A 221082-nucleotide genomic window follows, 5' to 3' on the forward strand; every position below is an offset into this window, starting at 1 on the left:
CCCATGGACATCACCTCACATTAAAGCCTGAATCTGCTTACTGGTTTCCACGTCACTCTCCGCAGAAATCTTGTTGAGGAGCCATTCCTCGTCAATGTAGAACTGCCTTATGTAGTAGCCAACTTTGTCTATGTCCCTGATGCCCTTCTCGACCATCCATTCCAGTATCAGCCTGCGCTTTTCAATCTCAAGCTCTATCTCCCTAACGCTCATTCCGGTATGCTGGGCTAGAATGTTGACCGTTCTGCTCGGAACACCTGTTGGAACGAGCTCATCCTTAGCAGGGTCGTACTTGTAAAGGGTGTTGAGCTGTATGCTCTCCCCCTCCAGGCCAGAGACCTCCGCTATTTCAGTAACACGCCTTATCGTTCCCTTCTTTCTGCTGTGGAAACGGACCTGCATGAGGATTATGTCGAGAGCGGGAATCATTATCCTTGGAACGCTCATCGGTGGGCTTTCAAGCCTAACTATGGTTTCACGGGCGCTGTTGGCGTGGATTGTGCCCATGCAGTTCGACAGAAGTATTCCGTTGGCAACGTAGTTGTGATCCTCATCCACGGTCAGGTCGTATAGATACTCTATGCCAATCTCCTCGGGATCCACTTCCTCTACTTCAACGACCCTGTCCCAGTACACGTCACCATCAGCTATCAATTCGAGCCTCTTGGCCATCACCCAGGCATCCTCGTCCCCAATGTCCTGGGCGATTCTCTGAAGGGCGAGGGCTATTCCCTTAAGCGCTGAGCGCCTTATCTCGGACGTTCTGCCCTTCTCAACGTGCCTTATCAGGCTCTCTGTGATGGTTTCTCCTGCATATTTCGAGGCCAGCTTTGAAAGCTCGGCTACCGTCAGGTTCAACCGAGTGCGCAGAGGCTTTATCATCTCCGGAGAGATAGGAACCCGGTAAGTGTATCTTCCGCGATACGGCCGCTTTTCCTTGAGGATGGCCTTTAGCTTTTCCCGTTTCCTTGAATGGGAAAGTGGTATCAGCGCGTCGAACTTCTTCAGGTCCTCGACACTGCTGATGATAACCCTGAATATGTGGCCTTCCTTAAAGCCTCTGTTCCTTACCCTGGAGACGGTGCTTATTATTCCAAGCCTCTGGAGGGCGTACCAGATTTTTCTGGCGGCGCTTTCGCTCTTTGTTGTCAAAATCACCGCGGGTCCGGTCTCATCAACGGATCCATCTGCATCGAACAGACCCGCTATGAAGTACCTCATGAGGTCATCGTTCGTGAGGACGACATCAGGGACATCCCATATTGATGACTTCTTGCCTCTCGGGATCCCGAATATCCTCGACAGCATCTCATTGAATATCCTGGAGCCGTAGGTTACCACCGTACTCGTTCCATTGTCCTTTATCCGCGGTGCCGACTCTGGCAGGAACTCCGACATCGCCGAGGTGAAAGAATTCATGTAGTCGGGATCATCGAAGGTTACCGAAAGGTTGTATCCGTCCGATGAGAGATATCCGTCGCCCAGTATTACTCCTGCAACGTAAGCAAGGCTGGTTCCAACTTCACGAACGAGTTTAACTGGCTTTGAATTCCTGGATAGTAGATACTCGGCGTCTTCTGGCGGCACACCCCTGTTGGGGACCTTCTTCATTCCGTTTCCGTTTGGAACAAGGTAGTAATCACTTATTCCAGCATATACTTCGACGGGAACTACAGCCGGGCTCTGGGGAGCTTTGGGGGGTCTCATCATCACGGCAACTCTATCACCTGGCCTGACCTTCTCCGCTTCCTTTCTAACCACGTCGCCGTCGCTGAAGACAAAGAACGGATGTGTTTTCGTCAGGATAACCTCGTTGCCCGTTCTCGTCCTTATCCTTATCAGCTTCTCTCCATTCCGTACTTTTCTGCGCCATACTGCCGTGACGGTGTGTTTTCCTGCCTTCAGATTCGGCCCTACGCTAACCACCTCAAACTGGTCTTCAGGATCGAGCTCTATGTACTCCAGATCCTTGTACGTCTTTATCCTGTCAGAGTACTTGTTGAATAGTTCCTCAACAACATCACCTATCAGAACAAACTTTCCATTGGAGAGCTGTATGACAGAGAAATCGTAGAGGGCACCATTATGTCCCGTGTTCATTGCCGTGAACATCGTTCTGGCCTCTGGACCACGGACCTCACCCACGATGATTCTGTCGGGACGCATACGGAGGGTGTTCCTAACGAGGTCGTCCATGGTGACTTCTCCCTTGCCCTCAAGGTTGGGCGGCCTCGTCTCCAGCCTGACCCAGTGCTCCACAGGGAGTTGAAGCTCCGCTGTATCCTCTATGCTGATGACGCGCTCGCTGGGGGGAATGAACATTCCAAGGGAGTTGAGGGTTGTTGTTTTTCCCGAACCTGTACCACCGGCTACGAGGACGTTGGCCGGCTTAACCCCAAGCCCGTCAACGAGAACCCATAGGAAAGCCGCAACTTCGGAGCTCATTGTGCCGTATTTGATCAAGTCTATAATCGTCAGCGGATCCCTCTTGAACTTACGGATTGTTATCGTTGGCCCATCCAGGCTTATTGGTGGTATAGTCGCGTTCACACGGCTTCCATCCGGGAGACGGGCATCCAAAAGGGGACTCTGCTGGTCTATTCTCCTCCCGACTTCCCTCGCTATGCGCTCGATTATGTTGAGTATATCCCTGTCACTGTCAAAGATGACGTTGGTCTTACACATATTGAAGCGCCTGTGCCAGACATAGACAGGGCGGTTAGTTCCGATGACCATTATCTCCTCGAGGTTGTCGTCCCTGACGAGGGGGTCAAGCTTTCCATAGCCTATCATCTGCTGGACTATCATATCGGCGAGAACCTCGATTCTGCCCTCCGAATAATGGGGAGCCTCCTCTTTTATCATCCTCTTAACCGCGTTCATAAAGACCTTCCTGCGCTCCTCAGGATCAGGAATCGCAGTGGGGTCTATCTGGATCTCAGTTATGGCCCTGTCCTTAATGCGCCTGAAGAGCTGTTCCTCCTCCCTTGAAAGTTTAGGAAGTCTAATCTCGTATATGGGAACCGGCTCTCCCTTAACCTTCAGTATTCTCACGTTGCCGTAGGCGTCAAGGACTTGAGCCCTGCCAGCGTAAGAAGACTCTTCCCTCAATGACTCTGAGAAAATCGACCTGGCGTTGGACACAGGCTTGCTCGGTGAAGTTTGAACTGGCTGTGATGTGGCCGATCCAGAGGAACCACCAAGGAGCTCCGAGAGGAAATCAGCTCCAGTGGCCCCAGTGGCGGACGGTATTGTGGATGCTGGTTCTGGCTTGCTCTGGGGTAGCGGCTCTCTTTTTTCTCTCTCTGCAGTTTTTTCTTTCATTGACTTCTGAGGTTTCTCCTCTCCCCCAAGTAGCTGACTCAGAAGGTCGGCTCCAGTCTCAGAGGTAGGCCGGGATTCCCGTTTTTCTGAAGTGGACCCTGAAAGTATATCCTCCAAACTGCCCACTCCAGAAGAGGGAACTGGAAGCTCTTCGGAGACCTTATTTTTGCTGGGCTGTTCTTTTTTGTCATCTTTTTTCAGAATACCAGCTAGTGGATCCTCCTCACCAGAAAGTATCTCGTCTATCCATGAGAGGGATTCTTTCTTCTTTTTCTCATCCTGGAACAAGACTTATCCCCCTCCCTCACTCCATTTTACATCATAGCTTATTTCAACACTGCCACCCGTCGAGTAAACAATCCAGATTGGAAGTTCATAGTTCTCACGGGTCTTGGCCTCAACCGTTGGAACACTAACTTGAACTCCAGTTAAGAGCTTGGGAGTAAGCTGGAACAAATTCGTGGACGCGTTCACAACTTGAGTTGATTCACCCACCTTTCTCTGGAAGCCGCTGTACTCGTAGAGCATGTCCTTGTACTCATCGTACGTCATCGTCGGATTGGGATTCAGGTTGCTAATCTCCCCATCGGAGAACAAGACGGGAACAGTCACGGCGAAGAACGTCGGTGAGTTATCGGCGGGAGTCATAACTAACTTGATTCTGCCCTCATAATCCAGTATTTTAATGTACCCATCAAGGACAGGGAAGATTGCTCTCGCAGAGAGAGAGTAAGGAGAGTTCACAAAGGGAGGCACCACTGAACCGCATGCCAGGTTGCTCCCATCTCCCTCTCCACCACAGGATACCTGCGGGAGAGAATACGTCTGAGTATGAACGCTCACAAGGTTTATGACAACCGTTTCGTAGGGCATTAACCATATTCCAGGGTTGCCGTTCAGCTGAAGCTTTGGGTTTGAAACCAGCTCTGGGGTGGTCTCGTTGTTATTCAAGCGGTAGACTGTAACAACGTAAGAGGGGTTCAAAACTAAGAACTTCGGAAACGGGGCTGTGTTAACAACGGTCACGTTTAAGTTGAGGGTTAAAACGCTACTAACGCTACTCGCGGCTCCCACAGGAGAGTAATACGAAGAAGCCATTATCATGCTGAAAATTATTAAAAAAACCAAAGGGCGTCTCATTTCAGACCACCTCAGGTGATTACCTTTGCAATGGTAATAGCGTTCTCGTTCTCGAGGATATCCGGCACAAAGATCGAGGGGACCTTCACGATAACCATTATCTTGGTGGTTTCGGGCATCGACTGGAGGCCTGTGTTCTTTTCAAGGTTCAAAAGCTCCCAACCGTAGTTCTGGAGCTGGGCCTTCACCTCATCACTGGCCTGTATCTTTCCGGCCGCTATTGCCTTTAGGATTTCCGCGAGGTTGACGCTGTAGGAGTAACTAGCTGAGGAACTCTGACTGCCAGACTGGCTGTTGGAATAGGAATCGCTAGCACTGCTGCTGTCAGAGATTGAGGCCCCTCCCGGGGATTCGGATGTGGAGTGGCTCTCGCTGTAGGAAGTTGAGGATGAAGTCGACGTCGAGCTGGACTGACTCTGGGACTCACTCACGGATATTGATCCACCCTCGCCGACTGGAAGCAGTAAAAGTTCAAGGTATCCATCAACAACGGTAGTGTTCTCGCCCTTTAAGTAGAGCTTAACTCTGTCACCAGGATCGAACAATGCCCCATTCATATCTTTCCTCTGAAGGACGAGCGAAATCTCGACCCATTCAACGGGGGATACTTTGTATCCAATCAAATCCTGGTAGTTGTCTACCATAGAGATTAGGGCCTTTGCCTGATCCTTTGAAATAAGGGACTTCTCACCGTTCCGCTCAAGAATGACATCCTGCCCGGGTATCTTATCAAGTTCGAGAAGATAATACTTCTTCCAGAGGGAGAGCAGGTAACTGTCGGGTTTTATTGACTCGACCTGTTCAATCGTCGTGGCGCTCTGCACCTGCTCCTCAAGGCTCTTCATAGTGGCTACTGCCTTTGTCCTGAGGGTATCGGGGAGGCCGAGAGAGAGCAAGGGCTGGAAAGCAACCTCTATCTCTTGGATCTTCTGCTGCTTTGTCTGGTTAAGCTGCTTCTCATACTCACGCTGTTTTATCTCCTGGATACACTGCTCATAGGCAGTAACGGCCTGATCAAAATAAGTTCTCACATCTATACTGTTCAGCTCCTCAAGACTGTTAGCGGAGGTTATTTTAGAAAGTGCAAGGCCCTTATACTGGAATGCCTTTTGACTGCAGTTCGAGTTCGAGAAATTGTACGAGGCGAAATAGCGGTTTAGCTCGCTAATTTTTTCAGCACGGGTGTTTTCAAGTTTCGACTCTCTAGAGCTTTGGATATAGGAATAAACGCCAACGGATATCAGCAGGATAATTATTATCAGTATTGAAGCACCGATTAGAATCCTCTTCCTGCGCTCCTTCTGACGAATGCTGCTCAGGGACCTAGGTCTGCGAGACGGTTTTTTGGATGGAGACGTTTTAGGAGGAGCAGCCGGTGACGGAGCCTCACTCTCGGTTGTCATTCTTCCCAGTTCCCTCAGACGACGAATTTTTGCTTCAATATCCTCGGCCATATTCAGCACCACCCACAAGGAATTGATGCAATGATCATAACCCCCCAGAATAGCTTTTAGTTCTAAGTCCTTATTTACATTTCGGTGGTGGAGATGGAAAAGCTAGAAATTAAGGTCGTGGAAATCCGAGGAAAATGTCCCGTTTTCAAGCTCGGGGACAGAATAGTCATAGAAGGGCCAAGGATAAACCTTGAAGAGACCGACGCAGTATGCACTCACGCCTTTGCCTCCCTGCTACCTTACATAGTCGCCCTCCGAAAGGGTATTAAGCCCAATGAGATAGGTCTCGGCAGGGGAGAGAAGGCTTACGTGCAGTGCCTCGACCCGGGTCCGCCGTACACAGACGGAGGAACCGTGATCTTTGAGATAACGGTGGTGCGAGATGAAGGCGAGAAAGGCATGGAGAGTCGTGAGAGAGGTAGTTGATGAGGCCGACATAGTCGTTGAGGTAGTTGACGCCCGCGACCCCATTGGGACGAGGAACAGGAAGCTTGAGAGGCTGATCCTTGAAGAGGGGAAACCTCTGCTCATCGTCATGAACAAGGCCGATTTGGTCCCGAAGGAGTGGGCCGAGGAGTACAAGAGGAAGAGCGAGGTTCCAGTCGTCTTCATAAGCGCGAGGGAGAGGAAGGGAACTGGAATACTCAGGAAGGAGATCAAAAAGCTGGCAAAGCCGCTCCTGGACGAGAAGGAGAAAGTTAAGGTGGCGCTCATAGGCTACCCCAACGTCGGCAAGAGCACGATAATCAACACCCTCAAGGGCAAGAGGGCAGTTGGGACTGCGCCGATCCCAGGCTATACCAAGGGAAAACAGCTGATAAGGCTGAGCAAGAAGATATGGCTCCTAGACAGCCCAGGGGTCATCCCGATAGACGACTTCGACGAGCTCGTGATAAGGGGAGGCTTTCCTGCTGATAAGATAGAGGAGCCAGTTAAACCAGCCGTAAAGCTCATCGGAAGAATCCTGGAAACGAGAAAAGAGGCCATAACCGAGAAGTTCGGAATCACGGAGTTTGAAAGCGAGGAGGACATTCTCAGGAAGATCGGCGAGAGGAGGGGCCTCATAAAGGCGGGTGGCGAGGTCGACATCGAAGAGACGGCGAGGTGGTTCCTCCGCGAGTGGCAGACCGGAAGGTTCACACTCTTCGGGAGCGAGGAAGAGGGGAAGAGAGACTTCATCTGGGACTTCGAGGACGTGCTTAATGGGGTCGAGAAAGACCTCCTGCTCGACCCGAGGAGGATACTCTGGAAGTACGGAGATGAGCTGAGGGAGAAGCTCGACGGCCAGAAGAGGGCTGGAGTAAGGGAGATAGAAGGAATAACGGTTGGAATAGCGACCGGATTTAAGAAGTGCGACTCTGCCGTTAAGTTCCTCGAAGAGCTGACCGGAAAGCATGCCCTAGCAAGCGAATGCTTTGGAAAGAAATGGAAAGGGGTTGTGGCTGTTCTCGATTAGGCCCTCAAGGCCTTAACAACATCCAGCTTCCCCATTACTCTCCTGACAACCAGGACCGTGAACAGGGCGTAGGCAGCATATAGAACAGGCAGGAGCGGGAGAATCTGGAGGGCATCGCCGAGTGAGACGTTCACTGGTAGGATTATGTTACCTATGTAGTAGCCCAGCCTCACCGCCGGTGGAATGGCGAGGAGCGAGCCAATCACCGCAGAGGTGACAACTTTTGTCAGGAACTCTCGCTCCACGTGCGAATCCGGAATTCCCACAGCCTTGAGCGTGGCATAAACCTTCTCGTTGCCCTCGATCTCAAGGTAGATCAGCGTGAAGATGGCAAAGACGCTGAGGAGGAATGTAACGAGCATGAGGGCGTAAACGGGTGTTTTGAAAAGTATGAGGTTCTGCTCGATATTTCTTCTTAGATCATCGAGCGTGTAAACCTTGAACCCCTGGGATTCGAGTTCTTCCTTGACCTCTTCTGGGTTTTCTGCCTTCATAAAGCTCATCCTCGGCTCGACAAAGCCCTCCATCGGGAGGAAGAGGGCGCGGTAGTTGTAGAAGAAAGCATCGCTGATCCCGACCACGCGGTAGGTTCTCTCAACGCCGAGGAGGTTCACCCTGACGGTGTCGCCGACGTTGAGGTGGAGCTTCCTCGCGAGGCCAACCTCGATGACCGCCTCGTCCTGCCCTTTGAACCATCTCCCCTCGATGAGGGTTTTTTCAAACATGCTCGTCCGGTTGAAGAAGTAGATTTCCGTCGTGATTCCGTTGACGCTCTGACCGCTCAGATAGCCGACCTTCTCGCCGGGGAGCTTCGCCATCTTCTCTGGAGTGCCGATGACCCAGACGTTGAAGGGCGCGTTGAGGCTGGCGAGCTTCTCCACGCCTGCCAGGGCAAAGTAGGCAGAGCTCGACGCCAGAAAGGCGACGAAGAAGACAGCCAGGAACTTGAGGAGGGATGATCTCTTGGGGACAAAGCGCAGGGCTTCTATGGTTCTAATCCGCGAGACGTAGAGGTAGGGCAGGGAAACCATCAGGACTATCGCCATGGTTATTAGAACGTCGAACTTGAAGGGATAGGCATAGTTCGGCCTCAGCGGGATGGAGACGCCGAAGAGGCTTGAACGGCTTCCTAAGAGGATTCCGGGAACAATTCCGATGGCATAGCCAAGGAGAGCGACGATTAAGTAATCGCCGGCGAAGAGCGTGAAGATGAAGGAATCCGGAAGGCCGAGGGCCTTGAGGGTTCCAACCTCCCTCGTGCTGCCCCTTAGGTGTGCCACCGTCACGAGAACCTCGATGAGGAGTGCAGTCCCAAGGAGGAGGTAGAAGAAGCTCATGACGAAGTTCTTCACGTTCCCCAGCTCGTCCATGTAGGGTGTATGGCCATTCTCATAGACCATGAAGTAGCGAACCCTCGCGTGGCTCATCAGAAATTCGGCCAGGGCCTTCGTGTCGTTGCATCTCATAAACGCGTAGAGGTTCTCGCCCTTCTCCATCGTCAGAACTATCGGCTTACCCATCAGGTAGTAGTAGGAGCCGAGAACCGTGTAGGTTTTCCCGTTGACCTCGATTTTATCGCCCCGCCTGGCTTCAGGGAAGGCCAGGACGTAAGCACCATCGGGCGTGCTTTTAGCATTGGGAACGTCAAAGCGCCCGTAGCCGATTAAGGCGGTGTAATACTTCCCGTTCAGCTTCACCTTTCCCTCGTCGAAGTAGAGGTAGTTCACGACCTCACCGAAGCGCGTGAGGTTCTCGACGCCAACCCCCTGGACGACGAACTCGACGTTGCCGATGTGCGAGAATTCATCCACCGTCCCCATGAAGGCCCCGATTCCACCGAGGGTGAAGTTGATGCCCAAGCTGAGGAAGACGAAGATTATGAAAACCACTACCGCCTTTTTCTTCTCGCGCTTAAGCTTTGCGACCGCCGTCTTTGATGGCATTGACCTCACCGTCCTTGAGGGTTATGATGACGTCCGCGAACTCAAAGAACTCCCGCTCGTGGGTCGAGGCTATGACGGTTATTCCTTCCTCACGGTTCACCCTCTTCAAAAGTTTCCACACCCTCACTTTGTTCTCCCAGTCGAGGTTGGCCGTCGGTTCGTCGGCGAAGAGATACTTCGGTCTGTTTGCCAGGGCCCTCGCTATTGCTATCCTCTGCATCTCGCCGCCGCTCATGTGCTCTGGCAGTTTGTCGGAGAGGTGCTCAGCGTTCACCAGCTTTAGGAGCTTTTTCGCCCTCTCTTTGGGGTTCTCAACCTTTTTGGAGTATTTCATCGGCAGGAGAACGTTTTCAAGGCCCGTTAAGTAGGGAACTAGGTAGAAGAACTGGAAGACTATCCCGAAGTTGTCGAGGCGGAACTTCCTGAGCTCTTTCTCTTTGAGAGAGTGGATGTTGACACCATCAACGATGACTTCTCCAGAGGTTGGTCTGTCTATCCCGCTCAGGATGTTGAGGAGAGTCGTCTTTCCGCTCCCGGAGGCACCCGCTATGATGTAAAACCTCCCATCCTCAAAGGTCAGGTTGATCCCCTTCAGGGCCGTGACGTTGCCGAACTCGTAGTGTTTGGTGAGGCTGCGAACCTCGATCATCCTCATCACCCAATTACAGCCTCCATCACATCGCAAACATGACTACCTTGAAGAATATCTCCATTTAACCTTTTATGCTGCCTGTTTTGTATAGGCGCTAGTACGTTATTCTAGTTCTATTAGATAGTAAAATTTAACCGTGATCACCACTAAAATGTGGGGCAGTAACTAAGTAGCTAACCGACATCAAAGAAAACAAGGGCGAGACCAGCACTCAAAAAGCCCATTGCAAGGCCCGGAGCCACCACCCACCACCAGTATCCACCGTAGAGGGCCCCCTGGCTCATCGCTTCAATCATGAAAGAGCCCCAGTTCGTACCTGGAATCAGGCCAAAGAATCCAAAGACTGAAATCAACGCCACGACTTTGGCTAGAAGCATTGTTGAGTACCTCAGGGAGAACTCTCCAACAGGGGGAAGTATGTGTTTCCTTAAAACCCAAAGCGCACCCGCCCCCATGCTCACTGCGGCTTTAACGTACTCGTTCGCCTTCTCCTTTATCACGATGAGTCTGATAGTCTTAGCAAGCTTTCCAAAGGTCAGAAGGGCGACTAAAAACATGAAAAGCAGGGGATCTATCTCAACCTTTCGACCGTAACCCTGGGTGGAGAAAAGCCAGACAAGGACTACGAGGATTGGGAGCATGGGTAATGCCATCAGAACCTCTAAGATGAACGTCGCAAGTTCCCCCAATATTCCACCAACGTAGCCTGAGACCATACCCACAAGAACTCCCAGAACCACTATTATTGCCGTCGTAAAGAACGCGAGATAGAGAGTGTTGTTCATGCCCTTGACGAATCCAACCCACATGTCCCTGCCGTAAGAGTCTGTACCAAGAAGGCCGTAGCAGGTTCCAAGAATTTCGACTGATGGATTGGCTTTTTCGGACAGGCGAACCTCAAAGATGTACTCACCTTTTAAAGGTTCCAAGCTGCTATCACGGGAAAACAGGAGCTTGGCAGAGGAGACAAGAACGTACTCGCTCACGCTAAGGTTGAAAGCCTTTGAAAGAGATGAGACAACGCCGGCGCGCATGTTGATGTTGAGGCTCATGTTACTGGAGATGGCTGGACCCCTGTAAAGGAGCACCCGAACGCCATCTGGCCTCAAAACGCTTATTTCTATTTTCTCCCCTTTAGGAAGGCCGTAAAACCTCACGTCGTTAGGCTTGTCCTTGTAAGTGTGCTTGTAGGAAAACCTGTAGATCCAAGAACCGTTCTCCTCAACCGGCGACGGTTTCAGAAAGACCGTAGGAGTCCTTCCACCGAAGATCGAGAACCAGGAGGGGTAGGCCTTACGCGGGTTGTCCCTCCAGTAATTAGCGTTCTCCCAGTTGTCGATATCTCTCTGATCAACACTCAAATTTGAGGCTATCACGAAGAGAGCGAACACGACCAGTATCGCCACCCCAGCTTTTCGCACCATTTCAGCTCACCCTTGGATCCAACATTCCCTTAACGAGCTCCAGGAGAAACGAAAAGACGAAGGATATAATGAATATCGCAAGGGTGACAACGAAGAAGAGGCGGTAGTCAAACCTAACAACCACGCCGAATGCCGGAACAACTGTCCTGACAAAACTCGCCTTAAAGATTATCCCAAGGCCCCCGAGGTTGAATAGGACGTCCACGACGATGTAATCCGTGAACATCTCAACGAACTTCTGAACGGTGAACGAGCTAAGGACTATGGAGACGTTCTTAAGAACGTGCCTCCAGTATATCACCCACTCAGAGATACCTTTGGCCCTCGCAGTTAGGACGTAGGGCTTCCCAAGCTCGTCCCTTACGTTATGAGCAACAACAACCACAAACTCCCAAATGTACACAAAAACTAGCGTGGCAACGGGAAGGGCAAGGTGCCAGAGAACGTCGAGCACGCCCTCAAAGCCACCCTTCGGGGGGATACTCTTAAGGCCTGAGATTGGAAACGCGTCAAGCTTGACGGCAAAGACTGCTATCAACACTGCTCCAATCCACCATGATGGAAGGCCAGTGAAGAAACGCGCAAGACCCTCGGCAACACCAAGAAAACGACTGTTTGCCAGCTTGAATCCAAGGAGAACACTCAGAAAAACCGTCAACAGCACTGAGAGTCCCATGACCATGAGGGTTACTTTTATTGAATGGTTAAAATCGTACTTGGTATCACCCCGGCGATAATAATCAATGCTCTTTCTGAGGAGGTCCATACCCATCACAAAAATGTTATCGTCCCTCACTTCCGCCGCTTTAGTGAGTATATGATAATAGTACTCCTCAACGGTGAGCCCCTCCCTGGTCGCGTTTTGCTCCAGCTCTTGGTACAGGGCGGGATTATTCATCCGAATTCCCATGAGAGCATCGTGAGCGTAATCCCATGTCAGCTTATTGGACGTTGCTCCCGCTATCAAGATTATTATGAGAAGTACGCAAAGGTAAATTACAGCCAGTCGCGCGAGGGTTCTGACTGGAAGCTTCATTAAACATCCCCTTTTCTCAGTAACAGGTTCACATCCTGAAAGCTGATGTCAGGGTGTCTTTTCAAGAACTCATTAACACCTTCTTCAACTCCAAGTTTTCTAATGTACTCAAGCAATTTATAACTCTCGGCATCTAGTCGGATGAGATGAAGAGTTTTTGGCGAGAACAGAATGTACTCATCTAATACCTTGTCAAGATACAATGAACTCAGGAATTCATCCTCGCTCATATCATCTTCACCACGTTATGAATTTATGGCGTTGTTAGTTTATAATAATTACGTTGATTAAAATTAACAATTCGACAAATGAACTTATTAGCGACGGATAAAATGTCACGACATACATTGAAGAATATCATTATGACATTTAACAACTAAGTTATACCAAGGCGCACAAAGGACTAGGTCAAACAAAAGCTTAAAAGAAAGACAGAGAACGCGCGAGTATGAGACTCTTACTCACAACCTCCCAGGGAATCGAGGACATAGCTGGAAGAGAAGTCGCCTCGCTGATGGAGAGGCTTGGAGTTCCGTTTCGAGTGGAAGAGAAGCCCTTAGGCGTTGAGGGAAGACTTCTCCTCGAAGCAGGCGAGGCTTACTACACCGATGAGAAGGGCAGGAAGAGGGAGCTGAGCATAGCAACCTACCTCAACGAGAACTCAAGGCTCCTCCATAGGGTTATTCTGGAGATAGCGAGCGAAAGGTTCGAGGGAATTGGTGAAGACGAACCAGAAACTGCCCTCAAGCGTATAGAGGAGTTCGTCTCCTCCCTTCCGGTTGAGCGCTTCGTGAAGGTAAGTGAGAGCTTTGCGGTCAGACCCTTCAGGAAGGGCGAGCACAGGATAACGAGCGTTGAAATAGCGAAAACGGTTGGCGAGGCCATCTTCGAGAGGCTCTCGCGCTTTGGAAGTCCAAAGGTGAACCTCGACCACCCGACGGTGATATTCAGGGCGGAGCTTGTTGGTGAGGTGTTCTTCCTCGGGATTGACACCACAGGCGACAGCTCGCTCCACAAGAGACCCTGGCGCGTCTACGACCATCCCGCGCACCTCAAGGCTAGCATAGCCAACGCGCTCATAGAGCTGGCTGAACCGAACGGCGGGTCGTTCATAGATCCCTTCTGCGGGAGCGGCACGATATTGATCGAGCTTGCCCTCAGGGGTTATAAAGGAAGAATAATAGGCCTTGAGAAGTACAGAAAACACATAAGGGGCGCCGAAATGAACGCTTTATCGGCCGGCGTTCTTGATAAGATTGAGTTCATCCAGGGCGACGCCACAAAGCTCTCCCAGTATGTCGAGAGCGTTGATTTCGCCGTGAGCAACCTTCCCTACGGCCTGAAGATAGGGCGGAAGAGCATGATACCAAGGCTTTATATGGCCTTCTTCAGCGAGCTCTCCAAAGTCCTCGAAAAGCGTGGGGTCTTCATAACGACGGAGAAGAAGGCGATAGAAAGGGCGATATTAGATAACGGGTTCAAGATCAAACATCATCGACTTATTGGACACGGCGGACTGATGGTGCACACATATGTTGTGGAATAGAGAATAAGTGTCTATATAGATTTACCACCAAAGTATATTTTATTGCGGCAATCTTTATATTTCTTAACCCTCTTCTAACCATCGGTGAAACCAATGAAGAAAGCCATCTCGGTGTTTATCGTCCTGCTGCTGGGGCTTTCCCTGGTGGCAAGCGGCTGCATATCTAGTGAAAAGAGCCCTAGCACAAGCCCGTCCAGCACGGCACGGGCTTCAAGCCAGGGCACTTCCCAGACCAAGGTAATAACCATCCGCACCACAGGTGCAACCTTCCCCCAGTACCAGATACAGAAGTGGATTGAGATATACATGAAGAGCCACCCCAACGTCAAGATCGAGTACGAAGGTGGAGGAAGCGGACACGGGCAGGAGGCGTTCCTCAAGGGCCTCACCCACATAGGCAGGACAGATCCACCCGTTAAGGAGTCAACCTGGAAGAAGTTCCTCGCAACTGGCGACCAGCCCCTCCAGTTCCCCGAAATCGTTGGTGCGGTTGTCGTTGCCTTCAACGTTCCAGGCGTTGACGAGCTGAAGCTCGACGGGGAGACCCTCGCCAAGATATTCATGGGTGAGATAGAGTACTGGGACGACGATGCCATCAAGGCCTTCAACCCCAGCGCGAACCTCCCGCACGAAAAGATAATAGTCGTCCACAGGAGTGATTCAAGCGGAACTACTGCAATCTTCACCACCTACCTGAGTCTCGTCAACAAGGAGTGGGCAGATAAGGTTGGAGCGGGAAAGACCGTTGACTGGCCCGTTGACAAGGTTGGAAGGGGCATTGGTGGAAAGGGCAACCCTGGAGTCGTCCAGGCCCTTAAGAACACCAAGTACAGCATAGCCTACACCGAGCTCTCCTTCGCCATAGAGGAGAACCTCAAGGTTGTGGCACTCAAAAACAAAGCCGGAAACTTCGTTAAGCCCACTGACGATGCGATAAAAGCCGCCGTCGCCGGTGTTAAAGCTTTCATACCAAGCCCAACCGAGGGCTACAAGGAGGACCTCAACCAGCTCCTCAACGCCCCGGGAGAGAACTCCTACCCGATAGTTGCCTTCACCCACCTCCTCGTATGGCAGAACAAGGGTGGAAAGCACTACAGCAAGGAAGAGGTCCAGGCCATCAAGGAGTTCCTTAGGTGGGTCTTAACAGAGGGACAGAAGCCAGAGAACCTTGCCCCCGGCTACGTCGGTCTTCCACCAGAGGTCGCCAAGATAGGCCTCCAGGCAGTTGACATGATAGAGGGCTGATTTCTTTTCTCTTCCTTTTGGGTGAGAACGATGAAGCTCGGTGTCAACTCCTACATCGTCAAGGAAATCAGCGGAAAGGGCTTTTCCTTAGACGAACTTCAAGTGGACTTTGTTGAGCTTGGATTTGACGATTCTGGCATCATCAAGAACGAAGAGATAAACTGGGAAGCGCTCAAAAACCTTAAGGGCATTGGGGTGGAGTTTACACTTCACGCGCCTACCGCCGATGGAAAGAACCTCCCGATAGACCTCGGAGTCTATGGGAAAGAACCGGTAAAGAGAATGGGGAAGGTAATAAGGATTGCCAACCATCTCGGCACAGAGGTCATTGTCGTTCACGGAGGCGACATCGGGAAGAGTTACACGAAGGCCTACGTGAACACCCTGAGGCACTTAAGGAAGCTTAAACCAATAGCTGAAGACCACGGAGTAAAGCTCGTTGTTGAAAATCTCTTTGAGGGACGAATCGGGGCACTTCCTCACGAGCTCCTTCCCTTCGTTAGCGAGGGCTTTGAACTGTGCTTTGACATCGGGCACGCTTTCCTGACTTCCATGAATTCCGGACTCAAGATGGACGAGTTTAACGTGCTCTTCCCTTATGCGACCCACCTTCACATCCACGACAACAACGGCTCCAGAGACGAGCACAGGCCGCTTGGCGAGGGTATGATCGGTTTTTCTTACGCAAGTAGAGTTGTTGAGCTTACAAAAGCCGAAAGGGCAGTCCTGGAGATAAGGAGGTACAGTGGGAAGGGTTCAATCATCTCAAACGTGAGTTTCTTCCGCAACATGCCGGACGAAAACTTCTCCAAGATTGAAAAGGCAGAAGGGGGTAGTGAGGCTTGAGGAAAGTTGAGTCTTTTAAGATCGCCACGTATCCTGCCGTTATCATCGTCTTCCTGCTGTTCGCGGGGATGCTCTTCGTTTACTTCACCAACGCGCTCCCAGCGCTCCACAGGTACGGCCTCGACCTCTACCTGAAGAACGTCTGGAGAGCGGCTGAAGAGCCAAGCGAAGAGGTCTATGGGATAGCGGCCGCTATATGGGGAAGCGTCTACACCTCTCTCATAGCCATACTTATAGCCCTGCCACTATCGGTGGCCTACTCGGTCTTCGTCGTTGACTACGCACCGAAGAGGCTGAAGAACGCCTTTATAATCCTCTCAGATGTAATGGCGGGCCTGCCAACGATAATCTACGGTATATGGGGAGCGTTTTTCCTCGTTCCGTTCCTGAGGGATTGGATTATGAAGCCCCTTTACGATCACCTCTCCTTCATTCCACTCTTTTCCTATCCGCCGGTTGGTGGCTACAGCTACCTCTCGGCTGGAGTTCTCCTGGCGATAATGGTCACTCCCTTCGCCTCCGCTATAATAAGAGAAGCCTACAACATGGTGCCCTTCACGTACAGGGAGGCCATCTACTCCCTCGGGGCAACAAGATACGAGGCAACCAAACTCCTCCTCGGCTACATAAAGCCGGCGATAGTTTCGGGAACGATCCTCGCCTTCGGAAGGGCCGTAGGCGAGACGGTCGCCGTTTCCCTCGTTATAGGGAACACGTTCAACCTGACAACGGCCCTCTTCGCACCGGGATACACAGTCTCGTCCCTCATAGCCAACCAGTTCGGCAACGCCTTCATATACGAATACATGACCTCGACGCTTTTCGCGGCAGGGCTAATCCTCTTCGTAATCGGTCTGGCCGTGAATGTAGTCGGCCTCAAGATGCTCAAGAGGTGGGAGAGAAATGTCAGCATTTGACCGAAAAACAAAGGAGAAGGCCTTTTTCATAGGAGTCGGCGCACTCACAATCCTGATATTCATACCGCTGTTCCACATCATAGCTACTGTCCTGATCAAGGGCTTTCCAGTGATAGCTGAGAGGGGCACGAAGTTCCTCACGGGGACGCTCAGCGAGGGAGGAATAGGTCCGGCCATCGCTGGAACCTTCATCCTCACGTTCCTCTCTGCTCTCCTCGGCCTTCCAGTTGCTTTCCTCGTCGGAGTTTACGCCTACGAGTACCCTAAGAGCACCCTCGGTCAGTGGACCAAAACACTGCTCCAGATAATGATAGAGTTCCCGACGATACTGGTCGGGGTCTTCGTGATGCAGGTCGTGGCCGTTCCGATGGGGACTTACTCCGCCCTGGCTGGGGCCTTAGCGCTGGCGATAATTCTCACTCCCTATGTAGCCGTTTACACCCACGAGGCCCTCAGAGAGATACCATCAACGTACAGGGAGGCGGGCTTTTCCCTCGGGCTCACAAGGGCGAAGGTCGTCTTCAGAATCCTCGCGCCGATGGCGAAGCGCGGCATTTTGACCGGCGTCCTCATAGGAATGGCCAAAGTTACCGGAGAAACTGCGCCGCTCCTCTTCACGGCAGGAGGACTTTACGAGAGCTACCCAACTTCAATAACCAAACCCGTCGGTGCCGTTCCGCTCCTCATCTACCAGCTAGTCCAGAGCCCGAATCCAGCCGACCATGCAACAGCGTGGGGAGCCTCACTGGTTCTTCTCCTCATCTTCCTCGGGATATTCATCCCGATACGCCTTAGTCTGAAGGAGGTGAGACTGTGAACTTCGCGATAGAGACTGTTAACCTCAACGTTTACTACGGCCAGAACCACGTGATAAAGGATGTTGACCTCAAAATCCCAAACAAGGGTGTCTTTGCACTCATGGGGCCGAGCGGCTGTGGGAAGAGCACGATGCTGAGGACTTTCAACAGGCTGATAGAGCTGAACGAAGATGCCAGAGTTGAGGGTGAGGTAAGGCTCTTCGGAGAGAACATCTATTCGGAGGACGTTGACCCGATAGAGGTCAGGAAGAAGGTGGGGATGGTGTTCCAGTACCCGAACCCCTTCCCCCACCTGACCATATATGACAACGTTGCCATAGGCCTCAAGCTGAACGGACTCGTCAAGTCAAGGGAAGAGCTCGACGAAAGGGTTGAATGGGCCCTGAAGAAGGCTGCCCTATGGGACGAGGTTAAGGACAGGCTGAACGATTATCCTGGGAACCTCTCTGGAGGACAGAGGCAGAGGCTCGTTATAGCGAGGGCTCTCGCAATGAAGCCGGAAGTCCTTCTGATGGACGAGCCCACAGCCAACATAGACCCTGTCGGAACTGCCAAGATAGAGGAGCTCCTCCTGGAGCTTAAGGAGGACTACACGATAGTTCTCGTTACCCATTCTCCAGCCCAGGCGGCGAGAGTTGCTGATTACGTTGCCTTCCTCTACCTCGGTGAGCTGATAGAGGTTGGGCCAGCAAGGAAGGTCTTCGAGAACCCGGAGCATGAATTAACCGAGAAGTACGTTACGGGGGCGCTTGGATGAAAAGGAAAGCCCTAGAGAAGGCCCGAAATCTTTTGAGGGCAGAGGGGGATGGAGTCATAAATGGCATGAGAACCCTGACTACCGAGGTCCAAAGAAACGAGTACGGAAGAATGGAAGATCTCCTTTGGGAAGTAACCAATACGAGCGAAGAGTTGAATAACGTTTTGATAGAGATCCTTCTTAGGTATCAGCCCTTGGCAAGCGAACTTCGCTTCGTAAGGTCAGCCTTCAATGCAAACTACGACTTATACAGAATGATGAGACACCTCTCGTGCATTGAGGTTCTGCTTAATCTCCATGGATCAGAGGAGCAGAGGGATCTCGTAATGGAGGCAATGGAAATCTTTCTCCCATGGGTCACCAGAGGAGTTGAGGCTCTAGTTTCAAAAAGGGAAATTCCAGTGGAAGAGCTCCCTTTCATTGAGTTCGAGTTTAACGAACTCTGGGACTCTTATGTTAGGACGGAGACCCCCTACGTTATGGGAACCTTAGTACACCTGGAGGGTTTCTTCAACCATACGAAGAACCTGCTTCGCTCGGCGGTTTATTATCTCTTAGGCTCCAAAGGGCTTGAAAAGACGCCCATACTATATATCGTATGAGGTGATACCATGAGAAAGCTCCTTGATATTGGTGAGGAACAGCTCAAAAAGCTGATAAACGAGATGGGAAACGATGCCCTCAACTCCCTGGAGAACGCCAGGAAAAGCCTCAAAGGAGAGTTCAACTCAACAGAGGAGATATCGAGCAAGCTCCACCTTCTCAGGAACGAGGTTCTCGATATAGCGACCGAGCTCCTCGTGAGGTACTCGCCGGTTGCCAGCGACCTGCGCTTCATCCAGAGCTCGATAGATGTCTCCTACGACCTCTACAGGATTTCGCGCTACGCCATGGAGATAGAGAGAACTGCGAAGATAGTAGGGGCAGAGGAGAGCGAACTCATCAGGGAGGGCTTTGAGCTAACTGTTGAGGCCGTTAAAACTGCAATAGAAGCCTTTGAGAACCTCGATGAAGTCTCGGCAGGAAAGCTCCTTGAGATAGATAACAGAATAGACGACCTCTACATCCAGTCGCTGGAGAACCTGAAAAGCTCGGCCTCTTCTCCGGTTGAGGCCCTCATAATGCGCCACCTGGAGAGGATAAGCGACCACGCGAAGGAAATCGGGGCGCGGGTCGTTTACGTGAAGGAAGGGAAGAGGGTGTAAAGCCAGTTTGCAAAGGGAAGATCTTCCACGCAATTTGGTAATTTTCCGTAAACTTTTTTAAGTTGTATTTCACATATTTTCTGGGGGGTGGCTTATGGGGAAGGCCAGCACTGTGATTTTAACCCTGATCCTCATCCTTGCAGTAGGCCTCGGCATTAACTACGCGGTCAACCACTATGGGAGCTTCAACTACGAGTGGAAGAGGGGCTTCACGAACTACAACACCTACAACCTTGCCGGGAACTCGGTTCTCAACGGCTACATCAAGGCAGACGGAGATGTCAGCGTTTACATCCTCACCAAGGAGAACTTCAAAAAGATGAAGAACGGCGAGCCCTTCAGCTACTACAAGGCCTGGGAGCACGTTCGGAGCGTCGAGTTCGATGGCATTAAGATACCCGATGGAGACTACATCCTCGTCGTCAAGAACGAAGGGGAAGGAATGAGGTGGATTTCAGCGAAGATCGTAAACAAAAAGGAATAGTCAGCACAGAATCGAGTCCTCAGCTAAAACGTCGAACTCTACCTTCCCTATCCCTTCTATCCACGCCTCGATGTGATCGCCGTGCCTGAGCGGGCCGACACCGGCAGGCGTTCCTGTCGCTATTATATCGCCGGGCTCGAGCGTCATCACCGAGCTTATGTACTCTATCAGCTCCGGAACTTTAAAGACCATCTGGCTCGTCCTTCCGAGCTGCCTAAGCTCGCCGTTCACCTTGAGGCCGATTTCGAGGTCTTCAACCTTTAACTCGCGCCTGTCAACGACCCTCGGCCCAACGGGGGCGAAGGTGTCGAAGCCCTTCGCTATCGTCCACGGAAGACCCTTCTTCCTCGCCTCTGCCTGGAGGTCGCGGGCGGTTATGTCGAGCATTATAGTGTAGCCCATGACGTAGTCTATTGCTTTTTCAGCCGGAACGCGCTTTGCGCGCTTCCCGATTATCACCGCCAGCTCGACCTCGTGGTCAACCCTCTTGCTCATTCTGGGAAGGATTATCGGGTCTCCTGGGCCAATAAGGGCGCTCGGTGGCTTGAGGAAGAATATCGGCTTCTCCGGGACGTCGCTCTCCATTTCCTTTGCGTGCTCCGCGTAGTTTTTGGCCAAGGCCACTATCTTGCTCGGCCTGAGTTCGTAGTAGGTATCTCGAAAGGGGAGGCGGATCATTTTGCAACACCAGTGACAATTCCCAACAAGCTAATAAAAATAGCACGCCAGAAATGAAAAAGAAGGAGAAGGTTAATCCACTTTAATCCAGATGTCACTAAGACGGAATTCTCTGTTCACGTTCACAATGACTTCTTCGGGGTCAATGACGATCTTAACTGGTTTGTCCGGTAGTTCAAGGCTTACTGTGGCGGTGCCATTCACCCAGACTCTTTCGTCAACGTACTCGCCGTTTTCCATGTAGATCCTGACCGGAACCGGCATTTTGAAGTCGTTGGCATCGTTTATCGTGAATGTGAGGTTGTAAGTATCCCCTGCTTGCGTAATTTTGAGAACGGTGACGTTGTAGTCCGGCACCTCTGTTGTGTTGAACCACTCGTTGAAGAACCAGCTTAGGTCGTCTCCATAGACTTTCTCAGAGATTCTAATAAAGTCTCTGTAGTCACAGTAGGAACCGTGACATTCTTCAAGAACTGTGTGGAAGATTTGCCTAAACTTTTGATCACCCACCAAGAAGCGCAGGGAGCGCAGTATGTAGGGGCCTTTGAAGTAGCGGATGTACCATGCCTCTCGTGAGTAAAGACGTGGGTCGCTGAAATTGTCGTATTTTCCGGTTATGGTTTCGATGTAAGTGAAATTCTTAATTGACACAACTTGCTTCTCAACTTCATCCATATAGTAGTCGTAGAAATAATCCTGAGGCACTGAGCGGGAATAAGCTTCAAGCATGAGAAACTGGGTCGGGGTTTCCACAAAGAGGCCAAAGCCAGCATAATGTCCAAACCACTCATGGCCTAATTCGTGGAAGAGGTTAAGCTGATAGTTATTCAATGTTGTGAGGAGGTCATTGTCGTATGGGAGAACGAGCGTGCCAAAGTAGTTAATGCCCCTAGCGGTGTAGCCATAGGTTTCCTGGGAAAACCTCCAGAATAACGGGTGGAAAATGATAAAGAATCTGTCAGTCGGTCTCTCTATGCCCGTCAGGTTGCCGTACACGGAGAGAGCCAGGCTCAAGTTCGACTTAAGAGCCTCAATGCCTTCACTTGATATCGCCCACGAGGGCAGATAAACAGTGAAGTTCATGCCCCTGAGTGTGAAATCAACCCTGTCAAGGTCGGGTACTTGGACTATGACGGTGGAGATGCTACGATGCTGTATCCGGGAATCAGGGGAGTAGACAACAGTGCTACCATTTTCGACAGTTCCATAGCAAGCTATGACGTACAGAGTCTCCTCGGGAAGCTTTGGAGTCACAACGATACGGTAACTATCGGGATTCGACGCCAAGTCCCAGAACGAGAAGTCAGTACCAATCGTTATGTTCTCCTTAAGAGAGTAGAACAGCTTCCAGTTCTTCTTGTACCTAACCTCGTATGTTGCAACGCCTTGCAGTTTTGTAAGGTTCGTTGAAACGTTTACCGCGTAGAACTCAATGCCTGAGCCATTGTTAATCTCATACCTGTACCTGTCGAGCTTAGAGAGGTTCAGTGGTACCCCTTCAATTGTTATGTTATTGATGTCAACGAACCCATCTGGAGCAAAGTACCTGGCAATGTAGAGAGTCTTAGACGTGAAATTGAATATCGTGAACTCGTACCTGCCCCTGAAAGTTCCATCCCGATACTCAACGCTTATGTTTCCATGAACATAGTAAGGGACCTTTAAGAAATGGTTCTCCCAGAAATCGTATGCTACAGTACGATTCATCTCCCTGATTTGAGGTGTTTCTGGGTACTCAAACTCAAGAGGGGCCGATTTATGATCCTCATTCGAGGTTGAAGTTAAACTCGCTTCCGTATTACTCGTAACTGATTCTGGGGAAGACGCTGATGGTTGTACTGAACTAGCTGTTTGATCGCTCCTATTCAAACACCCACTGACGACAACTAAAACCGCAACTAAGAGAACGACGACTGGCTTCTTCCACAACTCAGATCCCTCCGAAGGAATCCTTGTTCTAACTTTTACAAGTCAGAAAATAAAAATGTTTTGGGAATATGAAAAACACCGAAGAGGAATAATTTGGGTAACTTCAATTTTTAAGTTCTCAGCGGTTCAGGAATCGCCTTGTCCCACTGCTCCTGAGCAAGCTCGCCGGTGTACTTGAACTTCTCGACCTTCTTTTCTGCCTCCTTCCTCTTCTTCTGGTGCTCCTTGAGGAACTTCTGGACGCGCTCGATCAGCTCGCGCTTGCACTGGCCGCAGGTCAGCTCGCCAGCTTTACAGGCGCGGTAGCGCTCCATGAGCTTCTCGTCGTCGGGTTCAAAGAAGATCTCAAACCACTTGAAGACGACGCACTTCTCCGGGTTCCCGCCCTTCTCGCGCTGCTCCTTGAGCGTTGGTTGGCCGCCGGTGAGGGCGAACTTCCATATCTTCTTTCCGGCCTCCTCGGGGTCGTCCGTGAGGTAAACGGCAGTTTCGGGCTTGCTCGCGCTCATCTTGCCCTCCAAGCTGGTCAAACCTGGCACGAACTTTGAGTGTATTGCAGCAGTCTTGTAGTAGCCAAGGCTTTCGGCGAAGTCCCTCTGGAGCCTCCAATAAGGATCTTGATCTATTGCCGCCGGAATGAGACAGCGCTTCTTCTCGAAGAAGGTTGGAGCGGCCTGTATTGCTGGATAGAATATCATTCCAATCTTGCTCTGCTCGTTGAAGCCAAAAACAGCCCTCGCCATCGAGAAGTTTATCTTCTTCGCTATCGGGAGGGCCATCTCGTAAATCTTGGTAAACTCACTGTTCTGGAAGATGAATGTCTTGTCCGGGTCAAAGCCTACCGCTATGATATCCAGAATGTTCTCGTAAGCCCACCTCTTGGTGTCCTCAAAGCTCAGCTTCTCCTTGAAGAGGAACTTCTCGTCGTCGGTTATCTGGATGTAGAGGTTGACGTCGAAGTTCTCCTGGAGCCACTTGGTAGCGAAGAACGGGATTATGTGGCCGATGTGCATCGGGCCGCTCGGACCCCTCCCAGTGTAGAGGAAGAAGCCCCTTCCACTCTCATAATCCGCTAAAACCTTGTCGTAGTCCCTGTGGGAGAAGAAGAACCTCCTCCTGAAGAACAGAGGCAGCTCGCTCTTCGTGAGCTCTGCGGTCTTCTCTATCAGCTCGTCCGTCAGCGGGCTGGTTCCGAACTGCTCTATCAGCTTGTTGTAGTCCACGACACCCTCAACGTCCCATGGGGTAACCTTAAAGTCGTCCATTCAAACACCTCCGCTTCCAGTGGAAACCAAACTCCAGACTAAGGCGGTGCAGAAGAGGGATTCCTCACCAAAGCCAAAAACGACCACCGAGCATGGAAGAAGAAATGGCGGAGAGATTTTAAAGTTTTTGGGTGCGAAAGTGTTTTTAGGAAAAGGGAACACATCCAATTGGTGGGAGTATGGAGGTAGTTGAGGCTATTTATGAAAACGGCGTCCTCAAGCTCAAGAAAAAGCTCAACTTACCCGACGGTACCGAGGTCAGCGTTAAGCTCATTCCCAAGAAAATATCCGAGAAGACCTTTGGAATCGTGAAGCTTGAGAAAGAGGAAGCTGACAAGCTGATCCAGGACTTATGACTTACTGAAAAAGCTTTTTTACCTGTTGCTTCTATCCGTCATCATGAAAACCGAAACCGAAGGCACTCTCCTCGCTTTCCTCGTCCTCCTGGCTCTGGGCCTTGAGCCGGCCGTCATAAAGGCCAATCCCTCCAATCCAATCAGCTTCATAGCCCTGTCCGTCTTCTTCGCGGCCCTTATCCTGTGGACGGTTCTTTTGACAACTGGCAGGTTCAAGGAAATCCTGGAAAAACCCGCCGAGCTTAAGAGGACGTTCCTGACTGGCCTCTTCGCCACCGCCATAGCTTACTCCCTCTACTCCCTCGGAACCAGCATGAGCACCGCCGTGAACTCCGCCATAATCACACGACTTGAGGTGTTCTATTCCCTCGCGATCGGCTGGCTCCTCCTCAGGGAGAGAGTGAGCGGGAGAGCATTAGCCGCTTCCCTCCTTCTCTTTGGCGGGGTCTTCCTCGTCCTCACGCAGGGAAAGGGGATAACACCGAGGAAAGGTGACCTCCTGCTCCTCATAACGCCGCTCTTCTGGCAGCTGGGGCATGCCGTTGCCAAGTTCACAGACTACTCACCGCTGACAATAGCGACACTCAGGAACACCTTCGGCTTTCTCCTCCTGCTTCCGTTCGCCCTCATGAGCGGAATCCAGCTCACGGGCCTTGCCGTTGCCGAAGGAGTCATAATAGCCGCAACCCAGGCCCTCTGGTACGCTTCAATCTCGAGGATAAACCTCTCGAAGGCTACCGCAATACTCACTCCGGCCCCGGCAGTCACGATAGCCGTGGCCATAGCCTTCCTTGGGGAGAAGGTGGGGGTTTACCATCTGCTCGGCTTCCTTCTTGTGACAATCGGAACGCTCCTGATAGCCTTTGAAGAAAGCGGGACGAGGTAGTCAGGTTGATGTTTCGAAGTCCCCCAGGTCCCAGACCAGCCAACAATCTTCTCTAAGCCCCTCTTTTCCCTCGACGCTTTTAGCAATCAGTCCATAGTGCTTTTCCCAACCCTCGAGACTTACAAGTTCCACCTTCCTCTCCAAGTCCTTCAAAATCCCCCTCACTTCCCTCTCGCTCAAATCCTTCCACTTGACCTCAACGAACAGAGCCTTCTTCTCACGCTCGTTCAAGGCCACTAGGTCAATTTCCTCACCCTTACGCCACCACTTTCCAATCTTGGTGAACCTAAATGGAAGCCTCCCCGCTTTGTTCATCTCCCTGAGGAAGTCCGCGCTGACCTTTTCAAAGACGAAGCCGAGATAGCGGTTGTATTCCTCTTCAAAGTTCTCGATGTAGCCAAAGTCGAGGAGCTGTGAGCGGTTGGGGTAGATGAAGCGGAACCAGAAGTTGAAGTAGAGGTCGCTCAGGTAGTAGCGCGCGTTCCTCTTCCGCTCTGGCTCGCCTACAGGATGCCTCTCCTCTACTATGTGGAGAGTCTGCAGGTTGCTGAGGTACTTTGAGACGGTTGAGCCTGGAAGCCCGGTGAAGCTCACTATCTCCCCGAACTTCGTCTTTCCGAAGGCTATGGCCTTGAGTATCGCGAAGTACCTGGCGGGTTCTCTCAGCTCGCTCCTGAGGAGGAACTCCGCCTCGTCGAAGAGCGGCTTGTTGGGCTGGAAGACTTCCTCAAGGCTTTCCCCAGCATTCAGCCGGAACTGGACTTCCCTGAGGTAGGCCGGAATCCCGTCGGTTATCCCGTATATCCTCACGAGCTCCTCCCAGCTTTTCTCTGGGAAGAAATCCCTCAGGTGGAGAAAGCTCAGGGGCTTAAGCATTATGGACAGCGTCCTCCTCCCGTAGAGGGGGCTTTTGTAGCCGAGGACGTGGCTCTCCATCACGCTGATGGCAGAGCCCGTCAGGACGAGCTTGAGCCCCTTGGCCGAGTCCCATATCTTCTGGAACTTTGAAACCAGCCCCCTGTTGGCCTTCAAAAGGTTCGGGAACTCATCTATTATCACGACAACTCCAGAACCGTCGAGGAGTTCGAAAAGCTCCTCCCACGAGAGCTCGGCCTTCTCAACCAGAGGGTTCCCAAGGGCCTTTGCGACTAAGCTCTTGAACGTCCTGAGGTTTTCGCTCTCGAGGGTCTCCTCCGCGAAGAAGTAGATGTGGGGAATATCTTCCACCGACTTCTTAACGAGTGCAGTCTTTCCAACCCTTCTCCTACCGTAAACGATTATCAGCTCTTTCCGGTTACTCTCATAGGCTCCCCTGAGGGCTTTCAGCTCTTCAGCCCTATTAACAAATTGTTCACTCATGATTATCATAATTTAGTGTGAACTATTTAAGCCTTTACATGATTCGAAAAAGACAAGCTAAATGCTCAAGCTTAAATTTCCCCGTTAGAATTGGGGAGAGGTGATGCCATGAAGGTCATCATCCTCGGCTCCGGCTCATACAGTGGAACTCCCAAGCCCCTCTGCACCTGCGAGAACTGTTCAAGGGCGAGGATAAACCCAGCGTTGAGGAGAACGCGCTTTTCACTCTATATTGAGGGTGGAATCCTAGTTGACCCCAGCCCGGATCTGCACTACCACCTTGAGCGGCTGAACAGGAAAGTTGAGAAGGTATTCATAACCCACGCCCACTTCGACCACATAGCGGGCTTTCCGGAGCTTCAGGTCTTCAAGAGGATAGACGTCTACTCCCACAGGCAGGCGATTGATATGGCCAAGCACCTATCGGCCATCTTCCTCGGGGGAGCCGCTCCAGAAAACAGGGACTGGGGCTATCACGAGCTCGAATTCGGGAAATGGTATGAGATTGACGGGATGAAAGTCCATCACTTCAGAACGACCCACCGCTCGATTGAGAACGCCGGCGGCTTCCTCTTTGAAATCAAAGGAAAAAGAATAGCCGTAACCGGGGACACAGGGCCGGAGATACTAAAGGATAAGAAAACGCTTAAGCTCCTAGAAGGCGCTGACCTTCTTATAGCAGAGATGACCCACAGGGAGTCAATCCCCGGAACTCACCTCGGGGTGGAAGATGCCATAAAGCTGGCAGAGATAACGGGCGCTTCCTACGCCGTCTTCGCCCACATAAGCCACAGCAACTATACACACGAGGTTCTTGAGAAGAGAGTGAGGGAGAGCGGAATAAAAGGAGAGGTCGCGAGGGACTTCACATGGATTGAACTATAAACAAGAATTACAAAAACTTTTATATATTCCATGCTTTATACTATTTTTGGTGGTATAGATGTTGGATACTGACATAATGGTTGCAAAAATTGGGTGGTCATTCAACAACTGGAGAGGATTTGACCAGGAGATGTTCAAGAACAGGCTTCTTTACGACTTTGAGTACATTAGGAATACAGGGTTCGGACATGAGCTGTGGAACTTCTACGAGGGATTCAGCAAAAACAACTACTTTGGCCACATTGAGGGTAATCCAGCCAACTTTACTTCGGGTATTGTGCTTTTTGTCTCAAAATTCATTGATCCTCGGGACCCAAGGCCCAGGGGGAGTTCATTGTACTTAGTTGGATTGTATGGAAACGCAATATACGAACCCAATGGCTTCAAAACCGGTACGAGGATCGTTGATCTTCTGCCCGACTATGCGGTTGAACACATCGAAAATCTTGTCCAAATGAGATCGTGGAAGGGAAAAGACCCAGACCGCCACTTGGAATACCTTGAAAGGCTATTGGACGGTGAGGAATACACGGCTAGGCTTGTTGCCAGCAAGAAGTACTCCACCGCGTTCATCCCAAGATACAATGGATATGTTGAAATAGACAAAACCGATATAGGAGTTGAAGAGGTTAAACAGTGGAAGTTCACGTACAGGATCCCTCTAGAAAACGCACTCAGGCTACTTGATATAGCAATATTCCGACATGAACGCATAGCAAGAAATGAAGTTGAGGAATCTGTACCAGGAGAACTCAGAAAACAAGCAATAGAAATAGCCACAAGGATTAAAAGAGTCAAAAAGATTTTAGAGCGCTTGGGCTAAAAGCTCAAAGCCTCCCGTTCTCCCTCAGCCACTCTCCGTATTTTACGAGAGCATAGACGGCGTCAACGCCGTCCTCAACCGTCTCGTAGACTGGAATGCCCTTCAGCTCGATGTTCCTTGCCATCTTGTGCGGGTAGTCTCCACCCGGAGCAACGAAGACTATCGGCTTGCCATAGACCTTCATCCTCTCCATGGCATCAACGATTCCTTCATCGAGTGCCGGGCTCTGGAAGAGGGCTATGACGACGAGGACGTCAACGTTCGGATCTTCGAGGGCGTAGCGCATGGCGATCTCATAGCGGCTCGATGGAGCATCTCCTATGACGTCTATCGGGTTCTTGTAGCTCATATGCGCCGGAAGCTTTCCTTCCTCGATGTCCTTCTTAAAGCGCTCGTTGGTTTCTTCGCTAAGCTCGGCGAGCTTCATGCCCCTCTCAAGCAGGCCGTCGCTCATCATGACTCCAGCGCCGCCGCCGTTGGTGACGATGGCCACGCGGTCGCCCTTTGCCGGGCTCTGCATTGCCAAGGCCTTGGCGTAGTTGAAGAGCTGTCTCATGCTCTTGGCCTCTAAAACTCCAGTCTGCTCGAAAGCCGCCTGGTATATCTTGTAAGAGCCTGCCAGAGAGCCAGTATGGGAAGCGGCAGCCTTTGCTCCAGCTTCAGTTCTTCCGCTCTTGAGGACAACGACGGGCTTCTTGAGGGTGACCTCTTTGGCGGTGTTGAAGAACTTCCTGCCGTCCTTGACGCCCTCGATGTAGCCGGTTATGACGCCGGTCTTTGGATCGTCGCCGAGGTAGGCCATGAAGTCGCTCTCGTCCAGATCTGCCATGTTGCCGAGGCTGATGAACTTGCTCATACCAATCTTGTGGCTCGCGGCCCAGTCGAGGATCGCCGCGCCGAAGGCACCGCTCTGGCTCATGAAGGCGACCTTTCCGAAGGGCGGCCTGGCCTGCCTTTCGGGCGGGTTGAAGTTGCAGTCGAAGCCGTTCTCAAGGTTGGTAACTCCCAGACAGTTCGGGCCGACTACCCTTATACCCCACTTCCTGGCCCTTCTAACGAGCTCCTCCTCAAGATCGGCCCTTCCAGCCTCTTTGAAGCCAGCTGAGATGACAACTGCTGCCTTAACGCCCTTCTCTCCGCACTCGTCAATGACATCGGGCACGAACTTTGCGGGGACTGCTATGACGGCGACATCAACCTCATCGGGAATCTCCTTAACGCTCCTGTAGACCTTAAACTTCTTGCCGTTTACTTCAATCTCCCCGCCCTTAACGTTGACGGGGTAAACCTTTCCATCGAAGCGGAGGGTTATCGAGCGCATTATGGCGTTTCCAACCTTTCCGGGCACGTTTGAGGCACCTATGACTGCGACGCTCTTGGGATAAAACAGGAAGTCCAGGTTCGGGGTCTCCACTGAAATCACCTCCGAAGCTTTTTCGGGCATGAGTTTTTAAGGGTTCCTGGATATGGATTTTATATCCATTGGTGGTCAGGCTTTACATATATAAACCTGACGGTGATGAAGTTTCGGAAGAGAACAAAAGAGTTAAATGCCCGAACGTTAAAAGAGACGTTAGAACGTTTAAATTGGGTGGTCGAAATGGCAAAGGTAAAGGTGATCACTGACCCAGAGGTCATAAAGCTGATGCTCGAAGACACAAGGAGGAAGATACTCCAACTCTTGAGAAACAGGGAGATGACGATCTCTCAGCTGAGCGAAATCCTCGGAAAGACGCCTCAGACAATCTATCACCACATTGAGAAGCTCAAGGAGGCTGGACTGGTAGAGGTCAAGCGGACGGAGATGAAGGGAAACCTCGTGGAGAAGTACTACGGAAGAACAGCTGACGCATTCTATATAAACCTCTACCTCGGCGACGAGGAGCTCCGCTATTTTGCCCGCTCAAGGCTCAAGACGAAGCTCGAGATATTCAAAGCCCTTGGCTACGAGTTCAACGATGAGGAGCTTCTCAACGTCATGGACGAACTCCTCAAGAAGGAGCATGACTACAAGACGGAGATTTCAAAGGAGATTGAAGTAAACGAGGAAAAACTAAAGGACTTCTCAAACGAGGACATAATCCACGCAATAGAGTGGCTTGCCATGGCCAAGATGGGTAGAGACGAAGAGGTTTTGAACCTCCTCAGAAAGCTGGGCGAGATACTCAAAAAGGAGGAATAATGGATGGCGAGGGGGATAAGGCTTCTCGTACTGGACGTGCTCAAGCCGCACCAGCCGATGGTCACTGACCTCGCGCTTGGTCTGAGCGAGCTTGAGGGGGTTGACGGCGTCAACATAACCCTTGTCGAGATAGACAAGGAGACTGAGAACGTAAAGATAACCATAATGGGCGACAACCTTGACTACGAGGAGATCGTCAGAACAATCGAGGAGTTCGGCGGCGTCGTCCACAGCATAGATATGGTGGCGGCCGGAAAGAGGATAATCGAAGAAGAGGAAACTCCGCAGGACAAACTGGAGGAGTACTGAGGGCCTGCTATGAGGGAAGTTTTGATAATCACAAACCCCAAAACCGTAAAGGTGCTCTCCGACCCAACTAGATTCCAGATACTCAAACTGCTCAGAGAGAGGCCAATGAGCGTCAATGAGCTGAGCGACCTCCTGGGAAAGGACAGAACAACTGTTTACAGACACATAAAGGCGCTAGAAGCTGAAGGTCTCGTGGAGGAGATAGACACGGAGGGAAACGAGAGAATATACGCAAGAACGGCTAGGATGTTCCTGATAAAGGCAGAACCCGATGAGAGCATCGAGGAGTTCAGACAGTCCTACCTGCAGGTCGAGGCTGAAAGAATAGTTATGATACTCGAAAAGAGTGGCTTCCAGATAAAGGACAGGGAAGCCCTCAAGGCCCTTATAAAGGAAGTCCTCAATACAATCGAACTCCGCTCTCAGCCAGTCATAAAGAGAATTTCAGATGCCAACATTGAACTGACGGAGATAGAGCTGTTCCACCTCCTCAACATGCTCGTCTTCTTCCAGAGCTGCGAGCTCTGCGATCACGCGAAAAGAGTTAAAGACCTCATCTCGTTCTGATGCATCCATTCTTGTTAATTTCTATTTTGGACTTTCAAGTTGTTGGCAACTCCAACGTAACATAAAGACACAAAACCAATATTGAGCATTGTGCATAGTAATGTTCTCCAATGTTCTTAAATGGCAAAACTTAAATATTTCACCAGCAGTGATACATAGAGACACCGCTGAACACAGAGGTGGTTCCATGAAGAAGTTTGTCGCCCTGCTCATAACCATGTTTTTCGTAGTGAGCATGGCTGCCGTTGCACAGCCAGCTAGCGCCGCAAAGTATTCCGAACTCGAAGAAGGCGGCGTTATAATGCAGGCCTTCTACTGGGACGTTCCAGCGGGAGGAATCTGGTGGGATACAATCAGAAGCAAGATACCGGAGTGGTACGAGGCTGGAATCTCCGCCATCTGGATTCCGCCAGCCAGCAAGGGCATGGGAGGAGCTTATTCAATGGGCTACGACCCATACGACTTCTTCGACCTCGGCGAGTACAACCAGAAGGGAACAGTTGAAACTCGCTTTGGCTCAAAGCAGGAGCTTATCAACATGATAAACACCGCCCATGCCTACGGCATAAAGGTCATAGCTGATATCGTCATAAACCACCGCGCGGGCGGAGACCTCGAGTGGAACCCGTTCGTTGGGGACTACACCTGGACGGACTTCTCGAAGGTGGCCTCGGGCAAATATACCGCCAACTACCTCGACTTCCACCCCAACGAGGTCAAGTGCTGTGACGAGGGCACATTTGGAGGTTTCCCAGACATAGCCCACGAGAAGGAGTGGGACCAGCACTGGCTCTGGGCGAGCGACGAGAGCTACGCCGCCTACCTCAGGAGCATCGGCGTTGATGCCTGGCGTTTCGACTACGTAAAGGGCTACGGAGCGTGGGTCGTCAAGGACTGGCTCAACTGGTGGGGCGGCTGGGCCGTCGGTGAGTACTGGGACACGAACGTTGATGCACTCCTCAATTGGGCATACTCGAGCGGCGCCAAGGTCTTCGACTTCCCGCTCTACTACAAAATGGACGAGGCCTTTGACAACACCAACATCCCGGCCTTGGTTGATGCCCTCCAGAACGGGGGAACCGTCGTCTCTCGCGACCCGTTCAAGGCCGTAACCTTTGTAGCAAACCACGACACCGATATAATCTGGAACAAGTACCCTGCTTATGCTTTCATCCTCACCTACGAGGGCCAGCCCGTCATATTCTACCGCGACTACGAGGAGTGGCTCAACAAGGACAAGCTTAACAACCTAATCTGGATACACGACCACCTCGCGGGTGGAAGCACGAGCATAGTCTACTACGACAGCGACGAGCTGATCTTCGTGAGGAACGGCGACTCCAAGAGGCCGGGACTGATAACGTACATCAACCTCGGCTCTAGCAAGGTCGGAAGGTGGGTGTACGTGCCGAAGTTCGCGGGCGCGTGCATCCACGAGTACACCGGCAACCTCGGAGGCTGGGTAGACAAGTACGTCGAGTCGAGCGGCTGGGTCTATCTCGAAGCTCCAGCTTACGACCCCGCCAGCGGGCAGTACGGCTACACCGTCTGGAGCTACTGCGGGGTTGGATGATAGCCCCCCTTTTCATTCCTTTTGGATTTCATAGACCTCATCCGTTAGATAATTTCCTGTAACTCTCTCGACCGGAATCTCAACCGTCCCATTTCCTGTTTCAATTCTTACCAGCACATCGTAGAGCCTCCCCCTCACTTCGACGGTCTCGTTCACGCAGGTGGTCTCATTCGCTGTCCTGAACTTGAAGATTAGTATTGCATTCCTCTCTAGGCTGTAACCTATGTAAATGGCATTGAGACAGCCGGTCAAGGTTATGCGTCTCGTTAAGGCATCATCAAGAGTTTTGTAGCAGTTCTCTCTCCTGAAAACAAAAGTGTCATTCTGGCTCTCCGCCCTGCAGAAGAGCGTTGAGCCGTCCTGTATCTCGGCGATGACGTAGTCGGGGGCAACGTCAAAGACTTCCTCAAGTTCCCAAACGTTCTTTCCCGCTGGTGACTCTTTAAAGCGAAAAACGGCAACGTGGGTGACGGCGTTTGGATAGCCCTTGAGCAACCCGGCTCCGTTAAACTCTACCGGTCTTTGAAACTCCGCGTGGAACCTGGCTGGATACTTCTCGGATGAGTCCAGGAGAAATGTAAAAACCACAACCGAGGTGAGAACTAAAAAGAGAAAGAGGCCAACGACTCGCTTCATGAGACCACCTCAAAACTCCAGCACCCACTTTACTGCCTGCGGCACCTTTTCGGCAACGTCCAAAGCCGTGAAGTTCTCTCCCATCTCTTCCTTCACCATATCGCCAGCGAGGCCGTTTAGGAAGGCCCCAGCAGAGGCGGCTCTCAGCGGAGAGTTTCCAAGCGCAAGGAGTGCTCCTACTAGACCAGCCAAAACGTCTCCAGTCCCGCCGGTCGTCATGCCCCTGTTGCCGGTCTTGTTGTACTTCCAGCCTTTTCCGTCGCTTATGATGTCATAGGCTCCCTTGAGCAGGACCGTTCCCCCAACGCCCTTTGCTTTCTCCACCACGAGCTTCGCCTTCTCTTCAAGGCTTCCTTCAGGCTTCTCACCAAACAGTATCCTGAACTCACCGGCGTGGGGTGTCAGAACGAAGTTCTTGCCCTTGAGAACGTCCAAATCCTCGGCGACGGCCTTCAGGGCGTCGGCGTCTATAACTACAGGCTTCTCGCACCAGCGGAGAAACTCAACGACGAACTCCTTTGTCTCGGCCCTCTGTCCAATTCCCGGCCCGATAACGACTGCATCAACCCCATCAGCTATTGCCAGAACGTCCTCAACGTCTTCCTTCCTGAAGTTTCTCCTCTCAAAGGGACGCAGGATTACGTTGGGGTCGTTTATTCTCCTCGCCGAATACTCGGGCATCGCAAGGTAGACCAGATCAACGAGGTATGAAGCCGCTTTCGCCGCGAGATAAGGCGCTCCGAAGTAGTCCTCGCTTCCTCCTATGACAAGTAGCTTCCCGTTCTGCCCCTTGTGCTCGCCCTTCTTCCTCAGCGCGAACTTGGCATCGCCCGGGCCCACTAGGTGGTAAAGCTCCTTCGGGTAGCCTATTTTCACTATAACGCGCTCAAAACCCCCGTATTCTTCCTTGTCCCACTGGAAAGTGACGGCAAAATCACACTTAACGCGGATATCGCTCGGATAACCGCTCGGAAGGTCAACGCTCACTATCTTGGCTTTTCCGGAGTACTCGTTTATCTTCTCGATGGCGCTCCGTATCGGCTCCCTTGGTTCTCCTTTCGTTCCTGCTCCCAAAAGTGCATCCACTATGACATCGAACTCAGAGAGATCGAGAGACTTGATGTAAGACGAGTCCTTTAGAATTCTAATCTTAACGAAGTCGAGCTTTTTGAGAATCTCCCAGTTGTGCTTTGCCTCCTCGCTTCTAATCTTCGCCTCGTCGCCAACGAGGAAGAGGGTAACATCGTTCTCGAAGCTGAGGTGTCTCGTCGCGACGAAGCCGTCGCCCCCGTTGTTTCCAGTTCCAGAAAAGACCGCTACCTTAAGCCCCTTCCCGAAGCGCTCCTCAATTGTTCTCGCGACACCAGCGCCGGCGTTCTCCATGAGCTGAACCGGTGAAATCCCAAGCCACTTAGCGTTTATGTCCCAGATATAAACGTCTTCGATTCTCATGCGCACCACCAGTACAATTTCGGAGGGAAATAATAAAAGGGCATCGCAAGAGTTTTATACTCACAGGCGTAATAACCTCGGGAGCACCCATGATCGTTGAGGCCATCTTCGGCTTCCTGTTCATGCTCGGCTGGGCGCTTTCCTATGCCTACGTTGCAAGGGTCAAAAGCACGCCCAGGGCCATCCTTGGAGTTTCCCTGCTCTATGGGGTGATGTTGCTCTTCTCCAAGCTCCGCTTTGAGAGCTACAAACACGGAGGCAGCCTACTCGGGTGGCTGATGGGCATCGCTTCGGGCTTCTTTGTCGGCCTGTGGCTCGTTCAAAAACACGGGCCAGACAAGATGACAGAGGAGAGCGCGGTGGCGATGCTCCTCGTCGGCCCCGTGATTCTTGTGGGCCTTTTAATCGCCGTGATGTTGCTGTTTTAGCATCGCCGCGCTTTTCTTCCCTGATGCTAAGGGCACGAGCGCCAGGAGAAGCAGGGCGCCGATGCCACATACCTTTTCTTGATCCGGCTGGCCGAGGGTTTCTCTACACTCCGGAAGTTCTTGAATACCCGTACTCAAATCGAGGCGCCTCAGATTCTTCCCATCGTAAAAGAACACGAGCGGAAGCTCCGAAAGGAAACCGCTTTTCTCAACTCTAATCTCGTCAGGATAATAAATTAGAATCCCTTTATCAAAGGGCAGTGCATATAGAGCAGATAAAGCCCTGGAGAGCTCTTTGTCTTCAAAAAAGTCTGAGAAATACCTTTCAAACTCGGAAACGGGGATTCTGCAGTTCAAGTTCTCAAAAGTTACGAAGCCGTCATTAATTTTTCCCCTGATGCCCTCCAGACTTCCAGTATTCCCAGCGAAGAAGTAGTCCAGTACTGGACTTTCCGTACAGTCCGACTCCACCGTGCCGTTCTGAAGCTCCACTCTCGTGCAGTTCCAGACCATCTCGGCGCATCCATCAAATCGGTAAACCCTCGTCTCAATCCTCCTGGCGGCAATCGTGAAGTTACGGGCTTCACCGTTGACGATCAGCGTAACGTTCCCGTGGGGAACAGTTTTCTCCCTTCGCTGCAGGATATAGAAAGTCCCGTTGATTTTCGTCACTATCGATGGCTCACCGAGTAAAGGGTTGCTTTTCCCCAAAAAGAGCAGGTCGCTTCCGTTGAAGAGGTAGTAGAGGTCGTACTCCCCATCGGGCATGTTGCGGCGAAGGGATTTCTCCCCGGCGATTTCCCCGCATATCCACTCGGAATGATGGATAACGATAAACGCATAGCCACCTCCAGGCAGCACGGATGTTATTGAGTAGGCCTCGTAGGGGATGCATCTCCCGCCTGAGACTAATGAGGAGAACAGCAACAGAGGCAAAATCAAAAACATGATTTGCTTAAGAATCCTGCACATAGTTCTCCCCCCGTACAATCAACCAAAACCTCTTAAAAATCATTCGGTTTTGCCTTCATAGTATCGTTACCCAAACCAGACGAAAAGACACATATCAAGAACACCGGCAAATACCACAGGAGCGCCCATCCAAAAAATGGTGCATACCCATAAATCCGGCCACTTACCGGGAGCTCCACCACCGCAGATGGGAACTCAAAGACGATCGCAAGTGCCAGATAAACCTTTGTTAGAGCCCCTATCCATGGCTTCTCCGAGAAAATAAGGACAGTAAGCTCAACCATATCCATTACGACGATGTAAACCACTAGCGCCCATGAAGGGATTCTCGTGAAAATCCAGAAGTTGTACATAACCGTGAGAAAAAGAGGATAGCCGAAGGCAAATACCCTCAGGAAGAGCCTGAGAAGGAAGAGAAGCCTGACGTATTCTTTCACAGCGTTCACCTCAAACACCACAGGACTACCAGAGGCATTTCACCCACGTACGTTTCCGGACCCGCCCTCAAACAGCTCTCAGAGCCCTCTCGTAATCCTTTTCCGAGTACAGCACAAGATAGACTCTCTCAACGCTCCCTGCTTCTCTCTCGAACTCATCAATGACCTCCTTGAATGTCTTCACGACTTCCTCAAGCGGACAGCCGTAGATGCCAGCGCTTACCGCCGGGAAGGCTATCGTTTTGACTCCAAGCTCCTCGGCCTTCCTCAGCGCCCCGAGGATGGCCTTCCTCAGCTTCTCCTTCTTGTCCTCGTCCCAGATTCCGCCGCAGTAAGGGCCAACTGTGTGGATGACGTAGCGGATGCCGTGTTTCTCCAGCCTCATCGCCGGCGTTACAACAACTTCCCCATGCTCGATGTGGTCCTTTCCAAGCTGCTCGCGCATGGCTTCCTTGCTTATCCTGATGTATTCCCTCGGATCGCCAGCCGCTGCTTTCGCAATGGCGTAGGCAACACCGCCGCCGTGCTCGAGGTACCTATTGGCCGCGTTGACTATCGCCTCGGCCGGAAAGCGGGTTATGTCTCCTTTAACGATCTCAAACTCTACCACGACCACCACCAGAGAAAATAGGAAAGAAGAGGATTTAACGCTAACTCAGGCGAGCTTTTCTGAGACTTTCTCGGCCTCGCTGATAACCTTCTCCTCGTCGAGGGTCAGAACTTCCCCGTCAAGCATCAGGATTTTTCCGTCAACTATCGTTGTCTCCACGTCGTTTCCGTTGGCCGAATAAACGAGATGGCTTATCACGTCGTTGATGGGCCTGAGGTGCGGCCTGTTGAAGTTGATTATGGCGATATCAGCCAGATAGCCCTCTTTGATTATTCCAGCGTTGAGTCTCAGTGCCTTTGCCCCGTTTTGCGTGGCCATCCTGAAGACCGTCCTGGCGTCCGCTATGGTGGGATCGAGGTTGTGAACCTTGTGGAGCAGGGCCGCGAGCTTCATCTCCTCAAGCATGTCGAGGTTGTTGTTGCTCGCACTTCCATCTGTGCCAAGGCCGATGTTGACGCCAGCGTTTAGGAGCTTTTCGAGGGGCATGACACCGCTCGCGAGCTTCATGTTGCTTCCGGGGTTGTGGGCAACTGTAACGCCGTGCCTCGCCAATATTTGAATGTCCCTGCTGTCCAGCCAGACGCCGTGGGCTATTATGACGTCGTTTCCAAGGAAGCCGATGTCGTCGAGGAGGACGACGGGGCTTTTTCCGTAGCGCTCGGTTATCTGGCCTATTTCCGCCATCGTCTCGCTCACGTGGATGGTTATGAGCTTGTTGTGCTCGCTGGCGAGTTTTCTGACCTCCTTCAGGAGGGCTATCGAACAGGTGTAAGGCGCGTGAGGCCCGAAGACGAAGTGGACTCTCTCGGAGTTTAGTTTCTCTATCGCCTCCATCTCGCGGAGGGCCTCCTTCAGCTCCTTCTCAGTCCTGTCTGGATCGCCGAGGTCTATCATGCCGTAGGAAAGGTATCCCCTTAAGCCAGCATCGAGGACGGCCTCTGCCACCTTGTCCATGTGGAAGTACATGTCCAGGAAGGTCGTAGTTCCGCTCCGGATCATCTCCAGAGCGCCCAGATAGGCACCGACTTTGACGTATTCGGGAGTGAGCTTAGCTTCTCTCGGCCAGATGTGGTTCTGGAGCCACTCCATCAGCGGTAGGTCGTCGGCGAGCCCCCTGAGGAGGCCCATCGGCGAGTGGGTGTGCAGGTTTATGAAGCCAGGAGAAACTACCCTCCCTGTGGCATCTATGACGGTATCTGCGGCCTCGTTTATGTTTCTCTCGACGCTTACAATCCTGTTGCTCTCGATGAGGACGTCCGCCCTCACAACGTCGAGGTTCTCGCCGTATATGACGTGGCCGTTCTTGATGAGAATGCTCATGGGGACCACCTTTTAACCCTTTGAAAAGTTCTGTTTCTGATGGAAGTTAAAAAGATGTTGGATTCAAAGAAACAGGAAAACGAAAACAATGATTTCCCGCATCCATCATAAAGGTCATTCAACCTTCGTTGTACAATACTTTGAACCTCCAAAAGATTTATATGAAACAAACCAAATTCACAATTAACTCCCGGTGAGAGTTATGGTGGACGATCTGCCATCTAAAGATCTACACTACCTTATAACTAGGGTCATAAATCCGATTCTAAACTCAATAATCGCCACATTGCACAGTGGCCCCATTGTACACTACAAGGATGGAACACTAGACGTCACGGAGTACCCAATCCCCAAGTTAATGGCCAAGTTTTTGGCGGACTGGAGAGATGAGCTGTGGTACAGGTACTCTAGAAAAAATCTTGGCGACGTTTCAGAGGACATCCTCCACGAGTACATAGAGACGATAAACTACGTATACCGCCGCCTCCACAGTGTAGACGAGAAAACCGCTAAACAAGTCGGAAGGGATCTGATACTCCTGGGACAGAAGATCGAGGAGTACCTCACCGGAAAAGTTGAGGTGTTCTCAGATTTCGTGTTTGAGGTCGAAAAAATCAGAAAAGGGCAGCCCACAAAAGCCGTGAGAGAACCCGCCGATAGAAATCATCAAGGAAGGGTGGAAACAGCAGATGTTCGTGAGAAGAAGGAGATTAATCGCTCTTCTGGGAAAAAAGCCAAAGATTTCGGCGTCTGTCCAAGATGTGCAGCTTACGACGGCGATAGGAGCGAAAAGAAGCTTTATCAGTGCCCTCACTGTGGCGAGTGGTTCTGTGAAAAGCACGTTAAACCGGCCCTCGTGTTGACGTTCGACAGATATCAAGAACTCTGGAGAAAGCATCCTGAGTTGAGAGCGTTTCTAGAAGAGGAATGGCACCGTGAAGATGGCCACCCGTGCTACCCATACACAAAGAAATTCTGGGAAGGGTACGAGAACAAAAGGGAGAGCCTGTACGGTGCCAGGAGAACGTCTACTAGAACCGAAAAGAGGTTCATTCCCCAGAGGGAGCCTGTTAGAGTTCCATCGAGTTCTGGAACATGGAAACCCAAAGAGCGCACCCGCTACGAGGACGTGATAATAAACGTCAAAAACAGATTTAAAGATCGGGGCAGCATTTATGTGACTCCCCGAGAGATCCGCATAGAAACTTCCAGAATCAAAAAAGTACTTCCTCGTTCACCTTCAATCAGATTTGAGATCAGGGACGGAAAGAGGTGGGTCATCATCCCAGAGAGCGTCTACTCAATGGCATACACGCCGGAGAGGAAACATGAGGGGAGAAAACACGGCAAATACGCTCTCATCGGAATCGCTCTCCTGATACTACTCCTGGCCGGCTATCTGTATTCCAGGGGAAGTTTCGATAACCTTGGGGTACCCTTCCTCGGGAATTCGAGCGGTTCCTCCCAAGGAGCCAGCACCCACACACCAGAATACTCAGGTACTCAAACAATTGACAAAACCAATACTGCACCGATCTACTCTACGAGCACTCCAACGCATACATCAGAACAAGCACCACTAATAACCCCTGAATCACCTTGTTCGAATAGCTACTGGCGATATATTTTCCAAGACGCCCTTAAATGTGCTCTGACTGAAGAAGAACTCTCAAAAATTTCCAATCTCGCCAGCCAGTTGAAAGGAGAGAGTCTCCAGGAAAGCGCCTGGAATACTCTGGAGTGGCTCCACGAGAACATAGAGTACAACTATTCCAAAGCCTCCCTCCCAGCGCCGGTTATCTGGACTTCCAACGGAAGAATAAGCAGAGTCGATGCAGCGCCGGGCGTTGAAATCCAAACCCCATACGAGACCATCCGGAGGGGAGCGGGCGTCTGCAGGGATTATGCCATCTTAACAGCTGCGCTCCTGCTCGAAATGAACTACTCTCCTGTTTACGTATTCAGCATTGAGTTCGAGAACTCGCCGATAGGACACGCGGCCGTGGCGATAAAGATCAACGGGGAGTACTTTATTCTTGATCAGCATCCACCCGTTATGGATCTGGGGACGTACTACACCGACTTGGCAGTCTACAGGCAAGAAACCCTTGGCGAGAGGCTATTCATTTCAAACGCTACTGTCTATGAGATAAGCAGGGATAAAAACGGCGCGATAGTTAGAGAAATCGGAATCCTATCAGCTGAAGACTTTAAGCAAAAGGATCACGTGTTCAGCCCTACAGACTTGATCAGAATATCCACAGATCTAAGGAAGATCCTTGAGGACAGATATCCCCATTTAATTTCCGACAAAAACATTGCCAACCTCGAAGAAAAAAGTTATTTACCCCCAGGATACTCAGACGGAAGGATTTGGAGATTAAACTTCCCCCACTACGCGGACTACTACAACCCCGTCTTTCATGAGCAATTCGTGGAATACATGCTTATGGCTCTTACGAACGATGAGAACGTCAAGAGCGACTTGAAGAAATTCAACAGGTTTTGGATCAAAGTTGAACATGAAGGGGACTCGCTAAAAGTAACGCTAAACTTAGCCAAAAAATAATGCAAAATCAGAATGAACAAGCCCCCATCAATTGAGTCAACCAAAAACAAGAAAAACCTGCTAAAGAATCACCCCAATTACTATCGAGTTAACGTTAGTTCTCGTAGGACCAGTCACTACCAGGGCCTTAGCCTTTTTCAAAGCCTCGTAGGCGTTGTGGCTTCTCAGGTACTCCTCAAGGTCTATTCCCTCGTTTCTGAGGACTTCCGCAGTATGGCTGTCCACAAGTCCTCCGGCGGCATCCGTTGGGCCGTCCGTTCCGTCGGTGTCCATCGCCAGAACAGCAACTCCCCTAAGGCCCGAAATCTTTCTCGCTATGCTCAAAGCGAACTCCTGGTTCGGCCCGCCGAGGCCCGCTTTTCCTTCTATAGTCACCGTGGTTTCCCCACCGGCTATCAGAACACAGGGCCTCTTAAAGGGCCTGTTCCTGTGGTAGATTTCCTCAATGACTGAACCAAAAGCCAATGCAACTTCTCTGGCTTCCCCTTCAAGCGTGGTTGTGAGGATGTGGGCTTCGAGACCGAGCTCCTTAGCTTTTCTCTGGGCCGCTTCACAGACCAGGACGTTGCTCGCTATGAGGAAGTTGTGGACGTTTGGGAGGTCTTCCTTTAGAGTCTCCTCCGCTTTTCCCTCCAGGCCGAGCTCTATGTAATGCCTAACGCTCTCGGGGAGCTTTTCCCATAGGCCGTAGAGCTTGAGTATCCGGTAAGAGGCTATTTCCTCTACGGAGTGTGCGCTGTTGATGCATCCGGAGAGGACTACTGGGATAACTACCAACGACAAAATTATTGCCCACTTCAACTTCATTACTTCTCACTTCTCAGTTTAACCAACTTTCAAAAGCAGAGAGACCATGTAGAGTGCTCCAACGAACGCTATAAAGTCTAAAACAAAGTCTCTAATTTTGATCTCTCTTTGTTTTAATATAAACACCCTCTCAACTTCAGTAGCGATAGAAGCAAAGAGCGCCGCAAGCACAATTGCTAGCCATCCAAGAGTTTGATAGTATGCGAGAGCAAATGCCCATGGAAGGTTAATCAAAAAGAAAAATATATAACGGAGAGTGCGACTTCCAGTACGAGTGGCCACATCTCTTCACCCCTTGCAAGCTCCAATAGCAGTACATATTGCGGCAGCACCAGCCCCACATGCAACTCGTATATTTGTCAGAGTGTTAAATAATGAAAATTCAAACCATAAAAATCACACAAACATCGTCTTCAGCACATCGGCACAGCCGCAGTGCCTCTCCTCTGGGATCTTCGGGATGCCCTTCTTGAGGAGCTCCTGAACCTTGTAGTTGTTCTCGGCCATGACCTTGAGGACCTCCTGGGCATCTACTGGCTTGTCAGCCCAGACGTCGTAGTCGGTGACGGTCGCTATGTTGACGTAGCACATTCCAAGCTCGCGGGCGAGGTTTACCTCCGGGACAAGGGTCATTCCGATGATGTGGGCGAACTGGCGGAACATGAAGCTCTCGGCCCTTGTGGAGAAGCGCGGGCCTTCGATGCAGACGTAGGTGCCCTTCTCGTGGACAGGGAAGCCAAGCTCCTTGGCCGTCTCGTAGAATATCTTCCTCATCTCAGGACAGAATGGATCGGCCATGGAGACGTGGGCAACGCGCGGCCCGTTGTAGAAGGTGTAGTCCCTCTTCTTGGTGAAGTCGATGAACTGGTCAGTTATGACGATGTCCCCGGGCTTGTACTCCTCGCGCAGCGAACCAACGGCCGTGATTCCAATAACCCTCTCGACGCCAAGCTCCTTGAGGGCCCAGATGTTGGCCCTGTACGGGACTTCGTGCGGTGGGAACTCGTGGTGCTTGCCGTGGCGCGGAATGAAGGCAACCTCAACGCCCTCGATCTCTCCTATTTCCACTGGAGCTGAAGGCCTTCCATACGGGGTGTGCACCTTAACGGTCTCCTTAGGCTCGAAGACGCCGTAAACTCCAGAACCGCCGATAATACCTATCCTCGGCATGGTCATCACCGTGTTGATTGGGCGCTTGGATAATATAAGGGTTGCCTTTCCAGTGGAAACCAAACTCCGAAAGTTTAATAACCTTTGGAAACTAAAGTTTTCCGGAGGTGAGAGAATGGAGAACGGGAAGCCGGTCAAGCTCGTCCTGCCTGAGGTCAAGAACCCGATTCTCATAGAGGGCTACCCCGGGATAGGCCTCGTGGGTCATATAGCGGCGAACTTTCTGGCGAAGGAGCTGAAGATGGACATGATAGGCTACGTAGAAAGCCCGTTCTTGCCGCCGATGGCCCTGATCCTTGAGGGGAAGCCGAACCCGCCGCTGAGGTTCTACGGAAAGGACAACATCATAGTTGCGGTAGCGGACATCTACGTCCCACCCACGCTCGTCAACGAGATAGCCAAGGAGCTTGTGAACTACCTGAGCGAGATGAAGGCCGAGAAGGTAATTTCGATGGGCGGCATAGGGATAGGCTTCTTCAAGGAGCAGCTTGAGGTCTGGGGCGTCGGTTCCAGAGATGAGCTCAACAAGGAGCTTGAGGAGAAGGGGGTTAAGATACTCCAGTACGGCTCGATAATGGGCATGAGCGGGAAGCTCCTCTGGGAAGCTAGCAGGAAGGGCCTGAACGCCTACGCGCTAATGGGTGAGACCTTCGGCGACAGGCCCGATCCGAGGGCAGCAGCAAACGTCCTGGAGGTAGTCAAGAAGCTCACCAGCCTCGACTTCAGCACTGAGCCTCTCCTCCAGGAGGCCAGGATGATAGAGGAGCAGCTGAGGAAGATGCACGAGCAGATGGAGCAGGCCAGACAGAGGGCCGAGAAGCAGTACGAGAGCCTGTACCTGTGAGGTGATGGCCATGGAGGCAGTGCTGATAGCTGGAATCGCAAGGAGGCTCCTCGACGAGCTTTTGAGGAACCCCTACCGGACAATCGAGCTCAGAAGTGCCAGAAACGTCCTCGCAGTTGAGAGGGCTATGGAAGACTTAAGGAGGCTATTTCTGACGTACGAACCGTTTGAAGACGTTAGAACAGGAACAGAAGGGCTAATAACCGAGTTAATAGAGGCCAGAGAGCTCAACATGAGAGTTCCGTGGGAGGAGAGCGATGAGAGGGAGGTGACCGTCTGCAGGGCGAGGGTGAAGCTCCTCGGCCTCGGGAGGGTCGTGGAGATGGAGAGAAGAGACTCCATAACAGTAGTCAAGGTTAGGGAGATGCTCCCGCAGGAGATGCAGATCGGCTAAAACAGTGTCTTCTGTCTGCCCTTCTTTTTGGAGTCTCTTTTAGGCGGTTCGAGCTTCCTGAACTCGAGGCCCTCCTTTTCCAGGAGTCTTTTTGCCCCAGAAGTGAGCGAGGGAGCAACGAGAATTCCACGGACTTTATCGCCGTACTCCTCTCTCAGAATCTCGACGTAGCTCTTGAGCTGTCTAACGGCATGGAGTTCCGCCCTCCTGCGCTTAAGCTCAAGGACAACTATATTCCCATCACTGTCCCTTCCAAGGACATCAACGATTCCAGTTCCTATCGCCTTCTCCCTGAACAGCGGCTTGAAGCCAGGCTCTATGACCTCTGGATTTTCAAAGATAAGCTCCGCCATCTCGGCCTCGCTCCCCGTAAGGGCGAGCTCCTCGTAGTCCTCAGCTCGGAAGACGGAGACCATGTAGACCTCTTCGAGCTCGACCTCAAGGGTCTCCCTCGGCTTTCTCCTTATCGAGACGAGAACTGGGTTCTCCCTCAGCTCCAGCCTCACTCTGCTACCCGGTGGCTGCCAGTTCACGGGCTCGCGCTTCTTGCTCTGGTGGATGAGAAAAGAGCCGTCGGGCTTGACTATGATGACCCTATCGCCGGAGCCGAGCTCGCTCTTTGCCCTTCCATCGTAGTGGACCTTACAGCGGGCAAAAATCGTCAGCATGGCCTCTTCTAAGAGAGCTGAATTGACTAGCGAAACGAGTTCTTCGGTTGATGGCGACGTGATGACCGTTACCTTATCCTTGGACATGGGGATGGGTAAAAGAAGAGGGTATTTAAAGCCTTCAGTCCTCGACTCCCTTCTCGGTTATCCTGAAGACCGCCTCCCCCTCGGGAAGGTGCGGGCTGTCTATCAGGCGAGCGACCCTCTTTCCGGCCTTGCCCTTACGGAGATAGACCCTGAGAGTGGCGCTGTGGGCTAGGATGTGGCCGCCGACAGGCCTCGTAGGATCACCGAAGAAGGCATCCGGTTTCGCCTGAACCTGGTTGGTTACAAAGACCGCTATGTCGTAGAGGTCTGCCAATCTGTGGAGGTCGGCGAGGTGCTTGGCGAGCTTCTGCTGCCTCTCAGCCAACGTGCCTCTTCCCACGTACTCGGCACGGAAGTGCGCCATGAGTGAATCCACGACGAGAAGTTTTACAGGCCTGTCGCTCTCAGCCTTCTCCTTGATTATCTCCTCGGCCTTCTCGACGAGGAGCATCTGGTGGTTGCTGTTGAACGCCCTCGCAACGTAGATGTTCTTGAGGGTCTCCTCAGGATCGAGGCCGCGGTTTTCGGCGATCTGCTTTATCCTCTCAGGCCTGAAGGTGTTCTCAGTGTCAATCCAGATGACGGAACCGCCGAGACCACCTTCCTCGGGCGGCTTCTGAACCATGACAGCAAGTGTGTGGGCGAGCTGGGTGTTGTGGAGCACGAGACCGTTCGGTGCGATGAAGTTGTGGGTCTCTGGAATGACCAGATCGTAGACCCAGTCGTTGTAGTCAACGACCTCAACGGACGAGACTTCGTGGAACTCCAGCCTTCTCGCGAGCTCTATCGTTTCTAGGGCAAGCTTTGCAACTCCCTCCAACCTCTCAATCTCCTTGAGGAGCGCTGAAACAACTTTCTCCTTCAGCTCGGGCCTCTTTGGAAGTCCTCTCGTCCGGTAGTTCGCCACCTGCCTGTCTGTAAAGCCGTACTTCGTGATGGCCGTCCACGGGAACGGGAGCTCGGGTTTATCGCCCATTTCCAGTGCCTTTCTGGCCTCGGAAAGCTTCTCAAGGGCTTCCCTAAAGTATTCTTCTATCCTGGAGAGAGTCTTCTCGGTGAACCACACATTCCTGCTTCTCGTGAGTATGTGGTAAGCCGTCTCATTGTCCCTCTTAGGCAGTCTGAACTCCGAGTAGAGCTTTCCAAGGAACTTGCCCAGGGCGGGTGGATACCTGCCAACGCCGCCCTCGTTCATCTCGCCCGGCTTTATGCGGCTCTTCTCAAGGACTTTCTCGAAGGTCTTCCTGTCTTCACCCGTTATGTAGATGCGGTAGTAAACGCTTCCCTCGATTGTTTTCTGAGAGATCCTCGGAGTTATTCCAAGCCTCTTAAGTAGGAAGACAAGTCCATCGGCGAGCTCACGGCTCTTTGTGACCAGCTCAACTATTGACTCGGTTAAATAGCCATCCCCATCCAAGTATCCAGCCAGAAACGCCGCGATGGCAGATTCTCCAGCGTTCAGCACTCTCTCGGGAACGACTTTCGTTGATGCGTTTGACGTGGCAAGCTCACCGAGCCACTCGGCGGTCTTCTTTCTAAAGAGTATCCTGTAGAGACCGCGTCTTACCTCAACCGTCGGAGTGTAGCCGTCGTGATCTTCGATAAAAGAAACTATGAAGTCCTTAAGCTCCTCGGATCCTGTTGTTATGGAGAGCGGGTTCGAAGTACCCTCGGCAACGAACAGGCCGAGGAAGTAAGCCTCGGACTCCTCAATGGTAGCTGCGTTAGCAGGAACGCTTCTTATGCCAACGATCAGGTCACCCGGCTTGATCATGCCAGCTGGAACCCACTGGAGCCCGTTCCTGAAGACGAGAACCGGATGCAGTAGCGTGATCCTGAGGAGATATCCATTGGAAAGCCTTATCTCGGCAAGCTTCTCGACCTTTTCACGGTATATGTAAGAGGCCTTCGTCCTCTTTACCTCACCTGTTTTAGGGTCAAATGTGTAAACCGAGACCGTTTCCAGTGGAACCGCGTAGCCGTTGTCGAATGGAACCTCTCTTCCGAGGGATGCGTATTTGTGATACATATCCTCGATGGACTCAAAGTGAACTAGCGTATCGTTCTCGTAGTAGACCTTGGTGTCCTTTGCGAAGCACTTTCCACTGCCGAACTCACCGAATACCTCCGTGATGGCCTGCGTCTCAATGCCGCCGCCCAGGAGCTTGTCGAGGGCTTTGCTTCCAGTGGAAATCTTGCCTATTGTGGTTCTCCTCTTCATGTACTCGTCGGCGCGCATGAAGGTTCCAATGTTAGCTGCCTCTCTTGCGGCCTGGATGATCTTGAGTGCGGCACCTTCGCTTATCCCCGCTATCTCCTTAAGCTCCAGCGGCGAGGCAACCGCTATTGCCTCTATCGTGTCGTAACCAGCCTCGCGAAGCTTTTCAGCGGTGGCAGGACCAACGCCAGGGAGATCCTCAAGAGCGGAGATTTTTTTCTCTGGCTTTGACTGCTTATCCGACGATGAAAGTGACTCTTCAACATCGAGCTCTTCAAACTCCTCAAGCTCTTTGACTTCATCTTCAACCTTCTTTTTGCGGGCCATCATCATCACCCAATACCTTTGATGTGGGTAAAACATGGGGAGGTTATATACTTTATGTCCCTCAGGGACTTGGCAATGAAACTTTTAAGAATTTCGTCCGATTCTAGAATCAAACTGTAAAAGACCCATATTTTACAATAGCAGCCAGGAAAGAATATTAAACAGAAAATAAGGGATTAAATGCCGTTATCCCCAACCTCCCGAAGGACTATGAGCTTTGAACCCTCTGGAACCGGGGAGTCAAGCCTTGGAACGAGCACTGGGCGGTTGGTGTAGTAACCCATCACGTACAAATTATACTTCCTCTGAACCAGCTCAAGCGCTTCCGAGTACTTCACACCCCAGACTTCTGGGAGTTCAACCACGGTGATGTCGTACCCTCCAAGGGAGCTTGTTATGTCGTCAATGACGTCCACAACTTCAGGCTCGATGACGGCGCTGGCGAGCAGCCTACCCGCTAGACCTCTGCTGAGGATAACCCTGTCGGCCCCAGCCTGTTTCAACAGGTCTATGCTGTCCGCGCTCAGGGCTTCCACGAACACCTTTGCACCGGAAATGCTCTTGACACGGAGGGTCACGAAGACCGACTTCGAGTCATCGTCGAGAGCCAGAACAACATGGGAAGCACTCTCGACCCGGGCCCTTTCGAGTGTCTCCTTATTGATGGGGTCACCTATAAGAACCTCGACTTCCTCTGGAAGCTCAACCTTCCTGCGCTCTTCTTCGTTAGGGAATACCACAACAACTGGCCTGTGGGGAACCTCTCCTCGGCCCATCGCAGAGAGTATCTCGTCCACAAAGCTGGCCACGCTACTACCCTGCCCGATTACAACGTAATGTCCCGAGTACCCAACACGGTGCATGCCCATCATCCTCCTAAGTGAGGAAGAAATTAGGAATTCAGCCAGAAGGGAAACGAGGGCCGTAAAAGTAGAGATGCCCGCGACCGCCGCAACCATAGCAACTATTCTTCCCGCCTCCGTCTGAGGGGTTATATCACCGTAACCTATCGTCGCCATGGTTATTACGGCCCAGTAGAAGGCAGTGAAGAAGTCCAGCCCTTCAAAGTACGCAAACAGTCCGGCAAAGACTAAGGAGAGAACTATCACAGCAGCACCTATCTGTAGGAGCTTGCTCCGCCTCACCCGATATCTAATCTTAACAAGCCTGCGGATTACAGTTATCGGTATCATCGTTGTGGTGTGCATGCAAGGGGTTAAAAACGTTGGGACGTGGTTAAGTGAACTTTAATGAACATAAGAATACCACTAGGCACAAGTTTTCCAGTGGAAACGGAACTCTTTTTCGATACTCATCGAAAAGACCCCCCAGAGTTTTATTTCCACTGGAACCAACTTTCGGAGAATGGATGGATTTGATGGCTTTAAACAACAGAAAGGGTATTTTTAAAGCGTCTGTGTCAATGTAAATATGATTTTGTTCATTTAAACTTTGTTCTTTCAGTATTTTTTCAATCTTACATCTTAATACCCGCTAATTATTGAACATTGTTTATGGAAAATTATAAATACATGATGGGAAAGAAAAAGCGGGAGTGTTTGCACCAAAATTCGATATTGAAAATGGGTGTAGCAACGAAAGCTGCCTCCACTGGAAACAGAACTCTGGGGGACTACAAAATTGTTTATTTTTTGAGATTGCGAAAACAAAGATGTTTTCTAAAAATGATCCCTTTTGTCCATCATTGTTCGTGTTTTCATGTATATCCCTGTTCATTCCTCTTTCAGTGGAAATAGGCACACCTACCGATGTTTTGTTTGTCTAATGCAAACTTGTATGTGCATCCCTGATCATTGCTTGCTTCGCGTTTCCTCTGGAGAGGTCTTTTTGCACAGGTTAGAACTGGAACTTCGAGTGGAATTCTTTGACAGCTCCATGTTCAACAATCCATATAAACCAGCGGCCTACACATAGGTATGCCTTCCAGTGTATCCGCTGGTTCCTGTGGAGTCCCTCGTGAATGTTCAATATTTCCCCATATTTCCTATCAAAATGTTGAAATAAGGATATGTACTGGTCATTTCGATGGAAAGCGCACTATCATATTGACGGAACGACTTCCATCGAGTATGATTTCAAGTGGAGAGTGGGACGATGGACGATGACTACCTCAGTTCAATATTCGAGAAGTACCTCCATGCCAGGAAGATATTCAAGAACAAAGAAGTGCTTAGGCACAGCTATACCCCAAAGGAGCTTCCACACAGGCACAAGCAGATAGACGACCTTGCCCACATTCTTGTTCCAGTTCTCCGCGGTGAAACTCCGTCTAATGTTTTTGTGTATGGGAAAACTGGAACTGGAAAGACCGTAACCGTCAAGTTCGTTACTGAGGAACTGAAGAAGATCTCCCAGAAGTACAATATTCCTGTTGAGGTTATCTATATCAACTGTGAAATAATTGATACTCACTACCGCGTTCTCGCAAGGATTGTAAACCACTTCAAAGAGGAGAGCGGGATCGAGGTTCCCCTCGTCGGCTGGCCCACCGATGAGGTCTATGCAAAGCTCAAGGAAGTCATTGATGCCAAGGAGCGCTTCGTTATAATAGTCCTCGACGAGATAGACAAGCTCATCAAGAAGAGTGGAGACGACATCCTGTATTCTCTGACGAGGATCAACAGCGAGCTTAGCAAGGCAAAGGTAAGCATCATTGGGATTTCCAACGACCTCAAGTTCAAAGAGTACCTGGATGCGCGCGTTCTCTCCAGCCTGAGCGAAGAGGAGGTCGTTTTCCCGCCATACGACGCGAACCAGCTCAGGGACATCCTCATGCAGCGTGCCAAGGAGGCTTTTTATGAGGGTGTGCTGGACGATGCGGTTGTGCCGCTGTGTGCCGCCCTCGCAGCCAGGGAGCACGGAGACGCGAGGAGAGCCCTCGACCTTCTGAGGGTTGCGGGTGAAATAGCGGAGCGCGAGGGGGCGAGCAAAGTTACAGAGAGGCACGTCTGGAAAGCCCAGGAGAAGATTGAACAGGACACAATGGAAGAGGTTATAAAAACCCTTCCTCTCCACTCAAAGGTTCTCCTCTACGCGATAGTCATGCTCGATGAAAACGGCGAGCTCCCTGCCAACACCGGTGAGGTTTACTCAATTTACAAGATGCTCTGCGACAGCCTCGACGTTGAGCCCCTCACCCAGAGGCGCGTGAGTGATCTGATCAACGAACTTGACATGCTCGGCATTATCAACGCCAAGGTCGTCAGTAAGGGCCGTTATGGGAGAACAAAGGAGATAAGGCTCAACGTGACTCCGTATATGGTGAAGAACATATACCGCCACGATGAGCAGGTTCGCCCGCTCCTCACCCTGAGCCTCTCTCGCCAGAGGAGGTTGTTCTGATGCTGGTGGAGGACCTCCTTAAGAACAACTACCTTATCACGCCGTCCGCGTATTATCTGCTCTCGGACCACTACAAGAAGGCCTTTACCCTGGCCGAGCTGATAAAGTTCGCCAAAAACCGGGGGACGTTCGTTGTAGACTCCAACCTTGCCAGAGAGTTCCTGGCGGAAAAGGGCATAATTTCCAGTGGAAATGGTGCCCTTGACGGTTCAGTACTCTCTGGGATCAGCGTTTCTGAATCTCCTGTGAAACCTAACGGGGAGGCAGTTCTGGAATCTGAATCTGATGAATCTGGGGCCATTGAATCTTCTCTCCAGGAAGGAGTTGAGGATGGGGTCGAATCTATAGCTGAGCCAAGTGCGGCGTCTGTTGAAGATGTTGTCGTCGCTGGGGAAAGTTCTCTAGCATCTGAAGGCTCTTCACTGGAGGATGAAATCAACACTGAACCAGAGTTATCATCCTCTATGGATGATGGTGCTGAAGTTGTTCAGTCTTCTGAGGGGGATGAGACCTCTATTTCCACTGGAAATGCCTTGGGATCTGTGGACTATGGTGGCTCTGATTCTGAATCAGAAGCTTTAGAAGAGGCCTCCTCTGGGGGGGAGAGTTTCATTTCCACTGGAACTCCTGAAGATGAGGCCCTCCTAGAAGAGTCCCCTGAAGGAGAATTTCCCGATGAAAACGGCTTCTCTGATGAGTCCCTTCCAGTGGAAAACGGGAGTGAGAATGGGTATGGGGACTCTGAAGAGTACTACGAGAACGGCGACAACGGTGTCAAGCCGAAGATAGTCTACGGTGACTACGGTGTCCCAATAGCCTACGTTGCAGATGAAACTCCGGAGGAAGAGAAAGCCTATTCGACGTATTCCGACCTAGTGATAGCCCCAAAGGAGGGCTTCCACTACAGGGCAAAGGAGATTCCCGACGAGTGGGAGCTGGCCTTTGACGTCAAGAACGTGAAGTTCGAGGTTCCCAAGGTCAAGAACGCCCAGAGCAAGGAGGGTGAGGTCATAATCCAGGCATATTCCAGCTACTTCAAGTCCAGGCTTAAGAAGATGCGGAGGATCTTCCGCGAGAACCCTGAAATCGGCACGATAGTGGATATCGCCAAGCTGAGCTACGTCCGAGAAGATGATGTCACGATAATCGGGCTCGTCAATGAAAAGCGCGAGACAAGAAAGGGCTACCTCTTTGAGATCGAGGACGCCACGGGAAGGATCAAGGTCTTCATAGGCTCGGACAAGGAGGGTGCAAATGAAGCCTACAGCACGATAATGCCCGATTCTGTTGTTGCTTTCAGGGGCACCCCCGGGAAGGGAATATTCTTCGCAAACAGGGTGTTCCTCCCGGACGTTCCGAAGTTCAAGAGGTCAAAACCACCGCTTGAGGAGAAGGTCTACGCCATCCTGCTCAGCGACATCCACGTCGGTAGCAACAAGTTCTGCGAGGAAGCTTTTATCAAGTTCCTTGAGTGGCTCAACGGCGAGGTTAACAGCAGAACCGAGGAAGAGCTGGTGAGCAGAATCAAGTACATCATTATTGGCGGCGACGTCGTTGACGGCGTCGGCATCTATCCGGGCCAGTATAACGAGCTGGCGATTCCAGATATCTTCGACCAGTATGAGGCCCTTGCAAACCTGCTGAAACAGGTTCCGGACCACATAACGATGTTCATCGGGCCTGGAAACCACGACGCGGCCAGAACGGCCCTTCCGCAGCCGGGCTTCTACGAAGAGTATGCAAAGCCGCTCTACAAGCTCAAGAACGCTGTGATAATCAGCAATCCTGCCGTAATACGGCTTCACGGCAGGGACTTCCTCGTAGCCCACGGCAGGGGAATAGAGGACGTCGTTGATTTTGTCCCCAACAGGAGCCACCACAGGCCCGCTGAGGCAATGGTAGAGCTTCTTAAGCTCAGACACATAGCTCCGACCTTCGGGAACAAGGTTCCGATAGCTCCCGACCCCGAGGATACGCTCGTCATCGAGAGCGTTCCAGACCTATTCCAGGCAGGCCACGTCCACGTCATGCAGTACAAGACGTACAACGGCGTCTTCGTCATAAACACCGGTACGTGGCAGGCGCAGACTGAATTCCAGAAGATGGTGAACATAATCCCGACTCCGGCGAGGGTTCCGATAATCGACGTTGAAACCGCCCGCCTGAGGGCTGTGGTTAGGTTTGACCAGTTTTGCGAGGGGGTTTGAATGAGCGAGGAGATTTACTCGCCTGAAATGAAGGCTTACTTCGAGTCACTCCAGCGCGAGATAGACAGGGCCTATGCGATAGCGAGGAAGGCCCGCGCACAGGGTAAGGATCCGAGCTTTGACGTTGAGGTTCCGCAGGCTACTGATATGGCTGGCCGTGTTGAGAGCCTCGTCGGACCGCCCGGCGTGGCCGAGAGGATTAGAGAGCTAGTCAAAGAGTATGGCAAGGAGATAGCTGCCCTTAAAGTTGTTGATGAGATAATCGAGGGCAAGTTCGGTGACCTTGGGAGCAAGGAGAAGTACGCTGAGCAGGCGGTGAGGACTGCCCTGGCAATTCTAACGGAAGGTATAGTTTCCGCTCCACTGGAAGGTATCGCTGACGTTAAAATAAAGCGCAACGAGTGGGCCGACGGGAGCGAGTACTTAGCTCTCTACTATGCCGGCCCGATCAGGAGTTCCGGTGGAACGGCTCAGGCTTTGAGCGTTCTCGTTGGTGATTACGTGAGGAGAAAGCTCGGTCTCGACCGCTTCAAGCCGAGCGATGAACACATTGAGAGGATGGTCGAAGAGGTTGACCTCTACCACAGGGCTGTTACGAGGTTGCAGTACCACCCGGAGGCAGACGAAGTAAGGCTCGCCATGAGGAACATCCCGATCGAGATAACCGGTGAGGAGACCGATAAAGTTGAAGTCTCTCACAGAAACGTCCCCGGTGTTGAGACGAACCACCTCCGCGGCGGTGCCATTCTCGTTCTCGCTGAAGGTGTCCTGCAGAAGGCAAAGAAGCTCGTGAAGTACATAGACAAGATGGGGATCGAGGGCTGGGACTGGATAAAGGAGTTCGTGGAAGCCAAGGAGAAGGGCAAGAGTAGTGAAGAGAATAAAGACGAATCGAAGGCCGAGGACACTGGAACTGAGAGCGTCGCTGAAAAGAAGGAGAATGTCGAGAAGGGTTTCTATTACGAGCTCTACGAGAAGTTCAGGGCCAATATTGCCCCCAACAAGAAGTACACCAAGGAGATAATCGGTGGAAGACCCCTCTTCGCCGAGCCTTCGACCAACGGCGGCTTCAGGCTCAGGTACGGCCGCTCAAGGGTCTCCGGCTTTGCGACCTGGAGCGTCAATCCAGCAACAATGCTCATTCTGGACGAGTTCATAGCAATTGGGACCCAGATGAAGACGGAGAGGCCAGGTAAGGGTTGTATCGTGACTCCAGCGACTACGGTGGAGGGTCCGATCGTCAGGCTCAAGAACGGGAGCGTGGTAAGGGTAGATGACTATGAAACGGCTCTAAAGGTCAGGAACGAGGTTGACGAGATCCTATACGTTGGCGATGCGCTCGTAAACTTCGGCGACTTCGTCGAGAACAACCAGACGCTTCTCCCGGCAAACTACGTCGAGGAGTGGTGGGTTCAGGAGCTAGTACAGGCCATCAAAGACCTCTACGAGGTTGAGCTTCAGCCCTTTGCTGAGAACGACAGGGAAGCCGTAGAGGAAGCGGCTGAGTACCTTGAGGTAGACCCCGATTTCCTGTGGAACCTCTTGAAGGATCCGCTCAGGGTTAAACCAGATGTGGAGACGGCCATTCACCTTTCAACGGTTCTCGACATACCGTTCCACCCGTACTACACCCTCTACTGGAACACCCTTCAGCCGGAAGAGGTCGAGGAACTCCAGAAGGCCCTTCTGGGTGCTCAGATAGAGTGGGCTGAGTTCAGAAAGAACCGCTTCGCGAAGAAGGTCGTCCTTGAGAACGATAAAAATATCAAACGCTACCTTGAGCTCCTCGGCCTGCCCCACAGGCTTGAAAGGGTTGAGAAGAAGAGGAAGGTCATCGTCGTTGAATATCCCTGGAGTGCGGCCCTTCTGACGCCGCTCGGCAACCTTGAGTGGGAGTTCAAGGCAAAGCCCTTCTACACGGTCATAGACATCATCAACGAGAACAACAGGATAAAGCTCCGCGATAGGGGAATAAGCTGGATCGGCGCGAGGATGGGAAGGCCAGAGAAGGCCAAGGAAAGAAAGATGAAGCCGCCGGTCCAGGTTCTCTTCCCGATAGGCCTTGCCGGCGGCCAGAGCAGGGACATCAAGAAAGCCGCCGAGGAAGGAAAAACGGCCAGGGTTGAGATAGCCTTCTTCAAGTGTCCCAAGTGCGGCCACGTCGGGCCGGAGCACCTCTGCCCCGTCTGTGGAACCAGGAAGGAGCTCCTCTGGCACTGCCCGAAGTGTGGAGCGGATTATCCTGAGAGCGATGCAAAGGACTTTAACTACCGCTGTCCGAAGTGCGACGTTGAGCTCAAGCCCTACGCGGAGCGGGAGATAAAGCCCGCCGACCTGTTAAGGCAGGCCATGGACAACGTCAAGGTCTACGGCATAGACAGGCTCAAGGGCGTTAAGGGTATGACCTCCGGCTACAAGATGGCCGAGCCGCTGGAGAAGGGTCTTCTCCGTGTTAAAAACGACGTCTACGTCTTTAAGGATGGTACAATCCGCTTCGACGCGACCGACGCTCCAATAACCCACTTCAAACCTAAGGAGATAGGGACGAGCGTCGAGAAGCTGAGGGAGCTCGGCTACACTCACGACTTCGAGGGGAAGCCCCTCGAGAGGGACGACCAGATACTCGAGCTGAAGGTCCAGGACGTTATTCTGCCCTACGAGGCAGGGAGGTACCTCCTCAAGGTGGCGCGCTTCATCGATGACCTCCTTGAGAAGTTCTACGGATTACCCAGGTTCTACAATGCCGAGAAGATGGAAGACCTTGTGGGTCACCTCGTTATAGGTCTCGCTCCACACACCTCGGCTGGAATCATTGGGAGGATAATCGGCTTTTCAGACGTTCTCGTTGGCTACGCACACCCGTATTACCATGCGGCGAAGAGGAGGAACTGCTTCCCAGGTGACACGAGGATACTCGTCCAGATCAACGGCCTTCCTCAGAGGATAACCCTCAGGGAACTCTACGACCTCTTTGAAGACGAGCGGTACGAAAACATGGCCTACGTGAGAAAGAAGCCGAAGGCGGACGTCAAAGTTTATTCATTTGACCCAGAGAGCGGAAAGGTCGTCCTTACTGACATAGAGGACGTCATAAAGGCTCCATCGACGGATCATTTGATAAGGTTCGAGCTTGAGCTCGGCAGGAGCTTTGAGACGACTGTTGACCATCCGGTGCTTGTCTACGAAAACGGCAAGTTCGTTGAGAAGAGGGCCTTTGAGGTTAGGGAAGGAGATAGAATCCTCGTGCCTAATTTGAAGCTTCCTGAAAAGAACATTGACTACCTTGATCTGCTAAAAGAGTTCTCCAGAGAGGAGTTTGCTCATCTTCACGATAGGATAATGGTTCGTGGAATAGCAGAGTGGCTCCGCTCAGTTGAGGCTGATGTAAAAGAAGACTACCTGCGCAGAGACTCCATACCTTTGAGCGTCCTTCTAAGGGTTCTCACGGAGAAAGAGATATCCATTGAGGAAGTACCTTCCTGCTGGCTTGGATTTAAGCGCGATAAAGTAAGAATCAAGCGGTTCGTACCTCTCAAACCTCTCCTCCGCGTCGTTGGGTACTACCTTGCCGAGGGCTATGCAAGAGAAAGCAAGAGTGTCTATCAGCTGAGCTTCTCGATGGCAGAGAAGGAGGTTAGGGAAGACCTCAAGAGGGCACTCAGAGAAGCTTTCGGGGACGGTTTTGGTATCTACGAGAGGGGAGGGAAAGTTACAGTTGGCTCGCGTATTCTCTACCTGCTGTTTACGGAAGTTCTGAAGGCTGGAAAGAACGCATACAGCAAGCGCGTTCCGTCTCTTGTTTTCACACTGCCACGTGAAGCCGTTGCAGAGATGCTTAAGGCATACTTCGAGGGAGATGGAAGTGCCCTTAAGTCCGTGCCTCGTGTGGTAGCGTATAGTGTTAATAAGGCCCTCCTTGAGGACATTGAGACACTGTTGCTTGCCAAGTTCGGCATTCGTGGCTATTACACCTTTGACAATAATGCCAATAGAGGCAACGCTCGCGGGAGACTGTATCACGTTGAACGCGGAACTGAGGCTCCAGTTTCAAAAGTCTACGCCCTTAACATTGCAGGTGAGCACTACCACAGGTTCTTCAATAGCATTGGCTTTGTGAGTGAACGCAAGAACTCAATCTATGAGCTTCATGCTGAGAAATCTCCAGCTCAGGATAGATATTCCTCACAGAATGGCTGGCTGGTGAAAGTCAGGCGCATTGAATACATCACACCAAAAGATGATTTCGTGTTCTCTTTAAACGCTAAAAAGTATCATAATGTGATAATTAACGAAAGTATTGTAACACACCAATGCGACGGCGACGAAGACGCTGTAATGCTCCTCCTCGATGCCCTCCTCAACTTCAGCAAATACTATCTGCCCGAAAAGCGCGGCGGCAAGATGGACGCTCCTCTGGTCGTTACCACCCGTCTTGACCCGAGGGAGGTAGACAGCGAGGTTCACAACATGGATGTGGTCAGGTACTATCCTCTCGAGTTCTACAAGGCCACCTACGAGCTCAAGTCTCCAAAGGAAGTGAAGGTCATAGAGCGCGTTGAGGACCGCCTGGGCAAGCCCGAGATGTACGAGGGGATAAAGTTCACCCACGATACGGACGACATTGGTCTCGGCCCGAAGATGAGCCTGTACAAACAGCTCGGCGACATGGAGGAGAAGGTCGCCAGACAGCTCGCTCTGGCAGAGAGGATAAGGGCCGTGGATGAGCACCACGTTGCTGAAACGATAATCAACTCTCACCTCGTTCCGGACCTTAGAGGCAACCTTAGGAGCTTCACGAGGCAGGAGTTCCGCTGCGTCAAGTGCAACACGAAGTACAGAAGGCCACCTTTGACCGGCAAGTGCCCGAAGTGCGGCGGAAAGATAGTCCTCACCGTCAGCAAGGGTGCAATAGAAAAGTACCTGCCCACGGCCAAGATGCTCGTTACTAAGTACAGAGTAAAGGACTACACGAGGCAGAGGATATGCATAACCGAGAAGGACATAAAGACGCTCTTCGAGAACGTCTTTCCTGAGAAACAGAGGACCCTCATGGGCTTCTCGGCGGACATCTGCGAGAAGATGGTCAAGGAGAGGACGGGTCATTCCAACGGAAAGAACGGCTACCTCGACGAGTTCAACGGGAAGAACGGAAAGGCCAGCAAAAAGTCTGGGAGTTTAGCCTCAAAGCTCTCTGGAAAAGGCAAAGAACCCTCGAAAAAGAAGGAGAGTGCAAAACCCAAACGCTCCGAGAAGGTCAAGAACCTCACCAGCTTTGAAGCGGCCGCTAAGAATGAGCAGGCAAGAGGAACGGCAGGGAACGCTAAGAAGGCTGAGAGTGAGAAGCCAAAGAGAAAGAAGCGGAAAGGCATAAGCCTCGACGAGTTCTTCGGCTCGTAACATTCTCCTCTTGGTTTCCTTTTCGTGTGTTCGATCTCCGTTAAGCATATATATGATAAAATCGTCTATCCATTGATGCTCAATCAGTTCAAGCTCCTTCCCAGCGTCGCCTACCTGCGCGTTCAGAAGCAGGCCTTCATAGGCTATTCCATGCCCCTGGCTGGATGGATAGGGGAGTATCTGATAAACTACCAGAAGCTTCCGAGGCCGAACTTCTTGGGCAGGGCAATGGCCAAGCTGGGCTTTCACCTAGCTGGGGAGGATAGGGACGACCGCTTTATCACCCAGTTCTTCACTAAGGGGAGCGTTTCAATAAGCGCTAGCTGGGACGTCGAGAGGGAGGCTCTTTTCCTCCAGCTCATCCCTCTCCGTTCGAAGCTCTCCAGGGGACTGACCATCAGGACGGAGCACATAGAGTTCTACGACCAGTACGTTGTCTCGATTGAACCGGCCGGAAAGCTCCCACCCGGGGTAAAGGGAATAGGGATAAACGCCCTCATCCTTGAGGACTTCTACCCTGTCGAGACGCCATACTGGGGCATGCTCCACGAGGACTGGGAGAGCGAGCTCAACCTGGTTGTGATGCGCGATGAGGTCTATGAGAGGCTCCACCGCGAGGAGTACCGCTGTCCCGTCTGCTTCTCGCCGCTCCACGAGGAGAAGGGCATCTTGAAGTGCTCCAAATGCGGCTTTACCTACGCCCCGGAGAACGACTTCGAGAGGGTCATGGAAGAGTTCTCGGTGGAGGAGTTTGCGTTTTGAGGTCCCTAATAAAAAGTCAGATTGGGAAAAGGGTTAAATAGCTTATTTTGGGGTTGTTATGTGGGTGGTTAACGTGCCGGATTATTTTTTGGTGTCTTTATCAAATCGAGAAAACTTAGAGCTCTGTGTTAAGTACAATTTAGCGGGGTTTACGAACAGTATAAATGGTCTCTGGACTTTCTTTGACATAAGTGTTGGGGATTATATATCATTTCTCTACGGGGCCAGGGTTCGAAATCTGTACCGTGTCGTCAGGAAGGTAGCTTATAAAAACGCAAGGGATCTTCCTCCCTGGCCTCCAATAACTTTCAGATCACAAAAGACTTATTACTTCCCATTCCGGCTGTTTTTGAAACCAGAACGAGAATTTAACGAGCCTATGGTTCGGCAAGAGTTCTCTTATGTTGCCGAAAACTTGCTATTAAGAGGAGGTTATCGTAAAACTCATTTTCAAGCCGATACTGTAACATTTTACAAGGTTTCTGAGATGGGCAATCCTTTTGCTGGAGAGCCGGAGTACTTGGAGCTTAATGCAGAAACATTTGAGCCAAAAATTGTGTTTGACAGGAAAAACCAGAGAATTCCTGAGAAGTTCTACTTTAGGGAGCTTATACTCCAGTCGCTGGTGAGAAAGAAACTTGGAGTCACGGTTCTCCGTGATGTTCTGGAGATATTTGAAGTAGATAATTCTCCAGAGGAATTTGAAGTACTTGGTGAAAAAGCTCTTCCAGAAGGATACGTGGACATTTTCATAAAACTGAAGCATCCTTCTGCCCTTAATAGGTACATTCTTGCGGAAGTTAAGACTGGAAAAGCCCAGAAAAAGGATGTGGAGCAACTAAGAAAGTATCTAAGTGAATACGGGAACGAGGCGGTGGGTGGACTGTTGATAGCCAAGGACTTCTCAAGATCGGCCTTTGAAGATGATCGGATAATTCCTGTTAGATATTACTTCAAGGAATTAGATCCCTTTGGGGAGTATAGTTATGATGAGCTTTTGAGTATGTTGAAGCTGGAGATAGTAGTATAAAGAAGCGGTTGTTTATGTTTGTGTCCTCTGGTATTACATACTCTTTAGCTGATGAAATGTACCCGGATACTGACAACTTCTAGGTCTTGGGTTTTGATCAAGGAATCCCTGAGGAGGAAGAGTTTGGTGGCCTTCCTTTAAGAGGGGAAAACAATTAGGGTTTTTCCTTGCTCTTTTAACGCCCTTTGGTCGTTATACTACAAGTAAATCTATTGAAAACCGCCAATTGGGGGGGGGGGGAGAATCATGAAAACTTGGCAATTTAGAAAGGATATTCACTCTTTGATGAAACTTTGCCCTGCAAAGTTTCTTTGGTCAGGCTTTTTCCAAAAGCTTGCTGGCGAAAAGTTCCACCAAAGGCACTTTCCATAAAATGCTGGGTGTTAATCGTGCACTCTTCTCCTCCCGATCTCTAAGATGGGTTTAACTGCCGAGGTAGTTTTATGAAGTTTGCTTTTTTCTGGCGTCCTTTGGATGCTTTGTTGGCGACAAACACTTTATAAGAGCAAATGAGGAGTAAATTCCTCCCAGGTTTGTATTTTCAGAAAAGCATACCCTTTCTGCCATCCCTCGAGGAATTTGAACGGGGTTGAAAGCTATGATTGCACAAGCAAGGGCTGATATGGTGCAGGGCCTGAGTTTGAACCTTGTAAATGAAATTCTAGTATAAGTATAGTTGGTGTGAGAATAATTTGAAGAAAACCATAGATAAAGTGGCGGATATAAGGAGAAATGCACCTGGCATTATTTCTTTTCGGAGTATGGGTTAAATACCAGAGTCCTGCCTTCGTAAGGGGAAAAACTCACATATAACTTTCCGTTTTGAAGTTTTACTTGCGGATCAAATGGATAGCAACCGCCTCCAGTTCTACAGCCTTTAATTTCATGATAATACCAATCCACCTTTCCACTCCCTAAATCAAATGCCCAGACATAGCGGTTTTGCAGATGGTAAACTATGTCAATATCCTTGTAAAGTCCTTCAATCCCAACTATTCCCCTCTCACCAACCACCGCCACATAAAGGGTTTCATTGTGAATTAAACACTGACCTTCACCACTGAAGTCTCTGCTTAGATTAACTTGAATGCTCTTAATGACGTCCTCATTTTTCATCAACAGTATAAGGCCATTCTTTACTTCAACAGGACAATCCGAGTTTCCATTTAGTGAACTGTCAAGTACTTCGTTAGGCAATTTGCCCTCTTGGATCGGCGTGGTGTATTTATAATCGTAATATGTAAGCCTCAGATAGCTAACTTTCAGAGGTACAACTGGCAAAAGAAAAAATAATAGCAACAGAGCCTTCACTTTTCTTCTCATTTCCAAATCCCTCCAATATATTCCACGACCTCATTATCACTCTTTAGCTTTTGTAGTTCTGCGTAATTAGCGTCTCTTACGATGATTTTAAATCTTATATGAGCAACTTTTGTATTCTCAAACTTTTCTAACATTTGGTCTTTTGTAGTTTTGCAGGTTGTGATTAGACATTCATCTCAAAGCAAACTCTTTAAAAATCAGTCAAAAACTTTCCGCCAGCGCTTTCGTCAGAAAGGGCTGTTATGGGGCCGGGGCCGGGATTTGAACCCGGGCTAGGGGATCCACAGTCCCCTGTGCTAACCAGGCTACACCACCCCGGCCATCTCCAGCTTAAGCTTTTGGGTTAGCTTTATAAAGTTTTCGTCAGAATCGGCGGAAGAAGGTATCTGGTGTCCTTTTAGGTGGATAACTCCTGTATGGGCTGATATTATGTGAAATCAAAAGGTCAGAGGTGGATTAAAGATGAAAGCCAAGCGAGAAGCCCTTCAAAGCCTGTTCACGGCCATGAGAGATGGAAAGGTTGACGGGGACATAATAGACCTCCTCCTGCTCATCAACTCCATTAAGGGCATCTACACTACCTCCTCCTGCTCGGGAAGGATAGGCATCATTGAAGAGCCCGCTCTGGGGGCAAAGCCCCTCTCCCGCTGGCTGATAAAAGTCCACAGGCCGATTGAGTTCGAAGAGGCTAAGGAGGCCCTGAAGAACGCGAAGGAGGGCATAATTTTCCTCAAGAGCCAGCCCCCGATCTTCCACGTCGTTGCTGAAGACCTTGAGAAGGCCAGGAAGCTCCACGAGCTCGGCCTGGCCTCGGGCTTCAAGTACACTACCTTCAAGGTTATCTCAAAGCGCTATCTTGTTGAGATAAACGCCACTGAGTACCTGACGGCACCGCTCGGCAGGGACGGCAGAGTTCTCGTCGATGACGGCTACCTCCGCTTTGCGGTTGAGATAGGCAACGAGATGCTGAGGCGCTCAAAGGGCAGACTTCCCCGCCTTGAAGAGAACTTCAGAAGGCTAAGGGAAGAGCTTGGAACGGACGAGCTTTTCTATGAGCTTGTGGAAGAGTATAAAATCAGAGAAAACTGGGAACTCCCCTAACGCATCTCGTTCCACTTAGGATTTCTATACTTCTCTTCTATCAGCTTTTCCGCTAGCTCAAGCTCGTAGTCTGTCAGCTCGCCCTCCTCAAGCTCAAAGGCGTTGGAGAAGCTCTCCTTCAGCAGTTCGTAGGCTTCCCAGCGGCTCAGCTTTACTCCCTCGCGTTCAAGGGTTGTAACCCGCTCCCAGATGCTCGAAATACCTTTGTCCTTCAGCTTCTCCTTTGAGACGCGGAGAACCCTTCCCAGAATCTCGACCCTCGTTGCATACATAAAGGTGCCGTGCTGGAGGATTACTCCCCGTCTCCTCGTCTGGGCCGAGCCGCTTATCTTCTTCCCGTTGGCAACTATGTCGTTCAGTCCTGAGAAGCCCGCTTTAAGGCCGAGGTCTTTCAGGGCATCCACGAGCGGGCCCGCTAGGTAGCGGTAGCTCTCTTCGACGTTCTTAAGGGCAGGATGGTAGTCTTCCCCGATGACAATTGAATAAGTTATCTCGCCGTACTCGTCGTGGAAGACGCTTCCGCCGCCAGTTATCCTCCTCACGACCGGAATACGGAGCTTTTTTGCCTCATCGAGATTAACATCGTGGACTACGCTCTGGAACCTGCCGATTGTAACTGAGCTGGGGGAGAAGGCGTAGAGCCTCACAGTGTCCGGGACTTTCCCCTCGATTCTCGCTCTCATTATGGCCTCGTCTATGGCCATCTGAACTTCGGGCCTGGCCACTATGAGCGGAATGAAGCGCATCGTCATTTTAACCACCACCGTTAAAAACTCCGGAGGGCTTTTAAGTCCAGCGATGATGACGCCCAAGCCCTCCTGACGGGTGATGAGAGCGGTCACCACTGAGCGGATGGAAACTTTGCCCCTCAAGTTTTTTCAAAACCTGGTCAAGATTTACCCTTCTTTTTGAACTTGCCTGTTAAGAGGTGTATGCCTGCTCAGAAGGCAACTTTGTGCGGATTTGCTCTCAAATCTCTCGTTAATTGTGATTTCACCTTTCTTTTTAGCGCTCGAAGAGCGCTATACTGTGGGGAAATCCCATGCGATTGGCAAATTGATAAGTAAACCTCTCATAAAATTTAGCCTGTTTCAAAAGCATACTATCCTTCCGCCATCCGTTAAGGACGCTTGAACGCTAGTGAAAGCGGCGCTGAAACTTTTAGAAAAAGCTTCACCAAAGTTCGTGGTTCCTATTTAACGGGTCGTTTTGGGCGGATTTTCCTTTTGAACGCTGTCTTGAGTCGTGAATTCTATTTTTAATTCGCTTGTTTTTCTTGAGTTTGCTTTTTAATTGACGCCCGTAGGGCGTCAAGGCGAGAAAACTCCTTTTCATCAGGCTGAAACTTAGGGGAATTCACTGATGTCTGGCTTGTGTATCTTGAAAATCCTCAGTAAACAGCAATTTTAGAAAAGAACCACGAACCTTGATCAAACTTCGCAAGGAAGCTTTTGGAAAAAGCTTCACCAAAAGCTCGAATGTCTTCTTGATGTTGGCTTGATGCGATTAGATTCTCTTGGTAGAGGGGCAGAGTAATGCGGGTTTTCTTATTTTTAACGCCTTTCGGGCGTTATACTGTGAGTAAACCCCCTTGAAACCGCTAGTTGAGCATTGAGAATCACTGGAAAACAGGAAGCTCAAAAGGACATTCCATCTTTGATGAAACTTTGCCCTTCAAGCTTTTGGAAAAAGCTTGAGCAAAAGTTGCTCTTCTTCTCGAACTTTGCTTATTGAGGAGTGTATGCTCCACTATAAAGCGAGTTTGAGTGGGTTTAACTCCAAAATCCCCCAGCTGATTGTGATTTTGGCTTTCTTTTTAGTGCCCTTCGGGCACTATACGGTGATAAAATCCTTTTGAATCTAGCAACTCGGTAAGTAAACCCACTCAAAGGCTAGCTCTTTAAAAACGCATACTAACTTTCCGCCAGCGCTTTCGTAAGAAAGGGCTGTTGTGGTGGGGCCGCCGAGATTTGAACTCGGGTCTCCGGCTCCCGAAGCCGGAAGGATAGACCAAGCTACCCCACGGCCCCACTTCCCGATGATACCGCACCAAAAGGACTTATAAAGTTTACGGACTATCAAGACAAAGCGGGGTGCTGAAAAGTGAAAATCAGCGTTGTAATCCCAACGTACAATGAAAGGGAGAATCTGCCCGAACTTGTTGAGAGGCTCTCGCGGGCGCTTCAGGGTTATGAGTACGAGATTGTGATAGTTGACGATGATTCACCTGATAAGACGTGGGGGCTCGCGGAGGAGCTGGCAAGGAAGTACCCCATTAAGGTCATCAGGAGGACGAAAGAAAAGGGGCTTTCCTCGGCTGTAATCCGTGGGTTTAAGGAGGCCTCTGGTGATGTATTCGTTGTGATGGACGCGGACCTTCAGCATCCCCCCGAGAAGGTTCCCGAGCTCATCGAGGCGATAAAACGCGGTGCAGACATCGCTATAGCCAGCAGGTACGTCCCAGGCGGCGCCGTTAAGAACTGGTACTGGTACAGGAAGCTGATATCCAAAGGGGCCATCATGATAGGCCGCGTTGCCCTTCCCAGAATCAGGAACGTAAAGGATCCTGTAAGTGGCTTCTTCGCCCTCAGAAGGGAGGTCGTTGAAGGCGTTGAGCTTAATCCTGTGGGCTTTAAGATTCTCATGGAGATACTGGTTAAGGGACACTACAATAACGTCAGGGAAGTTCCTTTCACATTCGGGCTGAGAAAAGCCGGAGAAAGCAAGCTCGGAAGCAGGACTATTGTAAACTATCTCAGACACATCTACAGGCTTATGAGGTGGGAGGGGGAAATAGACAGGCTAGTGAAGTTCTCCCTGGTTGGTCTCTCTGGTGTCCTCGTAAACGAAGGTTTCCTCTGGGCGTTTGTGGAGTTTTTTGGATGGGACAAGGTGTTCTCCAACATCCTGGCAACTGAGCTCGCCATACTCAACAACTTCACGTGGAATGACATCTGGACTTTTAGGGATCTGAAGAACAAACCTCTCCTGAAGAGGCTGGTAAGCTTTCACGTTGCGGCTTTGAGCGGTGCCCTTGTCCAGTGGGCGATCTACGTTATCCTTATGGCAGTTGGAGTGCACTACCTTCTCGCGAATCTGATTGGAATAGTTGTGTCTTTCATCGTGCGCTTTGCGGTTAACAGGCACGTAACCTGGGGCTGAGCAACGGTGGGTTTAAATAGAGAACAATGGAAAATATCTAGGGGCGAGCGAATGTACGTTGGAGAACTTTTGAAGAATCTCGACAGGATACCCAGTGGAGTTCCGGGGCTCGATGAGCTGATAGGCGGCGGTTTTCTTCCGGGCAGGGTTTACGTCGTGACAGGGCCGCCTGGAAGCGGAAAGACCACGCTGGGGATGCAGTTTCTTGCGGAGGGCGCCAAGAACGACGAGAAAGGTCTCTTCATAGCACTTTTTGAAACGCCGGATATTATCGTTAGGGATATGCTCAGGTACAACCTTGGGATTCTCGAGTACGTCAACTCAAAGAAGATAGTCTTTTACGACCTCGGTGAAATTCTTCTTAGTGCAAACCGTGAGCTGAGCTGGGACGAGCTCTTCAAGCTCCTCCTGGAAATTATCAAGAGAGAAAACGCCAAAAGGGTTGTCATAGACTCATTCAGCCTCTTCGAGTCATTCGTCACCAACCCTGAGGGAAAGAAGAAAGAGCTGGGCCGCTTCGTTAGAAAGCTCCGCACCATGGACATAACGACGCTCCTCCTCTCCGAAATGCTGAGCTCCGAAAAGTACACCGACGAGTACTACCTCGCTGATGGCGTCATCGTGCTCCACCACTTCATGCGCAACTACCAGATGGTCAGGGCGATCCAGATACTCAAGATGAGGGGCGTGCCCCACGACAGCAACCTCAAGAGGATGCGCTTCACGAACGAGGGTATAACCGTCTACAAGGAGGCCCCAATATGACTGACAAGAAGAAGCTTGTTAAGGAAGCTTACAGCTTTGGTTACTTCCTTGGCTTGAAGGGGCATAGCGAATGGGTGGAATGGGTGAGAAAAAAGCGCGAGGAGCTCTACAAGCAGGCAGAGGAGCTCGGAATATATGACTTAGTTAAGGAGGCCTATAAAAAGGGCAAGGAGCAGGGCCTTCGTGACAGGTCGGAGATGATAGCGAAGAACCTTATAGTTGCTGGAAAAATTGAGCCTGAGGGGACATCTAAAAAGGTTGAGGTGGCCTTTTCCCCGGAAGAAAGCAGGGAGGAAGTCCTAGAGTCTGGAAAATCCCTGGAGCGGGAGTACTTTGAATTCCTCCAGACCACCAATCTGATGCTCCCGCCGGAGCTCCTTGATTCGGTGAAAGCTCTTGAGCCGCCAAAGATGCTCCGGCTTAGGGGCAGTGAGGGATAACTTTTTTGTGTCCCCTTTCAATTAATCCCCTGGTGAAACCCTATGGAGCGCTTCCTGCGGGATAGTGCCGAATTTAGCTCAGACAACGTTCTGAACTGGATAGCCGGGATTTCGCACTTCCACAGGATACAGGGGTCAAAAGGCCTTGTCGAGGCCGCCGAATACGTTCTCGAAGAGCTGTCCCGCATGGGTCTTGAGGCAAAGCTTCTCAAGGATAAATACGACGGCAAACGCTGGCATCTAACGCTTCCGTCTCCAATAGCATGGGAAGTTATTGATGGGCGTCTTGAAGTTCCTGGAAGAACACTCACAACAGCGGAAAGTCCGCTCCTCGTGATGGCCCACTCCCCTTCTGGGGAGGTCGATGGGGAGGTACTTCCGATTCTGAGGCAAGAAGACTGGGAGAGGGCAGAGGGGAAGGTTGTCCTCGTCGGAAAAGACTGGAGAGATGCCTATAGGAGGGCTAACGAGGTTGGAGCTTCGGGCTTCATAGCTTACAGGGAAGGAACTGGTGAGTTCTACCCGTACATAGGCCTGTTCCTGACTAAGGAAGACCTAAACTGGGCGCAAATTCCCGCCTTTGCCGTCCCGGAGGCTGTTGCTAAAGGCCTGATTAGGAGGGCGCTTTCGGGAGGCGTTGAAGTTAGGGGTACGGCCGAGACGGAGATAAAAAGTTCGGAGACTCTCCCGATGGTCTACGCCGAAGTTGGCGAACCTCCGTATCTGCTCTTCACGGCGCACATATGCCATCCAAAGCCGGGGGCAAACGACAACGCCAGCGGTAACGCGATGCTCCTTGAGCTGGCTAGGGTTCTATCAAAGAGGGAAAACGGCAGGTTTGGCTACGCCTTCCTCTGGGTTCCTGAATACCACGGGAGCCAGGCGTTCATTGAAAGGGCGGGTGTTGAAGAGTATTACGCAGGCATAAACCTCGACATGGTCGCGGGTAGTCCCGACCGCTCAGAATCAACTCTGATGTTCGTGAGGACACCGTTCTCACGCTTCTCGGTGGTTTCTGGAGCGCTGGAGGTCGCCATTGAGCTGAGCAACTCGAGAGGCAAGAGCTTCTCGGGAAGCAGACTTCCCGTGATGCCCTTCAGGGCATACCCGTACGAGATGGGGAGCGACCATGACATCTTCAACTTCTTCGGTGTCCCATCCGTCATGCCGATAACCTGGCCTGACAGGTTCTACCACTCAAGCGGTGATACGATAGACAAGGTGAGCAGGGAGACTGTGGCCATAGTCGAGAGGGCCGTTCTTTCGGCGGCTCTGTTCCTGTCAGAGGAGGAAAAGCGCAGGATTGAGCAATTTGCGAGGGGCTACGCTAGAAAAGTTCTTGGGGAAATCGGAATGCGCCTTGAACCTAAGGAGAGCGAGAAGCTCGTAAAGGCCGGCCTCGCTAGAGATGCGGAGTTCCTTGGGCTGGAGCTTAACTTGGAGGTAGAGACCAAGGCAAAACCCTGGCTGGAGTGGAAAGAGAGGGGATTGATATCCGAGCGCTTAATCAGGAGCAGAGCACCCGGTCTGGCTGAGGACTTTAAGAAGCTGACCGAGGAAAGGGCAACGGTGACGCACCTCCACGAGCTTATAATGCTCGGTGAACTCCTTTCAGAGGGGAATGCCTATCGGGCCATCGAAGAAGAGTACGGAAGCATCGAGAGGGAGAAACTGAAGAGGCTGGTCGAAATACTTGAAGAAGTGGGCGTTGTTGCCCTCAGTTCTTAGCCTCCCTAAGCTCCATCTCAATTTCGTTTATTTTTTCGAGGATGTTCTGCTTTATCCTCGCGAGAAGCTCATGGGGAGAGACGGCGGTGTAGGTGTACCCGAGCCATCCCTGCTGTATAAGCTCTCTCCGGAGCATTCCCTTCCTGTAGAGGCTCAAAACGTGCTCTCTAACTGAACGCTCGCTTATTCCAAGTTCGTTGACTATCTCGGTTACTCTCATCGGGCGCTTTTTCTCCAGGAGGAGCCTGTATATCCTGAGCTCGGTTTTCTTCACTCCCAGCGACTTAAGCAGTGCTTCGAGCCTCTCGTAGACGTCGCCCATCACACTTCACCCAACCTGATCTCTCACACCTATGAAGAGGTATCTTCATACCCCTTAATAAACCTTTACCTTTCTAACGTAAACGCCTTCGGGAAGGAATATCTCTACCTCAGAAACATCTTTTAGGAACGGAACTAACTTCAGACCTTCCCGTATGTCAAAACCCTCTATGTACGGGTTGATGGTCGGCAGGACGAGGAATTTTTCGGCTCTGACAAAGACTTTGACCTTTTTCGCAACTCCTCCGCTCTTGAATGTGTATGCGGGATGAGCGTGACCGAGGAAGACTTCCCGGAACTCTCCTTTCGGCAATTTTGTATGGCCGTGGAGGAAGAGTTTTTGGTCGAGAATAAATTTCTCAACAACGGAAACGTTTTCGAACTTTCTGGCTATCTCTTCGATTCTGCCGTCGTGGTTGCCCTTGGTGATTACGACTTCGGTGTCCTTTAGTGGGGAGAAGAACCTTAGGAGCATCTCTTTAAGTCTGAAGCTTAGGCCCAGGGGTTCTTTGAGGTCTCCCAGGATTATGAGGAGGTTAGGGTTACTCTCCAGTACGAACTGGGCCAGAACTTCCTCAAAATCAGTCCTGATGCGGAGTCCCCTCGAAAGCTCGAAGCCGATGTGGGGGTCGGCAAAAACGAGGGCCTTCCCGCGGGAGGTCTCAAGCTCAAGGGAAAGAAGTTGAAGTTCGGAAAAAAGAGACATAGAACCACCGGAGCGTCAGATAAGTCCGCGCTCCTTCCTGCGCTGCCTCTTGAGCCTCCTAATCCTCTTCTTGATCCACTTCCACCTCATCCTTCCCTTCTTCTTCCACTTCCTCGGGCGCCTCTTCATGATCGTCACCTCCTTTTCCTGAGCCGACCTCTGGTGGAGAGTTTTTAAGGTTTTCCTTTTTGGCCTGCGGGAGTTTGCATACCTAGAAGAGCTGTTAGGTGGTCTCTTTTGAGACATAGGTGCGTTTTAGTGGCCGTTTTCGTCGGGTATGCTGACAGCGTTTTTACAAGTGTTATTGATGTTTATGGAGTTTAAATTCCCTGAAAAGCTTGATGCGTTGTGAAAACTAACGCATTATCTTTGAAAATATCTAAAGGCTGAGAAAAAACAATTTTAATGCCTAAAAAGTCTGTAATATTTTAAAAGCCCGAACCCATCAGGTTTATCAACTTTGGGACGTTATAGTGAGTTAGGTGATACTATGAAGGTCGCCTACGTTCAGATGGAGCCGGTTTTTCTTGATCCCGAGGCCAACTACTCCAGGGCTGAGAAGCTGATACGGGAAGCCGCTGATCAGGGCGCCAAGCTCGTGGTTCTGCCAGAGCTGTTTGACACAGGCTACAACTTCAGGAGCAGGGAAGAAGTCGAAGAGGTAGCGGGCCAGATACCCGACGGCCCGACGACTGAGTTTCTGGTTGAACTCGCGAAAGAGCTTGAGGTGTTCATAGTTGCTGGAACGGCCGAGAAGGACGAGAAGGGCAACCTATACAACTCCGCCGTGCTTGTCGGCCCGGTTGGCTGGGGCTACATAGGGAAGTACCGGAAGATACATCTCTTCAACAGGGAGAAGCTCTTCTTCAGGCCCGGAAACCTCGGCTTCCACGTCTTCAACATCGGGATAGCGAAGGTCGGCGTGATGATATGCTTCGACTGGTTCTTCCCCGAGAGCGCGAGAACGCTCGCCCTCAAAGGTGCTGACGTCATAGCACACCCGAGCAACCTCGTGATGCCCTACGCCCCGAGGGCCATGCCGATAAGGGCCCTTGAGAACAGGGTCTACACGATAACGGCCAACAGGATTGGGGAGGAGTTTGGGCTGAGGTTCATAGGAAAGAGCACAATAGCCTCGCCGAGGGCGGAAGTCCTTGCAATGGGAAGTGAGGATAAAGAGGAAGTCGGGGTAGTAGAGATAGACCTATCGCTGGCGAGGGACAAGAGAATAAACGAAATGAACGACATCTTCAAGGACAGGAGACCGCAGTACTACACATTGTAATCCTCAAGAATTTTCCCCGCTATTTCCTTTCTCGGCTTTCTGAAGAGCAGGATGTCCCCAACTTTTTTCTCGTGTTCCTCCTGAGTGATCAATTCAGCTTCCTTGAAGAAAACACTGCCAATGGCAAGCTGAGTGGCCAAGTCCCAGTAATGAAAGTCAACGTCGCTTATCTTTTTGAATCCAGGAAGGATGTAGTAGCCCCTCTTAAAAGTCCCCCTCACGAAGTCGTAGCCCTCGTGCATCGAGGCTATGGTGTAGTTCTCCCTCCGCCCTTCGATGAGGAACTTTTTGTATCCAGCGCGGTAGAGAATCCAGTAGACCCTGTCCATGTCCTCTATGATGAAAACGCCCTCACCACTCAGGATGGACGCAACGTTTGCGAAGAGCCTCACGGCATCAAAGGGATCGAAGTGCGGCATCGTGTAGCCCCAGAGGACCGCAACGTCGTGCTCGCCCACGAGCTTCGCTACCTCTCTCGCATCACCCTGGACGAGATTGAGTTCGGGGTTTATATCAGCGATTTTGAGCCACTCCTTAGCGAGCTCAAGGTCGTCTTTCCTGGCGTCGAGGACCGTTAGGAGCTTTGCACCTGTTGCTTTTGCAAGGGCAACGCCTGCCACTCCAGTTCCAGCGCAGATGTCCAGGACTCTGCCTCCCTTTGGGAGTTTATCAGAGACTGACTCAAAAAACTCCCTTATTCTCTCAAACCTCTCCCGTGCCCTCTCGTCTGCCGGATTCATCCGCCAGTTTAGGTACCGATAGAGCTCCTCGAGGGACATGACATCACCACATAAGAGAGTGGGTGAAATAATTTAAGCCTGTCGAAAGGTTTAAATATGTTGTCAACTTACTAAGGTTGACAAGGTGGTGGTATGCAGGGTGACTGCTACCCTTACCCAACGGGAGGTGTACCGCTTCTCTTGAGCATGGCAGGTTTATGTGTTATGATTGGGAGTATTTTAGTTGGATCGAGCTATTTGATGCTGATTGGGCTGGTTCTTTTCCTTCTATCGCGGGGCAAGGGGATAGAACCCGAGAGAAAGCGGCTCCGCTACGTCTTCGGAAGTGTTGAGCTCAGTGATGTGGTTGAGGTTGCAAGGTTATCCGAGATGGAGCGCGGCCGGATTTTGACCATGGCAAAGGCCTTTGGAACGACGCCTGTAGCGCTAACGGCTTTTCTGATAGCTTTCGTGGCAAAAGGAGCACCTTATACCGAGCTTCTTGCTGTTTATGCTTACTGGCTCATCATTTACATTGAAATCTTCATCTTTCCACTCAAAGAGCTTAAAAAGAAGAAGTTATCGTTAACAATCTTGCCGATTCTCCTCTCACTTCCTCTGCTCGCCTTCGGCTCCTTGAAAACGCTCCCAATAACACTGCTCACGTGGCTCTTTGGAAGCTTTCTCCTGGACGAACTTCTTGGCAGGGATCTGGTAGTTGTGAGGACTGAGAAGGGAAGCTACCTCGTCTCCTGTGCCAATGGGGAGCTGATAGTAGGGTTGATCGGGTATGGTGGAATTATGTGAAGCTAAGGGGTGATCCGTGATGAAAGTGGGGGATGCAAAGCCCGCTAACTTCTCCGGAGGTCCCCTCCTTTTAGTAGGGTTCTCATTTCTCCTGATAATAGGCTTTCCAAGACTTGCTCCGGATTGGTGGTACTTCTCTATTGTGGGCTGGCTCGTCCTTGCGGCTTCATGGGGGACATCGGTTGATGTGGAAGGATGGACATTGAGGCTTAGGTACGCCTTTGGCAGATTAGCAATTAACGTTCCCCTCTCTGAAATAGAAGACGTTAAAGTAGTGAGCAGGCTTGAGAGGGCAGTCCTGATAAGGGAATTTCCGGGATTGTATATCTTAATCACCGCCAGTGTGCTGTTCGTCTTCCTTGACCTTTTGCTCCTTCCCAGCGGGCTTTTGGAGGGGTATTATCTTGGCGACATAGGGCTGATATTCTTCGGCCTCATTTACCTTGCGGTTATGTCCCTGCCGTTCAGTAGGACTAACATCGCCCTCCTCTTCGGGGTTCTCGATCTGCTCTTTGCGGCACTTCTTATGGAGCTGAAGATGGGTTATGTTGACCCCGTATCCGTTTTGGTCTTGGGTATATTCGGACTCCTTTTTGTTGCCGAGTATTACCGTAAGGACTACGTTGTGATAACGACCCAAAGGAAAAAGTACTCCCTAATGAGTGAGGAGCCTGAGGCGGTATTACGAGTCCTGCTCAGGGGGGTCGCCAATGTTCAAGCTCCCTGAGGGAATGGAGAGGGTCTGGCTAATGAGGGCCAGGGGCATGCGTGAGGTGGATATAGCAGAAACTCTAGGAATCTCAAGGCAGGCTGTAAATAAGGCCCTCAAGGATGCCAGGGTGAAGCTCTTCGAGGCATTCTTTTCCATAGCCGAGACGTTCTCGTGGGATGTCGTGAGAGTTAACGCGGAGAAGGGCTTCTCCGTCTTCATGGGAAAAGTCCTCGGGAAGAGAGTGAGAGTTTACGCCTTCTACCTGCCTGGAAAGGGGATTAAGGCCTTTTTCGGAGAGGACGTTCCTGACTACATCCTCCAGCACGCTGTTGAGGTTGGAATAATCGAAAAGCCTGAAAAAGAGGGGCTGATAAAGGCGCTTGAGAGCTAATAATAGCCCTCCCTGTAGGCAGAGGTCAGCATGACGTAGGCCGCGTAGAAGATCACCAGCAGGGAAATCGGAAGTAGCAGTATTCCCAGAACGTCGTCCTCAAAGCCCATCCATGCAAGAAAGGCTTCAAACGTCAAGAGCGCGGAGACCAGCGTGATGGCCTTTGCGAAGCCTCGTGCCATTATCCCTGAGAACTTCGGGGCGAGCTGGAAGACGAGCGGCCTGGAGGCGAGGAGCGTTAGAGCTATGAAGAGGGCCATCACTGAGCCGAGGACAATTGCCATGTCCCTCGGGAGCTTTGGAGACATGAGAACGAGGAGCAAAGCGAAGACCAGCTGTGCAGCTAAGTGCTTTCCGAGCTTGGGCGGCTCTATGCTTTTCGTGGGCTTCTCCGGCGCTTCCCTGGAGATGTCCTCAAGCTCGTACTCGCGCCTGGCCACGATGTAGCCGATCGCCAAGACAACGGCGACTCCCCCGATGAGGAGGACAAACATGCCGTATAGCGGCAGGAAGAACGAGGAGAGCATAAATAACAGCCAAGGGCAATTAGACCGATTCCGGTTATCCTGTTCGCCCTTTCCCTCGCCCGCTCGCTGAGGTAGGTGTAGCCGATTCTGAACCCTATCCCAGGTTCGCCCTTGGAGGTTGCGGTAAGTATGCCCCCTATCACGAAGGCCAGTCCGAGGAAAACACCGTAGAGAATCCTAAAGATGAAGTAGGGGTTCACGTTCCCTCACCCCTCGCCCAAAAGAGTCGGAAAATCATGCCGATGGTAACTATCAGAAAAGTCCAGACGGAATAACCTATCCAGCTCGATGGAACTTGGCCGGCGTTGTAGAGGAGCACCAGGCTGTCAATGGCCACCAGCCCAAGGGCCATAACGGTCGTAAACTCCGCGAAGGCTTTCCAGCCCCTTCTGCTGAACCTGAGGAGCGGTGCGAAGGCGGGCTCTCTGAGGAAGTAGGTCATGACGAGGAAGAGCGGGTAAACCACAAGCGGGAACAGTAGGGTGCCCAGGGTCTTTGAGGCAAAGTTATCCGGTTCTCCAGAGGCGTTGAAGTGGATAGCGACTCTCTCGGGGAGTTTATCCCAGAGGATAGCCGCGAGGATGATATAAGCAACCAGCCCGAGGAGCTGAATCACCAGATATGGTCTAACGTTGACCTCTATCTTTTCAGACGGCTTTTCTGGGGCTTCTATTGACAGCTCTTCCTCTTCGTAGGCCTTTTTGGCTACTCTGAAACCCGCCACCGTGAGGAAGACGACCCCCGCGAGCATTGTGAGTATGAAGGTGAGAATTCCCAGGCCCGCCAGCGCAAGCCCAAGGAGTAGAACTGAGAAGACCATCATGAAGAGCCCCGCAAAGGTGTTGGTTTCCCTCCAGGCCCTATCGGACATGTAGGTGTAGCCGATCCTGAAGCCGATGAAGTAGTTCCTCCTGTTCCTGAAGGCGAAGGTCAGCAGGCCCGCAGCCAGAAGGGTGAGTGAGATGAAGACTTCGAAGACCAGCTCGCTCATTAGAGACCCTCCAGCTTCTCAAGAACCGATTCGATTACCCTTATCTCCTCACGCAATTGGGCGAGAACACTCCTCCCCATCTCGGTGATTGAGTAGTACTTCCTAGGTCTTCCACCGGCCTCGGCCCAGCTGTCCTGGAGGAGGCCGAGCTTCTTGAGGCTCTTCAGAAGGTCGTATAGGGCCCCCTCGCTGGGGACGAGCTTTCCGCCGCTCAGCTCCTCAAGCCTCTTCCGTATCGCGTAGCCGTGTAGCTCTCCTTCCCTTTCGAGGATAGAGAGGACTAAAAAGGAGTAGAGGCCAGAGCGGAGCTCCTTTCTGAGCTTCTTGAGCGCCTTTTCCTCGCTCTTTCCAAGCAAAGCCTCTCACCAGATTACCTTTTCCTCCTCGGGCTCTTCGATCCTAGCTAGTGGCAGTGTGTAGGCTATTAAAGCTATTGCGATAACGGCGAAGATAACTTCCAGCCCAATCGTGAACTTCATCGCCAGTACTTTGTTCTCTAGGAAAAGGAACTGGGCATAGGCGGCAATCGTATCAACGAAGCCGTGCAGAATTGCCATCATGAGAAAGCCCTTCTTCCCGAAGCCGTTCCTGGCCGCGTAAGCTAGATAAACCGTTGTCCCTACGTGGAAGAGGACTGCGAAGTAGCGCTCCACCATTGAGAGGAGGGCCTGAAGAGCAGGAACGTCGAGCTTTCCTCCGGCAGCCGCTACCGCGATAATTGGTGTAATCACTATGAGGAGGACTTCCATTATGCCAAAGCCGAGGCCGACGAACAGCGCAGTGTTTGGGCTCTTGTCCTTGACGAGGAAGTACTTGACGCCCTCCTGAACGAAACCTGCGACGAGCCCCAGCCAGAGGGCAACTCCGAGTGTAAAGACAGTTCCTCTGGCGATAACGTCGGCGTTGCTCCTTATCCCTATCCCGATGAGAGGGAGCTGCTGAATCGGGTTCTGGACGACCATCGCCAGTATGAAGGCCACCGCACCGAGGATCAGCTCGGCCCACTTCTGCTTCTTGAAGCCGAGGAAGTAAACCGTAGCCCATGCCAGAAGCCCGCCGAGGAGCGGGAACGGCGGGAGGTACATGTTCACTCCTCCTTCTCAACAACTACTGCAGTCCCGTAGGCGTAGACCTCTGCCACGCTCGAACCAACGTTTGATGTTGCGAAGCGGACGTTAACTACGGCGTTGGCGCCAAGCTCCTTGGCGTGGAGCGCCATCCTCCTTAAAGCTTCTTCCCTCGCCTCTGCCATCATTTGAGTGTACTCTCTGACTTCGCCACCCTTGATGTTCCTTAGGACGGCCATTATGTCCCTGCCTATGTGTGTGGCCTTGACTATGCCGCCCCTCGCTATGCCCTTGACCTCGACGATGCGGTAGCCGGGAATCGTTTCGGTCGTTACGACCATAATTCCTTCAACGGTCTCCATACCCATCACCCCGATGCATCGAACTTCGAGGTATTATTGGGTGGAGGAGTATAAAAGCTTTATGCGGGAACGAAGAAGAAAAAGAAGAGAATCAGGCCTCGTCGTAATAGAGGGTGTAAGTCATCGGGTCGTCGTAAACTTCTTGCGGAGCGACCGAGTAGAAGTACTTCCAGCTCCATCCGCCGTCGTTCTCGTCGAGGTTTATCTGGTAGTTGCTGGCGACGAGGTAGGCCGCCCAGACGAGCTGGGAGCAGTAGTACTTGTCGTCGTAGACCTCCGGCTTGCCGATGTAGTTGTAGTTGTAGGGCTTGCCGAGCTGCTGGTAGGCGAACTCAACTGCCTTCTGCCTGACGTCGTCGGTTGTCTTGACGCGCTGGAGGGCGACGATGTCGTACCTGCTGAGGAACTCCCTTAGCGGGCTGATGATGATGCCCTTGCCTATTTTGGCCTCTATAACCATCCAGTCGTCAATGGTGTCGTTGTACCAGGCGACTATCGCAACATGCACCCAGAAGCCTGGAATTATGGCGTTGAAGAGGTCTGGGCTGTGGCCGTAGACGAGGTCGCCCGGTCTGATGTCGGTCGGGTAGGGGTGCTGGTAGGTTCTGGTGTCCCAGATGTAGTTTATGAGGTCGCCGGCGCTGGCGCTTGGAAGGGTCGCTCCCAGAAGGAGGAGCACCAGGGCTGCTATTCCAACCTTTCTCATTTTATCACCTCCTTATTGGGCAGAACAATGAGGGCAGGGGGAGTTAATAAGTTTTACTTCGCAGTGTTAGTTTCGGGATCGTACCTTGGGTTTTTGTACTGTCCCATAGCAAATTATGGCACGTAGCTTTTAGTTTTGGAACATTATGGTGCAATAATAGGGAAACTATGAATACCTCATGTCCGGGTACTGTGGAACTGAATAGTGGAGATTTAAAAAAGGCTCTTTCGAAACTCTAACGGGTGAGTTCAATGCATGAGATTCCATTCGGCGAGGTACTCGAAAAGCTCCGCGGGCTTAACGCTCACAGGGTTCTCATCCAGACTCCAGAGGGCCTCAAGAGGGAGGCTCAGGAGTTAGCTGACTTCCTTGAGGAGAACGGAATTGAGGCGATAATAAGCGGAGACATCAACTACGGTGCCTGTGATCCGGCCGACAGTGAGGCAAAGAGGCTCGGGTGCGACGCGCTGATTCATCTCGGACACTCCTACATGCAGCTCCACCTTGAGGTTCCTACTATCTTCGTGCCTGCTTTCGCGAAAGTTGACGTAGTCCCAGCCCTTGAGAAGAACCTCGAAGAAATCAGGAAGCTCGGGAAAAGGATAGTCCTCGTCACGACGGCCCAGCACATCCACGGGCTTGAAAGGGCGAAGGAGTTCCTAGAAAAGAACGGTTTTGAGGTCTTAATCGGGAGGGGAGATTCTCGCGTCAGCTGGCCGGGGCAGGTTCTTGGGTGCAACTTCAGCGCTGCCAAGGTTGACGCCGATGGAGTTCTCTTTATAGGCGCGGGCTACTTCCACCCGATTGGCGTTGCGATGGCCGTTAAGAAGCCAACGCTCGCGATCAACCCCTACTCGGGCGATGCCATCTGGATGGACACGGAAGCGGAGAGGCTCGTAAGGAAGCGCTGGGCGCAGATAGCCAAGGCGATGGATGCGCAGAGGTTCGGCGTGATAACGAGCACGAAAAAGGGTCAGCTCCGCCTAGCAGAGGCAAAGAGGGTTGTTAAACTCCTCCGTGAGTACGGAAAGTACGCGAGGCTTTTGACGATGAACCACATAAGCTATCAGGCTTTAGAGGGCTTCGACTTCGATGCCTACGTCGTCGTTGCCTGCCCGAGGGTTCCAATAGACGACTACGAGAACTGGAGGAAGCCCGTGCTTACTCCGAGGGAGGTTGAAATTCTCCTCGGGCTGAGAGAAGACTACGAGTTCGACGAGATTCTCGGGGCGGAGAGAAGGGAAGACGAGCCTATTGGTATAAGCTTGCGCCACTGATTCAACACCCTGCTTGAATTTTTAAAATTTTTCATGTTTTATGTTCGAATGACGAAATCCTAATAAGGTTTGGCGTAGAAAATAATCGGGCGGTGCACGGTGTCTGCTAATTCAAAGCTTCTTGAAGGTTACCTAAAGTCTAGAAAAATCAAAAAAGCTTCGGAGCTTGTTCTCAGCAACGAAGAAGCCCTCACACTGCTTCTGTCTTTTCTTCACAGCAAAGACTCAAAGATGAAGCTGGCGGCGGTTATGACCCTTGAAGAGGCCTTGAAGCGAATGCCCGACATAATGCGCCTCAGAATCCTAAAGAGAACCCTTGACGACTTGATAGCGCTGGCTCTGGAGAACGACGATAGAGTTTCAATCTACGCTCTCAGGGCAATAAAAGCCCTCATTACTGGACTCCCCCTTGACCCTGAGAGCTTTGTGAAGCTCGGTCATGCGATCAAAGACCTCGTAAAGGCGCGCAGGAACGAGGTTGTCCTCCTCGAAATCCCGCCGATCCTGGAGAGTGTCCGGATAACTTCCTCGGACCCGAGGGTTCACGACATCATCTCCCGTCTCCTCCACTCCAAGAACCCCCGTCTCAAGGCCATGGGGCTCAGGCTCCTTTTAAACACGAGCGCTTACACGGGAGACCCTGCCCTTTTAAAGACCGTTTTTTCCGAGGTTCGGGACATGCTTACTGTCGAAGATATCCCCCTGATAGACTTCGCTTTGACCCTGCTTCTTGATGTGGCTCACTATCCCCTGCGTGAGGAGATTATCGATGACGTTGCTGGTGTTCTGACCCTCGTGAAGAACCTTGCACTGAAAGGCAAACCTGGTGTAAGCGACAAGGCGCGGCTCGTGGCGGAGAAGCTTGAGGATGCAATATACAGATACTACAAAAACCGGCCCGAGGAGGCAAAACAGAAAATCCAGGAGCTTCTGATAAACGAACGCTTTTACGAGGCCATTGACCTTGCTCTGGCGGTGGGTGATACTTACGTACTCAACTGGCTGGCGGAGGAGCTTGAAAAGATGGAGAAGGAGCGGTTGAGGATAAACGAGAGAGTATTGCCCGGGCCAAAATACCTTTCTCCGCCACCCGAGGCCAAGGCCCAGAAGTCCCTGAAAGTCCCGCACATATCCCAGTTCGGCAGGAAGAAAACGGGAAGAGAAAAACTGACAAAGCACGTAGAAAAATCGGGACAAACCCCCAAGATGTCAGACGAAGAGACTAAAAAGGAGCTGGAAAAGGCCATAACATCTGGAAAAACTTCCGAACTTATTGAGCTGGCCATGAAAAAACCTGAGGTTATCTTCGAGCTGGAGAGAAAGCTTGAGGAAGGAGACAAGTTCGAGAAGATGGACGCCCTCTGGGCACTTTCAAAGCTGGCCGAGAAGCTCGACGAAACGAAGGCATTCATCCTAAAACCTGCGGTCGAGCCATTGATGAAGGTAGCCTCCTCTAAAAACAGGTGGATGCGCCTCAGGGCCGTTAGGACGCTGGCCGCTATTGCCCCGAAGGCTCCCTACGGCGACGAAATAGTGGGCCAGTTCCTTGAGTGGTACCTATCGGGGGACGAAGAAAGGGTTGTGCCCTCACTAGAGTTCTTCAGCTACTACTTCTCGAAAATCTGGGACGAGAAGACTGCAAGGGTGGTCCTGTCCCGCCTTTTGGAATACCTTGAAAATGACGGGATGCGCTTCGATGCCCTCCTCACGCTTGACGCGCTGGTTGGGTCCGCACCTGTGGAGAAGGTCTCCCTGTTTGGGCCGTTCGTGGAGAAGCTGAAGGAAATCAAAAAGACCGCCTCGCCCGACGAGCAGAAGCTCGCGATAAGAATTCTGGAGAACATAGCTTCGAAGTCCAAGGCACTGGTTATCCACTAAGTCTCTTTATGACCTCGATAGCGCTCTCCTTGTCTTTGACTTTTATTCCGAGACCCTTCTCGTCGGCCAGCTTCTGGAGCATCGCCTTAGTCGGGAACTCTCCGAGGAAGGTGGTGAGGGCATAATAGACTTCCTCGGGGTTTTTGCCCTCTTCTATGTTCGATATGGCCCTCTCTATGCTCTCAAGCATCACGGAGAGGAAGGAGTGCTTCTCCTTAAGTATGCGGATGAGCTCACTCCCCATCCTCAACACCAGCGAACTTCTTCAGGAGGGCAATCACGGTCTCCTTGTCCCTTTTATCCGGCTTGAGGTGGAGCTCCATCAGCAGGTTGTAGAAGAACATTGACGCTCCGAACTCGCCGAACAGCTCCTCCACGGCTCTGTAGAACTTTGCGGGGTCTTCACCGGCTATCTCAAGGGTTGCGTTGTATTTGGCCCTGAGGTAGGCCTCAAGGGTCGGTAGGAAGTGGGGGCCGAACTGGCTCAGGAGCTCCTTAGCAGTCGCGACTATGAGGGCGCGGTTGAGCTCGGCCTTCATTTCACTCAATCCTTATCCCCCCCTCGCCGATGGTGAAGTCCTTCAGCGTTGGGTCGTTCCTTGAGCGCCTCGCCTTGAGCACGAGGATGTGCCTCTTTAGGGACTCCCCGACTCTCTCAGGCACGTCGTAGGTCAGGAATATGAGGTTGTCCACGAGGGTGCTGAAGCCCGTGGTTGCGAGCTTGTAGGTACTCCCCGTGATGTATGTCAGTACGAAGGTTACCCCCTTCTCCTTCGTTAGGAGCTGGAGGTAGCGGACGGCCTTTATGAACTCCTTCTCGTCCATGTGGCTCTCCATGGCTGATAGGGAGTCTATCACGAGGACGTCAAAGCCCTCCTTTTCAATGAGGTCCTTTATCAGGGCATAGTACTCGACGGGAGTCCTTCCCTCCGGAACCATCGAGACTATCCTGAAGTTCTCCTCAAGGCCGAGCTTTTCCAGAGTGTCCCTTAGAGCCGCGAGGCTCTCCTCGTAGGCTATGTAAAGAACCTTTTTTCCGGATTTTGATAGGTTAGACGCGAGGTTAAGGGCCAGTATCGTCTTTCCTGACCCCGTTGGACCCGCTATCAGGGTTATGCTGCCCTCATAAAGGCCGCCGCCAAGGAGTTCGTCCAGACCGAGAATTCCGGTCTTGAGCCTGGACTTTGGAGCTTCGCTCTCAGTGAACTCAAGCTCGGGAATGGCGAGGACTTCGAGGCCTCTATCGGTTATCACGTACTCGTAGGCGGCGCGCTTGAGCGGCCTGCCGCGCATCTTGGGTATCGTGAGGTACCTCCTTATCACCTCGCCCATCCTCTCCAGCTCGAGAACGATGACGCCGTCCACGACGAACTCCTCAAGACCAAATCCAACCCTCTTCTCACCGTAGGGTATTTCGTCTATGAGGATGGCCAGCGCGTCGAAGGCGTTGACCAGACGCCCTATGATGGAGTGGAGGAAAGAGCGCAGGTACTCTTCACCAAACATCTGGCCAAACACGGTAACGGAGTCAAAAACTATTATATCTGGCTTGAACTCGACGATATCGTCGATGAGGAATGCAATCATACCCTCAAGCTCGTCTTTGGGGACTGTCAGCATGTCGTAGAACCTGAAGAGGTTGACCCCCTCCATCTTCGACAGGTCGATCCCGCTCTGGAGCGCGTTCCTGTAGAACTGCTTCTTAGTCTCCGCAAAGGAGACGTAAACCCCCTTTAACCCCCTCCTCATGTTGTTGTAGAGAACGTGGATTGCGAGATGTGTCTTGCCGCTTCCAGGGTTCCCCGCAAGAAGAATCGTTGAACCCCTCGAGAACCCGCCGTTCAGGGCCTTATCAAGACTGGGTATTCCGGTTGGTATCAGTTCCATTGATGCTCTCCCCCTACTGCACTTTTGCGCTAATGATATAAATACCTTTTCTCAAACAGTGGCTGGGATGAAAGTGAAAATGAAAAAAAAGCACCTTGCAATGCTCCTTTCCAGGCTTAGGGGCTTTGAGAGTCCCAAACCAGAACTGGAGCAGTACAGGACTCCCGGTGATGTGGCCGCGGAGCTTTTGTGGTTAGCCCACTCCCTCGGCGAAGTTGAGGGGAAGGTCATCGCGGATCTGGGTGCTGGTACCGGTGTTTTGGGCATCGGTGCAGTCCTGCTGGGCGCTGAAAATGTCTATGCCGTCGAGAGGGACAAAGAAGCGCTTGAAATCGCCCGTGAGAACGCACGCTCACTCGGCGTCGAAGACAAAATCGAGTTCGTAAACGCGGACGTTTCGGAGTTCTCGGTAAATGTTGATACAGTCATAATGAACCCTCCCTTTGGAAGCCAGGTAAAGCACGCCGACAGGCCTTTCCTCATCAAGGCCTTTGAGGTGAGCGACGTTGTTTACTCGATTCACCTTGCAAAGCCCGAGGTGAGGGCATTTATAGAGGCCTTCGTCAGGGACAACGGGTTCGTCATAACCCACCGATTGACACTGCCCTTCGAAATCCCGGCCCAGTTCCACTTCCACAGGAAGAGGCTTGAGAGGATACTGGTTGATGTTTACAGGTTTGAGCGGAAAATCGAAAAAGCTATATTGTAATCTTCCACAACTTGGTGTAGTGTACAGGGGGAACGTGTATGGTCCACGATGAGATCATCAAGACCCTTGAATCATGGGATGCTAAAAGCCTGATCTCCATGGCTCAGGCGGACGAGGATATACTGACCACTTTAATTCACCTGCTCGATGAGGAGCGCTTCCAGCTCAGAGTTCTGGCTATCTTGGAAGAACTGCTGTCCCTTCGAACGAACAGGGAGATATACAAGGAGCTCTTTCCGCGTCTTCTCATCCTGCTTACGAAAGACAGGAAGACAGCGGTAAAAGCCGCCAGGGTTATGAAGGTGCTCCTCCTCCAAGAGCCCCCCACAAAGGGCGATCTGCGGATCCTTCTGAAGGTCATGCTCGATACTCCCGTTGAACAAAACGACCCCCGCTGGCTGGAGCTTGCTGATGCGGCCGATAAGTTGCCTCCCGCGGATTATCGGGACGTTGAAAACCTTGTGTTAGAGCTTATGAAAAGTGATAACCCCGGCTTGAAGCTCGTTGGGCTTAAATTTGCAAAATCCATACCCGGAATCCGTGCCGAGGATGTCGTAAGAGAGGTATCGTATCTCCTGAATTCTAATAATCCCGTGATATTTGATAAGGCGCTTGACCTGGTGCTCGAAATCCTCACGTCTCCAATCCCCCTCCGCATGGAGGATGTGATAAGATACCTGTACTCTCCCCTAAAGGCCCTCACGGAGTCCGCCCCCGACGCCATAATAACGTCAAAGGCCAGGGAGGTTTTCAGCGCGCTCGTAAAAAGCGCCCAGAGGTACTATGCCCTCAGGCCGACCGAGGCCAGGGAGTCAGCAAGGCGGCTGAGAAAGGAGGGACTTGAGTACGAGGCGGTGTTCATCGAGGAGTTATCTGGACAGCCTCATTCGCCCGTTCCGTATGGAGAGAAGACGCTCAAAATGCTGACAGAAGACCGCTCCGACCTCCCCGACTTCCTGAAGGGTTGAGCTTTTAAACCGAACTCGGAACTTTTTACAGGTGGTTCTGTGCCAAAGCTCAAGCTCAGCGACAGACAGCTCTATGCCCTCATAGAGGCCCTCAAGCTCGGCGAGGAAGTTAAGCCCAGCCAGCAGGCGAAGAGGAGGGCCTTCTCAAAGTACAGAATCGAAGGCTGGGAAAACTCGAAGCTGACTGGAATATTCTACTCAATCCAGAGGCGTCTCGGTTTGATAGACGAGGTTATAGAAGAGCTTGTAGGAGTTTCTCCGCTCATCCTCGACCCCTGGCTGAGGGCCGCTTTAAGGGTGGCCGTTGAAGTGGGGGTCTTCCGCGAGCCGAGCGAGAGGACCCTCCAGCACCTCAAGGGGGTCGCCCAGTTCCTCTCAAAGAGAACGCACCCCTACGTCGGCTATTACTACTACGACCTCCTGCCGAGGGTCGTCAACTACGTGCCAAAGCTCGACACCGAGGAGAAGCGGCTCAAGTGGGAGTACCTCTTCCCGGAGTGGTTCATAGCGAGGATGCGCGCCCTTCTCGGTGAAGAGGCCGAAGAACTTCTCAGGGCACTAAACGAGACTCTTCCGACGAGCATAAGGGTGAATCGTCTCAGGACGAGCGTTGAAGAGGTAGAAAACTACCTAAGAAAGAAGGGCGTCCGCTTCGAGAGAAGTGAGAGGGTAAACACTGTAATCAGGATCCTCGACCCCTTCAACCCTGAGTGGCTCTTTAACAAGGGCTATGCCATAGCACAGGAGGAAGCCTCTGCGGTGGCCTCTCTGGTTCTGGCACCAAAGCCGGGGGAGACCGTTGTTGATTTAGCTGCAGCCCCCGGAGGAAAAACGGCCCACATGGCGGAACTGATGGAAAACAGGGGTAAAATCTATGCTTTCGATGTAGATAGCGCCAGAATAAAGCGCATGAAAGAGGTTCTCAAGAGAACCGGCGTTGAAATAGCAGAGGTCATAAAAGCCGATGGGAGAAACGCCCCAGAGCTGCTCGGCGAAGAAATCGCCGATAGGGTTCTCCTCGATGCCCCGTGCACCAGCGACGGCACTATAGCGAAGAACCCCGAGCTGAGATGGCGCCTCAGGGAGAAGAACATCCCCAAGGTGGTTGCCCTTCAGAAGGAGCTCATGGAGAGCGCTTGGAAGCTATTGAAACCCGGAGGAAGGCTGCTCTATTCAACGTGCTCGATGCTTCCCGAGGAGAACGAGGAAGTTGTAAAGTGGTTCCTTGAGCGGCATCCTGGGGCCGAGCTTGTGCCCTTAAACGGACCATACGACCCGGGATTCCTCAAGGGAACCATGAGGGCCTGGCCCCACAGGCACAGAACCATAGGCTTCTTCTACGCACTGATAGAAAAAAGGAGATCCGAATCTCGTATAGTACGGGCTTGTTAAATACCGAGCCTCTGAAGGAACTCTATCCCTTCATCCCTTTCCCCTGCAAAGGCCACTTCCCCGCCAACGAGCACCACGGTCCTGTCAATGATGTTATAGATCGGCCTCCACAGATGGGAAAGTATTATCATGTTCGTGTCATTCGCGGCTCTCTGTTTGATGATCCTTGCAACCTCGGATATTCCACTAACGTCAAGGCCCGAAAATGGCTCGTCAAGGATTAGAAGCTCGTTCTCCCCCAATAAAGCTAAAAGAATGCTCAGGCGTTTTTTCATTCCGCTGGAGTATTCTGCAACGGGTCTGTTTAGGGCCGCTGTATAGGGGAACAGTCTTTGGATAAGATTTCTGTCTGCTTTAATCCCTTTTAATTCCTCAAGAAACTTGATCAAATCCTTTCCTTTCCGGTATTTTGGAAGAGAGGGAGGGTCTATGCTGATTCCAACTATCCGCTTAATTTCTGGGTTGTTCCAGGGATTCCTTCCAAGCAGGGTCACCCTCCCACTGCTCGGCCTCCAAAAGCCTACCAGCAGTTTTATGAGGCTCGACTTTCCGCTTCCGTTTGGGCCAGCTATGAGGGTTACCCCACTGTCTATCTCCAGATTTATGTTCTTCAGAATTTCGACGTTTCCAATTCTCTTGGAAACATCCTCAAAGCGCCCAATCATCCTTCTCCCTCCAGAAGCCGAGCGACATTAGAATTACTGCTAGAGAGAGCGTCAGGAAGTGCGCCCGCCAGTTCTGGGTGGGGAAGCCTACGTCGACGGCCCGTATTGTTGCGCTGCCTGAATACGACCCGTTAATGACCACACCATAATAACCTGGGTGAGGCAGGACAACCCTGATAATCTCCCCTGTAATTTTGCCCTCCTTTGGGGTTTTATTCTCATCAAGGTCGATTATTGTGTAGCTCCCATCACCCTGGCCCATAAAGGACATCTCAACTAACGCAGAAGTGGGGGAGTAGAAACATGATACTTCAGTTGCCCCGAGGGGTAGAACAGGGTACCGGACATCATCGGTATCAGTTGTAAGTTGGAACGCTATGGACACTGCGGTGACCAGAAAAATTACCGCTGGGACGAGTTTCCAGGCGTTCATCTCACGTCCCTCCTAGCGGAAATTTCTATTGCTGCAGGGATGAGAGCTGCTGAAACGACTAGGTATGGCAAGAGCGTTTTCAGCTCGTTTTCTATTGCAATATTTTGGAGTGTCAAAACTGGGTTGAAAATTTTCACGTATGTGAGGACAAAGACAGTGAAAAACGATAACATGCTTGCGATTGGGGCATTTGGAACCAGCACCGAGAAGAGTGCGGACAGACTTACTATATAGAGGAGAACCGAAGCGTAAAAGGCGAGTAAAACGTGAAAATGTGCTGCGACAACCTTGAGGCTATTGGTGGATGAGAAATGGAGTGAAAAGAGCAAGATGTGTGTGGTCAATATGAGTGCGAGGAAATGCACGTAGACCCCTACGATTTTGGAGAGGATTATTGTCCGGATTGACACGGGGAGTGAGTACAGAAAGTAGGAACTGCCGTCGTCCCGTTCTCCCCTTATTGTCAGGGCCGTCAAAAGTGAGACACCAAGGCTCACCGGGACGTACGTGCTCACTGAGAACATAATGAAAAGAGAATTATGAAGCCACGACTGTGGAGTGTTTGATAAAATGAGTGGCACGGCTTTTATTAGGTTCATCTTCATGAAAAAGGCCGAGATTCCAGCGAGGATTACGAGAATGTAACCCTTTATTGGGTCATTGCTTTCCCATACGACGAGTTTTAGCCCTTTCATAACCAATCACCAAGAAAACTGTTATGGCCAGCACAAACACGGCAATGGCATCGAGGGGTATTTGGACGTTTTCAAGCATTCCAGTTTCAGAATAAAAGGCGTTAGTATCTTCGAGAACCATTCCGAACCCGTATATATCCTTGCTTTTGATTATGGGGTCGTCTGTCCTGTTGAAGTGCTCCCTATCCGAGAAAAGGACTCTCTTGAAACCGAACAGTTCCCAGATCGGTGATACCGGGGTGTATCCCTCAATTAAGACTCCCGAGCCAGGATCGTAGAGCGCGAAGTTGGATGAATTCCCGTAAAAGTTCGTAGTTACCAAGACAATCGGGGGTTTGAAGGCTCCAAATCTCGTGTGGACTGTCGCATTCAGTTCCCTGACTTCGTTTATGAACCACCCGTTCATAATGGTTCTTCCTGCTACATCCAAATCTGTCAGAAACAGCGTGTTCATTCCGAGCCTTTTGCCGTTGTGTAAAACAGAATTGTCCGTAAGGGACACGTTGAAAGTTATAGACCTCGACAAATTTGGGATCGTCGCATTTGAGAACAGGCCCTCAGTGGCTCCGTTATCCCCTGCGTATAGCCAGTAAGTTTGGTTTGTCTCTTCAATTGCTATGAGAACACCATCGGCCCTTTCACATACCTTGACTCTCCCAGCCTGAACCTCTGCAACTCTGCAGGGACCACTTTGCGTGAAGTTCAGACTCGAGTACATCTCGATTAATTCCCTGGCCTTTATGAGGCCCTCCTCAGCATTTAGTGCTCTCTGATAATGCATCGTGAGGTTGTAAACCCTGAGCTGGGCCTTTAGCTCGATTTGGTCTCTGGCAACATCCAGTATCTCCCACCTGAGCACACCATAGGTTCCAAAATAGAGGGTTCCGTTGTGACATTCGATAATTACCGCACGATCTCCCCTGGCTGTGTACTCAAAATAAGTCCCCGGAGTCGCCCAGTATGGTCTTGAGGACACCACTATACTCAGAGTTGAGATGGCGAGGAAAACCACGAAAAGAGATAAAACCCTTCTCCTGATATGTAATCCTGCGTGTTTTCGCATATTGCCCACCGCATGCTGTTTCTGCATGCTTACACTAAATTTAATTTAGCCCATATAAAATTTTTTGATATTGGTGTTGATACTGCTGGGTTCAAGAATGGTAATAATAAGTTATTCATGTCATCCAACCTGCCCAACGTTTGGCTTTAAAGGGCAAGAGATCTCAGGACTATTGAGTATAGAAAAATGGGGGAGTTGGGTCAGTCCTTCTCCACCTTCACCCTCAGCTCCTCCGCGAACCAGTTGACCCTCTGCGGGAAGGGTATCTCGATGCCTTCTCTATCCAGAGCCTCTTTTATTTTCTGAACTATCTGCCACCTCACGTCGAACCACTTCTCGCTCGGTGCCCATGCCTTTACGGCTATGTTGACGCTGCTGTCCCCGAGGTTATCAACGAAGACCATCGGCTCCGGCTCCGCCAGAACATAGGGCATCTCATCGAGGGTCTTCTTTATCACCTCTATCGCCCTCCCCGCATCTTCCTTGTAAGCTATGCCGACGGTTATGTCCACTCGCCTCGCTGGATATTTCTGGAGGTTCTTTATGTCGCTGTTGAAGAGCTTCTCGTTTGGAATCCTGACGAGGAGACCGTCCCATGTCCTTATCCTCGTTGAGAGAATCCTTATGTCGTGGACAACGCCCGAATAACCGGCAACTTCAACGGGGTCGCCTATCTTAAGCGGCTTGTCGAAGTACATGAATATGCCCGAGATGAAGTTGGCAACTACCGTCTGGGATGCAAAACCGAGGACGATACCCGTTATCCCCGCCGCCGCCACTATCGTCGAGAGCCTCCCGCTCAGCCCGGCTATGTTAAGGGCTATGAAGAACGCCAGCGTGACGAAGGTATAGTAGTAGAGCTTCGCCTTGAGCTGAACTTCCGGAAGTTTCTGCTTTGAAGAACGCATTATGATGTAGTCTTTTGACTTTTTGGCAAGGACGTAGGAGAAGTAGAACACAAGGAAGGCAGCGAGGATATTGCTCAGGCTGGTGCCAGCCACGGTAATTGAGAGGACCCCAAGAGCGTCGAGAGAGTAAACAAGAGCAACGACCACCACCATGTTGTGAAGCGTTGATGCAGTATCCTCGTTGATTATCCAGACGTATTTTGTGGTTCTGGCAAGACTGAGCAAATACTTCCTGAGAACTTTCGCTATTACAAGGCCCACCACGAGGATTAAAACCGCCTTTACAACGGCGCCTGTGGTTAAGGTGAAGAGAAGCTTTTTCCCCAGAACGCCCTGATTCCAGAGGGAGGTAGTGTTCGCAGCCCCCATGCTACCACCTCATCAGGAAGTTAGGTAGCGAAAGGCCTTTTCCAACTGCGTTCAGGCCCTCTTTTGGCGGCCTTCCCGTGTTGTTTACCTCCGGGCTGTGGTTCTTGAGCGTGACAAGAAGTAAGGGATAGTAGGCTTTTGTGTTCTCGTAGTACATTGAAGTCCCCTTTATTGGGACGACAACCCTCTCAAGTGGCTTCCACTCGGAAGAGGGGTTGGAGACTATGAGCTTCGCCACCCCTATGGATTCTGGTTCCTCGGTGTAGAAGGGACTAACCTGATAGCGGCAGATTACACCGGCCTCTATGGCACCGTAGAGGGCGTACTTCTCCTTCCCGAGAATGAAGTGATCGATTGTTAGATCGCCGATTTTAACGTCAACCTCTATGGGAGCCTCAACGAACCCAGCTACAGCGTCTTTTGGGGGTATTACAAGGGGGTCCCTGAACTTTATCATGAGAAGCTTTACCCCGTAGCCCAAGGCCGGGGCAGGGAGAACTTTCAGTTTTTCTCCGTTGTTCTTTATAATGACCTCAAAATCGTCACGCCTATATCTGACTATCCCCCCCTTATCCTCGAGAAGGTGGATTTTTTTATCGGCTATTTTGATGAACTGAGTCCTGAGTTCGTGCTCTCCAAACATGGAAGAAAATGGGAAGGAAAGGATATAAGCTTTAGCTCGCCGGGGCGAGCTCCACATCCTTCACTGTGATGTGGAAGTACATTGCCCCCTCTGGCATCGCCAATGAAGCTTCGATCTCCACAGGAATTGGAAGCTCTGGAACAACCGCGGTCTTTCCGTTGGCGGTTACATAACCCTGCATGAGGCCGCTCCACTGAATTACATACTCGTCGAATGTCATCCCAGCAAAACTCACGCTCCCGTCTTTCTGGACTGTGTAGCCTTCCCCGTTCGAGGAGAGGTCTGCAACGTATACGACATCGCCGTAGATTCCGCCCGCGAAGCCGTTGTAAACGTCCCATATCTGGTCAAAGAGGCTGTTAGTTATCTCCATACCGCAGTTCATGTCCCCTGATATCCCGCTCTCACCGTAGGTGTAGCCGCAGTTTGGCCCCTGTACGGTGTATTTTTCAAAGCTGGATCCACTCTCAATCAGCTCGAAGACGGAGGGAATCCAGAGAACCCAGCCCGTGTACTCATCTATGTTTGAGGTATAGACCTCGAAGCGGTATGTTGAGCCGTCGTCCATATGGACTATAGCGTAGGCAACGTAGCCATCATCGGTCTCGTTGTAGCCGCGCTCCATCGTGTAGTGCACTTCCCAGTTCTGTGTCTTGTAGGTGATGTCGTAGGCCACACTTTTCAGTAGGTACTGGTTGCCATGGATTTCTATTGGTTCCGAGGCGTCCCAGGCTCTCTGCCAGTTTTGAGAACTTTCTGAGGGAGCTGAAGTTTCCGTCTGGGTCTCACTAGCTGTTTCAGTACTCGTGCCTTCCGAGGTGGGCTTCTCGATGCTCACGCTTATTCCACCGAACTCCTTTGAGAGCTTCAGACCTTCAATTTTTATCTTTGAGTATGCCTTTGCCCCCGAGCTCAGGTCAACGAACGTCCCCTCGGTCTCAACGGGGATTGGAAGAGCGGGCGATATCTCTGCCCTTCCTTGGAGAGTAACCCCTCCGAAAGAGTAGCTCCATTCAACGTTGCTGACCCCGAAGTCATTACCATCAAAGGTAACCGTCCCGTCCGGGTCTATCCTGTAATGGTACGCAAAGGGTGGGAAGCTGTAATCGTACTCCTCTGCCTTCATCAGGTCGCGATCCTCCAGACCGCTCCAGACCCCTGAGCTTAACATCGAAAGCCAGAAGGTGTAGAGGTAGCTCCCCATGTCCCCAAGGACTTCGTTCAGGTCACCTTCGGTGTATGGAAGTTCGCTATACTGTCCTATAGCTCCTGGGTTGCTCCAGTAGAAGTAAGAATTTCCGGATTTTGCCTCAGCCACAACGGCGCTTCCCGTTGTGAGGACTCCGAAGTTTGGTACTGGCTCCAAGAAGTATTTGTCGCTGTCCTCGCTTCTCTCCCTGACCATTACTATGTACTCAAAGGGCGTTCCGTTTCCAGTTACGGGGATTATCTTCCCGTAGTAGGCGAACAGGTTAAACTCACCCAGGTCTTTCTTTTCGCCGTTCTCCTCGGCGTAAACGTGGGCCTTCACGTAGCCACGCTTTTTGATAATGTTGAATGTCTTTTCGCCGTCAGAAGTCTTGAGAGTGAAGGTGTACTCAACTTCTGTAATATAGTACGAGCCCCCATTCAGGCTAATGGGGTGGTAGGCGTCCCACGGGGTCTGCCAGGTTGCCGAGTAGGACTCGGAAGTACCCGTAGTTTCTTCCGAGGTTGATCCGGAAGAACCCCCGGAGATTTCTTCGTGCGAGGTGTAGGAAGGGCCTCCCTCATTATTTCCTCCACCAGTGCAGCCGCTCGCCAACACTAAACCAACCAGCAATAAAACAACCAGCGTAGTTGTCAGGGTTTTCATATATTTTCCCTCCAAGACCCGCAGAAAAGGAAAGCGGGCAATACATCATGATGCCTTGAGGTAATTTTGTCCCTCATTCTATTTAAGGGTTTTTCAAAACTCCAAATCTAGTTTGTAGTTATTCCGGGTATACTCCGAGAATATTATTTAATTTAGCGCTTTTCGACTTGAAATATATCAAAAATATTCCTGATCTCTACTCCAAGTCTCCCTGATACGTGGAGGGGGACGTCAAAAACGTGCTCCACCCTGGAGATTATCCCCACGTCGGCCGTTGCAACTATGCTAAAGGCCTTGAGCTCGAAGTCCGGGCTTTTTACGAGCCTCACGTCCCCACTCAGGCCGTATTTTTCTATGGCTTCCTCGGTAATTTTCCTGACGATTCCGCTCTTTGGGACGTTCTTGCCGTAGAAGAAGATCGCTTTGGAAACTTTCAGCCTGGAAAGTGATTCAACGACAATTTCAACCACTTCCCGCGTTCTTTCGTTCAGTCTGTACTTCCCCTGGTACTTCAAATCCCTCACCAGGCCGTCCTCGCAGAGTATCGCCTCGCCGTCGAGGACGGATTCGAGGGTTATGAGGACGTTGAAGCCGTCAACGGCTAAAACCTTTCCCTCAAGCTCTCCGGGCTTTAGAAGTTTCCTTCTTACCTCGGCGATCCATGCATCAGAAAAGACGCACCTCGCCAGAAGGTATCTATCTCTCAGTGAAAGCCTGTAGTGGTCTGCCACGAACTTCAGGGCGCTCTTCTTCGGATAGCCCCTGTTTAGGAGGTACCTGAGGTCCCGATAAGCGTCGGTGAGGGACATGGAGGAGAATAGGGCAGGGAGATTAAAAGCCTTTAGACGACTTTCTCGAATATCTCCCCGTCTGCCCCAGTGTGTATCCTGAGCCTGACCTTTCCGCTGAGGAGCGAGCTCTTGACTTTTTTGGTCAGTATCTCGTCCACCTGGAAGATTCCCGCAGGGTGCTTCATCCAGATCTCGATTAGTATTGGCTCTTCCTCATTTCCTTCCTTGATCTCAACCCTCTTGATGGCGAGAGCCGAAACGGCGTGGATGTCCACCTTGTCCTTCTTGTGGACGAGCCTGCTCCTGCCCTCTTCCATATCACAGCCGTCGGCTATCGTTACCAGAGAACCTTCTATAGTGGTGCACGGCACGTGCTCGTCGTGGGTATAGATGGCGTTGAGGGTTAAGGCCTTGAGGAGCAGAGGATCTCTCTCTTCAAACTCTCTTACGAGCTTATCTATTATCGGCTCCGCGAGGAAAACGCTGAACTGGTAGTGGGGCGTTCTGTGTATCATGTTGCCGATGTCGTGGAAAAGTGCGCCGAAGGCAACGATGAACTTGCTCCAGCGGAAGGGCTTTCCAAGCTTTTCAGCCGTCGTCTGGATGCTGAACTTCCTGATTATCCTGAGGAGCTCGAGGGCCCTCCTCGTCGTCAGTAGGACGTGAATGGGCCCGTGGTCGTTGAAGTTGTAGACGTTGAGGACGATGTAGTTCGTCGTGTCGAAGTAGTAGTGGTACTCCCTGAAGGCTCTCTCATACATCTCAAAGAGTTCATCATCGTCCATAAGCTCGCGGATTTCATTCAGAAGTCCCTCTTCCGTGTACATTTTCTCACCTCCCATTCCCGAAACTGGAGAAAGTTTAGTTTTAAGGGTTTTGAACGGTGAAGTGGATAAAACGAGCTGTTAAGTGGGCCAGAATAGGCACTGGAATTCAAAAACTCAGCTCATTCAAGCATCCCCTCAAGCTCCAGAATCTTCTTCGAGCGGAGGTAAACGACTGGAACGCCCTTCTCGCGGAGTCTCTTCTTAAGCCCCTTGTCGTTTGTGCAGACGATTACGCGCTCGTTCCTCACCGCGAAGTCGAATATCTGGTCGTCTATAGGTCTCTCCCCAAAGCGGCCGATCTCAACAGTTTCAAACCTCTCCGCCAGCTTCTTCGCCATCCTGACGGCCATTAAGTCTCTCCCACGAGACTTCCTTTCTATGACGTTCAGCTCATCCAAGACGACGTTTGGAACCACTACCCTGAACTTAACATCGAGAATCCTGTGGAGCTCGCTGATTATGTCCACACCAAACTGGCCGGGAACGAGGAGAAAGTTCGTGTCTGGAACGACCAGCCACTCCCGCCTTCGGCTTTCGCTCATAAGAACCACCAGGACTTCAAAATTGAAATTGGGAAAGAAAAGTCACTCCCTTATGAAGCCGTAGCCGATGAGCCTCCACCTGCTCCCGACCTGCCTGCTGATGGCAACCCTGTCGCCGACCTCGGCGCAGACAGGTATCTGGAGCTTGAGCTCAACGGTGTCCTTTCCGAGGCCAGTTACGAGGCCCATCGTTCTCGCCGTGCCGACGTTGAGCAGGAGGACTTCCCTCCTCTTTATCGGCTCGACCCTGAGTTCCTCCTCGGTTCCGACGACGCGCTCAAGCAGGTGGACTTCGAGTGTAAGCTCGTCCCAGACGGGCGGTAGCTGACCTGGCTTTCCGACGACGTTTCCGGCCATCAGGTCGCCCTTGGTGAGGAACGGGTCGAGCTTGGTTCCAACGCCGACGAGACCGCCAGGATAGGCCTCTTCCACGAACCTACCGCCGGCCTGGAGCGATGTAATCTCCGTCGTTATCGGCTCGTACTTTATCCTTCCGTGCTCCTCATAGGGGACACCGGGCCTTATCTCTATCTCGTCGCCGACCCTCAGCTTGCCCTGGACTATAGAACCGCCTATGACACCGCCAACGAGCTTCTCCGGCGGTGTTCCGGGCTTGTTCACGTCGAAGCTCCTAAGAACGAGCATCTTGGGCGGCTTGTTCGGGTCGCGCTTGGGAGTCGGTATGAACTCCTCTATCGCCGCAAGGAGCACATCAACGTTAGCACCGTGTAGAGCTGAAATCGGGATTATCGGGGCGTTTTCAGCGACGGTGCCCTTGACGAACTCCTTGATCTCCTGGTAGCGTTCCATGACCTTCTCCCTGTCAACCAGTTCAATCTTGTTGAGGGCTATGACTATGTTCCTGTTGCCGACTATCTGAAGGGCCATCAGGTGCTCCCTCGTCTGGGGCATCACTCCTTCGTTGGCCGCTATGACGAGAACCGCGCCGTCCATGAGGGACGCTCCTGCTAACATGGTCGTCATCAGCGCCTCGTGGCCTGGAGCGTCGATGAACGAGACTCTCCTCTCGAACTCAGTCTCGTGGCCGCAGTAGGGACAGACCGGGGAGGTTGAGTACTTGCCGCAGTGCGGGCACTTCCTTATCTCTGCATCGGCAAAGCCTATCTTGATTGTAATACCCCTTCTCAGCTCCTCGCTGTGCGTATCCGTCCAGATTCCAGTTAGGGCCTTTGTGAGTGTCGTCTTACCGTGATCAACGTGACCGACCATACCGATGTTAACCTCGGCCTGCCTAAACTCCTTCTTCTTCGCCATCTCTCTCACCTCTAATGAGTAGAAAAGGCGGGCGCTTATTAAGGTTTCTTCATGGACATTCCTCGTGATTTTGACAGATGGCTTGGATTTTATTTTCGGCTATGTTCTGGAGGCATCCTTATTTCCTGCAGGGTCGTGAATGTTCACTCTTCCTCTTGGACAATTCGCAGGAATTTCCTGGCGCCGAGTTTTATCCCCACTTTGAACACTAGGAGCGTCCAGAGCAGTGAGATTATCAGGGTTGAATACGGGTAAAACCCGAAAATCCACACGAGGACGTTGGATGCAGGGATGATTGCGAAGAATATAGCTCCCATTTTGGCTTCTAATGAGCAGTTTTTGGACCTTTTGTACTCCATACACGCCAGCCAAGTAATGGCGGAAAAGCTGAGCCAGAATACCCCTCCCGTCATCAGGAGCGCCTCTGGATAAAAACCATTACTTCCAAAGTATCCGCCAAGGAGTGCTAAAACCAGCTCGCTAACCCAAAAGCGTAAAAAGGTGATAAAGGAAACCTCAGTCCCGTAGAGCTTCATTTTCGATACCTCCAGAGGTCGGACAGCCTGGAGAGTGCCTTCACGCTGTAAAATTCTCCTGGATCTATGTTGTTCTCATTGAGATTGCTTGCATTGTATTCACGTTTTTTCAAGAGTAACGGCAAAAGATTAAAGGTCAGCTGGGAGAGTTCCCGTCCCTCTTCCAGAGGGAGAGCTCAAAGAGACTCCCCAGAAGGCCCAGCAGAATGGCCGGGAGTAGGAGGAATAGTAGCACTATCATAGACCCCTCGCCCTCTGTTGGACCTGACGCAGGTGCCTCGAAGAAAGAGGCCACAATCCTTATCAGTCCTAGAACGGCCGCAAGAACGGCGGGGACGATGATTAAGGCGGTCCTTGCTAGGTCCCCTGGTCCAACTTCAAGCCTGGAGGCAACGAACGCCACCGCAATGGAGCTCAACAGCAGACCCACGAGATAGAGTGCAAGCGGGAGTATCCCCCCTAAGTTGACCCCGAGGAGAAATCCCGTCAAGAAAGAAAGAACGACTATAAGGGCAGAGACCCCCACTTTTCTTGTTATCGTTCTCATGATGACCACCAGTTGAAATTAAGTTTACAAAATATGCTTATAAATCTTTCCTTTTAGTCGATATAAAAACTCCTTCTTTTTCTAAGCATGACTTTATTTAGAGTAGCGTTTTTCCGCGTAGAATCGACCGAAAGAAGCCCGGGGTGTGCATGGGGCAAAAATGGCTAAGCCCCAAATGCCGCAGGAGCTCCTGCGTCGAATCGAGGCGTTAACCGCTTTAACCTTTATTCTCCAATTTTTCCAGCAGGATTCTGCATTTGTTCTGAAGCTCCCAGTTTCTTCTGAGGGTCTCCTCTGAGGCCCGAGCACTGAGGGGGTATCGTTTTAGCAGCTGATCTGAAAAATTCCATATTTCGGTGAGTCCCTCCTTAACTACCTTGATATCATCGTCGTCTCCGCGGGGGATTATTTCCGCAGACAGCTCAAGGAAATTGACACAGGAATCGGTTTGTGTCATTTTAAGCATGCTCGTATTAAATCCGTCCTTATGCAGAGTAATCATATATAATGGCTCTCTAAAGGACATCATTACCCCCTCTGTGTGCTTAATACTAACAACGGCCCCGGTGTAGTTCGAGGAGTTGATGAAATTCAAGGCATCTTCGGAGAAAGCTCTAATGAAGGCGGCTTCTTGGGAGATCCACATTGCGATATACGACCTTTCACTCCCGGAGTACTCCGTTTTCAAAGTATTCGCCTTGTGCCACCAAAAGGCGGAGAGCACTAAAACCACAATGCACACAGCCGAGATTTTTTTACTTATATTCATCTTGCCTCCCCCCTTTAGTTATATCAAATGTAAAAATAAATATCAGACAAAATCAAAAACAATTTTTCAACAACTAACTGGTGTTGTTATGGTTGACATAGTGATAAACTACTCCTTCAATCACCCCAACCTGTTGGAGCCCCTGCGATGCACTTAGCTGATAATAAACAGGCACTTTAAATTTCACTTTAAAAGGTTTAACACCGGAATATTGCTGATATTCATAGTTCACGACTATTTGCTTTGTTCCAATGTACTCTCCTGGGTGCAAAGCATACATGTCATTGTATTTTATGTGAATTGCATTAACTGGGTGTGTAGGCTTAATGTCCTCATTGAGCCCTCCAGAGAAAACTAGCGAAATTGCTGTTATTGGGTCAAGAGATAAAGGTCCAAGAGCAAATCCAAAGGATAATCCAACATCTCCTAGAGTCAGTGCATAGTGTGATGCTGAATGATGAGTTATTGGCATGATTCTATCGCACTCCTCTGGAACAACCATTCCCATTTCCACAGCTTCTGGGCCAACTTGAGCGCTGTCTCCGATTAAGAGAGGAGTATCTTCACTTCCTGATTCTGTTCCTTCATTGTATATCTCCACTTCCACTTGATATGTCCCTTGAGGAGAAAGACTTGTAAGGGATGGAGGGCCATATACTCTAAATTCTAGCGTTATGAAATATTTGGTCTTGAATATCCACCATCCAACTTCAAACCACTTTGTAACGAGCGTTGAAGATAGCCAGCTAGATGATACCATAGCTGACATAGAATTAACAGATTTGCTGGAATCATAAAGGGTTACGGGCTTCCCCACAGTCTTTGTTATAGTTTTTGTCTTAATGACTGTAGGGCCAAGCTTCCAGAGCCATTCGTTCTCACTAACGTTCTTGCTAGGAATACTTAATTTTGAGAGTTTTGAGGGAATACTTGGATTGTACATACTGATAAATAAAAGACCTCCATGCTTGTCCTTAAAGAATAAGAATATCGTCCCGTTCGTGTAAACGTTACCCTGAAGTCCTGTCAATTTGTCGCTAGGGTTGTTGTTGAAAATCATTACATACCCATTGAAAACGTTAGATTGGACTAATGAAAAACGCTTTTTTATTTGAATAACTTCATGCCTTATGAACAACTTCCCCTCGAGACTACCAGTACCACCACGGATGTCAATATGAAGATAAGCTGAGACTGGTACTGCGTCCTTCAGGTCATCGTTAAATGTTGGATGTGGATCGTAGACCCCTATAGAATGTGGCTTAAAAGAAAAAGATTTTGCAATAGCAGGCTTCAATCCTGAACTAACTATTAGCAACCCAATTATGATGGCTACTACGGTCTTCCACTTCACTGCGTTCACCTCTTTGAGATTGTTTGCAGTACACTCTAATCACTTCATCCTTATAAGCTTTTCTCTTCAAATAAGTGAAAATTCATCATTTCTTTTTGGAGTGTAAATTTAATTAAGAGCTGTGTTTTGCTCTTAAAATGAGGTAGAAGAAGCCTGAGTAAAAGAGTTACATGGGGATGGGACCAAAGAATTGAAAGCGGTTGAAGTTCAATCGAGCAAAATTAGGGAGAAGCTCAGAAGACAATCTTCATGTTCACCTGAACGATGTTCGGGCTGATGGTGTTGCCGTGGACGGTCTTCTTTCTCCTCTCGCCCCTCTCCCTGGGCCTGAAGCCGGGGCCGCGTGAGAGGAGAATCTTAACCCTCCTCGGGCCGTGGACGTCGGGCCTCATGGGGAAGCCGTCCTTGTCGGTTCCTCCGGTGATCTTGAGCTTGGCGTCGGCCGGAATCTCCTCACCGAATATCTCGGAGAGGTTGAGGCCGAGCTCGCTCGCCGGAATTTCCTCGCCTATTCTCCTTCCAATAAGCTTGTCAGCCTCTGGGCCGCTTATCTCAACCTGCTTCGCAACTCCGTTTTTCGGGTTCGATATAACCAGCTTGAAGGTCGCCATTCCTCCCACCTCCATTCATCAGCGGGATTCATTGGGGTAGCCCCTTTCCCAACCGCTCTTAAGCGGTGCATTTAAAAACCTTATCGTGAAATTTAAATAAACCAACTGAAGAACTGGAGAAGGTGAGAAAATATGGCAAAGGAAAAGGCGACGCTCCCCCCAACTGGTGCGGGTCTGATGAGGTTCTTTGACGAGGACACCAGGGCAGTCAAGGTCAGCCCGAAGGGCGTTATAGCCCTGACGCTCCTGCTGATCGCCTTTGAGTTCATACTCCACATGTTCGGCTCAAGCATATTCGGCTAAAGGAAGCTCGTTTTCTTTAATCCCCTCGCGTTGAGCTCCTCGTCTATTATTCCCCTAACTACTTCTTCAAGCTGTTTCTCGATGAGTGCCTCCACGGTGCTCTTTATCTTGTCGATGTCTCCCCTCATGCCCTCTAGGAGCCTTATGTAGTCCCTCGCCATCTCAAGCTGGCCCTCCTGTCTTATCAGTTGCTCCTTGAGGTTCTCGAAGTCCTCCTTCATGACTTGATACTTTCTGAGCTCGCGCTGGAGCTCCTCAAGCTCCCTCTTGAGGCGGTAGTTCTCCTCCTTAAGTTCCTCAATCAGCTTTTCTTTGGCCTCAAGCTCTGAAACGAGGTTGTTATACTCCTCTGCTATCTGGTGAAGCCTCTCTATCTCGCGGAGCGGCGGAACTTTGCCGTTTCCGAGTATTATGACGTGGGGGCCGACGTTTACTATATCATCGGGGCTTATCTTAAGCTTCCTCTCGCTGGTAAAAACGCTCTGCCCGCTTCCGAGGTTTTCAACTTCTTTCATCTTCAGGATGAAGTAGAACTTGTTTCCTTCAACTTCAACGTTGATGTCGGTAACGTAACCGAGTATCTTTCCTTCGGTAAGGGAGATTACAAACTTGTTGATGAGCTGGTTTGCCTTGGCATCCCCTTCCACCGTAACACCACCGCAGTTTTTACGTCCAACTTCTACTTAACCTTTCCGCCAAGGTTTATAAACGACCCTGAGTTGAAGAACGCGGGTGGTGGAACGATGATAATATTCGCGGGGCGCTCAAACGTTGGAAAGAGCACCCTGATATTCCAGCTTACTGGAAAAAAGGTCAAGAGAGGAAAGCGCCCCGGCGTTACCCGAAGACCGATTGAGATTGAGTGGCGCGGGAAAAGGGTGGTTGACCTTCCAGGCTTCGGCTTTATGAGCGGCCTGCCGAAGGAAGTCCAGGAGAGGATAAAGGACGAGATAGTGCACTTCATCGAGGACAACGCAGATAGAATAGAACTGGCCGTTCTTGTCGTTGACGGAAAGGCCGCTCCCGAAATCATCGAACGCTGGGAGAAGCGCGGCGAGATACCTATTGATGTGGAGTTCTACCAGTTCCTCCGTGAGCTCGAGATACCGACGATCGTTGCTGTGAACAAGATAGACAAGGTAAAGAACGTTGGAGCGGTCATAAACTTCCTGGCAGAAAAGTTTGGCGTTCCCTACGGCGAGGTCAATGAGACTTTCGTCCCGATATCCGCAAAATTTGGAAAGAACCTCGACGCCCTCAAAGCCCTGATGGAAAAGAAAAGGAGAAAGTCATAGCGTCTCAAGGACGAGATGCGTGTTCGTCTCTTTTACGCCGTCCAGCGACGCTATCTCCTCCAAAATTTCGTCCAGCCTGCCCTTATCGGCTTCGATGATCAGGTCTATGTCCCCTGTAACGCGGTATATCTTCTTCAGGTTCAGCTTCCTTATGGCCTCGTAGACCTGCTTTCTCTTTGTCGGTTCGATTTTAACGAAGACAAAAACGTCTCCTTTCTTCTCTCCAAGGAGTTCAAGGGCCTTGTCAGTTAGATCTATGAAGCCCCTGCCCGTCCTGATGTATCCAAGCTCCTTAAGCACCTTGAGGTGGTTGCTAAGGGCCTGCCTCGTTATTCCAAGCTCCTTTGACAGCTCGTCCTGTGTCTTTTCAACGGTGTGAACCTCTATTGTTCTCCCGTCCTGGTAGAGCTTTTTCAAAAGCTTCAGCTGGCGTGGTGTCAGTGTGCCGCCTTCGTTCATTAGTTTCACCTCCAAATTTTCCAAATTTAACCTCGATAAATGTAAAACTTAACCTTTCGGTAATCACTGGAACAGAAGTCAAACTTATAAGTTTTCCTGTTTTATGCCGATGGCCAACATTTTTAACCTGCAGGGGGAATTCGAAACCATGAACAAGGCCAGGTACACGCAGGACGTCCCTGAGGATAGGATTAAACTCCTGGAGAGTATAGCGAGCTACAACAAGCCGTTTACGCTCATGGTGGTTGGGGGTGTGGACAGCGGGAAGAGCACGCTAATAACGTTTCTTGGAAACGAACTCCTGTCTCTGGGTTTTAAGGTTGCCGTGGTGGACTCTGACGTCGGCCAAAAGGGTGTTCTTCCTCCCGGGACGATAAGCCTCGCCATTCCCGAGGGGCCTTTTGAGAGCATGAGCGAGCTTGAGGGAGTGGCACACTACTTCGTTGGAACGACTGCTCCCTCACAGTTTATAGGTGAAATGGCAGTTGGAGTAAAACGCATGGTGGAAATCGCTAGAAACGTTGCTGACGTAGTTTTGATAGACACGACTGGCTTTGTTACGGGTGTTGGGGCGGAGATGAAGCGTCTTAAGGCAGAGCTGGTAAAACCTGACATTATTGCGGTTATTCACTCGGGAGAACTCTCAGGCCTGGTTAAGGCTCTGGAACCGTATGGGGGGGTAATCGAACTGGCTGTCAGCGAAACCGTGAAGAGATACCCTCTTGAAGAGAGGAGAAATCTGCGTGCCGAGAAATGGCGGAACTATTTCAGAGACTCCCAGCTTGTTGAGTTCAGCGCATCTGAGGTCGCCATAACTGGCACTTCCCTCTTCCACGGGATACCCCTGAACGCTGATGAAAATGAACTCCTTGAGAAGGCCTTTGGGTGGCTGGTAGTGGCTGGCTGGAAGAACAAGGGCTATACCGTCGTTAAGGCGGACGTTGAGAAGTTCCCGCGTGCTCACTCACGGGAGCTGAAGGCTATCGATTTTGAAAAGCTGAGCAACCTGCTCGTGGGCCTCATAGACGGCGAGGGTCTGTGTATGGGAGTTGGAGTCCTCAAGTGGATCAACTTCAGCGAGGGAAGACTTCAGATTCTAACTCCCGTTAGAGACCTCTCGGGAGTCAGAGAAATCCGCTTTGGGCGCATACGGGTCACGGAAGAGGGGGAGGAGCTGGGCCTGTTGCGGCGCGATGAGCTTTAGCAAACCTTTAAAAACTTCCGACAGAATTTAGTTAGGTGCCCCTAATGGAATTCAAGGCATTCATCGAGATCACAAGACCCCACAACTGTTTGCTTGCTGGGATAGTGGGTGTCTTAGGCTCGATAGTGGCCGCTGGGGGTCTTCCAGAGCTAAAAACCGCCATCCTCGTGTTCTTGGTGGTTTTCCTTGGGTGTGCGGGCGGGAACACAATAAACGACTACTTTGACTACGAGATAGATAAGATAAACAGGCCTGAGAGACCGCTTCCGAGGGGGGCCATGAGTAGAAAAGCGGCTCTTTGGTACTCAGTGGCTCTCTTTGCAACTGGTATTGTCCTCGCTTGGTTCATAAACATCTGGGACTTCCTGCTGGCTATCGTTGCCTACGTGACAATGTTCATCTACGCATGGAAGCTGAAACCGATGCCTTTTATCGGAAACGTCGTTGTGGCCTCCCTAACTGGCGCTACCCCCCTCTACGGTGCAATAGCCGTTGGTGAGATTGGCCTCGCTGGGACGCTCGCCCTGTGTGCCTTCCTCGTTAACGTCGCGAGGGAGGTCATAAAGGACATAGAGGACATCGAGGGTGACATGGCAAAAGGTGCTAAGACTCTTCCCATACTTATCGGGAGAAAGAGGGCTGCCTACGTCGGCGCTCTGTTCGCGATTCTGACTGTCGTAGCGTCTTTCCTGCCCATTAAGGCTGGCATAGGCCTTGGCTATCTCGCCATGCTCCCCGTGGATGCTGTAATACTGTACTCTGCGTTCCTCATACTGAGGTCTCAGGACAGGGAGACGGCTCACCGCGCCCAGATACTCCTCAAGGTGAGCGTGTTCCTGGCTGTGGTCGCTTTCCTGATAGCTTCGCTCGTGAGGTGATGGATATGGATTTTGAGAAAGAACTGATTAGAGAGCTTGAGAAGGACGAACTCTGGACTGTCATAACGTTCAAGACGCCGCACGGCCCTGGAACGACGATGGAAAAGCTAGCCGAAGCCGTTGAGAAGGCCGGGTGGAGAATAACCTTCAAAGCCAACTGGTGGACGGCCGACATACCCTACGGTCTCGTCAGGATAGACATGAGAAAGGGAGATAGGGAGAAGATTCTCCTCGGAAAGTGGATACTCGGAGACGAGTGCAGGCTGATAAAGCTTGAGAGCCTCGACCTTGAAAGAGGAAAGGACGAGTTTTTCAGGATGGTGGACAGCATCACTTCGACGCTCATACACGACCCGGTCATCAGGACAATGAGAGAACAGTATTAAAAGAAAAAGATCAGAGCGGCTCGTAGAAGCCTATCTCCGGCTCGTAGATCTCGCCGTCGGCGAGGAGCTGAGTTATTGCCTCTTCTATTATTTCTTCATCAAACTCTGAGGACAGCTTCTTCACGATGAACTTGTGGGACAGGGCCTTGCCCTTCTCCCTCAGGAGGTTCATGATGGCCTCTTTGGCCTTTTCAACCTCGGGGTTCTCCTCAGTTTTCTCCTCCTCTTCTTCGGTCTCCTCCTCGAACAGCTCTTCCTCAAGGGTCCTCTGCTCAAGCATCAGGGTGTACAGCTCGTCTATCGTCTGGAGGAGCTCCTCGTCAACACCCTTGTTCTTGGCTATGACTTTAGCCTTGGCAGTTATACCATACCTGTCGTATATCTCGAAGGCTATCTTGGCCTTCTCGGCGTGCTCGACCTTCTCCTTGAGGGTCTCAAAGCGGTGGAGTATCCAGAAGTTGGGGCTGACCCTGGCAACTCCTTCAACGAGTATCTGCTTGTCGTCGCGCCATTCTGCAACCTTTCCTATGATCTGAACCAAATCACCCTTCTTCACGAGCCTTATGAAGCGCGTATCATCGCGGAAGCCGAGAACCCATATCGTTCCCGTCCCGTCGTCTATCTGGAACTTTCCGTAGGTCTCGTCGTCGCTTATGACGGGTTCCCTTACGACGGTGGCGACAACCTTGACACGGTAGACCTTTCTCGCGTCCTTGGTTATGAGGTAGTTCGGCTCAAAGTCGCCGTCGCTCCTGACGTAGTAGCCCTCGAGGATGTCCCTGATGTAGACCCTGCTCGCTGGTAGGCGCTTCTTCATTCCTCACCACCTCCGAAGAACTCGATTATCCCCTCAACCTTCGGAAGGATCTTCTTCTCAAGCTCCCTCACTTCCTCAAGGGCCTCGAGGTCTGCATCGCTGAAGTCCTGAACGACCTCGCCGAAGATGTGGATGCCTTCCTCCTCCCTGATGACCCTTCCGATTACCCGGACTATCTGGCCGTTCTCCGGGAGGACGTTCTCCTCGCTCTCGACGAGGATCACACCCGTGCCGTCGTCGAGCCAGAAGGTGTAGTCCATCTTGTCTACCTTAAAGGCCTTCCCGATGAGCGAGACGCGGGTGTCGTCTTCTTTTATCTCGGCTATCTTCCTCTCAACTGCGGGCTTTCTCCTTCTAAACCTCGTTTCCTCCATTTCAACCACCTCACTCAAGGCCGTACTCCTTCAGCTCGCGGTAGAGCTCCCTCCTCACGCGCTCTATCTCGGCCTTTTCGTTAACCTCGTCCCAGCTCCTTGCCTTGAAGAGGGTCCCAAGGAACTTGTCCTCCACGACGCTTCCCCTAACCACGATTTCCTTTCCAATGAGCGGGTAGTACTCGTCTTCGGCGAGCCTCTTTCCGGCTTCCTTTGGAGTCAGTCCCTCATCTATGAGCTTCTTGAGCTTCTCGTCAATGACTTCTGGCTCTTCTCCGATCAGCTCCGCCGCGGAGTCGCCGAAGAGAGTTGTCCTGATGTAGCCCGTTGAATCGTCCAGGCCGAAGTCGAGGACCGTTATCTTCACGGGGTTCACCGGCCCGTGCTCGGGGCATATCCAAGTGTCCGTTGACGGGTCGTAGTCCACCCTCCTCCTGCACTCGGGGCAGGCGTCGTAAACTAACACCCTGTAGAGCTTGGCTATCGTTCCGCGGACTTCTACGAAGCGCTCACCGCCCTGAAGCTCCTTTATCTGAACCCTGCGATAGTTATAGCTCCTGACCTCTTCAAGCGGAGGAATCTCCTCGACGCGCGGGTCCTCCGGGTTCTTGATTATCCTCGTCCTGAAGTTTGCGTGGAGTTCCACGCCCCTCATTCCTTCCTTGACAGTGGGGTCTATGACCTTGATTACATCGCCAACGTTCAGGTCGTCGTAGTACTTTGCCACCATTGCATCCCAGAGAACGAGCCTCGCCTGGCCCGTGCTGTCGTAAATGATAAGGTCGGCCACTCTGCCCGTTGAACCGTCCCTTCTTGTGTATTCCCTCGGCGGAAACTTTCTCTTGATCCTCGCGACTATGTTCACTCCCGTCATCCCTGGAACGAGGTCTTTGATGTACAGCATCTCCTCTTCCTTTCCGAGGCTTACCCCAAGCTCCTCTGCGAGCATTACGGCGGCAGCGTTTTCCGAAACACCGTGCATCTTGGCCAGTTCACGTATTTTCTCCTCGATTTCAGACCTCGAAAGTCCTCTCTCCCGGATAATCCGGTTGATTATCTCGTCCTTTGTCAGAACTTCCATAGCACTCACCCTGATAGTAATTGGCAATATGAGTATTTAAAGCTTTCTCCAAGGACTTCGTTGAGGCTAAAGGAGAAAAACTTTGCCCAAAAGCAGAAATGGGAAAACTATAGGGCCTAGAAAAACTTCAATCGGACGGAGCTTCCTCTTCTTTTTCTTCACCTTTGCCCTCAAGTTTGGCCATCAGGTCGCTGTATTCGGCATTGACGACCTTTTTGAAGGCCTCCTTTATTAGAACCGGATCGTTCTCAGGGAATCCGTAGAGTTCGGCGAACTTCTTCGTCGTTCCAAGGAGCTTTGTCCTCTCGTATGGTTCGGCGTAAACCAGGCCCATTTCAACGAGCCGTTTTATGTGTTCGTAGGCCTGACTGCCGCGGAGCTTGATTATCTTGCTCTGCTCGACCGGCTGGAGGTATGCAATCAGCGCCAGGGTCTTCAGCTCTCCAGTTCTCAGGTCTGGCTTCGGCATGAGGTGGATGACCCTCTGGCTGTACTCCTGCTTGACCTGCATCACGTACTTGTCCTCGAGCACTCTAACGACCTCTATCGCGCTCTTCCTCTCGGCATACTCGGCCGCTATAAGCTCTATCAGCTTTTCCAGGTACTCCAGTGATTTTATTCCAAGTGCCTTTGAAAGTTCCTTCAGGCTCAGCGGTCTTCCAGCCACAAAAAGTGCCGCCTCCACGAGGGCCTTGTCCTCAAGCAGTCCCATGCTACCACCTGAGGAGAACTTCACCGTAAGATTTATAAACCCATCCTTGGAGTGGTTATCGGCACGGCGGCCATAGCGGCGGGGCCACACCCGGTCTCGTTTCGACCCCGGAAGTTAAGCCCGCCAGCGTTCCCGGGTGTACTGCCCTCCGAGAGGGGGCGGGAAACCGGGAACGCCGCCGGCCACTATCATGCGCCCGGGTGGTGTAGCCCGGCCCATCATACGGGACTGTCACTCCCGTGACCCGGGTTCAAATCCCGGCCCGGGCGCCATACAGCCCTTTGCTTTGCAAAGCGCTGGCGGAATGTTTCTAACTGCTTCTTAAAGACTGTGTTTGAGTTTGAAACTTCTCCGGGCTCTTCTCGAACTTTCCGTATTGAGGAGCGTATGCTCGCCCGGAAAGCAAGTTCGCTTGGGTTTGCTCTCAAAATATCTTGCTAATTGTGATTTCGAACTTTCTTTTTAGCGCTCTTCGAGCGCTATACTGTGGGGAAATCCTTTGAATTGGCCAATTGAAAGTAAACCCTCATAAAATAAGCCTGCTTAAAAGCGCATACTCCTCTTCCGCCAGCGCTTTCGTAAGAAAGGGCTGATGTGGTGGACCGGGCGGGATTTGAACCCGCGGCCTCCGCCTTGCGAGGGCGGCGCTCATACCAGGCTGAGCTACCGGCCCACACCCGGTATTAGTGAACCCTCCCCTGCTTTAAAAAGTTTTGGTCATGAAATCTAGGGCGTCCAGTGAGCACGGGGAGGTACGTTGTTACACAAAAATGAGTTTATTTTCCAGTGGAAGGGGTGAGTTTTTAACATCTGGGGGGTCACTACCTCAGGTGGTGGCATGAATCCCCTCGAATTCCATAGGGACAACTTTCCTGGAAATGGGAAGATAGAGGTCATACCGAAGGTACCAGTTAACAGGGAGACCCTGAGCCTCGCCTACACTCCCGGCGTTGCCGAGCCCTCGAAGGCGATAGCCAACGGAGCCGATCCAGACGAGTACACCGTCATACCGAACACCGTGGCGGTTGTTACCGATGGTTCAGCAATTCTGGGCCTCGGGGACATAGGGCCGGTCGCCGGAATGCCCGTCATGGAGGGAAAAGCTGTTCTCTTCAAGGCGCTCGCGGGCGTGGACGCTTTCCCAATCCTCATTAACACGAAGGACGTTGACGAAATCGTCAGGACGGTTGAGCTGATAAGCCCCGGCTTCGGCGGGATAAACCTGGAAGACATCTCAGCACCCAGATGCTTTGAGATAGAGGAGAGGCTGAGGGAGAGGCTCGACATACCAGTTTTTCACGACGACCAGCACGGGACGGCCGTTGTAACCCTCGCCGGGCTGATAAACGCCCTGAAGCTCGTTGGCAAAAAGTTCAGCGAGATAAAGGTCGCGATCAGCGGCGCGGGGGCGGCTGGGATAGCTATAGCGAAGATCCTCCACAGCGTTGGTGTCAAGGAGATAGTCACCGTTGACAGGAAGGGGATAATACACGAGGGCAGGGAGGACCTCAACCCGTACAAGCGCGAAGTCGCGGAATACAACGTCCACGGGATAGAGGGCGGCCTGAAGGAGGCGATGGAAGGGGCCGATGTTTTTATCGGAGTCAGCGCTGGCGGGATAGTAACCCCGGATATGGTTAGGGCTATGGCCGACGATGCAATAGTCTTCGCGATGGCCAATCCGATTCCTGAAATAATGCCGGAAGAAGCGAAGAGGGCGGGAGCAAGGATCGTTGCCACGGGAAGGAGCGACTTCCCGAACCAGATAAACAACGTGCTCGGCTTTCCCGGAATCTTCAGGGGCGCCCTCGACGTTAAAGCAGAAGACATAACGCCAAGCATGAAGCTGGCGGCCGCTGAGGCTATAGCCTCGGTCGTGAGCGATGACGAGCTGGGCGAAGATTACATAATCCCCTCTCCGCTCCATCCTGACGTTTTCCCGAAGGAAGCGAGGGCAGTCGCGGAAGTGGCCATGAAAGAGGGCGTTGCGGGGAGAAAGGTAAGCGGTGAGTGGGTCGAGGAGCACACGAGGAGGCTCAGGGAGTTCTACTCGGCTTTCATCGAACCATTGAACGAAAAAAGAAAGACCTTCAGCGGTAGAGGGAGTTCCCCCTAGAGTCTATCGCGACGAGAAGTGGGAAGTCCTCCACCTCAAGCACCCAAACTGCCTCCGGAATTCCGAGCTCGTCGAGCCAGTAAACGTCAACTACCCTCTTCACGCTCTCCGCCGCAAGAGAGCCAGCCCCTCCAGTGAAGGCGAAGTAGACGGCCCTCCCAACGAAAGGCCCGACCTCCATGCCGCCCTTTCCTATTATTCCCCTGACGCCGAGGGACAGAATTTCGTCGAGGTATCGGTTCATCCTCGCGCTCGTCGTTGGGCCCGCTGAGACGACTTTCCATCCGTCCTCCTTTCTTCTGACCACCGGGCCGCAGTGGTAGATTACTGCGCCTTCAAGCTCGAAGGGAAGCTTCCCCTTCTTCGAGAGCTCCAGAATCTTCCTGTGGGCCGCGTCTCGTGCAGTATAAATCCTTCCCGAAAGGTAAACGACGTCGCCCGCTCTAAGCTCCAGGACTTCCTCGCCCAGGGGCGTCTTCAGCTTCACTGCCAAACCTCGACCCTCCCGTCGGCCTTTATCCTGAGGAAGGCCCTCCTGTTCGCCCAGCACTGGACAACCAAACCAACTGGAAAGCTCGCAGGGTGCCTGTGCGCAATCTCAATCTTAACATCGAGGGTTGTGGTCTTCCCTCCCATGCCCATAGGGCCAACCCCGAGGGAGTTAACCTCGGTGAGCAGCTCTTCTTCAAGCTCCGCTATCCTCTCGTCCGGGTTTCTCTCGCCGACCTTTCTCAGAAGGGCCTTCTTGGCTAGGGTTAGGGAGTAGTCGGCCCCACCACCGACGCCGATCCCGAGAATTATGGGCGGACAGGGCTTTCCGCCGCACTCCGTTACCCGCTCAAGGACGAAGCGCTTAACGCCCTCCCAGCCTTGAGCTGGAGTCAGCATCGCCAGGGCGGAGCAGTTCTCGCTCCCGCCGCCCTTGGGGAGAACGGCTATCTCAACGTCGCTTCCCTCAACCAGCTCCCAGCGGATCACCGGTACGCCCTTCCCCGTGTTGTCGCCCGAGTTTCTGCCAGTGAGCACGTCAACGGCGTTGGGCCTCAGCGGAATCTCAAGGGTCGCCCTCCTCGTTGCCTCTATGATCGCCCTCTCAATCTCGCCCAGGTAAGGACTTCCAATGCCAGCCTTCACGAAGAATGTCAGTGTCCCCGTGTCCTGGCAGACAGGAACTATCCTGGATTTTCCAATCTCAATCGCCCTCAGAATGTTGCCGAGGTTGAATCTCGCTATTTCACTCTCCTCGCTCTCGTAGGCCTGCTTGAGTGCTTTAACAGTGTCCCCTGGAATTGTCGTGACCGCGAGTTTGATGGCATCAACAATAGGGTCAACGAGGTCTTTCAATAGACACCCACCGATCAAAAATGAGAAAGGATACTTAAAAAGTTTGACAAAATAGAGTCAGCCCTTGAGGGCTTCCACTATCTTCTCGGCGACCTCGACGCCTGCCCTCATCTGGGCCTCAACAGTCGAGGCGCCGATGTGCGGCGTTAGAACAACGTTGTCAAGCTTTGTGAGCGGGTGGTCTGCTGGAAGGGGCTCCTCCTCGAAGACATCAAGGCCTGCTCCCGCGATCCAGCCCTCCTGAAGGGCCTTGACGAGGGCATCGGTGTCAACTACCGCACCCCTTGCGGCGTTGATGAGTATGGCGGTCGGCTTCATGAGCTTGAGCCTCTCCTCGTTTATGAGGTGGTAGGTTGCATCAACCAGCGGGACGTGGAGCGTAACGACGTCGCTCTCCTTCAGGAGCGTCTCAAGGTCAGCAAACTTTCCTCCGACCTCCTTTGCCCTTTCCTCGTTTGGATACGGGTCGTAGAAGAGAACCTTCATGCCGAGGGCGTTCGCTATCTTTGCAACCTGGTAGCCTATTCTTCCGAAGCCGACGACTCCAATGGTCTTGCCCTCAAGCTCTATTCCCATGCACTGCTTCTTGGCCCAGACGCCTTCCCTCATCTTCCTGTCGGCGAAGGCTATCTTCCTCGCGACGGCGAAGATAAGGCCGATGGCCAGTTCGGCGACGCTCCTGGAGCTAGCCCCAGGACTGTTTACGACCTTAATTCCCCTCTCCTCGGCGGCCTTGAGGTCAATGTTGTCGAGGCCAACGCCAGCCCTTCCTATGACCTTGAGCTTGGGAGCGGCCTCGATGACCTTCCTGGTTACCTTCGGCTTGCTCCTAACGATTATCGCATCGACGTCTTTAACGAGTTCAACGAGCCTGTCCTCATCGGGATACTCCTCGTAAACGACCTCAAAGCCGGCGTTCTTCAAAACCTCTATCGCCTTCTCGTGAAGCGGAGCGGCAACGAGAACCTTCATCCTTCATCCCCTCCTCTTTATTGCCATCAGCATGACCTGATCCGAGGCATCCTCGGCGCGGTCGGCTATGTCGCCGATTTTCGTCAGAACTTGATTCCATATTAACTTTGCGTAGGTAGTTATGGTCTCGCTCTCAAAGACCTTTTCTTTCACGTCGTACTCTATTTTATCGGCGCTTTCCTCGGCGTCCTCTGTCTTTTTAGCCAGCTCAAGGGCTTTGTCCACATCCTCGTTGAGGGCTTTGACGGCCTCCTTTAGGATTTTAAACGTCTCTATGGCGGAATCTACGAGGCCGAGTATGTCCCCTTTAACTTCCGTCGGGACTTTGGGCTTGGCCAGGATGAGTGTGTGTGACGCGCTCTCGGCGGCATCGGCCACCTGATCTATCAGCTCGCTAAGCCTCACGTAGTCCCCCCTGCTGACCGGGAGAAAGGCCCCCTCGTAGAGCATCAGCTCGATGCTCCTCCTAAGTCCGTCCGCTTCGGTCTCAAATCTTGAGACCTCTTCCTCCAGCTCCTTCGCCCGGTTAAAGTCCCCATCAAGGTAAGCCCCAACCAGCTCCCTGAACGCCCTTAGAGCGTTCTCCACGACATCAAGGTGCTTGTCAATTGCCTCAAAGACGTCAGTCTCTTTTCCACCGAACAGTGACATTCTCAACACCCCTCGCTAATATTTCTGGTCTTACCCCTATTTATCCTTTCCTTTGCCTTGACGAGCACCCAGAGAAGTTCGTTCCTCGGCGCCTCCATACCCACGGAGCGGGCGTACTCGACTATTTTGCCGTGTATGTAGTCAACCTCGGTCTCCCGTCCCCGCCAGATGTCCTGGAGCGTCGAGTTGTAGTTTTCCCGGGTTCTCTCTATGGTGTCCCAGAGGAGTTCAAGCGGATGAATCTCGAACTCAATCCCCAACTGCTGGGCGACCATACAGCCCTCCCTGGCTATGTCAACGGAAATCCCCTCGAGATGAGGATCGTCCTTAAGGTGGCCGTTCTTGACCTCAAGAACGGTGCCGAGACCGTTTATCACGGAGTTTACTATCGCCTTCGCCCATTTCCACCCGATCGCGTTTTCCGTTACGCTCGTATCTATTCCAGCCTCGTTGAAGACTGAAGCAACTTCATCAACAAAGTCGTCTCTTCCGGTGGGATACCTTCCGATCACAGTTATTCCTTTCCCTGCCCAGAGAACTTTTCCCCATTCAACCAGCATCGCCCCGTTGGTAGTCACTCCCCCCATCACGTTAGGAGTGTACTTAAGCGCAAGCTCTTCGTTCCCGAGGCCGTTCTGTATGCTTAGAACCCACGTGTTCCTCCCTATGCACTGCCTTGCACATTCAAGGGCTGTCTTCGTGGAGTATGACTTGACGGCCAGGATGAGCAGGTCGGGCGGCTCCTCTGGAGCATAGATTGTGGCCTTTGGCTTCACGGTAAACTCCTCGGCACCAAAAACGTGAAGCCCGTTCTTGTTTATGGCATCAACCTGCTCCCTCCGTCCGATTAGTGTAACGTCGTTCCCGGCCCTCGCCAGAAGAGCGCCGAAGAGGGACCCGATACTGCCCGCACCGAGAACGTATATCCTCATTCTATCACCTCGCGAGCTTCCTAAGATGGTGGAGTGAATAGACCAGCGTAATCACCCAGAGTGCCAGCTTTAGGTTCTCAGGAACGGCGTAGCTTCCTATGAGGTAGAGGGCTGACGCTGGTAAAAGCCCCGCAGAGGCGAGAACCCTGTTTTTCAGTATGAGCAGCAAAACGGGTATTCCAAGCAGTGCAAAGTCCTCGCCCGTCTGGTAAGCACCCACCGCTATTGCCAGAGCGGTGCCGCCGATGACCGCGTTCACGAACCTCTCCCAGAACTTCACGGGCTGTCTCTCAAAGGGCCAGCCGAGGAGGAACAGAACTAACCCGAGCAGTGAGAGGATATACCTCAGGTCGTCCTGGAGCGGATAAGTCCACGCAAAGGCAACTACGCTTCCTCCAACGAAGGGACGGGCCCGCTTTTTCACGACCGCGAGCGAGAGCGGGAGGTAAACAAGCCCAAATTCAGGCCTCATCCAACCACCACAACCGTTTAAAGCATCTCCCTTAAAGACCTACCGATGATATCGGTCGTTCTGGTCGAGCCCGAGGGGCCGGCGAACATCGGCATGATAGCGAGGACGATGAAGAACTTCGGCTTCTCAAGGTTAGTGCTCATCAACCCGAACCTGACCGAAGAGAGCTACGCCTACGCCGTCCACGCGCGGGACGTCCTTGAAAACGCCCTGATTCTGGACTCATTTGAAAAGGCCCTTGAACTCTTCGACTTCACAGTTGGGACGACTGGAAAGCCCGGAAAGCGCTTTATCCCGCATAGAGCCCCGCTGATGCCCTGGGAGCTGGTTGGGCTTATCAAGGACTACCCTGGAGAGGTAGGAATATTCTTTGGGCGTGAGAGCATCGGCCTGAAGAACGAGGAGCTTGATGCAATGGACGTCACCCTCACGATACCCACGAGCGAGGAGTACCCCGTTATGAACCTCGCACAGGCCGCAGCGGTAGTCTTGTACGAGCTGTCGAAGAAGAGGCCAGAGCCATACGTTGAGGCATTAAAGCCAGCTACCAGGGAGGAGAAGGAAGCGCTTGTAAGAACCTGGGAAAAACTTCTCAATACTCTCGACTATCCAAAAGATGCTGAGAGAAGGGACGTCTTTGTTAAGGTCTTTCAGAGGGCCGTTGGCAGGGCGTTCCTCTACGGGAGGGAAGTCCACACGCTCATCGGGCCTCTAAGAAAGGCCCTTAAAAGGCTGGAGGAATGCCGATGCTGAGCGTGGAGAAGTTTAGAGTCGGGGAGAGAGTGGTTTGGATCGGTGTAATCTTCTCTGGGAGGGTGCAGGGGATAGCCTTCGCCTTCGACAGGGGCACGCTGATGAAAAGAATCCACGACCTTGCCGAGCACCTGGGGAAGAGAGGAGTCAGCATATCACTCGACGTCCAGCCGAGCGATTACCCTGAGAAGGTCTTCAAAGTCCTGATTGGGGAGCTCGACAATGCCAGCTTTCTCCGGGAACTTTCCTTTGAGGGCGTTACACCCTTTGAGAAGAAGGTTTACGAGTGGCTCACAAAAAACGTTAAAAGAGGGAGCGTTATAACCTACGGTGACCTTGCAAAGGCGCTCAACACGTCCCCGCGGGCAGTTGGTGGGGCAATGAAGAGAAACCCGTATCCAATCGTTGTTCCCTGTCACAGGGTCGTTGCACACGATGGTATTGGTTACTACAGCTCCGGGATTGAGGAAAAGAAGTTCCTGCTGGAAATTGAGGGGGTGAAAGAATGGACAAGCTGAAAGCTTACCTGATAGGGTTTCTTATTGCAGTCATAGCTATAGCGGCCGGGATAGTCTGGTACGGCGGCTGGAAGCTTCTGCTCCAGGTGATACTCGTTCTTGGTTTCCTCGGCCTCACGCTCGGCCTCGGCTTCTTCACTGCGCTGACCCTCTACGCCGAGAGCTGGAAGTATGGAACCATACTGGCTGTTTTCACGGCCATCAGCGCCTACGGCCTCTACCTCAGCTGGACTTGGAAGAACCTCGAAGTGGTCGCAGGTATAATAGTCTTCTTCATAGCGGTGGTTGCCTTCGGAATCTGGTACATCAGCGAGCCTGACCTTGGACTTGTTGACCGCTTCAAGAGCGCGGAAAGCCTCGAAAGAGCTGGAAAGTACAAGCAGGCAGCCAGAAAGTACGAGAAGGCAGGCAACTACCTGAAGGCAGCGGAGATGTACATAAAGCTCGGCTGGCTTGAGAGCGCGGCCTGGGCCTACGAGAAGGCAGGAGAGTACGCAAAGGCAGCTGAAATATACGAGCAGCTCTATGGAAAGGAGAAGGACACCTACTACCTCAAGGAGGCCCACGAGTACTGGAAGAAGGCCGGAGACATGGAGAGGGCAGCGAAGGCCCTGGAGCGCTACGCCGAGGAGGAGCCCTGGTTCTGGGAGGATGTTGCTAAACTCTACGAGGAGCTTGGAAACGAGGAGAAGGCCAGGGAAGCCTGGGAAAAGGCCCTTGAGTATTACAAGGGCGAAGCCCAGGAAGAAGGAGTATTCTGGGAGGACGTCGGGAACATCGCAAGGAAGCTCGGCATGGAAGACCTTGCCAGGGAAGCCTACGGGAAGTTCCTCGAGTACTGCCTGAAGGAAGCTGAGGAGGACCCGATGTGGTGGAAGCACGTGGCAGAGGCCTACGAGTACCTCGGCGAGACAGAGAAGGCCGAAGAGGCCAGGGAGAAGTACGAGGAGTACAGGCAGAAGATCATGAAGGCGAACGAAGAAACTTCAAAGTTCCCTGAAGACGAGAAGAGGGAGTGAATTTTCTCTTGTTTCTACCTTTACAATCCTTCAATTATTCTGTCAATTTCTTCAGCGTTTAGCTTCTCCCCCTTCACGATGCCCCAGTACTTTTCGATCTTTTTCCTGACTGGGATGATTCCAGTTTCTTCGGTCTTTTTGGCTTCTTCTTCCTCAAGCTCTCTCCTTCCTTTCCACGTATCCCTTTATCCACCGTGAGAGTGCCCAGTAGAGAACCGCCATCACTAGCAGTCCTAGAGTGGCCAAGACAATCCCTCTCTCAGTGGGCACGGATTGTGGAACGGCGGGCATCGTCTCACTGAGCTTGTTTATTCCAGAAAGATGCTTTAAGGGTTCTCATTTTCTCAACCTTTTTAAAATCCCCCGACAACTCTACCCGGTGGAAGCTATGATGGGAATGAACCCGAGACAGATGAAGAAGCTCATGAAGCAGCTGGGCATTAAGATGGAGGAGCTTGAGGGCGTGGAAGAAGTAGTTCTGAGGATGAAGGGCAAGGAGATAATCTTAAAGGAGCCGGCCGTTACCGTGATGGTCGTCCAGGGAGAGAAGACCTACCAGATAATCCCTGGAAGTGAGGAAGTGAGAGAAGTCCTTGAAATTTCAGAGGATGACATAAAGCTCGTCATGGAGCAGGCGGGAGTTGACTACGATACCGCAAAAAAGGCGCTGGAAGAAGCGAAAGGAGACCTCGCGGAGGCTATCCTGAAGCTCACTGAGGGGTGATCCTCACTCCCCATGCTCTTTTTGGAAGCTCTCTATGGCCTTAACGAGCGGGATGAGGTGCATCAACGCCGGGCCGCCGGCCATCAGAACCGCCACGAGGCCAGCTTCAATAAGCTCCTCCGGCTTTGCACCGGCTTCGAGGGCCTTCTGGGTGTGGAGGTAGATGCACCACTCGCAGCCTGCAGCTATTCCAAGGGCTAGGGCTATGAGCTCCTTCTCCCTCGTTGTAAGGGCTTTGTTGTCAAGGGTCTCGCGGAGGAACCTTGAGAACGCCGCTATCTCTTTAGGGTGCTCTTTACCGAGCTTTTCGAGGAGCTCCTCAATCTCTTTCAACTTAACCATAACGTCGCCGTTCTCCATAAATATCACCGGTATAAGTTAGAACGGCAGATTTAAAGGGATTTCCAGAACAAAAGGTTGAAAACTAAACGTTCGCCACGATTCCCTGCCTTCTCATCTTGAGTATGTCGTCGATAACGTCTATCAGGCCCGCTATTATCTCGTCGTATTTACCCCCCTCCGAGCCGTAAAGCTCCTTGAGCTTGTCTTTTATGGTGAACAGCACTTCCGTATCAAGTTCAAGGAGTTTCTGGGCTTCCCTTGCTAGGAACTTGAGGGCTACTCCCCTAGCTTTCTCGTCGTCCAGAAGGCGGAGTATCAGCTTTGTTATTTTTTCGCGCATGTCTTCGCTAGGAATCTTCTCTGACAGCCTGGCCATGAACTCAAGTGCCCCCTCAATGTCTCTTGGATTTCCCGATTTCAGGAGAGCGTCCAGGAGGGAGGCGAAGAATTTGGAAGTTCCTGGGTACAGGGCGTGGATATCCGCCAGGGTTTTTGCGGCGGTTTCCCTCGCCCAGGCGTTCTTTGACTTGAGGAACTCTCCGAGAATCGGCAGGATCCTGTAGGCGTCCGTGGGGGTAAGATGGGATGTTAACTTTGAGACGATCCAGAGGGCGTCCATCCTTCTCGTGTAGTCCTCACTCTCCAGCATTGAGAGGACTTTTTCCATGACTGCTGGATCCAGCTTGGCCATCTCTGCCACTATATCTGCTTTTCCAGCGTCGAGTAGCTTTTCAACGTCGTCAATCGAGTACTGGGAAACCTCAAGGGCCTTGGTAACGCCCTCGCTCTCGATGGTTTCTTCGGCAATGTTGGTGGCCTTTTCAAGCTTCTCCATGACCTGGGATGCAAGAAGGCCGAGCTTAACGTCGCCGCGAAGCTCTTTGATCTTGCTGACTGCCTTCAGCTTGTTTCTCGTGGAAAGCTCCTTCTCCCTTGTTAGGAGTCTGTCGATTGAGTAGAGCGCCCTCTCCACAACGTACGGGTCGGGGTGGGAGAGAAGATCAGTGATTCCGTCGAACACTCTGTTCAATATGTTCGAGTCTGTTGTCTTGCTTGCTATCTCTGTTAGGGCCGTGATTGCCGCACTCTGTACGTCGCGTTTTTTGCTCGAGCCAATGAGAGAGAACAGCCAGTTTATCAGCTTGTACGCTATGGCAACAACGTTTGCCCCCAGCTTTCCGAGGCCCTCCGCGGCGTATTCTCCAAGTATCGGCACTCCCGACTTGAGGACATCCTGAAGGGTCTCCATGACCCTCTCGTAATCTTCCTCACTTAGGTCTCCCGACTCGAGAAGGGTGTTTATTACCTCGATGGCTTTCAGTGCGACCCGCTCATCCTTATCCCTGGCCAGCTCAAGGATTCTCGGAAGAACCCTCTGAAGGCGCGGCCTTGACATCTTGCCTTCGGATATCATATCTTTTATTATCTGGAGCACGTTTGCCCTTACGTGAGGGTTGTCGTCATACAAGAACTCGACGAGAACAGCGAACACTTTGTCATATTTTTCTGCCAGAGCTTTAACGTCCTTTAGCCTCCAGGCGAGAATATCTTCCTTTAGGCCCTCTTTATCGACTATGAGGTCACTACCTTTTATAACAGCCAAAAGCGCGAGGCTCAGCATAGTCTCCCCCTTAATTATTACGTTATGAACTATTTTAAGGTTAGCCCAAAGGTTATTAACCCGCCCAAACAACTCCAGTGTGATGAGGGCAATAGGTGTCATCAGAAACTCCAGAAGGGAGCGCCTGAGCAGGGCGGAGTTCGAAGAACTGCTGAGGAGCGCTGGCTACGAGGTTCTGGCCATAGTAGAGCAGAACAGGGAGGAGCACCCACGCTACAACATAGGGCCTGGCAAGCTCGAGGAGCTCAAGGAGCTTGTTAAAGAGCTCAAGCCCGACAAGGTCATCTTTGCGAATAGACTGACTCCGAGTCAGGCCTACAATCTCTGGAAGGAGCTCAGGATTGAGATAATGGACCGCTGGCAGCTCGTCCTTGAGATATTCGAGAAGAGGGCACACTCAAAGGAAGCTAAGTTGCAAGTAGAACTCGCCTCGCTCCAGTACGAAATTCCTCTGGTCAAGGAGGCCATCAGGAGGATAAGGCTCGGCGACAGGGCCGGTTTTAAGGGCATGGGTGAGTACCAGACCCAGCAGTACCTCAAGCACATCCGCTATAGGATGGGCAAAATACGGGACGAGCTTGAGAGGGTTAAGGCAGACAGAGAGGTTAAGAGAAAGAAGAGGGAGAACGCCGGCTTCGTCCTCGTTGCCCTCGCTGGGTACACCAACGCGGGAAAATCAACCCTTCTCAACGCTTTAGCGGATGAGAACGTTGAAGCGAAGAATCAAATGTTCACGACACTCGACACTACAACGAGGCGCTTCAGACTCGGCACGAAGAGGATTCTCGCAACCGACACTGTTGGGTTCATCGACGGTCTGCCCCCCTTCATAGTTGAGGCCTTCCACTCCACGCTTGAAGAGATAGTGAAGGCCGACATAGTTCTCCTCGTTCTGGACTCAAGCGAGCCTTGGGGGGAGATACGGAGGAAGTTCCTGGCCTCTCTTCAGGTGCTCAGGGAGCTGAAGGCCCTTGAAAAGCCGATCATAGTTGCCCTCAACAAGATAGACCTGATAGAGGAAGCTGACGCCGAGGAGAAGGTCAGGCTGATATGGGAACTCGCCCGCGAAAGGGGAATAAGCCTTGAGGACGTGGTGAAAATCTCGGCGAGGGAGGGCCGCCTCGAGGAACTCATGGATGCATTAAACAGGGTCGTCCTTAAACTGCCCAAGTACGGTGCTTTCAGGATAATCGTGAAAGAGCCTGAGAAAGTCCCTGCAGTGATGGCACTCATAAACTCCGTTGGAGAAGTTCTGTCAGTCGAGTACGGTGAAAAGACGAGGATAGACGCTTACGTCCAGACTGGAATGGTCGGCGAGATCAAGAAAATGGGGGCCGAGATAGAGAGGTTAAACCATTCCGGCGAGGGCGAAGAGCTTGAGCAGGACGAAGGATATTCCGATGGCGGTTAGCGGCGTCGCCACCCATCCGAAGACTATATCGACGATTACCTTTCTGTCCACTCCCCTACCAGCTAAGAGGCCGACGCCGACAACGCCGCCGACTATCGACTGACTGGAGCTGACTGGAAGGCCGAAAACGTTTGCTATGCTGACCGCCATTGCGGAGCCGAACTGGGCAGCGAAGGCCGAAACAGGGCCGAGGGCCGTTATCTTCTTCCCAACCGTGTGCATAACTGCGTAGCTGAACGTCAGTGCCCCAACGGCCAGGCTTAACGCCACGAGGACTCCGGCAGTTTTTGGCGCCATAAAGCCAGCACCGACGATTGGCCCGGAGGCGTTGGCCACTTCGTTCGTTCCAAAGTTGAAGGCCATATAAGAACCGCCGAGAATGGCAAGCGCCTTGTAGAGGGCCTCAATTGTCGAGACGCTCTTAATCTTTGAGATTACGTAGGAGTAGAACTTGTAGAGGATTATCGCAAGGATTCCCGAGAGGACGGGAGATGCGACCCATGCAGCGGCTATCTTCGTCAGCGTCCACCAGTTTACGGGCGCGCTCGTAGCCAGACCGACACCAATGACACCGCCCACTATTGCCTGAGTAGTTGATACTGGGAGTCCTTTGATTGTCGCTATCGTCACCCACACTCCAGCGGAAAGAAGTGCTATGAGGGCCATTTCCATTGTGAGGTATCCCTCGGGCACTATCCCCTTACCGACCGTCTTCATGACCTTGTAGCCTTTGAGGTAGGCGCCGAGAAGGGTGAATATCGCTATTGTCAGTGTTGCCTGCCTGAAGCTTAGTATTCCCGCACCAACGGCCGTTCCCATTGCGTTGGCCGAGTCGTTCGAGCCTATGTTCCAGGCGATGTAGAACGCAACTGCCACGATGGCTATAGCCAGTGCGTCCATGTTCCCTCCCCCGATTTGAGTTGATATATAGACTATATAGTTTCCGTTAAAAAGTTTTCGAGAAACAATGACCGTAAAACACCATCGGCGAGCTTAAGGGTTCACACTTACCCAAAGACGCCTGTCGAGAAGGTCTTAGGGAGATACCGAAACCTAAATAAATGTTTCGGACTAACCCAAAGTGAAAACCTTTAAGGAGGCAGGAAGGATGATCGAGATTCGTTTTCACGGTAGAGGTGGACAGGGCGCAGTTACGGCAGCCAACATTCTAGCTTCAGCGGCCTTTAAGGAGGGCAAGTACGTCCAGGCCTTCCCGTTCTTCGGTGTTGAAAGGCGTGGAGCACCGGTTACCGCCTTCACCAGGATCGACGACAAGCCGATCAGGATAAAGACCCAGATCTACGAGCCTGACGTCGTTGTCGTCCTCGACCCGAGCCTTCTCGACACCGTTGACGTCACCGCTGGCCTCAAGGACGGCGGAATAGTCATCGTCAACACCGAGAAGAGCAAGGAGGAAGTCCTTGAGAAGCTCAAGAAGAAGCCGGGCAAGCTTGCCCTAGTTGACGCTACCGGCATAGCCCTTGAAATACTTGGACTCCCGATTACCAACACGGCCATCCTCGGTGCAGTTGCAAAGGCCACAGGCCTCGTCAAGCTTGAGAGCGTCCAGGAGGCCATTAAGGAGACCTTCTCTGGGGCCCTCGGCGAGAAGAACGCCAAGGCCGCCGAAGAGGCCTTCAACAAGACCGTTGTCTACGAGCTCTGATTTTCCTTTGCTTTCCTTAACCTTAGGAGGAGGGGAGGAGTTTGAACACGCTGTTTGGGGAGAAAAAGGCGGAGGCAAAGAAGATAGTCCTTACCTCCGTCGACCAGTACCCCGAGGCGCCAATAAGCCTTGGGACTACCCTTAGCAATTTCACAGGTGACTGGAGGACTTTCATCCCTGTGGTCAATGAGGACAAGTGCGTCAAGTGCTATATCTGCTGGAAGTTCTGCCCGGAGCCAGCAATATACATCAAGCCCGACGGCTACGTGGCAATCGACTACGACTACTGCAAGGGCTGTGGAATCTGTGCCAACGAGTGCCCGACCAAGGCCATAACCATGGAGAAGGAGGAGAAGTGAGGTGGTGGAGATGGAGTACAAGCCGATCAGAAAGGTCGTGAGCGGAAACTACGCGGCTGCCTATGCCGCTTTACACGCGAGAGTCCAGGTCGTTGCCGCTTACCCGATCACCCCGCAGACGAGCATCATCGAGAAGATAGCCGAGTTCATAGCCAACGGAGAGGCAGACATCCAGTACGTTCCCGTTGAGAGCGAGCACTCCGCTATGGCCGCATGTATCGGCGCCTCGGCTGCTGGAGCAAGGGCCTTCACCGCTACCTCTGCCCAGGGTCTAGCTTTAATGCACGAGATGCTCCACTGGGCGAGCGGTGCAAGGCTGCCGATAGTTATGGTGGACGTTAACAGGGCTATGGCTCCGCCGTGGAGCGTTTGGGACGATCAGACCGATTCACTCGCGCAGAGAGATACCGGCTGGATGCAGTTCTACGCCGAGAACAACCAGGAGGTTTACGATGGCGTCCTTATGGCCTTCAAGGTGGCCGAGACGGTAAACCTCCCCGCTATGGTCGTCGAGAGCGCCTTCATCCTGAGCCACACCTACGACGTCGTTGAGATGATTCCGCAGGAGCTCGTTGACGAGTTCCTTCCACCGAGGAAGCCACTCTACGACCTGGCCGACTTCGAGAGGGAGCCGTTCTCGGTAGGTTCTCTCGCGACTCCAGCAGATTACTACGAGTTCCGCTACAAGATACAGAAGGCCATGGAGGAGGCCAAGAAGGTCATCAAGGAAGTGGGTAGGGAGTTCGGCGAGCGCTTTGGAAGGGACTACAGCCAGATGATAGAGACCTACAGGACTGACGATGCCGACTTCGTCTTCATGGGTATGGGTTCGCTCATGGGCACCGTCAAGGAGGCAGTTGACATCCTCAGGCAGGAGGGCTACAAGGTCGGAGCGGCAAAGGTGCGCTGGTTCAGGCCGTTCCCGAAGGAGGAGCTCTACGAGCTTGCAAAGAACGTTGACGGCATAGCAGTCCTCGACAGGAACTACTCCTTCGGCATGGAGGGCATACTCTTCACGGAGGCAAAGGGTGCGCTCTACAACACCGACGCGAAGCCGCTCATGAAGAACTACATCGTCGGCCTCGGCGGCAGGGACTTCACGGTGAACGACGTTAGGAAGATAGCCGAGAACATGAAGGCAGTCATAGAGAAGGGCGAGCTTGACGTAGAGGTGGACTGGTACCACCTTAAGAGGTGAGAAAGATGGAGATTCCCGAGCAGATTAAGAAAAAGCTCACGCTCCCGGCGGAGGAGCACTTCTATGCCGGTCACACGGCCTGCCAGGGCTGTGGGGCTGCACTCGGGCTGAGGTACGTCCTCAAGGCCTACGGCAGGAAGACGATATTCGCAATCCCGGCCTGCTGTTCAACAATTATAGCCGGTGCTTGGCCCTACAACACCCTGGGTGCCAACCTGTTCCAGACGGCCTTTGAGACGACTGGTGCCGTCCTGGGCGGCATCGAGGCCGCTTTGAAGGCCAGGGGCATAAAGGTCAAGGGCGAAGACGGCGTCATGATCGTCGGCTGGGCCGGCGACGGTGGAACCGCTGACATTGGCCTTCAGGCACTCTCGGGCTTCCTTGAGAGGGGCCACGATGCTCTCTACATCATGTACGACAACGAGGCCTACATGAACACTGGAATCCAGAGGTCAAGTTCAACCCCCTACGGAGCATGGACGACCAACACCCCCGGAGGAAAGAGGCACTTCCTCGAGAAGAGGCACAAGAAGAAGGTCATAGACATCGTCATAGCCCACGAGATTCCCTACGCGGCAACTGCAAGCGTTGCCTACCCTGAGGACTTCATAAGGAAGCTCAAAACAGCTCAGAAGACTCCAGGCCCGAGCTTCATCCAGCTCTTCGCCCCGTGCCCGACCGGCTGGCGCTCACCCACCGACAAGAGCATTGAGATAGCCAGACTTGCCGTTCAGACGGCCTACTTCCCGCTCTTCGAGTACAAGGAGGGCAAGTACAGGATTAACATGCCAAACCCGAAGAAGGAGCCAAAGCCGATCGAGGAGTTCCTCAAGCTCCAGGGTCGCTTTAAGTATATGACCAAGGAGGACATCCAAGTTCTCCAGGAGTGGGTGCTCCGCGAGTGGGAGAAGCTCAAGAAGCTCGCCGAGGTCTTCGGCTGAGCTTTCGTTTTCCCTTTGGAAAAAGTTTAAAGTCCACATGATAACTCACTCGAGGTGATACATATGGCTGAGAGTCCGTTTAAGGCCGATATTGAGAGGGTTCAGAAGGAGTACAGCGAAAAGATGACGCCCGGAGCGATAGCTTACATCCCGGGAAGCAGCGTTATCAACAAGACAGGTTCCTGGAGAGTTTTTATGCCTGAATTCAACCGCGACAAGTGCACTCGCTGCTACCTCTGCTATATCTACTGCCCGGAGCCGGCTATCTACCTCGATGAGGAAGGCTACCCGGTCTTTGACTACGACTACTGTAAGGGCTGTGGCATCTGCGCCAACGAATGCCCTGTTGATGCCATAGTTATGGTTAGGGAGACCAAGTGAGGTGGTGAAAGATGCCGATAAGAACCGTTATGAAGGCAAACGAGGCTGCCGCCTGGGCGGCCAAGCTGGCCAAGCCCAAGGTTATCGCGGCCTTCCCCATTACCCCGTCAACGCTCGTTCCAGAGAAGATTAGTGAATTCGTCGCCAACGGGGAGCTCGACGCCGAGTTCATCAAGGTCGAGAGCGAGCACTCAGCTATCTCCGCCTGTGTTGGTGCCAGCGCCGCTGGGGTTAGAACATTCACAGCAACCGCTTCCCAGGGTCTCGCCCTGATGCACGAAATACTCTTCATCGCCGCTGGAATGCGCCTTCCGATAGTCATCGCCGTTGGAAACCGTGCCCTTTCAGCCCCGATCAACATCTGGAACGACTGGCAGGACACGATAAGCGAGCGCGATACTGGATGGCTCCAGTTCTACGCCGAGAACAACCAGGAAGCTCTGGACCTCATACTCATAGCCTTCAAGGTAGCCGAGGACGAAAGGGTTCTCCTTCCGGCAATGGTTGGCTTCGACGCGTTCATCCTGACCCACACAGTTGAGCCAGTTGAGATTCCCGACCAGGAGGTCGTCGACGAGTTCCTCGGTGAGTACGAGCCGAAGCACGCCTACCTCGATCCGGAGAGACCGATAACCCAGGGCACCCTCGCCTTCCCGGCCCACTACATGGAGGCCAGATACACCGTCTGGGAGGCCAACGAGAATGCAAAGAAGGTCATCGACGAGGTCTTCGCCGAGTTCGAGAAGAAGTTCGGTAGAAAATACCAGAAGGTCGAGGAGTACAGGACTGAGGACGCAGAGATAATCTTCGTCACCATGGGTTCACTCGCCGGAACCCTCAAGGAGTACGTTGACCACCTCAGGGAGAAGGGCCTCAAGGTCGGCGCTGCGAAGCTCACCGTTTACAGGCCGTTCCCGACCGAAGAAGTCAGGGAGCTCGCCAAGAAGGCCAAGGTTCTCGCGCTCCTTGAGAAGAACGTCACCTTCAGCGTTGGTGGAGCACTCTTCCAGGACTTCAGCAGGGCCCTCGTCAACCTTGACGAGAGGCCGAAGATCGTCGACTTCATCCTCGGCCTCGGTGGCAGGGACGTCACATTCAAGGACCTCGACGAGGCACTGGCCATAGCCCAGAAGGCCCTCAACGGTGAGGAGTTTGATGAGGTCAACTGGATCGGCCTGAGGAAGGAGATACTGTGAGGTGAGGAAAATGGCCGTTAGGAAACCCCCGATTACCACTCGCGAGTACTGGGCGCCTGGTCACGCCGCCTGTGCCGGCTGTGGCTGTGCCACCGCTCTCAAGCTCGCCACCAAGGCCTTCAGCGAGGCCATGGAGGAGAAATACGGTGATCCCAATGCATTCGCCATAGCCCAGGCCACAGGCTGTATGGAGGTCGTTTCGGCAGTCTTCCCGTACACCGCTTGGAAGGTCCCCTGGGTGCACGTCGCTTTCGAGAACGCCGCGGCCGCTGCCAGCGGTGTTGAAGCGGCCTGGAAGAAGATCGGCAGAAAGGGTAAGATACTTGCCATCGGTGGAGACGGTGGAACAGCCGACATCGGTCTCCAGGCCCTCTCGGGAATGCTCGAGAGGAGGCACAACGTCGTCTACCTCATGTACGACAACGAGGCCTACATGAACACTGGAATCCAGAGGTCAAGTTCAACCCCCTACGGTGCTTGGACCACCACCTCACCGCCCGGAAAGTACTCAATCGGTGAGGACAAGCCCAAGAAGTGGGTCGCCCTCATCGCTGCTGCCCACCAGGTTCCGTACGTTGCCACCGCGAGCATCGGCAACCCCTTCGACTTCGTCAGGAAGATGAAGAAGGCCGCTAAGGTCGATGGTCCGGCTTTCGTCCAGGTTCACTGCACCTGCCCGACCGGATGGAAGAGCCCGCTCGAGAAGGGTGTCGAGATAGCTCGCCTTGCCATCGAGACCGGCGTCTGGCCGCTCTTCGAGATCGAGAACGGCGACTTCTTCAACATCAAGATCCAGCCGCCCGGAGGAGGCGCCAAGGTCACCCGCGAGGGCGGCAGGATAGTCGCCATAGAGTTCAAGAAGCCCATCGAGGAGTACCTCAAGCTCCAGGGCAGGTTCAAGCACCTCTTCAAGAGGCCTGAGGCAATCGATGAGCTGCGCGAGCAGATCAAGGCCATGTGGAAGACCCTCGGCGTTGATGTCACCCTCCCGAAGCTGGAGGAGTGATTTTCAGTTTCTTTTTCTTTTAAAATTCTTGATACCGTGTGGCTTCTTGGGTTTCGTGGAAGAAAATTCTTTCCATGCTCTTCGGGTTTTTGATTTTGGGATTGGCGTTCAGCGGTGCGAGTGCAACGGCGAACCTCGTCAACAGCACAGTGAACGGCACCGTAACGGTTCCGTCAGAGTTAACTCCTGAGAAGAAACCCGGAGACGAGGTACGGCCGCAGTTTGGAGGGGCTACAGTTGTTGTGGAGCCCTTCATAGAGGCTTTTGTCCCCGGTGTAGGATGGGTAGTGGCGGTTGGAAGCCTCGTGGCGTTAATTGCCAAATACTTGTACTCAAAGCCTGTCAGCGAGTTCACTGAGGGGTTTGTAAGTGAAATTCCAGATAGGATTACTTACAATGGGCAGGAGCTCGCAAAGGGCGTTAAGACTAACTTCTGGGGAACGGAAGTAGAGATTGGCTATGGGTACGTTAAGAAAAAATGGGGCGGTCTAAAGAAGGAAACCGTCATAGTGAAGTCGGTCATAACAATAACCAGGGATGAAGTCAAGGCTGTAGAAGACTTATTCAGCCCAAAGGAGTACGGCAAACTCTTGGCACAAGCGTACTTAAACGGCTGGGATGCCAACGATGCTAAAAAGCTTGCAGAGGATTTTGACAGGGAGTACAGGGGTTTCAGGGCACACTTCAATGGGGCAAACCTCGATTGTGGAGTATTCGAAGGAGGAGATGTTATCATTGATGCAAAAGGGGCAAAACATATTATTTTCAACCACATCATGAAAAAGCCTGGAAAGGATCAGTTCACTCACATTTCCGCCGTGGATCTTTTAAACGAAATGGGCAAGGTTATAGAAAACCCAGACAAAATTAAATGCGGAGACATTATCAGTGGAAAACAGAGAATAGTACTTGTTAAATATTCCCCAAAGCTGGGAAAGAAAGTGGTGGTAGTGATTGAGAGAATCAAGTGGGGGATGTACCGGATAGTTACGGCATTCCCACCATCTTCAAGGAGATATTGACAGGGAGGTGATTTCAATCTTTGCTTTTTCATTCTTCCTACAGGAGGGAGATAGGGGATTTCCAGTGCTGGTGCTCGAAGAGGGGCCAGTTTTCATCAGTGAAGACCCAGTGACGCTGGATGAATTCATAAGCTCCCTAAAGGCACTCCACTCGATGGATGCTCTCCCGAAAAAGCTCTGGGACCTCAAGATAATGGCTGAGGGTGGATGGGTTCACCTGACCCTTCGGGATGGTGGGGAAGTACAGCTCACCCGTGACAACTTCATCGAGGCAATCCGAACTTCCATCCAGAACCTGAAAGCGGTTCTCAATAATAAACCCGTGAGGATGGGGTGGCTCAGGTTCAAACTAAAGCCGCCTTCGCATGAAGTTCTTGAGATGTTCGGTGAACCTGAGGATATCATGGACGAGTACGAAGTTCAAGTTTACGGGAGCACGTACGTACTGGAGGCGTTTGTTAATCTCGAAGGGTACGTTGAGGAGCTTAAACTTCTCAAGGCGTTTGTGGCGGATGGCAAACTGCCTGCGGAGGAGTGGCGGGTAAAGTGGAACGTTGATGGTGAAATCAAGAGGCTGTCTTCCAAAGGGGCAAAAAAGCCGGAGGATAGGGGCCTTCTCCGCGAACTGGCGGGCCTTAAAAAGCTCTCAGCAGGAGCAGCTCCTCCTTTCGTTCGCTTTACCCTTTCAACCTATGACCCCTTTGAAGTTCTCTACGCGGCAGACTCTGGAAAGGGAGAATTTTTGCTGGCATTCGTCCTGTATTCTGGCATGGCCGTCAAAGTCCCAAAGAACGTCTTCCTGAGGGCCATCGATGAGGCCATCAAAGATGCAGAAAAGGAACTTAAAAGGGTAAAGCTATCTGGGAGGTGAGCTCATGTCTTTCCCCTTTATCTTCTTTGGCTTCGAGGAGGCTCTCAGGGGCGAGGTGCCTGCGGATGCTCTAACCATTGCCATCAAACACGGGATGAAAACAGAAATTGGCATAATTGCCAGGAAGGGTTCTGAGAGAGTGGTGATAGGGTGCAAGAGAAACGCACATAAAATAAGCGGGAACAGCTTGCAAAGTACGCTGAGTACGCCATCAATAAGGGAATCAGAAAAGATTGAGGTGTACTATGCTGGAGGCATTGAGAACATAAGGGGCTACTATTACTACACCCAGTACCTGCCAAAGGAGATAAAGTCCAGGTTTGGTGTGGACGTTGAAGTGCGTTACCTAGCTTCAGAATTCGACCGAACCTGTTTCTTTATTTTTCATTAATGAATGAACCATGGGGGGAGTGGTATGGGAACCACGTATTATGTTGTCGCCGTGTTTGATAGGCCTTGGGGAGAAGTGCTTGAGAAGCTCTCGCGCGAGTTCAAGTACACTCGCGAACTCGCGTACCAGCGGGAAAGACGAGAAGAGCACCTGAAGTTCATCTTTGATATGAGGGGATTTAGGCTGGTTGCAGTGGGAGAACTGCACTACGAGCTGAAAACCACCGAGGAAGATTCCTTTGACTGGCTTGAGGTCGAAACGTACTCAAAGGAGAACATGACGCTCCTCCAGATTGGAGTCTCCACCGGCAGGTGGCTGTTCGTCCTAAGCCCCGAACTTATGAAGTTTCTCGGAAAGCTGATGAGGGTTGGGGCGGTCCTCATCTGTGGTTACACAGACGACCACGACCTCAGAGATGCAGGCTTTGAAGAAAACAACCAGTTCCTTTTCTACGAATGGTTGGTTGAGACTGTGAAAAGAAAAAAGCTTGAAATCGTTCCTTCGGACGTTACCATAGTGAAGAAAGAACTCTTAGACTTGGAGGACGGTCTCTACGAGCTGATTGAAAGACCTGGAAGGGAGGATGAAGAGTATGTCCTAATCAAGAGATTGGATAGTTATAAAATACTTGTTTCAGTAAGAGAAAGCGATTTAACCGATGAAGAGAGCTACCGAGAGCTAATTGAAGACAAAACATGGTTCAGCTCTCATATAATTGTGGTGGTCTTTAGGCGAATTGGAAAAAAGGTCGAGAACGAGCTTCTCATTAAGAGGGTAGAAGAATACTTCAAAGCGCAAACAGAAGAGTGACAGCGCTTGAAACTTTTCTGAAATGTCAGCATCAGGCAATCCGATGAAAAATCTCCCTCCTTTTCCCACACCGGAAGCCTCTGAAGTAATAGCCGAGAGCTACAGCGCCATAGACCAGCTCCTCTACTCCGGTGACGTCCCCGAGCTTGGGAAAAATGTCCTAGTGAACTTCGGCAACGCGCACAGCATAACCCTCGTCGGGACAGCTTTCCTCGTGCTCGCGGCGGCCCTTGAAAAGAGGAGGAAAACAATGGTGGGCCTTAACGACGCGGCCGTGTTAAGCTACACCTCTGCAGGCGGCGCTGGGCTCCCACTGCTCACAAAACCGATGCTGAGAAGAGTAACCGTGGTTGCAAGCGAGTACGCCCTCGATTCGCTCCTCAACCTGGCCGGTCCCGTTTTGCTCCTCTACCACGACCCCGACGTCCAGAGCTTCGTTTACGAGACCAGCGGCGTACCGCCGGGGCCGAGCAGGAAGCACGTCCACAAGGGGGAGGGGGCCTTCATCTACCGCACCCCTGAAACGGTAAACGTGGAGTGGGGCAGGATGCCCCTTTAACCTCTCAAACCTCTTATCAGATTCTCCATAACGCTCAGAAACGTCTCGACCTCCTCAACGCTGTTGTAGACGTGGAATGAAGCCCTAACAGTTCCCTCCACTCCGAGCTTCTTCATCGCGGGCAGGGCGCAGTGGTGACCGGAGCGAACCATGATGTTGTGCTCGTCGAGTATAGCGGCAACGTCGTGAGGATGTAGCGGCGGGACGTTGAAACTGACGACGCCAGCGTGCTTTTTCAGGTTCCGCGGCCCGTACCATGGAACCTCAAGCTCGTCAAGGCCTTCTGTTGTGCGCTTCACCAGCTTGTGCTCCTGTTTTTCGATCTTCTCTATTCCAATCCTCTCGATGTAGCGGATCCCAGCGGCGAGGCCTATGGCCCCTCCAATGTTCGGCGTTCCCGCCTCAAAGCGCTCCGGCGGCTCTGCCAGCTTGTAAGAGTCAAGGTCAACGTCCTCGATTGTTCCCCCTCCTATGAGTGGCGGCTCGAAGACGTCGAAGAACTCGCTGTTGATGTAGAGGACACCAATCCCAGTCGGTCCCATCGGTCCCTTGTGGCCAGAAAAGCCCAGAAAGTCAGCGTAGAGCTTTTTCACATCAACCTCCATATGGCCAGCACTCTGGGCCGCATCAACAACGAATATCGCGCCCTCCTCCTTCGCCATCTTTCCAAGCTCCTCGACCTCGTGGATTACTCCAAGGGCGTTCGAGACATGCTGAACTGCCACGAGCTTCGCTCCCTTGATCTTCTTCTCGGCATCGGCGAGGTCGAGGTTCCCCTCCAGGTCGCCCTCTATGAACTCCAGCCTGAGGCCCTTCTTCTTCGCGAGCCTCTGCCAGGGGAGTAGGTCTGAGTGGTGCTCGTACGGTGTGGTCACTATCTTGTCTCCCTTCTCAAAGATGTGCTCCAGCCCGAGGGCGACGAGGTTGAGGCTCTCGCTCGTGTTCTTGGTGAAGACTATCTCCTCGAACTTCGCGTTGATGAAGTCCGCCACGACCTTTCTGCTCTCCTCGTACTTGTGAGTCGCTATCTGCGAGAGCCTGTGGACGCCCCTGTGGACGTTGGCGCGGTACTTCAGGTAGTACTCATCCATTGCCTCGATGACTGGCTTTGGTGTGAGTGATGTGGCGGTGTTGTCAAAGTAAATGACCTCGCTCGTGAGCGGTATGTCCTTTCTAATATCGTCCGGTATCTTCATGCGACCACCTCCAGGATTCCCGCGCAGTCATAGATCGTCTCGGCGATCTTTCTTCCAAGCTCGGCATCATCGAGGAGCTTGACTATTATCTTCCCGCTTGGATAAACACTGACTTCATAGCCCTCCATTTCGAGAATGAGCATCATTCCTGGAAGGAGCTTCTTCACGCTGTGCCCTCTCTCGCGGAGACACTGGGCTGTCTTTGTGAGGTCTATCTTTATCGGCTTCTCCCAGGAGTAGCCCGAGATCACGATCCCCTTCATCGTAGTGCATGGTTTGGCGATTATCACTCCCACCACCGAAGTGGATGTTGGATTTTGGGCTTATACGGATTTCCTGAACCCAAGGTTAAGGACAGAAATGTGAAATGGGAGAGTATTTTAATTTGGGCTCTTAACGTTTCGACAAGCTTATAAAGGCCCAGTCGAGCTGGAGGTTGATGAGGACTTATCTGTCTTTCAGCCGCGACGCCTATCTGGTGGTCATCTACTCCTTCTTCGGCTGGTTAGGGGGCAATATAGCCTGGTTCATAGTCCCGTTCTACTTCAAGTCCCTCGGAATGGACTATTCGAGTATGGGCGTGCTTTTCTCACTCTCAACTATAGCCCAGGCCGCTCTGCTTCTCTTCACAGGGCCCCTTGCGGTAAAAATTGGGTATAAAAGAAGTATAATCCTAGCACTCATATTTTTCATGTCTGGAAGGCTGGTGCAGGTCTTTCTGCCCGAGTTTCACTTCCTGGCCATAGCTTCAGTACTCCTAGGGATTGGCATGGCACTAGAGGGGCCTGCTTTGATGTCCCTCCTCAGCGAGGAGGCGAGCGATGAGAACAGACACTACCTCTTTTCCATGAACTCCGCCATGGGAACTTTTGGTGCAGCCTTTGGGACTCTACTTGGGGGTTTTCTCCCCGGGGTTCTGGACGGGAAGAACCCGTACAGGGATACGCTTGTGGTCTCAATAGTCTTTGTTCTTATTCAGCTGGTTGTTATTTCCCTAGTGCACCCAATACTTGACAGAAAGGGTCGGGAGATAAAATTTGAGCGCGAGACCGTGGTAAAAATCCTCAAGTTCTCCCTTCCCAGCGCCCTTATCGGTCTAGGGGCTGGAGTGACTATTCCATACATGGGCCTGTGGTTCAACAGGAAGTTCGGCACTAGCTTGGAAAGCATAGGCGGCCTCTTCGCGATCCAGCAGTTCATAATGGGCCTCGGCACCTTTCTCCTTCCGGCTTTGGCTGATAGGGCCGGGAGCGTTAGGACGATAGTTGCATTCAACGGCAGTGCCACGCTTCTCATCGCTGGAATGCCGTTCCTGCCGAGTTTTCCGCTCGCCGCACTCGTCTACATCATCAGGACGATCCTGATGAACATCGTGAACCCTATATGGGACGCGTTCATGATGCGCTTCTTCTCAACGGAGGAGCGCTCGACGGCTTTAGCACTCAGAAACCTTTCGTGGACGGCAACCTTCGGGATGGGTCAGTACATTGGAGGGGTGATATTCGACCGCTCCCTCACGATGCCTTTCCTGATAACGGGCTTCCTGTACGGGGCTTCAATGGCGACCTTCTGGGCCCTCTTCTCAAAGGAAGAAGAGTAGAAAATCAGCATATCCTCGGAACGGGGTCTCCCTCGGGAGGCTCCATGAACCTCTTTCCACCTATTCCCGTTTCGAGGAGAACCTTGCCACGGTAGTCAGCTATTACCTCACCGATTATCGCCGCGTTCCTGCCCTTCTCCGTTTTTCTCATTGCCTCAAGGGCCTCTTCCGCGTACTCCCTCGCGACTACCATGACCACTTTACCCTCGTTTGCGACGTCGTAAGGGCTTATTCCCAGCATCTCGCTGGCAGCCCTAACCTCTGGCCTTATCGGGATGTCAGCTTCCCTCACGAGGATTCCAACGTTGCTCTTGCGAGCGATCTCGTTGAGGGCGTTGCTCAGTCCGGCCCTCGTCGGGTCTTTCATCGCGTGGATGTTCTCCCAGCCGATTGTCTCGGCGACAGCTTTGACAACGTCCCATATCGGTGCGACGTCGCTCTTGAGCTCGGTCTCGAAGGCTATACCTTCCCTGTGGCTCATCAGGGCTATGCCGTGGTCGCCTATAGTCCCGCTGACAAGCACGGCGTCGCCGACCTTTGCCCCGGCGTCGCTTACCGGGTGCTCCGCTATTCCTATTCCAGCGGTTATGACGAACATCTCTATTTTGTCCTCGACGACCTTGGTGTCGCCCGTGACTATTGGAACGGGGACTTCCCTTGCCGTCTCGTCCATGGACTTGAGAACCCTCTTCAAGACTTCCATATCAAGGCCTTCGCCGATTATCATCGAGTTTGCAAGTGCTATCGGTTCAGCACCCATAACGGCCAGATCGTTCACGGTTCCACTGACCGCTAAGCGGCCTATGTCTCCTCCAGGGAAGAAGAGGGGCTTTACCGTGTGTCCATCTATCGTGAAGACGATGTGCTTGTCTCCAAAGGGTATTGTGGCACCATCGTCGAGTGCATCCAACCCTATGCCTCCGGCGGATTTCAGCGTCAGGGTTTTTAGGATAACGTCCCTCAAAAGCTCCTCCATTATTTCTCCACCGGCTCCGTGTTCGAGCTTTATCTTTTCACCCATTTTAATCACCCAGCAGACCTTTTTCCTTCAGGTATGAGCGTGTGAAGTCCAAAAACTCCTCGCCTTGCGTATTATGGCAGGGTAATTGATCATACTTTTATGCCCTCCCGCATCACGTTGAGGATCAGTGGGTCCGAGCTCATGTCCGGTTTCTCGATGTAGGGTATGAGCGATATCGCCACTCCTTTTTCGATGGCATACTTATTGGTCGCCTCTGCCATTCTGTCGAGCTCCTCAAGCGTCGGCCACCGCTTCACAACGACGAGTACATCCACGTCGCTCCACTCTTCAGCCTCTCCCCTCGCGTAGGAGCCGAAGAGGATGATCTCGACTAGGTTCTCTCCGAGGATTTCTTGGAGCCTTGCCTTCACGTCCCGCAGAATTTTGAGGAGCTCTTCTTTTGGAATAACGGGCATTATACGACCTCCACATCCAGTTCCGAGACCTCTCTGATGTCTTTGAAGTCAGAATCGTGGGTTATGAGTTTTTCACCATTGGTTATGCATATTGCCGCAATCATAATGTCCGCAAACTGTTTTGGTCTTCCAATTTTTCTGAGCCTTCTTTGAAGTTCTACAGCCGTTGCAATACTTCTTCGGGTTATCAGAAGTACCTCTCCATGAAATTTCCGATAGGTTATGACAGGGGGATATTCAACCACGGTAACCTCTGTGATGTTCTCTCTTATTTCCTCTCCCGCCTTAACTCGTCTTATGACTATGTTTGTGTCAATAACTACCATTTATCCTCGCCTTCTCCTTTTTTCTCATCTCTGAGAGCATTTCTTCATCGTTTTCAAGAAGAACGTCATCCGTGGTACTGTACGTCTCGATAAAGCGGAGATAGGTTTCCCTATCCACCCTCCCAGAGGCGAAAGCCCTCTCTATCTCCTCCTCAACTAGTCGTTCTACCCTCCTCACGAAATCCTCACTTACCCAGTCGGGTACCCTAATGGTGATCACCTTTCCCATGCTTTCACCCCAAAGAACTTTGTCCCTTCTCAACTTAAATCTTACAGCATCAGATCCTCCTTCGTTAGGTAGCCCTCGAGGTAGAGCCCACCGAGGAATGCCTGACCGACGTTTACCCCGTTGTCCCCTCTCGGCACCTCGGTCGTCACGTGGAAGTTCAGCCCGTTCGCCTCCACGACCTTTCTTATCATCTTGGTTATGAGCTCGTTGTACGCAACTCCTCCGCTCAGGGCAACGTTCTTCACTCCGAACTCTCTGGCCCTTTCGACGGCAGTGTGGGCAAAGGCCCTCGCGAGGGCGAGGTGGGCGGAGTAGGCTATGTCCGCGGGTGATGCCCCCTCAATTGCCTCAAGGATACTCTGGAACAGCTCTTCAACCCTTATCAATTCTCCTTCAACTGGAACCTCGAACTTCAGGTCGTTCTTGCCCTTGAAGGCGAAGCTCTCAAGCTTCATTGCCGGTTCTCCCTCGTAGTGCCTCCTGTAGGCGACGTTGAGGAGGACGGCAATGGCATCGAGGACTCTTCCCGTTGAAGAAGCGTAGGCCGTGTTTATCCCCTTGGCGAGCTGGTTGAGGACGACGTTGAACTCGACCTTTCCGTACTTGAGGCTCTCGACGGCCTTCGGGCAGCAGCGGTTTATAACACCTTCAAGCTCGTCAATCGAATAGACCTTGCTCAGTATCCCCATCAGAGCCCTCAATGGATAGTAGCTCGCCAAATCCCCGCCCGGGAGAGGGTAGTAGTCGATGTGGGCCAACCTTTCAACGTCCTCATAGCCCAGATAAAGGACTTCCCCGCCCCAAGTGTTTCCGTCTGTCCCGTAGCCAACGCCGTCGAGCGCTATCCCAATGACAGAATCGAGGTTTTTCTCGGCCATGACGCTCGCTATGTGGGCGTAGTGGTGCTGAACCTGAAGGAGTTCCACGTCCAGCTCGTTGGCCATCTCCATTGCAAGCTTCGTCGTGTTGTAAGCCGGATGGAGGTCGGCTATGATGAGATCAAGGTTTTTCACCCTGAGAATCTTCCTGAAGTGTGCTATTGCCTCCCTCATGAACTCGAGGACTTCAACCTTCCCGGTGTTGCCTATATACTGGCTCGGGTAGACCTTTCCGTTCTTTGCCACGCCGAAGGCGTTCATGAGTTCAGCGCCAACTGCCAGGCCGTTGTATTCGAAAGGTATCTCTATTGGAAGTGGCACGAAGCCGCGGGAGCGCCTTATCACGGCCCTCTTCCCATCAACGAACCTTATCACGCTGTCGTCTGCCCTGTTCAGTATCTTCCTGTTGTGGAGGAGGAAGTAGTCGGCTACATCCTTAAGTTCCTCAAAAGCCCTCTCGTTGTCCTTGACCATCGGCATTCCTGGGTAATTGGCCGAAGTCATTACATAAACCGGAGTTTTGCTCCAGTGGAAGAGGATGTAGTGGGTTCCAGCGTAGGGAAGCATGACTCCAATGGTGTGAAGCCCCGGCGCGAGGTTCTCGGGGAGCGGGAAGGGCTCCTTCTTGCGGAGCGTTATTATCGGCCGTCTGTAGGATGTCAGCTCCTCCTCTTCCTCTGGGCTCACATAGGCGAAGCTCTTGACGGTTTCGATGTCTTTGGCCATTATCGCGAAGGGCTTCTGTGGCCTGAAGGTTCTCCTCCTCAGTTCAGCAACTACTTCCTCGTTGGCTGCGTCGCACGCTAAATGGATTCCTCCTATTCCCTTGATGGCCACTATGTAGCCCTTGTCTATGAGCTCGGCCGCCTTCCTGAGCGGATCGCCGTATATCTCCTGCCCGTCGCTGGTGTAGAGCCTGTATGAAGGCCCACAGACGGGACAGGCCGTCGGCTCGGCGTGGTAGCGCCTGTTGAGAGGATCCTCGTACTCGCTCCGGCAGAAGTCGCACATCGGGAACTCCTTCATCGTCGTGTTCTCGCGGTCGTAGGGGAGGTCCTCAATTATCGTGAACCTAGGGCCGCAGTTTGTACAGACGATGAAGGGATACATGTAGCGCTTGTTGGTGGGGTCAAAAAGCTCCCTCAGACAGTCGTCACAGATGGCTATGTCAGGTGGGATTATGGAATCCCCGCCCTTTCCCCCTTTGGAACTTTTCTCAATGTAAAAGCGGTCGAAACCCTGCGGCGGGATTTCCTTCTTTTCAATCCGGTCAATTCTCGCCAGAGGAGGCTTCTTTTTGTAGAGGTCTTCGATGAAGGCTTCGATGTCCTCTTCCCTGCCCTCAACGACTATCTCAACGCCCGCATCGCCGAGGTTTTTGACGTAGCCCCGCAGGTTGTGCTCGTGGGCTATTCTGTAGACGAACGGCCTGAATCCGACCGCCTGAACGATGCCTTGAACGTGAATGTGATAGGCCTTCATTCCTCTCACCGGTTTTGTTTTGACCTTCTGAGCCTTTATACCTTTCCAAAACCAAAAGTTGAAAACCATAATGGAGTTCTGAACCTTTGGTGCCCACTGTCATCCTTCTGGACCAACTACGAAACGAGAGCCTCCATTATGGGAAACAGAATTCGGAAAAGAGTTCCTTCAAGAGATAGGCTAGAAATGGAAAAAGCGGAATAGCGCCATCAGGCAAATGTAACGCTCCTGTCCTTGAGGGAGCGATTGAGCAGGTCGGCGTGCTCGAGGGTGACCTGGTACTCCGCTATCTTCTCGAGCTTGATCTCCTCGCCGTCGAGGAGTATCTTGTTGACGTAGACCTTGCCCTCATCGAAGCCGACGGTGTAGACGAAGAGATCCTTCTTACCGAGGTACTCCCTGATCTTCTCGTCCTTAAGGGCCTCGGCGAGTCCTCCTGCCGCGAATATCCTGACGTGGACGACGAATGCTCCAGGAACGTCCTGCTCGGCGAACTGTCTGAGGGTCTCTACGAATATCTTCTTGGTCTCCTCGATCGGGGTCTCACCACCGAACTGGAGGACTGTAACCTGCGGGGCGAACTCCTTGACGCGCTTCGCGATGTCCGCCTCCTTGCCTGCCTCTGCAAGGAAGTGGTAGGTCACTCCTCCGCTGAGGGTTATGTATGTAGCCTCGGTTGCGGTGGCTATGCTGGAGCAGATTATGTTCCTGCTGGCAACGACGGCAACCTTGTTGAGCCCGAGGTCTGCGAGGGCCTTTCCAACCAGCCTTCCAGTGAGGGCCCTAAGGTAGATTTCCTCCTCAAAGGTCGTCTTCGCCATTGGCACCACCTCCAATACCCAGCTATGGGTGTTTGTTCTCGTTATTGTCCAATGCAGTTAAGGAATATAACCTTTTTGGTTCTCCTAATGAACTTTTGTTATCCTAATCACACTTCTTTTTGAACAGATGACAAAATCGAGTCAAAAAATAGCCAAATATTTGACATTTAGACACCACAAATGTGTGGAATCATCACAGTGTCAATCACTCGGGGTGGTACTGCTCTCCTGCTAGAGCTCCGATGGTAGTTCGATAGATAAACTTATAACGTTCGAAAACAACAGAGAAGTGAGGTGATGGAAATGCTGAGCGAGAGAATGCTGAAGGCCCTGAACGAACAGCTTAACAAGGAGCTGTTTTCTGCATACTTCTACTTGGGCATAGCGGCCTACTTCAAGGACATGGGCTTTGACGGCTTCGCCACCTGGATGGAGGCCCAGGCCGAGGAGGAGCTTGGACACGCCATGAGGTTCTACGACTACATCTTCGACAGGGGCGGCAAGGTAGAGCTTGAGAAGATTGAGAAGCCCAAGCAGACCTTCGAGAGCCCGCTGAAGGCCTTCGAGGCTGTGTACCTCCACGAGGTTGGGGTTACTCAGTCGATATTCAAGCTCGTCGAACTTGCCCAGGAGGAGAAAGACCACGCTACCTACCAGTTCCTCCAGTGGTTCGTCGAGGAGCAGGTCGAGGAGGAGGCCAGCACGAAGGCGATAGTCGACAAGCTCAAGATAATCGGCGACAACCCCCAGGGCCTCTTCATGCTCGACAGGGAGCTTGGAGCCAGGGCGCCGAAGCTCAGGGCACTGCTCACTCAGAAGGGTGAGTGATTCTTGTTTTCTCTTCCTAGTTTTTTGAGGAAGAACTTCCAGAGAAGGAAGATGATGAGGTAGTTCTCTTATGAAACCGTTAGAATGAGGCCCAAAATGTACAACAAAAAATAAGGAAGTCAGAACAGCACGCCGTACTTGTAGAATATCTGGCATGTTCCTTCGTAGGACACCATGCACGGCCCGACCGGGTGTCTCGGCGTGCAGGTCTTTCCGAAGAGGGGGCAGTCAGTAGGTAAAGCCAGTCCCCTCAGCACGGCGCCGCAGCGGCAGCCCTTTTCGAGGTCGGGCAGGTTCTTGGGAACCTCTACTTTGTAGAAGCTCCTTATCTCGAAATCCTTCCACTCCTTCCTCAGCTCGAGGCCGCTCTTCGGGAAAACGCCGAGGGCACGCCACTTGGCATCGACGACCTCGAAGAACTTGTCTATCATCTTCTGGGCGACCACGTTGCCTTCGTACTTGACAGCCCGCTCGTACTCGTTGATTATCCTCGCCTCGCCTTCCTTGTACATCCTGATGAGCATAAGAATCGCCATGAGGACGTCGTTCGGCTCGAAGCCCGCGACGACCTGAGGGATACCATACTTTTCTGTCAGGTACTCCCAGCCCTTCACTCCGATTATCGTGGAGACGTGACCAGGGGCTATGAGGCCCTGAAAGACCGTGCCCTGCTTGAGGAGCACCTCAACGGCTGGCGGGGTTAGCCTGTGGACGGAGTATATCTTGAAGTTCTCAAGCTCCTCTTGGGCGGCGACGTTGAGCATTCCGGCCGCTGGAGCGGTTGTCGTCTCAAAGCCCGGCGAGAAGTGGACGACGGTTTTGTCCGGGTTCTCCTTGGCGATTCTGTAGGTGTCAAAGATACCATAGACGATTCTGACATCAAAGCCCTCACTCTTTAAGTCGGCGAAGCTCCCCATCGGCGTCGGGATCTTGTACATGTCGCCGAAGGTCGTCAGGATTATCTCTTCTCCCTCTTCCCGGGCTTTCCTCATGATGAGCTGCATCGCCACGATGTCCTCAACCGGTGTTATGCAGACCGGACAGCCCGGCCCGCTGACGACCTTAACGTTCTCCGGAAGAAGCGAGCGGATTCCGTGCCTCGTTACCGTGTCCTCATGGGTTCCGCAGACGTGCATTATCCTGATTTCACCGTCGAGGGTCTTCGCTTCCTCTCTGATCTTTTCAACGAGTTTCATGGCCACCTCACGCGAGCGGTAGGCCTCAAAGGGCTCCTCCATCAGAACCCCTCCATGGCCTTCTCAACCTCTGCCCAAGCCTCAAGGATTTCCATCGCCTTCTTCTCGTCCAGCTTCTCTATTGCAAAGCCCGTATGAACGATAACCCAGTCTCCTGGCTTGGTATCTGGCATTAGGTCAAGCCTTACCTCCCTTTTTACTCCCCCAAAATCCACGACAGCAACGGGGCCGTTTACCTCAATGACCTTTCCAGGAACTGCAAGGCACATTTTTCTCACCACTTTAAAGTTGGGCAAGGCTCTTATAGGGCTTTTTTAAACCAGGGGTTTAGAACCCCAAACTGTGTGATGACTATGATTGGAGCAGTCTTGGCTGGAGGGAGGGGCAGACGCTTCGGCGGAGACAAGCTCCTATTCAGGATCAGCGGAAAGCCCCTCCTCCTCTACACCATTGAGAGGCTGGAGCAGGCGGAGAAAATAGACGAGATAGTCTTAGTTGCATCAAAGGAAAACGCGGAGAAGCTCAGGGATTTTGGGCACGATGTTGTGGTTGATGAGCTGATGATCGGGCCGATGGGTGGGATTTTCACCGCCCTGAGCCTCGGTGACGCCTTTGTTGTCGCCGGCGATATGCCCCTCCTCGTCCCGGAGTTCATAGACTTCATCGTCGAGCGCTTTGAAGAGGCCAAAAAGCCAGCCTGTGTGCCGAGGTGGAGCAACGGCTACCTTGAACCGCTCCACGCCGCTTACTCAAGTTCTTTCAGGGATTTTTTGGAGGAGAGGATAAAGTCCAGAAACTACGCTATAAACCAGGCTATAAGGGAGAGCGACGCCTGTTACATCGAGATTGAAAAACTGCCAGAGGGCTGGAGGGAGAGCTTCTTCAACGTTAACACGAGGGAGGATTTAAGGAGGCTCACTCCACTGAGAACCCGAGACAATCCGGATACATTGAGATGATTTGAGGATGGCTAAAACCAGAAGAGCACGTTGGTATCAACCGCTATTCTTTCTCTCAAAGAAAGCCCTCCTCCTCGCCCCTATGTCCTTTGCGATCTCTTCAATGTCCTCATTGGTAAGCGTGGAGTTCTTTAAAATATTGTTGAGCTCAGCTAATTCTCTGAGCCTTTCTTCCACCAGCTTGGCAAAGCCCCGTGCAATTCTTGGATCGATTCCTGCAGGGACGTGGATTGTTATCGTGCCCATCTTAACCACGATCAAAAATTTTCACGGAGTTTTAAATAGCTTTCTTACTTGTTCTTCAGAATCTCCGCAATCAGCTCAGCCAGCCTCTCCGCCCTTTCCTTTATCAGTTCGCTCGGCTCCTCAAAGAGGCCCGTCGAACCCGGCTGACAGCCGATGAGGACTATATCGCTCCCCGTTTGCTCTTTAATATAGCTCGCCACAATCCTCAAAGGAAGCCCGTGGGTCGATACAGCTTCCCCGAGGGTTTTCAGCGGGTCGGCGATTATAAACTCCCCAATCTCACCCCCGAAGTGGATGGCATCAACGAAGACCACCAAGTCTGGCTTAAAGGCCGCTATCTTACCGACGTAGCTCTCCGGCATCTCGCCGCAGTTCAGGATGAGAACATCTGGGGTCTTCACCAGCTCCTTCAGCCTCTCGGCGACGAGAACGCCGAAGGCGTCGTCCCCCCTCACGTCGTTTCCGATCCCGCAGATTACGATCCGCGTCTTCCCGGAGAAGACATCTTCAAGGACGCTCATTATTCAATACCCCCTGAAAATTCCTTTCCGGTACAGCTCAATGAATTCCAGCCCCCTGAGGATGTATACCTGAAAGTCTCCTATCTGAAGTATCTTTTCGTCGTTCCTCATGTCTAAGAGGTCTCGGTCGTACGTGATTATTGCATCCGCGCCGCTTTCGAGGGCGAGCTCAAGCCACTTGTTGTCGCTTTCATCTTGGCACAGTGACAGTCTCGTTTTGGGCTCAACAAACACGCTGATTTCTTTTATAAGCTTCAAGAGGATGGCTGGGTCTTGGAGTGGATTCCGCGGGGCAAAGCCCGAGCGAAGCCCCATTATCTTCGGGTGGGCGAACTTCTGCTCAACCTCTTCGAGCGCTTCCTTCGAGATGTAATTCACCACGGCCCTATTAAGCATGAGGTTCAGGATAAACGCAACTGCGTTTTTCTCTGGATTCTTGCTGAGGAGAAAAGAAATCCACGCCGAAGTCTCTATCACAACTCTAACCCCATCTCCTTCAGCCGCCTCTCGATTTTCTGCCATTTTTGAATGTCCTCCTCGATTTCATTGAGAGCCTCTTCAAGCCCCTCGGGGGCATCCTCTGTTGGGAACTCTACAGGGATTGATTCTGGAATTTGGGCTTCTTTTTCAGCCCTCTCAAGTTTCCCCATGTTCTCCTTCCACTCCATGTAACCGAGAAAGTCTTCAACGGTCACACCCAGGGCCTCAGCCAGCTTAAGGACTACCTCAGAAACGAGCAATCTCTTGTCCTTGTCCTCCAGAAGTTTTTCAATGCTGTAGAGTTTGGGGTTCACGGCCTCGCTCATTGCATTAACGCGTACTCCCCAGGAGTATTTTAAGCTTTCGAAATTCAAAAATGAAAATCAAAGCCTCCCCGCCAGCTCCCTCACCTTCCCGGCGAACTCCGTCTTCATTAGTTCTTCAACGTTCCCAACCTTCGCGTCGAGGTCGGGGTAGAATGGTATGCCGACCAGGTAGGGAACGCCGAACTCCTCGGCGAGCTTTTCAACGTCCTTCTCGTCGTCGAGCTGCTCCGAACGGAGTTTCATGTTCTCAACGACGCCGATGACCTTGTGTCCTTCCTCTTTGAGGAGCTCGATGAGCTTCCTCACGACGTTGAGGGAGAGCTTTGAAGGTGTAGCGACAACGAGAAATTCGCCTCTCTTGAGGAAGCGGAGGACATCCAAGAGCTGGTCGCCAAGACCTGGCGGCATGTCTATGACGAGGTAGTCCAGCTCGTCCCAGCGGGTTATCGTGAGCAGCTCTATTAGCGCGTCGCTTATCTCCTTACCGCGGAGCGGTGTAGGTCTGTCTTCCGTGTAATACGCGATAGTCATGAACTTTATCCCGTGAACAGTCGGCGGAACGACACCTCTGTCCTCCTCGGGGAACTCCTTGGGCTCAAAGCCGAGGATGACGTGGTCGCTGGCCCCGTGGAAGTCGAGGTCGAGGAGGCCGACCCTGTAGCCCTTCTCAGCCAGGACGAGCGCGAGAGTAGTTGAGACGAGGGACTTTCCAACACCGCCCTTTCCGCTGACGACCGGGATAATCCGCTTGACTCCCTCAAGCCTCGCGTTTATCGCTATCTCCCTCGGGTCTATCGCGTTCATGACCCTCCCTCCTTCTCGATCTTTATTCCAGCAACGTAAACTCCCCTTCCCTTGACGACCTCGAAATCATGACTGCCGCACTTCGGGCAGGCGAGGAAGGCGTGGACGACCTCCGGGATGAAGTGGATGTCCTCCTTAATCCTCTCGTCGAACTTATCCTTTACCTCCTTGAGCTTCCACTCATAGTTACAATTCCTGCACTTAAAGACGGCCTCTTCCTCGACGAACTCTATTTCAGCACCCTCAGCAATCGTCCCGGCGAAGAGCTGCTCCATCGCGAACTTCACGATGTCCTCCGCAACGTCCTGGAGTTCCCCAAGAACAACCCTAACCGCCTTCACCCTGCTTGCCCCTTCCCTTTGAGCATAATCTAAGACCGTCCTTACTATCGCATCGGCAAGCGCCCACTCGTGCATGGTATCACCGAGTTCCTATTGGAGTGCTACCTTAAAAAGGTCTGAGTTTTAAACCATCCGTTTACATAACAAAAATCTTTTGAACGAGTGAACGGAAATCGAAATGAGGGGATGAAAGTGGCCCACCATCACCACGGCGAGCTTAAGGGCAGGATGCTGTTTTCCTTTGCCCTGAACATCGTGATAACCCTAGCCGAGGTCATCGGTGGTATCCTCTCCGGAAGTTTGGCCCTTCTCAGCGACTCCCTTCACAACTTCAGCGATTCAATGAGTATCCTCGCGAGCTATCTCGCCATAAAGATAGGCGAGCGAGAGAAGAACGAGAAGTACACCTTCGGCTACAAGAGGGCTGAGATTTTGGTCGCGTTCGTTAATTCCGCTGTCCTGGTCGGTGTTGCGCTCTTCCTCCTCGTTGAGGCTTACAAGCGCTTTAAGAACCCAGAGCCAATAGACGGCCCTCTGATGCTCGGGGTTGCTCTAATCGGCCTCTTCGCCAACTTAATCTCGGTTCTCCTGCTCCATGAGCACGCCCACGAGAGCATGAACGTCCGCTCCGCCTACCTGCATCTCCTGAGCGACACGCTCTCTTCGGTTGCGGTCGTGATAGGTGGAATCGCGATAATACGATGGGATGTTCTCTGGATCGATCCCCTCGTCACGGTTCTAATCTCGGTTTACATCCTCCGCGAGGGCTATGAGATACTGAAGGAGAGCGTGGAGGTGCTCATGGAAGCGGCTCCTGATTTAGATCTTGATGAGATAAAACGCGAAATCGAGAGTATTCCGGGTATCAGGAACGCCCATCACTTCCACGTATGGCGGATAGGGGAGAAGGAGATCCACTTTGAGTGTCACGTCGAAGTTAACGACATGCCGATAAGCGAGGCGCAGAGGTTAATAGACGAGATTGAGGAGAGGCTTAAGCGCTTCGGGATAACCCACGTGACGGTTCAGCTCGAGGCTGGGCGGTGTGAGGATAAAAACACGATCTGCGGTGAGAAAGGTGATTAGGGTAGCAGTCCCAACATCCAGAGGTGGGCTTGAAGACAGAGTGCATGAGAGCCTCGTGAGGGCCGAGACCTTCACTCTGGTGGAGCTTAAGGATGGAGAAGTAAAAAGCGTGGAGATTGTCGAGAACCCCCTACCGAGAGGAGCCCTACGGAGCTGGTTCTAAGGTGGCCATGTTTCTGGTCAACCTGGGAGTGAACGTACTGCTGACCCCTATGGACTGCCCGAAGGGAAAGGCAATACTTGAGGCGGGGGGCGTTAAGATAATTAAAGTAAAATCCGGGGAAAATGTCAAAGACGTTCTAAACCTTCTCAAGGATTGAACACGCTCTCAGCTCCGTTCGTGCTTTCTTCCTTCTTTTTCGTCAGGGGCTTTGTTATCTCAAAGGCCTTTCTTATGATCCCGTGCTCTATGACGAGCTTCTTAACGTACTCCTTTGGTGGGAACTCTATGGCGTTACATGGGCAGAGGATTGCACAAGTGTTGCAACCAACCATGCAGTTGTAGGGCCTCGCAACAACGGGCTTTCCCTCTTCGGTGTCCCAGTCGAAGACCCTCCGTCCACAGGTTATAAAGCAAAGGCCACAGCGGGCGCAGACGCTGTAGTTTATCTTTGGATACCACTCTATCTCCTTTCTATCAACCCCCCACCACGGAATAACGCTTAGGTCCTTAACCTCTCTCCCGAGAGCGTCCCTCCCGATGACGGGAGCCTTAACATCGGCCATTTCACCCACCTCAATTTATGCTGAATCTTTTTCATTTAAAATATTTTTCATATATCTAGGTTATCAACCAAGAGTTTTGGGCAGAAGTGTCCAGAAGCTTTGGATGTAGGCAAATGGAAGCTAGAGAAAACTCTTAAATAAAATGACGACAAAATAAAAGCAATCCAAACCGCTATGGGCATCCAGTTTTTCTTTTCTGCTCCGGTTTGGAGCGGAGGTGTCGTGATGAAAAGAACCTACCGTGTTCTGGTTTTTATGTTGCTAGCCGGGTTAGTTCTCATAGGCGGATGCGTGGAGAACGGCCCCGTTTCCACTGGAGGGGGCCAGACGACCGAAACTGGAACGAGCGTAAGCACTTCCACTGATCATATAGGCGAGACAGACACTGGGACAGCAACCACAACCGAAACTGTTACTGAAACGGTCACTCAAACCAATACTGAGACGGGCACGGGGACAGTTACGGAAACGCCGACGCCTAATGGGAGTGTCCAGTTCGACGAGGATGGATTGCCGATATGTACCGGGGACATGGACGAGGACCTTGGATGCGAGGACAACAAGACCATCGATGGGAGCGGCCCCGGCTTCTCCCTGCCGGAGGATATTCTCCTCAACATAACACTCGAGCCCGTTCTCCAGCTGGTGCCCCTAAACCCGCCGAACCTCACTTACGTTGGCCCTCTGAGCTCTATGGCAAGCGTTCCGGGCGAGGAGGACGTTATCGAGTGGGTTGGTCTGGCCACGTCATCAACGGAACCCGGGAAAAGCGTGACTCTAACGCTCCACTTCAAGAACGAGAGCCTCCTTAGTCAGTACATACATGTACCCTTCATTATGGATCCCGTAACGGGGAAGAAGGTAACGTACCAGCCAACCGTGATGAAGCTGAGCGAGGGAGACGAGTTCGGGAAGCGCTGGGAGGTCCACCTATACGGCGGGATAAGCGGAGGGAGCTTCACGCTCTACGAGATTACCGGAAACGGCCCTCTAAAGCTCCAGGAGGGGACGGTTGAGCTTAAGGGCTCCTCTGCGAGCTTCATCCTCGAGAACTTCTCCTCAATCTTTCCGGAGAAGACCTACATGAGCATGGAGGCCGTTCCGATGAGCTCCAAGTTTTCTACCTTCACCTACCCATCGAAGGAGAGCTTCGTGATAAAGGCCAAAGAGGGCAGGATAGACTACTACACTAGCGCCTTCTTTGGTATAGAGGATGAGCCAGTGAGCATCAGGACCACGAGCAGCGAGTACGACCTGATTTTTGAGTTCTACGTAACGAAGGACACCTGGCTGTCATTCACAGGGTTTATTGATAGCAGTGACGACGGAATGGCCGACTGGATACTTGAAGTTAGAGATAGAAACTACGAGCTGAAAGATGAATCCGGGAGCCTTTTCAGAGATGGAAACGTGACCGTTGAGAACACCCAGCTGGGAAAGAAGGTCAGTCTCAGGATAGAGAACTTCTACAGCCTCGTCCCGTGGAGGAAGTTCCGCTTCTGGATGACGAACTGGATCGAGCGCTTTCCAGCAAAGAGCAACCTCTGGGTTGACGCAAGCGAGGGAATGAGCATCGAGAAGGACGTTGACCTCTACCTGGTGGCTGTTGTGGAGGACGTCTTTGTAAAGGAGAACGGGGACTATGCGGAGGGGGAAATACAGCTCTCCTCGTGGGCCTACGGAATGACCTGGCCCGATGGAAAGGCCTGGCCGATAAACCACAGCTCCATCTACACCTTCGGCTATCCAATCGGCCACTGGGTCGAGGCTGAGGACAACAGCAGACTTTTGTATCACGACGATAGGATGACGGGCTCTCTCAACATGCCCTTCGTGAACGGCTATCCGATCCTCGCGATGCCCATTGACGAGGCGAAGAAGTACAAGATCATAGTCCTCGAAACAGCGGGCTGGGATAGAGACGAGCCCGGGAAATACGTCACCAAAACGGTAGGCTACCTAACGGACTTCGCCGTGGGAATGGCCACCGGGGAGATTGGGACGGTGGCGGACTACGCCTACAAAGGAGCTACATGGATGAACTGGCTGGCGACGGGCCAGAGCGGGGACGAGCTCTGGGGGAGCGTCTTCAACTGGCTTGCTGGAGCGGAACCCGACAAGGTCGGAAACGCCGTCTACGTGCTCCACCCCAACGAGGCCGACTTCACCAGGGGCTACCGCGTGACCGCAGAATCGAGGGACGGCAACATGCGCGTAACCTACGTCATTTACGAGGTGGAGGTGCCGAGGCTTCTCAAGTACGACAACCTCAAGGCGGAGCTCCTAGAGGTGGACTTCACGAAGGACACCGAGATAGGGGACGACGAGTATTACTACTATGCGAGGGCCTGCGCTGGCTTTGAGAGCCTCGGTGAAACTGAGGGGCTCCACAACGTCGAGGTTAACGTTTTAGCTCCAGCCGGCTACGCCTACTCCTATCCGGTGAGCTCAAGCGAGGGAGCGACCTTCAACCGCCAGCCCTGCTCGGCATCAAAGCTCTTCCACAAGTACCTCAGCGGGAACGAGCTCTCCCTGAAGCCCGGCTTGGCCATGCTGGAGCGCGACGACGCTAGGGTTCCATTCCTCTACATGGAGTACTCAGGCTGGGAAGAAGATGCCGGAAAGTGGGGCAACGACGACGACCCGATGGGTAACGTTGGGATAACGATAGTCTTCGATGACGACTACTTCGACTGGGACGTTACATCAGGAATCCCGAGCAAGTACTGGTCGCTGGACTTTGACGTCTGCGGCGTCTCAGGTGGCTGCTCTAAGGTGTGGTTCGGGCTGGACGTGAGGCGCGAGTGAGCGTTTCTCTTTTTCTCAATTCTTCCACTTCAAGCGTGCTCCCTAAAATATGAGAGCATCTGTTTTAACATTTAAAAAACTTTTTAAATGAGCGTCATTTCATTTGGCATGACAACAAAAATGAGATGAGCCTAATGGACTACATAGCAGTCGGCATCATAGCTTTCATCCTGAGCGTCATCTTCTCCATCGGCGGAGTCGGAAGCGCGATAGCAATAGTCCCGACTATGATGTGGCTCGGAATACCCCTCATGGTTGCGAAGCCCACTGGCCTTTTCATAAACACCCTCTCGATGCTTTCGGCGACGATCAAGAACATCAAGCACGGCAAGCTCGACCACCGCTTCGGTCTCCCGATACTGGTTATGGCGACGATTTTTGCTCCCCTCGGGGCCTACTCGGGTAAGTTCATACCCAAAGAATACGTCCTCTGGATCTTCATAATATTTCTCCTGTACTCTGGCACTATGATGATCTTCTTCAAGCCGAGGCCGAGGGACGGAGATGGGAACCATATCGTAGAGGGCTCGCTCATCGGAGGCTTGGCAGGGTTCCTCGGCGGACTGCTCGGCGTCGGCGGAGGGGGTATAATAAGCCCGACGCTCATAATGCTCGGCTACGAGCCGAAAAAAGTGGCCGCGACAACGGCTCTGGTGGTCTTCTTCTCATCCCTGAGCGGTTTCCTTACTTACTGGGGTATGGGCGCTCTCGACTGGAAGCTCCTAGGGGTTGTTTCAATCTCCGCTATAACGGGCGGCTGGCTCGGAACACATCTCATGCACTTCAAGATGAGTTCCGAGCAGGTAAAGAAGGTAATCGGCGTTATTCTCTACCTGATAGCGCTGAAGATGGTTCTCAAGGTTCTCTGATTATTTTTGATTAGGGAGAAAAATGGAAAATCACGAGGAAAAGTCGTGGAGAAGCGTTTTAACCCCCGTGACCAGCCACAGGGCCAGAAGGAACCAGTAGAGTGCAAAACCGAAGTCCACCATTGCACCTATCCCGAGGCTCGTCCCAACGTTGTAGGTCGCGCTCACGTAGGCCCCAAGGGGGAAGATGAAGCCCCACCAGGCGAGGCTGTAGGGGAGATGCAGGTTTCTGAGGTAGTGGAGCGTCATCAGGATAGCCATGATGAGCCACCAGAGTCCGAAGCCCCAGAGGATAAAGGCAAAGCCCTTGAAAGCCTCTCCTGCAACGGGCAGTACCTTAACGAGGTTTAACAGCGCCACTGCACCCGCTCCAAGCGGTCCGAGGTTTATCCAGACTGCCGGCGCCATCATGGGCGGGAGGAGCTCGTGGGTTATGAAGCGCCTCATCACTATGGCGAAGAGGGCCAGATAGAGGAAGAAGCCCGCGCCGAAGCCGAAGTAGTTGAACGCAATAAAAACCTCTCTCCACGTTTGGGACTGCGGGAGGAACGGCAGGGCCGTGAGAGGTATCACGATAAGCCCAACCGGCGGTATAAACCACGCTGGCGTTATCGTCTTTACATCTACCCCCTCACCCACGAAAAACAGGTAGGGTATCAGGAGGGCGAAGACCACGACGAGAATGCTCCCAAGAATCCAGAGCGGGAGGGCTATTTCCCTGTGGCCGACCATTGCGAGGTTTATCGCCACTATCGTCATCGCTATCGGCATCGTTCCGTAGAAGTGGCTCGTTACGGGGTGGTAGAGGTCTCTCTTCGCCTCAGAGGGATACTTGATCCACCTCAGCAGCCAGGGTATTAGGAGAATGAAGAAGACCGCGGCGTTCAAATACACCAGTGCCTTCGAAAACGTGCCAAGCGCTGGAAGCTTCGAGGAGTATGCCTTACTGACCAGCGCCAGGGCTCCCGTTCCCATAACGCTCGCAAACCAGCTCGGTGCAAAATCTCTCACGTTTATTCTCATTTTTCTTCACCTGAAGAAATCGCCATATTTTTGTTTTTAAGCGTTTTTTGAACGTTCAGTTGAGAACCCCTAAATGGCAAAAAGAGCATAGAAAGAATGGAGAGAACGGGAATGAAAATGGAAACAATCAGTGCTCGCAGTGCCCTCCCTTTTCCTTCTCCCGCTCTATCTTCTCCTTCCAGTGGGGGTCAACCTCAAGAACCTGCTCGATGAAGGCCTTAACTACATCGCCGACCTTTCCGTAGGCGCCGGTTACGACCGTTATTCCAAACTGGTTGAAGTATTCCATCGCCCGTCTTCCCATCCCGTAGACGATGACGACCTCGGCCCCGTGTTCCTTTATGAAGTTGGGCAAATCACCTGGGCCGTGCTCCTCAAAGGGGACAGGAACCACCTCAACGCCCCTTATCTCGCCGTCCTCCACGTCCACGAAGGCGAAGTACCTGGCCCTTCCAAAGTGTCCGCTCATCGGACTTTCCAGTCCAAGGTCTTCATCTACAGGAAGCGCGATTCTCATGCTATCACCACCACAACCATGAATCATTTTTCAAATATAAGCTTTGTGCATATGCACGCCTTTACTCCTTGGACACATCGGTTATAAGAAGATGCCATAGGATCATCTTAAGCTCACGGATCTGCCGGCTTTATTATCTCAACTTCTCCCTTTATCTTCTCCGCCCCGACGGTGTTGAAGACCGTCCCGTACTTCTCGGCCAGCTCCTTAACGCGCATAATCTTTTTCTCGTCCTCGTTAGTGAAGACGGTGATCTTGTAGGTTATCTCCTTCAGCTGGGGCTCGTCAAGCCCGCGCCAGCCCCTGACCTCTACCTCAAAGCCCTTCACGTCGAGACGCATCTTCTTGATCAGCCTGCCCCAGTTGACAGTCAGACAGCCACCTATAGCGGCCAAGAGGTATTCCGTCGGGTTTGGTCCTTTGTTGTGGCCGTCCGTGTTCGTGTCTATGTGAAAGGTAAACTCCCTCACCTTCGCTTCACTTCCGACGTTGCCGTCCCACTTCAGGTGTGCTGAATACTCAAGGCGCTTCATGAAATCACCATTGAAAGTTATCCCCGCCATTTTTAAAACCCAGTACAAACCAAAGGTTAAGAACACTAATTTTCCAAAAAGCATTTAAATCGTGTTACTATATTGGGTTTCGGTGACACAATGAAGAACACGCCCGATGATCGTATGGGAATTGTGCTCCAGTACATAGGGAAACTCCGAGTCGGAGTGTTCCACCCCTTGAAAACTCACCAGTTCTATCCCCGGAAAATCCCAGGGGGGATAACCAAACTCGAATGGAGGGCCTGAAATGAAGAGATTGATGGCAGTTCTTCTGGTGCTGTTCGTAGTTCTTGCAGGCGGTTGCGTGGGTACTTCCTCAAATGGGGCAGAGAAAGCCTCACAGCAGTACATAACCGTAACAGACTCCCTGGGCAGAATCGTCCAGGTTCCTGTGAATGTCCAGAAGGTCGTTGCCATCGGGCCAGGAGCCCTTAGGCTCATCGTCTACCTCAACGCGAGCAATATGGTCGTGGGAGTGGAGGACTTCGAGAAGAAGTACTCCTACGGAAGGCCCTACATCATCGCTCACCCGGAGCTGAAGAACCTCCCGAGCATAGGCCCGGGAGGCCCTGGAAAGCTTCCCAACCTCGAAGCACTCGCCAACGTCTCCCCTGACGTGATAATAGCGGTATTCATAAGCAAGGAGCAGGCCGATGAGATTCAGGAGAAGACTGGGATTCCAGTCGTTGTCCTCAGCTACGGTGCGAGGGGAGGAATGAAAGGTTTCAACGATCCTCAGCTCATAGAATCAATACAGCTGGCAGGTAAAATACTGCACAGGGAAAAGCGGGCAAAGGAACTCGTTGACTTCTTAAACTCCGTCCAGGAAGACCTGCAGAAGAGGATGAAGGGTGAGAAGAGCCCAAGGGTTTACGTAGGTGGGATAGGTTACAAGGGTGCCCACGGAATAGAGAGCACCTACGGCGACTACGCCCCCTTCGAAGTGCTGAACCTCACCAACATAGCCTCTTCCCTCGGCCCCGGCTGGAAGACCGTTGACAAGGAGTGGCTCCTCAAGGAAGACCCGGACTACCTCTTCATCGATGAAGGCGGCTTGAAAATAATCCTCGACGACTATAGGAAGAACCCGGACTTCTACAGGGCACTGAGCGCCCTAAAAGAGGGCAGGGTGTACGGACTGCTCCCGTTCAACTTCTACAACACCAACCTCGGAACGGCTATAGCAGATACCTACTACATTGGAAAAGTTCTCTACCCGGAGCGCTTCAGCGACGTTGATCCAGTGAAGAAAGCGGACGAAATCTATGCATTCCTCGTTGGAAAGCCGGTCTATGAAACCCTCAAGGAGCAGTTCGGCGGCTTCGGAAAGATAGACTTCGAGAACGGAACCGTTAAGTACTCACTGCCAACTTCACCGTGATGCCCATGGACTACGAGGGATACATCGCCAGAAAGTTCCTCATCGGCCTCTTTTTACTTCTTCTCACACTCCTGGTTAGCCTGTACTCTCTGTCCCACGGTTCGTACTCACTGTCCACGGGTGATGTCATAAACACGCTCCTTGGAAGGGAGGGCGGAAACGCTTACCTCATAGTCTGGAAGGTTCGCCTGCCGCGTATAGTTGCCGCCCTTTTCGTTGGTGCTTCCCTCGCCGTCTCCGGCGCGGTAATGCAGGGGTTCTTGAGAAACCCCCTGGCGAGTCCGTTCACAATGGGAGTCTCCCACGGGGCTATGTTCGGTGCCTCTCTCGCCATAATCCTCGGTGCCGGCTATGCGGAGAGCACCGGTAGAATCTCGCTCGACAACCCGTATGCAGTGGTCATCTTCGCGTTCGCTGGTGCCATGGCTGCTGTGGGCGTGATTCTTTTGCTGGCAAAGCTCAAGGGACTTTCCCCAGAGGCAATAATCCTCGCCGGAGTAGCTATGAGCTCCCTCTTTGTGGCACTAACGACCTTCATCCAGTACTTTGCGGATGAACTCCAGCTAGCGGCGATGGTCTACTGGAGCTTCGGCGACCTTGGAAGAGCAACCTGGAGGGAGGACGTTATACTGCTCCTGGTCTTTGCACCGGTGTTTGCATACTTCATCGTGAAGAGGTGGGATTTGAACGCCTCCGCAGTTGGAGAGGAAGTGGCCAAAAGCGTTGGTGTGGAGGTAGAGAGGGTTCGCCTCGTATCCACTTTCCTTGCCGCCCTGATAACTGCCATCAGTGTGGCCTTCGTTGGGGTTATAGGGTTTGTTGGCTTGATAGCTCCACATCTTATCAGGCTCATAGCGGGGGGAGACTACAGGTTTCTGATACCCCTCTCGGCCCTCGCAGGTGCTTTACTCCTCGTCACGGCGGACACCGTTGCGAGGCTTGTACTTGCCCCCACTGTACTCCCCGTTGGGATAGTGACATCATTCCTTGGAGCTCCGGCCTTCATATACCTCCTCGTCAGGATGGAGGGACGAAGATGACCGCTGTTGAGGCCAGAAACCTTCACTACTCCTACAACGGCACTGAAGTCCTGAAGGGCATCAACCTGAAGATTGAGGATGGGGAGTTTGTCGCAATACTCGGCCCGAACGGCGCCGGGAAGAGCACCCTGCTGAAGTGTCTCTCTGGAATCCTCAGGTGCAATGGTGTTTATATCTCAGGACGGCCAATTGGGGAGTACTCTAGGAACGAACTAGCGAGGCTTGTGGCCTATATCCCGCAGAGAACGGAACCGGGTTTTATGACCGTGTTCGATACAGTTCTGCTTGGTAGAAGACCCTACATGGGATTGAGGCCCTCGAAGAGGGATGTAGAGGTCGTTAAAAACGCACTGAAAAAGCTGGGGATAGATCACCTCGCCTTAAGGCCCACCAGGGGGCTGAGCGGTGGCGAACTTCAAAAGGTCGGCATAGCGCGCGCCCTGGCACAGGAGCCTGAGATTTTTATGTTTGACGAGCCAACGAACAACCTTGACATCAGGAGCCAGCTTGAGGTCATGAAGCTTGCGCGCGAGCTCTCTTCTGGGGGCAAAACCGTTATCATGGTCATGCACGAGATCAACCTCGCCATCCGCTTTGCGGAGAGGTTCGTCTTCATTTCAGAGGGACGGGTTGTTGCGGACGGTGGCCGTGAGATCCTGAAGCCTTCATTGTTCAGGGAGGTTTACGGAACGGAGGTCGAAATCGGGGAGGTGCACGGGATTCCGGTTGTTGTCCCCCTCTAATTACTCAAATGTGGGCAGTACTGTCAAATTTCTGGACAAACCTTTTAAGCCCTTGGGAAAACCTAAGTCGGAGGTGTTGCAGATGACGATCAAAGCTCCTACCCTCAACATAGGCGGACTTGGCGCCGATCCGCTCACCCAGAGGATTCAGGAGAAGCAGAAGAAGTGGAAGTACAAAATAGCCGTCCTGAGCGGTAAGGGCGGCGTTGGTAAGAGCACAGTCGCGGTCAACCTCGCTGCCGCCCTCGCGAAGATGGGCTATTTCGTTGGAATCCTAGATGCCGACATACACGGGCCGAACGTCGCCAAGATGCTCGGCGTTGACAAGGCCGACGTTCTTGCCGAGAGAATGGACGATGGAAGGTTTGAGATGATCCCCCCAATGGCGGACTTCATGGGTCAGGTAACTCCTATCAAGGTCATGAGCATGGGCTTCCTCGTTCCAGAGGATCAGCCTGTCATATGGCGCGGTTCCCTCGTGACCAAGGCCATAAAACAGCTCCTTGGAGATACAAAGTGGGGAGAACTTGACTTCATGATAATCGACTTCCCGCCTGGAACCGGCGACGAAATCCTCACCGTTACCCAGAGCATCCCCCTTGATGCGGCTGTGATAGTCACAACTCCACAGGAGGTAGCCCTACTCGACACTGGGAAGGCCGTCAACATGATGAAGAAGATGGAGGTTCCCTACATAGCGGTCGTCGAGAACATGAGCTACCTCATCTGCCCGCATTGCGGCAACGAGATAGACCTCTTCGGCAGGGGTGGTGGAAGAAAGCTCGCCGAAAAGGAAGGCGTTGAGTTCCTCGGTGAAATACCGATAGACCTCAAGGCCAGGGAGGCCAGCGATGCGGGAATCCCGATAGTCCTCTATGGAGACACCATGGCGGCAAAGGCATTCATGGAGCTGGCTGAGAAGCTCGTTAAGAAGCTTGAGGAAATGAAGGGCGAGAAAGCTGAGGAGTAAACCCTTTAAGTTTTACATTTCAACCTTTTCAGCGCGGCTCAGGCCGGCGGGAGCCGAAGCGATGGGGCCGCGCTGGACCAGGCTGCATTAACTTTTTAACACCTTTTTCATACCAATTGCGGGAGGCAGATGAAGAAGGCTCTTCCTGCTCTGTTTCTCATACTGATGCTGGCGGGCTCCGTTTCAGCCGCTGAGGTTAGTTATCGCCCTAACAAAGATGCGTTCGTGAAGTTTCTTGATTCGAATCTGACGTATCAAGTTGTTCCGGGCAACGACCCATGGTCGAGGGGATGGGCTGTTTACGTCGATGAAAAGCTCTCCGCTGTCAAAACACACGGAAACGATACCTTCGTTCTCGTTGGGAACGTTTATACAAACGACCTGATTGCCAAGATCTGGAACGAGACTGGCCTTGATCCCTCTGCTTCTCTAGAGCCTTCAATCATTGTGCTGAATGGCACTGTCCTGATTACCGGAAGCTCTGAGAACCTTTATCTGACATACGAGCCGTTTGTTGATATAAAAGAGAACACTGTAAAAATTGCGGTTGTTACTCTGAGCATTATCGTTTATGCTGTTATCCTGATGTTAGTTTTAAGAAGGGACGGGAGCTACGCTGGAAGCACCTTCCTGATGGGTGCTCTTCTTTTAGGGGAATGGGTTCTACTCGAACCAATCCCTGCACACCTGATTTCAAAAACACTCTACCTTTCTCTGGCACGTTTGAACGGCGCCCCTATCAATGATGTGCCCATCGTAATAATTTCCCACACTCTGGAAGTTCTTCCCCCCGATGAGAGGCTGTTCTGGGCAGTGAGGTGGCTTTTGATCTTTGTCCTTCTCGGCGTAACCGCTTACACTGCCCATAGAAGGGAACGCAGTCTGGGTATTGTGGCGTTCTTTTTGGTGCTCTCCGCGCCCTCGTTTAGGGAGTGGCTCCTGACTTCGAACGATATATTGGGATTGCTGGCCTTCGCGGTTGTGGTGGCAATTGTGTGCAGTTCAAACTTCGCCCCCTCTTCTTCGGGGGTCTTTTCGATGCTTTTGATGGCGCTGTTCACGGTGGTGGGAACGGCCTTCAATCCCTGTCTGGCTCTCTTGCCCTTTGTCTTTGTTATAGTATTCCCGGGTAGGGTCAGCAGAAACGTTCCTTACTTACTGCTATCATCAATTGGAGCCCTCTGGGTATATTACAATCTTGGAAAATCCTGGATATCGCCTTGGTATCCTGGAGCATTCCATACTGAGATTATAACTGAAAATATCGCGAAAGAAGCGTTGCTCCAGCTGGTAGTTCTGGTGTATGTTGGGGCTAAGATTATTGGGGGAAGAAAAGATATCAAAATCCGGAAAAAGGGTCCAACGGTGTTCGTTGGAGTCGTTACTGGGATACTACTGCTTTTAACACCCTTTAAATCCGAGCTTCTTCCTTATGCACTCTTCTCTCTATCTGTGCTTGCCGTCAGGCTGATCAGGGCTTCTCCTCAAATTTGATTGCCCCGAAGACGGCTCCGGGCAAGTGTGGTCCTATGGCCTTTATGATTCCAGGAGCCTGGGTGCCCTTCTTCAGAACCAGGAGGGTCTCCATAAGGCCGAGTTCCTCCAGCCTCTTAACGTCCCTTCCGTGACCCGTCCTTATGAGTGCTTCCTCCACTTTTTCACTGATGGTTCCGACAACAAAGAGCTTGTCGAATCCGTCACTTATCCATGACTTGATGCGCTTCAACTGCTCCTCGGTGAAGGCCAGCTCGACTTCCCTAGCTCCAAACTCGACCCTAGTGACTTCCACTTCCACTGGAAGGTTATCAACCCATCCAAACCTGCGTATCATCCCCCTGACCGGAATGTCTCCGAAGGTCTTTTTGAGGTAGTAAAGGGGCAACAAAGCGTCCTTTGGGGCCGGTCTGAACACGCCTATGTCCACGTAGGCCCCGTAGCCGACCTTTCCAAGGTCGATGAAGCGTCCGCGGTAGCTCTGGCCTTCTTCCACGTTCTTCAGACTGTAGGGGACTTCGCCGAACTCCTCTCTGACGAGGTTGGCACTTACCTCTTCGTCTTCCCCTGAGAGGGTTACCTTCACCCAGTTCTTCTTAACAGCTGAGAGCTTCCACTCAACATCAAGCTCGCCGAGAAGCGAGCGGAGCTTTTTGTTCAGCTTTTCAAAGCCGCTTCTGTCTCCATAAACCTTCTCCAGAATAACAACTTCCCGCATCTTCACCATCCCCGAAGTTCATTAAGAGGCCATTCACTCAGACCTTGACTTCTTTTTCTTTGAGGTCTTTCTGGGCTTCTTCTTGAGGCCCAGCTCGATCTCAAGCTCCTCAATTCGTCTTTTGAGTTCCTCTATGATGTGTGTGTTGTCGTACTGCATGAGCATCTTGCCGCAGATCGGGCACTGGAACTCGTACTCCATTGCCTCATCAAAGGTGAGCTTTGGATGCCCCTCAGTGCCGCACCAGTAGTATATCTCACTGGTTTCCTCCTCCAGCATCTCCTTGAGCTTCTTAAGCTCCGCCATTTTTCTGGAACGAATTATTTCGGGGAGCTTTTTGGTCTCAAGGCGCCAGTAGTAGTAATACCATCCGGTTTCAGGGTCCCTGATTCTCTTGAAGTCGGCCAGCCCCTCGTCGTTGAGCATGTAGAGTATTCTCCTTACCGTGTTCACCCTTATGCCTGTTGCCTCTGCCAGCTCTTCATCGGTGGCCTCTTTCATTTTTTCGAGAGCCTTGACTACCTCAACGGCCTCTTCTCCACCTATCTCCTGTGCGATTTCGAGGAGCTCCTTGTTCTTGCGCTTTGCCACTGACAGCAGCCTCCCAGAGTTTGATTTTATTCTGAGTGGATACAATCGCCTTAACGGGTAAACTCCAATAGAAAAATAGGGCCCAATGATATATATACCTTTCCCGTCTCCATAGAAACTATAATGAACAGAAAAGGACATCAATCATTAAAGTATTCGTCCAGAAGCTCCTTGGCAGAGGGCTTGTAAAGCTCAAGAACCTCGATTTTTTCTATCACGTTCCCCTCGCGGAGCTTCAGTTTTACCTTGCCCCCGTAAACCTGAAGGTCATCGAGCATTCCATAGATGGCATCTTCAGCCTCCAGAGGGCTTTTAAACTTCATGATGTACTCCCCATCCTCAGTGATGAGCTTGACCCAGTACTCGTTTTTCCTTTTGAAAGGACGGGTAATCTTTGGCTTGAAGTTGTCGATTACGACTTCCAAAGGACTCACCTCCAGCCTAAGCCCCTTCTGCTACCATATCATTAAGGCGATGCTCTTTTAAGGGTTTTCTATTTCGCTCTTAATGAGTCTTGTACCTGCCTATTTAAAAGTTATGAAAGCAACTTTTTTAGATATCGGATTGAGTTTAGTCGGGTAGAGATATGAAGGCCGTTGAAGTTAACAACCTCAGAAAGAGCTACCCCAAGAAGATTCCCCTCCCCTTCCGAAAGGTTGAATGGGTCGAGGCAGTTAAGGGTATAAGCTTCGAGGTCAAGAGGGGAGAGCTCTTCGGGTTGCTCGGCCCAAACGGTGCGGGAAAAACGACTACGATAAAAATGCTGACGACGCTCCTCGAACCGAGCGGGGGGAGCGCCAAAATACTCGGACTCGACCTCATAAGAGATGCAAGGGAAATTCGGAAGAGGATAAACCTTGTGGCCGAGGGCGAGAGGACGCTCTACTGGAGGCTCTCCGCCTATGAGAACCTCAAGTACTTTGCGAGGATTTATTACGTCCCGAAATCCGAGATGGAGAAGAGAATTGAAGAGCTTCTGAAGCTGGTCGGGCTCTGGGAGAGACGGAACGACCTCGTGATGAGCTATTCACGCGGTATGAAGCAGAGGCTTGCAATAGCGAAGGCCCTGATAAACGACCCCGAGGTGCTTTTCCTCGATGAGCCCACACTTGGTCTGGATGTTCAGAGCGCTCTCTTTGTCAGGGACTTCGTGAAGAGGCTCGTAAAGGAAGAGGGAAAGACCGTGCTCCTGACCACTCACTACATGGTCGAGGCAGAGGAGCTCTGCGACAGGATAGCCATCATAGACCACGGAAGGATCATAGCGCTTGATACTCCCGAGGGCCTGAAAAAGCTCGTGAAAGACGAGGAAACAGTTGAAATCGCGGTGAGGGAATTCAATCCAGCACTTCTCGAAAAATCCCCCTGGAAGCTTGCAGTCGTCCAGAGTACTGAAGAGAGAACAGTGCTTAGGGGGAGCGTTGACGAGGAAGACCTTCCAAAGCTGGTCGAGTGGCTCGTCAAAAATCAGGTTAAAGTGGTCTCCGTCGAGAGAAAGGAGCCGACGCTTGAGGATGTTTTCATAAAGCTGACCGGAAGGGGGCTGAGGGATTGATATCGGCGGTGATCGAAAAGGAGTTCAGGATGTTCTTCCGCTATCCCCTGAGGGTTATAAGTTCCGTCCTCGTCGGCATAGTCTTTCTCCTCCAGTTCGTTTACTTCGGGCAGGCGGTCCTCGGCGGGAGGTACTCGGCGCTTCTGGAGGCCTCAACAGGGCTTGGGGATTACCCGACGTACGCGCTCATCGGCTATACCCTCTGGTGGGTCTCTTCATCGCCCATAGAGGCCTATGTATGGGGAGTTCGGAGGGAACTCCAAAGAGGTACGTTCGAGACGAACGTCCTTTCCCCTTCGAGCCTGACGGCCATCCTTCTCGGCCTGGCCCTCAGCTGGATGCTCATGGATTCAATACTCATGCTCATCGTTTTTCTCTTTGGCGTCTTTCTGTTTAAAATCCCTCTCAGCGCTGTGATTATCCTCAAATCCCTCCCGGTGATTTTCCTCTCCCTTCTGGCATTTCTTGGTTTTGGGTTCCTCTTTGCGGGCCTCGTAATGCTTCTGAAAAATATAGGCCCGTTCGCCCAGCTCTTTGAGTTCGGAATGCTGTTCTTCTCTGGCGTCTTCTTCCCGCTCACCCTCATGCCGAACTGGGTGCGGAGTTTCGCGGAGTTCATTCCCCTTACTCATGCAATCTCAACTGTCAGAACCATATTCTCTGGAGGTGGATATTCACAGGCCTCCAGCTCTATTGGGTGGCTGGTCATTCTTGCCCCACTGTACTGGCTGATTGGTTATCTCCTGTTCCGGTGGGCAGAGAGGTTAACCAGGGTGATAGGTTATGGAGGTTACTGAACTCAGGGCGCTCTGGGGCGTCGCAGTGAAGAGCTGGAGGGTGTTCCTCAGCTATAAGGTCTGGTTCATCAGCGACATAGGGATGGGCTTCCTCTTCGTTGGACAGGCCCTCCTCATAGGGCTTGGACTTACCGGAAAGAGGAACTCCGAGGCCCTCCAGAGGCTCACCGGGTATTCCGACTACGTGGCATTCGCGGTTCTAGGTCTGTTGGTTCTCGGCTTTGGTCTGACCTTCCTCAGCGGCTTTGTGTGGAGCGTCGTTGACGAGCTGTACGCGGGAACACTGGAGTACTCCTTTGCCGCCCCGATGAAGAGGATAACGTTCTTCCTCGGCAACGTCCTGGTTAGGCTCTTCCTCTCGCTCCTTTACATGGCGATCTATCTCCCAGTCTTCAAGCTGCTCTTCGGGCTGGGAATTGACCTCCTGGTAGTCCTTAAAGCCCTCCCGGTTCTGCTCCTCGGAAGCCTTGGGATGGTCGGGCTCGGTATGGCGGCCGCTGGTATCGTGCTCTACCTTAAAGACCCGGGGCCCTTCATAAGCATCCTGGAGATGCTCGTCTTTGCCCTCAGCGGCGCAATGTACCCCCTCTCAGTTCTTCCCAGGGCCCTCCAAACTCTGGCGAAGGCCCTCCCCTATGCGCCGACAACGGAGGCCCTGAGAAAAGTCGTGGTGTACGGCTACGGCTCAAGCACGGGCGAACTTTGGTACCTTGCCGTGATATCCCTTCTGTATTCCGTTCTGGGGTATCTCATCTATAAATGGAGTGAAAAGCAGGCGAGAATCGTTGGCCTCAAGTCCTATTGAAGGGCAGATCCAGGCCGACTTCCCTTGCTATCCTCTTTACCTCCTCAAGCGGGACTATGGCGCTCCTCGCCCCAACCTTCTGGACGGTCAGGTACGCGAGCAGCATTCCAAGCTTGGCGGAGTCGAGGAGGGACCAGCCGTTGAGGACGCCGTAGATAACGCCCGCATCGAAGGAATCTCCAGCGCCCGTCGAATCAACTACCTTCGCACTCAGACCCCTGACCTCGAAGACGTTATCCCCCTCCCTGACGAGCGCACCACCGCCGTTCAGCGTGACCACGAGGTTCTTGGCCCTGCAAAGACTCGGGTCAAGGCTCCCGTACTTGCGCCTGTACTCGTCCTCGTTCATCATCAGGTAGTCCACCTTGCTCTCAAGCTCCCGCGGGAGCGGCGCCTCACCTATATCCAGGGAGACCTTTATTCCCCTCTGGCTCGCGAAATTAACTGCTTCCTCTATAAGCTCCGGCGGGTTGGATGAGAGGTGGAGAAACTTGGCCCTCGATGCGTATTCGGGCTTGAACCTCCTCCTGAGGTTTGCCCCGGGGTACTTGACTATTCTCTTGTCGTCCCCTGCAACCATCGCAACTGCCACGCCCGAGGGCTCTTCAACGACGTCTATTCCGCCGGTATCAACCCCGATGCCCTGGAAGTATTTGATGTGCATCTCTCCAACGTCGTCGTTTCCCACCGCCCCTATGTAGCCCGTTTTAAGGCCGAAGTGGGCGAGCCAGCTTATCGTGTTGGCTGCTGCACCGCCCAGTCCAAAGTGGGCACCTCTGGCATTGATCTTCTCATGGAACTCTGGAAAGCGTTCCAGCGTGAATATTATGTCGTAGTTCAGGTTGCCGATGCCGATGACGTCCAGCTTCACTTTCACCACCAAAATTGGGAATTGCACTGGGAGGTTATAACACTTGGGGAAAAGATTTAAATATCCATTCCTACCCACATATGAGTAAGAGGTGAACAAAGATGATGCTCATACTTGAGGCCTATTTTAAGAACTATCCCGCGAGGAGAAAGGTCGCGGAGTTCCTGTTTGAGAACGGACTGAGCGTGAAGAACGGTAAAATCTACATAAAGAACGTCGAGGTACCGATAAGCGAGCTGGCAAGGGCAATCGGCGTAAACAGGAAGATAATCTACCATACGATAGAGTACATAGAAAAGACCTACCCCTTTAAGCTTGTGTTTGAGAGACTGAACCCGCTCCCGAGCCTGATAGACGTCGCCCCCCTTATGGGCTGGGAAGTCCTGGAGATAGACGTTGAGAAGGATCAGTACCAGATGGCGTTTTCAGACGTGCTCAGGCTGCTCGCCGAAGACAACACCCCCATCATGGAGGTCTTTGGAAGGAACCTCAGGGGAAGAAACAAGCAAGATTTACATAGTCATAGATGGAACGCTCTCAACCGAGACATTTGGCAAAATAAAGACAATCAGAGGCTTCAAGAGGCTCATACTCCACACACCTGAAAAGGATAAGGAGAAGTTCGTCTGCAACTACTGTGAGGTCAAGTACTGCCCGAAGAGGGTGCTGCTTGAGAGTCTCACCCAACGACCTTAAAGCCCTCCAGCCCCTCGGGTTCTTCCCATTTTACCTCGACCCTTGTGACCCTGGCCAGCGGCGGCCCCTGATGCGCCCATCCTATTAAAGCCTCCACCCTTTCAGGATCGCCCTCGATAACGGCTTCCACCGTCCCATCCGGCAGGTTTCTGACCCATCCGTGGACTCCAAGCTTTCTGGCTTCCCGGCTCATGCTCCAGCGAAAACCAACCCCCTGAACCCTTCCGTATATTCTAAGGTGTGCCCTTACCCGCTTCATCACACATCCCGTTCTAAAATCTCCCGCAAGGGATTTAAGCTTTGCCCGATATCTATCATTGGGTGGGCATATGGAGGCGATCATCGTTTACACGACGTTTCCAGACTGGGAGAGCGCCAGAAAGGTCACCAGGGAGCTCCTGGAAAGAAAGCTGATAGTCTGCGCAAACCTCAGGGAGCACGAGGCTATGTACTGGTGGGAGGGCAAGATCGAGGAAGGGAAGGAAGTCGGCGCCATCTACAAGACCGAAGTTAGCAAGTGGAAGGAGCTGAGGGAGACGATAAAGGAGCTCCACCCCTACGATGTTCCGATGATAGCTAGGATTGATCTCGACAAGCTCAACCGCGAGTACTCCGAGTGGATGGCGAGGGTGCTCTTCGGATGATACGAAAGGTTAAGCCCCAGATCAGAGTACTCGGCTTCGACGACGGCACCTTCTCCTTTTCTTCAAAGCTGAAGCATGAAAAGACGATACTGATTGGAGTCGTGATGAAAGGCTCCCTTGAGGTCGTTGGCGTTCTCTCGCGCTGGATAACCGTTGATGGAAGGGACGTTACCGACGCTATGATAAACTCCGTGAACTCATCACGGTTCAAGGACTTGAGGGTTATCCTTCTCAAAGGGATAACCTACGCCGGGTTCAACGTCGTTGACCTTGAGAGGCTCCACAACGAGACGGGTCTCCCCGTGGTGGTAGTCGTTAGGAAGAAACCGGATATCCTGGCAATGGAAGATGCCCTGAGAAAGCACTTCCGTGATGCGGAAGAGAGAATAGCCCTGCTCAGAAAGACTCCCCCTCTTGTTGAACTTGTACCGGATAAGCTCTACTTCCAAACTGTTGGTTTAGACGAGAAAACGGCCGCTGAGGTGATTAAGGTCACGACGAGAACGGGTTTTATCCCTGAACCCTTAAGGTTGGCTCACATGATAGCAAGCGCCGTGATGACGGGCGAGAGCAAACGGGAGTAGGTTTATAAAGGACTGAAAAAAGTTAAAGCCGACCGATGATGGCAACAGGGTAGCTACCGAAGTTGATGTGGAAGCCGTTCCAGTCTGAGGTCTCATTCACACGGAACGAGGAGCACCGGGAGTTTTGAGTCCCTTATGACCCTTTCCGCTGTGGAGCCGAGTATGAGCTCCTTGATTATGCTCCTGCCCTTCTTGCCGATGACTATGAGCGTTGCTTTTTTGGCTAGGGCCGTTCCTATTATGGCCTGACTGGCCGTTCCAACCATAACCTCCTTTTCGAACTCCACTCCGAGTTTCTCTGCAATTTCCTCTAGACGCTTTTTCGCTGCCTCTATGTTGCTCTCCAGCTCATCTATTTTTCCGTAGTCAACCGAGTGGAGCAGGATTCCCTTTTCAATTAGCTCCCTGAACTTTGCAACGGCATTCGTGATTTTTTCGGAGCACTCTGAGAAGTCCAGCGCAACAAGCGGCCTCTGGAACAGCTCTGAACACTTCACGGGGAGCTCAAAGGAGTCGTCTTTCTTTGAGTACTTGAGGAGGAGCACTGGCCTCCTCGTGGCCCTGACGAGGTTTGAAGCCGTGCTTCCCAGGAACATCTGCCTCCAGACGTTCTCGCCCACACTTGGACTGATGATGAGGTCAGCGCCTATGCTCTCCGCTTCCTCCGCTATTTCAAGGGAGGGAATGCCGATCCTCACGGAAGTCTTGACGTCAATCCCCTTTTCCCTGAGAGTTTTTGCAAGCTCTTCGAGCTTGTTTTTGTAAATCTCTTCAAGCTCAAAGGCCTGGAGTTCTGCGACCGTTATGTCTATGACGTGAAGCAGGTGGAGCTCCTTTGCACCCAGCTCAAACAGGTCGGGGAGGCAGTTGTGAAGGGCATGAAGTGATACATCCGAGAAGTCGGTCGGGTACAAAATCTTCTCAAACATTCTGGTCACCCCAGTATATTTTTGTACTTCAATGCTTATTAGATTTGTCCATGCATTGGAAAGGATTATAACGCTCAGGTCGGAGTTTTATCGGTGATTGCAATGGTCAAGAGAGTTCACATATTCGACTGGCATAAGGAACATGCCAAGAAAGTTGAGGAGTTCGCCGGCTGGGAGATGCCCATCTGGTACTCCAGCATAAAGGAGGAACACCTCGCCGTTAGGAACGGCGTTGGCATCTTTGATGTTTCCCACATGGGCGAGTTCATCTTCCGCGGTAAGGACGCTCTGGAGTTCCTCCAGTACGTTACTACTAACGACATAAGCAAGCCGCCCGCGATAAGCGGAACCTACACGCTCGTCCTCAACGAGAGAGGTGCCGTAAAGGACGAGACCCTCGTCTTCAACATGGGTAATGACACCTACATGATGGTCTGTGATTCAGACGCCTTCGAGAAGCTCGACGCCTGGTTCAACGCCATCAAGCGCGGAATTGAAAAGTTCGGCGACATAGATCTCGAGATAGAGAACAAGACCTACGACATGGCGATGTTCTCAATCCAGGGGCCCAAAGCTAGAGACCTCGCGAAGGAGCTCTTCGGCATAGACATCAACGACCTCTGGTGGTTCCAGGCCAAGGAGGTTGAGCTCGACGGCATAAAGATGCTCCTTTCGAGGAGCGGCTACACGGGAGAGAACGGCTTTGAGGTCTACTTCGAGGATGCAAACCCGTACCACCCAGACCCGAGCAAGAGGGGAGAGCCCGAGAAGGCCCTCCACGTCTGGAAGACCATCCTTGAGGCCGGCGAAAAGTACGGCATAAAGCCGGCCGGACTGGGAGCGAGGGATACCCTCAGGCTTGAGGCAGGATACACCCTGTACGGAAACGAGACCAAGGAGAAGCAGCTCCTCAGCACGGACATAGACGAGGTTACCCCGCTCCAGGCCAACCTCGACTTTGCGATCTTCTGGGACAAGGAGTTCATAGGAAAGGAGGCCCTCCTCAAGCAGAAGGAGCGCGGACTGCCGAGCAAGATGGTGCACTTCAAGATGGTTGACAAAGGCGTCCCTAGGGAGGGCTACAAGGTCTACAAGGACGGTGAGCTCATCGGTGAGGTCACCAGCGGAACGCTCTCACCTCTCCTCGGCATAGGCATCGGAATAGCCTTCGTCAAGCCAGAGTACGCGGTTCCAGGCGTTGAAATCGAGGTCGAGATAAGGGGCAAGCCCAAGAAGGCGGTCACAGTCGCTCCGCCCTTCTACGACCCCAAGAAGTACGGCGCCTTCAGGGAGGAGTGAGCTTTTTAAGTTCCCTCTCATTTTTTTCTCCGATGTCAAAGAAACATGCTGTCCTCGCTGTTATCCTCTGGTCAACGGTCGCATCCGCTTTCAAGCTCTCGCTTAGGCATCTTACTCCACTTCAGCTACTGTTTTATGCGTCTTTAACTTCCCTGCTGGTTTTCGGACTTCTCCATTCCCGGGAGTTTTCTCTCGACCGGAGGGATCTCCGTTCGGTGTATCTTGGGCTTATAAACCCTTTCCTTTACTATCTCGTTCTCTTCTCGGCATACGACAGACTGCCCGCCCAGGAAGCTCAGGCCCTCAACTACACGTGGCCCTTAATGCTCGTCCTGCTCTCCATCCCGCTCCTCGGAAGGAGACCTGAACCGAGAACAGTGCTCGGTCTCCTCGTTGGATTCGCGGGGGCGCTGGTTATCGCGACAAAGGGTGAGCTTACGTCCCTGACCTTCTCTGACCCGCTGGGGGTTGCACTCGGCCTTGGGAGTGCCGTTATCTGGGCTTCCTACTGGCTCCTGAACCTCCGCGACGAGAGGCCCCTCGTGGAGAAGATGTTCTGGAACTTTCTCTTCGGGTTTGCCTACGTTTCAACGCTGGTTCTGGTGAGCGGAGAATTCCAGCTCCCGCCGCTGGAAGGCCTGGCGGGGGCAGTTTACGTCGGGCTCTTCGAGATGGGGGTCACTTTCCTGCTCTGGTATAGGGCGGTTGAGGGGGATATGGCATTCGCCTCCAGCATAGCCTACCTTGTGCCGTTCCTGAGCCTCTTTTTTATATCCCTCATTGTGGGAGAGAAAATAGCTTTCTCAACGATTCTGGGGCTCGTTCTGATAGTCACTGGAATAGTTATTGGAAAGAAGTAGGGTCAGGGCCGATTAGGTCATCACTTCTCAGCCACCTACCCTCACATCATCCCCTTAAAAGGTCATAACCCTATTCTTTCCCTTATCCACAGCGGAATTAGCCCGATTTTCGGAAACACGAGCTCTGCCTTGGCCTCGACGGCGTAGCTAGGGACGCAGCCGGCTATCATCCCGTTGGGCATACGGACTTCAAGGGAGCCTTGTGAAGTTGGGTATGGCGGATCGGGAACAGGGTTGTTGTCCCCCCACGTGACGAAGCAGGTCTCTTCTTTTCCATTGAGCTTCACGGTTGAGATGTATCTAACGCGGTGGATTATGGGGTAGGGGTAACCTGGGCGCTTGTAAACTATCACGTCGTTGACTCTCACCTGCGACGGGTCGGTGACGCCCTTCAGAAGAACTACGTCACCGCGGTAGAAGACGGGCTCCATCGAGCCGCTGACGACTATGACCAGGGGCGAATCGGTATGGAGGACGAACCTGAGGCCCGAGTGTATGCCGGCGACTATGATGATCGTCAAAACGACCCATGCGACGTCTTTTTTCCACTCTTCCATTTTAACGCCTCCATGTACGTTGCTATTCTAGCGCCTATCGCGCCCATCGCGGTGCACGTTTCGAGGCTCGTTCTCTTTCCAGTCACATCCATGTGGTACCTTGCAATCTTAAAGATTTCCTCCGGCAGGCCGTGCCGTCCAAGCCCTATGAGGAGGAGAAAGCTTCTGCCCGAGAGCGCTTCCCTCGTTAGGTCGAGGGGGGTTATCTCCTTCTCCGGCCAAGGTTTTCTAGTTGTTGCAACTGGAGTCCCAAACTGTGGAGGGAACCCCTTCTTAGGGAATTCGAGAAGGTGGAACTTGTTTGCCTTAGCCAGTTCCTGGAGGTACTTTCCCCCATCTCCGATCGTGGTATGCCTGCTGACTTCTTCTGCTATCTCCATCGGTTTTCCGTCGAGCGGAAAGCCAACGAGGGCCAAGTGGAACCCGTAGGCATACGCTATGGGCGCGGCCCTGGCTATTGCCCTCAGGTGGGCTTCGTGCAAACGTTTTGTGTCATAAGTGTTGTACAATGCAAGGGTCAGCGTTGCCATAGGTTTGAAATTTCAAGGAACCCTTATAAATATTGAGTACCAAAAATATATCCATGATGAGCATAGATGATATACTTGCCCTTGCCGAGAGGGGACAGTTTGATGAGGCCATCCAAAGGGTTCCAGAACTCTACGATCCAGTGGAACAGATTAGGGCACTCACTAAGATTGCGCTCATAATGGCGGAAAAGGGTCTTGGAGAATGGGTATGGGACGTTATTGAGGATGCGGAGTACATAGCAGAGAACTCAAAAGAGAGCTACGTTAAGAGCCTCGGCTATGCACTGATAGGTGCTGCCCTTTTCAAGCTTGGGGATCAAGACGGCGCAGAGGAGTATCTGGATATGGCCTTGGAAGAGGCGAGTGGTATAGAAGACCCGCTCGAAAAGGGGGAGGTCGTGGCGGAGATAGCCCGCAGTGTAGCAATGACTGGAGACCTCGATGGGGCAATGGAGCTTTTTGACGAGGCATTCGACTTAATAGCAAGGGCAGAGATTGACTACAGGACGAAGGTTGATGAACTGATAAAGATTGGGGAGATTATTGAAAAAACGGGGGACGACCTTCCTTCGAGAACAGCGAGGGAGTTTTACAGGATAGCTTTTGACATATTCGACAAGCTCCGCGTGAATCAGAGGGCGGCGATAGTTGAGAAAAAACTCCTGCTTACAAAGACAGTCGAAAACGTTGGACTGCCCGAGATACGAAAGGCCCTTCTGGAAGGCAGGTATCACTATGCTTTGGCCCTCATAAGGCGTAAGTTTAAGGGCGTGAAAGTGCTTATGGGCCAGCTTGAGGTTGCACTGTGGATGAAAATGGTGAACGACCCCGAATATATAGACTTGACAAACCAGACCTTGAGCGAGCTTCAGAACACAGAAGTTCTCCCCTCAAATGCCTATTCAATTGCACTCATTCTGACAGAACTGGAGTACTTGCGGGAGGCCCTTTACTTTGTCAGGCTCATAGATGATCAAGTAAAGAGGGATGAAGCGCTCCGTAAGATAGCCCTGGCCTTCTCAGAGCAGGGAGAATTCGAAGCAGCCCGGAAAGTAGCGGGTGCAATCTCCGATCCAATACTAAGGACACAAACCTTAAGGGACATCGAGGCTATTGAGATAGGGTGAGCAGATGATATTCGACGCGCATTCCGACCTGCCGACGTTCGTTTACGATGAGAAAAAGAGCGGGGCAACAAGGGTTCTTGAGAGGAACTACTATCGCTTCTTTGGGGATAAGATAACCTCCAGAGTTATGGCCATCTGGACGCGGCCCGAACGGAGAAAGGACGCAACAGCCTACGGGCTTGAGGTGTTGAACACCCTCCTCAAGGACATCGACGAAAGCGATAGCTTTGAGCTTGTAAGGAACGTTGAGGAAATGCAGAAGACGATCAGAGAAGGCAGGGTCGCCCTGTGGCTCGGCCTCGAAGGTGGAGAACCCATCGGCGAGAGCATTGAGCTCCTCGAGGTCTTCTACCGTCTCGGCCTCCGAGTTCTGACTCTAACTTGGAGCCTCAGGAACGCCATCGGTGACGGCGTCTTTGAGAGAACCAACGGCGGCCTGACCAGGTTCGGCGTTGAAGTGGTCGGAAAGGCTGAAGAGCTGGGAATAGTCGTTGACCTCAGCCACATAAACGAAGCTGGATTCTGGGACACGCTCGACGTCACATCTTTCCCCGTGATTGCGTCCCACTCAAACGCCAGGGCGCTCTGCGACAGCCCCAGAAACCTGACCGACGAGCAGCTGAAGGCGATAGCGGAGAGGGACGGCGTTGTTGGGGCCGTTGCAATACCCTCCTTCGTGGACAGGGAGAAGCCGACGATTGAGAAGTACGTTGAGCACATAGAATATATGGCCGACCTCATAGGCTATGAGCACGTGGGCCTCGGATTCGACTTCGTGTACTACCTTAGGGAATGGGGTGGAAAGAGCGTTGAAGGCTTTGAGAACGAGTCAAAGATTCCGGAGCTGTTAAATCTCCTCCACGAGAGGTTCAGTAAGAAGGAAGTTGAGGGGATAACATTCAAAAACTTCGAACGGGTGTTCGAGAGAATCACCTAACGCCTCCCGAGAAACCTTGGCAGGCTGAGGGTTCTAACCTGATCCATAATCTGGGAGCGCAGGAGCATCCTCGGCTCTCCTGTCAGCCTAACTCTGAGCATCTTGGGTATTCTGGTTTGAGGGGGTAAAACTCTGATTTCCTGTATTTTCTTTACTTCATGCTCAACCTCTTCCGGGGAAAGTGGCCTATACAGTCCTTGGGCGATTGCCAGCTCCCTGTCGTGTGCGCCATCTTTCTTACCCCTGCGGTAGGCATCAATGGCCTTCCTTAAGACGCCGCTCTCCTCAGCGCTCTCCAAGACGGAATCTCTAAGCTCACGCCATACGCCGACCCAGTCGGTATGGCCGTAGTACGCTATAAAGTAGCCCAGAAGGTAGGCCTTCTTTACAGGATCTCCCTCCGCAAGAATCTTTTTGAGGTCGAGCGGCCCTTTCGGCAGTTCCTTCATAAAACTGGCCCCCTAACAACGAGGCCCTTTGGTCCGAACTCCAGGCGGTACATCTTGGTCTCGTGCCTTGTTCTCCTCATCTTGAGAACCTGGATTGCCCTTGCCATATCGTTGCCTTCCAGGTAGTAGTGGAGCATTATGACGCCGTCAACGAGATAGTGCTCCTCGCTGTACCTGTCCAGGTCGGTCAGCTCTGCTATCAGAAGGCTGGTTATCCCGAGGGCACTCATTGTCCTGAGGAACGTGGCAAGCTCTGCCCTCTTCTCAGCGGGGTCAGAAGTCGGGAAGTCTATGGCCGTGAGCGGGTCTATTACAAGGCGAGTTATGTTGCTTTCCCGGACAAGATCTTTTATCCTGAACATGACACTGCTCCACTGGGGCGGCTTTGCGGTCGAACCCCAGAGCTCCTTCCCCAGGTCGTACAGTATCAGGTTTCCCTTCTGGACGTAGTTCCAGACTGCCGGATCAAAACGCTCGTAGTCCTTTATTACCTCTTCAGGATCCTGGACGAGGGATATGTAAGCTACCTTCTCGCCCCTTTTGGCACCATCAACCAGAAACTGGACACCGAATGTCGTTTTCCCGCTTCCAGGAGGGCCAGTGATGAGGTATGACTTTGACTTAACAAAACCCCCCTCTATTAGGGGGTCAAACCCTTCGATACCAGTTGGAACCCTTTCAACCCTTCCAGTAATCATGTTGCAGCACCTATGCTCATTGTAGGTTCAAAATCCTATAAAGTTTTTCGTGAAAGTTTTGGTAAAATATTCAACTTCTTGAAGGGTTGAAAGGGTTATAAAGGTGAACGCCAGAATAGATTATGGTGAGCATCAATGCTCAGGGAAATCCTTGAGACCATCGAAGCGCGCGGCGGGGGGCTTGTTTTAGTGGAGTATTCTTCCCTCGATCACCCGGAGCTTGTGTTCGCTGAGATCATTACCGGCTGGAGAGAGAAAGGTATAATACCTCTGATTGTGGACATTGGCGACACTCTCCATATTTTCACGTCCAAATTGCGGATGATGGGGGTAAACATCGAGGTTGAAGATTTCCCAGTTGTTAAAGAAATTGGGAACACGAGGGTTGGTAACATCGTAGGTGAAGTCCATGAGATAGAGGATTTTGATTACCATATGGCAAAATACGCTCAAATAGCCAAAAAGGTGCCGGAAGAGAGCAAAAAGCATACGATAGTCCTCGGAATGGAGAAGTTCTCTTTTACCTTCATGGACAATCCCCCGAAGCTTGAGAGGTACTTTGAGAAGATAAACAGAAGGTACCTGAAATATCCTGATGTGAAGGACGTTATCTTCCTGAACACTTCAGTGGCTAGCGAATACCTCACCAAGAGCCTCGAACAGGACTATGACTACGTTCTCCGACTGAGGGGAACAGATCTCAGCCTCGTAAAAACACCCGGGGGTGAAAGCGTTGAAGTTCGGTGAGTACTTAGAAACTTTAAGGCCGGGAGAAAGTGTTCTCGTCGAGCACACATCTATTTCGCCCTACCCAGTGCTCTTCTACGAGATAGGAAAAAATAGCGGGTGGGACAACATCCTGGTGATTGACATAATAGACTCTGCACTCCCCGTTTTGAGGTGGCTTAAGTTTGCGGGTTTAGATGTGCCCGAGAAGAGCATAGCCAGGATAAAAGCGGGCGGCACTTCAGAGTGGGGGAGGATTGTAATTGACGTGGATCCGCATAAGGATCCGGGGATTTTCATGAGCAAGTTCCTTTCGAACCTCCTCAGTTATTACCGCGCAAACAAAAACGTGACGACGATTATAATGAACCCCGAGAGGATTATTCCCCTCCAGGACAACAGACCTTCGTTCGTTCTCTACCTTGCGAACGCGGCCGCTGGGTTCCTTGGCAATCCGCACAGGAAAACTTTCTACTTCGTGAATTATGAACTTGCGCATAAGGGGTACCTTGCACTTCTTGAAGAAGCCTTCACGCGCGTCCTGAGGATAGAGGACAGCTCAGTTAGGATACTGAAGTCGCTAAACCTTGACGAGGAGGGGACAACCCTCCAGCTTTGAGGCGAAGCCTTTTTAACACCCTTTCAAATTTCGGAACATGGAAGAGATTTATTACATCACGTTCAGAGAGGCCAGAATGCTCCTCGCTTCAAGGGGAAATGTCAAGCTCAACCTCGACCTAAGGAAAACTAACAGGGTCCAAGAAGTCGAGATAAAAGATGAAGGAGCGGTTTTTCCGGACGGTACCCTCGTTGAGAGGGAAGTTCTTGAGAAGATAGCCAGAGACGATGGGACGGTCTACTTCGTTTCTAACGGTGGGGTGTATAAAGCGGCCATAGCGGGTGAATCAGGCTTTTACAAGCTCGTCCCAACGATTCCACCGACGATAGAGATAAACGGTATTCGAATGCACCGAACAAAGGAGATGAACCCCCTCCAGGACACGAGGAACAAGGTGAACACTGTGATGCCGAGGGAGGGTGAAACAGTCCTCGACACCTGCATGGGGCTGGGTTACACCGCTATCGAGGCATCAAAGAGGGGAGCCTACGTCATAACCATAGAGAAAGACCCCAACGTCATTGAAATAGCGAGGATAAACCCCTGGAGCAGGGAGCTGTTCACGGGAGGGAAAATCCAGGTCATCCAGGGGGACGCCTTTGAGGTAGTTAAGAAGTTCAAGCAAGCAAGCTTTGACGTGATCATCCACGACCCCCCGCGCTTCTCATTGGCGGGCCATCTCTACTCAGAGGAGTTCTACAGGGAGCTTTTCAGGATTCTTAAGCCTGGTGGAAGGCTCTTCCACTACGTAGGCAACCCGGGGAAGAAGTACAGGAGAAAAGACCTCCAAAAGGGAGTCATGGAAAGGCTGAGGAGAGTCGGTTTTGTCGGCGTTAGAAGGGTCGAGGAAGCGCTTGGGGTTGTGGCAAGAAAGCCTGAAAAGGGAGTAAAAGCGAGCCAGCGGGATTAAATCCCGCCGACCTCTTCCAGCTCTTCGAAGGCTTCCAGGTTGGTGTAGTAGTCCATTAGTTTAGCCAGCTCTTTTCTCAGCCTGATGCTCCTGACTATGGCTATTCCAAAGCCTATGATCGAGGGCCATATGAGGTAGAGGAGCAGCCTTGCGTCGCTTATCGGTATCGGCCTCGGGTCTGTGAAGCGGTTGAAGTTCCATATCATAAGGGCTATCATGAGCCAGGCCGTCGAGAAGTTGGTAAGTCCACTGCCGCTCTCTCCAAGCTTAAATCCTGGAATGACGTCCTTGGTTATCGGCGGGAAGAGGTTGCTGCCCATGAAGCCCAGCTGGTCCTCGAAGACGTGGAGCCACTGGCCTATCATCGAGGCGAGGGCAAGGTCAGTCGCGTGGCTGTAGCCGAAGAGCTTCGCCAAGAGGAAGACCACAGCACCGATTATCACTCCCATCGTCATCGAGTGGCTGAAGCCGTGGTGCCAGGGCAGGAACCTGTCCTTGACCACCGTCTTGCCCTGGTGTTTTGTGAGTCTGAAGGCTATCTCTGGCCCTGAGAACGAGTCTATTCTCGTCGGCTTCGGGTAGGTCTTGATGAACGGCACGTTCACCCTCGCTATTCCGTACTTCCTGTACTCCGGCGGCTCGCCCCCAATGGCGACCCCACCGGGGGTGACTATCGGCCCCATCTCGACCCTTACCTCCCTCTTCGGCGGGTCGAGGTGTATCCAGAACTGCCTGTAAACGTCTCCCGGAAGGCGGATGTTGTGTATCTTGACTATCTTCTCGCCCTCTTCGTAGGCCTTTTCTATTGCCTCGGCTATGATGTCGGCGATTCCCTGCGGGTGCGGGGCATCGCTGACGACGAACCTCAGCGAGCCGTCTGGATCAACGTCCACGTAACCGAACACGAGCATTTCTTTGCCCTCTTCGATCTGACCGAACTCCTCCTCGAAGATCTTGTAGTCGTCTCCAAAGGCCTCAACGGTTATCTTTCCAGTCCCGTCATTGAGGATGAAGACTATCGTGTTGTACTCTTCCGTTACCGTCTTCACGTTGCCCTTCTCATCAAAGACCTCGTAGGACATCGTCCCTGAGCCTTTTGTGAGTATCTCCTCGACCCTACCCTCGATGGCGAAGAACTGGTAGCGGTTCTTCTCGCTCAGATCCTTTATTTTAACGAGCTTGGGCGCGTAGTGCTTCTTCTCGTCCCATGGAGCCGGGTCTATCTCGTAGTCCCTCCTCGCGAAGAACTTGCCGAACTTGAAGTCCACGAAGTCAGGGAAATAAGCCGAAGCCGCCGCTATGACCGCTGCCAGAGTGCCCATCCTTATGTCGGCAACTAGGGCGGGGAAGAAGGTCGCCGCGGCGAGGCCCGATATGTAGTGAGTGAAACCCCTCATCTCACATCACCCCAGTCCGAGCAGGTGCATGAACACTTCTGTGTGTCCGGTCATGCTGAGGAGTACTGGCAGTATGAGGCCGCCGAGGCAGTAGCTCCTCCTCGTGTTGAAGGCAGCCGCCATTAGGCCGATGGCAGTTGAGACGAAGAGCACGACCACTCCCATCCAGCCCGTCAGGAGGTAGGAGATAACGACGAGCACTGCCGCGACGAAGTAGGAGACCTTCTTGATGTGCATGACGTTGAAGCTCCTCGCTATGAGCCTTGAAAGCCCGTAGGTGAAGAGGAAGCTTATTCCAGAGGCGAGCAGGATGACGCCGATGGCCGCTATGTACTCCGAGTAGCTCTTGGGCGTGTAGAGGGAGCTGACGAGCCACGCTCCAGCTCCCCTCGTGAGCCTCAGGTTCGGCAGGAAGAGAAGTGAGAAGGCCCCGACGTAGTAGAGGACTCTGTTGACGCCCTGGCTGATGATGAATGCGTCGTCGCCGCGCTGGCTCGTCATATGCCCCGCTACCATTGCTCCCATACCTCCAGTGATTATCGGATAAACTGCAGCTATTGTCCCTCCGAGGGCACCTCCGAAGCTGGCCTTCAGGGTGTTGTAGATACTGCTCTCGACTTTGTCCTCGGGCTTCTGCGGGAGCATCGGCGGGTTGGAGAGTATGTTGAGTATCACCCACGACATTCCGAAGAAGCCTATGAACATCGGCGTTAGCCTCGTGTAAGCACTAGTCGCTGGCAGGATGTTGGTGTTCGTGACTATGAACCCGAGTATCCCCGAGAGGAAGAACACGAAGATTCCGCCGAGTATCTGCCTCCAGGCAAGCCAGAGCCTTTCCTTCACCGTCTTGCCCCTGTCGCCTTCCTTGGGCCACTCGCTCATGAACATGAAGAGGACGATGGCCACGAGGAAGTAGGTGATGTACGGGCTGGTCGCCTGGTATATCGGCGGCAGCACCTTGGGGAATACGAAGAGCATTCCGAGGACGAGGATCAGCGTTCCCGCAACGGCCCCGATGAGGTAGAGCAGTACCGCCTCATGCCCCCTGCCGAGGAGGAGGTACCTCTGTGTCGGGAAGAGGAGGAACACTGCACTCTCGTCAGCAACGCTGAAGTAGACGCTGGAAATTGCGCTCACGTAGGCGTAAGCGACTATGGCTCCCACTGCGAAGAACGGGAACGCCTGGACTGGCATGAGCTCACCCACGCCGAAGACCGCCACCAGTAGGGCTATGATGTTGTAGATGTGGAACCCTGGAATCCAGGATATCAGCGAGCCGAAGAGCACGCCGGCGAACGACCAGATTAAAAGATCTGAGAGGGGGAGCACGGCCATCACCTCACCTCTATGGCATCGGCGGTGTACGGGATGACCTCAACCGTCCCCTTGTACTCAGTCACGTAGCCTCCGACCCTTATCGTCTGTCCCTCGCTGAAGGTTAGGTCTCCTCCGACGCTCTTCGGGATGAAGATAACCAGCTCCCCGCTTCCGTCGTCTATCGTGAGCTTGATGAAAGTCCTTCCTTCGTAAACGTCCTTGATCGTGCCCTCAACGATTACTGTTTTGCCCTTCATGTCGAGGGTGACGTCGCCAGTCTTGTAAGTCTCGGAAGGTATAGCCTCGATGACGGTGAGTGAGACCACTTTCTTTGCGTCGGCGTCGTAGGTTATCTCTATCCTGCTTCCCGTTCCGGCCTCGAACGGGTTCGGGAGGAGTTCGCGGCTGATTGAGAGTGTGGCACTTCCTGTATCGTCGCTGACGGTGATGTAGTAGCCGTTGTCGTAGTCCAAGCTATCCCAGACCACGGTAAGGTTCACCTGGCCAGTAGCTGAGGAAAGCTCTGAAACGGTGACCTCCTTGGTGGTCTCAGTTCCTCCTTGCGATGGTGCTCCCTCGACCTTCACTGCCTCGGTGGTGTACACTACGAGCTCCGGTGCACCGTTGTACTCTTCCACGTAGCCTGCCGTATAGACCACTGAGCCCTCGTCAACGCTCAGTTCTGCACCGTTCGGTATGAACACCGCTATCCCACCGCTTCCGTCGTCGAGGGTGAGCTTGAGGTTGTCTCCAACTGCCGCTACCTTGACTGCTGTCGCGTTGAGTGCTATGACCTTACCCTTCATGTCGAGCGTAACCTCTCCAGTCTGGTAAAGCTTCGGTGGAACTGCTTTTGCAATCTCCAGGGAGGTTACACTGCCGGAGAGCGGGTCGACAACGAGTTTGAGAGTGCTCCCAGTGGCAGCTTCGAGCGGGTTCGGTAGGAGATCCTTGGTTGCCGTCACGGTCGTGCTTCCCGTGTCGTCGTGGATTCCAAGGTAGTACTCTCCGCTCTCATAGGAGAGGGAGTCCCATGTGACCGTCAGGAGGAGCGGCTCGGTTGCGCTCTTGAGGTCAGATACCGTTCCCTCAACTGGCCCGCTCGCCCCTATCTTTCTGATGGCCTCTGGGTGGAAGACGACAATCTCAGGCTCGTCGCGGTAGAGCTCAACGTAGCCGCCTATCTCAACTAGGTCGCCCTCCTGTGGGACGTAGGCCAGCTCGTTGGCAGTAGTCCTTGGCACGAACACCGGGAGGCTTCCAAGGGTTATCTTGAGGTTGCCGCTGAGGTTCGCAACGTCCGTGACCCTGCCCGCGACGGCCACTACTTTGCCCACCATGTCCGATGTAACGTCCTCAGGCTTTATCTGAACTGGCGGAACCGCAGCCTGCACGGTCAGGGACTCTCCCTTGAGATTGTTCGGATCCTTGACGAACCCCCTTATGACGAGGACGCTTCCTTCACCCGCGTCGAGTGGGTTAAGGGCCATCAGGACGTCCCTCGAAATGGAGACGGTGACGCTGTCAACGTTCAGGTAGTAGGTTCCGTTGGCGTAGGTGAGTCCCTGGAGGGAGCCGACGAAGTCAACGAGCTTTCCAGTGTATTTTCCAAGCTCCGAGGCCTTAACCTTTGGAAGCTCGACTTCTGAAGAACCGACTGGCCTTCCCAGTGCCTTTATTCCGCTGCCCGTGTAGACAACTACCTCCAGGCTGCCGCGGTACTCGTCGAGGTAGCCGGCGACCTCAACGCCGAGCCCTTCCTTGAGGTCTGCTAGGGTCTCGTTGGAGAGCTCCCTGAGGGCGGCCGACGGTATGAATACGTCTATCTTCCCCGTTCCGTCGCTCACGACGAGCTTGAGGTTCGAACCGACGTTCTGGACGTCTTCAATATTCGCCTTGACTGCCACTATCGTGCCCTTCATGTCGGGTGTTAAAACTCCAATCGGAAGGAACTCCGTTTTGACGGCCTCAATGACCCCTAGATACGCGCCGACGAGCCTGCCGTCGTCACCCATCTTTCCAGCGGCCTTGATTAGGCTTCCGCTTGCCAGCTCGAACGGGTTGAGGTTGGCGAGGACTTCCCTCGGGACGAGAACTTCGAGGTAGTTGGTTCCGTCGGTGAGCGTGAGGACGTAGCGGCCGCTCTCGTAGGTTATTCCCGTGAGGCTGCCCTGAACTGACATGACCATTCCGACGTAGCCAGGAGCTTCCGCCAGCGGAACGAGCGGCGCGCTCTCTATCGGCGTCACGTTGAACTGCTCAAGCGACCTGACGACGATTTCAGGGGAGGTTCCCTTGTAGAGGTAAACGATACCAGGAGCATAAACCGTGTCTCCAACCTTCACAGAAACGTTGTTTTTGATGAGGAGAACCCTCGGTATGAGGACGGTCACGGGCGCAACTCCAGTATCAACCGTCAGGAGGTAGCCGGAGCTGACGTTGGAGAACTCGGTAACGACGCCCTGAACGGCGACGTAGGTGTTGCTCATGTTCTCGGTGAGCTCCATCACTGTTTTGGGACTCTCGGAATAGAGCTTGTTATTAAATTCCAGGCCCCCGAGATATTGGAGTATCGCATAGGTGTAGGTCTCCCTAACGCGGAGCTGCACTTCAGCGGTGACGTTGTCTCCCGGGAACGGGATCACGCCCTTTTCAACCATTTCATCCGCGAGCGGCGAGTAAACCCTGACGTCCATCTGACCAGTCCCGTCGTCTATCGTGAACGTCAGCGAGAGCTTACCGCCGGATTCCGATACGTAGGGAACGCTCGAGATGGTTCCGCTCAGCCTTACGACGGCGTAGTTCATCATGTAGTTGCCAGTGACGTCGCTGACCTTCATCAGCGGGGCCTGGGCGCTCTGAGCAGCCACCAGGAGCACCGCGACCCCAATCACCGACAGCAGAAGGGAGAGGTATTTCAGCTTCGATACGTCGATCTTCTTCTGTTCCTTTAGGCCGTGATAATACAGCTTTTTCTCTTGTTTTTCGCCGGCCATAAACCTGACCTCCGATTATTTAACGTAGCGGAGGGGTTGGTGGGTGGCCTTTTTAACACTTTCGTGTCAAATCAATTCAGAGGTGGGCAGAACTGGGTAGGATTCAACATGACTTTCAGATATTGTAACTCTCAAGCCCTTGCACTGTCAAGGAAAAATAAGGTGAGAAGAGCGTCAGGAGTCCCCCTTCAGAATCTTCTCAACCTCAAAGCCTTCCTCGTACTTCTTCAGCTTCCTCTCGAAGAACTCGATGAAGAGCTTGTAGCGCTTGGCCCTGTGCTTCGGGCTTCCGCGGATGCTGTGGCCGTGTGCTCCCCTCCTGAATATCGCTATGTATGCCTCCTTTCCAAGGTCTTTGAGAACGTTGTAGAACATCAGGCTCTGGTCGAGCGGGCAGCGGTAGTCCTCAAGGCTGTGAATGAGGAGGAGCGGCGCCTTCACCCTGTCTGCGTAGAACAGAGGGCTTAACTTGCGATAGTTCTCGTTTTCGAGCGGGTTAGGGCCAATTACCTCGACATCGTACCAGAGGCCTATGTCCGAGAATGCGTAGCTGGTCAGCCAGTAGCTTATCCCGTTCTCGCTTATGCCTGCCTTGAAGAGGTCTGACTGCGTTACCGCCCAGTTCGTCATATAACCTCCATAGCTTATGCCCGTTATACCAACCCTCTCGCGGTCTGCCTGGGGCTCAAGCTTGAGGAACTCTTCTATGCCGTTCATTATATCCTCGAAGTCTTCCAAGCCCGTCCTTTCGAGAACTCTCAAAGCGAAGTCTTCATCGTAGCCGTTGCTCCCGCGCGGGTTTACAAAGACGACGTAGTATCCTTTGCTCGCCATCAGCTGCATCTCGTACTTGAAGTAGTGGCCGTACATCCCCTTCGGCCCGCCGTGGACGAAGACTATGACCGGGGCTTTTTCTCCCTCATTGAGTTCGGGCCTGATGTACCAGCCGTCTATCTCGAGGTCTTTGCTCCTGAAGAGGAAGTGCCTCGGCTCGAAGGTCTTAAGCTTCGCGAATATCGGCCCGTTGTAGTCGGTTATCTGCTTAAGCTCGCCATCGTAGAGGTAGAGCTCCCTTAGCCTCGTTGCTGTCTCTATAAGGAGTGCTATCCTTCCGTCATGGACATCGAAGCCCATTATCCAGTGGTCGCCGACGATGAGCGGCTTAACTTCACCGTCCCAGAGGTAGAGGTTCACCCTTCCAGCGTCGGGAACCGTGAAGTAGACTTTCCCGCCGTCGAGCTTTGCACTCCCTGTGTTGAGCGGACCTTCATATACGGGCTTAAGTTCTCCGTCCCAGAGGTAGAGCCAGTCGTGCTCGCTCATGAACTTCTTCTCCCTCTTTCCGTGGAGGAGGATGGCCTTTCCGTCGGAATCAACAGCCTCGAATGAGACCCTCTCGAAGAGTTTTTCCTCATCTCCGTCCTTCCATAGGTAGATGTCGTAGAACTTGAAGAGGGCCGGCTTACTCCCTTCCCTGTGCGGGACGTTGATAACTACTCCATCGCCGTGCCATACCCCGCTGGAAAAGCGCGGCTTCTCGAACTCCTCAAGGATTTCTTCGCTCTCCGTGTCAAGTATCCAGAAGGTGGTCTTCTCGCCGTCGAGGAATCCCATGTTGTCGAACCAGACGGGAACGTCGTCATCGAAGACAAAGTCCTCATCATCCCTTCTCTTGAAGCCCACAACGAGAAGCCTCCTCGAGTCGTCGTTCCACTGGACTGAGCGGATGTTTTTGGCGGAGAGGACTTTCTTTGCGCTGAGGGTCTCAATATCTGCAACCCATATCTCGGTCTCCTTCTTCTCCTCGTTGGAACGCATGAATGCGAGCTTTTTCCCGTCCGGAGAAATTCTCGGCATTGAGGCGTTCTCAACGAACCTCTTGGTTCCTCTCTCAAGGTCTTCAACCACAACGGTGCTCTCGTATTTGTTGTCCTTCATGTTGACCTTCGTGAGAACGTAGGCAACTTTGCTTCCCCTTATCCTGGGATCGCCGAGGTAGGCGAACTTAGAAAAGGTCTTCTCGTTCCATTCGATACTGCTCATAACGATATCACCGAATTATGTTTGAGCCGAAGCTTATATCGTTTGCGGAAGGTTTTAAACTCCAAAACTGTAGTTTTTCTCCATGAGGGAGACAACCGCGGTTGGAATCATACTGGCGTTGGGCGTTGGAATCTCACTTGTAACAAGGAACTACCTCGGCATAGCGTTCGCCGCGCTTGGAATTCCAGCGTATCTGGCCTACACAGCGAGGGAGCAGAACATTCTGGCGAAGTCCAGGCTCTACGACAGGGACCTCTTCCTGATGATAGTTATCTCAGCGGCGGTCATACTGGCCTTCAACTACTTTTTCGACCCAAGGGCGGGCCTGATAATACTGGCGCTGGCGGTTCCACTGATAGCGCTATACGCGGACAGGCTAAAGACCAGAAAGAAGGCTCAGGAGGCGTGAGAGGCTTCCGGTTCTCTTGTAGTGCCTCAGGGCATCTTTCATTTCTTCCCTGAACTTCTCGTCGAGACCAAATTTCTCCCGCACCCTCTTTGATATTGCGTTCTCACCTATGAAAATCATCGCCATCGCCGAGGTCAGGTTGTTTGGCTTCCTGAACCCTGCTTTCTCGAAGTCTATCAAGTAAACGTCCTCGCCGATTATGATGTGCTTCCCGCCCTGTATCTGCCCGTGGTCTATGCCCAGCCGATCCAGGAGTGCGGTTTTCTCCACTATCCTGAAGAGATGCTCCTTTTCCACGTCCGCGAAGAGGATAGGTTCACCCTCGGCGAACTCCCTGATGAGGTAGGGAAGGCCCTCGAACTCGCCAAGGCCAATGATCGGAGGAGTTACCCCAAAGGTGGAGGCAATTTTGGTAAGTTCAGCTTCTTTTTCGAAGTTGCTCCTCGGTGAGTCTGGTCTTTGAAGCTTTATCACGACTTTCCTCCCGCCTAAAACTCCAGTGAAGACTAGGCTCGTCGTCCCCTTGGCGAGTGGCTCAACGCCTCCAACGCCCTCCTCGGCCAGGTGCCTTAGAAATCCTTCCAGCCTTTTACTACTTATGATGTGTTCGAACGTCATACGCGATAAGCTTAAATAGTCCGGCGATAAAATATTTTTGGTGATAGCCATGGTGACGGCTTTTATTCTGATGGTTACGGCCGCCGGAAAGGAAAGGGAAGTTATGGAGAAGCTTCTTGCCATGCCCGAAGTTAAAGAGGCCTACGTCGTTTACGGTGAGTACGACCTCGTTGTTAAGGTCGAGACCGAGACGCTCAAGGACCTTGACCAGTTCATAACCGAGAAGATAAGGCGCATGCCCGAGATTCAGATGACCTCGACGATGATAGCCATCTGAACTTCTGACTCTTTTTGTTCTCTTACTCACTGACTTAGCTATTTCTGGGTGCCAGGAATACCCTGTCATTATCGTTGTCAAAAAGGAAAGAAAAGGGTTCATTCCACCATTTTTAGGAATATTTCTTCGAGGGTGGGTTCTTTGATTTGTAGGGTGAGTATTTTTGCTCCTTGTTTTGCTACGTAGTCGTGGAGTTCTTCCCTGATGTCTCTCTCGGCCACAATCCTGTACTTGTTTTCGCCGAGGGGTGAAGCGCGCCAGGGAGCACTGCTCCAGTCGACGGGCTTGCTCGTCTCCAGAATTATCGTGTAGCCCGCTTTCTCAAGGAACTCGCGCTTAATCTCTTCCAAGCTTCCTTCCCTGATGAGTTTTCCCTTCACGATGACTCCAACGGTATCGCAGATCTCCTCAACGTGGGCCAGGATGTGGCTTGAGAAGAAGACCGTTTTGCCCGCCTTCCTCTGCTCCCTGATTATGTCTTTGAATTCTGCGATGCCCTTTGGATCCAGGCCGCTCATTGGCTCGTCGAGGATTAAGAGGTCCGGGTCGTTAATTAGGGCCTGAGCCAGGAGGAGTCTCTGTCTCATGCCCTTTGAGAATTTGCCGACTTTTCTGTTCTTAGCCTCGCTTAGGCCGACTAAGTCTAGGAGTTCTTTGATTCTTTTCTCCTTCTCGGCCTTCGGAATTTTGAAGGCGTCGGCGATTATATCGAGGGTTTGGACTGGTGTGAGAAAGTCCCAGAGGGTCGCATGCTCGGGCATGTAGCCGATTCTCTTCTTTGCTTGGACGAGGTTGTTCTCGTCGAATTTTCCATCCCTGAAGACTTCTAGGTCGAAGAGCTGAATGCGGCCTTGTTGTGGGAAGATTAGGCCGAGGGTGCTGAGGATGGTGGTGCTTTTTCCTGCTCCGTTTGGGCCTAGGAAGCCGTAGATTTGGCCGGGTTTAACCTCAAGGTTAAGGCCGTCGAGGGCCCTAACGTCCTTGTAGAATTTGACGAGATTCTCAACTCTCATCACAAACCATCACCTCAAATCCATCCTAAGGAACCTGACTAATCCAAGCGCGAGGTACACGGGGGTGAGGCCCAGGATTATGAGAACCGGGGCCGGATTTTTGGCTATGGAGTGGCTGACCCCCAGGTATTCAATCGTGTATGTTCCGTCGTTATTGAACGAGATTTTTTCTATGTCTTCAAACGCCTCTATCATCATTACCTGGGGTGCGTAGAAGAGGTACTTCAGGTGGTACTCTTCCTGAAGCTCCTCAAGCCTCTGCTGGTACGCCGAGGCCTCTTCCGGGGTTAATTTGAGAAAATCTCCCCTCTTCTGGATTCCGAATTCCTTATCCGCTTTCTTCTCTGCCCACCCATCAACAACCTGGGGCATCACCAGGGAAGTCACAAGGAATAGGACAAGGGCAACTCCAAGGGCCGTGTTCTGGGAGCGTATCACGCTCGATATAAGAATTCCCAGGGCAAGGAGCTGGAGCATCGCCAGGAGGATGAGACCGTTGGCCAGCACGAGGTCGGAGATCAGCTTCCCCGTGAGCGAGACTCCGTAGTACTTTGTTATAACGAAGGAGAGCAGGGTGGCGATGAGAATGGCCACGATTATGCTGACCGACTGGCCCAGGAACTTGCCCAAGAGATAGGGGGCTCTTCTTATGGGCTTGCTGAGGGCCAGTCTTATCGTCCCGTTCTCAAGGTCGGAGTTCAGCGCGGTTGCCCCAGCGATGAGCGCGTAGAGCCCTATGAAGAGGAATGCACCCGCTACCACGTATTCTACGAGGCTCACTGCCAGGACTTCCTGAGGATTCGAGGCACTCTCAAGGTTGCCTTGGATTTCATAAAAAGCCATGATGTAGATCAGCACCATCAGAGCCGTTATCAGCCAGAACTTCTTCTGCCGTATGCTGTTCCCAGCTTCTAGTTTTAGACTCCACACCTATATCACCTCAGGTCTGCCTTTTTGAACTTCAACCAAGAGGCGACGAGGTAAAGTACCGTTGGGACGATCAGCATAAGCAAGTTTGCCTCATAGTCTAAAATACTGTCCAGTGGCCCTGGCGGCAGTGCTTTCTTCGGAGACACCGCCGATGCTAGGACAGAGTGCTGAACCTCTGGAACCGGGAAGTAGAGGGCCTTTCTCGCGAACTCTTCAGAGCGTCCAAACACTGCCATAAATGCTATCGGTACTGCGAAGTCCAGCAGGAAGGCCAGTAGGATTGAGGTTAGGAGTGCTTTTCTGCCCCCTGTGAGGGTTGAGAGCAGGTAGCCGAGGGCAAGGTAGTAGAGGAGCGAGAGGAATAGGAGAACTCCGAAGACGAGCCCAATTTCAACGGCCCTCCTTCCACCCCCGAGGTGAACGGCGTAGGCGATGAGAACCCCAGCGTAAAGGGCCGTGCCGAGGAAGACCGCCACCACGTCGCTCAGGAGCGTTCCCAGGAAGAAGTCCTTTCTCCTTAGGGGCTTGCTGAGCAGGACTCTGGCAGTTCCGTTCTCCACGGTCGAGCTTATTGAAAGCGCCCCGAGCGGGAGAACCACGAGGGGCAGGGGAACCCCGCTTAGGTTGAAAATGAGCGAGTTCAAAAGGCCTGCAGGGCCGTAGTGGGTGTAGCCTTTGCTGAGGGAGGGTAACTTCATCAGTGCCATCAAGCCTGAGAAAACTGCAAAGGCAATGAAGCGCTTGCTCTGCAGGCTCAGACCGAGGAAGACTCCGTAAAGCCCGCGCAGTGGGGAGGAGACACCCACGGGCACTTCCGCGGGTAGGGATCTGGATCCTCTGAGCTCCGTCAGTCTGAAGATCTCCATTCCAGCGATTGAGAGGGCAAGTGAGAGGGCTAAAAGCTCTCCAACGGACCTGTGAGATATCGAGATTTCACTTTCAAGAGAAAGAACCTTTCCGAGATAAACCGTCGGGATAAACGAATAGTCCAGCCCTCCCGCGAGGGCAAGGATGACGAAGGCCCCGAGGCCGAGAACGACTCCGAAGTCTCGGGAGGTCGCGAGCGGGAGCAGGAGGAGGGCGATTCCGATTACACCGATCAGCGAGAGCGAGAGTGCGAGCGAGCCGAGAACGTAGTCCCTGACCTCGAAGTCGTGAAGGAACATCGCGAGAGCTCCCGAAAGCACTATCCCAATAGTGGAAGCTAAGGCGAGCTTTAACCCCTCAATGACCCAGTTGAGGAAGTAGCGCCTTCTCGTTAGTGGCTTTGAGAGCATCAGGACTAAGTTGCCGCGCTCAAAGTCCGAGCCGAAGCGCGAGAGGAGGAGAATCAGGATAACTGGGAAGATCAGGTACTTGAGAAAGACGGGAAGCCACTCTGTCAAAAGTCTGAGTGTCACTAAGTAGCCAAGCTTTTCTGGGGGGAGTGTTATGTTGTGGACGCTGAAATAGTATAGCTCCAGCTCTACTCCGATGGCTGGGAAGAGAGAAAGGAGGAAGACGATAACTGGATGGTTAGTTCCGATCCGTTCCATCAGCTTGGCTCCTTTCATCTGACCACGCCCCTAAGCTCGATTCTGAGAGCGCGCAGATGGATAAGGAGTATAACGGGTAGCGTGAGAATAAGGAACAAGACGGCGACGAGGATTGAGTTCTCCTGGAGCGTTGGACTCATCAAAAGCCCTAAAAACGGGAGCACTACGAGCGCCAGTTTCCTGCTGAAGAGACCGATGAGAAAAATGACGGCCGACGTGAAGAGAAGCACTGGGAAGGAGGGGCCAAAAACAGGTGTGAAAAGAGTAAAAACGGCCGAAACCACGAGGAAACGCCTGGTTATGTATGTCCTTCTTACGGGTTTGCTGAGGATTAGGGAGTAATCTTCCGAGAGGATCTCCAGCACTGCCAGGGGGAGGAGGAATAGGGAGAAGAACGCCTTAAGAGTTCCCTCAACCGGAAGGATCAACACCATGAAGAGCGCGAGGAACGCTCTCGAAGCCCAGAGGGCCGCCACCTCCTTCCGAACCCACCAGGGGAGCGATTGGACGTACAGTGATGGGAGTGTCGGTCTTAGAAGTCCGCCTGGTTCGAGGCGGAGGAAAGTAAGGAGGGAAACCGCGAGTAGAAGGGCCGTAAAGCCAAGAGAAACCCCGAACCTAAGAAATGCATCTTCTCGATCTCCACCCGCAACGTCGCGGGCAAAGAGTTCGAGCTGGACGCCGGGTGAGAAGAACGCCATATTGCCGTACTCCTTTTCGAGGGAGTGCACGATAGCAGAGTACTCGGCTTTTTTGGCCTCGTAATCAGCAAAGGTCTCGATTCCCAGCGCTTTCTGAGCGTTGTCTTGGGCCTTCATATCTATGTAGCCCATTGGGACAAACGTCAGAAAGAGGAAAATCACAGTCCCCACGAGGACGACCTTCTTCGGATTTTTGAGGAAAAACGCGGTTAGGTATCCCATTGGAAGGAAGGGAAGGGCAAACACGGCATAGAGGGCGCTTATGGGTTTTATGACTGCAGGGAGGAATACAAAAAGGGACAGTGTGATGTGGGAGAGGAGGAGTCCAATGAAGAGCCCGGCCCTTCGGAAAGGCTTAGAGAGCAGTATTTCAATGCCCTCGGAGATGCCCATCGGGAAAACCGATGAAAGCAAGAAGCCGAGGGCTAAGTAAGGAATTATGGGCGAGATTTCACTATCAATGAGCATGGAGATCAGGGTTAGGGTCGATGCAACCAGGAGGGGTCTTGAGAGCCGTCGTGCTTCTATTTTGAGGATGGTCAGCATTTTATCACCACAGGAATTCAATCGGGATTTGGCAGGAGGCATGAATGCTAATGAGCCACTTTTTATATATCTAAAAACTTTAGCACTACTTTAAAGATATCCTCAATTCCAATCAGGAAAAGTTAGAAGGAGAACTTAAAAATTTACCTCTTGTCTGTTCCTCATGCGCTTTAGCCCTCGCGGCATCCTTAGACCCTTTGAACACCGCTAAGGGACATGGGATAATGGGCTGGCCGGCATCGTGGGGAGTACACTCCAACTTCGACCTCTAATTCTGGAGGGAGATACGGCATAATCACAGCCGTGGCTGCCACTGATCAACGTCCTCCTTGAGCACGTTTGACACCGCGATTGCAAAGAACGCTATTACCACCGCCGAGACGAGGACTGCCCACCAGTAGCGACCCATCAAGGCTCCCTGCTTGAGAAGTTCTGAGGTGTAAGAGCCCCAATTAGTGCCAGGAATAATGTTGAACAGACCGAGCACCGAAACAAACGCCACCACCCTGGGGAAGAGCATGCTGACGTAGGAGAGCGTATAACTGAGCACGAGGGGGAGAATGTGCCTCAATATTATGTAGACATCCGAGGCACCCATGCTTTTGCTGGCCGCAATGTACTCCTGAACTTTCTCATTTTCCACTATGCCCCGTACGGAGTTGGAGTACTGGCTGAAAAAGAAGAGCGCTATGATGATCCCGGCGAGCCAGTCTGGGATAATGAGTTTAGTGTACGCTCCCACCTTGGAAACGGCGTATATCATTACCAAGACGAGAGGGATTGCCGGTATTGAGTGAAACGCCTCCACAAGCACCCTGGCAGCATCACCGATAACGTTGGAGTAATAGCCTGACATGACGCCAAAGGGCAGGCCTATGACTATAACGAACAGCACTGCAAAGCCAGCGAGCACAATAGTTCCCCATGTGGCCCGTACAAAGCCGGCCCATAGATCCCTGCCATATCCGTCGGTACCCAACAGGCCGTAGGCGTTGCCGAATAGAACTACCTCCCCAGATTCGACTCTAATTGTGTAGTCCCCCATCAAAAGAGTCCCATCTCCAGAGAGGAAGAGAATCTGAGCAGGCTCGTGAAGAACAATACTCCCCTCATCGAGGCCCAGCTCCCTTCCGAAGGCTTTGACTTGGGCGGCCAAGGTGACGTTGGAGTTGACGCTTCCCGTTCCCGAAAGCCTGATTGAAAGGCCATCCGGACGGATTATGAGGAGGGTGGCGTTTGAAAGCACCAAGTTGGTCGGTAGGGTTCTCACGGACACAACAACCTCATCCCCTTCGCTTAATTTAAGCGACCCCATGTCTGCTCTTGGATGCCAAACAGGGAGGGCGTTTTTTGGATAGTCGACCCAGTAAAGCCTATCGTCCCAGTGCTTCATCTCCTCTGAAGAAACCGAGCTACGTGCGCCCAGCATGAACACGATAAAAACAGCCACCATCATGAGTCCTCGCTTGTTCACCCTCATGCCGTAATCCCCCTCGGGTCAAGTCTGGTTTTGAGGAATTCGACTGCCATAGCTATAAGGAGGTTCAGCACTATGAATACCAAGAGAGGGAATGCAAAGAGGCTGGGGACGAAGTAGAAGGTTTCTGCCATTGAACCGGAGAAGCTTGAACCAATCATTTGTCCCAGCCCTCCAAGCTTAAAGAGGTGGTCAACGACGATAACTATGCCCTCGACCTCGATTAAGTGAGAAAACCATATGGACAGCGCCGGCACGGATATCGCCCTAAGGGCGGACATCAGAATCCTGTTTTCGGGAAGGCCCATAGCACGTTTGTAACTCACATAGGGGTTGAGAACCTCCCTGCTTAACAAAAAGTAAAACTCGACGGCAAGATACCAGAAAGAGGTCAGGACGACCGTAAGAACGGGGAACACCATGCTCTCAAGGACATCGAGTAGCCCGGCACCTGGTCCGGGGGATATTACGAGATCGTTGGGGAGCGGCGAGTAAATGATGAGTAGGATGAAGACAACACCAGGCCACCAGGCGGGAATTCCCAAAACCACCTTGGTAAGGTTATTCAATAGCCCAGCCACCCTCGGACTTTTTAGTGCCCAAAAGGCAACCATGAGCGAGAGCGGGACTAAAATGATCTCGGAGATAAAGAGGAGAATCAAAGTTCGCAGAAGAGCCTCTTTTCTTGGAATCCTGAACTGGTATAACTCAAGTTTTCTCCAAATTTTGTCCTGAGGGGGTTTTACCGACGATACGAGTGCATTAAAGCCCACAACCACCGAGGGCTTTGTGAGTTCCGGGTACTTCTTGGGGGCTATGTACTTCATGTAGTACTCCTCTGGCGTCATGCCCAACTTAGGGGCGTTTTTGTAAACCTCAGGATGTTTTAGGATATCGTTTTTTGCCATCTCCCTAAGTCCAGCCTTGACGCCCGTTCCCACTAAAAAGGTCACCAGCAAGAGCGTCAGCGTGAACCTGACGGCCACCCGGAGCAGTCCCCGTGCGTTTCTCAATCAAATCCCTCCAAAATAATGTCCCCTCAGAAATCGACATTCCCAACTGTTCCTCACTTTCCTTTTAGACTTATATCGAGACTTAGGGAATCCCCTCCCTCGTTCCTGATAATAACCTTCCAAGAACCCTCGGGAAGCTTCACGGTCTCCTTAACCTTGGTAACGTTCCCCCTCTTGAAAATCTCCTTTGATCCGTCCGAGGAGACTATCAGCAGGGTAAACGGACCGTTTCCGGAGACATTCACGTCCAAATCCACAGGTCCCTTAAAGGAGTACCTGAGCTCTTTATGAGGTCCAATTATCTTGCCCTTCGAGTAAACGAAGTTTCCTCCCTCCATGCATCCGGCAACGAGAGCCACAAGGAGCAAACTGGTTAAAACTACGAGGCCCCCTCTACTCATCCTTCATCCCCCGGCCGATAACTAAAATTCCCAAAGCAGAAATGATCACGAGACATTATAAATTTTACCTCTTCTTTGAGACATTGCACTTTATGGATGGGGATAGATAAGTAGCAAAACTAAACACAATAACAATAAAGAAAAATCCTCACTTGTTCATCATCAGCCTTATCCTCTCGGCGGCGTCCTTCGCCTTGTCGGAGATGTTGCTGAGGGTTCTGGCTATGTTGAGGATGTAGAAGCCCTCGCTCCAGTCCATCCTGCCAGCGTTCTGGAAGACCAGCCTCATAAGCTCCGTATCGAGGCCGTCGATCTTGCTTTCGACTCCCTCAATCTCATGTATGATCTCGTACTCCCTCTCGATCTCCTTTTCTGCAAACCCGCTCTCGATGACCCTGTCCATCTGGACTATCGCCTCATAGACAAGCTTAGCCGCTTTGATGCTCTCCGTGCCCATCTGAAGGATGACTTCTTTTATCTCCTCTGGAATGTTTCCAGGTTCTTTAACGAGGAGCCACTTGGCTGTGTCCTCTGCGGCATCGGCCACCTTGTCCTGCATGTGGAGGTATATGAGGACGTCCTCCCTCGCCACTGCCATCATGAGCTTTGAGCTGAGGGAGTCCCTTATCTCCTCTTTTATCCTGTCCGCAACGTCCTCAAGCCTGTCCACTTCGAGGGCGAGCTTCTTCATCTCCTCGTAGTTGCCCTCACGCCACGCCTGGAGCGCCTTCTCAAGGGTCTCAACGGTTTGGAGGGCAACCTCGGCGTGCTTTATCAGAGGTTTAAATGGACTTTTCGCAAAGAGCTTGGTCCAGACCTGCATGTTATCACCCCACAATCATCAGGATCTTGAATAGGAAAGCACTGATTAGGGCCGCCACGGGAACCGTAACGAACCACGAGATGATTATATCCCTAACGATGTCCTTGTTTATTGCCTTTACTCCCCTGGCGAGGCCAACGCCGATGACCGCGCCAACGACAACGTGGGTCGTTGAGATCGGAAGCCCGAGCCAGCTCGCCACAAGAACGACGGTAGCGGCCGAGAAGTCTATTGTAAAGCCGCGCGTGTTGGTAAGCTCGGTTATCTTCTTCCCAACGGTCTCCATAACGCGGTAGCCGTAGGTGGCCACTCCAATAGCTATGCCAAGGCCGCCCATGGCCAGTATCCACCTCGGAACTGGAACCTTCATTCCGGCCATCCCCATAGTTGCCACCGCGTAAACAGCCGCCACAGGCCCTATCGCGTTGGCGACGTCGTTTGCCCCGTGGGCTAAGGCGACGTAGCCAGAGGTTATGACCTGAACGCGCCTGAAAATCGACTCAACCCCTATAAACGGGTCAGATGACGGGAACTTAACCCTGAGGGTGAGGAAGAGTATCAGGAACACAACGAGGCCTGCAGGAATGCCGTAGAAGAGCACTCCAGTCTTCAGGCTCTTTCCGTGGAGAACCTTGATGTAGAACATCGTGCCTATCACAACGAAGGCCAGCCCAATCCAGAAGGGCGACCAGATTTTGGAGCTTCTAACGGGGTCTTTTCTTTCGAAGATGCTCTTGGTCAGGGCCTTGAAGACCAGGAAGGCCATTATGGCGCCTATTATCGGTGAGAGTATCCAGCTGAGAACCACTTGAGTCATCTTGCCCCAGTTGACTATTGAGAACCCTGCGTAGACTATGCCGTAGCCCACGATTCCGCCTATGATCGAATGGGTAGTCGAGACGGGCAGGCCGAACTTAGTGGCTATGACCAGCCAGATCGTAGCGGCAAGCAGAGCCGCAACCGAGCCATAGATAAGCACCGTTGGATCGGTTATCCTGTCCGGGTAGAGGATTCCTTTCCTTATCGTCTCCGTGACGCTCTTTCCGAAGAAATACGCTCCAGTGAACTCAAGGACTCCCGCTATCAAAACTGCCTGCTTAGGAGTTATCGCCTTTGCACCAACGGCTGTGCTCATTGAATTCGCCGCATCGTTCGCTCCTATGGCCCACGCCATTCCAAAACCGACGATTATAGTTATCAGCAACCAGGGATCCATGACCGCCACCAGAGGTAGCAAAATTGTGCTATATAAATATCTTGCCGCAGTAGAATATACTCATGAAGATGTCTCTATATAGGGTGGATAGAATAAATAGAAAATCAGGGAGAGACTTCAACAGGTTCAACCTCAATAGAACCGTCGTCCCTCATGAACAGACGGACGTAGTGGTAGAAGCCACCCTCCTCTGGCTTGGCGTAGAGTGGAGCACCTCCGCCACCAGTTATGACAAACGGAACTCCCTCGTAGGTGCCGTACCAGTAGACGTGGATGTGGCCGAAGATTCCAAAGGCGTTGTATTCCCTCATAAGTTCGAGAAGCTTCTTGGCATCAGAGGGGTCAAGGGTGTGCTCATCGCTCGGCCTCGGATCGTAGGGCGGCGCGTGCATGACTATGACTGGCCTCTCTCCGCGTTCCTTCGCCCTTTCAAGTTCTTTCTCCAGCCACGCCCACTGTTCATCGGTGAGCCTGTAGCCGTTCATAACGTTGTTGGCAAAGATGTAGCGGTAGCCCCCGAGGCTGAAGGCGTAGTCAGTCGGGCCGAAGTAGTAATGGTAGATGTTGACGCTCTCCCCATTGTACTCGTGGTTCCCAACGGCCACGAATACCGGCTTGTTCCACTTCCAGGCCTTCATAAGCTCCTCCCACTGGTAAATCGTGCCCGAGTACACGAGGTCGCCGCTGTCAATAACAAAGGCACCGTTTTCCTTGTTGATTGCGTCCCTGATCTTGAAGAAGACCTCTGGCTGTTTCTCGCCGCTTCCTGGCCTGTGGTCGCCGAACGCTAAAACGGTGTAGTTGCTAACGTTTGCGGGTATTATTGAGAAGTCTCCAGAAGAGACCACGACTACCTTCGTTCCGCCGAAGATTGCCTCTTTCATTGCGTCTTCCTGGTCACTCACGGCCATAACGTAGTTGGGGTTGATGTTGTCTATCACATAGGTGAGGGTTATCCCTTTGTTGTTCTTCACCCTAACGCTCACGTTGAAGCCGAGGGCACGGATGTAGACCTTGGTGTCGTTCACCATCCTGATGAATCCTCCGCTGACTGTTATGTTCTCTCCTTTAACGACGCGCCAGTAGTACTGGAAGGGTTCGTCGAATATTATCTGGTGGAGAGTAACGAACTCATCCTCCCCCGCGATTCCGTCGAGGTTCGTGTCCCCTATCTCCTTCACGAGCATCCCCTCGAAGTTCCCCGAGCGGACAACTGCCGTCCTGTCGAGCTGGACTTTACCTGATTTTACACCCGCGAGGAAGTTTAGTGCCGCACCGACTCCGGCCCTGCTCGTGCCGGAGACCACCATTACAGGGTTTCCTTCTTTGGAGTTGAATATTGCAACAACGCCGTGCCAGGGGCCGATGTAGTGCATGCCGTTCCTGTAGGCTATGTATCCGAAGAAATCAAGCTTCTGCACCTGAACTGGCTTTCCGAAGAGGATTTTCTTTGAATAAACGTCCTGTGGCGATAAGACCAGGATGCCGCTTCCGGGGTATTCGGAGGAGGGCTTAACGCTGGCATTTGGGAAGTAGTGCTTGACAAGGTCTTCGTAGCCATTGCTTACGTAGAATGTCTCGTTGAAAAGCTCGTACCAGCTGGCGAGGACCTTGCCGGGGGCGTAGCTCTTGAAGTTTATGCCTGAACTCCCAGCGCTCGTTGAAGCTGTTTTCGTGTTTGTGTTGGTGGTGCCTCCTATGCAACCGGCTATGAACACGACGGACAGTATTAAAAGGGCAACAGCTTTTTTCATACCCATCACCTTTAACTCCCTTCCAAATCGTCGGGGAACGTTTAAATATGATTCGATTCAATCTCCTATGGTGGTACCATGTTCGTCGGGCACTATAAGGATGTCCCGGAAAAAAATACGGGTTTTGAGGGAGTGACAATCCGCTGGCTCGTTTCTCCGAAGCTCGGGGCAAAGAACTTCGCGATGCGCTACTTCGTCATGAAGAAGGGCTCTGAGATTCCAATCCATCAGCACGACTGGGAGCACGAGATATTCATCGTCAGAGGAGAGGGCATAATAACCAACGGAAAGGAGGAGTTCCACGTTAAGGAAGGCAACTTCCTCTACGTTCCGCCCAACGAGCCGCACGGCTACAAGGCAACTGGAGAAACGCTGGAGTTCCTCTGCATAATCCCTGCCAAGAAAGAGGCGATTCCAGAGGAAGAGTGGGCCTGAGTTCTCACTCACTTTTTTCCATCTCTCCCCGCAGATACGTTGAACCAGCCCACGTAATCTTGGCCCGGGTTATTTCCCCTTTCTCACCGGCATCGAGGATTATCTCCTTGTAGTTGAACGTCCTGGCATCAATTCCGCCCTTCTCGCCCGGACCGTGAACGAGAACCTCAACTTTCTTCCCAAGATAAGTCTGGTTTATCTCGTAGGCTATCTGGAGGCGGAGTCTGTGCAAAATCCTGGAGCGCTCCTTAACTTTCCAGCCGGGCAGCTGCTTCCACTTCGCTGCAATCGTCCCCGGCCTTGGGGAATAGCGGGAGACGTTTATCTTGTCCGGCCTAACCCTCTTCACAAGCTCAACGGTGTTCTGGAAGGCCTCTTCGCCTTCGCCTGGAAAGCCGACTATTATGTCGGTGTTGAGATTCAAACCCGGAATTTTCCTGCGGAACTCACTAACGATTTCCTCGAACTCCTCAACCGTGTAGTTCCTTCCCATTCTCCTCAGGACTTCGTTATCGCCGCTCTGGACGGGCAGGTGAAGGAACTTGTAAACCTTAGGGTCTTGGTAGACCTCTATCAGCTCGTCGAGGAACTTTATCACGTGGTTTGGGTTCATCATGCCGACGCGGATTCTAAAGTCTCCTTCGATGGCTGTTATTTCGTCGAGGAGCTCTGCCAGGTTCGTTCCGATGTCAAAACCGTAGCACCCGGTATCCTCGCTAGAAAGCTGGATTTCCTTGTAGCCCCTTGCGAGGGCTTCCTTTACCCACTTCAACACGAGTTCGGGCTTGTAGCTCTTGAGCACACCGCGGGCAAACCTTGTCGCGCAGTATGTGCAGGCGTTGAGGCAACCCTCGCTTATTGGCACAACGAAAACTACACCTGACTTCCAGAGACGCGGCAGTTCGAGCTTGTCTACCTTCCTTTCCTTCCAGCCCTCAACTGAGACCAGCTTTCCTCCGCGTTCGGCAAGGTCTATCGCCTCGGCGATTCTGTCTATGCTCTTGACGCCGAGCATCCCGGAGACGCGGGGGTCAATAACGTCTGGATTAACGTGAACGAGGCATCCTGTAGCGATGACTTTCTTTCCGGAATCGAGCAGTTCGCGTATTCTCCTCGCCATCTTGTGCTCCGTTGGGTCTTTAACGGCACAGGTGTTCACAACAACGTAATCAGCGCTTTCCGGACTTTCGGCTAACTCATAGCCAGCCCTAAGCAGAATAGCTTCCATAATCTCCCCGTCTGCCTTATTTCTTGTGCAGCCGTAACTCTCGACGTAAACCCTGACCATCGGAATGGGTTCAGAAGTGGGTTTAAAAAACAGACGGGTCAAAAGTGGGAATAAATGAGAGTGAAAAAAGAACTCTCAATCACTCGATGACTGAGGCGAAAGCGAACTTCCTCTTGACTGAGTTGATAACGATCTCAACCTCGTCTCCGACCTGGGTGTTCGGGACGAATATGACGAACCCCTTTATCTTGGCGATGCCGTCACCGCCCTTTCCAAGGCTCTCAATCTTGACCGTGTATCTCTCCCCAACCTTAACGGGGGCTTCCTGTCCATATCCACCAAACCTGTCTCCATACATACCTAACACCAACTCTTTCAACTTTCGGGGGCCCTTCGGGAAGACTCCAGAAGAGTCCCGTTGTTGGGTTAGTCGCGGAGTATATAAACCTTTGGGTCACTTCGCCAGTTTTTCGGCGATCTCGACCGCTTTTTGAACCCCAGCCTTTACCTCATCGCTCAGCTCCATGCCCAGGTCTATCTCCTTCGCGACTATCCCGATAAAGTGAATCTCCGCTCTCTTCAGCCTCTCATCGAGCGCCATGAGGAGCTTCAGCCCATCGATAGCACCCATGAAGTGGGCGCTCCTGATTTCGGCCTTCAGCTTCTCGAATATTTCCTCGCCACTAAAGTGAACTACCTCTCCGGGTTTCAGCTTATCGCTCAGGATGGCGTCGATGATTACTATTCTCTCTTCACCGTTGTAGTGGTTCGCCAGGCGGAAGATGTCCGTACCGACCTCAAGGACGTTGTAGCCCTTCTCCGCGAGAATTCTGCCCGCTTTCAGCCCGGCTCCGTCGTCTTTCATCAGCTCGTTGCCGAGGGCGAGGATGAGTACTCTCACGGCTAACCACCTATGATTTCAACCTTTTCCTTCTCAGCCGGAACCTTGAAGTCGTCGTCTATCGTGGCCAAGGAAAAGCCGTGCTCGATGCAAGTGGCAAGAATAGGAGCATCGTTGGGAAGGAGCGCGTACTTCTCTATCAGCTCGCGGGCTTTAAAGAGTGCATTCTGAGTCGTGGGTATAAAACCGAAGTCCTCTAACACCTTGAAAACAGTGGACAGCTCTTTGGGTAGCCTCTCGGGATGACCCTTTATCGTCCGAGGAGATGCCCCCAAGAAGTATCCTAAAAGAATGTAAACAACTTCACTGAACACGACCTCATTGATATAAAGAACGTCATCACTTTCTTCAAACTGTTCAATCAATCCAACAGCCCGCTCGTTTCCCCTGAAGTACTCAATCAGGACAGAACTGTCAATCAATAAGTCCCTCATAGAGCTCCCTCTTTATCTCTTTCCATGACTTGTCGGTCTTCATGATCCCCTTGAGCTTTTTCAGGTTCTCAAAGAGCTCCTTCTTGTGGGCCAGATACCAAGCCCTAGCTTCGACTTCTTTCCGGAACTCCTCGGCGTACTTCTTCGGGACTTTAACATGAATCACAACATCAACAAGCTCCTCGACCATGCCCTCACCACTGGAAAATAGGCTTGAAAACTTAAAAAAGTTGGGAGGCTAAAGCCTCGCCACGTGCACTGAACAGGAGATGCACGGGTCGTAGGCCCTTACAACCATCTCAGCGAGGAGCTTGAGCTTCTCCGGATCGTCGTTGTAGTGCTTCTCCGCCATCATCCTCACGTGCTGCTCCATCATGGCGAGGTTGAATGCCGTTGGGGTTATTATGTCTGCGTAGCTAACCCTTCCGTTCTCGACCTTGAGCGCGTAAACGAGCACTCCACGCGGGGCTTCGGTAGTTGAGACACCGAAGCCGTCCTTCAAAGCTACCTCGTCCCTCGGCCTTATCGGCCACTTCGCGAGGGCCTCGTCAATCAGGTCTATCGCCCTCTCCGTGAAGTAGACGAGCTCAAGCGCCTGCGCGAGGTTGTTGGCGAACGGATTGGTGGATCTCAAAAGGTCTTTATAGCTCTCGTAGAGCTCCTTAGCCCTTCCGTAGAGTGTATCGGCGTTGTTCACGAGGCGCGAAATGGCACCAACCATGAAGGGCTTTCCGTGGTAGTGGCTGTGCTTGGCGAAGCTGTGCTCAACGACGAACTCCTTTATGTGCTCCCTGTACTCCTCGCTCGGGAACTCATTTCCGTCCGAGGCCTTGAGGTAGTCGCCGTAGATGCCGTAAACTCCGTTCCTCGGCTTGACCGCTATGTGGGTGATCGGCCCCTCGACTTCCTCGTACTGCTCAAGCTTCGTGAAGAGCTCGAAGGTGTACTCCGCCTTCGGAAGGGCTTCCTTAAGGCGTCTCTTCATATTCTCAAGGACGCTCTTGTCCGGGAGCTTTCCGAAGCCGCCCAAAACTGCGTTCTCCTGGTGGATGGCTCTGCTTCCGAGTTCGTCCATCATCCAGCTCCCGAGGTTCTTTAGGTCGAGAGCTATGCTCATCTCTTTCTTGTACTCGTCTATCATATGGAGCGGCCCGGAGTAGCCCAGATAATCGGGCAGGACGAGGAGATACAGATGGAGTGCGTGGCTCTCTATCATGTCTCCTATGTAGAGGACTTCCCTGAGGGCCTGGATTTCCTCGCGCGGGGTGAAGCCTATCGCCTTCTCAGCGGCCTCAACGGCGGTGAGTTTGTGGGCCGCCGAACAGAAAGAGCATATTCTTGGGTAAATCGCTAAAGCTTCGTCGAGCTTCTTGCCGAGGGTTATGGCCTCGAAAAACCTCGGTCCTTCGATGATGTTAAGCTTGACCTCCTTCACGCCATCGTCGCCGACAACGATCTCAACGCCGCCCTTGCCCTCGACCCTCGCTATGTGGTCAACGGTGATCGGGAGATAAACGTTCTTCATTCTTTCACCTCCTGGAATATCTTGTTTACCATCTCCTCGAGCTTCGGGTTGTGGGCGTTGAACATCCTCATCCTCTCAAGGATCTCCTCCTTGGTCAGCCCCTTCTCCCTGAAGACCCTCGCCAGGGAGTCGAACCAGGCAACGTCGTAGCCTATCGCCCCCCGACAACCAATGCACGCTATTCCATAGGCAGGGCATCTCGCGTCGCAGCCAGCCCTCGTTACCGGGCCGAGGCAGGGCTCGCCCCTCTCAAGGAGCACACAAGTGTTGCCCCTGAGCCTGCACTCCAAACAGACTGGATAGTCAATGTCTTCAGGCCACGAACCTATGAGGAGCGTTCCGAGGGTGTAGAGGAAGTCCCTCTTCTCCGGCGGGCAGCCGTAGATGTTGTAGTCAACCTTGATGTAGTTGGAGATCGGCTCTGCCATCTTTGGCTGGAACTTGACCTTGGCGTCTCCATAGACGGTCTTCCAAAGCTCCTCCAGCGGTTTGTCCTTCTCCCAGCTCTGAACGCCGCCCTGGACGGCGCAGGAGCCGACTGCAACCACTATCTTGGCATTCTCGCGGATTTTCTTGACGAGCTCGGCCTCTTCCTCCGTTGAGACGCTCCCCTCGATGAAGGCTATATCAACGGGCTCGTCCTCGTAGGAGTCCCTCTCCAGCATGAACCAGCAGGCTATCTCGACGTTCGGAATGAGCTGGAGTATCTCGTCCATCATCGCGAACTGGAGCTGGCAGCCGTAGCATGAGGTCAGAGCGTAAAACCCAATCCTTATCTTCTTCTCGCTCATCTTCATCACCTCAGTCGAGCAAGCCCGGTGTTGATATTATGTCGAAGTAACCGAAGACAGGCCCGTCTTTGCAGACGTACTTCCAGCTCGTGCTCGTTCCGACGTTGCAGTGGCCGCACTTGCCAATTCCGCACTTCATTTTCCTCTCGAGGGTCACGTAGATGTTCTCGGGCCGGTAGCCGTAGTTGATGAGGGCCTCGAAAACGGCCTTGTACATCCTCGGTGGGCCGCAGATGGCCACGGCAGTCTTCTTCGGGTTCGTGTTCGCCTCGGGAATGAAGTTCTGGGGTCTTCCGTGTAAGCCTGGCCAGTCAGGGTCTCTCGTAACGCTCTGGATTATCTTGACGTTCTCCGCCTCAGCCAAGTCCTTCATGGCCTCAAGCTCCTTGTAGAAGAGGAGATCCTTACCATACCTCGCCGTGTTGATGAAGGTTATGTTGCCGTACTTCCAGCGGTTGTCCATGGCATACAAGAAGACGCTCCTGAGCGGTGCAGTCCCGAGACCCGCGGCTATGAGGAGGAGGTCCATTCCCTCCCACTCGTCAACCGGGAAGCCGTTTCCGTAGGGGCCGCGGACGAGGACGGTGTCTCCAGGCTTGAGGCGGTGGACGACCGTTGTGACTCTCCCAGCCTTCCTGATGCACAGCTCGAAGAAGCCGCGCCTCATCGCTGAGGAGCAGATGCTTATCGGGACTTCACCGACTCCGGGGATGGTGAGCTGGACGAACTGCCCCGGCCTGAACGTCCACTTTTCTGCAAGCTCAGCATCCTCAAACCTGAACAGGAACAGCTTTTCCTTCTCAGTGAGCGGGTAGACTCTGAGCACCTTGGCCCTGTGAAGAGCGTATGGGTTATCGTTCGGCATCATTATCTCCTTTGGAAGAACCATGCTCATAGCCCATCACCCCTTATGTGGGAGGCGTAGGCGAAGCCCCTCTTCGGAATCTCCTCGGTTATCTCGCTTGGACAGGATTTCTCTTCGAGGCCGAGAATAGTCCTCAGGTTCCTCACGAAGCTTATACCTGCAGGGCAGAAGTAGGTGCACCTTCCACAGCCGACGCAGTAGCTCAGGCCGAGCTTCTCGTTGTAGGAGTTCTTACAGAGGTAGCGGTTCCTGAAGCGGTCTTTCTTCGTCGGCCTGAAGTTGTGGCCACCCGCCACAAGCCCGTGGCTCCTGAACTGGCAGGAGTCCCAGCGCCTCTCGCGGTAGCCGGTGTTCCCGTCGAGGTTCACTATGTCCTGCACCTCGTAGCAGCGGCATGTCGGGCAGGTGGTATTGCAGATTCCGCAGGCGAGGCAGAGGTCGGCCTGTTCTTCCCACATCGGGTGCTCCATCTCGAGCTCGAGGAGGTAGCGCAGGTTGCTCCAGTCCTCGTGGTACTTGAACGCTTGAGAGCGCTTGTTCTCAAACTCCCTGAAGTTGCAGATGTCCTCGGTGGTTACCTCCTCGAAGAGCTCCATGTTCTTGTCCACTATCCTGTGGCCCGTCGGTGAGCCGACTCTGACGAGCCATCCATCGGGAAGCTCGTGGAGGAAGAGGTCAAAGCCGTCATCGGCAAAATCTGTCTCCCTCAGGTTGCAGAAGCAGTATTCATCTGGCATGCAGCTTATCCCGATGATTATTCCCTTTTCCCTTCTCGCCTTGTAGTACTTGTCTGGGAGCTCGTCGAGGTAGACCGTATCGAGGATTTTGAGGCCGTGGATGTCGCAGGCGTGAAGGCCGAAGATCACAAAGGGTTCAACGTCCTCGATGGTTTCCCTGTACTCCGGCCTGCTCAGGTCGAACTCGAAGAGCTTCTCCCTCGGGAGGAAGAAGAACTTCTTCGGCGGCATTATCGTCCTGTTGTAATTGAACTCGACCTTTCTGACGTCGTCTATCTCTCTGAAGTCGTAGAACTTCTCCGAGATCTTCACGGGAGCGTAGAGCTTACCCCACTCCTTCAGGCGCTCAAGGAATGTGTACGTGTTTTCCTTCGGGAGCTTAACGTATCTCAACCTTACCACCCCCAATGAACATAAACATACATGCGTCCAATTATGTTCATTTATTGAGAGTAAGAGACAGCCTTAAAAAGCGTTTTTAAACCCAGAAATTCAAAACCAAAAGTTTAAACTCTTTTGTTTGATTAAAATCTCTTAGGTCAACAAAAAAGTTAAACTCATCGTGGATTCTTTGTGGAGCGATAATGAACAACACTGAGTTTTGGGGTTCAATTTTGGTTGTTTGTGGATTTGGAACCTTCAATACTTAAATAGGGCGGTATTGAACTTTTGGTTTGAAAATAACCGTTTGAAAAACGCTTTTATGGGCATTCTTTCAAAAAATACTGGGAACTTAAAGAAGATGTAAGCCCATTCAGCGGGCTCGCAGGTGATATCTGTGCTGAAAGCGGAACTCTGTATTGGGTGCGGGGCGTGTGCAGGTGCCTGTCCTTATTCGGCTATTTTGGTTTTTGAGAATGAAGTTAGGAGAATACTTTTTGAGCCCGCGAAATGCGGAGACTGTGCCTTTGAATGCAACGAAGTTTGCCCCACTGGAGCACTGGAGGGGAGACCTGAGAGTATGGAGCTGGCCTTGGAGTTTGCCCGCTGTGCTGTCTGCGGAAAACGTCTCAACAGCACCAAGAAAGAAGCCGATTATCTCGCAAACCGGCTTCTAAAAACTGGAGGAAACCCTGAACTCGCCTTTCTGTGTAATGAATGCAAGAGAAAGAGGCTGTTTAGGGCGTCGAATAAGTACGAAGCTTACACGGGGTGATTAGGGATGGAAGGGATTAGATTTGCGTTTCTATGTAGGGAAAAACCCGAGCCAACCGGAAAGAAGGTGGCCGTCATCGGGGCGGGACCCGCCGGTCTGGCAGCCACAGGGTACCTCGTCTGCCAGGGACACGAGGTTCATGTTTACGACAAGCTGCCTGAACCCGGAGGTCTAATGCTGTTTGGAATACCCGAGTTTAGGATTCCTATCTACAGGGTTAGAGAGGGCTACAAAGAGCTTGAGAAGGTCTACAACGTCAAGTTCTTCACGAGAACGAAGGTATGCTTCGGTAATCCCAAGGAGAGCGGCGATGAGTTCGTTGAGCGCAGAATAGAGTTCGAGGAGATCCTAAAGAACTACGATGCCGTTCTGATAGCCACAGGCACTTGGAACGCCTACGTTCCAACGATACCAGGTTCAGACCTTGAGGGGGTCTACCCGGCGCTTGAGTACCTGTTCAGGATCAAGAGCGCCAAGCTGGGCCATATGGACTGGAGTGAAGTGCCCCCTGTTGAGGGGAGAAAAGTCCTCGTGGTAGGCGCGGGACACAGCGCCGTTGACGCGGCTCTTGAAAGCATAAACCTGGGGGCGGAGAAGGTCTACATGAGCTACCGCAGAACGATAAGGGAGGCCCCCGCGGGGGCTTACGAGATCAACCTCCTCCAGCAGAGAGGGGTTAAGTGGCTGGAGAGGACAATGCCTGTCAGGATAATAGGTGAAAACGGAAGGGTTAGAGCTGTTGAACTCGTCAAAACGGAGCTGAGCGAGCCGGACGAAACCGGGAGAAGAAGACCAATCCCGATTGAGGGCTCCAACTTCCAGATCGAGGTTGATTACATGGTCTGCGCAGTTGGCCAGATGCCAACCCCACCGTTTTCCAAGGAGATGGGCATAGCGCTTGACAGGAAGGGAAGGATCGTCGTGGATAGCAGGCACATGACCAGCAGGGAGGGCGTCTTCGCTGCGGGAGACGTTGTTCTGGGGCCATCAAAAGTTGGAAGGGCTGTCAAGGACGGCCTGTATGCAGCCGAGTCCATACACCTGTGGCTGATGGGGAGGTGAGGGAAATGACGAGGAGGATACTCCACGTTGATTACAGCCTTTGCATTGGTTGTGAGACGTGCGAAGGAGTCTGCGACTTTATTCACGGCGGCAGACCCAACATAAAGGTCTATTACACCATTACAGGGATCCCCGTTCCCATAAACTGTCGTCACTGTGAGAAAGCCCCATGTATGGACGTCTGTCCTGCGGGGGCGATCTACCGCGACAGCGATGGGGCCGTTATAATAAACCCCAATAAGTGCATAGGCTGTCTGATGTGCCTCGCCGCCTGTCCTTTCGGAGTTCCCACTTTTGATGTCAAGCTCAAGGCAGTTACTAAGTGCGACATGTGTGCTGATAGAAGAAGGCTTGGAACGGCCCCAGCGTGTGCCGAAATGTGTCCGGCAGGGGCCATATTCTTCGGAAAGCCCGAGGAAGTCGAGGAAAAAGTTAGGAGAAGAACCGCCGAAAAGATAGCACGGGAGCGGCTGGCGGCGGTTAACTTGGAGGGAGTCGGACGGATGCTCTGACGCCGCTTGATGCTTTGACCTTTATTTTTCCTGCTTGGAACGGAGGTTCGGAAGTATCTTAAACTCTTTTGTTAGCCACAGTGCTTCTGAGAATACGAAAGGTGTTAACATAGCCTTATTACTCAATACCTCGACTATCATAACCTTTTGTTAAAAACCAAGCGATTTAAAAACGGTTTTAAGCCAGAAGCGGGAGTTCTGTGTGGGGATAAAAAAGTACAGTGTTGAATATTAGTGCTGTAATGACGCATGATGTACAGTGCGATGATGGAGGTGTTGAGAATGGATGAAAAGCTCGTCCCTGTGGTCTGCCCCTACTGCGGTGTGGGGTGCAGGCTGTACATTAGGAGTTCTGACGGCCATCCCCTTGGCATCGAGTACGCCAATGACATACCCGGAATCTCAAACGAAAATGGAAAGCTCTGTCCCAAGGGCAACGCCGTTCTTGAGTACGTCCTCGCCCGGGACAGGCTTAAGAAGCCATTAAAGGCGAAGGAGCAAGGCAAGTTCGTCGAGATAAGCTGGAGTCAGGCCATAAAGGAGGTCGCCGAGAGGCTTAAGGAGTATTCAAAGGACGATCCGAATTCAATGATGTTCTTCGGCAGTGCAAAAACTTTCAACGAGCCAAACTACCTTATACAGAAGCTGGCCAGAATGCTCGGAACCAACAACGTTGATCACTGCGCGAGACTCTGCCATGCATCAACAGTTTCCGGCCTCAAAGCCGTCTTCGGCGCTGGGGCGATGACGAACACATACAGGGACATTGAAGAGGCGAACGTTATCTTCATCATCGGCCACAACTTCGCCGAGACTCACCCGGTTGGCTTCCGCTACGTTCTCAAGGCCAAGGAGAGGGGAGCTAAGGTCATAGTGGCCGACCCGCGCTTTACAAGGACAGCCTGGTTCGCCGACATTTACCTGCAGCACTACCCCGGTACCGACATCGCCCTGATAAACGGCCTCATTCATGTCATCATAGAGGAGAGGCTCTACGACGAGAAGTTCGTCAGGGAGAGGTGCACGGGCTTCGATGAACTCGCCAAGACCGTTGAGAAGTTCACTCCCGGGTACGTCGAGAAGATAACCGGCGTTCCAGCAGATCTGATAGTCCAGGCCGCGAGGACGTTTGCAACGGGGGGGAAGGGCGTAATAACGTGGGCGATGGGAATAACCCAGCATACCCACGGACACGACAACGTGAGACTGCTCGCAACGCTTTCAGCCATATGTGGCTACCAGGGAAGGGAAGGCTGTGGAGTATCCCCAATGCGCGGCCAGAACAACGTCCAGGGAGCCTGCGACCTTGGAGTACTTCCAAACGTCTTCCCCGGCTACAAAGCGGTTTCCGATCCTGAAGGGAGGAAGTTCTTCGAGGAGTTCTGGGGAACCGAGCTGAGCGGAGAGGTGGGACTTACAGTCATCGAGGCTGCCCACGCCATAGAGAAGGGGAAGGTCAGGGCCTACTACGTCATGGGTGAGAACCCTGTCATAAGCGATGCTAACACCAACCACGTCATCAAGGCCCTCCATAAGCTTGAGTTCATGGTCGTTCAGGACATAGTTCCCACACCGACCATGGAGTTCGCGGACATAGTTCTCCCGGCTGCGGCTATGCTTGAGAACGAGGGCTCCCTCACGAACACCGAGAGAAGGGTTCAGTGGAGTTTCCAGGCGATCAACCCGCCGGGGGAGGCGAGGCCGGACTGGTGGATAGTCAGTGAGATAGGCAAGGCCGCTGGCTTCACAGGAGACGGGCCGAAGGGCTTCAACTATTCCGGCCCAGAGGACATTCTGCGTGAGGTCAACGCCTGCACCCCACAGTATCGGGGCATAACTCCAGAGAGGCTCAAGGCAAACTTAGCTGGAATACACTGGCCGTGCCCGAGTGAAGACCATCCCGGCACGAGGGTTCTCTACAAGGAGAGGTTCCTGACCAGCGATGGCAAGGCGCACCTCGCGGCCGTTGAGTACCGCGGGCCGGCTGAAACACCGGACGAGGATTACCCGTTCCTCCTGACGACAGTGAGGTACGTTGGCCACTACCACACCCTCACGATGACCGGAAGGAGCAGGGCCCTCGTCAAGAGGTGGCCCGAGCCCCTCGCTGAGATACACCCTGAGGACGCCGAGAGACTTGGAATAAAGACCGGGGACTGGGTCAAAATCGTCACAAGAAGAGGAGAGTATCCGATCAGGGCAAAGGTCACGAGGACAGTCAAGAAGGGGGTTATAGCGGTTCCCTGGCACTGGGGAGCGAACGTCGTTACCAACGATGCCCTCGACCCAGTGGCCAAGATTCCGGAGACCAAGGCCTGCGCCTGCAAAGTCGTCAAGATTACGGAGGAAGAGGCCAGGGAGCTCATGAAGAAGGTACCTCCCGTTATACCAGAGATTGAAATTGTTAGGGGGTGACCTGAATGGCCAGAAAGACCGTTTTTATAGACTTTTCAAAGTGCATCGAGTGCCGCGCCTGTGAGGTAGCCTGCGAGCGCGAACACAACGGAAGATCATTCATAAACGTCTTTGAATGGCAGGAAATGGCCGCGATGGCCCTCAACTGCCGCCACTGTGAGAAGGCTCCCTGCCTCGAGGTCTGCCCGACAAACGCACTCTATCGCGATGGGGATGGAGCAGTTCTGCTCGCCCCCCAGAAGTGCATTGGCTGTCTGATGTGTGGAATCGTGTGCCCCTTTGGAATACCAGAGCTTGACTCCCTTGACAAGATAATGATGAAGTGCGACCTCTGCGCCCACAGGAGAGCCGAAGGAAAGCTCCCGGCGTGTGTGGAAACCTGCCCGACCGATGCCCTTCTCTTCGGCGACTTCAACGACATCCAAAGGATGAGGAGACAAAAGTTCACCGAAAAGGCGATAGAGATAGCCAAGAGCGGCGAGAGAATACAGTTCAGGGGTGTGTAGGTATTTGTAGTTTCCTAACTTTTTCCTTACTCGTGGAGACGCATACCAAACGGGGGGTAGGGCGACCAAAAGTGCTGAAGAGGGATGAAAATGCCTGAAACGTTGAAGTGTTCCTTAATACCATTGGAACATCTTCCTAATGGTTTGGGAGTCCCGCAAATAGACCCAGAGCTCTGCATCGGTTGCGGCGCCTGTGTTAATGTTTGCCCTGCGGGTGCTCTGCAGGCTATAGACGACTACATGGAAGGTATCAGGAAGATATCCCTCAACATCGGAAAGTGCACTCCATGCACTCGTTGTGAGGAGGTCTGCCCGACGGGGGCTATTAAGATAGCAACTTTTGAGGTTATCTCTCTGAGGAAAAGGGCTTACGTTGAGGTTGTGGAACTAAGGCTTCACCTATGTCCTGGTTGCGGGAACTATGCCGATTACACAGAGAGATCGCTGGAAAAGTCCCTCCAGATGCTTTCGGAAGGAATGTTTGATCGCGATGAGATAGTGGGAAGGGCCGTTCTCTGCAGGAGTTGCCGCAGAAAGCTCACGGTAAATGAAACGATGAGAGCAAGTAGGGAGGGATAAGATGAACCTTCGTTCCTTTCTGTGTTTTCTCCGTGATACCACTCGGAAGGGCCTATCACGTGGGCTTGGAACATCTTGAGGAAAGGTTATGAAGAATAGGAGGTGATCGAATGGTCGATCCGAAAGAACAAATCCTGTATGGTGTGGATACCACCTTTGAGGGGATAGCCAAGAAGGCCACCCCCAAGTTCAGAACAACCCCCGGAAGGTTACTCTTTGCCGGCTTTATGGCTGGAGCGTTCATCGCCTTCGGATTCCTCTTGGCGGTGGTGGCGGCTTCCGGCTACAGCCCCAAGCTCTTCCCTGACAAGGGAAACATATCCGCCTTCAAGCTCCTCCTCGGTGCCGTCTTCCCTGTCGGCCTCATTGGGGTTGTCATAGGCGGTGCTGACCTCTGGACCGGCAACGTTCAGTTCCTCAGCTCCGCGAAGGTTAAGGGCTACGCCGACTTCAAGTGCGTCCTCTACAACTGGTTCGGAAGCTACGGGGGCAACTTCATAGGCTCAATCTTCCTTGCCCTGCTGGCAACTACCCTAACCGGACTCTTCGGCCACGTTGGAGACCCTAACACCTTTGGAAAAGTCACGGTGAGCATAGCCACGGGCAAGGTTTCAAAGGACATGCTCGCGCTGTTTTTCCTCGGCATCGGCTGTAACTGGCTCGTCAACCTTGCAATATGGCAGTCTGCTAGGGTTCAGGACGGGGCAGGTAAGATACTCGCTATATGGTTCCCAATCTTTGCCTTCGTCGCCATAGGCTTTGAACACGCCATCGCCAACATGTGGGCGATCCCAACGGGGATACTCCTCAGCAACTACACCATAACCTGGACAAAGTTCTTCCACAACCTGATCCCGGTGACCTTCGGCAACGCCGTCGGCGGCTTCCTCTTCGTCGCGTTCTACTACTGGTACCTCAGCCACCCGGAGCTCACCGCCGAGAGGCTCATCAAGGAGATCGTTGACTTCCTGGTTGTCTTCATAGCATTCTGGATCGTCGCGACCCTCGTACCTGCTGGAATAGCAATGGCACTCGACAGCGCTCTCGGCAGTGGTGCAATGTACGCCGTTCCGCTTGCGCTTTCAATCTACTACATAGCGGGCACGTTCTTCCTGGCCAAGATTGCCAAGCCCGCCTGATGCATTTTCCTTTATTACCCCCTAATTCGCAGCATTGAAGTTCTTAATTTAACTTTTAGATTTGAACCATTGGTTCAAAACGAGCCGTTTAATACCTTCTCTTGCCAAACAAAAGCTTGGGAAAAGCGTTTTAAGCAGAATGAGAAATCGGAAGTGAGAGGTGCTGAAAATGTCTCATCTGGAGGTGGTAGTTTGCCGTTCATAGTGGCGTTCCTCTTCGCCTACATCGTGTGGCTGGTCTTAACAGCGGGAAGCAATGGACTGCTGTGGAGCACGGAAGAGCTAGTGGCTGGACTGATATTCGCGGCAATAATCGGCTATGCGACGAAGGACGTGGTAGGTGAGAACTCAACGCGCTTCCTGAACCCTGTGAAATGGCTCGGCTTCATAGCATATGCACCGGTTCTCTTCTGGGGCATGGTGAAGGCCAACTTCGACGTCGCTTACAGGGTCATAACAGGGAAGATAAGGCCGGGGATAGTCCGCGTCCCAGTTGACCTCAACAACGACGCCCAGTACACAATTCTCAGCAACTCGATCACACTCACCCCTGGAACCCTGACAGTTGAAGCCGATCCGGAAGAAAAGGCGCTCTACGTTCACTGGATCAACGTGCCGGAGGGCCTTGAGAGGCCCGAAAGCTCGGAGCCGGTTGCTGGGCCCTTCGAAAAATGGGCCAGGAGGCTGGGAAGATGATGGCATTCTTCTATGCGATGGTTCTCGTTGGGATAGCGGGTTTAATCTCGGTGCTGAGGCTCATACTCGGGCCAACGGTTCCCGACAGAGTAGTCGGCGTTGACACCCTCAACACGCTCGTCGTCGCGGGCATGGTTCTCCTCGGAGCGGCCTACGACAGGACGATCTACATCGACATCGCGATAGTGTACGCCCTTCTGAGCTACATAGGCACGCTCGTGATAGCGAAGTACCTCCAGGGGGGATTGGCATGAACTACGTTGAAGTGCTCATCTACGTCTTCCTCGGAATAAGCGTGACCTTCAACCTCCTCGGAAGCTTCGCGCTCCTCCGCTTCCCCGACGTCTATACAAGGCTCCACGGCGCCACCAAGTGCACGACCTTCGGGACTATCTTTGCCGTCTTCGCCGTCGTCACCCACGCCCTCTACCAGCTCCACAGGACAGGGGACTCCAAGTATCTCCAGATGGCCCTCCACAGCTTCATTGCCCTCATAGCGCTCCTACTCACGAACCCGACGGGAGCTCACGCGATAGCCAAAGCGGCACACCTCAGCGGAGTCAAGCCGGTTAGAGCGGTTGTTGATGCCTACGAGGAGAAGCTCGGGGGTGGTTCCGAATGAACGCCGTTGACCTTGATATGCTCATCCAGGCCATAATCCTCGTCGGAGTGCTGATCACGGCCTATCTTACGATACGCTACCGCGACCTTCTGTCGGCGGCTTTGGCCTCGGCAGCGATGAGCCTCTTGCTCAGCCTTGAGTTCTACACCCTGCACGCGCCGGACGTTGCCATAGCCGAGGCTGCCGTCGGAGCGGGCGTTGTTACGGCCGTTGTTGTTTACGGCATCGCGAAGACGGAAAGGTGGGAGCGTGAGGTGCCATGAAGAGAACCTTAGCTTATCTGTCGCTCCTGTTCATACTCGGTGCGCTCCTCTACATAGCGAACCCCAACTACGGCCTCAAGTTCGGGCCCGGCGGAGAAGACTGGCTGAAGTACCGCTACACCGACAACTACTACATCGAGCACGGCGTTGAGGAAGTCGGCGGAACGAACATCGTTACCGACATCGTGTTCGACTACCGTGGCTACGATACCCTTGGAGAGGCTACCGTTCTCTTCACCGCCATAGCCGGTGCAGTTGCCCTTCTAAGACCCTGGAGGAGGGATGAGGAATGAACGACTCCGACATGGGTGTTATCGTCAGGACTGCTGCGAGGGCTACGATACCGCTCATCGGAATATTCGGGGCCTACGTTGTCATGCACGGCCACCTCACACCGGGTGGCGGCTTTCAGGGAGGAGCCACCATAGCAGGAGCCGGAATCCTGTTCCTGATAGCATTTGGATTAGGCGAGATGAAAAAGCGCTACAACAAGCACCTTTACTCTGCCCTCGAAGGCCTCGGCGGCCTCGTCTTCCTCGGTGCGGCGATGCTGGGTATAGGAACGGCCTTCTTCTACAATACCCTCTGGCACAACGGCCCGTTCTTCAACGGAAAGCCTGGAACGCTGCTTTCCGCTGGATTCCTGCCGATAATGAACCTCGCAGTCGGACTGAAGGTCTTCACGGGACTTGTTAGTGCCCTAACTGCCATAGCCCTCTGGAGGAGGTGGAAGTCTTGATTCAGTTCCAGTTCATAGTTGCGTTCCTCATGATAGCCCTCGGAATCTATGCGTTCCTCGCGAAGAGGAACCTGCTCAAGCTCGTGTTGGCGCTCAACATAATAGACGCTGGAATTCACCTGCTCCTCATCAGCCTCGGCTACAGAATGGAGCTCAACGAAGTCCCGACCGCCCCAATTTACACCGGGTACGAGACGCTCAAAAGCCCGATGGTCGGCCCGCTGCCGCAGGCGCTCGTCCTCACGAGCATAGTCATCGGCGTCTGTGTGCTTTCCCTAGCCGTTGCCCTGACGATAAACGCCTACCGCCACTACGGAACCCTTGACGTGAGAGCCCTGAGGAGGTTGAGGGGATGAACGGCGAGACGATCTTACCCTACCTGATTATCGTCCCGCTCTTTGGAGCGTTCTCAATGCCGATAGTGAGCCTCGCAGGGAAAAAAGCCAGAGAAGCGTGGGCGGTCATTATCTCTGGAATAACTCTCCTGGTTGGCTCCGCGGTCTTTTATTCAGTCTATGAAAACGGCCCGATACTCTACACCCTCGGCGCTAAGAGCCCGTTCGGCCAGGGAGCCAGCTTCCCGGTCAGGATAGTCTGGGAGGTTGACCTGCTCTCAGCGTTGATGGTGCTCATGGTGACCCTCGTCGCGTTCCTTGCCGTTGTCTACTCGCTCGGCTACATGAAGCGCGACACGGGTCTGGACAAGTACTACACCCTAATCCTGATCCTCGAACTCGGAATGCTGGGCATAGCGATAACCGGCGACCTCTTCAACTTCTACGTCTTCCTGGAGATAATGAGCATAGCCAGCTACGCCCTCGTCGCCTTCAGGAACGACACCTGGGAGGGCATCGAGGCGGGCATAAAGTACATGTTCGTGGGTTCAATAGCGAGCTCGCTCGTCCTCCTCGGAATAGCGCTCCTCTACGGCCAGTACGGGACGCTGACGATGGGCTACCTCGCGATCAAGCTGTCTCAGAACCCGAGCGTTGTTGCCAAGGTGGCTTTAGCCTTCTTCATAGCGGGTCTGCTCTTCAAGAGTGGTGCTTCTCCTGTTCACATGTGGCTGGCTGATGCCCATCCAGCAGCCCCCAGCTCGATTTCAGCAATGCTCTCTGGCCTGGTCATCAAGATAGGCGGTGTCTACGCCCTGGCGAGGATACTCTTCAGCATCTACGGGGCGAGCGTCAGCATGAAGACCGTCGGCTGGGTGATCATAATCTTCGCCTGCATAACCCTCATAGTAGGCAACGCGATGGCGGTAATACAGACCGATATGAAGCGCCTTCTGGCCTACTCCTCCGTCGGGCAGATAGGTTACATCCTCCTCGGCCTCGGAATAGGTTTGGCAGCCTACGGAAGCAGAACTGGAGATATTGCCCTCGCTGGAGCGATATATCACACCTTCAACCACGCCCTCATGAAGGCGCTCCTCTCCCTCATAGCTGGAGCGGTTATACACGAGCTCGGAACGAGGAACCTCAACGAACTGAGCGGTTTGGCCAGGACAATGCCGAAAACAACGTTCGCCTTCCTCATCGGAGCGGCCGCGATAATCGGAATGCCGCCGCTGAACGGATTCGCGAGCAAGTGGCTCATCTACGAGAGTTCTGCGATCTTCAACCCGGTTCTCGGTGCAATAGCGATAATTGGAACTGCATTCTGTACGGCGGCCTACGTCAGGGTTCTCTACACCTTCTTCGGAAGGCCGAGCGAGAAGGTCATGAACGCCAGAGACCCGGAGGCGAGCATGCTCTGGCCGATGATAATCCTGGCTTTGGCAATAATCATCATGGGACTCTTCCCGTGGCAGATAAGCGACAAAGTCATGATTCCAGCGGCTAAGGCCCTCGAAAACCAGCTCGGATACATAGCAACACTGATGGGGGGTGCCTGAAATGTTCGGTTATTGGGATGCCATTTACTTCGTCTTCGTCTTTATCATCGGCCTCATCCTGGCTTATCTCCTCGACAAGTGGGCGAAGAGAAGCGGAATGGGAACGAGGGAAACCGGAGATGGGACGAAGATATTCATCAGCGGCGAAGATCCGGACAGGATAATTCCCGGCTTCGAGCACCTGGAGGGCCACTACACGGGAAGAAACGTCATGTGGGGCCTAACCTACGCCCTCAAGAACTTCTTCACTGTGCTCAGGAGAGACCACACAGGCCTGCTCACTGACTACGCGAGCTACCTGGTGATAACGACGGCCTTCGTGCTGGGGGTGCTGCTGATATGGGGATGAAGGGTTTTCCGCGAGAGCTCTGCGGAGGTGGTAGCTGATGGCGATAACAGTTCCCGCCAACCAAAACGGGCAGAAATCAAATCCATCGGAGCGCGAGAGGCTCGAAAAGAGAATAGCCCAGCTCTGCAGGTTCCTTGGAAAGTCGCCCTGGGTATTCCACGTAAACAGCGGCTCGTGCAACGGCTGCGACATCGAGATAATAGCCGCTCTAACACCGCGCTACGACGCTGAGCGCTTTGGAGTCAAGCTCGTCGGCAGCCCAAGGCACGCAGATATACTGGTCGTTACGGGCCCCGTGACCAACCAGAGCCTTGAGAGGGTTAAACTCGTCTACGAGCAGACACCAGACCCAAAGATAGTCATAGCCGTTGGAGCATGCCCAACCGGTGGAAGCGTCTTCTACGAGAGCCCGTTCACAAACGCCCCGCTGGACAGGGTTATCCCCGTGGACGTTTATGTTCCCGGCTGCCCGCCGAGGCCTGAGGCCATTCTACACGGCGTCGTTCTTGCCCTGGAGAAGCTCGCCAGGATGATTAAGGGGGAGGTTCCAGAGGAGGTGGGAGAATGAGTGAAGCTAATCCCATTACCGAGGTTAACGAAGTCAAAGAACCGACAAAGGCGGAGGATGTTGCAAGGAAAATAGCCGAGCGCTTCCCGAGCGCGAGCGTTGAGGTGAAGACCAACAAGTGGGGCAGACAGAGGGTCTGGGTGAGGGTTCCGAGGGAGGACTACAAGGCTTTGATGAGTTTCATCAAGGGGCTCGACCCAGAGGCCCACTACTCGATAGGAATAGAGCAGGACTGGGGAGAAGAGCTGGGCTTTCTCAGCCACATCCTTATCCACTACAGGGACGCTCCTGCGGTTTCACTCATCGTGGACGTCCACGCACCAAAGGACGACCCGGTGCTCCCAGATATCAGCGACGTCTTCCCGATAGCGCTCCAGTTCGAGAGGGAAGGCATGGAGATGGTCGGACTTGACTTCGAGGGTGCCCCCGACAAGAGGAGGCTATTCCTTCCAGATGACTTCCCAGAGGGCATCTACCCGCTCCGCCTCGACGATAAGGGCATTTCAGAGGAGATGGTACACAATGCGGGTCACCCATACTACATCAAAGGGGGTGCGAAGAAATGACCGAAAAAGTCGAGTACTGGGTCAAAATACCCTTCGGTCCAATCCATCCAGGCCTTGAAGAGCCCGAGAAGTTCATACTCACCCTAGACGGCGAGAGGATAGTTGACGTTGACGTCAAGCTCGGTTACAACCTTCGCGGAATCCAATGGATAGCCCTCAGGAGAAACTACATCCAAATAATGTACCTCGCCGAGAGGATGTGCGGAATCTGCTCCTTCTCTCACAACCACACCTACACGAGGGCCGTTGAGGAGGCTGGAGGCATAGAGGTGCCCGAGAGGGCCGAGTACATCCGCGTAATCATCGGCGAGCTTGAGAGGATTCACTCCCACCTCCTCAACCTCGGCGTTCTTGCCCACGACATAGGCTACGACACCCTGCTTCACCTCACCTGGCTGGCAAGGGAGAAGGTTATGGACACCCTTGAGGCCGTCTCAGGAAACCGCGTTAACTACTCGATGGTGACGATAGGCGGCGTCAGGAGGGACATCGACGAGAAGAAGAGAAGGATCATCGAGGAGATGATAAAGTACTACAGGGAAGTCTTCCCGCAGATAGAGGAGGCTTTCCTCCACGATCCAACGATAGAGGCCCGTTTCAGGGACACAGCAGTGATAAGCAAGCGCGTTGCCCTGGAGCAGGGAGCCGTTGGCCCAACGGGAAGGGGGAGCGGAATCAGGGACGACGCCCGCTGGAGCGAGGGGCTTGGGGTTTATCCGGACCTCGGCATAAAGCCGGTCATGCCGCAGGATGTAACGGGAGAGAGGCCGAGGGGGGACGTCTTCGACAGGATGGCTGTCAGGATAGGGGAGCTCTGGCAGAGCCTTGAGCTCATAGAGCACGCCCTCGATGCGATGCCCGACGGGCCGATAAAGACCTTCCCGAAGGACAACGTCCTCTACGCCAAGCTGAGGCTGATGGTTGACGGTGAGGGAATAGGCAGGTACGAGGCGCCGAGAGGAGAGTTGGTGCACTACGTCCGCGGAAAGAAGGGAAGCGATAAGCCGCTCCGCTGGAAGCCGAGAGAGCCGACGTTCCCGAACCTCTTCGCGGTTGCCAGGGGAGTCATCGGCGACCAGGTGGCGGACTTTGTGGTTGCGGTTGCTTCAATAGACCCGTGCCTGAGCTGTACCGACAGGGTTGCCGTTGTGCAGGACGGGAAGAAGAAAATCCTGACCGAGAAGGACCTCCTGAGGGAGTCGATAAAGAGGACGCGCGAGATCAACCCGGATATCAAGGGAGACCCGAGCCCGCTTGGTGTTGGCTGTGTGAGGTGATAGCATGGACGTGGTAAGCAACGTGGTTTACCCAATCGCGGGCCTGCTCGGCCTCTACACTTTCGTTTCACTTGCATCACTCGTCTGGGAGGGAATAGACAGGAAGTTAGTGGCCAGAATGCAGAGGAGAATTGGCCCGCCGATACTCCAGCCGATCTACGACTTCCTCAAGTTGGCCAGCAAGGAGACGATAATACCGAACACCGCGAACTACATGTTCAGGGCCGCTCCTGTTCTGGCCTTGGCCACCGCTATAGCTCTCCTCGCCTACACGCCGATGGGCTTCACGCCGATTCTGGCGAGCAAGGGAGACGTCATCGTCTTCATCTACCTCTTAACCCTCATCAGCTTCTTCAAGATGCTCGGCGCAATAAGCTCGGGGAACCCGTACGCCAAGATAGGTGCAGCGAGGGAAGCGACGATAATGGTCTCAAGGGAACCAGCCATGATGCTGGCGATATTCACAATAATGTGGCGCATTGGAAAGCTCGGCGTTGAGGAGCCCTTCAGCATGGGGACATTCTATCAGCACAACATATGGGAGATAGGGACTCCGATGAGCTTCGTAGGGGCCCTTATACTCCTCTACGTCTTTGCCGTCTGGCTGGCGAGCGAGATAGAGGTCGGGTTCTTCAACATACCCGATGCCGAGGAAGAGATAGCGGAGGGACTTCTCGTCGAGTACAGCGGAAGGTATCTGGCACTCCTCAAGCTGACGCACTCGATAAAGGCCTTCATCTCAGCGTCGCTCGTTGTCGCGATATTCTTCCCGTGGGGAATCTCGGGCTACTTCGGGCTGAGTGGCCTCTCAGCGAACGTCGTTGACCTGCTCTTCCACACGCTTAAGGTATTCGTGGTTCTCTTCGTCGTCCAGAGCGTCTTCAGAGCTGTGACGGGGAGGCTGAAGATAACGCAGGCCGTTGACTTCCTCTGGAAGAACGTCTTCCTGGCCTCGCTGATCGGCTCGCTCCTCATAGCGATGGAGGTGATAATGTGAAGGCCCCAATTCTCGTCCCAGTGGTGCTCAGAAACCTCTTCAAGAAGCCGGCGACAAACCGCTTCCCGCAGACGGAGCCGGTTCCGATTCCCGAGGACTTCAGGGGAATGATAGCCTACAACGTGGACAAGTGCGTCGGCTGCAGGATGTGCGTCAACGTCTGTCCAGCTGGGGTCTTCGTTTACCTGCCGGAGATAAGGAAGGTGGCCCTCTGGACAGCTCGCTGTGTCTACTGCGGCCAGTGCGTTGACGTCTGTCCTACAGGGGCGCTCCAGCTCAGCAAGGACTTCCTGCTGGCCAGCTACGACAACCACGACGACAGGTTTATCCCTCTGAAGCCTGAAAAAGTCGAGGAGATAAAGAGGAAGCTGGAAGAGCAGAAGAAGGCCAAAGAGGCCGCGAAGAAGGAGAAGGAAGGGAAGGCATGATTACGCCGTCACCTTTACTTTTATTCCATACTGTTCAACGCTGAAGCCCATGAGCTCAGCCTCGCCCTTGAGCCTCTGGTAATGGGCCCACTCTACGTTGGCAAGGTATTGGTAGACCTTTCTGGCCTCCTCGTTCTCCGTTATTGAGGCGAGATGTCTGTACAGCTCCATCGCAACGAGCTCGGTCTCCATCGCTATTGCGAGAACTTTGGGTATGTTCTCCGGGTCTTCAAAGGCCTTTGAGAGAACCTCCGCTTCAATGTACGGCAGGTCAACTTTTTTCGGTTCTTCACCGTAGGTTTTAACGTATATCCTCTTCAGAGTGTCCCCGTGCTCCTCAGATTCCTTGGCCAGCTTCCTGAAGGCAGAGAGGAGACCGGGCGGAAGCCTAAGCTCCTCAGCTTTTTTCGCGAGCCCCCAGTAAATCCTGGCCTCCTCATATTCGCCCCAGATCCAGTAGGAGAGGATTTCGCGCTCGGAGAGCCCAAGCAACATATCTTTGAACCTTTCCAGAGTCTCTTCAAGGTCTTCCATTGACGATACCCCCTGCCAGCTTTTTCAGGGACTCATAGTGTCCCCTCTCAACGTCCGCCAGCGTGAGATAAACCCTTTTGAGCTCCTCCTTTTTGCACTCCTCCGCGAGCTTTCTGTATATCGTCTCGGCCAGCTTCTCGCTCTCCATCGCTATCTCCAAAACGTCCTTCAAATCCTCGACCTTCCAGAACTTGCCGAGGACGTTGAGGGATTCAACGTTCGGAACGTTCACCTCGACCAGCTCGTCCCCGTAGTTCTGGCGGTAGATTTTGTAGAGCTCGTCGCCGTGCCCCTTTGACTCGTCACCGAGCCTCTTGAAAGTGTTGACAACTTCCTCTGGCAGTCCAAGCTCCTTAGCACGCTCGGCGAGCTTCCAGTACGTTTCAGCCTCTTCGTATTCACCTTTAATCCAGTAGCTTAACAGCTCCCTCTCGTCCAGCTTCCTTATCTCGTTAAGGATCTCCACGACCATTTCAATCACCCAGCTTTTCGTATTCCGCCTTCAGGGCCTCGTAATGGGTCCTCTCAACCTCAGCGAGTTTGAGGTAGAGTTCCTTCAGCCGTTCATCTTCCACCTTCTCGGCGAGAAGCTTGTAAACCTTATGGGCGGTCAGCTCGCTCTCCATCGCAGCCTCAAGGACTTCTTTTATCTGGTCTGCCCTCTCGAACTTGTTGAGAACTGATAGAACTTCTACCGGCGGTATGTCAGTCTTCGGCTCCCTTGAAAAGCTCTCCTTGAAGATTTTCGTCAGCTCCTCGGCGTGCCTCTGGGAGTCTTTTGAGAGCTTTTCAAAGACCTTGACAATACTCTCCCCAAGACCGAGCGCCCTTGCTCTCTCGGCGAGCTCCTTGTAGAGCTTTGCCTCTTCCCTCTCCCCACTTATCCAGTAGGCTAAGGCCTCTTCGTAGCTCAGCTTTGAGAGCATCTCAATGACCTCATCAACGTCCATCATTTTGACCACAGTGGGAAAACGGTGCCCACCCTAATAAGCCTATTCCTCTACCTCGAAGCGGAGAAGCTCCCCACGCCTGAGAACTCCCACTCCAGCTTTCTTCCCGAGGACTTCAACGATGACGGTGTAGTCTGGATCACTCAGATTCACCGGCAGGTTATAGCGCTCGACTATGAGCGAGCCGAGCTTTCTCTCAAGCTCCCGCTGGGAGAGTTTTTTGTTTCCCCTGACTTTTGCCCTCACCGCAAAGCTACCCTGGATTCTCTCAGCGAGGTTTAGTACTGCATCAGCTATCTCGTCAAAGGAGGCCCTCACAAGGACTTCCAGCGGCACAACCCTTTGGATTGCCTGCGTTTCAAAATCTTTGAGCCTTCGAAGCGCTTCTTCCTTTGATAGGGGAGTTTCAGCGAGCAGGACACCCCTCCAATCGGTTCCATGAACCTTAACCTTTTCAAGCGCCCACTCCAGCTCGAGTATTGCATCGCCTTCCCTTCCCTGCGGGCATGTTACCAGGAGAATCATATCAGCTCACCGATGGACAGGTTTTTATATTCCGAAGGACATTCTAAATCGGTGAGGTGAAATGGAAAGGGATGGCCTTAAGTTTTACCCTTCTCATTCATATGACGTTTATGGTCTCTCTCACAACCCGTTTGAGCAGCTCGCAAGCGAAGGAATAGCCGACGTTGAGAGCATTCACGTCTACCAGGAAGTTGATATGCGCCTCCAGATGATAATCTCGGAGGTTCTCGGTCACAAAAGTTCTATTGCTCTCAGTATAGTCGGCCCACTCGGAATGGGAAAGACCCAGAGGCTCAAGAACATAGCCAAGGCCATCGAGGACAACGGTGGAAAGGCCATTTACGTCAAGGTTGACACCAACGACATCTTGAAGCTCACGCGCGACATCTTCTATGCCCTTAAGCCGCCGAGGAGCAGGACGAACATCTTCCTTGAGAACCTCTCAAGGAAGTTAGGCTTCATAGACAGACTTGAAAAGATGCTGAGCGACCCGAACGAGTACAAGAGCAGGGACATTGCGGAGCTTCTGGTTGAGCAACTCAAAAAGTACCCATACTCCGCTCTCCTTTTGGATGAGCTTGAGAACATGCAGGGAGCGGGAGAGAGGGAGAAGATACAGTTCTTTGAGATGCTGAGGCACGTGATAAGCACGATGCCGCCGGGGTGTATAGTGGCCTTCGCCTGCATCCCGGAGGCGTACGAGGAGTACACGAAGATCTTCCCAGCGTTCTTCATGAGGCTCCACTATGAGTTCAAGCTGAGGCCGATGAGCGTCGAGGAGACATTTGAACTTGTCAAGAAAAGGCTCAACAAGGCGAGAGTGAAGGATACGGACGACCCGATCTATCCGTTCACGGAGGAGGCGATTAAGCTCATCCACGATTTGGCGAGGGGCAACCCTAGGCAGATTTTAAGGCTCCTCCACTACGTCCTGAGCGAAGCGGCGAAGCACAAGTTCGACCCCATAGACGACTACGTGGTGACGACCATCCTCGAAGAGCCGAAGAGCCTTGAGGAGTACCTGATGAGGATTCCAAAGGACTACAAGGACCTCGTTGAGGCGGTGGTTTTTGAGTTCAAAGGAGGCCCTGTGAGTTATATTCAAGTGGCCAAAGCGGTCAAGAAGCCGGGCATGCAGGTTTATGAGAGCCTCAACGAGCTCGTGAGGCTTGGCTTTCTCGTTGGAGACCCGAACGGCAGCTACAAGGTTCCTGACTATGTCAGAAAGTTTTTAGAAGAGGGACAGGCCGAAAAGCTGAGGGGTGAGTGAATGCCGAACTACGATGTCCACGTCCTCAGCGGGATAGTTACCTATCCGGTGGCCGTCCTCGTAGGTTTCCTTCTCAAAATCTATCTTGGGGTTCCGCTGGAGCTTACTGCAACTTCCATGATGCTCGGCTATGCCTTTTACGTCCTTGGGAGCGATCTCCCAGACCTAGACCACCCCGATGCCCTTATACACAGGGGATCAAAGCCGATAGTCAGTGTT

245 protein-coding genes, 4 tRNA genes, 1 rRNA gene and 2 pseudogenes (2 of these 252 running past the window's edge) are annotated in these 221082 nt (G+C 52.4%); 119 read left to right on the forward strand and 133 right to left on the reverse strand.

From position 1 onward, the window contains the following. The 4 genes in view from TK_RS09270 to TK_RS09285 are tightly spaced (at most 11 nt apart) and all read right to left on the reverse strand, a layout consistent with a single transcriptional unit that may run on beyond the window. Positions 1-5: the start of a type II secretion system F family protein gene (locus TK_RS09270; protein WP_011250803.1), read on the reverse strand. It extends 1051 nt beyond the left edge of the window; only the first 5 of its 1056 coding nucleotides appear in the window; its start codon is at positions 3-5; its stop codon lies off the left edge, out of view. 10 nt (positions 6-15) lie between these two features. Continuing rightward, positions 16-3612 carry an ATPase, T2SS/T4P/T4SS family gene (locus TK_RS09275; protein WP_011250804.1) on the reverse strand — a complete coding sequence of 1199 codons (3597 nt, stop codon included), beginning with the start codon at positions 3610-3612 and terminating at the stop codon, positions 16-18. 3 nt (positions 3613-3615) lie between these two features. Next, the gene (locus TK_RS09280) at positions 3616-4464 is read right to left on the reverse strand and encodes a hypothetical protein (RefSeq protein WP_011250805.1); all 849 of its coding nucleotides are present in this window, start codon (positions 4462-4464) and stop codon (positions 3616-3618) included. Between the two features lie 11 nt (positions 4465-4475). Next, the gene (locus tag TK_RS09285) at positions 4476-5918 is read right to left on the reverse strand and encodes a DUF515 domain-containing protein (RefSeq protein ID WP_011250806.1); all 1443 of its coding nucleotides are present in this window, start codon (positions 5916-5918) and stop codon (positions 4476-4478) included. Positions 5919-6011: 93 nt separating this feature from the next. On the opposite strand from TK_RS09285, the gene TK_RS09290 reads away from it, so the two are divergent. Then, positions 6012-6344 (forward strand): TIGR04076 family protein, encoded by a 333-nt coding sequence (locus TK_RS09290; protein WP_011250807.1) that lies wholly within the window; start codon positions 6012-6014, stop codon positions 6342-6344. Beyond that, the gene (locus TK_RS09295) at positions 6301-7374 is read left to right on the forward strand and encodes a GTPase (RefSeq protein WP_011250808.1); all 1074 of its coding nucleotides are present in this window, start codon (positions 6301-6303) and stop codon (positions 7372-7374) included. The genes TK_RS09290 and TK_RS09295 overlap by 44 nt, the downstream gene beginning before the upstream one ends. Here the strand turns inward: TK_RS09295 and TK_RS09300 are convergent. The 5 genes from TK_RS09300 to TK_RS09320 all read right to left on the reverse strand — a co-directional run bounded on the left by TK_RS09300 (position 7371) and on the right by TK_RS09320 (position 12659). Beyond that, a complete protein-coding gene (locus TK_RS09300; RefSeq protein WP_011250809.1) occupies positions 7371-9317 on the reverse strand; it encodes an ABC transporter permease in 1947 nt (648 codons plus the stop codon). The two genes, TK_RS09295 and TK_RS09300, sit on opposite strands and share 4 nt — an antisense overlap. After that, the gene (locus TK_RS09305) at positions 9286-9972 is read right to left on the reverse strand and encodes an ABC transporter ATP-binding protein (protein WP_198407737.1); all 687 of its coding nucleotides are present in this window, start codon (positions 9970-9972) and stop codon (positions 9286-9288) included. The genes TK_RS09300 and TK_RS09305 overlap by 32 nt, the downstream gene beginning before the upstream one ends. Positions 9973-10142: 170 nt before the next feature. Further along, positions 10143-11393, reverse strand: a complete 1251-nt coding sequence (locus TK_RS09310) for an ABC transporter permease (RefSeq protein WP_011250811.1) — start codon at positions 11391-11393, stop codon at positions 10143-10145. Position 11394: 1 nt separating this feature from the next. Beyond that, the gene (locus TK_RS09315; RefSeq protein ID WP_011250812.1) at positions 11395-12429 is read right to left on the reverse strand and encodes an ABC transporter permease; all 1035 of its coding nucleotides are present in this window, start codon (positions 12427-12429) and stop codon (positions 11395-11397) included. Continuing rightward, positions 12429-12659 carry a hypothetical protein gene (locus TK_RS09320; protein WP_011250813.1) on the reverse strand — a complete coding sequence of 77 codons (231 nt, stop codon included), beginning with the start codon at positions 12657-12659 and terminating at the stop codon, positions 12429-12431. The genes TK_RS09315 and TK_RS09320 overlap by 1 nt, the downstream gene beginning before the upstream one ends. 218 nt (positions 12660-12877) lie before the next feature. On the opposite strand from TK_RS09320, the gene trm14 reads away from it, so the two are divergent. The 9 genes from trm14 to TK_RS09365 all read left to right on the forward strand — a co-directional run bounded on the left by trm14 (position 12878) and on the right by TK_RS09365 (position 20247). After that, complete coding sequence (gene trm14 / locus TK_RS09325; RefSeq protein ID WP_011250814.1) at positions 12878-13975, forward strand: tRNA (guanine(6)-N2)-methyltransferase; 1098 nt, start codon at positions 12878-12880, stop codon at positions 13973-13975. A 93-nt stretch (positions 13976-14068) separates the two neighbouring features. Further along, positions 14069-15220, forward strand: a complete 1152-nt coding sequence (gene pstS, locus TK_RS09330; RefSeq protein ID WP_011250815.1) for a phosphate ABC transporter substrate-binding protein PstS — start codon at positions 14069-14071, stop codon at positions 15218-15220. Between the two features lie 30 nt (positions 15221-15250). Then, positions 15251-16066, forward strand: coding sequence for a sugar phosphate isomerase/epimerase family protein (locus TK_RS09335; protein WP_011250816.1), 816 nt, complete (start codon positions 15251-15253; stop codon positions 16064-16066). Then, on the forward strand, positions 16063-16983 hold the full coding sequence (gene pstC / locus TK_RS09340) for a phosphate ABC transporter permease subunit PstC (protein WP_011250817.1): 921 nt from the start codon (positions 16063-16065) through the stop codon (positions 16981-16983). Before TK_RS09335 ends, pstC begins: the two co-directional genes overlap by 4 nt. Beyond that, a complete protein-coding gene (gene pstA / locus TK_RS09345; protein ID WP_011250818.1) occupies positions 16970-17800 on the forward strand; it encodes a phosphate ABC transporter permease PstA in 831 nt (276 codons plus the stop codon). The genes pstC and pstA overlap by 14 nt, the downstream gene beginning before the upstream one ends. After that, positions 17797-18558: a phosphate ABC transporter ATP-binding protein gene (locus tag TK_RS09350; protein WP_011250819.1), complete on the forward strand. Its 762-nt coding sequence runs from the start codon at positions 17797-17799 to the stop codon at positions 18556-18558. The genes pstA and TK_RS09350 overlap by 4 nt, the downstream gene beginning before the upstream one ends. Beyond that, positions 18555-19160, forward strand: coding sequence for a hypothetical protein (locus tag TK_RS09355; protein WP_011250820.1), 606 nt, complete (start codon positions 18555-18557; stop codon positions 19158-19160). Before TK_RS09350 ends, TK_RS09355 begins: the two co-directional genes overlap by 4 nt. A gap of 9 nt (positions 19161-19169) precedes the next feature. Continuing rightward, positions 19170-19763: a phosphate signaling complex PhoU family protein gene (locus tag TK_RS09360; protein WP_011250821.1), complete on the forward strand. Its 594-nt coding sequence runs from the start codon at positions 19170-19172 to the stop codon at positions 19761-19763. A 94-nt stretch (positions 19764-19857) separates the two neighbouring features. Further along, a complete protein-coding gene (locus tag TK_RS09365; RefSeq protein WP_011250822.1) occupies positions 19858-20247 on the forward strand; it encodes a hypothetical protein in 390 nt (129 codons plus the stop codon). Here TK_RS09365 and TK_RS09370 read toward each other — a convergent pair whose 3' ends face one another. From TK_RS09370 to TK_RS09380, 3 genes are all read right to left on the reverse strand, one after another. Next, a complete protein-coding gene (locus TK_RS09370) occupies positions 20248-20925 on the reverse strand; it encodes a fumarylacetoacetate hydrolase family protein (protein WP_011250823.1) in 678 nt (225 codons plus the stop codon). Positions 20926-20997: 72 nt separating this feature from the next. Further along, the gene (locus TK_RS09375; RefSeq protein WP_011250824.1) at positions 20998-22854 is read right to left on the reverse strand and encodes a M1 family aminopeptidase; all 1857 of its coding nucleotides are present in this window, start codon (positions 22852-22854) and stop codon (positions 20998-21000) included. Positions 22855-22964: 110 nt separating this feature from the next. Further along, positions 22965-24119, reverse strand: a complete 1155-nt coding sequence (locus TK_RS09380) for a tryptophan--tRNA ligase (RefSeq protein ID WP_011250825.1) — start codon at positions 24117-24119, stop codon at positions 22965-22967. Between the two features lie 179 nt (positions 24120-24298). Between TK_RS09380 and TK_RS09385 the strand changes: the two genes are divergently transcribed. Together TK_RS09385 and TK_RS09390 are read left to right on the forward strand one after the other, a co-directional pair. Then, entirely contained in the window at positions 24299-24475 is a 177-nt protein-coding gene (locus TK_RS09385; protein ID WP_011250826.1) for an antitoxin family protein, read from the forward strand. 43 nt (positions 24476-24518) lie between these two features. Then, complete coding sequence (locus tag TK_RS09390) at positions 24519-25361, forward strand: DMT family transporter (protein ID WP_011250827.1); 843 nt, start codon at positions 24519-24521, stop codon at positions 25359-25361. On the opposite strand, the gene TK_RS09395 is transcribed toward TK_RS09390, so the two are convergent. After that, positions 25362-26729, reverse strand: coding sequence for an ATP-binding protein (locus TK_RS09395; RefSeq protein WP_011250828.1), 1368 nt, complete (start codon positions 26727-26729; stop codon positions 25362-25364). Between the two features lie 99 nt (positions 26730-26828). Between TK_RS09395 and TK_RS09400 the strand changes: the two genes are divergently transcribed. After that, positions 26829-27605 carry an MBL fold metallo-hydrolase gene (locus TK_RS09400; protein WP_011250829.1) on the forward strand — a complete coding sequence of 259 codons (777 nt, stop codon included), beginning with the start codon at positions 26829-26831 and terminating at the stop codon, positions 27603-27605. Between the two features lie 58 nt (positions 27606-27663). Beyond that, positions 27664-28428: a hypothetical protein gene (locus tag TK_RS09405; protein WP_011250830.1), complete on the forward strand. Its 765-nt coding sequence runs from the start codon at positions 27664-27666 to the stop codon at positions 28426-28428. Between the two features lie 4 nt (positions 28429-28432). Here the strand turns inward: TK_RS09405 and TK_RS09410 are convergent, their stop codons facing one another. Next, positions 28433-29842 (reverse strand): acetate--CoA ligase family protein, encoded by a 1410-nt coding sequence (locus TK_RS09410; RefSeq protein WP_011250831.1) that lies wholly within the window; start codon positions 29840-29842, stop codon positions 28433-28435. A 186-nt stretch (positions 29843-30028) separates the two neighbouring features. Here TK_RS09410 and TK_RS09415 point away from each other — a divergent pair, with 186 nt between their 5' ends. The 4 genes from TK_RS09415 to TK_RS09430 all read left to right on the forward strand — a co-directional run bounded on the left by TK_RS09415 (position 30029) and on the right by TK_RS09430 (position 33059). After that, positions 30029-30610, forward strand: coding sequence for a winged helix-turn-helix domain-containing protein (locus TK_RS09415; RefSeq protein ID WP_011250832.1), 582 nt, complete (start codon positions 30029-30031; stop codon positions 30608-30610). A gap of 3 nt (positions 30611-30613) precedes the next feature. Beyond that, the gene (locus tag TK_RS09420; RefSeq protein ID WP_011250833.1) at positions 30614-30919 is read left to right on the forward strand and encodes a DUF211 domain-containing protein; all 306 of its coding nucleotides are present in this window, start codon (positions 30614-30616) and stop codon (positions 30917-30919) included. A gap of 9 nt (positions 30920-30928) precedes the next feature. Further along, positions 30929-31486: an ArsR/SmtB family transcription factor gene (locus tag TK_RS09425; RefSeq protein ID WP_011250834.1), complete on the forward strand. Its 558-nt coding sequence runs from the start codon at positions 30929-30931 to the stop codon at positions 31484-31486. 187 nt (positions 31487-31673) lie between these two features. Next, on the forward strand, positions 31674-33059 hold the full coding sequence (locus TK_RS09430; RefSeq protein WP_011250835.1) for an alpha-amylase: 1386 nt from the start codon (positions 31674-31676) through the stop codon (positions 33057-33059). Between the two features lie 12 nt (positions 33060-33071). Here TK_RS09430 and TK_RS09435 read toward each other — a convergent pair whose 3' ends face one another. Then, on the reverse strand, positions 33072-33695 hold the full coding sequence (locus TK_RS09435) for a hypothetical protein (protein ID WP_011250836.1): 624 nt from the start codon (positions 33693-33695) through the stop codon (positions 33072-33074). 9 nt (positions 33696-33704) lie between these two features. After that, complete coding sequence (locus tag TK_RS09440; RefSeq protein ID WP_011250837.1) at positions 33705-35147, reverse strand: bifunctional ADP-dependent NAD(P)H-hydrate dehydratase/NAD(P)H-hydrate epimerase; 1443 nt, start codon at positions 35145-35147, stop codon at positions 33705-33707. Positions 35148-35236: 89 nt separating this feature from the next. On the opposite strand from TK_RS09440, the gene TK_RS09445 reads away from it, so the two are divergent. Continuing rightward, a complete protein-coding gene (locus tag TK_RS09445; RefSeq protein ID WP_011250838.1) occupies positions 35237-35575 on the forward strand; it encodes a hypothetical protein in 339 nt (112 codons plus the stop codon). Here the strand turns inward: TK_RS09445 and TK_RS09450 are convergent. The 4 genes from TK_RS09450 to TK_RS09465 all read right to left on the reverse strand — a co-directional run bounded on the left by TK_RS09450 (position 35549) and on the right by TK_RS09465 (position 38914). Beyond that, complete coding sequence (locus TK_RS09450) at positions 35549-36547, reverse strand: hypothetical protein (protein WP_011250839.1); 999 nt, start codon at positions 36545-36547, stop codon at positions 35549-35551. The two genes, TK_RS09445 and TK_RS09450, sit on opposite strands and share 27 nt — an antisense overlap. Before the next feature lie 32 nt (positions 36548-36579). Further along, the gene (locus tag TK_RS09455) at positions 36580-36984 is read right to left on the reverse strand and encodes a hypothetical protein (RefSeq protein ID WP_143598717.1); all 405 of its coding nucleotides are present in this window, start codon (positions 36982-36984) and stop codon (positions 36580-36582) included. Positions 36985-37051: 67 nt separating this feature from the next. Further along, on the reverse strand, positions 37052-37594 hold the full coding sequence (locus TK_RS09460) for a [protein ADP-ribosylglutamate] hydrolase (RefSeq protein WP_011250841.1): 543 nt from the start codon (positions 37592-37594) through the stop codon (positions 37052-37054). Between the two features lie 45 nt (positions 37595-37639). Continuing rightward, positions 37640-38914, reverse strand: a complete 1275-nt coding sequence (locus TK_RS09465; RefSeq protein WP_011250842.1) for an amidohydrolase family protein — start codon at positions 38912-38914, stop codon at positions 37640-37642. A gap of 202 nt (positions 38915-39116) precedes the next feature. On the opposite strand from TK_RS09465, the gene TK_RS11685 reads away from it, so the two are divergent. Next, positions 39117-41483 (forward strand): transglutaminase-like domain-containing protein, encoded by a 2367-nt coding sequence (locus TK_RS11685; RefSeq protein ID WP_011250843.1) that lies wholly within the window; start codon positions 39117-39119, stop codon positions 41481-41483. A gap of 60 nt (positions 41484-41543) precedes the next feature. Here TK_RS11685 and TK_RS09475 read toward each other — a convergent pair. From TK_RS09475 to TK_RS09485, 3 genes and pseudogenes are all read right to left on the reverse strand, one after another. Further along, a pseudogene (locus TK_RS09475) lies at positions 41544-42194 on the reverse strand (glycerate kinase); the annotation flags it as partial. Positions 42195-42308: 114 nt separating this feature from the next. Beyond that, a complete protein-coding gene (locus tag TK_RS09480; protein WP_011250845.1) occupies positions 42309-42572 on the reverse strand; it encodes a hypothetical protein in 264 nt (87 codons plus the stop codon). Between the two features lie 114 nt (positions 42573-42686). After that, positions 42687-43460: an S-methyl-5'-thioadenosine phosphorylase gene (locus tag TK_RS09485; RefSeq protein WP_011250846.1), complete on the reverse strand. Its 774-nt coding sequence runs from the start codon at positions 43458-43460 to the stop codon at positions 42687-42689. Between the two features lie 115 nt (positions 43461-43575). Here TK_RS09485 and TK_RS09490 point away from each other — a divergent pair, with 115 nt between their 5' ends. Both TK_RS09490 and TK_RS09495 read left to right on the forward strand, forming a co-directional pair. Further along, entirely contained in the window at positions 43576-44304 is a 729-nt protein-coding gene (locus TK_RS09490; RefSeq protein WP_011250847.1) for a proteasome assembly chaperone family protein, read from the forward strand. Between the two features lie 10 nt (positions 44305-44314). Next, positions 44315-44698 carry a DUF473 domain-containing protein gene (locus tag TK_RS09495; protein ID WP_011250848.1) on the forward strand — a complete coding sequence of 128 codons (384 nt, stop codon included), beginning with the start codon at positions 44315-44317 and terminating at the stop codon, positions 44696-44698. On the opposite strand, the gene nucS is transcribed toward TK_RS09495, so the two are convergent. From nucS to TK_RS09510, 3 genes are all read right to left on the reverse strand, one after another. Then, the gene (nucS, locus tag TK_RS09500) at positions 44695-45453 is read right to left on the reverse strand and encodes an endonuclease NucS (protein WP_011250849.1); all 759 of its coding nucleotides are present in this window, start codon (positions 45451-45453) and stop codon (positions 44695-44697) included. The genes TK_RS09495 and nucS overlap by 4 nt on opposite strands. Positions 45454-45487: 34 nt before the next feature. Then, entirely contained in the window at positions 45488-47998 is a 2511-nt protein-coding gene (radA, locus tag TK_RS09505) for a DNA repair and recombination protein RadA (protein ID WP_011250850.1), read from the reverse strand. Positions 47999-48174: 176 nt separating this feature from the next. Next, positions 48175-49191 carry a potassium channel family protein gene (locus TK_RS09510; protein ID WP_048053875.1) on the reverse strand — a complete coding sequence of 339 codons (1017 nt, stop codon included), beginning with the start codon at positions 49189-49191 and terminating at the stop codon, positions 48175-48177. 922 nt (positions 49192-50113) lie between these two features. On the opposite strand from TK_RS09510, the gene TK_RS09515 reads away from it, so the two are divergent. The 5 genes from TK_RS09515 to TK_RS09535 all read left to right on the forward strand — a co-directional run bounded on the left by TK_RS09515 (position 50114) and on the right by TK_RS09535 (position 60757). Next, complete coding sequence (locus tag TK_RS09515) at positions 50114-51361, forward strand: ORC1-type DNA replication protein (RefSeq protein WP_011250852.1); 1248 nt, start codon at positions 50114-50116, stop codon at positions 51359-51361. Then, a complete protein-coding gene (locus TK_RS09520) occupies positions 51361-53568 on the forward strand; it encodes a DNA-directed DNA polymerase II small subunit (RefSeq protein WP_011250853.1) in 2208 nt (735 codons plus the stop codon). Before TK_RS09515 ends, TK_RS09520 begins: the two co-directional genes overlap by 1 nt. Next, a complete protein-coding gene (locus tag TK_RS09525; RefSeq protein WP_011250854.1) occupies positions 53569-58965 on the forward strand; it encodes a DNA-directed DNA polymerase II large subunit in 5397 nt (1798 codons plus the stop codon). Between the two features lie 75 nt (positions 58966-59040). Next, entirely contained in the window at positions 59041-59727 is a 687-nt protein-coding gene (locus TK_RS09530) for a hypothetical protein (RefSeq protein WP_011250855.1), read from the forward strand. Between the two features lie 58 nt (positions 59728-59785). Beyond that, positions 59786-60757 (forward strand): hypothetical protein, encoded by a 972-nt coding sequence (locus TK_RS09535; protein ID WP_011250856.1) that lies wholly within the window; start codon positions 59786-59788, stop codon positions 60755-60757. A gap of 744 nt (positions 60758-61501) precedes the next feature. Here TK_RS09535 and TK_RS09540 read toward each other — a convergent pair. Both TK_RS09540 and TK_RS09545 read right to left on the reverse strand, forming a co-directional pair. Further along, positions 61502-62080: a hypothetical protein gene (locus tag TK_RS09540; protein WP_011250857.1), complete on the reverse strand. Its 579-nt coding sequence runs from the start codon at positions 62078-62080 to the stop codon at positions 61502-61504. Between the two features lie 243 nt (positions 62081-62323). Then, positions 62324-62400: transfer RNA gene (locus TK_RS09545), tRNA-His, on the reverse strand. A gap of 142 nt (positions 62401-62542) precedes the next feature. On the opposite strand from TK_RS09545, the gene TK_RS09550 reads away from it, so the two are divergent. Continuing rightward, positions 62543-63181, forward strand: coding sequence for a tRNA(Phe) 7-((3-amino-3-carboxypropyl)-4-demethylwyosine(37)-N(4))-methyltransferase Taw3 (locus TK_RS09550; protein ID WP_011250858.1), 639 nt, complete (start codon positions 62543-62545; stop codon positions 63179-63181). Here the strand turns inward: TK_RS09550 and TK_RS09555 are convergent. Both TK_RS09555 and TK_RS09560 read right to left on the reverse strand, forming a co-directional pair. Next, positions 63178-63927, reverse strand: coding sequence for a lipoate--protein ligase family protein (locus TK_RS09555; RefSeq protein ID WP_011250859.1), 750 nt, complete (start codon positions 63925-63927; stop codon positions 63178-63180). The two genes, TK_RS09550 and TK_RS09555, sit on opposite strands and share 4 nt — an antisense overlap. A gap of 1206 nt (positions 63928-65133) precedes the next feature. Beyond that, positions 65134-65211 (reverse strand) — tRNA-Pro (locus TK_RS09560). 73 nt (positions 65212-65284) lie between these two features. On the opposite strand from TK_RS09560, the gene TK_RS09565 reads away from it, so the two are divergent. The 4 genes from TK_RS09565 to TK_RS09580 are packed head-to-tail and all read left to right on the forward strand — an operon-like array spanning position 65285 to position 69276. Further along, positions 65285-66343 (forward strand): glycosyltransferase, encoded by a 1059-nt coding sequence (locus TK_RS09565; RefSeq protein WP_011250860.1) that lies wholly within the window; start codon positions 65285-65287, stop codon positions 66341-66343. A gap of 51 nt (positions 66344-66394) precedes the next feature. Further along, positions 66395-67108, forward strand: coding sequence for an RAD55 family ATPase (locus TK_RS09570; RefSeq protein WP_011250861.1), 714 nt, complete (start codon positions 66395-66397; stop codon positions 67106-67108). Next, positions 67105-67548: a hypothetical protein gene (locus TK_RS09575; protein ID WP_011250862.1), complete on the forward strand. Its 444-nt coding sequence runs from the start codon at positions 67105-67107 to the stop codon at positions 67546-67548. The genes TK_RS09570 and TK_RS09575 overlap by 4 nt, the downstream gene beginning before the upstream one ends. A 42-nt stretch (positions 67549-67590) precedes the next feature. After that, entirely contained in the window at positions 67591-69276 is a 1686-nt protein-coding gene (locus TK_RS09580) for a DUF4910 domain-containing protein (RefSeq protein ID WP_011250863.1), read from the forward strand. On the opposite strand, the gene TK_RS09585 is transcribed toward TK_RS09580, so the two are convergent. Together TK_RS09585 and TK_RS09590 are read right to left on the reverse strand one after the other, a co-directional pair. Continuing rightward, positions 69266-69598 carry a transcriptional regulator gene (locus TK_RS09585; protein WP_048053759.1) on the reverse strand — a complete coding sequence of 111 codons (333 nt, stop codon included), beginning with the start codon at positions 69596-69598 and terminating at the stop codon, positions 69266-69268. The genes TK_RS09580 and TK_RS09585 overlap by 11 nt on opposite strands. A gap of 54 nt (positions 69599-69652) precedes the next feature. After that, positions 69653-70303 carry a metallophosphoesterase gene (locus TK_RS09590; protein WP_011250865.1) on the reverse strand — a complete coding sequence of 217 codons (651 nt, stop codon included), beginning with the start codon at positions 70301-70303 and terminating at the stop codon, positions 69653-69655. 490 nt (positions 70304-70793) lie between these two features. On the opposite strand from TK_RS09590, the gene TK_RS09600 reads away from it, so the two are divergent. Next, positions 70794-71588, forward strand: coding sequence for a nitrilase (locus TK_RS09600; protein WP_011250866.1), 795 nt, complete (start codon positions 70794-70796; stop codon positions 71586-71588). Here TK_RS09600 and TK_RS09605 read toward each other — a convergent pair. Beyond that, a complete protein-coding gene (locus TK_RS09605; RefSeq protein ID WP_011250867.1) occupies positions 71576-72367 on the reverse strand; it encodes a class I SAM-dependent methyltransferase in 792 nt (263 codons plus the stop codon). The genes TK_RS09600 and TK_RS09605 overlap by 13 nt on opposite strands. A gap of 201 nt (positions 72368-72568) precedes the next feature. Between TK_RS09605 and TK_RS09610 the strand changes: the two genes are divergently transcribed. The 3 genes from TK_RS09610 to TK_RS09620 are packed head-to-tail and all read left to right on the forward strand — an operon-like array spanning position 72569 to position 74217. Beyond that, positions 72569-73114 (forward strand): hypothetical protein, encoded by a 546-nt coding sequence (locus TK_RS09610; protein ID WP_143598718.1) that lies wholly within the window; start codon positions 72569-72571, stop codon positions 73112-73114. A 19-nt stretch (positions 73115-73133) separates the two neighbouring features. Next, on the forward strand, positions 73134-73841 hold the full coding sequence (locus TK_RS09615) for a hypothetical protein (RefSeq protein ID WP_011250869.1): 708 nt from the start codon (positions 73134-73136) through the stop codon (positions 73839-73841). Further along, positions 73825-74217, forward strand: a complete 393-nt coding sequence (locus TK_RS09620; RefSeq protein WP_011250870.1) for a helix-turn-helix transcriptional regulator — start codon at positions 73825-73827, stop codon at positions 74215-74217. Before TK_RS09615 ends, TK_RS09620 begins: the two co-directional genes overlap by 17 nt. Here the strand turns inward: TK_RS09620 and TK_RS09625 are convergent. From TK_RS09625 to TK_RS09650, 6 genes are all read right to left on the reverse strand, one after another. Beyond that, positions 74214-74744 carry a hypothetical protein gene (locus TK_RS09625; protein WP_048053760.1) on the reverse strand — a complete coding sequence of 177 codons (531 nt, stop codon included), beginning with the start codon at positions 74742-74744 and terminating at the stop codon, positions 74214-74216. The two genes, TK_RS09620 and TK_RS09625, sit on opposite strands and share 4 nt — an antisense overlap. A gap of 196 nt (positions 74745-74940) precedes the next feature. Next, positions 74941-75735 (reverse strand): DUF1648 domain-containing protein, encoded by a 795-nt coding sequence (locus TK_RS09630; RefSeq protein ID WP_011250873.1) that lies wholly within the window; start codon positions 75733-75735, stop codon positions 74941-74943. Beyond that, positions 75735-76091: a PadR family transcriptional regulator gene (locus tag TK_RS09635; protein ID WP_011250874.1), complete on the reverse strand. Its 357-nt coding sequence runs from the start codon at positions 76089-76091 to the stop codon at positions 75735-75737. The genes TK_RS09630 and TK_RS09635 overlap by 1 nt, the downstream gene beginning before the upstream one ends. Before the next feature lie 6 nt (positions 76092-76097). Next, positions 76098-76820 carry a YhfC family glutamic-type intramembrane protease gene (locus tag TK_RS09640; RefSeq protein WP_011250875.1) on the reverse strand — a complete coding sequence of 241 codons (723 nt, stop codon included), beginning with the start codon at positions 76818-76820 and terminating at the stop codon, positions 76098-76100. Between the two features lie 2 nt (positions 76821-76822). Next, entirely contained in the window at positions 76823-77164 is a 342-nt protein-coding gene (locus TK_RS09645) for a YbjQ family protein (RefSeq protein WP_011250876.1), read from the reverse strand. Positions 77165-77255: 91 nt separating this feature from the next. Beyond that, a complete protein-coding gene (locus TK_RS09650) occupies positions 77256-77870 on the reverse strand; it encodes a YiiX/YebB-like N1pC/P60 family cysteine hydrolase (protein ID WP_011250877.1) in 615 nt (204 codons plus the stop codon). Positions 77871-78121: 251 nt separating this feature from the next. Here TK_RS09650 and dph2 point away from each other — a divergent pair, with 251 nt between their 5' ends. Together dph2 and TK_RS09660 are read left to right on the forward strand one after the other, a co-directional pair. Beyond that, entirely contained in the window at positions 78122-79147 is a 1026-nt protein-coding gene (dph2, locus tag TK_RS09655; protein WP_011250878.1) for a diphthamide biosynthesis enzyme Dph2, read from the forward strand. 99 nt (positions 79148-79246) lie between these two features. Continuing rightward, entirely contained in the window at positions 79247-81025 is a 1779-nt protein-coding gene (locus TK_RS09660) for a hypothetical protein (protein WP_011250879.1), read from the forward strand. On the opposite strand, the gene TK_RS09665 is transcribed toward TK_RS09660, so the two are convergent. From TK_RS09665 to TK_RS09675, 3 genes are read right to left on the reverse strand one after another with little or no spacing between them, the layout of a single operon-like run. After that, entirely contained in the window at positions 81015-81269 is a 255-nt protein-coding gene (locus tag TK_RS09665; RefSeq protein ID WP_011250880.1) for a hypothetical protein, read from the reverse strand. The genes TK_RS09660 and TK_RS09665 overlap by 11 nt on opposite strands. After that, entirely contained in the window at positions 81259-81564 is a 306-nt protein-coding gene (locus tag TK_RS09670; protein WP_011250881.1) for a NitrOD5 domain-containing protein, read from the reverse strand. Before TK_RS09670 ends, TK_RS09665 begins: the two co-directional genes overlap by 11 nt. Position 81565: 1 nt before the next feature. Further along, positions 81566-82912, reverse strand: a complete 1347-nt coding sequence (locus tag TK_RS09675) for an ATPase domain-containing protein (RefSeq protein ID WP_011250882.1) — start codon at positions 82910-82912, stop codon at positions 81566-81568. A 79-nt stretch (positions 82913-82991) separates the two neighbouring features. Here TK_RS09675 and TK_RS09680 point away from each other — a divergent pair, with 79 nt between their 5' ends. Genes TK_RS09680 through TK_RS09690 form a run of 3 tightly spaced genes read left to right on the forward strand, consistent with a single transcriptional unit; the run spans position 82992 to position 85981 of the window. Further along, positions 82992-83621, forward strand: a complete 630-nt coding sequence (locus TK_RS09680; protein ID WP_011250883.1) for an METTL5 family protein — start codon at positions 82992-82994, stop codon at positions 83619-83621. A gap of 38 nt (positions 83622-83659) precedes the next feature. Next, positions 83660-84589 (forward strand): hypothetical protein, encoded by a 930-nt coding sequence (locus tag TK_RS09685; RefSeq protein ID WP_011250884.1) that lies wholly within the window; start codon positions 83660-83662, stop codon positions 84587-84589. Positions 84590-84628: 39 nt separating this feature from the next. Further along, complete coding sequence (locus TK_RS09690) at positions 84629-85981, forward strand: RsmB/NOP family class I SAM-dependent RNA methyltransferase (protein WP_011250885.1); 1353 nt, start codon at positions 84629-84631, stop codon at positions 85979-85981. On the opposite strand, the gene TK_RS09695 is transcribed toward TK_RS09690, so the two are convergent. From TK_RS09695 to TK_RS09770, 16 genes are all read right to left on the reverse strand, one after another. Next, positions 85978-86646 carry an ATP-binding cassette domain-containing protein gene (locus TK_RS09695; RefSeq protein ID WP_011250886.1) on the reverse strand — a complete coding sequence of 223 codons (669 nt, stop codon included), beginning with the start codon at positions 86644-86646 and terminating at the stop codon, positions 85978-85980. The genes TK_RS09690 and TK_RS09695 overlap by 4 nt on opposite strands. Continuing rightward, positions 86630-87079 (reverse strand): hypothetical protein, encoded by a 450-nt coding sequence (locus TK_RS09700; protein ID WP_011250887.1) that lies wholly within the window; start codon positions 87077-87079, stop codon positions 86630-86632. Before TK_RS09700 ends, TK_RS09695 begins: the two co-directional genes overlap by 17 nt. Continuing rightward, entirely contained in the window at positions 87076-87774 is a 699-nt protein-coding gene (locus tag TK_RS09705) for an ABC transporter permease subunit (protein WP_011250888.1), read from the reverse strand. Before TK_RS09705 ends, TK_RS09700 begins: the two co-directional genes overlap by 4 nt. Next, positions 87737-88864, reverse strand: a complete 1128-nt coding sequence (locus TK_RS09710) for a hypothetical protein (RefSeq protein WP_143598721.1) — start codon at positions 88862-88864, stop codon at positions 87737-87739. The genes TK_RS09705 and TK_RS09710 overlap by 38 nt, the downstream gene beginning before the upstream one ends. Positions 88865-89037: 173 nt before the next feature. Beyond that, a complete protein-coding gene (locus TK_RS09715) occupies positions 89038-90114 on the reverse strand; it encodes a mechanosensitive ion channel family protein (protein WP_011250890.1) in 1077 nt (358 codons plus the stop codon). 1 nt (position 90115) lies between these two features. Beyond that, positions 90116-90757 carry a DUF432 domain-containing protein gene (locus TK_RS09720; RefSeq protein ID WP_011250891.1) on the reverse strand — a complete coding sequence of 214 codons (642 nt, stop codon included), beginning with the start codon at positions 90755-90757 and terminating at the stop codon, positions 90116-90118. Between the two features lie 31 nt (positions 90758-90788). Beyond that, positions 90789-92612, reverse strand: a complete 1824-nt coding sequence (locus tag TK_RS09725; RefSeq protein WP_011250892.1) for a hypothetical protein — start codon at positions 92610-92612, stop codon at positions 90789-90791. Between the two features lie 152 nt (positions 92613-92764). After that, positions 92765-93421 carry a DUF434 domain-containing protein gene (locus TK_RS09730; protein ID WP_011250893.1) on the reverse strand — a complete coding sequence of 219 codons (657 nt, stop codon included), beginning with the start codon at positions 93419-93421 and terminating at the stop codon, positions 92765-92767. 32 nt (positions 93422-93453) lie between these two features. After that, complete coding sequence (locus TK_RS09735; protein WP_011250894.1) at positions 93454-94230, reverse strand: HD domain-containing protein; 777 nt, start codon at positions 94228-94230, stop codon at positions 93454-93456. A 119-nt stretch (positions 94231-94349) separates the two neighbouring features. Beyond that, the gene (locus TK_RS09740; RefSeq protein ID WP_011250895.1) at positions 94350-94772 is read right to left on the reverse strand and encodes a PIN domain-containing protein; all 423 of its coding nucleotides are present in this window, start codon (positions 94770-94772) and stop codon (positions 94350-94352) included. Positions 94773-94814: 42 nt separating this feature from the next. Beyond that, positions 94815-96047, reverse strand: coding sequence for a translation initiation factor IF-2 subunit gamma (gene eif2g, locus TK_RS09745; protein ID WP_011250896.1), 1233 nt, complete (start codon positions 96045-96047; stop codon positions 94815-94817). A gap of 143 nt (positions 96048-96190) precedes the next feature. Then, the gene (locus TK_RS09750) at positions 96191-96583 is read right to left on the reverse strand and encodes a hypothetical protein (protein WP_011250897.1); all 393 of its coding nucleotides are present in this window, start codon (positions 96581-96583) and stop codon (positions 96191-96193) included. 136 nt (positions 96584-96719) lie between these two features. Then, a complete protein-coding gene (locus tag TK_RS09755) occupies positions 96720-97139 on the reverse strand; it encodes a hypothetical protein (protein WP_143598722.1) in 420 nt (139 codons plus the stop codon). A gap of 208 nt (positions 97140-97347) precedes the next feature. Continuing rightward, positions 97348-97899: a hypothetical protein gene (locus TK_RS09760; RefSeq protein WP_011250899.1), complete on the reverse strand. Its 552-nt coding sequence runs from the start codon at positions 97897-97899 to the stop codon at positions 97348-97350. A 73-nt stretch (positions 97900-97972) separates the two neighbouring features. Continuing rightward, positions 97973-99253 (reverse strand): hypothetical protein, encoded by a 1281-nt coding sequence (locus tag TK_RS09765; protein WP_011250900.1) that lies wholly within the window; start codon positions 99251-99253, stop codon positions 97973-97975. Between the two features lie 233 nt (positions 99254-99486). Further along, positions 99487-99864, reverse strand: coding sequence for a 30S ribosomal protein S6e (locus TK_RS09770; protein WP_011250901.1), 378 nt, complete (start codon positions 99862-99864; stop codon positions 99487-99489). Between the two features lie 132 nt (positions 99865-99996). On the opposite strand from TK_RS09770, the gene TK_RS09775 reads away from it, so the two are divergent. Then, positions 99997-100167, forward strand: coding sequence for a preprotein translocase subunit Sec61beta (locus TK_RS09775; RefSeq protein ID WP_011250902.1), 171 nt, complete (start codon positions 99997-99999; stop codon positions 100165-100167). On the opposite strand, the gene TK_RS09780 is transcribed toward TK_RS09775, so the two are convergent. Beyond that, complete coding sequence (locus TK_RS09780) at positions 100164-100814, reverse strand: hypothetical protein (protein WP_011250903.1); 651 nt, start codon at positions 100812-100814, stop codon at positions 100164-100166. The two genes, TK_RS09775 and TK_RS09780, sit on opposite strands and share 4 nt — an antisense overlap. Before the next feature lie 96 nt (positions 100815-100910). Here TK_RS09780 and engB point away from each other — a divergent pair, with 96 nt between their 5' ends. Beyond that, positions 100911-101462 carry a GTP-binding protein EngB gene (engB, locus tag TK_RS09785; protein WP_011250904.1) on the forward strand — a complete coding sequence of 184 codons (552 nt, stop codon included), beginning with the start codon at positions 100911-100913 and terminating at the stop codon, positions 101460-101462. Here engB and TK_RS09790 read toward each other — a convergent pair. Then, on the reverse strand, positions 101457-101921 hold the full coding sequence (locus TK_RS09790) for an Lrp/AsnC family transcriptional regulator (protein WP_011250905.1): 465 nt from the start codon (positions 101919-101921) through the stop codon (positions 101457-101459). The genes engB and TK_RS09790 overlap by 6 nt on opposite strands. Before the next feature lie 148 nt (positions 101922-102069). Between TK_RS09790 and TK_RS09795 the strand changes: the two genes are divergently transcribed. Genes TK_RS09795 through TK_RS09805 form a run of 3 tightly spaced genes read left to right on the forward strand, consistent with a single transcriptional unit; the run spans position 102070 to position 104389 of the window. Then, positions 102070-103125: a Clp1/GlmU family protein gene (locus TK_RS09795; protein ID WP_011250906.1), complete on the forward strand. Its 1056-nt coding sequence runs from the start codon at positions 102070-102072 to the stop codon at positions 103123-103125. Positions 103126-103169: 44 nt separating this feature from the next. After that, positions 103170-104003 carry a geranylgeranylglycerol-phosphate geranylgeranyltransferase gene (locus TK_RS09800; protein ID WP_011250907.1) on the forward strand — a complete coding sequence of 278 codons (834 nt, stop codon included), beginning with the start codon at positions 103170-103172 and terminating at the stop codon, positions 104001-104003. A gap of 5 nt (positions 104004-104008) precedes the next feature. Further along, positions 104009-104389, forward strand: a complete 381-nt coding sequence (locus TK_RS09805; protein WP_011250908.1) for a hypothetical protein — start codon at positions 104009-104011, stop codon at positions 104387-104389. Between the two features lie 10 nt (positions 104390-104399). Here the strand turns inward: TK_RS09805 and TK_RS09810 are convergent, their stop codons facing one another. The 4 genes from TK_RS09810 to scpB all read right to left on the reverse strand — a co-directional run bounded on the left by TK_RS09810 (position 104400) and on the right by scpB (position 107373). Beyond that, on the reverse strand, positions 104400-105206 hold the full coding sequence (locus tag TK_RS09810) for an OB-fold nucleic acid binding domain-containing protein (protein WP_011250909.1): 807 nt from the start codon (positions 105204-105206) through the stop codon (positions 104400-104402). Beyond that, complete coding sequence (locus TK_RS09815; RefSeq protein ID WP_011250910.1) at positions 105203-105580, reverse strand: replication factor A complex, RPA14 subunit; 378 nt, start codon at positions 105578-105580, stop codon at positions 105203-105205. The genes TK_RS09810 and TK_RS09815 overlap by 4 nt, the downstream gene beginning before the upstream one ends. 10 nt (positions 105581-105590) lie before the next feature. Then, entirely contained in the window at positions 105591-106661 is a 1071-nt protein-coding gene (locus TK_RS09820) for an OB-fold nucleic acid binding domain-containing protein (protein ID WP_011250911.1), read from the reverse strand. A 127-nt stretch (positions 106662-106788) separates the two neighbouring features. After that, positions 106789-107373 (reverse strand): SMC-Scp complex subunit ScpB, encoded by a 585-nt coding sequence (gene scpB / locus TK_RS09825; protein ID WP_011250912.1) that lies wholly within the window; start codon positions 107371-107373, stop codon positions 106789-106791. Positions 107374-107435: 62 nt separating this feature from the next. On the opposite strand from scpB, the gene rrf reads away from it, so the two are divergent. Together rrf and TK_RS09835 are read left to right on the forward strand one after the other, a co-directional pair. After that, a 5S ribosomal RNA gene (gene rrf, locus TK_RS09830) occupies positions 107436-107557 on the forward strand. Positions 107558-107567: 10 nt separating this feature from the next. Further along, positions 107568-107645, forward strand: a tRNA-Asp gene (locus TK_RS09835). 323 nt (positions 107646-107968) lie between these two features. Here TK_RS09835 and TK_RS09840 read toward each other — a convergent pair. Next, positions 107969-108046, reverse strand: a tRNA-Ala gene (locus TK_RS09840). Between the two features lie 165 nt (positions 108047-108211). On the opposite strand from TK_RS09840, the gene TK_RS09845 reads away from it, so the two are divergent. Continuing rightward, a complete protein-coding gene (locus tag TK_RS09845) occupies positions 108212-109489 on the forward strand; it encodes an NAD(P)-dependent malic enzyme (RefSeq protein WP_011250913.1) in 1278 nt (425 codons plus the stop codon). Here TK_RS09845 and TK_RS09850 read toward each other — a convergent pair. Genes TK_RS09850 through TK_RS09875 form a run of 6 tightly spaced genes read right to left on the reverse strand, consistent with a single transcriptional unit; the run spans position 109464 to position 113860 of the window. Beyond that, on the reverse strand, positions 109464-109982 hold the full coding sequence (locus TK_RS09850; RefSeq protein WP_011250914.1) for a FumA C-terminus/TtdB family hydratase beta subunit: 519 nt from the start codon (positions 109980-109982) through the stop codon (positions 109464-109466). The genes TK_RS09845 and TK_RS09850 overlap by 26 nt on opposite strands. After that, on the reverse strand, positions 109973-110833 hold the full coding sequence (locus TK_RS09855) for a fumarate hydratase (protein ID WP_011250915.1): 861 nt from the start codon (positions 110831-110833) through the stop codon (positions 109973-109975). The genes TK_RS09850 and TK_RS09855 overlap by 10 nt, the downstream gene beginning before the upstream one ends. A 57-nt stretch (positions 110834-110890) precedes the next feature. Then, positions 110891-111805, reverse strand: coding sequence for a hydroxyacid dehydrogenase (locus TK_RS09860; RefSeq protein ID WP_011250916.1), 915 nt, complete (start codon positions 111803-111805; stop codon positions 110891-110893). Positions 111806-111808: 3 nt separating this feature from the next. Next, the gene (locus TK_RS09865) at positions 111809-112456 is read right to left on the reverse strand and encodes a TIGR00153 family protein (RefSeq protein WP_011250917.1); all 648 of its coding nucleotides are present in this window, start codon (positions 112454-112456) and stop codon (positions 111809-111811) included. 2 nt (positions 112457-112458) lie between these two features. After that, the gene (locus TK_RS09870) at positions 112459-113388 is read right to left on the reverse strand and encodes a 2-dehydropantoate 2-reductase (protein WP_011250918.1); all 930 of its coding nucleotides are present in this window, start codon (positions 113386-113388) and stop codon (positions 112459-112461) included. A 4-nt stretch (positions 113389-113392) separates the two neighbouring features. Then, a complete protein-coding gene (locus TK_RS09875; RefSeq protein ID WP_011250919.1) occupies positions 113393-113860 on the reverse strand; it encodes a hypothetical protein in 468 nt (155 codons plus the stop codon). Between the two features lie 45 nt (positions 113861-113905). Between TK_RS09875 and TK_RS09880 the strand changes: the two genes are divergently transcribed. From TK_RS09880 to TK_RS09890, 3 genes are read left to right on the forward strand one after another with little or no spacing between them, the layout of a single operon-like run. Next, positions 113906-114613 carry an RNA methyltransferase gene (locus TK_RS09880; protein ID WP_011250920.1) on the forward strand — a complete coding sequence of 236 codons (708 nt, stop codon included), beginning with the start codon at positions 113906-113908 and terminating at the stop codon, positions 114611-114613. After that, positions 114607-115131 (forward strand): methylated-DNA--protein-cysteine methyltransferase, encoded by a 525-nt coding sequence (gene otg / locus TK_RS09885; RefSeq protein WP_011250921.1) that lies wholly within the window; start codon positions 114607-114609, stop codon positions 115129-115131. Before TK_RS09880 ends, otg begins: the two co-directional genes overlap by 7 nt. After that, positions 115119-116150: a tetratricopeptide repeat protein gene (locus TK_RS09890; RefSeq protein ID WP_011250922.1), complete on the forward strand. Its 1032-nt coding sequence runs from the start codon at positions 115119-115121 to the stop codon at positions 116148-116150. The genes otg and TK_RS09890 overlap by 13 nt, the downstream gene beginning before the upstream one ends. A 153-nt stretch (positions 116151-116303) precedes the next feature. Here the strand turns inward: TK_RS09890 and TK_RS12050 are convergent, their stop codons facing one another. Further along, positions 116304-116441, reverse strand: coding sequence for a hypothetical protein (locus tag TK_RS12050; RefSeq protein ID WP_158298055.1), 138 nt, complete (start codon positions 116439-116441; stop codon positions 116304-116306). Positions 116442-116538: 97 nt separating this feature from the next. Here TK_RS12050 and TK_RS09895 point away from each other — a divergent pair, with 97 nt between their 5' ends. After that, on the forward strand, positions 116539-116874 hold the full coding sequence (locus TK_RS09895) for a nascent polypeptide-associated complex protein (RefSeq protein ID WP_011250923.1): 336 nt from the start codon (positions 116539-116541) through the stop codon (positions 116872-116874). 3 nt (positions 116875-116877) lie between these two features. On the opposite strand, the gene TK_RS09900 is transcribed toward TK_RS09895, so the two are convergent. Further along, positions 116878-117234, reverse strand: a complete 357-nt coding sequence (locus TK_RS09900) for a carboxymuconolactone decarboxylase family protein (protein ID WP_011250924.1) — start codon at positions 117232-117234, stop codon at positions 116878-116880. Positions 117235-117298: 64 nt separating this feature from the next. After that, complete coding sequence (locus tag TK_RS09905) at positions 117299-118837, reverse strand: hypothetical protein (RefSeq protein ID WP_011250925.1); 1539 nt, start codon at positions 118835-118837, stop codon at positions 117299-117301. A gap of 82 nt (positions 118838-118919) precedes the next feature. Between TK_RS09905 and hflX the strand changes: the two genes are divergently transcribed. Then, positions 118920-120248, forward strand: a complete 1329-nt coding sequence (gene hflX / locus TK_RS09910) for a GTPase HflX (protein WP_011250926.1) — start codon at positions 118920-118922, stop codon at positions 120246-120248. Here hflX and TK_RS09915 read toward each other — a convergent pair. Continuing rightward, positions 120186-121148, reverse strand: a complete 963-nt coding sequence (locus TK_RS09915; RefSeq protein ID WP_011250927.1) for an inorganic phosphate transporter — start codon at positions 121146-121148, stop codon at positions 120186-120188. The two genes, hflX and TK_RS09915, sit on opposite strands and share 63 nt — an antisense overlap. Positions 121149-121356: 208 nt before the next feature. On the opposite strand from TK_RS09915, the gene TK_RS09920 reads away from it, so the two are divergent. The 12 genes from TK_RS09920 to TK_RS09975 all read left to right on the forward strand — a co-directional run bounded on the left by TK_RS09920 (position 121357) and on the right by TK_RS09975 (position 130648). Next, on the forward strand, positions 121357-121914 hold the full coding sequence (locus TK_RS09920) for a pyruvate/ketoisovalerate ferredoxin oxidoreductase subunit gamma (protein WP_011250928.1): 558 nt from the start codon (positions 121357-121359) through the stop codon (positions 121912-121914). Positions 121915-121955: 41 nt separating this feature from the next. Then, a complete protein-coding gene (locus TK_RS09925) occupies positions 121956-122273 on the forward strand; it encodes a 3-methyl-2-oxobutanoate dehydrogenase subunit delta (RefSeq protein ID WP_011250929.1) in 318 nt (105 codons plus the stop codon). Between the two features lie 10 nt (positions 122274-122283). Continuing rightward, positions 122284-123471 (forward strand): 2-ketoisovalerate ferredoxin oxidoreductase subunit alpha, encoded by a 1188-nt coding sequence (gene porA, locus TK_RS09930; protein WP_011250930.1) that lies wholly within the window; start codon positions 122284-122286, stop codon positions 123469-123471. 5 nt (positions 123472-123476) lie between these two features. Continuing rightward, complete coding sequence (locus tag TK_RS09935; protein WP_011250931.1) at positions 123477-124412, forward strand: 3-methyl-2-oxobutanoate dehydrogenase subunit beta; 936 nt, start codon at positions 123477-123479, stop codon at positions 124410-124412. 63 nt (positions 124413-124475) lie between these two features. Further along, positions 124476-124793 carry a pyruvate synthase subunit PorD gene (porD, locus tag TK_RS09940; RefSeq protein ID WP_011250932.1) on the forward strand — a complete coding sequence of 106 codons (318 nt, stop codon included), beginning with the start codon at positions 124476-124478 and terminating at the stop codon, positions 124791-124793. An 11-nt stretch (positions 124794-124804) separates the two neighbouring features. Next, the gene (gene porA / locus TK_RS09945; protein WP_011250933.1) at positions 124805-125989 is read left to right on the forward strand and encodes a pyruvate synthase subunit PorA; all 1185 of its coding nucleotides are present in this window, start codon (positions 124805-124807) and stop codon (positions 125987-125989) included. A gap of 10 nt (positions 125990-125999) precedes the next feature. Beyond that, on the forward strand, positions 126000-126995 hold the full coding sequence (gene porB / locus TK_RS09950) for a pyruvate synthase subunit PorB (RefSeq protein WP_011250934.1): 996 nt from the start codon (positions 126000-126002) through the stop codon (positions 126993-126995). Between the two features lie 38 nt (positions 126996-127033). After that, complete coding sequence (locus tag TK_RS09955; RefSeq protein ID WP_143598723.1) at positions 127034-128017, forward strand: hypothetical protein; 984 nt, start codon at positions 127034-127036, stop codon at positions 128015-128017. 64 nt (positions 128018-128081) lie between these two features. Beyond that, a complete protein-coding gene (locus tag TK_RS09960; protein WP_232500577.1) occupies positions 128082-128888 on the forward strand; it encodes a hypothetical protein in 807 nt (268 codons plus the stop codon). Between the two features lie 4 nt (positions 128889-128892). Beyond that, positions 128893-129279 (forward strand): hypothetical protein, encoded by a 387-nt coding sequence (locus TK_RS09965; protein ID WP_011250937.1) that lies wholly within the window; start codon positions 128893-128895, stop codon positions 129277-129279. Between the two features lie 24 nt (positions 129280-129303). After that, positions 129304-130089 (forward strand): hypothetical protein, encoded by a 786-nt coding sequence (locus TK_RS09970; RefSeq protein WP_011250938.1) that lies wholly within the window; start codon positions 129304-129306, stop codon positions 130087-130089. A 43-nt stretch (positions 130090-130132) separates the two neighbouring features. Further along, positions 130133-130648: a hypothetical protein gene (locus tag TK_RS09975; protein WP_052273635.1), complete on the forward strand. Its 516-nt coding sequence runs from the start codon at positions 130133-130135 to the stop codon at positions 130646-130648. On the opposite strand, the gene TK_RS09980 is transcribed toward TK_RS09975, so the two are convergent. Beyond that, on the reverse strand, positions 130645-131844 hold the full coding sequence (locus tag TK_RS09980; protein WP_011250940.1) for a cysteine desulfurase: 1200 nt from the start codon (positions 131842-131844) through the stop codon (positions 130645-130647). The genes TK_RS09975 and TK_RS09980 overlap by 4 nt on opposite strands. Further along, on the reverse strand, positions 131841-132134 hold the full coding sequence (locus TK_RS09985) for a hypothetical protein (RefSeq protein WP_011250941.1): 294 nt from the start codon (positions 132132-132134) through the stop codon (positions 131841-131843). Before TK_RS09985 ends, TK_RS09980 begins: the two co-directional genes overlap by 4 nt. Before the next feature lie 149 nt (positions 132135-132283). On the opposite strand from TK_RS09985, the gene TK_RS09990 reads away from it, so the two are divergent. Then, positions 132284-133444 carry an MFS transporter gene (locus TK_RS09990; RefSeq protein WP_011250942.1) on the forward strand — a complete coding sequence of 387 codons (1161 nt, stop codon included), beginning with the start codon at positions 132284-132286 and terminating at the stop codon, positions 133442-133444. A 4-nt stretch (positions 133445-133448) separates the two neighbouring features. On the opposite strand, the gene hypE is transcribed toward TK_RS09990, so the two are convergent. The 6 genes from hypE to TK_RS10020 form a co-directional block, all read right to left on the reverse strand. Further along, positions 133449-134465 carry a hydrogenase expression/formation protein HypE gene (gene hypE / locus TK_RS09995; protein ID WP_011250943.1) on the reverse strand — a complete coding sequence of 339 codons (1017 nt, stop codon included), beginning with the start codon at positions 134463-134465 and terminating at the stop codon, positions 133449-133451. A gap of 89 nt (positions 134466-134554) precedes the next feature. Then, a complete protein-coding gene (locus TK_RS10000; protein ID WP_011250944.1) occupies positions 134555-134881 on the reverse strand; it encodes a nucleotidyltransferase domain-containing protein in 327 nt (108 codons plus the stop codon). Next, positions 134881-135207 carry a type II toxin-antitoxin system VapC family toxin gene (locus tag TK_RS10005; RefSeq protein ID WP_011250945.1) on the reverse strand — a complete coding sequence of 109 codons (327 nt, stop codon included), beginning with the start codon at positions 135205-135207 and terminating at the stop codon, positions 134881-134883. Before TK_RS10005 ends, TK_RS10000 begins: the two co-directional genes overlap by 1 nt. Next, on the reverse strand, positions 135194-135436 hold the full coding sequence (locus TK_RS10010) for a hypothetical protein (protein WP_011250946.1): 243 nt from the start codon (positions 135434-135436) through the stop codon (positions 135194-135196). Before TK_RS10010 ends, TK_RS10005 begins: the two co-directional genes overlap by 14 nt. A 41-nt stretch (positions 135437-135477) precedes the next feature. Further along, positions 135478-137796 carry a carbamoyltransferase HypF gene (hypF, locus tag TK_RS10015; RefSeq protein ID WP_011250947.1) on the reverse strand — a complete coding sequence of 773 codons (2319 nt, stop codon included), beginning with the start codon at positions 137794-137796 and terminating at the stop codon, positions 135478-135480. Between the two features lie 209 nt (positions 137797-138005). Then, positions 138006-138617 (reverse strand): hypothetical protein, encoded by a 612-nt coding sequence (locus TK_RS10020; RefSeq protein WP_011250948.1) that lies wholly within the window; start codon positions 138615-138617, stop codon positions 138006-138008. Positions 138618-138920: 303 nt separating this feature from the next. Between TK_RS10020 and TK_RS10025 the strand changes: the two genes are divergently transcribed. Continuing rightward, on the forward strand, positions 138921-139445 hold the full coding sequence (locus TK_RS10025; protein ID WP_011250949.1) for a ferritin: 525 nt from the start codon (positions 138921-138923) through the stop codon (positions 139443-139445). 119 nt (positions 139446-139564) lie between these two features. Here the strand turns inward: TK_RS10025 and hypD are convergent, their stop codons facing one another. Together hypD and TK_RS10035 are read right to left on the reverse strand one after the other, a co-directional pair. Next, the gene (hypD, locus tag TK_RS10030; RefSeq protein ID WP_011250950.1) at positions 139565-140683 is read right to left on the reverse strand and encodes a hydrogenase formation protein HypD; all 1119 of its coding nucleotides are present in this window, start codon (positions 140681-140683) and stop codon (positions 139565-139567) included. After that, entirely contained in the window at positions 140683-140910 is a 228-nt protein-coding gene (locus TK_RS10035) for a HypC/HybG/HupF family hydrogenase formation chaperone (protein WP_011250951.1), read from the reverse strand. The genes hypD and TK_RS10035 overlap by 1 nt, the downstream gene beginning before the upstream one ends. A gap of 84 nt (positions 140911-140994) precedes the next feature. Between TK_RS10035 and mobA the strand changes: the two genes are divergently transcribed. After that, on the forward strand, positions 140995-141600 hold the full coding sequence (gene mobA / locus TK_RS10040; RefSeq protein WP_011250952.1) for a molybdenum cofactor guanylyltransferase MobA: 606 nt from the start codon (positions 140995-140997) through the stop codon (positions 141598-141600). A 36-nt stretch (positions 141601-141636) separates the two neighbouring features. On the opposite strand, the gene TK_RS10045 is transcribed toward mobA, so the two are convergent. Genes TK_RS10045 through hypA form a run of 6 tightly spaced genes read right to left on the reverse strand, consistent with a single transcriptional unit; the run spans position 141637 to position 144393 of the window. Next, positions 141637-141855: a hypothetical protein gene (locus tag TK_RS10045; RefSeq protein ID WP_011250953.1), complete on the reverse strand. Its 219-nt coding sequence runs from the start codon at positions 141853-141855 to the stop codon at positions 141637-141639. A 35-nt stretch (positions 141856-141890) separates the two neighbouring features. Beyond that, complete coding sequence (locus tag TK_RS10050; protein WP_011250954.1) at positions 141891-142367, reverse strand: hydrogenase 3 maturation endopeptidase HyCI; 477 nt, start codon at positions 142365-142367, stop codon at positions 141891-141893. 3 nt (positions 142368-142370) lie between these two features. After that, the gene (locus TK_RS10055; protein WP_011250955.1) at positions 142371-142889 is read right to left on the reverse strand and encodes a putative toxin-antitoxin system toxin component, PIN family; all 519 of its coding nucleotides are present in this window, start codon (positions 142887-142889) and stop codon (positions 142371-142373) included. After that, complete coding sequence (locus tag TK_RS10060; RefSeq protein WP_011250956.1) at positions 142841-143173, reverse strand: hypothetical protein; 333 nt, start codon at positions 143171-143173, stop codon at positions 142841-142843. The genes TK_RS10055 and TK_RS10060 overlap by 49 nt, the downstream gene beginning before the upstream one ends. 57 nt (positions 143174-143230) lie before the next feature. Beyond that, positions 143231-143977 (reverse strand): Mrp/NBP35 family ATP-binding protein, encoded by a 747-nt coding sequence (locus TK_RS10065; RefSeq protein ID WP_011250957.1) that lies wholly within the window; start codon positions 143975-143977, stop codon positions 143231-143233. After that, on the reverse strand, positions 143974-144393 hold the full coding sequence (gene hypA / locus TK_RS10070) for a hydrogenase nickel incorporation protein HypA (protein ID WP_011250958.1): 420 nt from the start codon (positions 144391-144393) through the stop codon (positions 143974-143976). Before hypA ends, TK_RS10065 begins: the two co-directional genes overlap by 4 nt. 111 nt (positions 144394-144504) lie before the next feature. On the opposite strand from hypA, the gene TK_RS10075 reads away from it, so the two are divergent. Genes TK_RS10075 through TK_RS12255 form a run of 3 tightly spaced genes read left to right on the forward strand, consistent with a single transcriptional unit; the run spans position 144505 to position 145724 of the window. Continuing rightward, on the forward strand, positions 144505-145404 hold the full coding sequence (locus tag TK_RS10075) for a cation diffusion facilitator family transporter (RefSeq protein WP_048053764.1): 900 nt from the start codon (positions 144505-144507) through the stop codon (positions 145402-145404). Beyond that, entirely contained in the window at positions 145397-145567 is a 171-nt protein-coding gene (locus TK_RS12250; RefSeq protein ID WP_011250960.1) for a NifB/NifX family molybdenum-iron cluster-binding protein, read from the forward strand. The genes TK_RS10075 and TK_RS12250 overlap by 8 nt, the downstream gene beginning before the upstream one ends. Before the next feature lie 7 nt (positions 145568-145574). Then, positions 145575-145724 (forward strand): NifB/NifX family molybdenum-iron cluster-binding protein, encoded by a 150-nt coding sequence (locus TK_RS12255; protein WP_232500646.1) that lies wholly within the window; start codon positions 145575-145577, stop codon positions 145722-145724. Here the strand turns inward: TK_RS12255 and TK_RS10085 are convergent. Then, positions 145714-146130: a 4Fe-4S dicluster domain-containing protein gene (locus tag TK_RS10085; RefSeq protein WP_011250962.1), complete on the reverse strand. Its 417-nt coding sequence runs from the start codon at positions 146128-146130 to the stop codon at positions 145714-145716. The genes TK_RS12255 and TK_RS10085 overlap by 11 nt on opposite strands. 225 nt (positions 146131-146355) lie before the next feature. Between TK_RS10085 and TK_RS10090 the strand changes: the two genes are divergently transcribed. Beyond that, entirely contained in the window at positions 146356-148938 is a 2583-nt protein-coding gene (locus tag TK_RS10090; RefSeq protein ID WP_011250963.1) for a hypothetical protein, read from the forward strand. A gap of 134 nt (positions 148939-149072) precedes the next feature. Then, positions 149073-149807, forward strand: coding sequence for a sulfite exporter TauE/SafE family protein (locus TK_RS10095; protein WP_011250964.1), 735 nt, complete (start codon positions 149073-149075; stop codon positions 149805-149807). 30 nt (positions 149808-149837) lie between these two features. On the opposite strand, the gene tdt is transcribed toward TK_RS10095, so the two are convergent. The 3 genes from tdt to TK_RS10110 all read right to left on the reverse strand — a co-directional run bounded on the left by tdt (position 149838) and on the right by TK_RS10110 (position 151880). After that, positions 149838-150830: a tellurite-resistance/dicarboxylate transporter gene (tdt, locus tag TK_RS10100; RefSeq protein WP_011250965.1), complete on the reverse strand. Its 993-nt coding sequence runs from the start codon at positions 150828-150830 to the stop codon at positions 149838-149840. A 127-nt stretch (positions 150831-150957) separates the two neighbouring features. Continuing rightward, entirely contained in the window at positions 150958-151347 is a 390-nt protein-coding gene (locus TK_RS10105) for a NifB/NifX family molybdenum-iron cluster-binding protein (protein ID WP_011250966.1), read from the reverse strand. 113 nt (positions 151348-151460) lie between these two features. Beyond that, positions 151461-151880, reverse strand: a complete 420-nt coding sequence (locus tag TK_RS10110; protein ID WP_011250967.1) for an OsmC family protein — start codon at positions 151878-151880, stop codon at positions 151461-151463. A gap of 268 nt (positions 151881-152148) precedes the next feature. Here TK_RS10110 and TK_RS10115 point away from each other — a divergent pair, with 268 nt between their 5' ends. The 5 genes from TK_RS10115 (at position 152149) to TK_RS10135 (ending at position 157529) form a co-directional block, all read left to right on the forward strand. Further along, the gene (locus TK_RS10115; protein ID WP_011250968.1) at positions 152149-153282 is read left to right on the forward strand and encodes an iron ABC transporter substrate-binding protein; all 1134 of its coding nucleotides are present in this window, start codon (positions 152149-152151) and stop codon (positions 153280-153282) included. A 5-nt stretch (positions 153283-153287) separates the two neighbouring features. Further along, the gene (locus TK_RS10120; protein WP_011250969.1) at positions 153288-154322 is read left to right on the forward strand and encodes a FecCD family ABC transporter permease; all 1035 of its coding nucleotides are present in this window, start codon (positions 153288-153290) and stop codon (positions 154320-154322) included. Next, the gene (locus TK_RS10125) at positions 154319-155065 is read left to right on the forward strand and encodes an ABC transporter ATP-binding protein (RefSeq protein ID WP_011250970.1); all 747 of its coding nucleotides are present in this window, start codon (positions 154319-154321) and stop codon (positions 155063-155065) included. The genes TK_RS10120 and TK_RS10125 overlap by 4 nt, the downstream gene beginning before the upstream one ends. 82 nt (positions 155066-155147) lie before the next feature. Continuing rightward, complete coding sequence (locus TK_RS10130; RefSeq protein WP_011250971.1) at positions 155148-156035, forward strand: Mrp/NBP35 family ATP-binding protein; 888 nt, start codon at positions 155148-155150, stop codon at positions 156033-156035. 129 nt (positions 156036-156164) lie between these two features. After that, complete coding sequence (locus tag TK_RS10135) at positions 156165-157529, forward strand: hypothetical protein (protein WP_011250972.1); 1365 nt, start codon at positions 156165-156167, stop codon at positions 157527-157529. On the opposite strand, the gene TK_RS10140 is transcribed toward TK_RS10135, so the two are convergent. The 3 genes from TK_RS10140 to TK_RS10150 all read right to left on the reverse strand — a co-directional run bounded on the left by TK_RS10140 (position 157507) and on the right by TK_RS10150 (position 159263). Beyond that, positions 157507-158247 (reverse strand): DUF2110 family protein, encoded by a 741-nt coding sequence (locus TK_RS10140; protein WP_011250973.1) that lies wholly within the window; start codon positions 158245-158247, stop codon positions 157507-157509. The genes TK_RS10135 and TK_RS10140 overlap by 23 nt on opposite strands. Positions 158248-158280: 33 nt before the next feature. Beyond that, complete coding sequence (gene tfe, locus TK_RS10145; RefSeq protein WP_011250974.1) at positions 158281-158838, reverse strand: transcription factor E; 558 nt, start codon at positions 158836-158838, stop codon at positions 158281-158283. Positions 158839-158978: 140 nt separating this feature from the next. Further along, on the reverse strand, positions 158979-159263 hold the full coding sequence (locus TK_RS10150) for a hypothetical protein (protein WP_011250975.1): 285 nt from the start codon (positions 159261-159263) through the stop codon (positions 158979-158981). Positions 159264-159424: 161 nt separating this feature from the next. Here TK_RS10150 and TK_RS10155 point away from each other — a divergent pair, with 161 nt between their 5' ends. Genes TK_RS10155 through TK_RS10165 form a run of 3 tightly spaced genes read left to right on the forward strand, consistent with a single transcriptional unit; the run spans position 159425 to position 161995 of the window. Beyond that, on the forward strand, positions 159425-160393 hold the full coding sequence (locus TK_RS10155; RefSeq protein WP_011250976.1) for a daunorubicin resistance protein DrrA family ABC transporter ATP-binding protein: 969 nt from the start codon (positions 159425-159427) through the stop codon (positions 160391-160393). 29 nt (positions 160394-160422) lie between these two features. Continuing rightward, entirely contained in the window at positions 160423-161190 is a 768-nt protein-coding gene (locus TK_RS10160) for an ABC transporter permease (RefSeq protein ID WP_011250977.1), read from the forward strand. After that, the gene (locus TK_RS10165) at positions 161177-161995 is read left to right on the forward strand and encodes an ABC transporter permease (RefSeq protein WP_011250978.1); all 819 of its coding nucleotides are present in this window, start codon (positions 161177-161179) and stop codon (positions 161993-161995) included. The genes TK_RS10160 and TK_RS10165 overlap by 14 nt, the downstream gene beginning before the upstream one ends. On the opposite strand, the gene TK_RS10170 is transcribed toward TK_RS10165, so the two are convergent. Beyond that, on the reverse strand, positions 161982-162866 hold the full coding sequence (locus TK_RS10170) for an ADP-dependent ribose-1-phosphate kinase (protein ID WP_011250979.1): 885 nt from the start codon (positions 162864-162866) through the stop codon (positions 161982-161984). The genes TK_RS10165 and TK_RS10170 overlap by 14 nt on opposite strands. 101 nt (positions 162867-162967) lie before the next feature. Between TK_RS10170 and TK_RS10175 the strand changes: the two are divergent. Continuing rightward, positions 162968-163562 (forward strand): annotated as a pseudogene (locus tag TK_RS10175) (regulator of amino acid metabolism, contains ACT domain protein). Here TK_RS10175 and TK_RS10180 read toward each other — a convergent pair. Continuing rightward, positions 163546-163821, reverse strand: coding sequence for an acylphosphatase (locus tag TK_RS10180; protein WP_011250981.1), 276 nt, complete (start codon positions 163819-163821; stop codon positions 163546-163548). The pseudogene TK_RS10175 and the gene TK_RS10180 sit on opposite strands and share 17 nt — an antisense overlap. A gap of 70 nt (positions 163822-163891) precedes the next feature. Here TK_RS10180 and cutA point away from each other — a divergent pair, with 70 nt between their 5' ends. Both cutA and TK_RS10190 read left to right on the forward strand, forming a co-directional pair. After that, positions 163892-164206 carry a divalent-cation tolerance protein CutA gene (gene cutA / locus TK_RS10185; protein ID WP_011250982.1) on the forward strand — a complete coding sequence of 105 codons (315 nt, stop codon included), beginning with the start codon at positions 163892-163894 and terminating at the stop codon, positions 164204-164206. Beyond that, the gene (locus TK_RS10190; RefSeq protein ID WP_011250983.1) at positions 164203-164790 is read left to right on the forward strand and encodes a DUF99 family protein; all 588 of its coding nucleotides are present in this window, start codon (positions 164203-164205) and stop codon (positions 164788-164790) included. Before cutA ends, TK_RS10190 begins: the two co-directional genes overlap by 4 nt. Before the next feature lie 92 nt (positions 164791-164882). Here TK_RS10190 and TK_RS10195 read toward each other — a convergent pair whose 3' ends face one another. Then, entirely contained in the window at positions 164883-165719 is an 837-nt protein-coding gene (locus TK_RS10195; RefSeq protein ID WP_011250984.1) for a universal stress protein, read from the reverse strand. Between the two features lie 102 nt (positions 165720-165821). On the opposite strand from TK_RS10195, the gene gcvT reads away from it, so the two are divergent. Then, positions 165822-167018 carry a glycine cleavage system aminomethyltransferase GcvT gene (gene gcvT / locus TK_RS10200; protein WP_011250985.1) on the forward strand — a complete coding sequence of 399 codons (1197 nt, stop codon included), beginning with the start codon at positions 165822-165824 and terminating at the stop codon, positions 167016-167018. Positions 167019-167050: 32 nt separating this feature from the next. After that, positions 167051-167878: a DMT family transporter gene (locus TK_RS10205; RefSeq protein WP_011250986.1), complete on the forward strand. Its 828-nt coding sequence runs from the start codon at positions 167051-167053 to the stop codon at positions 167876-167878. A 62-nt stretch (positions 167879-167940) separates the two neighbouring features. Here TK_RS10205 and TK_RS10210 read toward each other — a convergent pair whose 3' ends face one another. Continuing rightward, positions 167941-168435: a signal peptidase I gene (locus TK_RS10210; RefSeq protein WP_011250987.1), complete on the reverse strand. Its 495-nt coding sequence runs from the start codon at positions 168433-168435 to the stop codon at positions 167941-167943. Next, positions 168396-168965 (reverse strand): DUF531 domain-containing protein, encoded by a 570-nt coding sequence (locus TK_RS10215; protein ID WP_011250988.1) that lies wholly within the window; start codon positions 168963-168965, stop codon positions 168396-168398. The genes TK_RS10210 and TK_RS10215 overlap by 40 nt, the downstream gene beginning before the upstream one ends. Before the next feature lie 53 nt (positions 168966-169018). On the opposite strand from TK_RS10215, the gene TK_RS10220 reads away from it, so the two are divergent. After that, the gene (locus TK_RS10220; RefSeq protein ID WP_048053765.1) at positions 169019-170092 is read left to right on the forward strand and encodes a hypothetical protein; all 1074 of its coding nucleotides are present in this window, start codon (positions 169019-169021) and stop codon (positions 170090-170092) included. A 4-nt stretch (positions 170093-170096) separates the two neighbouring features. Beyond that, positions 170097-171029, forward strand: coding sequence for a dipeptidase (locus TK_RS10225; protein WP_011250990.1), 933 nt, complete (start codon positions 170097-170099; stop codon positions 171027-171029). Here the strand turns inward: TK_RS10225 and TK_RS11690 are convergent. After that, positions 171026-171478 carry a hypothetical protein gene (locus TK_RS11690; protein ID WP_011250991.1) on the reverse strand — a complete coding sequence of 151 codons (453 nt, stop codon included), beginning with the start codon at positions 171476-171478 and terminating at the stop codon, positions 171026-171028. The two genes, TK_RS10225 and TK_RS11690, sit on opposite strands and share 4 nt — an antisense overlap. Continuing rightward, complete coding sequence (locus TK_RS10235) at positions 171475-172176, reverse strand: RAD55 family ATPase (protein WP_011250992.1); 702 nt, start codon at positions 172174-172176, stop codon at positions 171475-171477. Before TK_RS10235 ends, TK_RS11690 begins: the two co-directional genes overlap by 4 nt. A 135-nt stretch (positions 172177-172311) precedes the next feature. Here TK_RS10235 and TK_RS10240 point away from each other — a divergent pair, with 135 nt between their 5' ends. Genes TK_RS10240 through TK_RS10250 form a run of 3 tightly spaced genes read left to right on the forward strand, consistent with a single transcriptional unit; the run spans position 172312 to position 174431 of the window. Next, a complete protein-coding gene (locus TK_RS10240) occupies positions 172312-172923 on the forward strand; it encodes a DUF257 family protein (RefSeq protein WP_011250993.1) in 612 nt (203 codons plus the stop codon). Further along, the gene (locus TK_RS10245) at positions 172910-173521 is read left to right on the forward strand and encodes a DUF257 family protein (protein WP_011250994.1); all 612 of its coding nucleotides are present in this window, start codon (positions 172910-172912) and stop codon (positions 173519-173521) included. Before TK_RS10240 ends, TK_RS10245 begins: the two co-directional genes overlap by 14 nt. Before the next feature lie 37 nt (positions 173522-173558). Continuing rightward, the gene (locus tag TK_RS10250) at positions 173559-174431 is read left to right on the forward strand and encodes a class I SAM-dependent methyltransferase (protein WP_011250995.1); all 873 of its coding nucleotides are present in this window, start codon (positions 173559-173561) and stop codon (positions 174429-174431) included. Here the strand turns inward: TK_RS10250 and TK_RS10255 are convergent. From TK_RS10255 to TK_RS10270, 4 genes are all read right to left on the reverse strand, one after another. Then, positions 174428-175828, reverse strand: a complete 1401-nt coding sequence (locus TK_RS10255; RefSeq protein WP_011250996.1) for a metal-dependent hydrolase — start codon at positions 175826-175828, stop codon at positions 174428-174430. The genes TK_RS10250 and TK_RS10255 overlap by 4 nt on opposite strands. A 6-nt stretch (positions 175829-175834) precedes the next feature. Further along, a complete protein-coding gene (locus TK_RS10260; protein WP_048053881.1) occupies positions 175835-177157 on the reverse strand; it encodes a tripartite tricarboxylate transporter permease in 1323 nt (440 codons plus the stop codon). A gap of 5 nt (positions 177158-177162) precedes the next feature. Beyond that, positions 177163-180141 (reverse strand): hypothetical protein, encoded by a 2979-nt coding sequence (locus TK_RS10265; RefSeq protein ID WP_011250998.1) that lies wholly within the window; start codon positions 180139-180141, stop codon positions 177163-177165. A 174-nt stretch (positions 180142-180315) separates the two neighbouring features. Next, a complete protein-coding gene (locus TK_RS10270; RefSeq protein ID WP_011250999.1) occupies positions 180316-182184 on the reverse strand; it encodes an alpha/beta hydrolase family protein in 1869 nt (622 codons plus the stop codon). An 82-nt stretch (positions 182185-182266) separates the two neighbouring features. On the opposite strand from TK_RS10270, the gene TK_RS10275 reads away from it, so the two are divergent. Then, positions 182267-182593 carry a hypothetical protein gene (locus TK_RS10275; RefSeq protein ID WP_011251000.1) on the forward strand — a complete coding sequence of 109 codons (327 nt, stop codon included), beginning with the start codon at positions 182267-182269 and terminating at the stop codon, positions 182591-182593. Here TK_RS10275 and TK_RS10280 read toward each other — a convergent pair. Beyond that, positions 182561-183211, reverse strand: a complete 651-nt coding sequence (locus TK_RS10280) for a serine/threonine protein kinase (protein ID WP_011251001.1) — start codon at positions 183209-183211, stop codon at positions 182561-182563. The genes TK_RS10275 and TK_RS10280 overlap by 33 nt on opposite strands. Positions 183212-183260: 49 nt before the next feature. On the opposite strand from TK_RS10280, the gene TK_RS10285 reads away from it, so the two are divergent. Beyond that, positions 183261-183488: an Lrp/AsnC family transcriptional regulator gene (locus TK_RS10285; protein WP_011251002.1), complete on the forward strand. Its 228-nt coding sequence runs from the start codon at positions 183261-183263 to the stop codon at positions 183486-183488. 98 nt (positions 183489-183586) lie between these two features. On the opposite strand, the gene TK_RS10290 is transcribed toward TK_RS10285, so the two are convergent. The 10 genes from TK_RS10290 to TK_RS10335 all read right to left on the reverse strand — a co-directional run bounded on the left by TK_RS10290 (position 183587) and on the right by TK_RS10335 (position 194903). Then, positions 183587-184504, reverse strand: coding sequence for an ABC transporter ATP-binding protein (locus TK_RS10290; RefSeq protein ID WP_011251003.1), 918 nt, complete (start codon positions 184502-184504; stop codon positions 183587-183589). A 6-nt stretch (positions 184505-184510) separates the two neighbouring features. Continuing rightward, on the reverse strand, positions 184511-185431 hold the full coding sequence (locus TK_RS10295; RefSeq protein WP_011251004.1) for an ABC transporter permease: 921 nt from the start codon (positions 185429-185431) through the stop codon (positions 184511-184513). A 5-nt stretch (positions 185432-185436) separates the two neighbouring features. Next, positions 185437-186984 (reverse strand): ABC transporter permease subunit, encoded by a 1548-nt coding sequence (locus TK_RS10300; protein WP_011251005.1) that lies wholly within the window; start codon positions 186982-186984, stop codon positions 185437-185439. Then, on the reverse strand, positions 186981-188213 hold the full coding sequence (locus TK_RS10305; protein WP_011251006.1) for a hypothetical protein: 1233 nt from the start codon (positions 188211-188213) through the stop codon (positions 186981-186983). The genes TK_RS10300 and TK_RS10305 overlap by 4 nt, the downstream gene beginning before the upstream one ends. 295 nt (positions 188214-188508) lie before the next feature. Next, entirely contained in the window at positions 188509-189606 is a 1098-nt protein-coding gene (locus tag TK_RS10310) for an ABC transporter permease (RefSeq protein ID WP_158298056.1), read from the reverse strand. Between the two features lie 83 nt (positions 189607-189689). Beyond that, positions 189690-190703, reverse strand: a complete 1014-nt coding sequence (locus TK_RS10315; protein ID WP_011251008.1) for a peptide ABC transporter permease — start codon at positions 190701-190703, stop codon at positions 189690-189692. 53 nt (positions 190704-190756) lie between these two features. After that, entirely contained in the window at positions 190757-191104 is a 348-nt protein-coding gene (locus TK_RS10320) for a hypothetical protein (protein WP_011251009.1), read from the reverse strand. A 148-nt stretch (positions 191105-191252) separates the two neighbouring features. Then, positions 191253-191927 carry a TIGR00153 family protein gene (locus tag TK_RS10325; protein WP_011251010.1) on the reverse strand — a complete coding sequence of 225 codons (675 nt, stop codon included), beginning with the start codon at positions 191925-191927 and terminating at the stop codon, positions 191253-191255. A gap of 4 nt (positions 191928-191931) precedes the next feature. Beyond that, positions 191932-193143 carry an inorganic phosphate transporter gene (locus tag TK_RS10330; protein ID WP_048053767.1) on the reverse strand — a complete coding sequence of 404 codons (1212 nt, stop codon included), beginning with the start codon at positions 193141-193143 and terminating at the stop codon, positions 191932-191934. 104 nt (positions 193144-193247) lie between these two features. Further along, positions 193248-194903 (reverse strand): metallophosphoesterase family protein, encoded by a 1656-nt coding sequence (locus tag TK_RS10335; protein ID WP_332370034.1) that lies wholly within the window; start codon positions 194901-194903, stop codon positions 193248-193250. Positions 194904-194975: 72 nt separating this feature from the next. Between TK_RS10335 and TK_RS10340 the strand changes: the two genes are divergently transcribed. Beyond that, on the forward strand, positions 194976-195332 hold the full coding sequence (locus TK_RS10340) for a cupin domain-containing protein (protein ID WP_011251013.1): 357 nt from the start codon (positions 194976-194978) through the stop codon (positions 195330-195332). A 4-nt stretch (positions 195333-195336) separates the two neighbouring features. Here the strand turns inward: TK_RS10340 and TK_RS10345 are convergent, their stop codons facing one another. The 9 genes from TK_RS10345 to hydB form a co-directional block, all read right to left on the reverse strand. Next, complete coding sequence (locus TK_RS10345) at positions 195337-196620, reverse strand: tRNA (N(6)-L-threonylcarbamoyladenosine(37)-C(2))-methylthiotransferase (protein WP_011251014.1); 1284 nt, start codon at positions 196618-196620, stop codon at positions 195337-195339. Positions 196621-196699: 79 nt separating this feature from the next. Then, positions 196700-196918 (reverse strand): TRAM domain-containing protein, encoded by a 219-nt coding sequence (locus TK_RS10350; RefSeq protein WP_011251015.1) that lies wholly within the window; start codon positions 196916-196918, stop codon positions 196700-196702. A gap of 96 nt (positions 196919-197014) precedes the next feature. Next, the gene (locus TK_RS10355) at positions 197015-197461 is read right to left on the reverse strand and encodes a hydrogenase maturation protease (protein WP_011251016.1); all 447 of its coding nucleotides are present in this window, start codon (positions 197459-197461) and stop codon (positions 197015-197017) included. A 2-nt stretch (positions 197462-197463) separates the two neighbouring features. Then, positions 197464-197895, reverse strand: a complete 432-nt coding sequence (locus tag TK_RS10360) for a type II toxin-antitoxin system VapC family toxin (RefSeq protein WP_011251017.1) — start codon at positions 197893-197895, stop codon at positions 197464-197466. Beyond that, positions 197876-198085, reverse strand: coding sequence for a hypothetical protein (locus TK_RS10365; protein WP_011251018.1), 210 nt, complete (start codon positions 198083-198085; stop codon positions 197876-197878). The genes TK_RS10360 and TK_RS10365 overlap by 20 nt, the downstream gene beginning before the upstream one ends. A gap of 48 nt (positions 198086-198133) precedes the next feature. After that, positions 198134-199420 (reverse strand): NADPH-dependent hydrogenase/sulfhydrogenase 1 subunit alpha, encoded by a 1287-nt coding sequence (gene hydA, locus TK_RS10370; RefSeq protein ID WP_011251019.1) that lies wholly within the window; start codon positions 199418-199420, stop codon positions 198134-198136. Beyond that, entirely contained in the window at positions 199417-200211 is a 795-nt protein-coding gene (gene hydD, locus TK_RS10375; protein WP_011251020.1) for an NADPH-dependent hydrogenase/sulfhydrogenase 1 subunit delta, read from the reverse strand. Before hydD ends, hydA begins: the two co-directional genes overlap by 4 nt. A 10-nt stretch (positions 200212-200221) precedes the next feature. Beyond that, positions 200222-201100, reverse strand: a complete 879-nt coding sequence (gene hydG, locus TK_RS10380) for an NADPH-dependent hydrogenase/sulfhydrogenase 1 subunit gamma (protein WP_048053883.1) — start codon at positions 201098-201100, stop codon at positions 200222-200224. Between the two features lie 2 nt (positions 201101-201102). Then, on the reverse strand, positions 201103-202206 hold the full coding sequence (gene hydB, locus TK_RS10385) for an NADPH-dependent hydrogenase/sulfhydrogenase 1 subunit beta (protein ID WP_011251022.1): 1104 nt from the start codon (positions 202204-202206) through the stop codon (positions 201103-201105). Between the two features lie 385 nt (positions 202207-202591). Between hydB and TK_RS10390 the strand changes: the two genes are divergently transcribed. The 21 genes from TK_RS10390 to TK_RS10490 all read left to right on the forward strand — a co-directional run bounded on the left by TK_RS10390 (position 202592) and on the right by TK_RS10490 (position 217584). After that, positions 202592-202969: a 4Fe-4S dicluster domain-containing protein gene (locus tag TK_RS10390; protein WP_011251023.1), complete on the forward strand. Its 378-nt coding sequence runs from the start codon at positions 202592-202594 to the stop codon at positions 202967-202969. Between the two features lie 6 nt (positions 202970-202975). Beyond that, the gene (locus TK_RS10395; RefSeq protein ID WP_011251024.1) at positions 202976-204031 is read left to right on the forward strand and encodes an FAD-dependent oxidoreductase; all 1056 of its coding nucleotides are present in this window, start codon (positions 202976-202978) and stop codon (positions 204029-204031) included. Between the two features lie 5 nt (positions 204032-204036). Then, on the forward strand, positions 204037-204543 hold the full coding sequence (locus TK_RS10400; RefSeq protein ID WP_011251025.1) for a 4Fe-4S dicluster domain-containing protein: 507 nt from the start codon (positions 204037-204039) through the stop codon (positions 204541-204543). A gap of 282 nt (positions 204544-204825) precedes the next feature. Next, complete coding sequence (gene fdhF / locus TK_RS10405; RefSeq protein WP_048053768.1) at positions 204826-206958, forward strand: formate dehydrogenase subunit alpha; 2133 nt, start codon at positions 204826-204828, stop codon at positions 206956-206958. A gap of 5 nt (positions 206959-206963) precedes the next feature. Further along, on the forward strand, positions 206964-207464 hold the full coding sequence (locus TK_RS10410) for a 4Fe-4S dicluster domain-containing protein (protein WP_011251027.1): 501 nt from the start codon (positions 206964-206966) through the stop codon (positions 207462-207464). Between the two features lie 84 nt (positions 207465-207548). Continuing rightward, the gene (locus TK_RS10415) at positions 207549-208043 is read left to right on the forward strand and encodes a 4Fe-4S dicluster domain-containing protein (RefSeq protein WP_232500578.1); all 495 of its coding nucleotides are present in this window, start codon (positions 207549-207551) and stop codon (positions 208041-208043) included. Positions 208044-208153: 110 nt separating this feature from the next. After that, complete coding sequence (locus tag TK_RS10420; RefSeq protein ID WP_011251029.1) at positions 208154-209182, forward strand: formate/nitrite transporter family protein; 1029 nt, start codon at positions 208154-208156, stop codon at positions 209180-209182. Between the two features lie 192 nt (positions 209183-209374). Beyond that, positions 209375-209878 carry a monovalent cation/H+ antiporter subunit E gene (locus TK_RS10425; protein ID WP_011251030.1) on the forward strand — a complete coding sequence of 168 codons (504 nt, stop codon included), beginning with the start codon at positions 209375-209377 and terminating at the stop codon, positions 209876-209878. Next, the gene (locus TK_RS10430; RefSeq protein WP_011251031.1) at positions 209878-210132 is read left to right on the forward strand and encodes a cation:proton antiporter; all 255 of its coding nucleotides are present in this window, start codon (positions 209878-209880) and stop codon (positions 210130-210132) included. Before TK_RS10425 ends, TK_RS10430 begins: the two co-directional genes overlap by 1 nt. Further along, a complete protein-coding gene (gene mnhG, locus TK_RS10435) occupies positions 210129-210500 on the forward strand; it encodes a monovalent cation/H(+) antiporter subunit G (RefSeq protein ID WP_011251032.1) in 372 nt (123 codons plus the stop codon). Before TK_RS10430 ends, mnhG begins: the two co-directional genes overlap by 4 nt. Beyond that, positions 210497-210763: a hydrogenase subunit MbhD domain-containing protein gene (locus TK_RS10440; RefSeq protein WP_011251033.1), complete on the forward strand. Its 267-nt coding sequence runs from the start codon at positions 210497-210499 to the stop codon at positions 210761-210763. Before mnhG ends, TK_RS10440 begins: the two co-directional genes overlap by 4 nt. Further along, positions 210760-211056, forward strand: coding sequence for a hydrogen gas-evolving membrane-bound hydrogenase subunit E (gene mbhE / locus TK_RS10445; protein ID WP_011251034.1), 297 nt, complete (start codon positions 210760-210762; stop codon positions 211054-211056). Before TK_RS10440 ends, mbhE begins: the two co-directional genes overlap by 4 nt. Beyond that, positions 211053-211502 carry a Na(+)/H(+) antiporter subunit B gene (locus tag TK_RS10450; protein ID WP_011251035.1) on the forward strand — a complete coding sequence of 150 codons (450 nt, stop codon included), beginning with the start codon at positions 211053-211055 and terminating at the stop codon, positions 211500-211502. Before mbhE ends, TK_RS10450 begins: the two co-directional genes overlap by 4 nt. Beyond that, a complete protein-coding gene (locus tag TK_RS10455; RefSeq protein WP_011251036.1) occupies positions 211499-211858 on the forward strand; it encodes an NADH-quinone oxidoreductase subunit K in 360 nt (119 codons plus the stop codon). The genes TK_RS10450 and TK_RS10455 overlap by 4 nt, the downstream gene beginning before the upstream one ends. After that, entirely contained in the window at positions 211855-213399 is a 1545-nt protein-coding gene (locus tag TK_RS10460; protein WP_011251037.1) for a proton-conducting transporter membrane subunit, read from the forward strand. The genes TK_RS10455 and TK_RS10460 overlap by 4 nt, the downstream gene beginning before the upstream one ends. Before the next feature lies 1 nt (position 213400). Then, positions 213401-213748 (forward strand): hypothetical protein, encoded by a 348-nt coding sequence (locus tag TK_RS10465; RefSeq protein WP_048053770.1) that lies wholly within the window; start codon positions 213401-213403, stop codon positions 213746-213748. 37 nt (positions 213749-213785) lie between these two features. After that, positions 213786-214316: an NADH-quinone oxidoreductase subunit B family protein gene (locus TK_RS10470; RefSeq protein ID WP_011251039.1), complete on the forward strand. Its 531-nt coding sequence runs from the start codon at positions 213786-213788 to the stop codon at positions 214314-214316. After that, entirely contained in the window at positions 214313-214882 is a 570-nt protein-coding gene (locus TK_RS10475) for an NADH-quinone oxidoreductase subunit C (RefSeq protein ID WP_011251040.1), read from the forward strand. Before TK_RS10470 ends, TK_RS10475 begins: the two co-directional genes overlap by 4 nt. Next, on the forward strand, positions 214879-216159 hold the full coding sequence (locus tag TK_RS10480; RefSeq protein ID WP_011251041.1) for a nickel-dependent hydrogenase large subunit: 1281 nt from the start codon (positions 214879-214881) through the stop codon (positions 216157-216159). Before TK_RS10475 ends, TK_RS10480 begins: the two co-directional genes overlap by 4 nt. A 4-nt stretch (positions 216160-216163) precedes the next feature. Beyond that, positions 216164-217156, forward strand: a complete 993-nt coding sequence (locus TK_RS10485; protein WP_048053771.1) for a respiratory chain complex I subunit 1 family protein — start codon at positions 216164-216166, stop codon at positions 217154-217156. Next, on the forward strand, positions 217153-217584 hold the full coding sequence (locus TK_RS10490) for a 4Fe-4S binding protein (RefSeq protein WP_011251043.1): 432 nt from the start codon (positions 217153-217155) through the stop codon (positions 217582-217584). The genes TK_RS10485 and TK_RS10490 overlap by 4 nt, the downstream gene beginning before the upstream one ends. Here the strand turns inward: TK_RS10490 and TK_RS10495 are convergent, their stop codons facing one another. From TK_RS10495 to TK_RS10510, 4 genes are read right to left on the reverse strand one after another with little or no spacing between them, the layout of a single operon-like run. Next, entirely contained in the window at positions 217585-218118 is a 534-nt protein-coding gene (locus tag TK_RS10495; protein WP_011251044.1) for a ferritin-like domain-containing protein, read from the reverse strand. Next, positions 218105-218590, reverse strand: coding sequence for a ferritin-like domain-containing protein (locus TK_RS10500; RefSeq protein ID WP_011251045.1), 486 nt, complete (start codon positions 218588-218590; stop codon positions 218105-218107). Before TK_RS10500 ends, TK_RS10495 begins: the two co-directional genes overlap by 14 nt. 1 nt (position 218591) lies before the next feature. Continuing rightward, positions 218592-219071, reverse strand: coding sequence for a ferritin-like domain-containing protein (locus TK_RS10505; RefSeq protein WP_048053772.1), 480 nt, complete (start codon positions 219069-219071; stop codon positions 218592-218594). Between the two features lie 39 nt (positions 219072-219110). Further along, positions 219111-219593 (reverse strand): THUMP domain-containing protein, encoded by a 483-nt coding sequence (locus TK_RS10510; RefSeq protein ID WP_011251047.1) that lies wholly within the window; start codon positions 219591-219593, stop codon positions 219111-219113. A 61-nt stretch (positions 219594-219654) separates the two neighbouring features. Between TK_RS10510 and TK_RS10515 the strand changes: the two genes are divergently transcribed. Both TK_RS10515 and TK_RS10520 read left to right on the forward strand, forming a co-directional pair. Further along, complete coding sequence (locus TK_RS10515) at positions 219655-220863, forward strand: ATPase (protein ID WP_011251048.1); 1209 nt, start codon at positions 219655-219657, stop codon at positions 220861-220863. Further along, positions 220864-221082, forward strand: partial view of a metal-dependent hydrolase gene (locus TK_RS10520; RefSeq protein WP_011251049.1) — the beginning only. Its footprint extends 315 nt past the window's final position; the window shows 219 of its 534 coding nt (coding positions 1-219); the start codon lies at positions 220864-220866; its stop codon lies beyond the right edge, outside the window.

This window comes from Thermococcus kodakarensis KOD1 (genome assembly GCF_000009965.1).
Taxonomy (GTDB): Archaea; Methanobacteriota_B; Thermococci; order Thermococcales; family Thermococcaceae; genus Thermococcus; species Thermococcus kodakarensis.

Bases quoted from the DNA above. Each gene is read 5' to 3' on its own strand.
- TK_RS09530 (WP_011250855.1), top strand. From the start codon at position 59,041: ATGCTCAATCAGTTCAAGCTCCTTCCCAGCGTCGCCTACCTGCGCGTT.
- TK_RS10350 (WP_011251015.1), bottom strand. From the start codon at position 196,918: ATGTATGGAGACAGGTTTGGTGGATATGGACAGGAAGCCCCCGTTAAG.
- TK_RS10180 (WP_011250981.1), bottom strand. From the start codon at position 163,821: ATGAAGCGGGTAAGGGCACACCTTAGAATATACGGAAGGGTTCAGGGG.
- TK_RS10265 (WP_011250998.1), bottom strand. From the start codon at position 180,141: ATGGCCGGCGAAAAACAAGAGAAAAAGCTGTATTATCACGGCCTAAAG.
- TK_RS09770 (WP_011250901.1), bottom strand. From the start codon at position 99,864: ATGGCGACCTTCAAGCTGGTTATATCGAACCCGAAAAACGGAGTTGCG.
- TK_RS09440 (WP_011250837.1), bottom strand. From the start codon at position 35,147: ATGAGAATCGAAGACGTTTATATCTGGGACATAAACGCTAAGTGGCTT.
- TK_RS09630 (WP_011250873.1), bottom strand. From the start codon at position 75,735: ATGAGCGAGCTGGTCTTCGAAGTCTTCATCTCACTCACCCTTCTGGCT.
- TK_RS09320 (WP_011250813.1), bottom strand. From the start codon at position 12,659: ATGAGCGAGGATGAATTCCTGAGTTCATTGTATCTTGACAAGGTATTA.
- TK_RS10330 (WP_048053767.1), bottom strand. From the start codon at position 193,143: ATGGATCCCTGGTTGCTGATAACTATAATCGTCGGTTTTGGAATGGCG.
- TK_RS09965 (WP_011250937.1), top strand. From the start codon at position 128,893: ATGTCTTTCCCCTTTATCTTCTTTGGCTTCGAGGAGGCTCTCAGGGGC.
- TK_RS09525 (WP_011250854.1), top strand. From the start codon at position 53,569: ATGAGCGAGGAGATTTACTCGCCTGAAATGAAGGCTTACTTCGAGTCA.
- hypA (WP_011250958.1), bottom strand. From the start codon at position 144,393: ATGCACGAGTGGGCGCTTGCCGATGCGATAGTAAGGACGGTCTTAGAT.
- TK_RS09990 (WP_011250942.1), top strand. From the start codon at position 132,284: ATGAGGACTTATCTGTCTTTCAGCCGCGACGCCTATCTGGTGGTCATC.
- TK_RS10250 (WP_011250995.1), top strand. From the start codon at position 173,559: ATGGAAGAGATTTATTACATCACGTTCAGAGAGGCCAGAATGCTCCTC.
- TK_RS09430 (WP_011250835.1), top strand. From the start codon at position 31,674: ATGAAGAAGTTTGTCGCCCTGCTCATAACCATGTTTTTCGTAGTGAGC.
- TK_RS10195 (WP_011250984.1), bottom strand. From the start codon at position 165,719: ATGTTTGAGAAGATTTTGTACCCGACCGACTTCTCGGATGTATCACTT.
- mbhE (WP_011251034.1), top strand. From the start codon at position 210,760: ATGAAGAGAACCTTAGCTTATCTGTCGCTCCTGTTCATACTCGGTGCG.
- TK_RS10300 (WP_011251005.1), bottom strand. From the start codon at position 186,984: ATGAAAGGAGCCAAGCTGATGGAACGGATCGGAACTAACCATCCAGTT.
- trm14 (WP_011250814.1), top strand. From the start codon at position 12,878: ATGAGACTCTTACTCACAACCTCCCAGGGAATCGAGGACATAGCTGGA.
- TK_RS11685 (WP_011250843.1), top strand. From the start codon at position 39,117: ATGGTGGACGATCTGCCATCTAAAGATCTACACTACCTTATAACTAGG.
- TK_RS09870 (WP_011250918.1), bottom strand. From the start codon at position 113,388: ATGAGGATATACGTTCTCGGTGCGGGCAGTATCGGGTCCCTCTTCGGC.
- TK_RS09295 (WP_011250808.1), top strand. From the start codon at position 6,301: ATGAAGGCGAGAAAGGCATGGAGAGTCGTGAGAGAGGTAGTTGATGAG.
- pstS (WP_011250815.1), top strand. From the start codon at position 14,069: ATGAAGAAAGCCATCTCGGTGTTTATCGTCCTGCTGCTGGGGCTTTCC.
- TK_RS10470 (WP_011251039.1), top strand. From the start codon at position 213,786: ATGGCGATAACAGTTCCCGCCAACCAAAACGGGCAGAAATCAAATCCA.
- TK_RS09495 (WP_011250848.1), top strand. From the start codon at position 44,315: ATGGAGGCAGTGCTGATAGCTGGAATCGCAAGGAGGCTCCTCGACGAG.
- TK_RS09865 (WP_011250917.1), bottom strand. From the start codon at position 112,456: ATGTCACTGTTCGGTGGAAAAGAGACTGACGTCTTTGAGGCAATTGAC.
- TK_RS09610 (WP_143598718.1), top strand. From the start codon at position 72,569: ATGCTGATTGGGCTGGTTCTTTTCCTTCTATCGCGGGGCAAGGGGATA.
- TK_RS10075 (WP_048053764.1), top strand. From the start codon at position 144,505: ATGAAAGTGGCCCACCATCACCACGGCGAGCTTAAGGGCAGGATGCTG.
- porD (WP_011250932.1), top strand. From the start codon at position 124,476: ATGGCTGAGAGTCCGTTTAAGGCCGATATTGAGAGGGTTCAGAAGGAG.
- TK_RS09720 (WP_011250891.1), bottom strand. From the start codon at position 90,757: ATGTTTGGAGAGCACGAACTCAGGACTCAGTTCATCAAAATAGCCGAT.
- nucS (WP_011250849.1), bottom strand. From the start codon at position 45,453: ATGTCCAAGGATAAGGTAACGGTCATCACGTCGCCATCAACCGAAGAA.
- hypE (WP_011250943.1), bottom strand. From the start codon at position 134,465: ATGGGTGAAAAGATAAAGCTCGAACACGGAGCCGGTGGAGAAATAATG.
- TK_RS10155 (WP_011250976.1), top strand. From the start codon at position 159,425: ATGAAGGCCGTTGAAGTTAACAACCTCAGAAAGAGCTACCCCAAGAAG.
- TK_RS09705 (WP_011250888.1), bottom strand. From the start codon at position 87,774: ATGAAAGGGCTAAAACTCGTCGTATGGGAAAGCAATGACCCAATAAAG.
- TK_RS10410 (WP_011251027.1), top strand. From the start codon at position 206,964: ATGGCCAGAAAGACCGTTTTTATAGACTTTTCAAAGTGCATCGAGTGC.
- TK_RS10280 (WP_011251001.1), bottom strand. From the start codon at position 183,211: ATGACGTTCGAACACATCATAAGTAGTAAAAGGCTGGAAGGATTTCTA.
- hypF (WP_011250947.1), bottom strand. From the start codon at position 137,796: ATGAAGGCCTATCACATTCACGTTCAAGGCATCGTTCAGGCGGTCGGA.
- fdhF (WP_048053768.1), top strand. From the start codon at position 204,826: ATGGATGAAAAGCTCGTCCCTGTGGTCTGCCCCTACTGCGGTGTGGGG.
- TK_RS10400 (WP_011251025.1), top strand. From the start codon at position 204,037: ATGACGAGGAGGATACTCCACGTTGATTACAGCCTTTGCATTGGTTGT.
- TK_RS09760 (WP_011250899.1), bottom strand. From the start codon at position 97,899: ATGAATATAAGTAAAAAAATCTCGGCTGTGTGCATTGTGGTTTTAGTG.
- TK_RS09535 (WP_011250856.1), top strand. From the start codon at position 59,786: ATGTGGGTGGTTAACGTGCCGGATTATTTTTTGGTGTCTTTATCAAAT.
- TK_RS10465 (WP_048053770.1), top strand. From the start codon at position 213,401: ATGTTCGGTTATTGGGATGCCATTTACTTCGTCTTCGTCTTTATCATC.
- TK_RS10065 (WP_011250957.1), bottom strand. From the start codon at position 143,977: ATGAACGCGATAGACCCGAGGGAGATAGCGATAAACGCGAGGCTTGAG.
- TK_RS10415 (WP_232500578.1), top strand. From the start codon at position 207,549: ATGAAAATGCCTGAAACGTTGAAGTGTTCCTTAATACCATTGGAACAT.
- TK_RS09625 (WP_048053760.1), bottom strand. From the start codon at position 74,744: ATGCTCTCCTCGTTCTTCCTGCCGCTATACGGCATGTTTGTCCTCCTC.
- TK_RS09975 (WP_052273635.1), top strand. From the start codon at position 130,133: ATGAAAAATCTCCCTCCTTTTCCCACACCGGAAGCCTCTGAAGTAATA.
- TK_RS09740 (WP_011250895.1), bottom strand. From the start codon at position 94,772: ATGAGCGAAAGCCGAAGGCGGGAGTGGCTGGTCGTTCCAGACACGAAC.
- TK_RS09395 (WP_011250828.1), bottom strand. From the start codon at position 26,729: ATGATAATCATGAGTGAACAATTTGTTAATAGGGCTGAAGAGCTGAAA.
- TK_RS09360 (WP_011250821.1), top strand. From the start codon at position 19,170: ATGAGAAAGCTCCTTGATATTGGTGAGGAACAGCTCAAAAAGCTGATA.
- TK_RS10310 (WP_158298056.1), bottom strand. From the start codon at position 189,606: ATGAAGCACTGGGACGATAGGCTTTACTGGGTCGACTATCCAAAAAAC.
- hydD (WP_011251020.1), bottom strand. From the start codon at position 200,211: ATGAGCGAGAAGAAGATAAGGATTGGGTTTTACGCTCTGACCTCATGC.
- TK_RS10480 (WP_011251041.1), top strand. From the start codon at position 214,879: ATGACCGAAAAAGTCGAGTACTGGGTCAAAATACCCTTCGGTCCAATC.
- TK_RS09390 (WP_011250827.1), top strand. From the start codon at position 24,519: ATGAAAACCGAAACCGAAGGCACTCTCCTCGCTTTCCTCGTCCTCCTG.
- TK_RS09590 (WP_011250865.1), bottom strand. From the start codon at position 70,303: ATGTCTCTTTTTTCCGAACTTCAACTTCTTTCCCTTGAGCTTGAGACC.
- TK_RS09555 (WP_011250859.1), bottom strand. From the start codon at position 63,927: ATGCGCTTCATTCCGCTCATAGTGGCCAGGCCCGAAGTTCAGATGGCC.
- TK_RS09450 (WP_011250839.1), bottom strand. From the start codon at position 36,547: ATGTGCAGGATTCTTAAGCAAATCATGTTTTTGATTTTGCCTCTGTTG.
- TK_RS09420 (WP_011250833.1), top strand. From the start codon at position 30,614: ATGGCGAGGGGGATAAGGCTTCTCGTACTGGACGTGCTCAAGCCGCAC.
- TK_RS09515 (WP_011250852.1), top strand. From the start codon at position 50,114: ATGGACGATGACTACCTCAGTTCAATATTCGAGAAGTACCTCCATGCC.
- TK_RS10115 (WP_011250968.1), top strand. From the start codon at position 152,149: ATGAAGAGATTGATGGCAGTTCTTCTGGTGCTGTTCGTAGTTCTTGCA.
- TK_RS10270 (WP_011250999.1), bottom strand. From the start codon at position 182,184: ATGAGCAGTATCGAATGGAACGAGAAGACCTTTTCTAAGTTCGCCTAC.
- TK_RS09670 (WP_011250881.1), bottom strand. From the start codon at position 81,564: ATGAAGGCCGAGCTCAACCGCGCCCTCATAGTCGCGACTGCTAAGGAG.
- TK_RS09650 (WP_011250877.1), bottom strand. From the start codon at position 77,870: ATGAGAAAGGTTGGAATAGCAGCCCTGGTGCTCCTCCTTCTGGGAGCG.
- otg (WP_011250921.1), top strand. From the start codon at position 114,607: ATGCTGAGCGTGGAGAAGTTTAGAGTCGGGGAGAGAGTGGTTTGGATC.
- TK_RS10320 (WP_011251009.1), bottom strand. From the start codon at position 191,104: ATGAGTAGAGGGGGCCTCGTAGTTTTAACCAGTTTGCTCCTTGTGGCT.
- TK_RS10165 (WP_011250978.1), top strand. From the start codon at position 161,177: ATGGAGGTTACTGAACTCAGGGCGCTCTGGGGCGTCGCAGTGAAGAGC.
- TK_RS09890 (WP_011250922.1), top strand. From the start codon at position 115,119: ATGGACAAGCTGAAAGCTTACCTGATAGGGTTTCTTATTGCAGTCATA.
- TK_RS09550 (WP_011250858.1), top strand. From the start codon at position 62,543: ATGAAAGCCAAGCGAGAAGCCCTTCAAAGCCTGTTCACGGCCATGAGA.
- TK_RS09730 (WP_011250893.1), bottom strand. From the start codon at position 93,421: ATGTCCCTCACCGACGCTTATCGGGACCTCAGGTACCTCCTAAACAGG.
- TK_RS10240 (WP_011250993.1), top strand. From the start codon at position 172,312: ATGCTCAGGGAAATCCTTGAGACCATCGAAGCGCGCGGCGGGGGGCTT.
- TK_RS09710 (WP_143598721.1), bottom strand. From the start codon at position 88,864: ATGCAGAAACAGCATGCGGTGGGCAATATGCGAAAACACGCAGGATTA.
- TK_RS10060 (WP_011250956.1), bottom strand. From the start codon at position 143,173: ATGAGCGAGGCCGTGAACCCCAAACTCTACAGCATTGAAAAACTTCTG.
- TK_RS10225 (WP_011250990.1), top strand. From the start codon at position 170,097: ATGATATTCGACGCGCATTCCGACCTGCCGACGTTCGTTTACGATGAG.
- TK_RS09915 (WP_011250927.1), bottom strand. From the start codon at position 121,148: ATGGACGCACTGGCTATAGCCATCGTGGCAGTTGCGTTCTACATCGCC.
- TK_RS09365 (WP_011250822.1), top strand. From the start codon at position 19,858: ATGGGGAAGGCCAGCACTGTGATTTTAACCCTGATCCTCATCCTTGCA.
- TK_RS10395 (WP_011251024.1), top strand. From the start codon at position 202,976: ATGGAAGGGATTAGATTTGCGTTTCTATGTAGGGAAAAACCCGAGCCA.
- TK_RS09805 (WP_011250908.1), top strand. From the start codon at position 104,009: ATGGATTTTGAGAAAGAACTGATTAGAGAGCTTGAGAAGGACGAACTC.
- TK_RS09425 (WP_011250834.1), top strand. From the start codon at position 30,929: ATGAGGGAAGTTTTGATAATCACAAACCCCAAAACCGTAAAGGTGCTC.
- pstA (WP_011250818.1), top strand. From the start codon at position 16,970: ATGTCAGCATTTGACCGAAAAACAAAGGAGAAGGCCTTTTTCATAGGA.
- TK_RS09620 (WP_011250870.1), top strand. From the start codon at position 73,825: ATGTTCAAGCTCCCTGAGGGAATGGAGAGGGTCTGGCTAATGAGGGCC.
- TK_RS09385 (WP_011250826.1), top strand. From the start codon at position 24,299: ATGGAGGTAGTTGAGGCTATTTATGAAAACGGCGTCCTCAAGCTCAAG.
- TK_RS09580 (WP_011250863.1), top strand. From the start codon at position 67,591: ATGGAGCGCTTCCTGCGGGATAGTGCCGAATTTAGCTCAGACAACGTT.
- TK_RS09540 (WP_011250857.1), bottom strand. From the start codon at position 62,080: ATGAGAAGAAAAGTGAAGGCTCTGTTGCTATTATTTTTTCTTTTGCCA.
- TK_RS09445 (WP_011250838.1), top strand. From the start codon at position 35,237: ATGATCGTTGAGGCCATCTTCGGCTTCCTGTTCATGCTCGGCTGGGCG.
- porB (WP_011250934.1), top strand. From the start codon at position 126,000: ATGGCCGTTAGGAAACCCCCGATTACCACTCGCGAGTACTGGGCGCCT.
- TK_RS09725 (WP_011250892.1), bottom strand. From the start codon at position 92,612: ATGAAAACCCTGACAACTACGCTGGTTGTTTTATTGCTGGTTGGTTTA.
- TK_RS09860 (WP_011250916.1), bottom strand. From the start codon at position 111,805: ATGAAGGTTCTCGTTGCCGCTCCGCTTCACGAGAAGGCGATAGAGGTT.
- TK_RS09510 (WP_048053875.1), bottom strand. From the start codon at position 49,191: ATGATACCGATAACTGTAATCCGCAGGCTTGTTAAGATTAGATATCGG.
- tdt (WP_011250965.1), bottom strand. From the start codon at position 150,830: ATGAGAATAAACGTGAGAGATTTTGCACCGAGCTGGTTTGCGAGCGTT.
- TK_RS10085 (WP_011250962.1), bottom strand. From the start codon at position 146,130: ATGGCCGATGTTAAGGCTCCCGTCATCGGGAGGGACGCTCTCGGGAGA.
- TK_RS10125 (WP_011250970.1), top strand. From the start codon at position 154,319: ATGACCGCTGTTGAGGCCAGAAACCTTCACTACTCCTACAACGGCACT.
- TK_RS10105 (WP_011250966.1), bottom strand. From the start codon at position 151,347: ATGAGAATCGCGCTTCCTGTAGATGAAGACCTTGGACTGGAAAGTCCG.
- TK_RS09370 (WP_011250823.1), bottom strand. From the start codon at position 20,925: ATGATCCGCCTCCCCTTTCGAGATACCTACTACGAACTCAGGCCGAGC.
- TK_RS09400 (WP_011250829.1), top strand. From the start codon at position 26,829: ATGAAGGTCATCATCCTCGGCTCCGGCTCATACAGTGGAACTCCCAAG.
- hflX (WP_011250926.1), top strand. From the start codon at position 118,920: ATGAGGGCAATAGGTGTCATCAGAAACTCCAGAAGGGAGCGCCTGAGC.
- TK_RS09405 (WP_011250830.1), top strand. From the start codon at position 27,664: ATGTTGGATACTGACATAATGGTTGCAAAAATTGGGTGGTCATTCAAC.
- TK_RS09970 (WP_011250938.1), top strand. From the start codon at position 129,304: ATGGGAACCACGTATTATGTTGTCGCCGTGTTTGATAGGCCTTGGGGA.
- TK_RS09600 (WP_011250866.1), top strand. From the start codon at position 70,794: ATGAAGGTCGCCTACGTTCAGATGGAGCCGGTTTTTCTTGATCCCGAG.
- TK_RS12255 (WP_232500646.1), top strand. From the start codon at position 145,575: ATGTTTCTGGTCAACCTGGGAGTGAACGTACTGCTGACCCCTATGGAC.
- TK_RS09675 (WP_011250882.1), bottom strand. From the start codon at position 82,912: ATGGAACTGATACCAACCGGAATACCCAGTCTTGATAAGGCCCTGAAC.
- TK_RS09845 (WP_011250913.1), top strand. From the start codon at position 108,212: ATGAATCCCCTCGAATTCCATAGGGACAACTTTCCTGGAAATGGGAAG.
- TK_RS09570 (WP_011250861.1), top strand. From the start codon at position 66,395: ATGTACGTTGGAGAACTTTTGAAGAATCTCGACAGGATACCCAGTGGA.
- TK_RS09415 (WP_011250832.1), top strand. From the start codon at position 30,029: ATGGCAAAGGTAAAGGTGATCACTGACCCAGAGGTCATAAAGCTGATG.
- mobA (WP_011250952.1), top strand. From the start codon at position 140,995: ATGATTGGAGCAGTCTTGGCTGGAGGGAGGGGCAGACGCTTCGGCGGA.
- TK_RS10220 (WP_048053765.1), top strand. From the start codon at position 169,019: ATGATGAGCATAGATGATATACTTGCCCTTGCCGAGAGGGGACAGTTT.
- TK_RS09640 (WP_011250875.1), bottom strand. From the start codon at position 76,820: ATGTACCTCCCGCCGTTCCCGCTCCTCGGCGGGCTTCTGGCATGGGCT.
- TK_RS09355 (WP_011250820.1), top strand. From the start codon at position 18,555: ATGAAAAGGAAAGCCCTAGAGAAGGCCCGAAATCTTTTGAGGGCAGAG.
- TK_RS10325 (WP_011251010.1), bottom strand. From the start codon at position 191,927: ATGCAGGTCTGGACCAAGCTCTTTGCGAAAAGTCCATTTAAACCTCTG.
- TK_RS09575 (WP_011250862.1), top strand. From the start codon at position 67,105: ATGACTGACAAGAAGAAGCTTGTTAAGGAAGCTTACAGCTTTGGTTAC.
- TK_RS10210 (WP_011250987.1), bottom strand. From the start codon at position 168,435: ATGGAAGAGTGGAAAAAAGACGTCGCATGGGTCGTTTTGACGATCATC.
- TK_RS09605 (WP_011250867.1), bottom strand. From the start codon at position 72,367: ATGTCCCTCGAGGAGCTCTATCGGTACCTAAACTGGCGGATGAATCCG.
- mnhG (WP_011251032.1), top strand. From the start codon at position 210,129: ATGAACTACGTTGAAGTGCTCATCTACGTCTTCCTCGGAATAAGCGTG.
- TK_RS09490 (WP_011250847.1), top strand. From the start codon at position 43,576: ATGGAGAACGGGAAGCCGGTCAAGCTCGTCCTGCCTGAGGTCAAGAAC.
- TK_RS10130 (WP_011250971.1), top strand. From the start codon at position 155,148: ATGACGATCAAAGCTCCTACCCTCAACATAGGCGGACTTGGCGCCGAT.
- scpB (WP_011250912.1), bottom strand. From the start codon at position 107,373: ATGGGACTGCTTGAGGACAAGGCCCTCGTGGAGGCGGCACTTTTTGTG.
- TK_RS10235 (WP_011250992.1), bottom strand. From the start codon at position 172,176: ATGATTACTGGAAGGGTTGAAAGGGTTCCAACTGGTATCGAAGGGTTT.
- eif2g (WP_011250896.1), bottom strand. From the start codon at position 96,047: ATGGCGAAGAAGAAGGAGTTTAGGCAGGCCGAGGTTAACATCGGTATG.
- TK_RS10005 (WP_011250945.1), bottom strand. From the start codon at position 135,207: ATGGTAGTTATTGACACAAACATAGTCATAAGACGAGTTAAGGCGGGA.
- TK_RS09700 (WP_011250887.1), bottom strand. From the start codon at position 87,079: ATGAACGCCTGGAAACTCGTCCCAGCGGTAATTTTTCTGGTCACCGCA.
- TK_RS10345 (WP_011251014.1), bottom strand. From the start codon at position 196,620: ATGGTCAGGGTTTACGTCGAGAGTTACGGCTGCACAAGAAATAAGGCA.
- TK_RS09665 (WP_011250880.1), bottom strand. From the start codon at position 81,269: ATGGGGAGTGAGCTCATCCGCATACTTAAGGAGAAGCACTCCTTCCTC.
- TK_RS09900 (WP_011250924.1), bottom strand. From the start codon at position 117,234: ATGGAGAACGGCGACGTTATGGTTAAGTTGAAAGAGATTGAGGAGCTC.
- TK_RS09335 (WP_011250816.1), top strand. From the start codon at position 15,251: ATGAAGCTCGGTGTCAACTCCTACATCGTCAAGGAAATCAGCGGAAAG.
- TK_RS10035 (WP_011250951.1), bottom strand. From the start codon at position 140,910: ATGTGCCTTGCAGTTCCTGGAAAGGTCATTGAGGTAAACGGCCCCGTT.
- TK_RS10485 (WP_048053771.1), top strand. From the start codon at position 216,164: ATGGACGTGGTAAGCAACGTGGTTTACCCAATCGCGGGCCTGCTCGGC.
- TK_RS09800 (WP_011250907.1), top strand. From the start codon at position 103,170: ATGGAATTCAAGGCATTCATCGAGATCACAAGACCCCACAACTGTTTG.
- TK_RS10110 (WP_011250967.1), bottom strand. From the start codon at position 151,880: ATGAAGCGCCTTGAGTATTCAGCACACCTGAAGTGGGACGGCAACGTC.
- TK_RS09775 (WP_011250902.1), top strand. From the start codon at position 99,997: ATGGCAAAGGAAAAGGCGACGCTCCCCCCAACTGGTGCGGGTCTGATG.
- TK_RS09280 (WP_011250805.1), bottom strand. From the start codon at position 4,464: ATGAGACGCCCTTTGGTTTTTTTAATAATTTTCAGCATGATAATGGCT.
- cutA (WP_011250982.1), top strand. From the start codon at position 163,892: ATGGAGGCGATCATCGTTTACACGACGTTTCCAGACTGGGAGAGCGCC.
- TK_RS10095 (WP_011250964.1), top strand. From the start codon at position 149,073: ATGGACTACATAGCAGTCGGCATCATAGCTTTCATCCTGAGCGTCATC.
- TK_RS10050 (WP_011250954.1), bottom strand. From the start codon at position 142,367: ATGAGCGTCCTTGAAGATGTCTTCTCCGGGAAGACGCGGATCGTAATC.
- TK_RS10460 (WP_011251037.1), top strand. From the start codon at position 211,855: ATGAACGGCGAGACGATCTTACCCTACCTGATTATCGTCCCGCTCTTT.
- TK_RS09820 (WP_011250911.1), bottom strand. From the start codon at position 106,661: ATGGAAGTTCTGACAAAGGACGAGATAATCAACCGGATTATCCGGGAG.
- TK_RS09715 (WP_011250890.1), bottom strand. From the start codon at position 90,114: ATGGGGGCTGCGAACACTACCTCCCTCTGGAATCAGGGCGTTCTGGGG.
- radA (WP_011250850.1), bottom strand. From the start codon at position 47,998: ATGGCCCGCAAAAAGAAGGTTGAAGATGAAGTCAAAGAGCTTGAGGAG.
- TK_RS10495 (WP_011251044.1), bottom strand. From the start codon at position 218,118: ATGGAAGACCTTGAAGAGACTCTGGAAAGGTTCAAAGATATGTTGCTT.
- TK_RS09695 (WP_011250886.1), bottom strand. From the start codon at position 86,646: ATGATTGGGCGCTTTGAGGATGTTTCCAAGAGAATTGGAAACGTCGAA.
- TK_RS10475 (WP_011251040.1), top strand. From the start codon at position 214,313: ATGAGTGAAGCTAATCCCATTACCGAGGTTAACGAAGTCAAAGAACCG.
- engB (WP_011250904.1), top strand. From the start codon at position 100,911: ATGATAATATTCGCGGGGCGCTCAAACGTTGGAAAGAGCACCCTGATA.
- hypD (WP_011250950.1), bottom strand. From the start codon at position 140,683: ATGGAGGAGCCCTTTGAGGCCTACCGCTCGCGTGAGGTGGCCATGAAA.
- TK_RS09895 (WP_011250923.1), top strand. From the start codon at position 116,539: ATGATGGGAATGAACCCGAGACAGATGAAGAAGCTCATGAAGCAGCTG.
- TK_RS09980 (WP_011250940.1), bottom strand. From the start codon at position 131,844: ATGAAGATACCGGACGATATTAGAAAGGACATACCGCTCACGAGCGAG.
- TK_RS10285 (WP_011251002.1), top strand. From the start codon at position 183,261: ATGGTGACGGCTTTTATTCTGATGGTTACGGCCGCCGGAAAGGAAAGG.
- TK_RS10215 (WP_011250988.1), bottom strand. From the start codon at position 168,965: ATGGCAACGCTGACCCTTGCATTGTACAACACTTATGACACAAAACGT.
- TK_RS09880 (WP_011250920.1), top strand. From the start codon at position 113,906: ATGATATCGGTCGTTCTGGTCGAGCCCGAGGGGCCGGCGAACATCGGC.
- TK_RS12050 (WP_158298055.1), bottom strand. From the start codon at position 116,441: ATGCCCGCCGTTCCACAATCCGTGCCCACTGAGAGAGGGATTGTCTTG.
- TK_RS10055 (WP_011250955.1), bottom strand. From the start codon at position 142,889: ATGGCAGAAAATCGAGAGGCGGCTGAAGGAGATGGGGTTAGAGTTGTG.
- TK_RS09520 (WP_011250853.1), top strand. From the start codon at position 51,361: ATGCTGGTGGAGGACCTCCTTAAGAACAACTACCTTATCACGCCGTCC.
- TK_RS11690 (WP_011250991.1), bottom strand. From the start codon at position 171,478: ATGAAGGAACTGCCGAAAGGGCCGCTCGACCTCAAAAAGATTCTTGCG.
- TK_RS10515 (WP_011251048.1), top strand. From the start codon at position 219,655: ATGGAAAGGGATGGCCTTAAGTTTTACCCTTCTCATTCATATGACGTT.
- TK_RS10360 (WP_011251017.1), bottom strand. From the start codon at position 197,895: ATGAGGGACTTATTGATTGACAGTTCTGTCCTGATTGAGTACTTCAGG.
- TK_RS09935 (WP_011250931.1), top strand. From the start codon at position 123,477: ATGGAGATTCCCGAGCAGATTAAGAAAAAGCTCACGCTCCCGGCGGAG.
- TK_RS10205 (WP_011250986.1), top strand. From the start codon at position 167,051: ATGTCAAAGAAACATGCTGTCCTCGCTGTTATCCTCTGGTCAACGGTC.
- gcvT (WP_011250985.1), top strand. From the start codon at position 165,822: ATGGTCAAGAGAGTTCACATATTCGACTGGCATAAGGAACATGCCAAG.
- TK_RS10340 (WP_011251013.1), top strand. From the start codon at position 194,976: ATGTTCGTCGGGCACTATAAGGATGTCCCGGAAAAAAATACGGGTTTT.
- TK_RS09585 (WP_048053759.1), bottom strand. From the start codon at position 69,598: ATGGGCGACGTCTACGAGAGGCTCGAAGCACTGCTTAAGTCGCTGGGA.
- porA (WP_011250933.1), top strand. From the start codon at position 124,805: ATGCCGATAAGAACCGTTATGAAGGCAAACGAGGCTGCCGCCTGGGCG.
- porA (WP_011250930.1), top strand. From the start codon at position 122,284: ATGGAGTACAAGCCGATCAGAAAGGTCGTGAGCGGAAACTACGCGGCT.
- TK_RS10440 (WP_011251033.1), top strand. From the start codon at position 210,497: ATGAACGCCGTTGACCTTGATATGCTCATCCAGGCCATAATCCTCGTC.
- TK_RS09485 (WP_011250846.1), bottom strand. From the start codon at position 43,460: ATGCCGAGGATAGGTATTATCGGCGGTTCTGGAGTTTACGGCGTCTTC.
- TK_RS10025 (WP_011250949.1), top strand. From the start codon at position 138,921: ATGCTGAGCGAGAGAATGCTGAAGGCCCTGAACGAACAGCTTAACAAG.
- dph2 (WP_011250878.1), top strand. From the start codon at position 78,122: ATGCATGAGATTCCATTCGGCGAGGTACTCGAAAAGCTCCGCGGGCTT.
- TK_RS10255 (WP_011250996.1), bottom strand. From the start codon at position 175,828: ATGAGGGGTTTCACTCACTACATATCGGGCCTCGCCGCGGCGACCTTC.
- TK_RS09680 (WP_011250883.1), top strand. From the start codon at position 82,992: ATGAAAAAAAAGCACCTTGCAATGCTCCTTTCCAGGCTTAGGGGCTTT.
- TK_RS10160 (WP_011250977.1), top strand. From the start codon at position 160,423: ATGTTCTTCCGCTATCCCCTGAGGGTTATAAGTTCCGTCCTCGTCGGC.
- TK_RS10190 (WP_011250983.1), top strand. From the start codon at position 164,203: ATGATACGAAAGGTTAAGCCCCAGATCAGAGTACTCGGCTTCGACGAC.
- TK_RS10305 (WP_011251006.1), bottom strand. From the start codon at position 188,213: ATGCTGACCATCCTCAAAATAGAAGCACGACGGCTCTCAAGACCCCTC.
- TK_RS09920 (WP_011250928.1), top strand. From the start codon at position 121,357: ATGATCGAGATTCGTTTTCACGGTAGAGGTGGACAGGGCGCAGTTACG.
- TK_RS10010 (WP_011250946.1), bottom strand. From the start codon at position 135,436: ATGGGAAAGGTGATCACCATTAGGGTACCCGACTGGGTAAGTGAGGAT.
- TK_RS10140 (WP_011250973.1), bottom strand. From the start codon at position 158,247: ATGCGGGAAGTTGTTATTCTGGAGAAGGTTTATGGAGACAGAAGCGGC.
- TK_RS09615 (WP_011250869.1), top strand. From the start codon at position 73,134: ATGAAAGTGGGGGATGCAAAGCCCGCTAACTTCTCCGGAGGTCCCCTC.
- TK_RS09310 (WP_011250811.1), bottom strand. From the start codon at position 11,393: ATGGTGCGAAAAGCTGGGGTGGCGATACTGGTCGTGTTCGCTCTCTTC.
- TK_RS09305 (WP_198407737.1), bottom strand. From the start codon at position 9,972: ATGAGGATGATCGAGGTTCGCAGCCTCACCAAACACTACGAGTTCGGC.
- TK_RS09795 (WP_011250906.1), top strand. From the start codon at position 102,070: ATGAACAAGGCCAGGTACACGCAGGACGTCCCTGAGGATAGGATTAAA.
- TK_RS10335 (WP_332370034.1), bottom strand. From the start codon at position 194,903: ATGGGTATGAAAAAAGCTGTTGCCCTTTTAATACTGTCCGTCGTGTTC.
- TK_RS10430 (WP_011251031.1), top strand. From the start codon at position 209,878: ATGGCATTCTTCTATGCGATGGTTCTCGTTGGGATAGCGGGTTTAATC.
- TK_RS10365 (WP_011251018.1), bottom strand. From the start codon at position 198,085: ATGGTCGAGGAGCTTGTTGATGTTGTGATTCATGTTAAAGTCCCGAAG.
- TK_RS09790 (WP_011250905.1), bottom strand. From the start codon at position 101,921: ATGAACGAAGGCGGCACACTGACACCACGCCAGCTGAAGCTTTTGAAA.
- TK_RS10090 (WP_011250963.1), top strand. From the start codon at position 146,356: ATGAAAAGAACCTACCGTGTTCTGGTTTTTATGTTGCTAGCCGGGTTA.
- TK_RS10275 (WP_011251000.1), top strand. From the start codon at position 182,267: ATGAGGGAGACAACCGCGGTTGGAATCATACTGGCGTTGGGCGTTGGA.
- TK_RS09380 (WP_011250825.1), bottom strand. From the start codon at position 24,119: ATGGACGACTTTAAGGTTACCCCATGGGACGTTGAGGGTGTCGTGGAC.
- TK_RS10500 (WP_011251045.1), bottom strand. From the start codon at position 218,590: ATGGTCGTGGAGATCCTTAACGAGATAAGGAAGCTGGACGAGAGGGAG.
- TK_RS10505 (WP_048053772.1), bottom strand. From the start codon at position 219,071: ATGATGGACGTTGATGAGGTCATTGAGATGCTCTCAAAGCTGAGCTAC.
- TK_RS09735 (WP_011250894.1), bottom strand. From the start codon at position 94,230: ATGTACACGGAAGAGGGACTTCTGAATGAAATCCGCGAGCTTATGGAC.
- TK_RS09815 (WP_011250910.1), bottom strand. From the start codon at position 105,580: ATGGAGGAAACGAGGTTTAGAAGGAGAAAGCCCGCAGTTGAGAGGAAG.
- TK_RS09645 (WP_011250876.1), bottom strand. From the start codon at position 77,164: ATGGAGACCGTTGAAGGAATTATGGTCGTAACGACCGAAACGATTCCC.
- TK_RS10420 (WP_011251029.1), top strand. From the start codon at position 208,154: ATGGTCGATCCGAAAGAACAAATCCTGTATGGTGTGGATACCACCTTT.
- hydA (WP_011251019.1), bottom strand. From the start codon at position 199,420: ATGAAGAACGTTTATCTCCCGATCACCGTTGACCACATAGCGAGGGTC.
- TK_RS10000 (WP_011250944.1), bottom strand. From the start codon at position 134,881: ATGCCCGTTATTCCAAAAGAAGAGCTCCTCAAAATTCTGCGGGACGTG.
- TK_RS09285 (WP_011250806.1), bottom strand. From the start codon at position 5,918: ATGGCCGAGGATATTGAAGCAAAAATTCGTCGTCTGAGGGAACTGGGA.
- TK_RS09290 (WP_011250807.1), top strand. From the start codon at position 6,012: ATGGAAAAGCTAGAAATTAAGGTCGTGGAAATCCGAGGAAAATGTCCC.
- TK_RS09315 (WP_011250812.1), bottom strand. From the start codon at position 12,429: ATGAAGCTTCCAGTCAGAACCCTCGCGCGACTGGCTGTAATTTACCTT.
- TK_RS09750 (WP_011250897.1), bottom strand. From the start codon at position 96,583: ATGAAGCTCTACGGGACTGAGGTTTCCTTTATCACCTTTTTACGCTTT.
- hydG (WP_048053883.1), bottom strand. From the start codon at position 201,100: ATGGTTCTTCCAAAGGAGATAATGATGCCGAACGATAACCCATACGCT.
- TK_RS09435 (WP_011250836.1), bottom strand. From the start codon at position 33,695: ATGAAGCGAGTCGTTGGCCTCTTTCTCTTTTTAGTTCTCACCTCGGTT.
- TK_RS10450 (WP_011251035.1), top strand. From the start codon at position 211,053: ATGAACGACTCCGACATGGGTGTTATCGTCAGGACTGCTGCGAGGGCT.
- TK_RS09300 (WP_011250809.1), bottom strand. From the start codon at position 9,317: ATGCCATCAAAGACGGCGGTCGCAAAGCTTAAGCGCGAGAAGAAAAAG.
- TK_RS09810 (WP_011250909.1), bottom strand. From the start codon at position 105,206: ATGAAGAAGCGCCTACCAGCGAGCAGGGTCTACATCAGGGACATCCTC.
- TK_RS10120 (WP_011250969.1), top strand. From the start codon at position 153,288: ATGGACTACGAGGGATACATCGCCAGAAAGTTCCTCATCGGCCTCTTT.
- TK_RS09465 (WP_011250842.1), bottom strand. From the start codon at position 38,914: ATGAGCATTCTCATCAAGAACGGCCACGTCATATACGGCGAGAACCTC.
- TK_RS09685 (WP_011250884.1), top strand. From the start codon at position 83,660: ATGGTCCACGATGAGATCATCAAGACCCTTGAATCATGGGATGCTAAA.
- TK_RS09905 (WP_011250925.1), bottom strand. From the start codon at position 118,837: ATGCTGAGCCTCGCGCTTTTGGCTGTTATAAAAGGTAGTGACCTCATA.
- TK_RS10135 (WP_011250972.1), top strand. From the start codon at position 156,165: ATGAAGAAGGCTCTTCCTGCTCTGTTTCTCATACTGATGCTGGCGGGC.
- TK_RS10020 (WP_011250948.1), bottom strand. From the start codon at position 138,617: ATGGCGAAGACGACCTTTGAGGAGGAAATCTACCTTAGGGCCCTCACT.
- TK_RS09875 (WP_011250919.1), bottom strand. From the start codon at position 113,860: ATGAGGCCTGAATTTGGGCTTGTTTACCTCCCGCTCTCGCTCGCGGTC.
- TK_RS10510 (WP_011251047.1), bottom strand. From the start codon at position 219,593: ATGATTCTCCTGGTAACATGCCCGCAGGGAAGGGAAGGCGATGCAATA.